The sequence below is a fragment of the Rhodococcus sp. 66b genome (genome assembly GCF_002076325.1).
Classification (GTDB): Bacteria; Actinomycetota; Actinomycetes; order Mycobacteriales; family Mycobacteriaceae; genus Rhodococcus_F; species Rhodococcus_F erythropolis.
In genome coordinates this window covers 57672-288357 of sequence record NZ_MUZB01000010.1, presented here as the reverse complement: position 1 = coordinate 288357, position 230686 = coordinate 57672, and the positions used below count along the sequence as shown (strand labels likewise).

Annotated in this window: 211 protein-coding genes and 1 pseudogene (2 of these 212 only partly in view); 110 read left to right on the top strand and 102 right to left on the bottom strand. The window is 62.0% G+C overall.

Features of this window, described 5'->3' with window-relative positions:
- The 3 genes from paaZ to paaI form a co-directional block, all read left to right on the top strand.
- Positions 1-1813, top strand: the 3' portion of a protein-coding gene (gene paaZ / locus B0E55_RS20445) for a phenylacetic acid degradation bifunctional protein PaaZ (RefSeq protein WP_080910343.1). The gene continues 230 nt to the left of window position 1, outside the view; the window shows 1813 of its 2043 coding nt (coding positions 231-2043); its start codon lies beyond the left edge, outside the window; the stop codon is at positions 1811-1813.
- A gap of 6 nt (positions 1814-1819) precedes the next feature.
- On the top strand, positions 1820-2131 hold the full coding sequence (locus B0E55_RS20440) for an EthD family reductase (protein WP_003943191.1): 312 nt from the start codon (positions 1820-1822) through the stop codon (positions 2129-2131).
- A 67-nt stretch (positions 2132-2198) separates the two neighbouring features.
- The gene (gene paaI / locus B0E55_RS20435) at positions 2199-2567 is read left to right on the top strand and encodes a hydroxyphenylacetyl-CoA thioesterase PaaI (RefSeq protein WP_176450532.1); all 369 of its coding nucleotides are present in this window, start codon (positions 2199-2201) and stop codon (positions 2565-2567) included.
- An 18-nt stretch (positions 2568-2585) separates the two neighbouring features.
- On the opposite strand, the gene B0E55_RS20430 is transcribed toward paaI, so the two are convergent.
- Both B0E55_RS20430 and B0E55_RS20425 read right to left on the bottom strand, forming a co-directional pair.
- The gene (locus B0E55_RS20430) at positions 2586-4376 is read right to left on the bottom strand and encodes a CocE/NonD family hydrolase (RefSeq protein ID WP_080910341.1); all 1791 of its coding nucleotides are present in this window, start codon (positions 4374-4376) and stop codon (positions 2586-2588) included.
- A gap of 82 nt (positions 4377-4458) precedes the next feature.
- Complete coding sequence (locus B0E55_RS20425; RefSeq protein ID WP_080910340.1) at positions 4459-4905, bottom strand: cupredoxin domain-containing protein; 447 nt, start codon at positions 4903-4905, stop codon at positions 4459-4461.
- Positions 4906-5177: 272 nt separating this feature from the next.
- Between B0E55_RS20425 and B0E55_RS20420 the strand changes: the two genes are divergently transcribed.
- The gene (locus B0E55_RS20420; protein ID WP_080910364.1) at positions 5178-5540 is read left to right on the top strand and encodes a hypothetical protein; all 363 of its coding nucleotides are present in this window, start codon (positions 5178-5180) and stop codon (positions 5538-5540) included.
- Positions 5541-5547: 7 nt separating this feature from the next.
- On the top strand, positions 5548-6687 hold the full coding sequence (locus tag B0E55_RS20415; RefSeq protein WP_080910339.1) for a cation:proton antiporter: 1140 nt from the start codon (positions 5548-5550) through the stop codon (positions 6685-6687).
- Here the strand turns inward: B0E55_RS20415 and B0E55_RS20410 are convergent.
- The gene (locus tag B0E55_RS20410; protein WP_020971129.1) at positions 6671-7432 is read right to left on the bottom strand and encodes a DUF2127 domain-containing protein; all 762 of its coding nucleotides are present in this window, start codon (positions 7430-7432) and stop codon (positions 6671-6673) included. The genes B0E55_RS20415 and B0E55_RS20410 overlap by 17 nt on opposite strands.
- A gap of 75 nt (positions 7433-7507) precedes the next feature.
- Between B0E55_RS20410 and B0E55_RS20405 the strand changes: the two genes are divergently transcribed.
- Both B0E55_RS20405 and B0E55_RS20400 read left to right on the top strand, forming a co-directional pair.
- Positions 7508-8314: an alpha/beta fold hydrolase gene (locus tag B0E55_RS20405; protein ID WP_080910338.1), complete on the top strand. Its 807-nt coding sequence runs from the start codon at positions 7508-7510 to the stop codon at positions 8312-8314.
- 287 nt (positions 8315-8601) lie between these two features.
- Positions 8602-9726 (top strand): GGDEF domain-containing protein, encoded by a 1125-nt coding sequence (locus tag B0E55_RS20400; RefSeq protein WP_241896103.1) that lies wholly within the window; start codon positions 8602-8604, stop codon positions 9724-9726.
- 1 nt (position 9727) lies between these two features.
- Here B0E55_RS20400 and B0E55_RS20395 read toward each other — a convergent pair whose 3' ends face one another.
- The 7 genes from B0E55_RS20395 to B0E55_RS20365 form a co-directional block, all read right to left on the bottom strand.
- Positions 9728-12055, bottom strand: coding sequence for a putative bifunctional diguanylate cyclase/phosphodiesterase (locus B0E55_RS20395; RefSeq protein WP_042953181.1), 2328 nt, complete (start codon positions 12053-12055; stop codon positions 9728-9730).
- A 237-nt stretch (positions 12056-12292) separates the two neighbouring features.
- Positions 12293-13915, bottom strand: coding sequence for an MFS transporter (locus tag B0E55_RS20390; protein ID WP_029256518.1), 1623 nt, complete (start codon positions 13913-13915; stop codon positions 12293-12295).
- 92 nt (positions 13916-14007) lie between these two features.
- On the bottom strand, positions 14008-15171 hold the full coding sequence (locus tag B0E55_RS20385; RefSeq protein WP_046379481.1) for a VWA domain-containing protein: 1164 nt from the start codon (positions 15169-15171) through the stop codon (positions 14008-14010).
- Positions 15168-17354 (bottom strand): DUF5682 family protein, encoded by a 2187-nt coding sequence (locus B0E55_RS20380; RefSeq protein WP_080910336.1) that lies wholly within the window; start codon positions 17352-17354, stop codon positions 15168-15170. The genes B0E55_RS20385 and B0E55_RS20380 overlap by 4 nt, the downstream gene beginning before the upstream one ends.
- Positions 17351-18466: an ATP-binding protein gene (locus B0E55_RS20375; protein WP_060937818.1), complete on the bottom strand. Its 1116-nt coding sequence runs from the start codon at positions 18464-18466 to the stop codon at positions 17351-17353. The genes B0E55_RS20380 and B0E55_RS20375 overlap by 4 nt, the downstream gene beginning before the upstream one ends.
- The gene (locus tag B0E55_RS20370) at positions 18463-19947 is read right to left on the bottom strand and encodes a DUF5691 domain-containing protein (RefSeq protein ID WP_080910335.1); all 1485 of its coding nucleotides are present in this window, start codon (positions 19945-19947) and stop codon (positions 18463-18465) included. Before B0E55_RS20370 ends, B0E55_RS20375 begins: the two co-directional genes overlap by 4 nt.
- The gene (locus tag B0E55_RS20365; RefSeq protein ID WP_080910334.1) at positions 19944-21242 is read right to left on the bottom strand and encodes an SWIM zinc finger family protein; all 1299 of its coding nucleotides are present in this window, start codon (positions 21240-21242) and stop codon (positions 19944-19946) included. The genes B0E55_RS20370 and B0E55_RS20365 overlap by 4 nt, the downstream gene beginning before the upstream one ends.
- Positions 21243-21358: 116 nt before the next feature.
- Here B0E55_RS20365 and B0E55_RS20360 point away from each other — a divergent pair, with 116 nt between their 5' ends.
- On the top strand, positions 21359-22669 hold the full coding sequence (locus B0E55_RS20360) for an HNH endonuclease signature motif containing protein (RefSeq protein WP_080910333.1): 1311 nt from the start codon (positions 21359-21361) through the stop codon (positions 22667-22669).
- Positions 22670-22760: 91 nt separating this feature from the next.
- Here B0E55_RS20360 and B0E55_RS20355 read toward each other — a convergent pair whose 3' ends face one another.
- From B0E55_RS20355 to B0E55_RS20335, 5 genes are all read right to left on the bottom strand, one after another.
- The gene (locus B0E55_RS20355) at positions 22761-24050 is read right to left on the bottom strand and encodes a PucR family transcriptional regulator (protein ID WP_019745783.1); all 1290 of its coding nucleotides are present in this window, start codon (positions 24048-24050) and stop codon (positions 22761-22763) included.
- Between the two features lie 35 nt (positions 24051-24085).
- On the bottom strand, positions 24086-25519 hold the full coding sequence (locus tag B0E55_RS20350) for a phytoene desaturase family protein (RefSeq protein WP_080910332.1): 1434 nt from the start codon (positions 25517-25519) through the stop codon (positions 24086-24088).
- On the bottom strand, positions 25516-27363 hold the full coding sequence (locus B0E55_RS20345) for a DUF3556 domain-containing protein (RefSeq protein ID WP_019745785.1): 1848 nt from the start codon (positions 27361-27363) through the stop codon (positions 25516-25518). Before B0E55_RS20345 ends, B0E55_RS20350 begins: the two co-directional genes overlap by 4 nt.
- Before the next feature lie 85 nt (positions 27364-27448).
- Positions 27449-28921, bottom strand: coding sequence for a class I adenylate-forming enzyme family protein (locus tag B0E55_RS20340; protein WP_070796034.1), 1473 nt, complete (start codon positions 28919-28921; stop codon positions 27449-27451).
- Positions 28922-29053: 132 nt separating this feature from the next.
- Positions 29054-29947 (bottom strand): LysR family transcriptional regulator ArgP, encoded by an 894-nt coding sequence (locus B0E55_RS20335; protein WP_080910331.1) that lies wholly within the window; start codon positions 29945-29947, stop codon positions 29054-29056.
- 75 nt (positions 29948-30022) lie between these two features.
- Between B0E55_RS20335 and B0E55_RS20330 the strand changes: the two genes are divergently transcribed.
- From B0E55_RS20330 to B0E55_RS20320, 3 genes and pseudogenes are all read left to right on the top strand, one after another.
- On the top strand, positions 30023-30643 hold the full coding sequence (locus B0E55_RS20330) for a LysE/ArgO family amino acid transporter (RefSeq protein WP_047890244.1): 621 nt from the start codon (positions 30023-30025) through the stop codon (positions 30641-30643).
- A 113-nt stretch (positions 30644-30756) separates the two neighbouring features.
- On the top strand, positions 30757-32079 hold the full coding sequence (locus tag B0E55_RS20325; protein ID WP_080910363.1) for a ClC family H(+)/Cl(-) exchange transporter: 1323 nt from the start codon (positions 30757-30759) through the stop codon (positions 32077-32079).
- Between the two features lie 66 nt (positions 32080-32145).
- Positions 32146-32391, top strand: a pseudogene (locus B0E55_RS20320) (DUF4440 domain-containing protein); the annotation flags it as partial.
- 29 nt (positions 32392-32420) lie between these two features.
- Here B0E55_RS20320 and B0E55_RS20315 read toward each other — a convergent pair.
- The 3 genes from B0E55_RS20315 to B0E55_RS20305 form a co-directional block, all read right to left on the bottom strand.
- On the bottom strand, positions 32421-33608 hold the full coding sequence (locus B0E55_RS20315; RefSeq protein WP_020971147.1) for a 4-hydroxybenzoate 3-monooxygenase: 1188 nt from the start codon (positions 33606-33608) through the stop codon (positions 32421-32423).
- A 99-nt stretch (positions 33609-33707) separates the two neighbouring features.
- Positions 33708-34460 (bottom strand): IclR family transcriptional regulator, encoded by a 753-nt coding sequence (locus B0E55_RS20310; protein WP_080910330.1) that lies wholly within the window; start codon positions 34458-34460, stop codon positions 33708-33710.
- Between the two features lie 79 nt (positions 34461-34539).
- The gene (locus B0E55_RS20305) at positions 34540-35907 is read right to left on the bottom strand and encodes an NAD(P)/FAD-dependent oxidoreductase (protein ID WP_019745793.1); all 1368 of its coding nucleotides are present in this window, start codon (positions 35905-35907) and stop codon (positions 34540-34542) included.
- Between the two features lie 123 nt (positions 35908-36030).
- Between B0E55_RS20305 and B0E55_RS20300 the strand changes: the two genes are divergently transcribed.
- The 5 genes from B0E55_RS20300 (at position 36031) to B0E55_RS20280 (ending at position 41184) form a co-directional block, all read left to right on the top strand.
- Entirely contained in the window at positions 36031-36921 is an 891-nt protein-coding gene (locus B0E55_RS20300; protein ID WP_080910329.1) for a LysR family transcriptional regulator, read from the top strand.
- Between the two features lie 92 nt (positions 36922-37013).
- Positions 37014-38477 carry a benzaldehyde dehydrogenase gene (locus B0E55_RS20295; RefSeq protein WP_070796032.1) on the top strand — a complete coding sequence of 488 codons (1464 nt, stop codon included), beginning with the start codon at positions 37014-37016 and terminating at the stop codon, positions 38475-38477.
- A 132-nt stretch (positions 38478-38609) separates the two neighbouring features.
- A complete protein-coding gene (locus B0E55_RS20290; RefSeq protein WP_030243841.1) occupies positions 38610-40127 on the top strand; it encodes an MFS transporter in 1518 nt (505 codons plus the stop codon).
- 45 nt (positions 40128-40172) lie between these two features.
- Positions 40173-40520, top strand: coding sequence for a hypothetical protein (locus tag B0E55_RS20285; protein WP_019745797.1), 348 nt, complete (start codon positions 40173-40175; stop codon positions 40518-40520).
- Positions 40513-41184: a Dabb family protein gene (locus tag B0E55_RS20280; RefSeq protein WP_020971151.1), complete on the top strand. Its 672-nt coding sequence runs from the start codon at positions 40513-40515 to the stop codon at positions 41182-41184. Before B0E55_RS20285 ends, B0E55_RS20280 begins: the two co-directional genes overlap by 8 nt.
- Here B0E55_RS20280 and B0E55_RS20275 read toward each other — a convergent pair.
- Both B0E55_RS20275 and B0E55_RS20270 read right to left on the bottom strand, forming a co-directional pair.
- A complete protein-coding gene (locus tag B0E55_RS20275; RefSeq protein WP_031330713.1) occupies positions 41167-42096 on the bottom strand; it encodes an alpha/beta hydrolase in 930 nt (309 codons plus the stop codon). The genes B0E55_RS20280 and B0E55_RS20275 overlap by 18 nt on opposite strands.
- A gap of 176 nt (positions 42097-42272) precedes the next feature.
- Positions 42273-43358, bottom strand: a complete 1086-nt coding sequence (locus tag B0E55_RS20270) for a TerC family protein (protein ID WP_019745800.1) — start codon at positions 43356-43358, stop codon at positions 42273-42275.
- A gap of 225 nt (positions 43359-43583) precedes the next feature.
- On the opposite strand from B0E55_RS20270, the gene B0E55_RS20265 reads away from it, so the two are divergent.
- Complete coding sequence (locus B0E55_RS20265; RefSeq protein ID WP_020909514.1) at positions 43584-43931, top strand: hypothetical protein; 348 nt, start codon at positions 43584-43586, stop codon at positions 43929-43931.
- Between the two features lie 4 nt (positions 43932-43935).
- Here B0E55_RS20265 and B0E55_RS20260 read toward each other — a convergent pair whose 3' ends face one another.
- Positions 43936-45168 carry a PucR family transcriptional regulator gene (locus B0E55_RS20260; RefSeq protein WP_021345887.1) on the bottom strand — a complete coding sequence of 411 codons (1233 nt, stop codon included), beginning with the start codon at positions 45166-45168 and terminating at the stop codon, positions 43936-43938.
- Between the two features lie 171 nt (positions 45169-45339).
- On the opposite strand from B0E55_RS20260, the gene B0E55_RS20255 reads away from it, so the two are divergent.
- On the top strand, positions 45340-46167 hold the full coding sequence (locus B0E55_RS20255) for an SDR family oxidoreductase (RefSeq protein ID WP_019745803.1): 828 nt from the start codon (positions 45340-45342) through the stop codon (positions 46165-46167).
- Here the strand turns inward: B0E55_RS20255 and B0E55_RS20250 are convergent, their stop codons facing one another.
- Genes B0E55_RS20250 through B0E55_RS20230 form a run of 5 tightly spaced genes read right to left on the bottom strand, consistent with a single transcriptional unit; the run spans position 46168 to position 52228 of the window.
- Positions 46168-47379, bottom strand: a complete 1212-nt coding sequence (locus B0E55_RS20250; protein ID WP_080910328.1) for a PucR family transcriptional regulator — start codon at positions 47377-47379, stop codon at positions 46168-46170. It abuts the gene before it with no gap.
- Between the two features lie 37 nt (positions 47380-47416).
- Positions 47417-48994, bottom strand: a complete 1578-nt coding sequence (locus tag B0E55_RS20245) for an acetyl-CoA hydrolase/transferase family protein (protein WP_443216811.1) — start codon at positions 48992-48994, stop codon at positions 47417-47419.
- Positions 48995-49052: 58 nt separating this feature from the next.
- Positions 49053-50696: an AMP-binding protein gene (locus B0E55_RS20240; protein WP_021345892.1), complete on the bottom strand. Its 1644-nt coding sequence runs from the start codon at positions 50694-50696 to the stop codon at positions 49053-49055.
- Between the two features lie 14 nt (positions 50697-50710).
- Positions 50711-51589 (bottom strand): crotonase/enoyl-CoA hydratase family protein, encoded by an 879-nt coding sequence (locus B0E55_RS20235; RefSeq protein WP_020971163.1) that lies wholly within the window; start codon positions 51587-51589, stop codon positions 50711-50713.
- A 45-nt stretch (positions 51590-51634) separates the two neighbouring features.
- Entirely contained in the window at positions 51635-52228 is a 594-nt protein-coding gene (locus B0E55_RS20230) for a TetR/AcrR family transcriptional regulator (RefSeq protein WP_020909519.1), read from the bottom strand.
- A 123-nt stretch (positions 52229-52351) separates the two neighbouring features.
- Between B0E55_RS20230 and B0E55_RS20225 the strand changes: the two genes are divergently transcribed.
- On the top strand, positions 52352-52993 hold the full coding sequence (locus B0E55_RS20225) for a nucleoside/nucleotide kinase family protein (RefSeq protein ID WP_069145397.1): 642 nt from the start codon (positions 52352-52354) through the stop codon (positions 52991-52993).
- A 177-nt stretch (positions 52994-53170) separates the two neighbouring features.
- On the opposite strand, the gene B0E55_RS20220 is transcribed toward B0E55_RS20225, so the two are convergent.
- Positions 53171-54805, bottom strand: coding sequence for a N,N-dimethylformamidase beta subunit family domain-containing protein (locus B0E55_RS20220; RefSeq protein WP_080910326.1), 1635 nt, complete (start codon positions 54803-54805; stop codon positions 53171-53173).
- A gap of 255 nt (positions 54806-55060) precedes the next feature.
- Here B0E55_RS20220 and B0E55_RS20215 point away from each other — a divergent pair, with 255 nt between their 5' ends.
- The 3 genes from B0E55_RS20215 (at position 55061) to B0E55_RS20205 (ending at position 57766) form a co-directional block, all read left to right on the top strand.
- Positions 55061-56107 carry a LacI family DNA-binding transcriptional regulator gene (locus B0E55_RS20215; RefSeq protein ID WP_070385036.1) on the top strand — a complete coding sequence of 349 codons (1047 nt, stop codon included), beginning with the start codon at positions 55061-55063 and terminating at the stop codon, positions 56105-56107.
- 90 nt (positions 56108-56197) lie between these two features.
- Positions 56198-57064, top strand: coding sequence for an alpha/beta hydrolase family protein (locus B0E55_RS20210; protein ID WP_080910325.1), 867 nt, complete (start codon positions 56198-56200; stop codon positions 57062-57064).
- 336 nt (positions 57065-57400) lie between these two features.
- The gene (locus tag B0E55_RS20205) at positions 57401-57766 is read left to right on the top strand and encodes an ANTAR domain-containing protein (protein WP_024487573.1); all 366 of its coding nucleotides are present in this window, start codon (positions 57401-57403) and stop codon (positions 57764-57766) included.
- Positions 57767-57902: 136 nt separating this feature from the next.
- Here the strand turns inward: B0E55_RS20205 and B0E55_RS20200 are convergent, their stop codons facing one another.
- Both B0E55_RS20200 and B0E55_RS20195 read right to left on the bottom strand, forming a co-directional pair.
- Entirely contained in the window at positions 57903-59237 is a 1335-nt protein-coding gene (locus tag B0E55_RS20200; RefSeq protein ID WP_020909524.1) for an MFS transporter, read from the bottom strand.
- Positions 59237-60952: an amidohydrolase gene (locus B0E55_RS20195; RefSeq protein WP_047888249.1), complete on the bottom strand. Its 1716-nt coding sequence runs from the start codon at positions 60950-60952 to the stop codon at positions 59237-59239. Before B0E55_RS20195 ends, B0E55_RS20200 begins: the two co-directional genes overlap by 1 nt.
- 224 nt (positions 60953-61176) lie before the next feature.
- On the opposite strand from B0E55_RS20195, the gene B0E55_RS20190 reads away from it, so the two are divergent.
- The 7 genes from B0E55_RS20190 (at position 61177) to B0E55_RS20160 (ending at position 67444) form a co-directional block, all read left to right on the top strand.
- Positions 61177-62079, top strand: coding sequence for an Lrp/AsnC family transcriptional regulator (locus B0E55_RS20190; RefSeq protein ID WP_019745816.1), 903 nt, complete (start codon positions 61177-61179; stop codon positions 62077-62079).
- 79 nt (positions 62080-62158) lie between these two features.
- Positions 62159-62815, top strand: a complete 657-nt coding sequence (locus tag B0E55_RS20185) for a FadR/GntR family transcriptional regulator (protein WP_020909527.1) — start codon at positions 62159-62161, stop codon at positions 62813-62815.
- Positions 62812-63615 carry a class I SAM-dependent methyltransferase gene (locus B0E55_RS20180; RefSeq protein WP_080910324.1) on the top strand — a complete coding sequence of 268 codons (804 nt, stop codon included), beginning with the start codon at positions 62812-62814 and terminating at the stop codon, positions 63613-63615. The genes B0E55_RS20185 and B0E55_RS20180 overlap by 4 nt, the downstream gene beginning before the upstream one ends.
- A gap of 56 nt (positions 63616-63671) precedes the next feature.
- Positions 63672-64223 (top strand): acyl-CoA thioesterase, encoded by a 552-nt coding sequence (locus tag B0E55_RS20175; protein ID WP_020909529.1) that lies wholly within the window; start codon positions 63672-63674, stop codon positions 64221-64223.
- A 45-nt stretch (positions 64224-64268) separates the two neighbouring features.
- A complete protein-coding gene (locus tag B0E55_RS20170) occupies positions 64269-65549 on the top strand; it encodes an NAD(P)/FAD-dependent oxidoreductase (RefSeq protein WP_241896102.1) in 1281 nt (426 codons plus the stop codon).
- Between the two features lie 69 nt (positions 65550-65618).
- Positions 65619-65942 (top strand): DUF6292 family protein, encoded by a 324-nt coding sequence (locus tag B0E55_RS20165; RefSeq protein ID WP_019745820.1) that lies wholly within the window; start codon positions 65619-65621, stop codon positions 65940-65942.
- Positions 65943-66022: 80 nt separating this feature from the next.
- The gene (locus B0E55_RS20160) at positions 66023-67444 is read left to right on the top strand and encodes a DUF2252 domain-containing protein (RefSeq protein WP_080910323.1); all 1422 of its coding nucleotides are present in this window, start codon (positions 66023-66025) and stop codon (positions 67442-67444) included.
- Between the two features lie 4 nt (positions 67445-67448).
- Here the strand turns inward: B0E55_RS20160 and B0E55_RS20155 are convergent, their stop codons facing one another.
- Both B0E55_RS20155 and B0E55_RS20150 read right to left on the bottom strand, forming a co-directional pair.
- Entirely contained in the window at positions 67449-67706 is a 258-nt protein-coding gene (locus B0E55_RS20155; protein ID WP_003943196.1) for a WhiB family transcriptional regulator, read from the bottom strand.
- Between the two features lie 19 nt (positions 67707-67725).
- On the bottom strand, positions 67726-68265 hold the full coding sequence (locus B0E55_RS20150; protein WP_020971175.1) for an HNH endonuclease: 540 nt from the start codon (positions 68263-68265) through the stop codon (positions 67726-67728).
- Between the two features lie 334 nt (positions 68266-68599).
- Between B0E55_RS20150 and B0E55_RS20145 the strand changes: the two genes are divergently transcribed.
- Positions 68600-69610, top strand: a complete 1011-nt coding sequence (locus B0E55_RS20145) for a threonine aldolase family protein (protein WP_019745824.1) — start codon at positions 68600-68602, stop codon at positions 69608-69610.
- A 1-nt stretch (position 69611) separates the two neighbouring features.
- On the opposite strand, the gene B0E55_RS20140 is transcribed toward B0E55_RS20145, so the two are convergent.
- Entirely contained in the window at positions 69612-70466 is an 855-nt protein-coding gene (locus B0E55_RS20140) for an LLM class flavin-dependent oxidoreductase (protein WP_020971177.1), read from the bottom strand.
- The gene (locus tag B0E55_RS20135; protein ID WP_019745826.1) at positions 70463-71326 is read right to left on the bottom strand and encodes a patatin-like phospholipase family protein; all 864 of its coding nucleotides are present in this window, start codon (positions 71324-71326) and stop codon (positions 70463-70465) included. Before B0E55_RS20135 ends, B0E55_RS20140 begins: the two co-directional genes overlap by 4 nt.
- 54 nt (positions 71327-71380) lie before the next feature.
- Between B0E55_RS20135 and B0E55_RS20130 the strand changes: the two genes are divergently transcribed.
- Complete coding sequence (locus B0E55_RS20130) at positions 71381-73066, top strand: dihydroxyacetone kinase family protein (protein ID WP_080910322.1); 1686 nt, start codon at positions 71381-71383, stop codon at positions 73064-73066.
- A gap of 101 nt (positions 73067-73167) precedes the next feature.
- Positions 73168-74790, top strand: coding sequence for a long-chain fatty acid--CoA ligase (locus B0E55_RS20125; RefSeq protein WP_080910321.1), 1623 nt, complete (start codon positions 73168-73170; stop codon positions 74788-74790).
- Positions 74791-74877: 87 nt separating this feature from the next.
- On the opposite strand, the gene B0E55_RS20120 is transcribed toward B0E55_RS20125, so the two are convergent.
- From B0E55_RS20120 to B0E55_RS20110, 3 genes are read right to left on the bottom strand one after another with little or no spacing between them, the layout of a single operon-like run.
- The gene (locus B0E55_RS20120) at positions 74878-75504 is read right to left on the bottom strand and encodes a TetR/AcrR family transcriptional regulator (RefSeq protein ID WP_080910320.1); all 627 of its coding nucleotides are present in this window, start codon (positions 75502-75504) and stop codon (positions 74878-74880) included.
- 12 nt (positions 75505-75516) lie between these two features.
- Positions 75517-76278 (bottom strand): 3-hydroxyacyl-CoA dehydrogenase, encoded by a 762-nt coding sequence (locus B0E55_RS20115; RefSeq protein WP_003942978.1) that lies wholly within the window; start codon positions 76276-76278, stop codon positions 75517-75519.
- Between the two features lie 28 nt (positions 76279-76306).
- Positions 76307-77500: a thiolase family protein gene (locus tag B0E55_RS20110; protein ID WP_080910319.1), complete on the bottom strand. Its 1194-nt coding sequence runs from the start codon at positions 77498-77500 to the stop codon at positions 76307-76309.
- 366 nt (positions 77501-77866) lie between these two features.
- On the opposite strand from B0E55_RS20110, the gene lanKC reads away from it, so the two are divergent.
- A complete protein-coding gene (lanKC, locus tag B0E55_RS20105) occupies positions 77867-80449 on the top strand; it encodes a class III lanthionine synthetase LanKC (protein WP_080910318.1) in 2583 nt (860 codons plus the stop codon).
- 630 nt (positions 80450-81079) lie between these two features.
- Here the strand turns inward: lanKC and B0E55_RS20095 are convergent.
- Complete coding sequence (locus tag B0E55_RS20095; protein ID WP_080910316.1) at positions 81080-81703, bottom strand: hypothetical protein; 624 nt, start codon at positions 81701-81703, stop codon at positions 81080-81082.
- A gap of 1101 nt (positions 81704-82804) precedes the next feature.
- On the opposite strand from B0E55_RS20095, the gene B0E55_RS20090 reads away from it, so the two are divergent.
- Positions 82805-84043 (top strand): HNH endonuclease signature motif containing protein, encoded by a 1239-nt coding sequence (locus tag B0E55_RS20090; protein WP_080910315.1) that lies wholly within the window; start codon positions 82805-82807, stop codon positions 84041-84043.
- 81 nt (positions 84044-84124) lie between these two features.
- On the opposite strand, the gene B0E55_RS20085 is transcribed toward B0E55_RS20090, so the two are convergent.
- Positions 84125-85012 (bottom strand): SDR family oxidoreductase, encoded by an 888-nt coding sequence (locus B0E55_RS20085; RefSeq protein WP_080910314.1) that lies wholly within the window; start codon positions 85010-85012, stop codon positions 84125-84127.
- A gap of 232 nt (positions 85013-85244) precedes the next feature.
- Here B0E55_RS20085 and B0E55_RS20080 point away from each other — a divergent pair, with 232 nt between their 5' ends.
- The 4 genes from B0E55_RS20080 to B0E55_RS20065 all read left to right on the top strand — a co-directional run bounded on the left by B0E55_RS20080 (position 85245) and on the right by B0E55_RS20065 (position 89889).
- Positions 85245-86252, top strand: a complete 1008-nt coding sequence (locus B0E55_RS20080; RefSeq protein WP_003943163.1) for an AurF N-oxygenase family protein — start codon at positions 85245-85247, stop codon at positions 86250-86252.
- 33 nt (positions 86253-86285) lie between these two features.
- Positions 86286-88013 (top strand): FAD-dependent oxidoreductase, encoded by a 1728-nt coding sequence (locus tag B0E55_RS20075; protein ID WP_080910313.1) that lies wholly within the window; start codon positions 86286-86288, stop codon positions 88011-88013.
- Positions 88014-88225: 212 nt separating this feature from the next.
- A complete protein-coding gene (locus B0E55_RS20070) occupies positions 88226-88702 on the top strand; it encodes a Zn-ribbon domain-containing OB-fold protein (RefSeq protein WP_019745839.1) in 477 nt (158 codons plus the stop codon).
- Positions 88699-89889 carry a lipid-transfer protein gene (locus tag B0E55_RS20065; protein ID WP_020909545.1) on the top strand — a complete coding sequence of 397 codons (1191 nt, stop codon included), beginning with the start codon at positions 88699-88701 and terminating at the stop codon, positions 89887-89889. The genes B0E55_RS20070 and B0E55_RS20065 overlap by 4 nt, the downstream gene beginning before the upstream one ends.
- Before the next feature lie 30 nt (positions 89890-89919).
- On the opposite strand, the gene B0E55_RS20060 is transcribed toward B0E55_RS20065, so the two are convergent.
- On the bottom strand, positions 89920-90726 hold the full coding sequence (locus B0E55_RS20060; protein ID WP_080910312.1) for an alpha/beta hydrolase: 807 nt from the start codon (positions 90724-90726) through the stop codon (positions 89920-89922).
- Positions 90727-90894: 168 nt separating this feature from the next.
- Between B0E55_RS20060 and B0E55_RS20055 the strand changes: the two genes are divergently transcribed.
- Positions 90895-91866, top strand: coding sequence for a helix-turn-helix domain-containing protein (locus B0E55_RS20055; RefSeq protein WP_080910311.1), 972 nt, complete (start codon positions 90895-90897; stop codon positions 91864-91866).
- On the opposite strand, the gene B0E55_RS20050 is transcribed toward B0E55_RS20055, so the two are convergent.
- Together B0E55_RS20050 and B0E55_RS20045 are read right to left on the bottom strand one after the other, a co-directional pair.
- Positions 91827-92603, bottom strand: a complete 777-nt coding sequence (locus B0E55_RS20050) for an ankyrin repeat domain-containing protein (RefSeq protein ID WP_080910310.1) — start codon at positions 92601-92603, stop codon at positions 91827-91829. The two genes, B0E55_RS20055 and B0E55_RS20050, sit on opposite strands and share 40 nt — an antisense overlap.
- Positions 92603-93313 carry a FadR/GntR family transcriptional regulator gene (locus B0E55_RS20045; protein ID WP_021333372.1) on the bottom strand — a complete coding sequence of 237 codons (711 nt, stop codon included), beginning with the start codon at positions 93311-93313 and terminating at the stop codon, positions 92603-92605. Before B0E55_RS20045 ends, B0E55_RS20050 begins: the two co-directional genes overlap by 1 nt.
- 216 nt (positions 93314-93529) lie before the next feature.
- Between B0E55_RS20045 and B0E55_RS20040 the strand changes: the two genes are divergently transcribed.
- From B0E55_RS20040 to B0E55_RS20020, 5 genes are all read left to right on the top strand, one after another.
- The gene (locus tag B0E55_RS20040) at positions 93530-94969 is read left to right on the top strand and encodes an aspartate ammonia-lyase (protein WP_080910309.1); all 1440 of its coding nucleotides are present in this window, start codon (positions 93530-93532) and stop codon (positions 94967-94969) included.
- Positions 94969-96414, top strand: coding sequence for an amino acid permease (locus B0E55_RS20035; RefSeq protein WP_080910308.1), 1446 nt, complete (start codon positions 94969-94971; stop codon positions 96412-96414). Before B0E55_RS20040 ends, B0E55_RS20035 begins: the two co-directional genes overlap by 1 nt.
- Positions 96415-96429: 15 nt before the next feature.
- Positions 96430-97392 (top strand): asparaginase, encoded by a 963-nt coding sequence (locus B0E55_RS20030; RefSeq protein ID WP_080910307.1) that lies wholly within the window; start codon positions 96430-96432, stop codon positions 97390-97392.
- Between the two features lie 176 nt (positions 97393-97568).
- Entirely contained in the window at positions 97569-100283 is a 2715-nt protein-coding gene (locus tag B0E55_RS20025; RefSeq protein WP_046379516.1) for a LuxR C-terminal-related transcriptional regulator, read from the top strand.
- Between the two features lie 14 nt (positions 100284-100297).
- A complete protein-coding gene (locus tag B0E55_RS20020) occupies positions 100298-101119 on the top strand; it encodes a hypothetical protein (protein ID WP_020909552.1) in 822 nt (273 codons plus the stop codon).
- Here the strand turns inward: B0E55_RS20020 and B0E55_RS20015 are convergent.
- The 3 genes from B0E55_RS20015 to B0E55_RS20005 are packed head-to-tail and all read right to left on the bottom strand — an operon-like array spanning position 101111 to position 104196.
- Positions 101111-102811, bottom strand: a complete 1701-nt coding sequence (locus B0E55_RS20015; protein WP_080910306.1) for a SulP family inorganic anion transporter — start codon at positions 102809-102811, stop codon at positions 101111-101113. The two genes, B0E55_RS20020 and B0E55_RS20015, sit on opposite strands and share 9 nt — an antisense overlap.
- Positions 102808-103521, bottom strand: a complete 714-nt coding sequence (locus B0E55_RS20010) for a GAP family protein (protein ID WP_080910305.1) — start codon at positions 103519-103521, stop codon at positions 102808-102810. The genes B0E55_RS20015 and B0E55_RS20010 overlap by 4 nt, the downstream gene beginning before the upstream one ends.
- A gap of 15 nt (positions 103522-103536) precedes the next feature.
- Complete coding sequence (locus B0E55_RS20005) at positions 103537-104196, bottom strand: GAP family protein (protein ID WP_020909553.1); 660 nt, start codon at positions 104194-104196, stop codon at positions 103537-103539.
- Positions 104197-104453: 257 nt separating this feature from the next.
- Here B0E55_RS20005 and B0E55_RS20000 point away from each other — a divergent pair, with 257 nt between their 5' ends.
- Positions 104454-104666, top strand: coding sequence for a hypothetical protein (locus B0E55_RS20000; protein ID WP_078377385.1), 213 nt, complete (start codon positions 104454-104456; stop codon positions 104664-104666).
- A 98-nt stretch (positions 104667-104764) separates the two neighbouring features.
- On the opposite strand, the gene B0E55_RS19995 is transcribed toward B0E55_RS20000, so the two are convergent.
- The 3 genes from B0E55_RS19995 to B0E55_RS19985 all read right to left on the bottom strand — a co-directional run bounded on the left by B0E55_RS19995 (position 104765) and on the right by B0E55_RS19985 (position 106403).
- Positions 104765-105181 (bottom strand): DUF7144 family membrane protein, encoded by a 417-nt coding sequence (locus B0E55_RS19995; protein WP_020909554.1) that lies wholly within the window; start codon positions 105179-105181, stop codon positions 104765-104767.
- 206 nt (positions 105182-105387) lie between these two features.
- The gene (locus B0E55_RS19990) at positions 105388-106068 is read right to left on the bottom strand and encodes a cation transporter (RefSeq protein WP_080910304.1); all 681 of its coding nucleotides are present in this window, start codon (positions 106066-106068) and stop codon (positions 105388-105390) included.
- Positions 106059-106403 (bottom strand): ArsR/SmtB family transcription factor, encoded by a 345-nt coding sequence (locus tag B0E55_RS19985; protein WP_080910303.1) that lies wholly within the window; start codon positions 106401-106403, stop codon positions 106059-106061. The genes B0E55_RS19990 and B0E55_RS19985 overlap by 10 nt, the downstream gene beginning before the upstream one ends.
- A gap of 128 nt (positions 106404-106531) precedes the next feature.
- Between B0E55_RS19985 and B0E55_RS19980 the strand changes: the two genes are divergently transcribed.
- Positions 106532-107296 (top strand): acyl-[acyl-carrier-protein] thioesterase, encoded by a 765-nt coding sequence (locus B0E55_RS19980; protein WP_042953235.1) that lies wholly within the window; start codon positions 106532-106534, stop codon positions 107294-107296.
- Here B0E55_RS19980 and B0E55_RS19975 read toward each other — a convergent pair.
- Positions 107287-107883 (bottom strand): CHAP domain-containing protein, encoded by a 597-nt coding sequence (locus B0E55_RS19975; protein WP_021345932.1) that lies wholly within the window; start codon positions 107881-107883, stop codon positions 107287-107289. The genes B0E55_RS19980 and B0E55_RS19975 overlap by 10 nt on opposite strands.
- Before the next feature lie 131 nt (positions 107884-108014).
- Here B0E55_RS19975 and B0E55_RS19970 point away from each other — a divergent pair, with 131 nt between their 5' ends.
- From B0E55_RS19970 to B0E55_RS19955, 4 genes are all read left to right on the top strand, one after another.
- Positions 108015-108530 (top strand): toxin-antitoxin system HicB family antitoxin, encoded by a 516-nt coding sequence (locus B0E55_RS19970; RefSeq protein WP_020971199.1) that lies wholly within the window; start codon positions 108015-108017, stop codon positions 108528-108530.
- A gap of 65 nt (positions 108531-108595) precedes the next feature.
- Complete coding sequence (locus B0E55_RS19965; RefSeq protein ID WP_080910302.1) at positions 108596-109471, top strand: DUF4097 family beta strand repeat-containing protein; 876 nt, start codon at positions 108596-108598, stop codon at positions 109469-109471.
- Positions 109472-109485: 14 nt separating this feature from the next.
- Positions 109486-110427, top strand: a complete 942-nt coding sequence (locus tag B0E55_RS19960) for a daunorubicin resistance protein DrrA family ABC transporter ATP-binding protein (RefSeq protein ID WP_021333361.1) — start codon at positions 109486-109488, stop codon at positions 110425-110427.
- Complete coding sequence (locus tag B0E55_RS19955; RefSeq protein ID WP_080910301.1) at positions 110424-111215, top strand: ABC transporter permease; 792 nt, start codon at positions 110424-110426, stop codon at positions 111213-111215. The genes B0E55_RS19960 and B0E55_RS19955 overlap by 4 nt, the downstream gene beginning before the upstream one ends.
- Here B0E55_RS19955 and B0E55_RS19950 read toward each other — a convergent pair.
- Both B0E55_RS19950 and B0E55_RS19945 read right to left on the bottom strand, forming a co-directional pair.
- Positions 111170-111964 (bottom strand): 2-phosphosulfolactate phosphatase, encoded by a 795-nt coding sequence (locus tag B0E55_RS19950; protein ID WP_080910300.1) that lies wholly within the window; start codon positions 111962-111964, stop codon positions 111170-111172. The genes B0E55_RS19955 and B0E55_RS19950 overlap by 46 nt on opposite strands.
- 12 nt (positions 111965-111976) lie before the next feature.
- Positions 111977-112804: a transglutaminase domain-containing protein gene (locus B0E55_RS19945; RefSeq protein ID WP_080910299.1), complete on the bottom strand. Its 828-nt coding sequence runs from the start codon at positions 112802-112804 to the stop codon at positions 111977-111979.
- A gap of 88 nt (positions 112805-112892) precedes the next feature.
- Here B0E55_RS19945 and B0E55_RS19940 point away from each other — a divergent pair, with 88 nt between their 5' ends.
- Entirely contained in the window at positions 112893-113906 is a 1014-nt protein-coding gene (locus B0E55_RS19940; protein WP_225989364.1) for an ABC transporter substrate-binding protein, read from the top strand.
- Here the strand turns inward: B0E55_RS19940 and B0E55_RS19935 are convergent.
- Positions 113881-115173 carry an MFS transporter gene (locus B0E55_RS19935; RefSeq protein WP_080910298.1) on the bottom strand — a complete coding sequence of 431 codons (1293 nt, stop codon included), beginning with the start codon at positions 115171-115173 and terminating at the stop codon, positions 113881-113883. The genes B0E55_RS19940 and B0E55_RS19935 overlap by 26 nt on opposite strands.
- Positions 115174-115305: 132 nt before the next feature.
- Between B0E55_RS19935 and B0E55_RS19930 the strand changes: the two genes are divergently transcribed.
- The gene (locus B0E55_RS19930) at positions 115306-116427 is read left to right on the top strand and encodes an endonuclease/exonuclease/phosphatase family protein (RefSeq protein WP_080910297.1); all 1122 of its coding nucleotides are present in this window, start codon (positions 115306-115308) and stop codon (positions 116425-116427) included.
- Here B0E55_RS19930 and B0E55_RS19925 read toward each other — a convergent pair.
- Positions 116398-117477, bottom strand: a complete 1080-nt coding sequence (locus B0E55_RS19925) for an alpha/beta fold hydrolase (RefSeq protein ID WP_029256572.1) — start codon at positions 117475-117477, stop codon at positions 116398-116400. The two genes, B0E55_RS19930 and B0E55_RS19925, sit on opposite strands and share 30 nt — an antisense overlap.
- Before the next feature lie 105 nt (positions 117478-117582).
- On the opposite strand from B0E55_RS19925, the gene B0E55_RS19920 reads away from it, so the two are divergent.
- Complete coding sequence (locus tag B0E55_RS19920) at positions 117583-118185, top strand: TetR/AcrR family transcriptional regulator (RefSeq protein ID WP_020971207.1); 603 nt, start codon at positions 117583-117585, stop codon at positions 118183-118185.
- Here B0E55_RS19920 and pip read toward each other — a convergent pair.
- Positions 118173-119132 (bottom strand): prolyl aminopeptidase, encoded by a 960-nt coding sequence (gene pip / locus B0E55_RS19915; protein ID WP_060937785.1) that lies wholly within the window; start codon positions 119130-119132, stop codon positions 118173-118175. The two genes, B0E55_RS19920 and pip, sit on opposite strands and share 13 nt — an antisense overlap.
- 100 nt (positions 119133-119232) lie before the next feature.
- Here pip and B0E55_RS19910 point away from each other — a divergent pair, with 100 nt between their 5' ends.
- From B0E55_RS19910 to B0E55_RS19865, 10 genes are all read left to right on the top strand, one after another.
- Entirely contained in the window at positions 119233-119691 is a 459-nt protein-coding gene (locus B0E55_RS19910) for a hypothetical protein (protein WP_019745870.1), read from the top strand.
- A gap of 4 nt (positions 119692-119695) precedes the next feature.
- Positions 119696-120292: a hypothetical protein gene (locus tag B0E55_RS19905; RefSeq protein WP_080910296.1), complete on the top strand. Its 597-nt coding sequence runs from the start codon at positions 119696-119698 to the stop codon at positions 120290-120292.
- An 84-nt stretch (positions 120293-120376) separates the two neighbouring features.
- On the top strand, positions 120377-120997 hold the full coding sequence (locus B0E55_RS19900) for a TetR/AcrR family transcriptional regulator (protein ID WP_021333352.1): 621 nt from the start codon (positions 120377-120379) through the stop codon (positions 120995-120997).
- Positions 120998-121006: 9 nt separating this feature from the next.
- Complete coding sequence (locus B0E55_RS19895) at positions 121007-121867, top strand: 3-hydroxyacyl-CoA dehydrogenase (RefSeq protein WP_080910295.1); 861 nt, start codon at positions 121007-121009, stop codon at positions 121865-121867.
- Between the two features lie 168 nt (positions 121868-122035).
- Positions 122036-123079, top strand: coding sequence for a ParB/Srx family N-terminal domain-containing protein (locus B0E55_RS19890; RefSeq protein WP_021345944.1), 1044 nt, complete (start codon positions 122036-122038; stop codon positions 123077-123079).
- Positions 123080-123261: 182 nt separating this feature from the next.
- On the top strand, positions 123262-128730 hold the full coding sequence (locus tag B0E55_RS19885) for a glutamate synthase-related protein (protein ID WP_080910294.1): 5469 nt from the start codon (positions 123262-123264) through the stop codon (positions 128728-128730).
- 31 nt (positions 128731-128761) lie between these two features.
- On the top strand, positions 128762-130534 hold the full coding sequence (locus B0E55_RS19880) for a sulfite reductase subunit alpha (protein ID WP_080910293.1): 1773 nt from the start codon (positions 128762-128764) through the stop codon (positions 130532-130534).
- Positions 130535-130580: 46 nt separating this feature from the next.
- On the top strand, positions 130581-131474 hold the full coding sequence (locus tag B0E55_RS19875) for a hypothetical protein (RefSeq protein ID WP_080910361.1): 894 nt from the start codon (positions 130581-130583) through the stop codon (positions 131472-131474).
- Positions 131475-131606: 132 nt separating this feature from the next.
- Positions 131607-133238, top strand: a complete 1632-nt coding sequence (locus B0E55_RS19870) for an ATP-binding cassette domain-containing protein (protein WP_080910292.1) — start codon at positions 131607-131609, stop codon at positions 133236-133238.
- Positions 133238-134785: an ABC transporter ATP-binding protein gene (locus B0E55_RS19865; RefSeq protein ID WP_080910291.1), complete on the top strand. Its 1548-nt coding sequence runs from the start codon at positions 133238-133240 to the stop codon at positions 134783-134785. Before B0E55_RS19870 ends, B0E55_RS19865 begins: the two co-directional genes overlap by 1 nt.
- An 11-nt stretch (positions 134786-134796) precedes the next feature.
- On the opposite strand, the gene B0E55_RS19860 is transcribed toward B0E55_RS19865, so the two are convergent.
- The 3 genes from B0E55_RS19860 to B0E55_RS19850 all read right to left on the bottom strand — a co-directional run bounded on the left by B0E55_RS19860 (position 134797) and on the right by B0E55_RS19850 (position 137634).
- Positions 134797-135384 carry a sugar O-acetyltransferase gene (locus B0E55_RS19860; RefSeq protein WP_241896101.1) on the bottom strand — a complete coding sequence of 196 codons (588 nt, stop codon included), beginning with the start codon at positions 135382-135384 and terminating at the stop codon, positions 134797-134799.
- 259 nt (positions 135385-135643) lie between these two features.
- On the bottom strand, positions 135644-136729 hold the full coding sequence (locus B0E55_RS19855; RefSeq protein ID WP_080910289.1) for an ABC transporter substrate-binding protein: 1086 nt from the start codon (positions 136727-136729) through the stop codon (positions 135644-135646).
- Positions 136730-136803: 74 nt separating this feature from the next.
- The gene (locus tag B0E55_RS19850; protein ID WP_031333865.1) at positions 136804-137634 is read right to left on the bottom strand and encodes a siderophore-interacting protein; all 831 of its coding nucleotides are present in this window, start codon (positions 137632-137634) and stop codon (positions 136804-136806) included.
- Between the two features lie 171 nt (positions 137635-137805).
- Here B0E55_RS19850 and B0E55_RS19845 point away from each other — a divergent pair, with 171 nt between their 5' ends.
- The gene (locus B0E55_RS19845) at positions 137806-139392 is read left to right on the top strand and encodes a helix-turn-helix domain-containing protein (RefSeq protein ID WP_080910288.1); all 1587 of its coding nucleotides are present in this window, start codon (positions 137806-137808) and stop codon (positions 139390-139392) included.
- A gap of 19 nt (positions 139393-139411) precedes the next feature.
- Here the strand turns inward: B0E55_RS19845 and B0E55_RS19840 are convergent, their stop codons facing one another.
- Positions 139412-140068, bottom strand: a complete 657-nt coding sequence (locus B0E55_RS19840) for a TetR/AcrR family transcriptional regulator (RefSeq protein WP_019745884.1) — start codon at positions 140066-140068, stop codon at positions 139412-139414.
- Between the two features lie 167 nt (positions 140069-140235).
- Between B0E55_RS19840 and B0E55_RS19835 the strand changes: the two genes are divergently transcribed.
- Genes B0E55_RS19835 through B0E55_RS19810 form a run of 6 tightly spaced genes read left to right on the top strand, consistent with a single transcriptional unit; the run spans position 140236 to position 148013 of the window.
- Complete coding sequence (locus B0E55_RS19835) at positions 140236-141624, top strand: flavin-containing monooxygenase (RefSeq protein ID WP_175470368.1); 1389 nt, start codon at positions 140236-140238, stop codon at positions 141622-141624.
- Positions 141621-142775, top strand: a complete 1155-nt coding sequence (locus B0E55_RS19830) for a serine hydrolase domain-containing protein (RefSeq protein WP_080910287.1) — start codon at positions 141621-141623, stop codon at positions 142773-142775. The genes B0E55_RS19835 and B0E55_RS19830 overlap by 4 nt, the downstream gene beginning before the upstream one ends.
- A complete protein-coding gene (locus B0E55_RS19825; RefSeq protein WP_080910286.1) occupies positions 142772-143812 on the top strand; it encodes an NAD(P)-dependent alcohol dehydrogenase in 1041 nt (346 codons plus the stop codon). The genes B0E55_RS19830 and B0E55_RS19825 overlap by 4 nt, the downstream gene beginning before the upstream one ends.
- A 19-nt stretch (positions 143813-143831) precedes the next feature.
- A complete protein-coding gene (locus tag B0E55_RS19820; RefSeq protein ID WP_080910285.1) occupies positions 143832-145493 on the top strand; it encodes a class I adenylate-forming enzyme family protein in 1662 nt (553 codons plus the stop codon).
- On the top strand, positions 145490-147235 hold the full coding sequence (locus B0E55_RS19815; protein WP_080910284.1) for an N-acyl-D-amino-acid deacylase family protein: 1746 nt from the start codon (positions 145490-145492) through the stop codon (positions 147233-147235). The genes B0E55_RS19820 and B0E55_RS19815 overlap by 4 nt, the downstream gene beginning before the upstream one ends.
- Complete coding sequence (locus B0E55_RS19810; RefSeq protein WP_029256589.1) at positions 147225-148013, top strand: SDR family NAD(P)-dependent oxidoreductase; 789 nt, start codon at positions 147225-147227, stop codon at positions 148011-148013. The genes B0E55_RS19815 and B0E55_RS19810 overlap by 11 nt, the downstream gene beginning before the upstream one ends.
- A gap of 2 nt (positions 148014-148015) precedes the next feature.
- Here B0E55_RS19810 and B0E55_RS19805 read toward each other — a convergent pair whose 3' ends face one another.
- From B0E55_RS19805 to B0E55_RS19795, 3 genes are all read right to left on the bottom strand, one after another.
- Positions 148016-148495 (bottom strand): carboxymuconolactone decarboxylase family protein, encoded by a 480-nt coding sequence (locus tag B0E55_RS19805; RefSeq protein WP_019745891.1) that lies wholly within the window; start codon positions 148493-148495, stop codon positions 148016-148018.
- A complete protein-coding gene (locus tag B0E55_RS19800; protein WP_080910283.1) occupies positions 148492-149616 on the bottom strand; it encodes an NAD(P)H-dependent amine dehydrogenase family protein in 1125 nt (374 codons plus the stop codon). The genes B0E55_RS19805 and B0E55_RS19800 overlap by 4 nt, the downstream gene beginning before the upstream one ends.
- Before the next feature lie 61 nt (positions 149617-149677).
- Entirely contained in the window at positions 149678-150358 is a 681-nt protein-coding gene (locus tag B0E55_RS19795; protein WP_080910282.1) for an NUDIX hydrolase, read from the bottom strand.
- 78 nt (positions 150359-150436) lie between these two features.
- Here B0E55_RS19795 and B0E55_RS19790 point away from each other — a divergent pair, with 78 nt between their 5' ends.
- The 6 genes from B0E55_RS19790 (at position 150437) to B0E55_RS19765 (ending at position 160470) form a co-directional block, all read left to right on the top strand.
- Positions 150437-152359, top strand: a complete 1923-nt coding sequence (locus B0E55_RS19790; RefSeq protein WP_080910281.1) for an O-acetyl-ADP-ribose deacetylase — start codon at positions 150437-150439, stop codon at positions 152357-152359.
- 303 nt (positions 152360-152662) lie between these two features.
- Positions 152663-153772 carry an Ig-like domain-containing protein gene (locus B0E55_RS19785; protein WP_241896100.1) on the top strand — a complete coding sequence of 370 codons (1110 nt, stop codon included), beginning with the start codon at positions 152663-152665 and terminating at the stop codon, positions 153770-153772.
- Between the two features lie 29 nt (positions 153773-153801).
- Positions 153802-155547, top strand: coding sequence for an Ig-like domain-containing protein (locus B0E55_RS19780; RefSeq protein WP_241896099.1), 1746 nt, complete (start codon positions 153802-153804; stop codon positions 155545-155547).
- 104 nt (positions 155548-155651) lie between these two features.
- Entirely contained in the window at positions 155652-157775 is a 2124-nt protein-coding gene (locus tag B0E55_RS19775) for a phosphocholine-specific phospholipase C (RefSeq protein WP_080910278.1), read from the top strand.
- A gap of 80 nt (positions 157776-157855) precedes the next feature.
- Positions 157856-159325: a cellulase family glycosylhydrolase gene (locus B0E55_RS19770; protein ID WP_080910360.1), complete on the top strand. Its 1470-nt coding sequence runs from the start codon at positions 157856-157858 to the stop codon at positions 159323-159325.
- Between the two features lie 83 nt (positions 159326-159408).
- Positions 159409-160470, top strand: a complete 1062-nt coding sequence (locus B0E55_RS19765) for an alpha/beta hydrolase (protein ID WP_080910277.1) — start codon at positions 159409-159411, stop codon at positions 160468-160470.
- 7 nt (positions 160471-160477) lie between these two features.
- On the opposite strand, the gene B0E55_RS19760 is transcribed toward B0E55_RS19765, so the two are convergent.
- Positions 160478-160804: a winged helix-turn-helix transcriptional regulator gene (locus tag B0E55_RS19760; protein ID WP_019745900.1), complete on the bottom strand. Its 327-nt coding sequence runs from the start codon at positions 160802-160804 to the stop codon at positions 160478-160480.
- A 56-nt stretch (positions 160805-160860) separates the two neighbouring features.
- Here B0E55_RS19760 and B0E55_RS19755 point away from each other — a divergent pair, with 56 nt between their 5' ends.
- Positions 160861-161745, top strand: a complete 885-nt coding sequence (locus B0E55_RS19755) for an SDR family oxidoreductase (protein ID WP_080910276.1) — start codon at positions 160861-160863, stop codon at positions 161743-161745.
- A gap of 60 nt (positions 161746-161805) precedes the next feature.
- On the opposite strand, the gene B0E55_RS32490 is transcribed toward B0E55_RS19755, so the two are convergent.
- Both B0E55_RS32490 and B0E55_RS19750 read right to left on the bottom strand, forming a co-directional pair.
- Positions 161806-161934 carry a hypothetical protein gene (locus tag B0E55_RS32490; protein WP_003943237.1) on the bottom strand — a complete coding sequence of 43 codons (129 nt, stop codon included), beginning with the start codon at positions 161932-161934 and terminating at the stop codon, positions 161806-161808.
- Positions 161935-162113: 179 nt separating this feature from the next.
- Positions 162114-162686: a TetR/AcrR family transcriptional regulator gene (locus B0E55_RS19750; RefSeq protein ID WP_021333326.1), complete on the bottom strand. Its 573-nt coding sequence runs from the start codon at positions 162684-162686 to the stop codon at positions 162114-162116.
- Between the two features lie 53 nt (positions 162687-162739).
- On the opposite strand from B0E55_RS19750, the gene B0E55_RS19745 reads away from it, so the two are divergent.
- Entirely contained in the window at positions 162740-163177 is a 438-nt protein-coding gene (locus B0E55_RS19745; protein ID WP_080910275.1) for a DUF2867 domain-containing protein, read from the top strand.
- Here the strand turns inward: B0E55_RS19745 and B0E55_RS19740 are convergent, their stop codons facing one another.
- The 3 genes from B0E55_RS19740 to B0E55_RS19730 are packed head-to-tail and all read right to left on the bottom strand — an operon-like array spanning position 163178 to position 167077.
- Complete coding sequence (locus B0E55_RS19740; RefSeq protein ID WP_080910274.1) at positions 163178-164806, bottom strand: cation:proton antiporter; 1629 nt, start codon at positions 164804-164806, stop codon at positions 163178-163180.
- Between the two features lie 37 nt (positions 164807-164843).
- Entirely contained in the window at positions 164844-165509 is a 666-nt protein-coding gene (locus tag B0E55_RS19735; RefSeq protein WP_019745905.1) for a YoaK family protein, read from the bottom strand.
- 14 nt (positions 165510-165523) lie between these two features.
- The gene (locus tag B0E55_RS19730; RefSeq protein ID WP_021345977.1) at positions 165524-167077 is read right to left on the bottom strand and encodes an MBL fold metallo-hydrolase; all 1554 of its coding nucleotides are present in this window, start codon (positions 167075-167077) and stop codon (positions 165524-165526) included.
- A 244-nt stretch (positions 167078-167321) separates the two neighbouring features.
- Here B0E55_RS19730 and B0E55_RS19725 point away from each other — a divergent pair, with 244 nt between their 5' ends.
- Complete coding sequence (locus B0E55_RS19725) at positions 167322-168299, top strand: ABC transporter substrate-binding protein (RefSeq protein WP_080910273.1); 978 nt, start codon at positions 167322-167324, stop codon at positions 168297-168299.
- A 2-nt stretch (positions 168300-168301) separates the two neighbouring features.
- On the opposite strand, the gene B0E55_RS19720 is transcribed toward B0E55_RS19725, so the two are convergent.
- Entirely contained in the window at positions 168302-169180 is an 879-nt protein-coding gene (locus tag B0E55_RS19720) for an alpha/beta fold hydrolase (protein WP_080910359.1), read from the bottom strand.
- 82 nt (positions 169181-169262) lie between these two features.
- Here B0E55_RS19720 and B0E55_RS19715 point away from each other — a divergent pair, with 82 nt between their 5' ends.
- Positions 169263-171203, top strand: a complete 1941-nt coding sequence (locus B0E55_RS19715; RefSeq protein ID WP_080910272.1) for a BTAD domain-containing putative transcriptional regulator — start codon at positions 169263-169265, stop codon at positions 171201-171203.
- Positions 171204-171213: 10 nt separating this feature from the next.
- Here the strand turns inward: B0E55_RS19715 and B0E55_RS19710 are convergent, their stop codons facing one another.
- Together B0E55_RS19710 and B0E55_RS19705 are read right to left on the bottom strand one after the other, a co-directional pair.
- Positions 171214-172788, bottom strand: coding sequence for a carboxylesterase/lipase family protein (locus B0E55_RS19710; protein WP_080910271.1), 1575 nt, complete (start codon positions 172786-172788; stop codon positions 171214-171216).
- A 112-nt stretch (positions 172789-172900) separates the two neighbouring features.
- Positions 172901-174229, bottom strand: coding sequence for a diacylglycerol/lipid kinase family protein (locus B0E55_RS19705; RefSeq protein ID WP_020909604.1), 1329 nt, complete (start codon positions 174227-174229; stop codon positions 172901-172903).
- A 154-nt stretch (positions 174230-174383) separates the two neighbouring features.
- Between B0E55_RS19705 and B0E55_RS19700 the strand changes: the two genes are divergently transcribed.
- Genes B0E55_RS19700 through B0E55_RS19685 form a run of 4 tightly spaced genes read left to right on the top strand, consistent with a single transcriptional unit; the run spans position 174384 to position 176359 of the window.
- Positions 174384-174818: a hypothetical protein gene (locus B0E55_RS19700; RefSeq protein WP_080910270.1), complete on the top strand. Its 435-nt coding sequence runs from the start codon at positions 174384-174386 to the stop codon at positions 174816-174818.
- The gene (locus tag B0E55_RS19695; RefSeq protein WP_019745914.1) at positions 174815-175078 is read left to right on the top strand and encodes a hypothetical protein; all 264 of its coding nucleotides are present in this window, start codon (positions 174815-174817) and stop codon (positions 175076-175078) included. Before B0E55_RS19700 ends, B0E55_RS19695 begins: the two co-directional genes overlap by 4 nt.
- Complete coding sequence (locus B0E55_RS19690) at positions 175066-175710, top strand: TetR/AcrR family transcriptional regulator (RefSeq protein WP_020909606.1); 645 nt, start codon at positions 175066-175068, stop codon at positions 175708-175710. Before B0E55_RS19695 ends, B0E55_RS19690 begins: the two co-directional genes overlap by 13 nt.
- 10 nt (positions 175711-175720) lie before the next feature.
- Positions 175721-176359, top strand: coding sequence for a DUF5701 family protein (locus B0E55_RS19685; protein ID WP_080910269.1), 639 nt, complete (start codon positions 175721-175723; stop codon positions 176357-176359).
- On the opposite strand, the gene B0E55_RS19680 is transcribed toward B0E55_RS19685, so the two are convergent.
- Positions 176356-177789 (bottom strand): amidase, encoded by a 1434-nt coding sequence (locus B0E55_RS19680; RefSeq protein ID WP_080910268.1) that lies wholly within the window; start codon positions 177787-177789, stop codon positions 176356-176358. The genes B0E55_RS19685 and B0E55_RS19680 overlap by 4 nt on opposite strands.
- A gap of 68 nt (positions 177790-177857) precedes the next feature.
- Between B0E55_RS19680 and B0E55_RS19675 the strand changes: the two genes are divergently transcribed.
- The 3 genes from B0E55_RS19675 to B0E55_RS19665 are packed head-to-tail and all read left to right on the top strand — an operon-like array spanning position 177858 to position 180702.
- A complete protein-coding gene (locus tag B0E55_RS19675; RefSeq protein WP_241896098.1) occupies positions 177858-178490 on the top strand; it encodes a TetR/AcrR family transcriptional regulator in 633 nt (210 codons plus the stop codon).
- Positions 178487-179341, top strand: coding sequence for an alpha/beta fold hydrolase (locus B0E55_RS19670; protein ID WP_080910267.1), 855 nt, complete (start codon positions 178487-178489; stop codon positions 179339-179341). The genes B0E55_RS19675 and B0E55_RS19670 overlap by 4 nt, the downstream gene beginning before the upstream one ends.
- A gap of 56 nt (positions 179342-179397) precedes the next feature.
- Positions 179398-180702, top strand: coding sequence for an HNH endonuclease signature motif containing protein (locus B0E55_RS19665; protein ID WP_080910266.1), 1305 nt, complete (start codon positions 179398-179400; stop codon positions 180700-180702).
- A 98-nt stretch (positions 180703-180800) separates the two neighbouring features.
- On the opposite strand, the gene B0E55_RS19660 is transcribed toward B0E55_RS19665, so the two are convergent.
- On the bottom strand, positions 180801-181499 hold the full coding sequence (locus tag B0E55_RS19660) for a type 1 glutamine amidotransferase domain-containing protein (protein ID WP_019745921.1): 699 nt from the start codon (positions 181497-181499) through the stop codon (positions 180801-180803).
- A gap of 216 nt (positions 181500-181715) precedes the next feature.
- Complete coding sequence (locus tag B0E55_RS31930) at positions 181716-181886, bottom strand: hypothetical protein (protein ID WP_021333309.1); 171 nt, start codon at positions 181884-181886, stop codon at positions 181716-181718.
- A 152-nt stretch (positions 181887-182038) separates the two neighbouring features.
- Between B0E55_RS31930 and B0E55_RS19655 the strand changes: the two genes are divergently transcribed.
- Positions 182039-182452, top strand: a complete 414-nt coding sequence (locus tag B0E55_RS19655) for a hypothetical protein (protein WP_069145347.1) — start codon at positions 182039-182041, stop codon at positions 182450-182452.
- Between the two features lie 15 nt (positions 182453-182467).
- Here the strand turns inward: B0E55_RS19655 and B0E55_RS19650 are convergent, their stop codons facing one another.
- The 3 genes from B0E55_RS19650 to B0E55_RS19640 all read right to left on the bottom strand — a co-directional run bounded on the left by B0E55_RS19650 (position 182468) and on the right by B0E55_RS19640 (position 184927).
- Positions 182468-183742, bottom strand: coding sequence for an RNA polymerase sigma factor (locus B0E55_RS19650; RefSeq protein WP_080910265.1), 1275 nt, complete (start codon positions 183740-183742; stop codon positions 182468-182470).
- Positions 183743-183745: 3 nt separating this feature from the next.
- Positions 183746-184174: a YciI family protein gene (locus B0E55_RS19645; RefSeq protein WP_080910357.1), complete on the bottom strand. Its 429-nt coding sequence runs from the start codon at positions 184172-184174 to the stop codon at positions 183746-183748.
- Between the two features lie 159 nt (positions 184175-184333).
- Positions 184334-184927 (bottom strand): hypothetical protein, encoded by a 594-nt coding sequence (locus B0E55_RS19640; protein ID WP_080910264.1) that lies wholly within the window; start codon positions 184925-184927, stop codon positions 184334-184336.
- A 93-nt stretch (positions 184928-185020) separates the two neighbouring features.
- Here B0E55_RS19640 and B0E55_RS19635 point away from each other — a divergent pair, with 93 nt between their 5' ends.
- Both B0E55_RS19635 and B0E55_RS19630 read left to right on the top strand, forming a co-directional pair.
- Positions 185021-185992 carry an alpha/beta hydrolase gene (locus B0E55_RS19635; protein WP_070795454.1) on the top strand — a complete coding sequence of 324 codons (972 nt, stop codon included), beginning with the start codon at positions 185021-185023 and terminating at the stop codon, positions 185990-185992.
- A 9-nt stretch (positions 185993-186001) separates the two neighbouring features.
- The gene (locus B0E55_RS19630) at positions 186002-187081 is read left to right on the top strand and encodes a PucR family transcriptional regulator (protein ID WP_020909619.1); all 1080 of its coding nucleotides are present in this window, start codon (positions 186002-186004) and stop codon (positions 187079-187081) included.
- A 22-nt stretch (positions 187082-187103) separates the two neighbouring features.
- Here the strand turns inward: B0E55_RS19630 and B0E55_RS19625 are convergent, their stop codons facing one another.
- Positions 187104-188003: a LysR family transcriptional regulator gene (locus tag B0E55_RS19625; RefSeq protein WP_029256610.1), complete on the bottom strand. Its 900-nt coding sequence runs from the start codon at positions 188001-188003 to the stop codon at positions 187104-187106.
- 138 nt (positions 188004-188141) lie between these two features.
- Here B0E55_RS19625 and B0E55_RS19620 point away from each other — a divergent pair, with 138 nt between their 5' ends.
- From B0E55_RS19620 to B0E55_RS19600, 5 genes are all read left to right on the top strand, one after another.
- Positions 188142-189557 (top strand): FAD-binding oxidoreductase, encoded by a 1416-nt coding sequence (locus B0E55_RS19620; protein WP_020909621.1) that lies wholly within the window; start codon positions 188142-188144, stop codon positions 189555-189557.
- Between the two features lie 13 nt (positions 189558-189570).
- Complete coding sequence (locus tag B0E55_RS19615; protein ID WP_046379567.1) at positions 189571-190212, top strand: histidine phosphatase family protein; 642 nt, start codon at positions 189571-189573, stop codon at positions 190210-190212.
- Positions 190212-191396: a winged helix DNA-binding domain-containing protein gene (locus B0E55_RS19610; RefSeq protein WP_080910263.1), complete on the top strand. Its 1185-nt coding sequence runs from the start codon at positions 190212-190214 to the stop codon at positions 191394-191396. The genes B0E55_RS19615 and B0E55_RS19610 overlap by 1 nt, the downstream gene beginning before the upstream one ends.
- 133 nt (positions 191397-191529) lie before the next feature.
- Positions 191530-193005 (top strand): aldehyde dehydrogenase family protein, encoded by a 1476-nt coding sequence (locus B0E55_RS19605; protein ID WP_080910262.1) that lies wholly within the window; start codon positions 191530-191532, stop codon positions 193003-193005.
- Positions 193002-193739 (top strand): SDR family oxidoreductase, encoded by a 738-nt coding sequence (locus B0E55_RS19600; protein WP_080910261.1) that lies wholly within the window; start codon positions 193002-193004, stop codon positions 193737-193739. Before B0E55_RS19605 ends, B0E55_RS19600 begins: the two co-directional genes overlap by 4 nt.
- Before the next feature lie 82 nt (positions 193740-193821).
- On the opposite strand, the gene B0E55_RS19595 is transcribed toward B0E55_RS19600, so the two are convergent.
- Complete coding sequence (locus tag B0E55_RS19595) at positions 193822-194463, bottom strand: TetR/AcrR family transcriptional regulator (RefSeq protein WP_021333298.1); 642 nt, start codon at positions 194461-194463, stop codon at positions 193822-193824.
- A gap of 293 nt (positions 194464-194756) precedes the next feature.
- Between B0E55_RS19595 and B0E55_RS19590 the strand changes: the two genes are divergently transcribed.
- Positions 194757-196106, top strand: a complete 1350-nt coding sequence (locus tag B0E55_RS19590; RefSeq protein ID WP_080910356.1) for a lipase family protein — start codon at positions 194757-194759, stop codon at positions 196104-196106.
- Between the two features lie 17 nt (positions 196107-196123).
- Here the strand turns inward: B0E55_RS19590 and B0E55_RS19585 are convergent, their stop codons facing one another.
- Genes B0E55_RS19585 through fepB form a run of 5 tightly spaced genes read right to left on the bottom strand, consistent with a single transcriptional unit; the run spans position 196124 to position 200952 of the window.
- Positions 196124-196966, bottom strand: a complete 843-nt coding sequence (locus B0E55_RS19585; RefSeq protein ID WP_080910260.1) for a siderophore-interacting protein — start codon at positions 196964-196966, stop codon at positions 196124-196126.
- A gap of 21 nt (positions 196967-196987) precedes the next feature.
- On the bottom strand, positions 196988-197812 hold the full coding sequence (locus B0E55_RS19580; RefSeq protein WP_020909629.1) for an ABC transporter ATP-binding protein: 825 nt from the start codon (positions 197810-197812) through the stop codon (positions 196988-196990).
- Between the two features lie 23 nt (positions 197813-197835).
- Entirely contained in the window at positions 197836-198885 is a 1050-nt protein-coding gene (locus tag B0E55_RS19575) for a FecCD family ABC transporter permease (protein ID WP_153212971.1), read from the bottom strand.
- Between the two features lie 2 nt (positions 198886-198887).
- Positions 198888-199946, bottom strand: coding sequence for a FecCD family ABC transporter permease (locus B0E55_RS19570; RefSeq protein WP_070795447.1), 1059 nt, complete (start codon positions 199944-199946; stop codon positions 198888-198890).
- Positions 199939-200952 carry a Fe2+-enterobactin ABC transporter substrate-binding protein gene (fepB, locus tag B0E55_RS19565; protein WP_046379571.1) on the bottom strand — a complete coding sequence of 338 codons (1014 nt, stop codon included), beginning with the start codon at positions 200950-200952 and terminating at the stop codon, positions 199939-199941. The genes B0E55_RS19570 and fepB overlap by 8 nt, the downstream gene beginning before the upstream one ends.
- A 103-nt stretch (positions 200953-201055) precedes the next feature.
- Here fepB and B0E55_RS19560 point away from each other — a divergent pair, with 103 nt between their 5' ends.
- The gene (locus tag B0E55_RS19560) at positions 201056-202669 is read left to right on the top strand and encodes a helix-turn-helix domain-containing protein (protein WP_060937749.1); all 1614 of its coding nucleotides are present in this window, start codon (positions 201056-201058) and stop codon (positions 202667-202669) included.
- Here B0E55_RS19560 and B0E55_RS19555 read toward each other — a convergent pair.
- Positions 202657-203034 (bottom strand): VOC family protein, encoded by a 378-nt coding sequence (locus B0E55_RS19555; protein WP_031331446.1) that lies wholly within the window; start codon positions 203032-203034, stop codon positions 202657-202659. The two genes, B0E55_RS19560 and B0E55_RS19555, sit on opposite strands and share 13 nt — an antisense overlap.
- Before the next feature lie 97 nt (positions 203035-203131).
- Between B0E55_RS19555 and B0E55_RS19550 the strand changes: the two genes are divergently transcribed.
- Together B0E55_RS19550 and B0E55_RS19545 are read left to right on the top strand one after the other, a co-directional pair.
- On the top strand, positions 203132-203857 hold the full coding sequence (locus B0E55_RS19550) for a TetR/AcrR family transcriptional regulator (RefSeq protein ID WP_021333291.1): 726 nt from the start codon (positions 203132-203134) through the stop codon (positions 203855-203857).
- Between the two features lie 333 nt (positions 203858-204190).
- Positions 204191-204427 carry a hypothetical protein gene (locus B0E55_RS19545; protein ID WP_020971272.1) on the top strand — a complete coding sequence of 79 codons (237 nt, stop codon included), beginning with the start codon at positions 204191-204193 and terminating at the stop codon, positions 204425-204427.
- A gap of 7 nt (positions 204428-204434) precedes the next feature.
- Here the strand turns inward: B0E55_RS19545 and B0E55_RS19540 are convergent, their stop codons facing one another.
- From B0E55_RS19540 to B0E55_RS19530, 3 genes are read right to left on the bottom strand one after another with little or no spacing between them, the layout of a single operon-like run.
- The gene (locus B0E55_RS19540; RefSeq protein WP_225989623.1) at positions 204435-206090 is read right to left on the bottom strand and encodes an AMP-binding protein; all 1656 of its coding nucleotides are present in this window, start codon (positions 206088-206090) and stop codon (positions 204435-204437) included.
- Positions 206087-206551 (bottom strand): MaoC family dehydratase, encoded by a 465-nt coding sequence (locus B0E55_RS19535; RefSeq protein ID WP_020909637.1) that lies wholly within the window; start codon positions 206549-206551, stop codon positions 206087-206089. Before B0E55_RS19535 ends, B0E55_RS19540 begins: the two co-directional genes overlap by 4 nt.
- A 14-nt stretch (positions 206552-206565) precedes the next feature.
- A complete protein-coding gene (locus B0E55_RS19530; RefSeq protein WP_019745950.1) occupies positions 206566-207936 on the bottom strand; it encodes an MFS transporter in 1371 nt (456 codons plus the stop codon).
- Positions 207937-208154: 218 nt separating this feature from the next.
- On the opposite strand from B0E55_RS19530, the gene B0E55_RS19525 reads away from it, so the two are divergent.
- Both B0E55_RS19525 and B0E55_RS19520 read left to right on the top strand, forming a co-directional pair.
- Entirely contained in the window at positions 208155-208853 is a 699-nt protein-coding gene (locus B0E55_RS19525; protein ID WP_223258012.1) for a TetR/AcrR family transcriptional regulator, read from the top strand.
- A gap of 72 nt (positions 208854-208925) precedes the next feature.
- The gene (locus B0E55_RS19520; RefSeq protein ID WP_019745952.1) at positions 208926-209138 is read left to right on the top strand and encodes a hypothetical protein; all 213 of its coding nucleotides are present in this window, start codon (positions 208926-208928) and stop codon (positions 209136-209138) included.
- A gap of 8 nt (positions 209139-209146) precedes the next feature.
- On the opposite strand, the gene B0E55_RS19515 is transcribed toward B0E55_RS19520, so the two are convergent.
- A complete protein-coding gene (locus B0E55_RS19515; RefSeq protein WP_020909639.1) occupies positions 209147-209674 on the bottom strand; it encodes a CinA family protein in 528 nt (175 codons plus the stop codon).
- Between the two features lie 77 nt (positions 209675-209751).
- On the bottom strand, positions 209752-210900 hold the full coding sequence (locus B0E55_RS19510) for a glutamate--cysteine ligase 2 (protein WP_021346024.1): 1149 nt from the start codon (positions 210898-210900) through the stop codon (positions 209752-209754).
- Positions 210901-211060: 160 nt separating this feature from the next.
- On the opposite strand from B0E55_RS19510, the gene B0E55_RS19505 reads away from it, so the two are divergent.
- Complete coding sequence (locus B0E55_RS19505; RefSeq protein WP_024487711.1) at positions 211061-211366, top strand: hypothetical protein; 306 nt, start codon at positions 211061-211063, stop codon at positions 211364-211366.
- 57 nt (positions 211367-211423) lie between these two features.
- Here B0E55_RS19505 and B0E55_RS19500 read toward each other — a convergent pair whose 3' ends face one another.
- The 4 genes from B0E55_RS19500 to B0E55_RS19485 all read right to left on the bottom strand — a co-directional run bounded on the left by B0E55_RS19500 (position 211424) and on the right by B0E55_RS19485 (position 214914).
- Entirely contained in the window at positions 211424-211693 is a 270-nt protein-coding gene (locus B0E55_RS19500; RefSeq protein WP_020909642.1) for a DUF7218 family protein, read from the bottom strand.
- A 24-nt stretch (positions 211694-211717) separates the two neighbouring features.
- Positions 211718-213892: a catalase gene (locus tag B0E55_RS19495; RefSeq protein ID WP_080910259.1), complete on the bottom strand. Its 2175-nt coding sequence runs from the start codon at positions 213890-213892 to the stop codon at positions 211718-211720.
- Positions 213893-214035: 143 nt separating this feature from the next.
- Positions 214036-214272, bottom strand: coding sequence for a microaggregate-binding protein 1 (gene mbp1, locus B0E55_RS19490; RefSeq protein ID WP_003943084.1), 237 nt, complete (start codon positions 214270-214272; stop codon positions 214036-214038).
- 177 nt (positions 214273-214449) lie between these two features.
- Positions 214450-214914, bottom strand: a complete 465-nt coding sequence (locus B0E55_RS19485; RefSeq protein WP_241896097.1) for a hypothetical protein — start codon at positions 214912-214914, stop codon at positions 214450-214452.
- Between the two features lie 272 nt (positions 214915-215186).
- Between B0E55_RS19485 and helR the strand changes: the two genes are divergently transcribed.
- Entirely contained in the window at positions 215187-217409 is a 2223-nt protein-coding gene (gene helR / locus B0E55_RS19480; protein ID WP_080910258.1) for an RNA polymerase recycling motor ATPase HelR, read from the top strand.
- Here helR and B0E55_RS19475 read toward each other — a convergent pair.
- Positions 217371-218132 carry an IclR family transcriptional regulator gene (locus B0E55_RS19475; RefSeq protein WP_020909647.1) on the bottom strand — a complete coding sequence of 254 codons (762 nt, stop codon included), beginning with the start codon at positions 218130-218132 and terminating at the stop codon, positions 217371-217373. The two genes, helR and B0E55_RS19475, sit on opposite strands and share 39 nt — an antisense overlap.
- Before the next feature lie 69 nt (positions 218133-218201).
- Here B0E55_RS19475 and B0E55_RS19470 point away from each other — a divergent pair, with 69 nt between their 5' ends.
- The 4 genes from B0E55_RS19470 to B0E55_RS19455 all read left to right on the top strand — a co-directional run bounded on the left by B0E55_RS19470 (position 218202) and on the right by B0E55_RS19455 (position 221687).
- Positions 218202-219029 (top strand): 2-keto-4-pentenoate hydratase, encoded by an 828-nt coding sequence (locus tag B0E55_RS19470; protein ID WP_080910355.1) that lies wholly within the window; start codon positions 218202-218204, stop codon positions 219027-219029.
- Positions 219026-219970, top strand: a complete 945-nt coding sequence (locus B0E55_RS19465; RefSeq protein WP_020909649.1) for an acetaldehyde dehydrogenase (acetylating) — start codon at positions 219026-219028, stop codon at positions 219968-219970. Before B0E55_RS19470 ends, B0E55_RS19465 begins: the two co-directional genes overlap by 4 nt.
- Positions 219967-220995 (top strand): 4-hydroxy-2-oxovalerate aldolase, encoded by a 1029-nt coding sequence (dmpG, locus tag B0E55_RS19460; protein WP_020971280.1) that lies wholly within the window; start codon positions 219967-219969, stop codon positions 220993-220995. Before B0E55_RS19465 ends, dmpG begins: the two co-directional genes overlap by 4 nt.
- Before the next feature lie 230 nt (positions 220996-221225).
- Positions 221226-221687: a DUF6389 family protein gene (locus B0E55_RS19455; RefSeq protein WP_080910257.1), complete on the top strand. Its 462-nt coding sequence runs from the start codon at positions 221226-221228 to the stop codon at positions 221685-221687.
- A gap of 33 nt (positions 221688-221720) precedes the next feature.
- On the opposite strand, the gene B0E55_RS19450 is transcribed toward B0E55_RS19455, so the two are convergent.
- From B0E55_RS19450 to B0E55_RS19425, 6 genes are all read right to left on the bottom strand, one after another.
- A complete protein-coding gene (locus B0E55_RS19450) occupies positions 221721-222215 on the bottom strand; it encodes a DinB family protein (protein ID WP_021346035.1) in 495 nt (164 codons plus the stop codon).
- A gap of 132 nt (positions 222216-222347) precedes the next feature.
- Positions 222348-222842, bottom strand: coding sequence for a hypothetical protein (locus B0E55_RS19445; RefSeq protein ID WP_080910256.1), 495 nt, complete (start codon positions 222840-222842; stop codon positions 222348-222350).
- Positions 222843-223034: 192 nt separating this feature from the next.
- Positions 223035-224069 carry a HEAT repeat domain-containing protein gene (locus tag B0E55_RS19440; protein ID WP_019745968.1) on the bottom strand — a complete coding sequence of 345 codons (1035 nt, stop codon included), beginning with the start codon at positions 224067-224069 and terminating at the stop codon, positions 223035-223037.
- A 13-nt stretch (positions 224070-224082) separates the two neighbouring features.
- Positions 224083-224748 carry a HEAT repeat domain-containing protein gene (locus B0E55_RS19435; RefSeq protein WP_198538435.1) on the bottom strand — a complete coding sequence of 222 codons (666 nt, stop codon included), beginning with the start codon at positions 224746-224748 and terminating at the stop codon, positions 224083-224085.
- An 82-nt stretch (positions 224749-224830) separates the two neighbouring features.
- Positions 224831-225301 carry a DUF2269 family protein gene (locus B0E55_RS19430; RefSeq protein ID WP_080910255.1) on the bottom strand — a complete coding sequence of 157 codons (471 nt, stop codon included), beginning with the start codon at positions 225299-225301 and terminating at the stop codon, positions 224831-224833.
- A gap of 34 nt (positions 225302-225335) precedes the next feature.
- Positions 225336-226010 carry a DJ-1/PfpI family protein gene (locus B0E55_RS19425; protein WP_021333271.1) on the bottom strand — a complete coding sequence of 225 codons (675 nt, stop codon included), beginning with the start codon at positions 226008-226010 and terminating at the stop codon, positions 225336-225338.
- Positions 226011-226215: 205 nt separating this feature from the next.
- On the opposite strand from B0E55_RS19425, the gene B0E55_RS19420 reads away from it, so the two are divergent.
- Positions 226216-227160 carry a GlxA family transcriptional regulator gene (locus B0E55_RS19420; protein ID WP_019745972.1) on the top strand — a complete coding sequence of 315 codons (945 nt, stop codon included), beginning with the start codon at positions 226216-226218 and terminating at the stop codon, positions 227158-227160.
- Between the two features lie 5 nt (positions 227161-227165).
- Here B0E55_RS19420 and B0E55_RS19415 read toward each other — a convergent pair whose 3' ends face one another.
- Positions 227166-227837: a DNA alkylation repair protein gene (locus B0E55_RS19415; RefSeq protein WP_080910254.1), complete on the bottom strand. Its 672-nt coding sequence runs from the start codon at positions 227835-227837 to the stop codon at positions 227166-227168.
- A gap of 182 nt (positions 227838-228019) precedes the next feature.
- Here B0E55_RS19415 and B0E55_RS19410 point away from each other — a divergent pair, with 182 nt between their 5' ends.
- On the top strand, positions 228020-229390 hold the full coding sequence (locus B0E55_RS19410) for an APC family permease (protein ID WP_371326911.1): 1371 nt from the start codon (positions 228020-228022) through the stop codon (positions 229388-229390).
- A gap of 25 nt (positions 229391-229415) precedes the next feature.
- Positions 229416-229793, top strand: coding sequence for a hypothetical protein (locus B0E55_RS19405; protein ID WP_020971303.1), 378 nt, complete (start codon positions 229416-229418; stop codon positions 229791-229793).
- Between the two features lie 49 nt (positions 229794-229842).
- On the opposite strand, the gene B0E55_RS19400 is transcribed toward B0E55_RS19405, so the two are convergent.
- Complete coding sequence (locus B0E55_RS19400; RefSeq protein ID WP_080910353.1) at positions 229843-230547, bottom strand: SDR family NAD(P)-dependent oxidoreductase; 705 nt, start codon at positions 230545-230547, stop codon at positions 229843-229845.
- A 52-nt stretch (positions 230548-230599) separates the two neighbouring features.
- Positions 230600-230686: the 3' portion of an MBL fold metallo-hydrolase gene (locus B0E55_RS19395; RefSeq protein WP_080910253.1), read on the bottom strand. It continues 795 nt past the right edge of the window; only the last 87 of its 882 coding nucleotides appear in the window; its start codon lies beyond the right edge, outside the window — the gene reads right to left on this strand; the stop codon is at positions 230600-230602.

Sequence of the window (230686 nt, the reverse complement as noted above, 5' to 3'; positions counted from 1 at the left end):
GGCAGGAAAAGCCGAGTTCTACGCACTCTCCACTGCCACCGGCGCGACGACGCGAGATTCCGGCGTGGACATCGACGGTGGATTCGGAACCCTGCTGAGCTACGCAAGCAAGGCTCGGCGCGAATTGCCCGACAGCACAGTCTTTCTGGATGGAAACGTCGAAGCTCTGGGCAAGGGCGGAACTTTCCTCGGGCAACACATCTATACGTCACGCCGCGGCGTCGCCGTACAGATCAACGCCTTCAATTTCCCGGTGTGGGGGTTCCTGGAGAAGCTGGCACCGGCATTCATCGCGGGTGTGCCGTCCATCGTCAAACCTGCCAGTTCCACGGCATATCTCACCGAACTCGTCTTCCGGCGCATCATCGAATCAGGCTTGCTCCCGGAGGGTTCCGTCCAACTGCTCTCCGGTAGTGCACGGGGCCTCCTCGATCACCTCGGCGGGCAGGACTCAGTGGCATTCACCGGATCCGCCGACACCGCCGCAACGCTGCGTGCTCACCCGAACGTCGTCGGCAAGGGCGTCCATTTCAATGCCGAGGCCGATTCACTCAACGCGTCGATCCTTGGCGAGGACGCCGTACCAGGAACGCCCGAATTCGATTTGTACGTCAAACAACTCGCCACCGAAATGACAGTCAAGGCGGGTCAGAAGTGCACGGCGATCCGGCGCGCCCTGGTGCCGGTCTCGCTGGTCGACGCCGTTGTCGATGCCGCATCCGAGCGACTGAACAAAGTGGTCGTGGGACACCCCGATGCCGACGGCGTCACGATGGGTGCGCTCGCCAGCATCGAGCAGCGCGATGAAGTCTTGAAATCCATTCGCGGTCTGACGAAGTCGGCAACTATCGTATTCGGAGACCCGGACAACGTCGACGTGGTCGGTGCCGACGGCCAGTCAGGGGCCTTCCTTTCCCCTGTCCTTCTCCGGGCGGAAGAGAATGCGCACGAGGTACACGAGCTGGAGGCCTTCGGACCCGTCAGCACCGTCATCGGATACGACGGCATCGATCATGCGATCGAACTCGCGGCCCGTGGCGAGGGAAGCCTCGTCGCCTCGGTGGTCACTGCCGACACCGACATCGCACGTCGACTGGTGCTGGGCCTCGCAGCTTTTCACGGCAGAGTGCTCGTCCTGAACCGCGACGATGCCAAGGAATCCACCGGCCACGGCTCTCCCCTTCCAGTCCTCGTACACGGCGGTCCGGGCCGTGCCGGCGGCGGTGAGGAGCTGGGTGGCATCCGCGGAGTTCTACACCACATGCAGCGGACGGCCGTGCAGGGCACACCCGACGTGCTCACCGCGGTCGGCGAGCGCTGGTTCACCGGGTCAGCGCGCACGACCGGATCCGAACATCCATTCCGAAAGAGTCTCGCCGAGTTGAAGATCGGCGACACCGTTGTCGGCGGTCCGCGCCAGGTCACACTCGCAGACATCGATCATTTTGCAGAGTTCACCGGTGACACCTTCTACGCACACACCGATCCGGTGGCCGCAGCGGCGAACCCGCTGTTCGGCGGCATCGTCGCACACGGCTATCTGGTTGTCTCACTCGCTGCCGGTCTGTTCGTCGACCCGGCTACCGGCCCGGTTCTCGCGAACTTCGGCGTGGACAGCCTCAGGTTCCTGACCCCGGTGAAAGCCGAAGACAGCCTGACGGTCACCCTCACAGCCAAGACCATCACACCTCGCAGCAGCGCCGACTACGGTGAGGTTCGTTGGGATGCCGTGGTGACGAACCAGGACAACGATCCGGTCGCGACATACGACGTCCTGACTCTGGTAGCCAAGACTCGCCCCGAAGGGAATTGAAAGCACATGACCTATCGAGTAGCAGTATGTTACGGACGCCCCACCGATCCGGAGGCTTTCGACAAGTACTACAACGAGATCCACGTCCCGCTCGCCAGCGCAGTGCCAGGACTCTCGGACTTCACGTTCAGCAAGTGCTCGACGCTTGACGGCTCCGATCCAGTCTTCTACGCCGTCGCCAACCTGGTGTTTCCCGATCTCGAGACGATGCAGAGCGGCCTGAAGTCCCCGGAGATGGGCGCCGCAGGAAAAGATGTCGCAAACTTTGCCACCGGCACAGTCGACATGTACGTCCAGGAAGTTGTCTCGGTCCTCTAGACCCCTGCAATTCTCCGATCCCACAGGAGTTTGTCTCGTGAGCACAGGAAGCATCACCGCCAGAGAGATGTTCGACGCGGACCAGGCGTCGCAGGCACTCGGTATCGAGATTTCCGAGCTGGCGCCCGGTAGCGCAACCGTGACCGTCACCGTGGGCGAAACCATGGTGAACGGTCACGGAATCACACACGGTGGTTATGTTTTCCTGCTCGCGGACACCGCGTTTGCGCTCGCCTGCAACGGCTACGAGGATTCAGCCGTTGCAGCGCGCGCGGACATCCGATTTCTACGTCCGACCCGTCTGGGCGACACCTTGACCGCGGTCGCCACCGAGAAGGCACGAGGCGGTCGAAGTGGGATCTACGACGTGACCGTTCGCAACGGCAACACCGTCGTGGCCGAGTTCCGCGGCGACAGTCGAACCATTTCTCGCTGAAATTCAGCCCACGGTGTTTCAGCTCACGACGGGAAGTTCGAGGGGGCCGGAACCGTCGGCAAAGATCGTCACCGGCATACCTTGCAGTCCCCCACGGAAACTGATGTCGCCACCGGTGATCGCGAGACGCACGGAATGCCCTGGCTCGAATCGATGCACTATCGCCGGCATCGTCACCGGGACCGGCTGGGACGGATCACTGATGCGTATGGGCGCAATCAGTCCGTTGATCAGCGAGGAAGTTCCGTCCGGGGCCACGTCGTAGAGTTTCGCGAACACCACCGGCTGTCCGGGCGCCGCAACACGCAGCGTCACAGTGGGAGCTCCCACCACGTCCATCGCCTCGGTCATCGGCGCAGTGGTCCAGAGCGCCTCGGTTCCCGGAATCTGTGCATTCGGAATGTTTCCGGCCGGATTGATATTGAGCGGCTCGACGCCTGTCGGCAGCCCACCCGGTGCCGTGACGATCGTCTTCGGACCAGGTATCACCGGCGTGCCGTCCGGCAGCAGTCCCCCGTCAGCGGACAGATGGAAGGCGCGGGCGGTCCCGACATCGACGGTGTCGGACGTCGCGTATGCCGGCGCCGCGTTTCCCTCGTAGTCGATCCAGTTACGGAAATACGCGAATTCCGGTCCCGTCTCCGTGTTCTCGTCCTTGAGGTAGTGATCGAACCAGTCCATGAAGCGACCGGTTTCGTATTGCGCGTCTTCGTCGGGAGCGGAAAAGCTGAATTCGCCGGGCGCAGCGGCCAAGTGGCTGTGCCCCCACGAATGCCAGATCATCTTGGCATCGACGCCACGATCCTTCAGCGCGTCGTAAGTCGCGGTTGCCTCGTTCAGATCGAACAGGGTGTCCTGTTGTCCCTGAGCAAGCAGTACCGGAATGTTGATCCGGTCGACGAACGACGAGACCGACGACGCTCGGAGCTCACTCACTACCTGCGGTCCGATGTCGCCGGTCACGACCGCCTCGGCGATCGCGTTGCACATGTAGGGGACGTAGTTCGGGCAGCCGGGTAGCCGTGCGGGATCCGCGATGTAGCCGTCCACACCGGGATTCGCGATGCCCGCGCCGAAGAGCAGCGATGCAAAGAGCACCTTCGTTGCTCCCGGCTCCGCTGTCGACACACCGGAGATGATTCCCGTGCTGTTGGGCGCCAGAGAATACGAGAGATCGTTCCAGGTGATCATGGGGATGATCGTGTCGATACGGGGATCGACACTCGCGGCGGCGAATTGAATGCCGCCGCCGTAGGAGCCACCCGTCATTCCGACCCGCGGGTCGTTCGTCGACGGTGCACCGGTGTGATCGACGGAGTCCTGTACCACCGCGGTGAGCGCCGGATAGGGTTGCGTCAGAGCCTGATCCGTGAAGGCAATCCCTTCTTGGCCGCCGAGGAAGCTGACCAACTGGGAGGCGGCGACGCCGTCGTACGCGGGAGAGTCGAGTGTGATCTTGCAACTCGAGCCACCGAAACCCAATCCCGAATACGTCAGTCCGACATACCCGTTCTCGGCGAAGTTCTGCAGCGCGGGAATCTGGTCCTTGTACGAACCACCAAACCCGTTGGTGGTCAGGATCGCGGGCGCTGGGTTGTCCGCATCGACGCCGTCGGGAACAAAAAGTTCACCGACGACGGTGCAGGGCGTCGAGAGTTCAGGCCCGACATCGACCGAGAAGTACAGCAGCTGTGACGAATACGAGCCGTTCGGTGGATCCGCGAGCGCCGGCGGCGAAAAGCCGAGGGCACAAACCACGAGCGTGACGACACTGATCGCAATTCTCCGGCGCACCTGAAAACCGTACACCCGGATCTGTTCTCCACCAGCCTGATCGGGTGCGCGCCGCCGAAGTTTCCGCAGCAAAAGCTACGCCGGACGGGGACGACCTCTACTTGACCGTCAAGGTGCCGCGCATACTCGGGTGGTAGGTGCAGTGGAACGTGTACGTTCCAGGCTCGTTCGGCACCGTGATGGTTTCCGTCTCACCCGCTTCGATGTCCTCGTTGAACAACCCTGAGGTATCGGACGTGACCGAGTGCTCGACGGTGTCGTTGTTCTGAATGGTCAGTACCTGTCCGGGCATCACCGACTCCGGCGTCGAATATCCGAAACCGCTGATCACGATTCCCATCGACGACGCTCCCGGCGTCGACATACCCAGAGGCATACTCGGCATCGACATACTGGTCGGCATGCTGGTCATCGCCATGCTGGTCATCGCCATGCCGTCGTGATCGGCCGAATCGTTGTCCGACGAATCGTTGTTGTCACTGCACGCGGTCAGTGCGAACACCGCCAGGATCAGCGCTGCGAGCACTGCGAGAATCCGCTTCATTGCTTCGCCTCCTGCTCGTTCCCCCGCAGTCTGCTGATTACCCGCCGCCTAGGGGGCCAAACAGCTCCGATGTGGTGCCTGCGGCGCTGATAGTGCACGATTTCTGCACCAGCTCCACTCGCGGACCGACACTGAAGGAAACAGCACAGATGGCCAAGAGCAAAACGTCGAAGGCAGCCCAGCCGAAGGCTCCCAAGACAGCCCAGCCGAAGGCTCCCAAGACAGCAGAGCCGAAGGTAGCCGAGAAGGCTCCTGCCGTTCTCTGGAAGGACCTGCCGGACGAGCACGACTACCCGGCGGCCCGCGATTACCTCCAGTTGGGCGCGACACCGGTTCAGGTCCAAGCTCTCGTGTACGCCCTCAAGACGGCGACGCTGGTCTCGAAGAAGGCCAAGGACATCCTGCGGGCCGCCGGGCTACCCCTGCTCCCGGTCGACAACCCGCACGTTGCTGCCGACCTGTTGAAGATCCGCAAGGGGATCGCGCTGTCTCCGATCCTGCTGGTGCAGGGAGACTTCCGCGCCGGAGTACCGGCGCAGATCGCCGACGGCTACCACCGTGTCTGTGCGAGCTACCACGTGGACGAGAACACCGGCATCCCTGCAAAGATCGCTCCCTCGACAGTGACGCCGTAGGTCGTCGATGACCTTCGGCATCCTTGCCCTCGTCGCGCTGGCCGGCATCCTCGGTCCGCTGCTCGGCGCTCGCGTCAGTTGGCATGTCCCCGTGGTGGCCGGCGAACTTGCCGCGGGCGTCGTCTTCGGTGTCACCGGTTTCGGGCTGCTCGACTCTTCGGACCAGACTTTCACGTTCCTGGCCGATATCGGGTTCGCGCTCACGATGATGGTGGCCGGCTCACACGTCCCGGTCCGCGATCCGGCAGTTCGTGCGGCAATCGGCAAGGGTGCCGTTCGCTCGGTTGTCGTCGGACTCCTGTCGGTGGTTGCCGGCTACGGTGCGGCGACGGCATTCGGCACCGGTCACGCCGCGCTGTACGCGGTCCTGATCGCGTCGTCGTCCGCGGCGTTGATTCTCCCCATCGTCGATTCGCTGGGGCTCGGTGGAACCTCGGTTCTGCAGATGACTGCCCAGGTCGCGATCGCGGACACCGTCTGCATTGTCGCGCTGCCTCTGGTGATCGATCCGGACAATGCCCCTCGTGCCGGTGTCGGCGCATTGGCGGTGGCGGCGTGTGCGGTTGCCTTGTTCTTCGTACTGCGAGCCTTCCACCGGTCCGGCCATTGGCGAAAGCTCCACAAATTCTCGGAGAAACGAAAGTTTGCACTCGAACTCCGGATCAATTTGGTGATCCTCTTTTCTCTGGCAGCGCTGGCCTCCAGCACTCACGTGTCGATCATGCTCGCGGGCTTCGCCTTCGGACTGGTCCTGGCCGCAATCGGTGAACCCCGCCGCCTCGCCAAACAACTCTTCGCGATCACCGACGGCTTCTTCGCGCCCCTCTTCTTCGTCTGGTTGGGAGCGGCGATCAATCTGCGCGACCTCGTCACTCATCCGTCCGCCATCTGGCTCGGATTGGTCTTGGGCGGAGCAACTCTCGTGGTTCACGCCGCGATACGCGTCCTCGGTCTTCCGCTCCCTCTCGGCGTGCTGTCCGCCGCACAACTGGGAGTACCGGTTGCCGCAGTGACGGTGGGCACTCAATTGGGGGTGATGGGCGACGGTGAACCCGCAGCCATCCTCCTCGCCGCCATGATCACGATCGGGGCAGCAACACTGGCTGGTGCTGCCGCGTCGAAAGCCGGTCTCACGAAGCCTGTTTGACCGCGGCCCGCTCCACCGTCAGCAGGCTCTCCTCCGAATGTTCGGCGTGATACGCCGCGCCGCCGCCGCGGACACCGAATAGCCGCTTGCTCCAGATCAGCCACACGACGGCGGCGACGTTCACCAGCAGCAGCCCGGCCCTCAACCACGTGATCTTCTCGGTCAATTCGTAGATTTCGAGGGGCAGGAACAAGCTGGTCGCCACCACTGCGAAGTACTCGCCCCAGCGTTTGACCATCCACAGCCCGACGGCCTCGATCACTTGCAGGCCGGCGTAGACCAACAGACCGACCGCGATCCAGGTGAGCGTCGTCGCCGACAACGAAAACGCCTGCTCGATGTGATGGACCAGTTTGGAATCGTCGATGTTCCAACCCAGCTGGCGGGCCAATGGTCTGATCAACGGCAATTCGTTCTCGAAGGCGTCCTCGACGCGCCCCTTCGACGATCTGAGTTTGAACACCCCGATCGCCAGAAGAACCAACCCCAGAGCGCGGAACATTCTCTCGGTGGCAAGAAGTCGCATGATCAACCGGTCGCGAAGCAGCCGTCCCCGCGGAACCTCGGGAGCGGCGTCCGCCGGCCCGGACGCTCGCGGTGCTCCCGGGACGAAGTTGCCGCAACGTAGACACCGCCAAGCCTGTCCTACCGCTGTCTCCACATGAAGTCGATCCCGCAGCTCAGGTTCGTCCGGAGCGTAGGTCTCGTGACCGTGCCAACTGCACGAGCGCAATGCGAAGTCCACGGGTGAACTCTATGCCGCATATGCCCGGTAGCGTGGATACCCGCTGACCGTGCACTTCGAACGATGAGGATTCCGATGACAACCACCAAGATCGAAACCCGGCATGGCGTCATGGCAGTCGACGACAGTGCCACCGAAGGTTTCCCGGTTGTCTTCATCCACGGAAACTCGGCCAGCCGCTCCATCTTCCGTCATCAGGTCGACGCCGGATGGGCGGGCGACTACCGCATGATCACTCTGGATCTGCTCGGCCACGGCGACTCCGAGGACGCGGGCGAACCCGAAGCCGCGTACACACAGAACGGTTACGCCGACGCCATCGTCGATGTTCTGACCGAACTCGGCGTCGAACGAGCGGTTGTCGTCGGGTGGTCGCTCGGCGGACACATCGCCCTCGAGTTGATCGCGAAATTCCCCGGGCTCACCGGAATCGTCATCACCGGTACGCCACCGGCAAATCCCGAGACGCTCGGCGACGCATTCAATGCCGGAGACGGATTGTCCATCGGCGGCACCGAGGTCATCACCGCGCAGGAAGCCGAACTCTACGCACGGATGACCGCCGTTCCCTTCGAGCAGTCTGCCCTCGACGCCGCGATACGCACGGACGGGCGCGCTCGCAAGATCATGTTCGACGCATTCGGCGCCGGCCGCGAATCGGATCAGAAGGCTCTGGTTGCAACGGCGTCTGTGCCACTCGCGGTGATCGACGGCGCCGAGGACCCGTTCGTCAACACGTCCTATGTCGCGTCGTTGACCTTCGCGAATCTCTGGGAGGGCACGTATCACGTGATCCCGGGAGTCGGGCATGCAGCGTTCTGGGAAGCACCCGAGATCTACAACCCTCTGTTGCAGCGGTTCCTCGGCAGTTTCGCGAAATAACTGGAATTCTGAAATCCGGCTATCCGTCCCAACGAAATTTCGCCCACTCTGGGTCGTACTGGGTGTCGTCCTCGTCGCCTAGCGCATGAAAAGGTCTTGTACTTGAAAAGTCGGATAGCTCGGGACTATCTCGGCCAACAAGCAAAGCAGTGCCGACAACGCTCGAAACAAGCATCGAGTAAGCGCTCGACTCGGTAAGAGAACCTCTTCCCCGAAAAAAATCGAGCCGGTGGAACCGGTCGAACACAGATTTTCTCTTTACCTAAATTCAAGGCAAAATAGACAGCATGCCGAGCCCTGTCATCGCCTCCGAAGGGCACAGTTCTTGGCGAACACTTCACGAATGGTTCAACGAACCACACGACTACGAGTGGATAAAGCACCAGAGATCCGGCCGAGCAATCATTCCGATCTTCCGAACCTTGCTCGGAATGATGACGATCATCTTCGGACTCTCCGCGTTCTACAAATTGATCGGCCCGGATACGCCGCCGACCACTCCCGGCAAAGCACTTTCGATTTTCATGATCTGCACGTGTGTGGGAATCGCCGCATGCTGGTTCACACAACCATTTCCCGGACGCCGGGGGTTGCTTGCATTCGGGATATTCGCAGATCTCGGGATCGCGGCCGCAGTCCTTCTGGTGCCGGATCGCTCGTCCGCGACGTTCGGTTGCACCGTCTTCGCGGTCACCGGAACCTTTGCGACGCTCTTTGTCAGCGCAAGGTGGCTTGTCGCTCATGTCGTTTGGTCGACGACCATCACGACTACCGTTTTTGTTCTTGCCTATCTAGAAGGCGACGTCGATATCACGACGCTTCTGGCCCGTGGCACCGTTCTTTTCGGAGCTGTCACACTCGTTCCCATTTTTGCGCACCTGACCTGGCGCACTCTCTACCGCGATGCCCAGTATTCGGACCGCGATCCCCTCACTGGCCTGTTCAACCGTCGGGGACTGGAAGGAGCAGTCGGCGATCTCTTCGAGAGCACCCGAGACGATTCTTCGTCTCTCGCTTTCGTCGTCGTCGATATCGACAAATTCAAGACGGTGAATGATCTTCACGGTCATGCCGAAGGCGATCATGTCATCAGAAGAACCGCGAACCGATTGAGCACACATCTCGGCGAACACGGAATCATCGCTCGTACGGGCGGAGAAGAATATCTGGCTGTCATTGCCGGTGATCCCGAATCGACAATCCTGTTGATCGAAGGGATAAACGCGGCGCTGTCGGATTGTTCCGACGCGATCCCCACAACGGTGAGTGTCGGAGCTGTGATGATGACCGCCGAATCGAAGGCGTGGAGCGGCGGTGCTTCCGCAATCCTGGCGGCGACAAATGTCGCGGATTCGATGATGTATCAAGCGAAAGCGGCAGGCGGTAATACGATCCGCTCGGCTCAGATCTGATTCACAGCCACGTAAGTGGGTGGACGCTGCGCCCGGTTTCCGTGTCCGTGGCGGCAAGATACACATCGACGCGCTCAGCGGTCAGAGCCTTGCTGATGTGATAGCCCTGGACCAGGTCACACCCGACCCACTGAACGCGGCGGAACTGCTCGATGGTCTCGACGCCCTCGGCCAACGATTTCATACCGAGAGCCGCGGCCAATTCGACAATGGACTTCACCACGGACATCTTCGGATCGTCCGAGTCGGTGACCAGCATGCGATCGATCTTGAGAACGTCGATTGGAAGTCTCTGGAGCGTGGCGAAGGAAGAATAGCCGGTGCCGAAATCGTCGAGTGCGACGGTAACCCCGAGCTCACGCAGCTTGTAGAGATCCCGGATCGCGCGATCGTCCACAACACCTGTCTCGGTGATTTCGAGCTGCAGCAGATGCGGAGCCAAGCCCGAATCCGTCAGAGCTTTCTTCACCATCGCACCGAACTCTCGCGACACCAACTGCACTGGTGAAACGTTGACCGAGACGCCGATTCCGGTCGGCCACCCCGCAGCAGCCGCGGTCGCCATCGCCATTGCCTGCGCGCCGAGGGGAATGATCATTCCGGTTTCCTCCGCCACCGAGATGAACTGGCTGGGCCCGATGAGGCCGCGACTGGGATGGTTCCACCGTAGAAGAGCCTCGAAGGCCACCACTTCACCGGTCTGAGTATCGACTTGAGGCTGATAGTGGAGATCGAACTGCCCTTCCTCGATCCCTCTGTCCAGCTCGTGGAGCGCAGTCGCCCGCGCCGATGCCCTCGCCCGCAGCAGCGGCGAGAACTTGCCTACTCGATTGCGCCCCGTCGACTTCGCTTCGTACAGAGCCAGATCCGCCAGCATCACCAATCCGTCGGCGTCTGTTGAATCCTCGGGCGCGCTGGAGTAACCGATCGTGGCCCGCACTTCTATTCGATTGCCTTCGACGAAGAATGGTTCGTGCAGCACTTCCAGGTACCGATCGAAGATCACTCCGGGATCGTCGCGCGACGACGTGCAGACGATCAGCCCGAATTCGTCGCCGCCCATCCGCGAGCACATGTCCGAACCTACGACCTTGCGCAGGCGTGTCGTGACTTCGAGAAGTAATTGGTCCCCGATCGGATGTCCAAGGGTGTCGTTGACCGATTTGAAATTGTCGAGGTCGAGAATCCCGACGAGAACCTGCTTGTCCGGCGCCCGAGAATTGATCGCTTCCTCGAGCGCCACACCGAACGCACGACGGTTCGGCAACCCGGTCAACGAGTCGGTGGCCGCAAGGCGAAGGATCTCTTGCTCGTGGACATACCTCTCCGTGATGTCGGAACCGACACCGCGCCAACCCAGAATCACGCCGGATTCGAGAACCCGCGGATTACCGGAAAGAGACCACCAGCGCCGCCTACCGTCGACATGCACCGGCACGACGGTGTCCCGGAAGGGGGCACTCGATTCGAGTTTGTCGATCATCTGGGCCGCGGCCGCACGCCCCTCCGGACTCGACGCGATCTGGAGTCTGGTGAGGAGTTGCCCGAAGGTGAGTTGCTGCAACTCGTCCACCGTCATACCTGCGACCTCGGCGAGACGTGCCGAGGTGTGGGAGAACCGGCCGTTGGTGTCGCACTCCCACAGCCAGTCGCGGGAACCGCCCTCGAAACCGTCGAGCAACAACGCCACAGTCTGACGCTCGGATTCCGCCTGAAACTCTGCGAGACAACGTCTCTGGAACGAGGCCGACAGATAGACCGCCCCTACGGTGAGCGCAAACATGTAGATGCACAACTGAATCGCAAGTACGCGAAAGTGGGGTTCGGCGTGGACGATGAGAACAGTGAAGACGCCGAGGCCGTGAATGTAGATCCAGGTCAGGCTCACCGATCTCAGACTGGAGAACGTCACGGTCCCGGCGCCCATGATTCCTGCCATCGTCGCGATCAGAACCAAGTCGCGGAAGACGTCCATGTCGTGAAAGAGCAGGGCAAAAAGTGCGACGTCTAGGGTCGCGACAACGATCACTTCGACGAGCAGACCCACGTAGTCGTAGCGCGGTGTGTGCTTCGACGGTCGCCAGCGAAGCGGTATCCATACTCGAATCGAATTCGCGAGGACAAGAAAGATGAGGGCGCCGCCCAACCACCTGAGCGTCTGACGTCCAGGCGGGACGGTGTAGGTCAGAATCACGACCAAACTCGCCATGTACGCAAGATTGGCGAACGGCGCGACGGCCGCAGCCTCGTCGATCTGACGGCGAAACAGGCTGTTGCAGTCGGTCTCCGAAGCAGGATCTTGCCGACTCAATCGACTCAGACGGTTCATCAGTGAGGCATCCCGACACCAGCGCAGGCGCCATCAGCGGGCGTCGAATCCGCTCGCCTGGCCATCCGAACCTCCCCTGGCTCCCCACCGAACCCTTATCCGGTGAAACGTCAGTGTTTCAGACTCGCTGCTTGTTTCCTTCACAACGGTAGCCATCTGACGAATCGATTGTGCGCAGATCACTATATCCAGAGGTCGTTCCGTCGATCTTCCAGGTCGATCCCCGATTGCTGATTCTTAGCTCGAACCACGTTTGTCGCCGACCGCGACGCGGGGGATTCGAGCGGTCGGGAACAACGCGGCGATTGCGAGCAGCGCTGCCACGGCAAAAGCGACACGCAACGCGTCCAGCCTGGCTTCTTCGTTCACGTCCACGATCGCATCCGCCGTGGACTCGGCGACGCCGGCGTCATTGAGAGCGGATCGGAGTTGCGTCGTCGACAGGAACGGCACCCCCGAGGCCATGTCGGTGCTCGCTTGCTGCTGCACCGATGTCGGAACCGCCGGATTGTCTTCGATTCCGGCGATCGCCGACGTCGTGAGAGTGGCAATGAGAACCGATCCGATCAGGGCAGTTCCCAAGGATGCGCCGAGGTTGGTGGCGGTGTTCTGCAACCCGCCGACCTCGGTGCTGCGTTCGTCCGGGACCGAGGACACCGTGACGGCTCCGAGCTGCGAAGACAGGCACCCCAAGCCGAAACCCATGAACAGCATGGGAATCATCACGATCGCCGCATTGGCGCCGGGGTCCATGCCTGCCACGAGCATCAGAATGCCGACGACCATGACCAACAATCCGACTCGGACCACGCGTCGCGGGTTCGCGGTAGGCCGTAGCTTCGGAATACCGATCGCCGCCACGACGAGCGCCGCCGACAACGGCAGGATGCGAATTCCGGTCTCGAGAGCGCTGAGCTCCAGAACTACGGACAAGAACAAAGGAACCGCGAAGAACACGCCCGCCTGCACCAGAAACTGCGCGAAGAACATCGACAGCCCGCCACTGAGTTCGCGGTTTCGCAGCATCGCCGGATCGAGCAGAGGCTCCTTCCCCGCAGCGGCCAGTCGACCCTCCCATCGCAGGAATCCGTAAACGACAAGGAGCCCGACGATCAGCAGCCACACCACCGGAGACAACCCCACCAGCTGCGGCCCGCCAGGTTTGGCCTGCACCCAACCCCACTCGCTCGAACGCAGCACACCGAAGACGATCATTCCCAGTCCCACCACGGACAGGATCGAACCGAAGTAGTCGAGGCGCGACTTCGACGGTGGGACGTCGACCACCTTGCTGAGCACCAGCAAGATCAGGACGACGATCACGACTTCGCCGACGAACACGTAACGCCACGACGCAAATGTCGTCGCCGCGCCGCCGATCAGCGGCCCCACTGCCACGGCTATCGCGCCTGCTGCAGCGACGAGGCCGTAGGCCGCCGGACGCTTCTCCGCCGGGAAGTTGGTGGCGACGAGCGCAACGATCGCGGGCATGATGAGCGCCGCGCCAACGCCTTCGAGGAACGACCAACCGATCAACAGGACCACGAGATTCGGAGCGAGCGCAGTCGTCAGAGAACCAGCGCCGTAGATGACCAAGCCGAGTGCGAAGGCTCGGCGACGGCCCATCATCGAACCGACTTTGCTACCCGTGATCATCAGAGTCGCCATGACCAGGGTGTACAGCGTGATCGCGGTTTGAATGCCGGTGATACTCGTGCCGACGTCCTCGGCGACGGTCGCCATCGAAACATTCATGACCGAGCTGTCCAGGGTCATCAGGAACTGGCTGCTCGCCAACACCGTGAGAACCAGCCCCGAACCCGCCTGCGTAGTCGAACCAGCAACCTGTCCGTCACCCATCGTGCGGGTGTACCCGGTGCTCAGGTCTTCGAAGCAGACCGGTCAGTGCTGTTTGAGGCTGTTCGAGGCTGTTTGAGTCAGTGCCGTTCGAGTCAGCGCTGTTCGAGTGCGAGTTGATCCGCCCAGGCCGACACGTCGCCGCGTTCCAGAGCGACCGCGAGCAGTTCCGGAAACTTGTCCGGCGTGCACGCAAACGCGGGAATCCCGAGGGCACTCAGCGCCGCTGCATTGTCGTGATCGAACGATGGAGCGCCGTCGTCCGAGAGCGCCAGCAGAACCACAACCTGAACGCCGGCATTCTTCATGGCCGCCATGCGCCGCAGCATCTCGTTCCGAATACCGCCCTCGTAGAGGTCCGAGATCAGAACAAACATCGACTCGGCAGGACGCGAGATCAGCGACTGGCTGTACGCGATTGCGCGGTTGATGTCCGTGCCCCCACCAAGTTGGGTCCCGAACAGGACGTCGACGGGGTCGGACAGTTTGTCCGTCAGATCGACGACGGCGGTGTCGAAAACCACGAGCGAAGTCTTCAGCGCTTGCATCGACGCCAACACCGCGCCGAACACGGACGCGTAGACGACGCTGGATGCCATCGAACCCGATTGGTCGATCGCCAGGACCACGTCGCGCTGCACAGATTTCGACTTGCGGCCGTATCCGACGAGCCGCTCGGGGACGACGGTTCGATACTCCGGCAGGTAGTGCGACAGATTTGCTCGGATGGTTCGGTCCCAGTCGATGTCACGCAACTTCGGATTCGACGTTCTGGCCGAACGATTGAGTGCCCCGGTCACCGCGGCCTTCGTTTTCTGCGCGATTCGCTCTTCGACCTCCCGAACCACCTTCCCGACGACCATTCGAGCAGTGGCCTTGCTGGCCTCCGGCATGACCTGGTTGAGGCTCAGCAGCGTCCCGACCAGATGTACATCGGGCTCGACGGCATCGAGCAGTTCCGGTTCGAGCAGCAACTGCGCCAAACCCAGTCGGTCGATTGCATCCTTCTGCATCACCTGCACCACCGTGCTGGGAAAGTATGTCCGGATGTCGCCGAGCCATCTGGCGACGGACGGCGCCGACGCCCCCAATCCGGCTGAGCGGCGGCGCCCCTTGGTCGGGCCGGACGAGTCGTAGAGCGCTGCGAGAGCTGCATCCATTCGACTGTCGCCCGGTTGGCCCAGCCCTCCCGTCGATTCTTCGGCGGATTCCCCGAGCATCAATCTCCAGCGCCGAAGGCGCTGATCATCGTCGCTCATACGCGCGCTCCCAGTATCTCGGCAACGACCGCCATTGCCGCTCGGCCGCGTCGCGCGTCAGTCTCCACTGTCGTCTCGACGCGTCGTCCACCTCTGACCGCCTGACCGATCGCTCGACGCTCCCCTGCCTCGAAGGCTCCGAACGTGCGTCGAAGCAACGGAAGCGTATCGACGAAGTCCTGCTCGCGAAGTTGGCGGACCCACGTGTCGATCAGCGTGAGCAACGCTCGATCGTGAACGAGCACAAGCCCTCCGCCGCCGAGAAACCCGTCGACCCACCCGGCTTTGGCGGTCGGCGCGCTGCCCACGGACAGGGCCCGAGACAAGCGCTGGGCTGCAGCGGTTTCCGTGATCGAACCGCTGTCGCGCAGTAGCCGCACCATCCGGCCGACTAGTAAACCGTTGACGTCGTCACGGTCGATCACGCCGGCCATCGCCTGCAGCCACCGTGCGCTCGCATCGCGATCGTCACGGACCATGACTGCCGAGTGAACCTTGTCGAGGTGATCACGAAACTCCTCGGCGCTGGGATCGTCCAGTCCTGTGACGGCGACTGCGAGGCCGGTGCAGATCCGGATCAACAAGCTGTCGGCGACGTCGATCAACGCCGTCACATCGGTTCCGCGCACATCGCCGTATCGCAGCGTTCGGGTCAGCGTGGGTAGCGCCGCCATCAGATGTGACACGTCATGGTCTAGTGCCGCAACTGTTTTCACACTCTCCAAAACCGCAGACAAAGCTGCCGGGAGGTTTGCGAGCAGTGAGTTCTCCAGTAGTCCGATCAGTGACGCGAGAGTGATGTCCGGCTCGTTGATCTTCGAGACGACACGTGATGCCGCCGCTGCGGCCACCGTCGTACCCCACAGCGACGCCTCGATCACCGAGACCGAGAATTCGGGCTTCCATTGCAGCGCCCAAGTCTCTCGGAAAGTTCCGGTGGAACGGACCTCACTGTCGGCCGGGGTTCCCCAATCGATCTCGAGGATCCCCAGTCTGTGCAGGAACTGGGAACGCTCGACGTCGATATCGCGTCGCAGGTCCAGATCGAGATTCTTGGCTCCCGCTTGTTGTTTGAGCCGCAAAGTCTTCGAACGTGCTCGCAGGTCTGCTTCGAGCGGAACCGTCGGAGTTTCTTCGGGCACCGTGCCCAGGGCTTCGCCCACAACGAGTCTTCGTGTGATCAGATCCAGAAGAACGTCGTTTCCGTCGCACATCACCGACCTCGTAGCCTCGGTAACTTCCGACAATCCGGCCAGCGGGCGAGAACGCAGTGCAGCCAACGTATCTGCCAATCGGACAGCTTCGATGACGTGAGCACTCGAGATGGGAAGGTCCTCGTCCCTGAGCACCCTCGCAACTTTGGTGAGCCACCGCGTGATCGTCTTGTCGTTCGCGGTGAACAGATGGTGATACCAGCCCGGCGAGGTGATTCCGGCTCCGTAACCCGATGCCGACGCCAGGCGTGAATGTGTCCAGGGAACCCAGGTCAGCGAGGTCTTGACCTTGGACATCCCCTTGAGAATGCGGGCGTCGGGAGCCGCAGGCCCCAGGGCTCCGACCAACGCCGGCGCGTGCCAAGCTCCGCAGACGACCGCTACCCGCTCGGCGCCATCCTTCAACGTCTTTCGCAGCACCTGCCGCATATACGCTTCGCGATGCGCTGTCTCCTCGTCGATCGGCACTGTCTCACGCAGCGCCTCCATCGCCTCGGTGATCGCATCGAAAGAATCTGCGCCCGAGCTTGATTCGATCACCGAATCCCACCAGCGTTCGGTGTCGTCGAAACCCGCGGCCGCGGCCAGTTCAGACAGAGGATCGCCCTCGCGGACAGTACGAATCCCCTGATCCGCCAACACGTTGAACGCGGGCAGATCGCAGAACCTTGCCTGCACACCGTTCTTCGCAGCCCACTGCAGCGCTTGCCATTCAGGTGAGAACACCGCAAACGGCCAGAAGGCCGCCTTCGACGGTTCGCCAGTAGCGTACGCGAGCAACGCAATCGGCGGTTCCATCGACTCCGATGCCGCCAGCATCACCAACGGGTCTGCATCCGAAGGACCTTCGATCAGGACCACGTCGGGGGAAAACTCTTCCAGGCCCTGCCGAACCGAACGAGCAGATCCCGGGCCGTGGTGACGGATACCGAAGACCCGGACACGCAGGTCCGGAATCACGATGGTCACCCGGTGACCTCGCGGCACGCCCGGTAGAAGTCGGACCACTCGCCGCGTTCACGCACTACTGCCTCGAGGTACTCGTTCCACACAACCTTGTCTGCGATCGGATCCTTGATCACCGAACCCAGGATTCCGGCAGCGACGTCGGATGCCCGAAGTACGCCGTCCCCGAAATGCGCAGACAACGCCAAACCGTTGGTGACCACCGAGATCGCCTCCGCCGTCGACAGAGTTCCGGACGGGGACTTCAACTTGGTGCGGCCGTCGGTGGTCGTGCCTGATCGCAGTTCCCGGAACACGGTGACGACCCGGCGAATTTCCTCGGCTGCTGCGGGGGTTGTCGGCAATTCCAGTGCTGCGCCCAACTGTTCGACTCGGCGTGCCACGATAGCCACCTCGTCCTCCTCGCTGGCCGGCAACGGGAGAACAACTGTGTTGAACCGTCGACGTAGTGCGGACGACAGATCGTTGACACCGCGATCGCGATCGTTGGCGGTAGCGATCAGATTGAAGCCCTTGGCTGCCTGCACCTCGATGCCCAGTTCCGGCACCGGCAACGTCTTCTCGGAGAGAATGGTGATGAGGGCGTCCTGCACGTCGGCCGGAATACGCGTCAACTCTTCGACGCGGGCGATCTTCCCGGTTTCCATCGCGGTCATCACAGGTGACGGCACCAGCGCACCGGCGGTCGGCCCCTCCGAGAGAAGGCGTGCGTAGTTCCAGCCGTAGCGGATAGCTTCCTCGGGTGTACCCGACGTGCCTTGAACCAGTAGCGTCGACGCACCCGAGATTGCAGCCGAAAGGTGTTCGGAGACCCAGGTCTTGGCTGTACCCGGCACGCCCAACAGCAGTAGCGCCCGGTCGGTGGCAAGAGTTGCGACGGCCACTTCCATCAACCGCCGTGGACCGACGTACTTCGGTGAAATGACCGTTCCGTCGTCGAGAGTGCCACCCAACAGATACGTCACCACGGCCCAGGGCGACAAGTTCCACGACGGTGGACGCGGGCGGGTGTCCTGCGCGGCCAGTGCTTCGAGTTCGAGTGCGTACTCCTGCTCTGCGTGGGGCCGCATCAGCTTTGCCGGTTCTGTGGTGGGCACGGTTGCGCTGTCAGTCATGTGAGCTCCTCGAGCAGGGTCTTGCGGTGGGTGATGGCGCTGGCAGTTCTGGCGAAGGTCTGCCGCCAGTCCGGGTCACGTGCACGTTCCGCAGCACGATCGAGCAAAGTTACTGCGCTGTAGGGAAATCGACTCTCGGCTAGGCGTAGCGATGCGCTGTATTTGTAGCGCGAGAATTCGCCGGCCTTGGCGCCCCCATCGGCACGTCTGGCCGCAACTCGTTCCCACTGGGCCACGACTGCCCGGGTGATGTCGTCTGGCCATGGACCTCGCAGAGCGTCGTAGATCGCTGCCCTGCCCGGGTGCAGAACGTTGGCGTCGCCGTTTCCAGACCTCAACAGGTCAGCCAACGCCTTGGCCGGCACCAACGGGAGTAGGCGTCGATCGGTGGCCGTGCCGCGCGTGCGAAAGAGTTCCAGCGCCCATTCCGCATTGTTCTGCGCGACTGCAGCGGTGGACCAAGCGTCGTGAAGGATCGGCTCCCAGCCTTCGTCAACGCTCATCCCCATGACCTTGCCGGGTTCACCGATCATGTTGTTCCACAAAGACAACGGTGCAGAACTGATCGCCTGACGCACGTACTCGGCACGATAGTCGGTGTGTGGATTCGGCCGATCTTCGATGCCGTCTCGCCTCGACGCCGCATCGACTTCCTCAGGCGACAGGATGACCAACTTGGATCGAAGCAGTTTCCGCTCCACCCGCGCCCATTTCTGAACCCGCGCAGCCATTCGCTCCCCGAACTCCGATTCGGGAATACGTCCGAGCACCTCCGCTGCTGCGCGTCGCACGTCCTTGCGACGGTCGTCGAGGGCTTCCTCCAACAATGGTTGATCGTCGGCGCTCGATCCGATTGCCAGAGTCGAGACAAATGCAGCCTTCTGTTCGCCCCGCTCGGTGCCCCACGATTTTCTGAGTTCGGCCAGTGCCAGCGCGGGATCTGTTCGGCGAGTGTCTATCAGCCACTGCGTGCGCTGGGACGAACTTCCGTGACGCCAGACATCCGGATTTGCATCCCTGGTTCGGACGAGCTTGCTCCACTCAGGGTTTTGCGCGGCTAGCCATCGGCCACGCTCGCCGACGATCTGCAGGATGCTCTCCCGGTGAGCTTCGCTCGCACGTGCAAAGGAAAGCAACTCGGCGACCAGATGATCAGGCGCACGGTAGTTGCGCTCCAACGCGACTGCGAACCACTCGTCGAGCAAGGTCGCTTTGGCCGCAAGCATCGACAGCAAGTGCGCCGATGAGGATTCCGGCAGCGTGAATCGCACATCGTCTGGAGCAGGTGTCGGCACGGCCGCCGTGGTGGAGCCCGCACCGCCACGGCGGTACGCCCTCTCCAACGCTGCTGCTGCCAGAAGCATCTCGGCAGGATCGCCGTCGAGTTCGCGGGCGTGGCCCCGCACTTCGGCCGGCAGCTCCTCGAATGTTGTTGAGGTTCTGGCAGTCCCGAGAAGAGCAGCCGAGATCAAAGTGCTCACAGCACGATCACCTGCCCTCCCGTGAAAACCGAGATCGGAGTAAGAGCCAGCGCATTCCACGTTCCGCAGACCGTGACCGGGTAACCGCCGGAAATACCGAGCAACTTCCACAGAAGATCCGAATCACCCTCTGCCCGAAGCGCTGTGCCCGATTCGTCGACGAGAAACCAGGAACCGTCGACGAACGACGGAACCACCGAACTGATCACTGCCGGCCACGAGCGCAACCAGGGATCTGCGGCGAGGGCATCGGTAAACTGCTGCAACGCAGCGTCGATGCTTCCGAACGGCATGGTTGTGAAGGGCTCCGGTTCACCGTGCGTTGCCCCCATCCGCGCCCGCAATGCCGCGGCACCGGGATAGAAATGAACATCGGCATTGAGCAGAAACCCGACTGGCGGCGTTTCGGTGGCAAAGTTGGGTGACCCGTGGGAGAAGTCGAGCAGCATGGCCCACCGTTTCGAATTCCTGCCGAGCATCCACACGGTTCGGGTGAACAGTCGCTTCTCCTCGGTGATCCCGGAACCGAGAATCATCCAGTTCTCTTTCACCGGAATCGATTCCATCACACTCTCGGTTGAGACGGGATAGCCGACGTGCGCTTTCACCGAATAGGCAAGATCTTCCGGCAACTCGGACAGCTTCTGATGCGCAGCGACCAGCAGGTGCAACCGAGCCAACTCGTCGAGGACCTTCTCGGGCCAGTTCTCCGTAGACGCAACGATTCCCGCCAATGCTCGAAGCGTGCCTGCAATACCGGGCGCCTGAGCATCCACCATTCGAGCGGCTACCGCGTCGAAGCCCGCCCAGGATGTGTCCATCGCTGCCAGACCACTGCGGATCTGATCGGTGATCCACAGGTCCAATTCGACGAGCCCGCCCGCAACGCGGTCGGCACGCTTCTGCGCTGTCGCCGGGTCGGGAGACTTCTTGGGAACCTCGTCACCGCTTTCGCCGGTGTTCTCGGCCTTCTCCTCGCGGCGCGACAACCACTCTGCCGCGAAGTCGGCCGGCTCGTCCGTCGACGGCACACGCCCTTCCGACCATTCCACCAGCAGCCCCAGAGCATGTTTGCACGGAAACTTTCGACTGGGGCACGAGCACTTGTATGCAGGGCCCCGCAGGTCAACCACTGCTTGATACGGCTTCGAGCCGCTGCCCTGACACAGCCCCCAGAGCGCGAGACCGCTACTGCCGGCATGGCTCCACGAACCAGCCAACTTGCGCGCAGCGGCCAGCGATGCGGCGTCGGGAGCTACCGACGCCACCTGCCCAGCTGTCCACGGCGAAGTCACTCAACCACAGTATGACAACCCGCTGACATCGCAGAGTCAGGCCGATTCTTAAGTGAATTAGCTCTTGACTCGAACACATATTCGAATATGGTTTGAGGTGGGGATCGGGGGATTCAATGAGTATCAACACATCATCTGACGTCGTTTGTGGTTCTGCGGTGGGCTTGCGCGGACGTCTGTGGCAGCTGACCACGGCGGAGCTGCGGGCCGTCGCTATCGAGGCGAGTTCGGAGATTCTGCGTCTCGAGGCTGTGCGGGTGGCGGTGGTGGACGAGTTGTCGTTGCGTCCCGATGATCAGGTGATTGCGAGCCGCGGGGTCGGTTCGTGGTTGGCGGCAAACACGATGCTGCAGGTTCGGGACGGGAAGAAGATCGCCGCCCTGGGGGCTGCGCTACGGCCGTTTCCGGCGGTGGCTGCCCGGTTCGATGGCGGGGACTGCTCGTTCGAGCATGCCGTGTTGATCGTGGCGTTCTGCGAGTCACCGCCGAAGGGGATGCCGGAGGAGGCGCTCCCTCGCTGTATCGATTTGTTGTTGGCTGCTGCGTCGGGCGTGGAGTCGACGACCACGAAGGTGCGGAGTGTTATCGCGACCTTGGAGCGAGTGTTCGAGTCCGATGAGATTCCGCCCGCCGAGGATATGGATCGGAACGAGCTCCGGATCGCGTCGACGTTGAATGGTCGGGTGGTGGTGCGCGGTGATTTCGATGCCCTCACCGGGGAAATGTTGTTGTCGGCGTTGTCGAATCTGACGATGCCGACCCCGGCACCGGATGGAACTCCGGATTCTCGGTCGGCGGCGAAGCGGACGGCGGATGGATTCACCGAACTGGTCCGCCGGTATTTGGACTGCGCCAAGACCGGCACGGATGGTGGTCAGCGTCCGCACGTGAACGTGCACATCAATGCTCGTGATTTAGCGGAGCACCGCGACTGCGCCGCAACACCCTCGCCTCCCGATGGTGTTGGAGCGGCTGTATCGGATCTTGATGTCGGGCACATGCCGTGGCTCGGACCACTCTCGGTCTCGCAGACCAGACTCCTTGGGTGCGATTGTTTCCTCTCGACTGTGCTGCTCGACGACCACGGCGCACCGCTCGATGCGAAACCCGGCAAGCGATTAGTGTCCGCCGAACAGCGAGTGGCGTTGATCGCCCGAGACAAGGGGTGCGCGTTCCCGGGCTGCGCGTGCGTGCCCGCGTGGACGGATGCGCACCATATCCGGCACTGGGCCAACGGTGGCCCGACTGTGATGAACAACCTTGTCCTACTGTGCCGTTCACATCATCGATTGATGCACCGAAAATCCGGGTTCGTCGGGAAATGGGAAATCCGCATCGGCGTCGACAACAAACCCTGGTTCATCCCACCACCCTCGATCGACCCCGGCCAGCACCCACGGCCCGCGAACACCACCTTCAAAACCTGAGAAGAACCTCAGGCACAACAGAACACGGCCAGGCTCCGCATCGGTCATCAAACCCCGATACGGAGCCCACAGGCCGTGTCGCGTCCACAACTCACGACGTTTTGGCGGGGCGCAAGACCGATCTACCCAACAACTCACAAACCTGCAGGGCCAGAGCGAGATCCAACTTGTCTCGGCCGGCAGCGACTGGATCTCCGAGCGCCTTGTTGATGCGATACTTCACCGTATTCCGGTGCAGATTCATGTGATTGGCAGTGTGCAGATGGCTTTCTCCGTGGGCGAAGTACACACTCAACGTCGTCCGCAAGGATGCAGCAGAAGGCGTATCGTCCGCCAACGGGCCTAGCACCTCCCAGACCCATGACTTCGTAGAATCGATGTTCTCGGACAGAAGTGAAACCACAGCGACGCCGCGGTCCCCGAAGCTCACCACCGGCCGTTGCGGCGTATCCGGCACGGCAGCAACCGAATAGGCGGCGGTTGCCTGTTCGTGAGATCGCTTGAAACCTTCGACCCCTGACCCTGGCAGTCCGATTGCCACCCGCGCTCCGCCGTCCAACGGCACTGCCGCAGCGAGAACCTCCGGATCCGGCGCAGGCACCCGGCGACCGAACGGCAGCCACGCCCACACCGTGCGTCGATCGATGGCGGTGATGATCGGCGGCTTGTCCGCTCCCGCCGCTGCGCCGAGATCACGTACGAGTCGATCGAGCGTGTTGATACCCATGACGTCCGCATCCCATGTCGACCAAACCACCAGGGCGACGTGGTTCTGACCAAGTCGGTATCCGGTCTCAGCTTCGAAAGCAGCGGTATCTGCGTTGGTGCCGGACAGGAGGGCGTGGATCGCGGCCGAATGGAGGTTTCCCTGCGCTGCCATCCATCGACTGCGTTCCCGCTCGTACGCGTCGAAGACGTAGAGCGTGATCCAGTCGATGTAGCTGTAGACCACATCCGAAGTGTGTTTCAGGACAGCCAAAGTGAGTCGCGCCGGAATATCCAGTGTGCTGATCTCGTCGTGACAGATCCGCATCAGATCGCCTTGGCCCATGTGGTAGGCCCGAACGAGAGAGTTGGACGGAACGTCCCGCTGCGCCAGACGCAGAGCGTATTCCACTGCGGCAGTGGTCGGTTGGAGATGATCGATCGGAATGTCGTTGGCCAGTACGTGGATGATCGTCGTGATGTTTCCCTGCACGCTGGCCTCGAGCATTTCGAGCAATTTGGCGTCTGCATCCAATTGGTCGATTTCGTGAGCCATCATGAAGGCCATCTCACGCGCGATGTCGGCACTGCGCTCGTCGAGTCGTCGGGCCAACTCGGCAACCACCGCAAGCACTTCCGGCTCCGCGGCTGCAGGCACTCGGGCGAGGCGCCGCATCGCGCCGGCGCCTCGCTCCTTGTGCGATGGACTACTCACAGAACTTCCGCACCCTTTCGTCGCAGGTACTTCAGAGCCGATTCGGCCGCGTTGTACCCGCACATTCCATGTGCTCCGGCACCCGGCGGGGTCGAGGCCGAGCACAGGTAAGTGCCCGCGATCCCCGTGCTGTACGGATCGACTGCGACGCGCGGACGCAAGACAACCTGCAGTTCGGTGTTGGCACCTCCGATGATGTCGCCGCCTACCTGATTCGGATTGTCTTGTGCCAGGTCAGCTGTACCACTGCTCGATGTCGCGACGATCTGATCCCGGAATCCTGGCGCAAACCTCTCGATCTGACGAATGATCGCCTCTGTAGCGTCGCCGGCATATCCGTGTGGCACGTGCGCATAGGCGTACAGCGGATGAACGTTCCCGGCGGATCGGGTGGGATCAGCCAGGTATTGCTGACCGAGGAGCACGAACGGCCGGTCCGGCATGCGGCCTGAATTCGTCTCACGCTCAGCGGCCACGATTTCGTCGAAACCACCTGCCAGATGGACAGTTCCGGCCCGAGCGCAATCCGGATTGGTCCACGGCACATGACCTTCGATCGCAAAATCGACCTTGAACGCTCCGGGAGCCTGCTTGAACTTTCGATAGGCTCTCGCCACTCGGCCAGGGAGTCGATCGCCCAGTATTTCGAGCGCACCCCCCGGATTGACATCCAGCAGAACAACATCGGCGTCCGGAATCTCGGAGGCCGTGCGAACCCGAATGCCGGTGTCGATCTTGCCGCCGTGATCGAGGAGCATCGCGGCCATGGCGTCGGTGATCGAACGCGAACCTCCCTCGGCAACCGGCCAACCGTAGCGGTGACCAGCAGCAGTGATCATCAATCCCACCGCCGAGGTGGCCGGACGGTTGAGTGGATAGAAGGCGTGCGCGGCAACCCCGCCGAACAGCGCCTTCCCTTTGTCGGTCTTCCACAACTTCGCGGTCACGGTTGCCGGAAGCAGCGCTCGCGGACCGAAAGCTGCGAGCCGCAGCGGATGCCGCGGGACATTGACGATCGGGCGCATCAGGTCGGACGCCAATGCATCGAATCCCGTCGACAAGTCACCGAACATGCGTTGCCATCGAGATCCGTCCGCGCCGAGTCCCGCCGCCGTCTGCTCCAGCGAGCGGTACAGAACACCGGCGTCCCCGTTGTCGAGCGGATGCGCGCAGTCCACCTCTGCCCATCTCCAGATCAGCCCGTATCGCTCGAGGTCCAGCTTGGACAGGTACGGCGAGCCGATACCCATCGGGTGAAACGCCGAGCAGTGATCGTGAATCAACCCCGGCACGTCGATCGGACCGGAGCGGGTGCCTCCGCCGATCTGGTCGGCAGCCTCGAGCACCTGCACGTCCACACCGCTACGTGCGAGGTGTACCGCGGCAGCGAGCCCATTGGGCCCGCTGCCGACGACTACGGCCTTTGTCACTTACTCACCTCTTGCTCGCTACCGCTGGCCCTCGTACGCATCTTCGGCTCGGAGACAACCTGCGGATCTGTTGCCGCGCGGTCGGCCCGTACGTCCAGTGTCCACTGAACGTCGAACGGAATGGGCCCGTTCGGCAACCACGGTTGTTCGGCAACTGCGTCGGCGACCTTGAAAGTACCTCGTTCGATGACGCCGAGAGCGGCGTCGATCACCTGGTACTCCTGCGTTCCTTTGTGGATGGGCTGCGATTCGATCCAGGTCACCAGGAACTCGCCGGGCGCGAAATTGCAGCGACGCTGAATGGCGGCAATCAACTTCGCGTCGTGCAGGTGCCCGTCACCGAAGTTGAAGGCGACGATGGAGTTGCACATGAACTCGGCTTCCCGCAGCGAGTACGTGTTGATGTCGTCGCCGAGGTGCCTGATCATCAGTGAGAACAGTGCACGCCCCTGGCTGTGCATGGAACGCCAACCCAACAGCTGATGCAGAACGACATCGGACACATCTTCGGGGTACATCGTCATCAACTGATTACGCGTATCCGGCGACGGACGCTTGATGTACTGGTCGATCTTTGCTTCGGCGCCCGGCGCGAATGCCCACGTCGCAGATGCCCAGTTGCCGGCGTACTGACGCATCGACGGCAGGAACGACACCAGATCGGGTCGAAGGTTTCCGAGAATGGGGAAGAAGGCAAGGGCTGCAATAATTCCCGCTGTGATCCACGGTGAAGACATGGCGCCGAGGCCGTAGCCGTCCCACGCCGGGAAGCCCAGGAACAGGAAGACCGAGGCGTAAGCGAACAGAAGATTCCATTCCAGCGGAACAGCCAGCGGGAAGGTCGACGCGATGAAGAGATGGAATCCGACCATGAGGATCACGGCGAGAATGGTGAGTGTCTTGTTCGTCGAGAACAGCAGTATCAACGGAGTGACGATTTCGACCATCGTTCCGGCCACGTGTGCGACCCCGCCGCCGAGGTGCGAGGGTCGCAGATCCTCCGGGAAATTCCGGTAGTGCGCACGCTTGATCTTCTTCGACGGGATCCACGGCGTATTGCTGAGCATCGGGGGGACCACCAGCGAGAAGTGACGGCCGAACTTCGAGACACCGGCACCGATCCACACCATGACGATCAGCAGTTTGAGCGCCAGGATCATGTCGACGAAGGGCAGGAACGTGAAGAAGAAGATCGCCGGCAGGTACTGCTCACTACGGGCAGCGATGAAGGGCACCTTGTCCCGCAACCCGAGAATCACCATGAGCACGAGGAAGGAGTACAAGACCGTCGGGCGTACCAGTCCGGCATTGTCGGCGATTGCCGAATCGATTCCTGCGGTGTGAACGCCGGGAAGAACCGCGGCAACAAGAAGATTGGCGACTACGGCGACGTAGATGAAGACGTCGAACACCGTGCGGGTGTCACCCGAGGTGAGCGGCACCTTGCCCGGCCACGGTGGAAGGCGAATCGTGCCGGGGCGGATCCAGTAAAGAACTCCACCGGTCATCGGTTTGAAGTGGCCGGCCAATGGACCCCAAGACCCTGCCAGGCCCAGGATTTCGAGCATCATCGTCCAGATGATGAGTTTCTGGTAGACGATCGGCTGGTTCCACCATGATCCGATGTCGAACCACGAGAGGCCGGAAGTCAAAGTGGCAACGGCTGTTCCAGCTGCCAGGTAGAGGAACAACAGTTTCATGATGTAGACGGTGTGGACCATCTTCGGTGTACCGAAGCCGTAATCCACCCAGTGCGTGGACATGTCACGCAGACGCTCGAGAAACGGCTTGTCCATGAAGGTTGCCGGATCGACGGGAGGGAAGTTTCCTTCTTTGAATCCCATGATGTGCTCCTGAAATACGGAATGTGGGCATGACGGATCGACTCGACGCACGTCGTCGAGTTGTGCTGGTATTACGGGGAAGGGACTAGTGAGCGGGAGTTGCGCTCAAAGCTCGTCTCATTCCGGGTTTGTCGATCTTGCCCACCGGGTTTCGGGGAAGCGTATCGACGACGTAGATCGCCACTGGCACCTTTACTCGGGTGAGCAAGGCCGTGACATGTTCGAGCAGTTCGCCTTCGGTGACGGGCGCGTCGGGGTAGGCAACGACATAGGCAACTGGCACCTCTCCGTAGACCTGGTGCGGAGCGCCGATGACGGCGGCCTCGAGCACGGAAGGATGTGTGGCGAGCGAATTTTCGATCTCCTTGGGGTAGATGTTCTCGCCCCCACGGATGATCATGTCCTTGATGCGATCGACCAGGGTCAGGTAGCCGTCTTCGTCGAGGACCCCGACGTCGCCGGTATGCAACCAACCATCCTTGACGGTCTTCGCGGTCTCCTCCGGCTTGCCCAGATAGCCACGCATCACGTTGCCGCCCTTGATGACCACCTCTCCGGCAGTTCCGACGGGAGCAAAGGTTCCGTCCTCGGCAAGAATGGCAATCTGCTGGCCGGGCAACGCCGGGCCGACCGTACCCAGTTTGCGCAGGCCCTCCACAGGATTACAGGCCGACGCACAGGTCCCCTCGGTGAGTCCGTAACCCTCCACGATCACGAAACCGAAACGCTGCTCCGCGCGTTCGAGGAGTTCCTTGCTGATCGGCGCCGCACCGCACACGGCAAATCTCAAAGATGACGTATTGATCGAGGCGTCTTCCGGCTGCGAGGTCAGCATCGCGTAGATTGCCGGCACCGCCGAGAAATACGTGGGGCGAAGCCGCGCAACGTCGTCGAAGAATCTCGAAACCGAGAACTTCCCGGTGACACTCACCTGTCCGCCGACAAGCAAGGGCGTCAGGACGCTGACGCAGATCGCGTTGACATGGAACAACGGCAGAATCAGCAGGCAGTGATCCGCGCCGGTAACACCGATGTTCTTGCCCATCGACGAAGCCATGAACTGCAGGTTGGAATGCGTGAGCATCACTCCCTTGGGCCGTCCAGTGGAGCCGCTGGTGTAGATGAGCAACGCCAGATCGTCTGCTGCAACATCGATTCCGGGTCGGGGATCGGTCGGCGGCACTGTCGCCAGATCGTCGACGACCAACACCGCACGGCCACCCGAGGGCGCATCGGCAGTAGCGGTGATGACCAACTCGGCCCCGGAGTCCGCGATCTGGTAATCCGCTTCGTTCGCGGTGAACATCGGATTGATGGGCGTAGCTGCAGCACCGATGCGCCAGGCAGCCATGATCGCGATCAGCAACTCGGCGCGATTGGGCAGCATGATCGCCACCACGTCACCGAGTCCGATTCCGAGTCCGGCCAATTGCGCGGCAACAGCTTCCGTACGCTCTGCGAACTCTTCATACGTGAGTTCGACGTGGTCGTCCCGCAGGCACGGCTTCTTCCCGTACTTCTCCGCAAGATCCCAAGCCAGATATCCGATGTCCGCCACGAGAGTCAGCACCTTTCATTCGTGTGTGACTCAAAACACTATCGGCGTCCTGCGGCCGAAGAAACGGTCTCAGGGGATCAACTTATCCAGGTTCTTTGTTCCCCGAGCACAACGCCGCAAGGGCGGCGAACATCAGATCGAGGGCTGATGCAACACCTCGTGAGCGCGTCGGGTCACCACTTCGGAGATCCGGCGCAAGACGGGTGACGACAGTTTCCACTGCTGCCAGTACAGCGGAACGTCATCCACGAAGTCCGGATCGAATCCGATCAGCACTCCGCCGCGATCGTCTTCGCCGCACTGCAGGTCCGGTATCAACCCCCACCCGTATCCCCGTCTGACGGCGTCCGCGAAGTCTGCCGATGACGGAACAAGATGGCGAGGCGGATCTGCCGGGTGGCCGACCTTTTGATCGAGGTACCGATCCTGCAGCAGATCCTTGCGATTGAACACCACCAGCGGTGCCTTCGAAAGGGATTCGGCCGTGACACCATCTGCGAACCAGCGACGGCAGAACTCTGCGCTCGCCATCGGCCGATACCGCATGATGCCCAACCGACTGGAGGTACACCCTTGAATCGGTGACGCAACCGACGTGACAGCAGCCATGACCGAACCGTCGCGCAGCAGTTCGGTGGTGTGGTCTTGATCGTCGAGATGAAAATCGAAACTGACTTCTTGCGTGAACTCCGCGAGGGCCCCGAGAACCCAAGTGGACAGCGAATCGGCATTGACCGCGATCGAGACGCGGGCGAAAGTGTTCGAACCGTTTTCCAAACCGAGTTCTCGCACGGTGTCACGCGACAGTGCGTCTATCTGACGGGCAAGACGCAGGACTTCTCTCCCGGAATCGGTGACCTGGATGGGTTTGGTGCGCTGCACCAGGATCCGGCCAACCGAGGTCTCGAGAGCTTTGATTCGTTGGCTGACCGCCGAAGGCGTGATGTGTAACTTCCGCGCCGCCGCCTCGAAGGTTCCCTCGTCGACCGCAGCGTGCAATGCCCTCAGTTGCTCGAAATCCAACATAATCTGAAGCTACTCTGATGCGGCCTAAGAATCATTAGCTGGACTGAATGAAATCTGAGCGGCAGGCTCGACAACATGCTCAGCACCAACGACCCTGCGTCGGCCCTCGTCGGTTTCGGAGTCGGACTGTCATTGATCGTCGCAATCGGCGCCCAGAATGCGTTTGTTCTTCGCCAAGGTCTGACGCGATCGCACGTACTCCCCATCGTCGCAGTGTGCGCGTTGTCAGACGCAATTCTGATCCTTGCAGGCATCAGCGGAATCGGGACCCTCCTCGAACACGCACCGTCGCTGATCACGTTCGTTCGTATCGCCGGTGCGGTCTTCCTCCTCAGCTATGCAATCTTCGCCGCCAAGCGGGCGCTTCGACCCCAGACGCTGGCACCGGATCAGCACGGCAACGGTTCGAGGCTGACCGCCGTCACGATGGCATTGGCCCTCACCTGGCTCAATCCACACGTTTACCTCGACACCGTGGTGCTCATGGGTTCAATTGCCAACGGTCGCGGCGAAATCGGACGTTGGTGGTTTGCGGCCGGTGCCATCACCGCGAGTGTGGTCTGGTTCAGCGCCCTCGGTTACGGCGCACGCCTGCTGACGCCGCTTTTTGCGAAACCCAACGCCTGGCGGATTCTCGACGCTCTGATCGCCGTGATGATGGCGGTTCTCGGAATCAGTCTGCTTGTCGAATTGTGACTCGGCTGCACAACCTCGATCCGACACTGCGGGTATCGGGATGGGTTACCGTCCAAGGTGAGGAAGCTCAATTCACTGTCGCGAGTTGTGACCATCAGGTAGGGCTGATCACGATGACCGAGGACGACGGCGGCACCGAACCGCGTGACTCCAACCGCGGACTGAGTTTGCTGTGTCTACTCGCTGCGGTCGCGGGCGTCGGGGTCGGATTTGTCGGCGGTGCATTCCGCTGGTGTCTGATCAGGGCCGACGAACTCCGTCGGACGATCGTGAACTGGGCGCATCACGTTCCGTACGTCGGGTGGCTCGTGCCCGTCGTCCTGGTGGCCTTGTGCACCGTGCTGGCCGTACTGATCGTCAGACGAGTACCCCTCGCAAAGGGAAGCGGCATCCAGCACGTCGAGGCGGTGTCCCGCGGCGAAGCGAAGCCGCCGGGAATCAATCTCGTGCCTGCCAGATTCATCGGCGGCCTCTTGGCGATCGGCTCCGGCCTGGTTCTCGGCCGCGAGGGCCCCACCGTACACATGGGTGCGGCGATCGGGGCAGAAGCGGGACGGCGGGCCCGCCTTGCCGAACCGGACGTCGCCATGCTGCAAACATCCACGGCCGGAGCAGGACTCGCCGTCGCGTTCAACGCACCGATCGCCGGGGCACTGTTCGTCTGCGAGGAGGTGACGCACTCATTTCGGCTGCGCACCGTGCTGCCAACACTTTTCGGTGTTTCGGTCGCGGTGGGCTGTGCACGACTTGTCATCGGTGACCAACCCGATTTCGAGGTCGGCAACGTCCCGACGCCTCAACTCGCACTCTTGCCACTGTTTGTCGTCTTCGGAATCCTCACGGGGCTACTCGGTATCGCCTACAACCGCTTGATTCTGGGTCTACTCGACGCCGTTGCACGACTCGACAGGATCCCGCCGACTGTCATCGGCGCAACGATCGGCGCCACCATCGGCCTGACGCTGTTCCTCGACCCGCTGGCCAGTGGGGGCGGCGACGTTCTTGCACAGATGATCGTCGGCGGAAGGACCTTCGTACTGCCGATCCTGCTGCTGTACTTGGCGGTTCGGTTCTTCACTGGCCCGCTCTCGTATGCCGCTGGAACTCCCGGGGGACTGTTCGCTCCCTTACTTGCACTCGGCGCACTCTGGGGGTCGATCTTCACCGGACTGTCGAGCTTCGTGCCCGGAGTGGACGCCGGGCTCACGGTCACCATGGCCACCATCGGCATGGCTGCCTTCTTCGGCGCTGTAGTGCGCGCACCGTTCACCGGCATCGTGATCGTGGTCGAGATGACAGCGGTGACGTCGACGCTCGTCCCGATGCTCGCTGCCACTGCGGCAGCGGTATTCGTCGCCACCGCGGCAGGGTCGGCACCTATCTACGACAGTCTCCGAGAACGGATGTTGGAAACTCAACGCCCACCTCTGCGATGATCACGATCGACATCGTGCCCGGCCTATGCGTAGGCAGAGGAGCATTCATGACCCCACAAAGACTTCACCGAGATAGGTGCGTCGGGTAGCGTCCGGGACCTACCGTCGACCGTTGAATCACTGCGAAACGAACCCATCGACGGTGACGGCATCGAAGTTCACAACTTGACCGGTCGAATCATCGACGACGGATACGTCCTGACACAGTGGGATTCCGTCCGTGGCATGCGTCGTGCGCGGCGCACATCCCTGTGGCGCCGCGCCCCGGTCGGATGGCAACTGGTACACCATCAAGGCACCCCGCTCCACTGATTACGCACCGCAAAATCTGCGACAACTCTCTAGATCAAGGGCGTTCCGACGTAGTTCTCGGCGATCAGCGTTCGTCCGGCGACCGAACGCGTGACCATGTCCAACTCGGCCAGTTGACGGCGATGCCCGAAACCGCTGTCGTCTGGCAAGCGATGGAGCATCGACGACATCCACCACGAGAAGTGCTGCGTCCGCCACACACGCGGCAGCACCGTTTCGGTGTACCCGTCCAACATCTTTCGGTCGGACGAGGTGAAGAAACTGTCCATTGCCTTCGCCAGAGCGTAAACGTCGGCGATCGCGAGATTCATACCCTTCGCACCGGTCGGCGGCACGGTGTGCGCCGCATCGCCGGCAAGAAACAGGTTGCCGTGCTGCATCGGTTCACAAACGAAGCTGCGGAACTGAAGGATCGATTTCTGAAAGATCCTGCCGTCCTTGATCTCTGCGCCCTCGCCGTCGACGCGCATGTGCAGCTCGTCCCAGATTCTATCGTCGGACCAGTTGTCCACGGAGTCGTCCGGATCGACCTGGAGGTAATGACGCTGCACCTCGGGCGTCCGCGTGCTGATCAGTGCAAACCCACGCTCATGGTTGGCGTAGATCAATTCTTCCGATGACGGCGGAGCCTCGGCCAGGATGCCGAACCACGCGAAGGGATACTGGCGGAAATGATCCGTTCGGATCGACGGTTCGGGAATCAGCTTTCGCGTTTGCGTACGTGATCCGTCGCAACCGGCCACCAGGGCGCACTCGAGCTTCTGGTCGTTTCCGTCCGAGTCGACAAAAGTGATGCTCGGGCGATCCGATTCGTGATCGTGCACTTTCGCGTCGGACACTCCGAACCGAATGTCCCCGCCGTCAGCGAGACGTCGCGCGATCAGATCCTTGAGCACCTCGTGCTGCGGATAGACCGTGACGGCGCGCCCGTCGGTCAGTTCGTCGAACGCGATTCGGTGCCCTCGCCCGCCGAATCGCAGCTCGATTCCGTGATGTTCGAGGCCCTCCCGCTTCAGTCGATCACCGAGTCCGGTCTCGACCATGAGATCAACCGTGTTTTGTTCGAGCACGCCGGCACGAATTGTGCCTTCTACCTCTTCACGGGTGCGACATTCCAGGACTACCGAATCGATTCCCTTCAGATGCAACAGATGCGAGAGCATCAACCCGGCGGGACCACCACCGACGATTCCGACCTGGGTGCGCGAAGAAGACATACAGAGAACTCCTGAGGTGAGTGACGATTGAGACCACCATCGACCACGATCACTCCCCTGAACAGCTGTAATTTCACTCAGTGAAAGACCGAATACGAGCTATCCAAGTCCACCGCCACCAAGCCCGCGTGAAATTCCACGGGCGGCCGCGACCAAGGCCGGCAGCAATGGAGTCGGATCCTGCTCCACCGGAACAACTGTCGAGACCGCTGCGACGACATTGCCGCCGGCTTCGCGGACCGGAGCGGCGACGGCAAGGGTTCCGACGTTCAGATACTCACGGCAGACGACAAATCCGGTGCGTCTGATCTCGTCGAGAGTTGCTCGCAAAATCCGCTCGGACGTAATGGTTTTGGGAGTGAACGACTCGAGACCGGCATGGAGGACGTCGTCGAGAAGTTCGGTTCCGCCGTGTGCGAGGAGAATCAGTCCACCGCTGGACGCATGCAACGGCAATCTTCCCCCGGCGCGACCGACAACGGTGACAGCGCTACGCGAGGACAAGCGCTCGAGGTACAGAGCCTCGGTACCCTCACGAACGACCAACTGCACGTTCTCCCGGGTGACCTCGTACAGGTCCTCGAGAAACGGCAACGCCACCTGTCTGAGCCCGTGCGCCCCTGGAGCAAGAGCGCCGATCTCCCACAACCGCACTCCGACCTGGTACTTGCCGTCACTCCGACGCTCGAGTGCGCCCTCGGCCACCAACTGCCCACACAGCCGATGAACGGTGGGCAGAGGTAAACCGCTGCGACGACTGATCTCCGACTGCGTCAACCGCGGCGATTTCGCGTCGAAGGCACCGAGCACGATAAATGCCCGGCCGATCAACGAACGGTCGCCTGATGCCATTCACACAGTGTGACAGGGCAGTGCCACTAAGAATCCACTGTGACTGACATCAGGCGAAACGTGTTCAGGCGGTGCGGAGCTACGCGGAGTGCGCCAATTCCGGTTCGCGTTCGGTCACCGGCGGCGCGGCCTCGATCTTCATCGGTTCCTGCGCGTAGTGGAAGTGCGGACGACGGTGACCGATGAACGAACCGAACCACGACATCACAGCGACGTACCGGTTGCGGAAGCCCACCAGATACATCACGTGCACGGCCAGCCACATGAACCAGGCGATCGTGCCCTTGAACTCGACCTTGCGGACGCGACATACAGCGCTGAATCGGCTGATGATCGACATGCTGCCCTTGTCGAAGTACTTGAAAGGCGTTCCGGCCTTGACCTTTCCGTTCACAGTCTTCGCTGCGTGACGGCCACCCTGCATCGCAACGGGCGACTGACCCGGCAGACCGTTCAGCGAAGTCATGTCGCCGATGGCAAAGACGTTGGCGAACCCGCCGACGGTCAAGTCCGGATTGATGAGCAGACGACCTGCGCGGTCACTCTCACAACCGGTTGCCTCGCCGAGCACTGCGGCGAAGTCGTTGGCGCGTACACCGGCCGACCAGATGACGGTCTCGGCGTCGATGCGCTTCTCTTCCTTGGTCTTTGCCGAAGAGACCGTGACACCATGCTCATCGATGGCGGTGACCATGGTGTTGAGGACTACCTCGACACCCGACTTCTCGAGCGAGGCCTGCGTGTACTCACTGAGCTTGCCGCCGAAGGCCGGAAGCGCAACGCCGGCGCCCTCGACCATGGTGACCGTGACCTCGTCGGCACTGATGTTGTTGATGGCCTTCGCAAAGTAGCGACGCGCCAGTTCCTTGATCTGTCCGGCGAGCTCGACGCCGGTCGCGCCGGCGCCCACGACAACGAAGCTGAGCAGGTTACGGCGAACCAGCGCGTCGTTGGTGGTGTGCGCTTCCTCGAAGCAACGCAGGATCTGCTTACGCAGTACCTCGGCGTCCTCGACGGTCTTGAGCTTGTAGGTGACCTTTTCGAACTCGTCATGCCCGAAGTACGCCTGCGTGGCACCGGTGGCCGCGATGAGCGAGCGGTACCCAAGCGTGTGGCGGGTGCCCGAGGCTTCGTAGACGACAGTGTTCTCTTCGGCGTTGACCTCGACGACGCGGCCGAGGCGTACGTCGGCGTTGGGGTACTTCTGCAGGATCGTGCGGATGGGCGGAGCAACTTCGCCGGCCGACAGGACACCCGTCGCCACCTGGTAGAGCAGCGGCTGGAAGAGGTGCTCGGTGGTGGCGGAGATGAGAACGAACGGCGTCTTGGACTTCGCGAGGGTCTTGGCCGCGGCGAGGGCTCCGAATCCCGAACCGACGATCACAACCTGAGTCTTCTCGTGTCCAGTCGCGTCGATGTCGGCGCGACCCGCAGCTGTTCTATCCACAACGAACTCCTCAACCAAATTGAAAGTATGACTATTACGGTATGGACTGATCATGGGTCGGGTCCAGCTAGCTGGAGTATTCGCAAGACTGTTATCTCGATTGCTCATAAGTAAGCTGTCCTCATGGACTTCCGCCAACTCAAGTACTTTCTCGTCGTGAGCGAGGAACTGAGCTTCAGTCGCGCTGCCGAACGCTGCTTCATCTCGCAGTCGGCGATCAGCCATCAGGTCGCACGACTGGAGAAGGAACTCGGGGCGACACTCTTCGAGCGCTCGACCCGGGCGGTTCGCCTGGCCCCGGCAGGATCGCGACTGGTGCCCATCGCGCAGCAAGTCCTCAGTCTCGAAACGATGGCGTACTCCGTCGCACGAGACCCGAGAGCCCGGATCCGAATCACCGGAAACATGAGCTTTGCCGCTCAGACGCTGGACGCCATCGCACACGTGCGCGAACTTCATCCGGACCTGGACGTCGAGTTCGTCATCAAGAGCTTTGCCCACCGCATGGATGCTGTGGCCTCCGGTGACGCGGACATCGCCCTGATTCGCGGCGGCGTCGACCGCCCCGGACTCGAACCCTTGGACCTCGGCGTCGAAGATCTGCTGGTCGTCATGTCGAGCCGACACCCCCTAGCCGGCCAGCAAAGCGTCGACCTCAATGATCTGGCCGCATATCCCCTGCTCCTGCCGCCGCGCCAAAGTCAGGTGCTCATTCACAAGGTGGTCGAGGACGCATTCCGCGAGATCGATCGACGCGTCCAACTGGGCCCCGCAATTCCGAGCGATCACACAGCCACGCTGGACGTGATCACCAACCCGCGCGCCTGGACCCTGCTCTATTCGATCACCGCAGGCGAATCTCCGCGCGCTGGAATCAGCTTCATGCGAGAAGCGCACGGCCGCTTGCGCATTCCCGTCTCGGGTGTGACCCGCAGCGGCGCTACCCACTCCACCGAGTTCGCCGATCTGATCCAAGCACTCAAGGACGCCATGAATCCGTCTTTCACTGAGTGAAAGTGTGATGGCGATCGACCCCCTCACAGAGCAACGTGGTGGGCAACCATGTGATGCGGCGCGCGGTTGCATCCCTTTACCGAGGAGCGGCCATGACGCGTTTGCTGAGCGAACCTGTGTGGGAATCGAAGATCTTCGACGGCGAATGGGTTCGCGGTAGCGCCGACGATCGTATTGTCGTCGAGCCGGCCACCGGCAAGCAGTTGACGACGGCCGGCATGGCAACACCCGACGACGTGGCGGCCGCTGCAACAAAAGCTACTGCAGCTCAGAAGAATTGGGCGGCAAGGCCATACACTGAACGAGCCGCCGTTCTACGCCGCGCCGGTCAACTGTTCGAGCAGTACGCCGACGAAATCGGCGAATGGGTAATCCGCGAGGCCGGCAGCATCCCGGCCAAGGCCGGGCTGGAAACCCATACCGCTGCCGAAGAGTGCTACAACGCAGCAGCTTTGGCCGCACACCCTGTCGGAGAGGTTCTGCGCTCGGAGCAACCTCGGCTGAGCTTCTCTCGTCGCGTACCCGTCGGAACCGTCGGCGTCATCGCGCCGTTCAACTTCCCCATCATTTTGTCGATCCGTGCAGTCGCTCCCGCACTGGCGCTGGGCAATTCGGTGATCCTCAAGCCTGACCCGCGCACGGCGATCTGCGGCGGTGTGGTTCTCGCTCGCATCTTCGAAGAAGCAGGCTTGCCCGCCGGAGTGTTCAGCATGCTGCCGGGCGGCGCTGACGCCGGTGAGGCAATCGTGGTTCATCCGAGCGTTCGCGTCATCGCATTCACCGGGTCGACCCGAGCTGGACGCGCGGTCGGCGAACTGGCGGGCCGCTATCTCAAGCGCGCTCATCTTGAACTCGGCGGCAACAATGCGCTGATCGTCATGGATGACGTCGACCTCGAAAAGGCCGCATCTGTCGGCGCTTTCGGATCGTTCATGCACCAGGGACAGATCTGCATGACCACCGGCCGCCAACTGGTCCACGAAAGTATCGCCGCCGACTACACCGCACTCCTTGCCGAACACGCCGACAAGCTTCCGGTAGGCGACCCGTTCACCGGTCAGGTCGCACTCGGACCCATCATCGACGCCAAACAACGCGACCACATCCACTCTCTGGTCAACGGAAGCATCGCGGCCGGAGCAAAACTGGCTGCCGGCGGCACCTACGAGGATCTCTTCTACCGGCCCACCGTGCTAGCCGACACCCCACTGACCGCGCCGGCCTTCGCCGACGAGGTCTTCGGGCCGGTCGCACCGGTGACCTCCTTCGCCACCGTCGAACAAGCCGTCGCCATAGCCAACGATTCCGAGTACGGATTGTCGCTGGGCATTCTGACCTCCGACGCCATGCGCGGACTCGAACTCGCCCAACAGATTCCCACCGGCCTGGTCCACATCAACGATCAGACGGTCGGCGACGAAGCCGTCATCCCGTTCGGCGGCATGGCGTCTTCGGGTAACGGCGGCCGTGTCGGCGGTATCGGTGCAAACCTCGATGCCTTCACGGAAACACAATGGGTGACGGCGCAAAGTGCACTCCCGGTATACCCCTTCTAGAACGAATTCACAGGGCACGTCCCACTCGGTCGCTGACCAGCATTGACGGGATCGATCTCGCGGACTTACCATCCAGAGAAAATTACTTCGCCACATTAAGCATTTTCTCTTGTTGTTCCCGAGAAGGACCCGTTGACGAACACAGTTACGACGAGCAGTGCCGCGAGCCCCAGCGCTACGCCAACTGCCACCGATTCCCCGGACCAGTCCGTAGCAAGATCGCCGCGCCGGGAGGCCGTGATCATCGGCGCTTTGAGCCTGGCAGCGATGATCGTCTCGATGATGCAGACGCTGCCGGTTCCGATCCTGGGACGGATTCAGTCCGACCTCGGAGCCTCGTCCGCCGGCGTCAGTTGGGTGACGACGGCGACCCTGCTTTCCGCTGCCGTCTTCACTCCCCTGCTGGGACGCTACGGCGATCAGCACGGCAAGAAGCGCACCTTGGTCGGCGTCCTCGTCGTCATGGTGATCGGTTCGATTGTCGCGGCATTGGCGCACAATCTGCCACTGCTGATCCTCGGCCGTGTACTCCAGGGAACAGCCACCGCGATCTTCCCTCTCGCACTCTCGGTCTTGCGCGAAGAGATACGACCACAGAAGCTTCCCGGCGCCATGGCCCTGGTCAGCGGAACTCTCGCGTTCGGCAGCGGTCTCGCCCTCGTGGCCACCGGTCTGCTCACATCGGCTCCGGATGCCGACTACCGCAACGCCTTCTGGATGGCCACCGGATTCGCAGTACTGGCCTTGATTGCCGTCGCCACGCTGGTCCCGCCCACCACGCACAAAAGCGGTGGGCGCGTGGACCTCATCGGTGCGCTGAGTCTGGGCGCGGCACTACTTCTGCTTCTTCTGGCGATTTCTCAAGGCCACCAATGGGGGTGGTTGTCGCCCTTGACCGTCGGTGTTTTTGTGGCCTCGATCGTGATGTTCGCAGTCTGGGTGTGGATCGAGAAGATCGTCGACGAGCCGCTTGTCGACATGCGGATGTTCGTCCACCGCCCGGTGATGATGGCAAATCTTGCCGGCGTCGTGGTGGGCTTCGGCATGTTCGCGAACTTCCTCGGGATCTCGTATCTCGCACAACTTCCCCGCGATCTCACCGGATACGGCTTCGACGCGAGCATTCTGCGTGCGTCGGTCGAATTCCTGCTGCCTGGCGCGATAGTTTCGCTGATCGCCGCCCCGATCGGCGGTCGTCTCATCAGACTCCGTGGGCCGCGATTCGTTCTGGGACTCACTGCGATCCTGGGCGCGGTGCCGTTTGCGTGGCTCGCGTTCGACCACACGCACACCGCGTCGGTCATCGGTGCGGGCATGGTGATCGGCGCCGCCCTGAGCCTCGGCTATGCAGCCATGCCCGCCATCATCATGTCCAACGTGCCGCATCATCAGAGCGGCATCGCCAACGGCATCAACTCGATCTCACGTTCCACCGGCAGCGCCATCGGCAGCGCAGTAGTGACAACGATTCTGGCGTCGATGACAATCGCGAACCTCCCCGAAGGGGTTCCGGCGATGCCAAGCGAATCTGCCTTCACCGTCACGTTCGCGACCGCGGGCGTTGCCTTCGTTCTGGTGGGACTGGTGGGGTGGCTGGGGCTGCGACCGGCACGCTCCCCGTCCGCTTCCGAACAACCTCCCGCTGCGTGAGATCGGTAGTACCGCAGAGACTTAGACGGAACGTAGCCTGCGCACATGGCAGGTGAGACTCTCTACGTGATCGACCGGATCGTCACGAATCCCGGATGCGGGCAGAAGTTCGTCGACGAATGGCGTGCCGGCTACCTGCCGAACGCCCGGCGACGCAGCCTGACCCTCGACAACATACTTGTCAGTCCGCCGTTGTGGTCCGAGTACGAACCCAACGTCGTCACTATCACGTGGACCGTCGACGGAGCCTCCGGTTGGTGGGCAATGACTCGTCTGAGTCGCGGCGACACCACGCTTCGGCAGTGGTGGGATGCCATGGAACCACTCATCTGCGAACGTAGCCGCACCATGGCGGCTGCTGCCGACGACGTCGAGGCACTGGCCGATGTATAACGTCGCGAGGGTTGTTTTTGCTGCCGACAGCACGGACTCGGACGGCTGGGCGAATGCGGTGAACACCATTGCAGCAGTGGCAGAATCGTCGGGCGCAGTTCGCCATCTCGTCACCGCTACTCTGCCCGGCGCCATCAACGGCGGAGATCTGATCGTTTATCTTCAGTTCGCGAATGAAGCCGCGTGGCGAGCCGTTAGCGATTCCGTCGACGCAGAACTTCACCACGATGCCATCGAACGCTTTCACGGCGCCGAGTACGTTTCCGGAACCGAGGGTCGCTCGCGCGCCACCGGCCCGAACGGGGTGTACCGAGCGCTGCTGATTCGCGTTGAACCCACTACCTCCGAGGACGAAATCGAACAGTTCGAAAGTGACCTGCTGAAGATGCCCGGGCATATCTCCTCGATCGCTGCCTGGCGACTCAGTCGGGTGAGTGCGGCGACCGGCGCAACACCTGCATGTGACGAAGCACCGTGGACCCATGTGTGGGAGCAGGAGTTCACCGACCTCGAATCACTGCAGACCCAATACCTCGATCATCCGATCCACTGGGGCGTCGTTGATCGATGGTTCGATCCCGAATGCACCGAAGTCATTGTGCGGGAAAGAATCTGCCATACCTTCGGTGAACTGGGCGACGAGATCCTATCGAGCGGCGGCTGATACCTCGCGGATCATCGCCCAAACTTTCTGGCGTGCCGGCTCTGTGAGCGACAATGACGGAATAGTGAGGAACCCGTGAAACAACCCGTCGAAGCGATGATGCTGCACGGGGACGCCGGCCGAGGCAAGCAGTTTCGCGTACTCGTCACCGGACGAGCACGGCGGATCCAGCTCGGCTGTCACGACAACAGCCGCGGGAAGATCGGCGAACGACTCTGTCCGAGTGGGTATCACCCGCACGTCATCTCGGCGTTCGGGAGCATATTGGTCCCAGTACCACTTCATGGCCGTGGTCGTGTTGTAGTGGTCGGTACCGTAGAGACGGTAGGACTCGGTGTCGAAATCGTCGTCGATCACCGGATAGATGAGAACCTGCGCCGCAACCGCCGGCCCCCCACGATCGCGGGCGGCGATGGCAACTGTCGCAGCAAGATTGCCGCCCGCGCTGTCGCCGGCAAGGACTATCTTGCTCGGGTCTGCGCCGTACTGTGCCGCGTGTTTCGCCGCCCACTCCAATGCGGCGTAGACGTCGTCGTGTGCTGCCGGCGCGGGGTGCTCAGGGGCCAGACGATAATCGACGGAGACGACGACGGCGCCAACCCCTTCCGCCATGGACCGGCAGAATTCGTCGTGGCTGTCCAGGTCACAGAACACGAAGCCTCCGCCATGAGCGAAGACGACCAGCGGTATGGCGTCGGAGGAAGTGTGCGGCCGGTAGACGCGGATCGCCAGATCTCCACCGGGGCCCTCGATTGCGAGGTCTTCGACCGTACGCAAATCGGGAAGCCGCTCCAACGGGGCGCGTCGATTCCGAAGCAGAGCACGTAACTCCGACGGCTCGAAGCTGGTGACATCCGGAAATGCGGCGTTGAGCGTGGCCAGCATGGTGATGACTTCCGCGTGAATTGTCATGTGCACTCCTGATCTCGGACGTCGGGCATCCGCCAAGGTAGATCGCGCGGGGGCCGAGTGAGAACACACCTTCCCGATCAGTGGTCTGTTTGGTTACGAGAAGTCGTGAGAAACGAAAAGGGAGACCACACCTCGTTGTGTGGTCTCCCTTTTCGATTAGTTCAGCCGATCAGGCGTCAGCTCCTACTGCGAGCATCCACCTTGTCGTCATCGTCGTCGTGCTCGCCGGCAGCAAGTGCGATGTCGGAAGACTCGACGCCCCCATTCGGGCCTGTCTTCTCGAGGTCGACCGGTGCATCACCGGACGCAACCTCTTCGGCCTCAGGCTCTTGCGGTAGCGGTTTCTTGAGGCTCAGGATGATCGAGCCTGCCAAGACCACGATGATCACCGCGAGGCTGACCAGCGAGGGGATCTCGGGGATCGACGTGCTGATCACCTTGTGGCTGGCCTGCATGATCAGCTTCACGCCGATGAAGGCGAGGATGATCGACAGACCCTTGGAGAGGTAGTGGAACTTCTCGAGCAGACCCGAGAGCAGGAAGTACAGGGCACGCAGACCCAGGATCGCAAACGCGTTACTGGAGTACACGATGAACGGGTCGTCGCTCACTGCCAGGACTGCCGGGACGCTGTCGACTGCGAACACGAGGTCGGCGGCTTCGATGGCGACGACGACGGCGAACAGCGGTGTTGCGACGCGCTTTCCGGCTTCCTTGACGAAGAACTTGGTTCCCGCGTATTCCTCGCGAACCGGCATGATCTTGCGCAGCAGGCGAACTGCCAGCGACGTACCCGGATCGAAGCTCTCGTCGTCGTCCTTGAGCAGCTTGTAAGCGCTGTAGAGCAGGATGGCGGCGAAGACGAACAGGACGGCCGTGAACTTGCTGACCACGGCAACGCCGGCAGCGAGGAAGATTCCGCGGAAGATCAGGGCGCCGATGACACCGAAGAACAGCACACGGTGCTGGTACTCACGGGGCACCTTGAAGTAACCGAAGATCAGGGCGAACACGAAGAGGTTGTCGACCGAGAGGCTCTTCTCCAACAGCCAGGCTGTTGTGAATTCGACGCCCGAGTTCACCCCCAAGGTCAGGGTGACAACCACCGCGAACACGAGAGACAAACCGACCCAGAGTGCACTCCACCAGGCCGCTTCCTTGAAGCCGATGACATGCGCGCCGCGGTGGGCGAGCAAGTCGATGAGCAACATGACGACGATGACTGCGGCGAACGCGGCCCACGCCCACATGGGAACGTTCATCGCTGACCACCTACCCGAATGGCACTGATGACTGCGGTCACGGGGAGCTCCTTCACTGGGTTCGGACGGCCGTCTCGCCGTCTTCTCCAGTGTTCCTTGCCGACTTCTATCCATCCCTGTCGAAATATCGACGACTTTTGTATCTAAAGTTGCCGAGATCATGCAATCTAAAGGTGTTGCATCCGAAACCGCCGTTGGAAGGCAACTTGTTCTAGCCTGGCAAACATGAGCACCTCGTTGTACTACTCCGCCGTCCGCTCCACACCGCTGACCGACGACGAGAAGGCCGAAGTCGACCGACTCATCGCCGTCCACAACGACGAATTTCCGTTCGACTACGAGGTCCTGGACCTCTACCCGTCGGATATCCCCAACACTCTGCTCAACGGCTCGACCAAGATCTCGAGCGATCCGACCGAGGTGATTCCGTCACTCGTCTACTGGTTCAACGCACTGACCGAACTCCGGCGAGCGGTGCCCGACGCCGACTGGGACGTTTCACTCGATGACACCCCCGCAGATTGGGATGACAACTCCGGCTACTCGCTCCCCGGACTCGATGACATGCAGTAGCGAATCACGGCGCCGGCGCGATGGTGGCTCCGTAGCTCTCCAGTGCGATGAGGGCCAACTCCGTCGGCAGCCGACGCTGGTCGACGCTGCGACCCAGTAGCTTTTCGGCCTGATCGAGTCGATACCGCACGGTGTTCTTGTGCAGGCCGAGGGCAGCGGCAGTAGCGGCCGCGGTGCAGTTGTTCTCGTAGTAGACCCGGACGGTGTCACGGATGCGCGTCGTGACGCCGTCCGCGCCGGCCAGGCCTTTCAGTTCCCGAGCCACCAACTCACGCAGTTCGCACAGATCTTCGGTGAGCAGACAGGGAACCTGAACATCCTCGTAGACGGTGATACCCGGCGAGCCCCCGGAACGGACCGCCACGCGCTGCGCGGCGAGCGCCTCGCGATGACTGCGAGCGAATCCTTCCATTCCGTAACCGCTCGCTCCCACTGCAACGCGAAGATCCGAATGCCGGGCATCAACATGTGACGCCCACTCCTGGCCGTCGAAATGCGCGACCCACGACCACAGCTCACGCGCGCCCGAAGGCAAAGTCAGAACACGCTCGCCGTTGGACTCGTCTACGAAGGTACGGGCATACGAGTCCAACCGCGCCAATACGTCTGCAGCCGGGTCGGTGTCGTCCGTCCAGAGAACAAACGCCGTGTGGTGGCGCCGCATCGGATAGTCCAGGATCCGGGACGCTTCGTCGGAGTGAAGGGCTTCGCCCGCGACAATCGCGTGCACCGTCTCGGACCGACGCGCAAAAGCGCCGCGCGCCAAGCTCTCCCGCTCCTTCGCGTACGTCGCGACCAACAATTCGGTGGTCACTTCCAGCCATCTCATCGCCGAACCCCACACTCGAACCAGAAGTGCGCGTTTGAGTTCCGGACCTATCGGGAGTGCTTCTATCGACTCGTCGACGAAACCCAGCATCGCGAGGCGTCCGGCGCCGTAGATCTTGAGCAGGACCCGAAGATCCATACCGCGCCGAGCGACGGTGAGTGCAAGCGCAACCGACTCCGCCGGCGGCGTGACCTCCTGGGAACCGCCCGCGATCGCCGCCACGATGACGCGGAGTTGCGCCGCGGTGCTCGCATCCACATCGCGTCGTAGCTCCCGATCAGCCGCCACCTCGGGATTGGCCTCGGCAATGGCGTCGTCGATGCGTTGGACGAAACCGTCGATCACCTCCGGCTGGAGATAGATGGGTGCGAGATTCGCAATCCAGCCGTCCAACTCCGATGTTTCCATGGCGCCTCCCCGAATTGTGACTTAGTCATAAATCTATCGCCTTGGTTCGGCCAACAAGCCCTATCTACCCAACTTCAACTGGTCCACAATCACATCTCACTGCAGTTTCACGTCGCTGCAGATTTACGTCACTGCAATCCCATCCCTCTAGTTTTTGGAGACGCTCGCGATATGAACAAGCCTTTCGACGGTCAGGTAGTGGTCATCACCGGTGGCGCCAGGGGCATCGGATACGCCACCGCGAAACGGCTCATCAGCCTGGGCGCGAGGGTCGCGATCGGCGACATCGACGAAGCCACTCTCGCGCAGGCTGCAAAAGATTTGGGCATCCGTACGTTCGGGCGTCTCGACGTCACCGACCCCGCGTCGTTCTTCGACTTCCTCGACACCGTCGAAGGTGAACTCGGCCCGATCGACGTACTGGTCAACAATGCGGGCATCATGCCGGTCGGACGGATCGTCGACGAGGACGACACCGTGACCAGACGCATCATCGAGATCGACGTCCTCGGCGTGATCACGGGAACCAAACTCGCACTGCGACGGATGCTTCCACGCGGACGTGGACACGTCATCAACATCGCTTCGCTTGCCGGCGAACTCCCGTGCCCCGGTTTGTCGACGTACTGCGGCGCCAAGCATGCGGTGTTGGGCTTCACCGATTCTGTCCGCAAGGAAGTTCGTGGCACCGGAGTGAACGTCTCGTCCGTACTGCCGACGCTCACCAACACCCAACTCACTTCCGGGACTTCGGGAATGAAGGGTTTCCGTGAGGTTCAGCCGGAGGAAATCGCCGAAGCAATCGTCGGCTTGATCACCAAACCTCGACCACGCGTGCGCATTACGCGAGTGTCCGGACTGCTTGTCCAGGCACAGGGTTTCGTACCCCGACGGCCTTACGAGGCATTGAGCCGACTGTTCGGCGTCGAGACGCAGTTTCTCGGCGACGTGGACACCGCGGCCCGTGCTGCCTACGAGGAACGGGCACGCACCAGCTGATCAGGCCAGCTCCGTGGCCGGCCAGTCGAGCAACTTCGCGCCCAACACGGCAGCGTGGAGCGCGAAGCTGTCGTTGGGGTCGTTGACGTTCTGGCCGGTGAGTTCACGGATACGGTCCAAGCGGTACGTGACCGCCCGGACCGACAAATGCAGGTCTCGGGCGGTCTTTGCCGTATTGCCGCCGGCGGAGAAGTACGCGAGCAGGGTGTCGATCATCGGCCCAGCGCCGCCGCGCGCCTCGAGCAGCGGGGTGAGCAGGGTGTGGATCAGGTCGGTGACCGCCGGCCTGTCGTTGACCAGAACGCGGTAGACCAGCAGGTCACGAGCATCGATGATCGGTGCGGTCAACGACAGGCGCTGCGCCAGGTCCAGTGCGTCGAGCGCCTCCCGGTACGACGCCACGACGCCCGAAGCAGTGGTGCGAGGGCGCCCGACACCGATCTGCCAGGTGCCGTCCAAAGCACGCCGCTGCAACTGAACTCGCCCGTCGTCATCGGTTCCCGGTCCGAGAGCCGACCGAATACCCGCCAGCACGTGGTCGACGGCATCACGGTCCGGCGCCGCGAAAACGACGACCAGTTTGCCGCTCTTGCTGGCAACCAGCGCGTCGGCGTCACCCTTGCTGCCGAGCACGGCACGTTCGACGGCCCGCACCAAGGGATTGTCGTCGGTGAACTCGCGCGTCGCGGTCACCACTGCGACGGCATGCGGACCGCTGAGGTGGAGACCGAATCCCGAAGCACGACCTAACAATCCGACGACATCGGCTCCACCGGTCAACAGGTCGTCGACGAACTCACGGCGTGCCGACACCTGCGAGCGGACCAGAGAACGCCTGGCCAACTGGAATCCTTCGGCCAGTTCAGCGACGGCATCGTCGACGGCGCGGAGCATGACTTCGCCGGCCGAGACGACGGCAGTCGGATCCGATTGTGCCGCAATAACAGCGGGGAGCTCACGCCACAGGCGCCAAGCCGAGGAGAGATAAAGATCGAGCAGGGCTCGCAGGGCGACACCCTGCTGCGCCGCTTCTTCACCGCGGGCACGGAAACGATGCAGCTGACGACGCTGCAGCGGCTTCCCCTCGCATACGGCGACACTGAGCACGTTCAGGAAATCACCCAGCAGTTCGACGGGTAGGCCACCGGCGTCGTCCGCCCCTGCCGCGGCAACCCGGCGGATGGCGTCGTCAGGTACCCCGGTTCGGCTCACCCTCGCATTCTCTCACTGTCAGCGGAATTGCCCGGCGTCAGGAAAGGCGCATCGAACCCGTGTCGATGTACCGCTGATGGAACGAGAATGCCTCGCCCAGGATGTGTGGCGTCTGCCCCGCGCCCGGCTGAGCGTCGGCGCGAGCGATGTAATCGCGGAGCAGTGGCCGGAACTCCGGGTGAGCACAGTTGTCGACGATCAGGCGCGCGCGTCGCCGCGGAGACAGACCGCGCAGATCGGCCAACCCCTGCTCGGTGACCAACACCTGAGTGTCGTGCTCGGTGTGGTCGACGTGCGGAACCATCGGAACGATCGCCGAGATCTCACCCCCGCGGGCCGTCGACGGGCTCAGGAACATGGACACGTAGCCGTTACGAGCGAAGTCTCCCGAGCCGCCGATTCCGTTCATGATCTTCGTCCCCATGACGTGCGTCGAGTTCACGTTGCCGTAGATGTCGGCCTCGAGCATGCCGTTCATGGCGATGATTCCGAGTCTGCGCACCACCTCTGGGTGGTTGCTGATTTCCTGCGGACGGAGCGTGATGTGGTTGCGGTAGAAGTCTATGTTCGCGGTCAGTTCTTCGATGCCCTCGTCGGTGAGCGCCAAAGCCGTCGACGACGCATGCGCGACGGTTCCGTCCTTGATCAGCTTGAGCATCCCGTCCTGGATGACCTCGGAGTAGCAGGTCAGGCCGCGGTACGGCCCCCGATCGAGACCGCCGAGCACCGCGTTTGCGACATTGCCGATGCCTGCTTGCAGCGGAAGCAAGGTATCCGCCGGCATCCGTCCGGCGCGCACCTCGAAGTCGAAGAATTCCAGGACGTGGCCGGCGATCGCCTCACTGACGGCGTCGGGTGCAGTGAGAGGGCTCGCGCTGTCTCGGCAGTCCGTCTCGACAACGGCCACAACCTTCGCGGGATCCACTCGGAATGTCGTCTGGCCGATCCGGTCTTCGACGCGGGTGATCTCGAGAGGCTTGCGATGCGGCGGCAACGCGGTGCCGTAGTAGACGTCGTGGATGCCTTCCATCGCCTCGGGCACCCAGGAGTTGACTTCGAGAATGACCTTGTCTGCGACGTCGAGCCACGTCTTGTTATTGCCGATCGACGCGGAGGGAATCAGTTCACCTGATTCGGTGATACCGGCGACTTCGACGACCGCGACGTCGACGTTGCCGTAGTAGCCCTCCCACACCTGCTGAGCAACGTGGGAGAGATGGATGTCGACGTAGTCCATGCGACCGTCGTTGATGCGGCGACGCGCGGTGGCCTCGGACTGATACGGCATTCGCAGCGCGATTCCGTCGACCTCGGCGAGCAGCCTTTCGGTCTCGGTGGACACCGACGCGCCGGTCAGGAGATTGATCGTGAAGTTCGATCCGTTGCCCCGGGTGTGGTGAATGCGCTCGGCCAGCGCCGGAATGATCACCTTGGGAGTACCGGCGCTTGCGAAACCGCTGATCGCGACCGTGTCGCCGGGGTGAATGAACTTCACTGCGTCGGACGCGGGCATCACCTTCGACGCAAAGGCTGTGGCGCGGATGCGGCTGGAGGTGGCTTTGTGTCCGGTTTCACCGAAGGTTGAACTCACGCCACCAGGATAAACAGGGCACATCGGAGCGATTTACGGGGATAACCCAGACAGAATCGCTCCGACGTGCTATAAGCTCGGGTCAGCTGACGACGCCGTAGGCGCCCTCGCCGACCAGGCTTGCAATTCGATATTTCTGAATCTTGCCCGAGCCGGTCAGAGGAAATGCTTCTGCACTGAACCACTCCTTGGGTGCTTTGTGGCGTGCCAGTCGCTCGGTGCAGAACTCGACCAGTTCGGCTGCGGTCGGCTGGTCGGACTCGTCTTTCCACCTGATGACGGCAACCACCCGCTCGCCCCATACCTCGTCAGGCACACCCACGACCGCCACATCGAGGATCTTCGGATGTGTGAAGATCACGGACTCGACCTCTCGCGGATAGATGTTCTCCCCGCCGCGGATGATCATGTCCTTGAGCCGGCCGGTCACCCGGACGTATCCACGCTGATCCATCGTCCCCAAGTCGCCGGTATGTAACCAACCGTCCTTGTCCACGGTGGCGGCCGAAGCCTCCGGGTTGCGGAAGTATTCGGTCATGACGAGGTACCCGCGCGCGCAGATCTCACCTTGTTCGCCGAGTGGCACGCTGTCCCCGGTCACCACGTCGGAAATCTTCACCTCGACCTGCGGCAACGCGAGACCGACCGTCTCCGATTTGTCTTCGGGGGTGTCGGCGGGGCTGGTCTGCGTGATCACGGGGCTCGCCTCGGTTTGTCCGTAGACGATGCTGAACCCCGCACCGAAGGCCGATTCCACCGTGCTCACGAGTTCGGGCGGGACCGACGACCCACCCGACACGACCACCGAACAGGCCGAGAAATCGCGGCTCGCGAAGCTGGCGTCGTTGATCATCGCGATCAGCATCGTCGGAACTCCACTGACCACGTCGGCCCGAAAGCGTTCCGCCGCATCGAGAACCGCAGTCGGGTCGAAATACTGGATCAGACCGATGGACATTCTTCGCTGTGCGGCGCCGAGGACCAGGATGCCGCACCCAGCGGTGTGGAAGAGCGGCATCGCCGAGACCACCGAACCCCGTTCGGGGAATTGACCTCTCCGACTGACGAAATCGGCATTGTTGACCAGTCCTCGGTGATGCAGCAGCGCACCTTTGGGAACTCCGGTGGTTCCCGACGTGTACTGAATCTGCGCATTGTCGTCAGGAGAGACTTCCGGCAGTGCGCCCCGTTCGCCGGCCCAACCTCGAACCTGACGATCCCAGTCCTCGAAGTTCACTGCCAGAACTTCTGCTCCCGCAATCGAAATCGCCTCGGATGCCACCGCCGCCATGTCACCGCCGCGAAACTTTCCGGTGTGGAACAACCCGCGGGACTGGGACTGCGACAGGACGTACGCCAACTCCTCGGCGCCCAACGCCGGATTGGCAGTCACCAGAACCATTCCGGCGAGCGCGGCGCCGTACTGCAGAATCATCCACTCCGGAATGTTCGGAGCCCAGACCGTTATCCGGTCGCCGCGGTCGAACTGCGACAAGAGGTAGTGCGCGCACCCCTCCGCTTCACCCAGGAGTTCCGCAAAGGTCCAGGTGCGATCCGTCTCGGAGGCACCGGACAACGAATGCGATTGCGTCGGAACCACTTCTCTGATTGCAATCAGGTTCGGCGAGTCCGCGGCGCACTCTCGGAGCAGCCCGCCGACCGTTTGTTCCACTATCGGGTCCGACACGTCCGCGGGGAAGTACGACGTTTCGAGAACACTGCTCATCTCACATCCACTTTCTATCGTGAAGGGGTGTCGGATTCGGGGAGCGGCCCGCCTCCGTCTGGAATCTTGCGGCCGGAATCGCGGTACTGCACCGCGGCGTGAAATCCGTCGCGTTCGGCAAAATCCTTGAACCAGCGCCCTTCCGGCGAGTGGCGCGTGATTCCGTCGAACAGGGTTGCCAGCACCTGGGTACCCTGCAACCCCATGTTGTCGTACGCCTGATTGATCATCATCTTCTGCATTGCCAATTGATTGAGCGGGACACCGGCGATGCGATCCGCCAACGCCTCCACCGCAGCGTCCAGTTCGTCGGCCGGCACCGATTCGAGCGCCAATCCCCAATCGGCGGCGGTGACACCGTCAATGGTGTCTCCCGTCAACAACATTCGCTTGGCGCGTTGCGCCCCGAGGCGGTACACCCACATAGCTGTGGTCGGGCAACCCCAGACGCGAGCAGGCGGGTATCCGATGCGGGCGTCGTCAGCCATGATCAGCATGTCGCAAGACAGCGCAATATCGCTTCCGCCTGCGACTGCATGACCCTGAACTTTGCAGATGGTCGGCTTGAGCGATCGCCAGAGGGTGAAGAAGTCGTCGGTGTTCTGCTTCATGCCCCGAAAGTCCTTGATGGGGTCCCACACCGGGCCTTGATTCCACTTTCCGTCGAGATCTCCTTCGGCGAACTTCTTGAGGTCGTACCCGGCGCAAAACGCCTTGCCTGCGCCTTGCAAGATGATCACGCGAACGTCGTCGTCGTCATTGGCCGCCGCAACTGCATTTCGGATGTCCGACGGCATCCGATCGTCGATTGCGTTGAGCCGATCGGGGCGGTTCAGGGTGATGTACGCCTTACCACCAGAGGTCTCGTATTTCAGGGTCGCAAAATCTGTCATCATCGGTCCTGTCGATCGAGCGCATCTCGAACGAAACGAGTTGCGCTAGTTCTGGGTGAGCAGCAGGCGAACAACGCCCGCCCATTGACTGATCGAACGACGCGCAGAGGCATCGCTCTTGTGTACCGCCCGGGACAACGCCAAACCACGGAGCATCAGCACGGTTAGATCTGCAATTTGCGAATAGTTCTCGGAAGCAACAATTTCAGGCCCGAACGCGTCATGGACAACTCGCTGCAAATCCCGCCCGGCGACGCGCTCCGATTCGCGGAGAACCTCCGCCAACACCGGATCCGTCCGAGCCGCCGACCACAGTTCGAGTTCCGCTTGGAACGGCGGCTGAGTCAACGCCGAATACAAAGCGGAGATCGAATTCTCGATCGTATCCACCGACGGGTCTTGTCGAGACATCGCCGACCTCACCGCCGCCTCGTTCCGCACGACGATATTCGACACCAACGCGGCAGTGAGCTCCTGCATATTCGGAAAGTGGTGCAGGAGAGCGCCCCGACTGACTCCGGCAGCCGTTTGAACCGACTGCGTCGTCAACGACGAATACCCGTCCGCTATCAGTAAATCCGTTGCGGCATCGAGAATCCGGTGGCGCGTGGCTTCGCGCTGCGCGTCACGCAGGGTCACGGTCACACCTCCAGCCTCTCGAGTGGCATGGCTCACAGTTTCACAGTCCATTCAGACTGTCAACGGTCGAAGACCTCCGGCGTACCCTCGATCCACCGGACCTCGGACTGATCGGAGCAACAAGTGAGGACCTCACCGCCGACCGTCTCGCTGACGCTCGATCAACTTGCCTCACGCGCCGCTTCACTGATCACCGACAACGGCCGATACATTCTCGGCATCGCGGGAGCCCCTGGAGCCGGGAAATCGACGGCTTCACAGGCAATTGCGCAGAAACTGGACTCACTCTGCACCGTCGTCGAGATGGACGGCTTTCACCTTGCCAATCGGGAACTCGACCGACTCGGCAGACGTGGGCAAAAAGGTGCTCCAGAAACTTTCGACGCCGACGGATACGCGGCGCTTCTACACCGCCTCCGATCCGAAGACTCCATTGTGTATGCGCCCGTCTTCGATCGCGAGATCGACGAATCAATCGGCAGCGCAACCGCTGTCGAGCCTCGAACGCCGTTGATCGTCACCGAGGGAAACTACCTCCTCCTACCAAACGGCAGCTGGCCACAAGTACGAGCGGCGATCGACACCGTCTGGTACCTCGAGGTTCCGGAGGCGACACGCACGCAGCGGTTGGTGAAACGCCACAGCCGCTTCGGGAGGAGTTCCGAAGCGGCCGCGGACTGGGTGAGACGGGTGGATCAACCGAACGCCGACGTAATCGCAGCGGCCAGGTCACGTGCGGATCTGATCGTGGAGATCCGCACGTGACTGTCGAAGTTCGGCAGCTCCCCACACCCACCCGTCATCCAACTGAACGGCGAAGACTACGGTAGTTTGGATTAAAAACCCTGGTCAAGTCGATTCAATATCTCCATACATACGTACGTATGGATCCTCTTTCGGCCATCATCCTCGGGCAACAAACTCTACCGCTGGTCGCCGCCGTCAGTCTGGCTCCTCAGTGAAACTCGACAGTTGCGCAGCAAACAGATTCAGTACGTTTGCGGTTATTCGTTCGGTGAAAGGATCCCGGTGGATCAGTCCACTGACCCACTCGGTCGTCCCGGCATTGAAAACGGTTCCGAGACCGCGCTGATGTGTTGCCACCATTCCCGAACCGTATTCGAACTCGCGCAGATGCTCGGGGAGTTCTCTCCCATAGGCACTTTCGAAGATTCCCGACACCTCGGCGAAGGGCACACCAATCGGAGCGGTGCCGTTCCAGTTGTCCCGTGACCCCGATACTGCCGGCGCCATTGCGATGATTTCCAGATCCTCTGGTGCACCGTCGACACCGGTGGCGTACGGCAGACCCTTCCTGAACGTGTAGTCCGCACCGTCCATTGCGAAAGCAGCAATACAGACCGGCGCGATTCCGAAGTTGTCACCGTAATACAGGTCGGTTCCGTTCAATGCCCAATGATCGGGCCGGTATACGGTAAAGCCGCCGGATGACCTCGGAGCTGTTGCACCGTAACGGTTGTACACCCCCGCCATCGCGGTCAAACCCATCGTCCACGCGCCCGGCCGATCAATCTCGGGGGAATCCCATGCCGTGGTGACGCGGGTGGGGTCTACTTCTCGTATGGGATCGTCGAAGGGGTTCTTGTAACAAATCTGCGCGTCACCTTCGATGCGTACCTGCCACAGGAAGTTCCCGCCGAATCGCGCCAGGCCGCCTCCTCCTTCGACAAATGCGTCGAGACGATCACGCATTTCCCACGACCAGTACTCGTCGTGACCGACGACGACTGCACACGAATATCCGCGCAGCGCTGAAGGATCCTCATGTAGGTCGTGCTGGGTGATGTGGTGTACGAGAAACGCTTGCTCCTCCGCCCACACCGTGAACGGGCGTTCGTACGTCGCCCAGAATGCGTCGGCGTGATGGCGCGAGTATCCGTTCACCCAGGCCCATTCGTACGGCGGGTGCCGCGGAACCCATCCGATTCCCGGCATATCGGTGTGAATGTTTCGCGCTGCACCTTCGGGTTTGCGCAACATCCCGCGCGCGATGGGACGCTGCGTCGACGAAATCGGTGTCGCCACGTCGCCGAAACCGTCCGGGGCACCACGGAAATTGTTGGCTCCGCCCCAGTCGTTGTAGGCCAACATCGTGCTCGTGGTGTGGATGAGGACCATGTCAGCGTGCTCGGATTCACGTGCCTTGACAATGAAGAAGCCCTCACGTTCGACGACCACACCTTCGTGACGCATTCGAACCAGGATCAGGTACATCCCCGAAGCCCAATTCGGTGCAACGGTGAAGGCAACGGATTCCGACCAATCACACCCGGTCGCATAGGCGTCGTCGGGCGTCGACTGTTGTTTTCCTGGTAGCCCGATGTACTTGACGATGCTCTGTGGGCGCGCGCCGTCACGCACCACCTCGATGTCGTATTCGTCAGCGGTGGTGTGGACCCGCACCGAGACGGTGTCACCGGCGAAGTAGGAGAACTTGTCTGCGTAGACCCAAACTTCAGGCGCTCCCGGAATCAATCCCGGCCGTTCGACAAAGCCACCAGGGGCCGACCACGCGGCAGCAGCGCCCGCGCGACGTGGACGGGTTTTCTCTCTCATGGGGTAACTCCGTGGATCGTCGTATTTAGGCGCATGGACTGGGAATGAGGGTGCCCGAGGTCGACCGAATTTCACTCGAAGTTGTCCCGGTGTTCTACGAGAGTGCCGAAACGTTTCGGCATAGTCAATAGCTCTGATGAAACGATTCGGCGAAATTTCTTCGACTGAACAATCGTCCGCCAGGTTCCCCCTGCCGAAACGATTGGGCGTTACTCTTGAGTAGAAACCGCCCAGCAACTAGAGGACGCGACCCCGATGATCACGCCGAACGTCCCGACGCTTCGCGATGTCGCGACAGCCGCCGGCGTCGCCGTGTCCACAGTTTCCTACGCACTCAACGGCAAGGGCAGAGTCGACTCTGCCACCCGGGCGCGTGTTCAAGAGGTTGCGGATCGCTTGGGTTACCGAGCCAATCGGTCAGCACAAAACCTTCGCTCGGGTCGAACCGCCACCCTCGGGTTGATGCTCCCGGCTCCGGACGAGCCTTCCTCGGCCGAGTACCTCAACTTCGACTGGTACGGCCGTGTGGCGACCGCCGCCACACAGGCAGCGTTCCACGCCGATCACTCACTCCTGTTGTTGCCGTCGATGAAAGACCCGAACGGACTGCGTCGCATCGAGATGGACGGTGTGATCGTCGTCGACCCGATGATGCACGACCCTCGCGTCGACATCTTGAAGAAACTCGGAATACCTTCTGTCGTAGTGGGTCCCGGCAACCCTGAGCAATTCGGATGGAGTATTTCGCCGGATCTCTTCGCCACGACCGAAACGCTCTTGAACCACCTCACCGAACAGGGCGCAACGGATATCCTTGTCCTCAATCCCGGAATGGATTCGGCATGGACTCGCGCAACGACCATCGCTTACCTCGAATGGTGCCGCATCCACGGCGTGTCGCCCCGAGCCACCGACGACCTGGCGTCGTTCGAGGGCGTCAATTCCGTCGAACAACTCGTCTCCGCGGCATACGGGGCGACTCACAAAGCACTGACATCCGAGAATCCCCCTGACGCGATTCTCTCGGTCATCCTCGGTTGCGCCCCCGCCGCTGCACGAGCGGCGCTCGATCTCGGCCTGTCAATTCCCGGAAGTATCTTGATCGCCCAGGACAGTGACGAGCCCGCTCTACTGATCTCCGATCCCCCGATCACCGCCGTCGACTTCTTCCCCGAAGAACAAGCAGCTTTGGCGGTGGATGCACTGCTCGCCCTGATCGACGGTGACGAACCCTCTGCGCCGACCCACACCCGTAGCGAACTACGAATACGAGCAAGCACCGCAAATTCGCTCACCCCATGAATTCACTCGGCACCGATAGACTGATTTCCTGACAATCGTCCGTCGCAGACCGAGAGGAATCAAGCCATCGCGCACCGCTCCCGCGACCGCTTGGCCAGGTACCTCGCCGTAGCGCTCGTCTGCATCTTCACGCTCGTGATCTCGGTCGCCAGCGCCACCGGTCTCGACCGCGATGTCCCTGCGGTACGCATCGCTTACGCCGCTGCCGCAGATACTTTCGGCGATCTGTATCTTCCACCCGGATCGGACGGTGACCTGCCAGTCGTCGTATTGATCCACGGCGGCGGCTGGGCGCAGAAGAGCAATCTGGAGTACGCGGGTGCGTGGGCAAAAACGCTGACCCCCTACGGAATTGCGGTCTGGAACATCGAATACAGACGTATAGGTGGGCAGGGCGGTTGGCCGACTACTCTCTCCGATACCGTTGCGGCGACCAACGCGCTTGCCGGCATCGTTCAGGAAAAGGCCTCCGGGCGACTGGATTTGGGTCGCGTGCACATCGCCGGATACTCCGCGGGCGGACAACTGGCCGCGTGGGTCGCGTCGCGACCACAACAGGACACGGATGCTCCCGCGCCTGACCTCACCGTGCCGATTCGTTCGGCGACGATCATGGCCGGCGTCTTCGACATGACACTCGCCGCAACCGCGGGCAAAGATCGATTTGTTCGAAATCTTCTGGGCGGCATGCCGGTCGATCACCCTGACCGTTACCGCATCGCGTCACCGATCGAACATCTCCCCACCGGGCTCCCCGTCACGGCGATCCACGGACTCGGCGACAAGGTCGTGTCGGTCGAACAGAGCCGGCGCTATGCCCGTGCCGCACGAGCAGCAGGCGACGTGGTCGATCTGATCGAACTACCCGGCGTCGGCCACGGCGACTTCGGCAACCCGACAACCAACGCCTGGGCTATCACCAAGCAAGCAATAATCGATCACGTAAACACTCCTTGAGCAGGTGAAACCGCCTACTGTGAGCATGATCGCCCGCAAAAGGATTAGCTGAAACCAACTCCATGACGTACGGTGGGGTTATCAGAGGGCAGCCGTCAGTCAGGCAGCCGGTCGCTTCGCCCGGAACGACAGTTCCAATATTCGTTCCAGGGGCAGACTTCCAGTTCGGTGCAAATCCGCGCCTTTGATCACTACGCACTTTCATCAGTCCCGCAGATTGTTGACCAGGCCGAAGGCTCCGACAGAGTCCGCCGCCAATCGCGTACCGACTGCACCAGTATCAACATGCGCTACACACCGCACGGGCCCAAAACCCATGTGGTTCAAAGGAATACCTTGTACAACACCATGATTCACCCCGACGACACGAACAACCAGACGAACAGTGTCCCGACAAACGGACTACGGATCCCGACTACTTCGGGCCGTCTCCGCGAACGGGCTCTCGAAATTGTCTGCACGCTCTACCGCTGCAGCACCGACGAAGCCGCCGACCTGCTGGTACGACATTCTCAGACCAACAACCTCAAGGTCACCAGCCTGATCAAGGCGCTTGTCGCCTTGATCGACGAGGACACCTCCGGCACCGGCTACGGAAGCAACAACGCTCTGGCGTCTCACTTCTGGCTTCGCGAGATCAGGAATCTCAGCCAGGCCCACCGACGCAGCGATCATTTTCATCGCCATCTCGTCGGCGCCTGACCTGCTCTGAACGACAACTGACCTGAAACGACAGCTGGGGCAGTACACGGAAATCGTGTACTGCCCCAGCTTCGTGTTTTCAGTTGTCAGGTGGAGGCCGATTCTCGGCAGTCAGGCGGAAGCCGATTCTCGGCAGTCAGGCGGAGGCCGATTCCTTGTTGAGGTCCTGCCGCACACCGTCGGTGTCGGTCGCCTCGTCCACGTGCTGCGGAGCGAAGAGCAGGCAGACGATGCTCAGGATGCACATGCCGATCAGCAGTGCGATGACCGGCCAGATGCTGCCGGTTGCCTTGTACATCAGCGTCGAGACCAGCGGAGACAAACCGCCGAAGATCGCGCCGGCACCCTGGTACGCCAACGAGATGCTCGTGTAGCGCGCCTGCGGTTTGAACATCTGTGAGAGAACGGCGGCGATCGGACCATACGTGGCAGCAAGCACCAGTCGCATGACCGCAAACGTCAGGAAGATCAGGAACACGGATCCTGACTTCAGCACCAGGAACTGCGGCGCTGCGAGTATTGCGACCGCAGCAAGACCCCAGATGACCACGCGGACGCGCCCCACCTTGTCGCCGAGCCACGCCACGCCCAGAGTCGCGATCAACTCGACCACTGCAGCGACACTGAGCGCGTTGAGAATCAGCGTCTCCGACAAGCCGACGTCGGGGTCGGTTGCGTATGCCGTGATGAAGGTCGTCACAAGGTAGTAGCCGCCGACTGCGACCGGCAAAATGCCGATGCCCAGGATGATCGGACGCCAGTTGGTCACCAGCGCGTACTTGAGCGGCAGCATCTCCGGAACGTCCGCGGACTTCACCTCGGACTCGAAGACCGGGGACTCCTCGACCTTCAGGCGAACGACCAAGCCGACCAGAATCAGCAGTGCCGAGCACAGGAACGGCAGACGCCAGGCCCACTCGCGCAGAGCGTCGTCGCCGAAGGTGGAGAGAATGCTGAAGAAACCGGTGGCAAGAAGGGCGCCGGCCGGGTTGCCCAGCTGAGCGAATCCGCCGTAGAAGGTCTTCTTGTCCTCGGGAGCATGCTCGACCGCCATCAGGACTGCGCCACCCCATTCGCCGCCAACGGCGAAGCCCTGGACGAAGCGGAGCACGACCAGCAGTAGCGGCGCCCAGAACCCGATCGACGCGTACGTGGGCAACATGCCGATGAGGAATGTTCCTGCACCCATCAGCGTCAGGGTGACAACAAGAGCGGTGCGTCGGCCCATCTTGTCACCGACATGGCCGAACACGATTCCACCAAGGGGGCGGGCGAAAAACCCGACGGCGTACGTCGCGAACGCCGCCGCAACGCCGGTCAGGCGATCGGTTCCGGGCGGGAAGAAGATGTCACCGAACACCAGGGCGGCTGCCGTGGCATAGACGTAGAAGTCGTACCACTCGATGGTTGTACCGACGAAGGCTGCAAATCCCGCCTTGCGGGCCTTCACGATCTGTTGCTCTCGGTTCATTACTTTTCCTCGGTGGTCGAAGTGCTCGACAATAGGTGGTTATGACCTGAATGTGCGAGTTCGCCGTCGATCCAGGTCTCCCGGACCTCGATCTGCGCAATCGCGTCGGCCGGAACCTCGAGGAGGTCCGCGCCCAGAATCACGAAGTCGGCCCGCTTGCCGACCGAGATGCTGCCAAGTTCCGCTTCACGGCCCAGCGCACGCGCGCCGTTGAGCGTGTGAGCCTGCAGTGCCTGGTCGGCGGAGATGCGGAGTGCATCGGAGCCGAGCTGATGGCCCTGACGTGTCACACGAGTGACGGCTGCCTGAATTGCCTCGAGCGGCTTGGGCTCTGCGACCGGGGCGTCGGAGCTGATGGTCACGGGAACCTCGGCAGCGATGAACTCCCCGAGCGGGTTGAACCGCTCACCCGGAGTGCCGATCGCCGCGGTGACGCCCTCACCCCAGTTGTAGTAGTGCTGCGGCTGGTTCACCGGGTAGACACCGGCCAGGTTCATCCGGGCGATCTGCTCGGCCGTCGGGAGTCCGCAGTGCTCGATGCGGTGACGCGCGTCGGCGTCGGGGTGAGCCTTCTGCGCTGCTTCGATGGCGTCGAGCACCATGTCGATGGCGGTCGGCGACTGTGCGTGCGTGGCGGTCTGCAGACCCACGGAGTGCGCCTTGGCAATGAGCTCCGAGTAGTCCGCCGGCTCATGGTAGAGCTGCCCGGTGCGGCACGGGTCGCCCACGTAGCCGTCGGGGAAGTATGCGGTCCAGCCGCCGAGAGTGCCGTCGGCGTAGAACTTGATGCCGCCGAACGCGAGCCGCGAATTGCCGAAGGCGCCATGCATTCCCGTGTCGATGACGTGATCGAGGAGATGGCTGAGCATGTACATGCTGACACGCGTCTTGAGCTGATCCTGCTCGGCCAGACGCAGGTACATGTCGAATTCACGACGCGTCACCTGGCAGTCGCCGATGGTGGTGACGCCGCCGGCCAGGAACTTGTCCTGAGCGACCGACAGCTGGCGAAGGTGCTCTTCCGGCTCGTCCTCGAGATGGAAGTTGGGTCCGTGATGGCCGACCTTCACACCGTTGACACCGGTGAGGATGTTGCACGCGGCGTCGGACAGCTCGCCCGTCAACTCGCCGTCTGCGTCTCGGAAGAACTCGCCACCGGCCGGGTTCTCAGTGCTCGCATCGATGCCGTGCTTGTCGAAAGTGAAGGAGTTGACGACGCCGCCGTGACCGCTCGCGTTCATGAGGTAGACCTCGCGATCAGTGGCCACCTGATCGAGCTCTTCCTTGAGCGGATGACGCCCTTCGATCAGGTTGCGGTGCTCATAGCCGTATCCGCGAATCGGGACACCTGCAGGAGCTGTGAGTGCCGCTTCCTGAAGCAGGGCAATGATTCCGGGAATCGAGTGCGCCTTCTCCGGCCCGCAGTCCACCCAGCTGAGCATCTGTCCGTACATCAACGGGTGTGCGTGCGGATCGACGAATCCGGGGACGACGGTGGCGCCGTCGAGTTCGACCACCGCGGTCGTGCGAGTGCTCAGGCGTCGCGCCTCCGTGCGGCATTCCTCGAGTGTCCCCACCGCGGCAAAGCGGTTTCCGAACACCAGGAACGCTTCGGCTCCCGCCGTGCTGTCGTCAACGGTGTGGATCTTGGCGCCGGTGAAGATCGTGGCGGTGGCGTCGAGCGGCGAGGCTTCGTGCGTGTGCAACTTGCGCATGGTGGTCCTTCGTCGAGATGGTGGTGCAGGTCACTGCGTGTTGAGCGAAAACTACGCCCTGACCTGGAGCTATGCAATGCATCAAAGTTTCAGACCAGGTGGTACACAACTTTTTTGTACAAGTTTTCGAGCATTTCTGCACTTATCCACATCATCTATGCCCACATGCGACTGTTCTAATAGGAAGCTCATACAGAAAAATCTCTGGAAAAGTTGGGGCATCCATGACGGTCGATCTCGATTCCAAGCTCATCGCTGCTCTTCAACGCAATGGGCGAGCGACGTACCGCGAACTGTCCGTGGCCGTCGATGCCCCACGCGCGGCAGTGTCCACCAGGGTGCAAGCACTACTCGACTCGGGAACGGTGTCCGTGGTTGCCGTCGCACACCCCGAACTTCTCGGCCTGAAGGCACTCGCACACGTGTCGATCGCCGTGTCCGGACCGATGACCCCGGTACTGGACGCGTTGATCGAATCCGAGGCTGCCGTCTACATCTCGGCAGTCAGCGGGCAGTACAACGTGATCGCGGAACTTCGGGTGTCCAGCCACGACGATCTGTACCGCGCTATCGCCGAACTCCGCTCACAGCGTGGCGTCAGATCCGTGAGCACGCTGGTCTACGTCGACGTCATCAAGGGAATCTTCATGCCCGAGACCGCTTTACAAGCCGACATCCGACTCGATTCGACGGACGTCACCTTGATCGAACTGCTCGAACGCAACGGGCGCATGCCATTTCTCGAGCTGGCCGAACACACCGGCCTGTCGCCGAGCGCTGTGCGCAATCGCGTCAATCACCTGATCGCGAGCACGGCACTGCGCGTCGGCGCTGTCGTCAAGCGGCGAGGTGGTGGCCGGACGCTGGCGATGGGCATCGGCGTCAATCTGGGCTCACGGGACGACAACGCGGTATCGGAGATCGAGTCCCTGCCCGGAATCGAATTCCTCGCGCGGACCCTCGGACGGTACGACGTGATCGCGACGGTCGCCGCCAACTCGTCCAACGACCTCCATGCCCTGTCCGAGCGAATCCGGGGCATCGACGGTGTCAGCGGCTTGGAATCGTGGGCGCATCTCGAGGTTTTCAAGGAGCACTACGCCCGCAGCCTGGACGTACGCGGATAATTCCCAAGTCATTGACCCACTCGTGAGAGCACGCTAACCTCGGACAAAGTCATTGACTCACTTACCCGAGGTGGCACACATGTCCGACTCCGGACGCAAGGTAGACATCGTCGCTGCGGCGATCGAGGAGGCGATATCGACCGGCCGATGGCCCGTCGGATCGAAACTCCCGCCGGAGACCGCACTGGTCGAGGAATTGGGAGTCGCCCGAAACACCATGCGCGAAGCGGTACGGGCGCTTGCACACGCCGGAGTTCTGTCCGTTCGTCACGGTGGCGGCGTGTACGTCATGGCGGCGTCGCCGGTCGAAGGACTACTCGGGCGCAGGCTCGCCAGAGGTGACGTTCTCGACGTACTGAGCCTGCGACGCGGACTCGAGGTCGAAGCCGCGCGACTTGCAGCGCAGCGCCACACCCCCGAAGATCTCGCGCGGATACATGCAGCCTGGAATGCCCACCCCGGTCACGTCGGCGGCTTCACTGTCGAAGCCGGCATGGCCCTGCACCTTTCGATCGTCGAGGCGTCCCACAATTCCGCACTGATCGACGTCTACCGGGGAGTCCTTGCCGCCGTGACGGATTCGCTGTCCGCCGTCAGTGTCGGTCCAGGTTTCCACGTCGACGAGCACCGACCCTTGATCGCTGCCATCGAGGAACGCAACCCCGACGAAGCAGCGCGCGCGGCGGGCGCAGCGCTCGATACGGTCATCGACGCAGTCGAAAGGAGCTTGGCGTGAATCAGGGAAACTGGAATGGTACGACGTATTCGCCTCTTGCCGAGCAACTCTCACCGGCATCGACGGAGGCACTGCGCTCGATCGGGCATGTGAGCACGGTGTACGACGTCTGCGCCGGAACCGGGAACTTTGCGCTCCCGGCGGCTCAGTCAGGCATGACGGTCCACGCACTCGACCTCTCCGCCAGCCAGCTCGAGGTCGCACGCGAACGCTGGATTCCCTACCCCGGCACTACCCAACCCACCTTCACGATCGGCGATGCGCAGTCTTTACCCTGGCCGCATTCGAGTGCCGACGCCTGCGTCAGCATCTTCGGGATCATCTTCTGCCCCGACCCCTCGATTGCCCTCGCAGAGATGATGCGGGTGACCCGGCCAGGCGGAAAGATCTGCGTCGCAACGTGGTCGGAGAACGGGTGGGCAGCAGCACTCCGCCGGGAGGCCGCCTCGGCGTGGAATGGCATCACACCACTACCGACGACATGGTCGAGCTCGAGCGAATTCGAGAAGGCGGCAGCCGGATTGGAGTCGGTGAGCTCGGCCTCCCACCTGCTCGAGTGGGAACTACCAGCCGGATCGGATCCCGTCGAGGAACTGTGCGACCAGGCACCGGCGTTGAAGAACTTTCGCGAGGCCGTTCGAAGCACCGGGAATTGGGCTTCGATGTCAGCGCACCTCCGCTCGACGCTCGAGCCCTATCTCAGGTCGAGTGCGACAGGCCCCGTCGCCACCAGCGAATACATCCTCCACGTTGGCACTGTCCCGAACTCTGACACCGCGCTCTTCCGAACGCGCGGGTAACCCTTTTGGCCGGATACGGTCTCTTCACCGTCCACCGACCCGAAGAGGCCCGCTCGATGTCCGAATCGAACTCCCTGCCCGAATTGAAGCAAGCATCGCAGCAAGCATCGAAACAAACGTTGTCCATGACCGTCCTCATGACGCCGGACATGTCCAATTTCTCGGGCAACGTTCACGGCGGAACGATTCTGAAGTTTCTCGACCAGGTCGCCTATGCGTGCGCGAGTCGATACGCCCAGACGTACGTCGTGACCCTGTCGGTGGATCGTGTGGTGTTCCGCGAACCGGTGCATGTCGGAGAACTCGTCACGTTCAGCGCTTCCGTCAATTACACCGGGCGCACCTCGATGGAAATCGGAATACGCGTCGAAACCGAAGACATTCTTCTCGGAAAATCTCGACACACCAATAGTTGCTACTTCACGATGGTCGCAATGGGCAGCGACGGAAAACCGGCCGAGGTACCCCAACTCCGGCCGACCGGAACAATCGCGAGGCAGCGATTCGAGGCCGGTCGTCGGCGTCGTGAACTGCGCAGAGAGAACGAGCTTCGTGAACAGTCCATCCGGGCTGCAGTTCGGGACTTAACGCCCGAACACGATGACTAAATCCAGTAAAATTTAAGTTATAACCTTATGCATTAAACTGATCGAGTGACTTCGAAGGCACGGGAAAACTATGACGTTGTGATTGTCGGCGCGAGCATCGCGGGATGCGCGGCCGCAATCATGTACGCCCAGCAAGGTCTGCGGATAGCGCTTCTCGACGCTCGCTCCGACATCCGGGCGCACAAAGTCCTGTGCACTCACCACCTACAACCCTGCGGTGCCCCGATCTTGCAACGACTCGGCGCCACGGAAAAACTGCTCGCCCTGGGAATGGTGGAAACCGTTCCGAAATTCTGGACCCCGTGGGGAATGATCACCCCTGATGCTGCAGAGAACTCACCGCCGCCTGGATTCAACGTCCGAAGGGAAACTCTCGACCCCCTCCTGCGCCAACTCGCGAACGACTACCAGAACGTCGACCTTCTTCTCGGACATCGTGTTTCCGGACTACTGACCAAGAACGGCACTACTGCAGGCGTCTACGGCACCGAACAGGGTTCGGCCTTCACTGTCGAAGCACGATTGACCGTCGGAGCAGACGGCAAGGATTCGACCGTCGCACGATCCGCGCGTTGCGACTCGGTGAGTGCGTCCAACGGGCGCTTCAGCTACTTCGCTCAACTCTCCGGACTCGAACGACCCGACGGAGAATCTTCATTGTCGTGGTTCATGGATCCCGACGTCGCCTATCTGCTCCCCAACGACGGCGGAATCAGCGTGCTGGTCGTCTTCCCTGCCCTCGACAAGCTCGGCCCGTTCACTGACGACCTGTCTACTGCTTTCCTCGCGTACGCCAACGCATTACCCGGCGCTCCGCCCGTTCGCCGAGAGCACATCGTCGGGAAGATCGTTGGTACCAAACACTTCTCCACAACCCTCACCGACCCGGTAGGTAACGGGTTCGCACTCATCGGCGACGCCGCGGCAACCAACGACCCGTTATGGGGCATCGGATGCTCGTGGGCACTGGAGACCGCTCAGATGCTGGTCGACGCGACCGCCCAAATGCTGACGGAGACGACGTCACACACACTCGACTCGCATCGGAACGTGAACGCTGCCTTGGCCGAATACCGCAGTGCCAGAGCGAGTATGACGAAACACATCGATTACATGAGCGGTTACGCCGGTGGGCGAAAGTTCACCGCGATCGAACGTCTGCTCATCTCCGCGGCCACACATGACCACGACGAAGCCCAAAGGTTCTACTTGTTCGGTTCCCGGTTGATACCCGCCGAGCAGTATCTCTCGACTCGCTCGGTCGCGCGGGCAGCACAAAAACATCTCAGACACCGTCTGCGTCGTAGATCTGTGGCCGGGACGTAATCTGCCAAGCGTTTTTTCGGCGCCGGCAACGGGGAACCCTCCGATCGCAACCGAGCCGGAGGAGCGACCATGCGTGCACACATCGCCATTCCGAGTGAATCGACTTGTCACAGGTACGTAGTCGCCGTCGCCAGCTCCACCTTCGCCGAATCGGTCATCTGGTGCGACGGCCCCGCGTTCGACGCAGTACTCGTTCTGGGCAGCGAGATTCCGCAGCACAGTGGCCACCGAGCCGTACTCGCCTGGAATCACTACTTCGGGTGGGCGCTCGGCGTGGAAACGACACCGGATACGTCGTTCGCCGTTGTCGAATGCCTCGGTATCGGGAGAATGCCGGACCCGGAACTGTGCGCCGACCGCGCTGTCGAGTTGATTGCCCAGGCGGGTAGTTAAGGAACTCGTCGCGCGGCGCGCAATCCAGCGGGCATAGGATCGAGCGCGAGTTTCGCACGCCCGACGAAAGAGAGCCCGACATGGACCCGGTGAACAGGCCTGCCGGTCAGCTGGCTCTCGAGAACGAACCGGACGGCAGGGCGACTTTGCGGGCGCGTCAGACGCCCCGCAGTGAGCGTCGCAAAATCGGGAAGGGCCTGCGCAAGCGAGTAGCACGATCGTCGCTCGGTGACTGGACGCCCCCGCCCAACCGACGCGATCCGGTCGATCAGGTCAACACGGCACACGAGGGAAGACTCGACTGGTTGGTTCCGATTCGTGTGGGACGCATGGTCGCTTCACCGTACGGTTTCCTGCGCGGTACCGCCGGCTTGATGGCAGAGGACATGGCGCAACTCCCGTCCACCGGCATCACTCCCGTCATCTGCGGGGATGCGCACGTCGGAAACTTCGGGTTCTACGGGTCCCCGGAACGCGAACTTGTCATAGACCTCAACGATTTCGACGAAGCACATCCGGGCCCCTGGGAATGGGACCTGAGAAGGTTGGCTGCGAGCATCTGGGTGGCCGGGCGGCAGAACGGTCTCACCGAAGCTCAATGCGAAACAGCGACAAACTCGTGTGTGTCCGCATATCGCCTCCACTTGGCAAAGCTTTCCGAGCGTCCACTGTTCGATCGCTCCTTCGACCGGGTCGATCTCGACGGACTGACCGACCACGTCACTGATCCCGGGTTGCTGGCCGAGATCCGACGCGCCGCGGAGCGCGCACGACGGCGTACGAGCGATCACGCGGTGCCCCGGTTCACCGTCGAGGATCACGGACGGCGCCAGTTGGTCGAGAACCCGCCGCTCACAACACGACTCACGCCGCAGGACACCGAGTTCCTCCTGGAGGGTCTGGACGAGTATCTCGAAACCCTTGCACCACACTGGCGCCGAGTCGTCTCGGGATACAACGTCATCGACGTTGCGCACCGGGTTGTCGGAGTCGGAAGCGTCGCTCTGCGTGCGTATGTCGCCCTGTGCGAAGGGAGCATCCCGGACGACGTCATCTTCTTGCAGCTCAAGCAGGCTCGCCGATCCGTCGTTGCCCCCTTCGTGCACGGCGACTCGGCCTGGCACGACCACCAAGGACGACGCGTCGCGGAATACCAGCAGGCTCTCCAGACAGTCAGCGATCCACTGCTCGGGTGGTGTACCGTGGACGACCGCCAGTACTACGTCCGTCAGTTCCGGAACATGAAAGGTTCTGTGGACCTGAACAATATCGATGCAGCAGCCTTGACCGACTATGTCGCGATCTGCGGTCGCCTACTGGCCAAGGGACATGCACGAACCAGTGGCGCGTCACTGATTTCCGGTTACCTGGGAACCTCGGACACGGTCGACACCGCCCTCACCCGGTTTGCTCGGCTCTACGCCGATCAAACCGAACGTGACCACGACGCTCTGTGCCGGGCGGTATCGGCCGGTACGATCGCCGCGGAGCCGGGAATCTGATCCCTCACGCCGCGACGATCCTGCCCTGCTCGAACTTCACTCCTCCCCAGATTCCGGTCTGGCCAGTGGCAGAGGCGAATTCGCGACACGATTCCGCAATCGGGCACCTGTTGCACACGTCGGTCGCGTAGTCGTATCCTTCGGACGGAAAGGGAAACCAGCGGTCCGGCTCGGGGTCTCCTCGACATTCCGCCTGCCACCAGGTTCGGTCGTCCGAGATCGGCAGAAGCTCAGCCAGATTCGAGATTTCGTCAGCGCACATCACTTACTCCTTTCCACCGTCACGTCCGACTCAATTCACGCCAGATCTTCTGCTGCACTTTCTCGATGCGTCGAGGCGCCTTCGGTTCCCACAGCAACCGCATGCCGGCCTCCGCCGGTGTGCGATCCGCTTTGCGCTGATTGCAGGAACTGCAGCACGCCACCAGATTCCCCCACGTGTTGGGCCCGTTGCGGCTTCGCGGCTGGACGTGGTCGATGGTCGTTGCTCTGGCGGCGCAGTACGCACATTGACGACCGTCCCGGTCGAAGATGCCGGCGAAGGTCGCTCGGCTGGAATCGGTGACCGTAACCCGGTGGGCGACATACACGTACTCGGCAAGCAGGATCGTCCGAGGCAGTGGTATCTCGACGTGCTTGGAGCGCACCGGAAGTATCGGGATCACGTCTTCGGTGGACTGCGCGGAACCGGTGGCGATCAGGACGATCGCACGATCGGCGCTCACTTCACCGAGGTACTCGTACGTTGCGTTGAGTACCCGGACGGACCGGTTCATCCAACTGTGAGAAGCGGCGGTAGATGCGCGGTTCGGGTTCCGCATGAGACGTCTCAGTTCATGTCGAGGAGTGGAACTCCTGGACGTGAAGACGGGTCAGGAGCAAATGCAAGAAACGGGGAACGGCATATATCCAGCGCCACTCTGTTCCCCGAATGCAGGAAGGGAAATGCCGCGGGGTGAGTGCCCGCGCAGGTGCAACGCTTGCTTCGAGTCGCGCATGCCTGTCCCTTCCACTTCTTGTTCTCTTCACCGACGATTGCCGGCGCCCATCATCACACGGAAGGCATCCTCAGCGATATTGATTTATCAGGCCGGAACAGCCGTCCAGCAAAGGCCGCGGTTTGACGCCGGAACACGCGGCTTGATCGAATGAGCCATGACTTCGTCGTACATCGACCTACGCTCGGACACCGTCACCAAGCCTGATGCGGAGATGCGGAAGGCGATGGCTGACGCCGAGGTCGGTGACGACGTCCTCGATCACGACCCGACCATGGCGGCGCTCGAGGAAGAGGTCGCACATACTCTGGGCTTTCCGGCGGCCTTGTGGGTACCGAGCGGATCGATGGGCAACCTGATTGCGCTGATGCTGCACCTTCGCCGCGGCGATCAGTTCCTCGCACCGGAACACTCTCACGTCTTGGGGTCAGAGTTGGGCACCGCTGCTTGGCTCGCACAGGGAATGCCGATGGCGCTGCCGCACGACGGCGGACCCGGACGTCCCAGTCCCGAGACCGTCGTGAAGGCGGCGGGCTCCCCCGGCCCGTACTTCACGTTGAACACCACGCTGCTCTGTCTCGAGAACACCCACAATTTCGCCGGCGGCGCCGTCATGAATCCGACGGAGTGGACGAAACTGGTCGACGCGGCGAGATCACGCGGCTTGAAGATTCATCTCGACGGCGCCCGCCTCTGGAATGCCGCTGCTGCACTCGATGTTTCGCCCACCGAACTGACTTCCGGCGCCGATACCGTCCAGGTGTGCCTGAGCAAGGGACTCGGTGCGCCGGTCGGCTCGATTCTGGCCGCATCACCTGAATTGATCACCGAAGCCCGAAGGATCCGCAAGATGCTCGGCGGCGGCGTTCGTCAGGGCGGGGTGCTTGCCGCAGCCGGCATCGTCGCGCTTCGCTCACAAGCTCGCCTGTCCGACGATCACGACAATGCGCAACGCCTGGCATCGGGCCTTCGTGAACGCGGCTGGGCTGTCGACGAACCCGCAACCAACATCGTTCTCGCCGCCACAGCCGATCCGTCGGCCACCGTTGCTCAGCTCGCCGCTGTCGACGTCGGTGCAGTCACCGTCGCCGGGAAGGTTCGGTTCGTGACACATCGAGACGTGAGCACTGCCGACATCGACGAAGTTCTGTCCCGACTAGCCGCCTGAGCTACACCATCAGCGGTTGAACCTCCTGCGCGACAAGGCGAATGAACTCGCGAACGTCCGGCTCGTCAACGGTCGGTTGGAGTACCACGGTGGTTGCACCCGCGTCCACCCATCGCACTGCTGCGGCCGCAACGTCGGCCGCGGTCCCCACGGCAATCGCTTCCTCCGGCGACTCGCACCCTGACGCTGCGGCCTCGGCAAGGGCGCGCTCACGACCGCTGGAACCAAATGCACAGATGACGTAAACGACCACCTCGAGATCCTGCGCTCCGATATGAGCGATCGCCCGGCGAACACCTTCCGGGGTCGTCCCACCCGAGAGCACGGTGCCCTGCGCCAACTCACCACTGAGCGCCAAAGTCTTTGGCCCCGTGGCACCGACGAGCAACTGCGGCACCTTCTCGGGCGGCCACGCCAGCTTGACGTCCGTGAGATTCACGTATCGACCGGATACCGTCACCGACTCACCGCGCAGTAATCGCTCGAGTGCTCCGAACTGCTCCCGGAGGAGGGTCAACGGCGATTCGACCTTGGCGCCGATCTGCCGCATCCAACTCTGAACGCCGTGACCGAAGCCAACACGCAGTCGATCCGGATGAACTCTGGCCAGCGCCGAAATCTCCATCGCCGTGATCGCGGTGTTGCGCATCGGCGTCGGCAGCACACCGATCGCCACTCCCAGGCGCGTGGTTTCGGCCAATACAGTTGCAGCAGTGGCTATTCCTCCACCGAAGAAGCAGTCCTCCCACAGCCAGACCTCGTCGATACCGACTTCGTCGGCATACCCCGCATGCCGAACCAGATCTTCCGGGGATTGCTCCGGACGCAGGACCACGGCAATCCGTGCGGCGCTCATGCCGTCACCAGAAACGCAGCGATCTCGTCAGCTGTTCGGCGACCCTGTTCGCGTCCGAGTTCAGCTGCCGGGCGCCTTGTCGCCGGCGAGAGGGAGTTGGTTCCGATCGCTTCCACGACGGCGTCGTCGGCGAAGATCGCCAGTACCCGTGACTGCGTCATCGCGTCGATTTCCTCTCGTAGGCTGCCGCCCAGCAGATTCGGGGCGGGATCGGCAGCAGGTGAAAGAACCACGACCACATCGCAGTCGGCAGCCAAATGAACATTCGAGCCACTTGCCATTCCGCCGTCCATGTACCGGTCGCCCTCGATCATGACTACCGGCCACACCCCTGGTACGGCGCAACTTGCTCCGACTGCGTCGATCAGTTCTACGCCGTCAGCACTGCCGAACACCCTCAACTCACCGGTCTGTGCGTTGATCGCCGGGATGCGCAACACCCGCTCGGGCCACAACCGATCGGGCAGCCTTGCCTCGATGACCGCACGACGCACGGCGGGTTCGACGGTGTCGGCGGCCATCGCTGCCTCGCCGAGCGCACGAAGTTGTTCGGACCGATCCGCGGAGCCCGCGATCGCGTCGACGAACATCTGACCGAGGACCTCGACATCTACCTCCGGATCGATCTCACCGGTCGCAGCGGCCGTTTGTGCGTCGAAAAGCTCCTGAAGGGTCGCGCCGCCCGCAATCTGAGCAGTCACGGTGGAACCTGCAGAAGTGCCGATCAATACGTCCGCTGCCAGCAGCGCTGCGGCAGCGTCCGGCGATTTGTCCTGAACGCCCAACAGAAAACCGGTTTCCCAGGCGATTCCCGCAACGCCGCCACCGGCAAGTACCAACCCCAATTTCACGCCGTCCACCTCTCGTCGATCACGATCCGTGCCCGAAGTCGACGTTAGACCTACTCTGAAGTGATGTTCATGCGCAGCGCAAAGACATTTGTTCCCGACGCACTCCGCGGGTTGATCGCATCCACCGACGACATCGCGTGGAACCCCGATCCCGGATACCTCACTCGTGCACAGCCCCTTCCACGCGGGCGAGTCGCGCTCGTCTCCGGCGGCGGCTCGGGTCACGAACCCATGCACGCCGGATTCATCGGCGAAGGAATGCTCACGGCCGTCTGTCCCGGGTTGATCTTCAGCTCACCCAACGCACTGCAGATCCATGAAGGATCCAAAGCTGCCGACGCCGGTGGCGGCGTCCTGCACATCGTGAAGAACTACACCGGCGACGTGATGAATTTCGGTATCGCACGGGAACTACTCCGCGAGGACAAGATCGACACGGACGTCGTCTTGGTCGACGACGACGTCGCGACCGAACGCGCAGACGGTAGCGGCCCGGGGCGACGCGGCACTGCGGCAACGATCGTGGTGGAGAAGGTCTGCGGCGCGTCGGCCGCCCGCGGTGACGACCTGGCCGAGGTGACCCGGATCGGACAACACGTCGCGCACTCGGCTCGCAGCATGGCCGTCGCTCTTCGCCCATGCACCTTGCCAGGGGCTGACGAGCCGTCGTTCGACCTACCGGACGGGCAGATGGAACTTGGTATCGGAATCCACGGCGAACGCGGCACAGAACGCGTGGACGCCCTGCCCGCACCGGAATTGGTGCGACGGCTGACGGATCCGATCATCGAGTCCCTGAGTCTCGCCGAAGGTGATCACGTCATTGCGGTCGTCAACGGGCTGGGAGCCACCCACCCAATGGAGCTGCAACTACTGTTCGCCGAACTCGGAGATTATCTGGCCGACCAGGGAATTCACATCGAGCGGACGCTGATCGGAACGTTCGTCACTGCATTGAACATGGCCGGAGCATCCATCACCCTTGTTCGCACAAACAAAGAAATCCTCGAATTATGGGACGCGCCAACAAAAGCGCCCGCCTGGCCGAATGCTATGGCACGTGAGTACAGCGGCATGGGCAAGCGTGAATCATTCGGTCCCACATTCACACCCGACACCTCACGCACTGCCGAAAGCAGCTTCGTCGGCGGCTGGATTGCGGACTGGGCCGCGAAGGTACTGGAGCAGGAACCTGCCCTGACCGATCTCGACCGACGAGCAGGAGACGGCGACTTCGGGACCAACATGGTGGCCGCACTGGATCAGCTCGACATCTCGGCGATCCGTGACACCTATTCCACTGCAACGATATTCGATGCAGTCTCCCAGGCGTACCTCGGTCACGCCGGCGGTACGTCCGGCGCGTTGTTCGGCATCTGGTTCCGGCATTTCTTCCGCGTCGCCGCAGAATCAGCGGACTCCGAACTCGACCTCGGTGCGATCGCGGCTGCAGCACGGGCGGGGCTCGACAACATCACCTCGCTCGGCGGCGCACGCGTCGGCGACAAGACGATGGTCGACGCGATAGTTCCGGCGGTCGAGTCGTTGGAGCAATCCGTGAACTCGGGAGCCGATCGGGACGCTGCTCTGGCCAGCGCAGCGGCAGCGGCGGCGGCCGGCGCGGAGTCGACCGAAACCATGCTCGCGAACCGCGGACGTGCAAGTTATGTGGGCGAAGCCGCTCGCGGAGTGGTCGATCCGGGAGCGCTACTCATAGCGTGGTTTTTCGCTAGTGCAGTGGGTCACTAGCGAGCACTTCGCAGCTGTGACTAATCTGGCAGCCACAGCACATCGTTTGTGAGGGCCCGTGGGCAAAAGCACCGGTCTCACACACCACACAGGAGCAGCCCATGCTGAGCACCATGCAAGACGCCCCCCTCTCCATTGCTCAACTTCTCCGCCACGGTGCCTCCGTTCACGGCGCTTCCGAGGTTGTCACGTGGACCGAGTCCGGCCCGCGCCGTGTGTCATACGCAGACGTCGGCAAGCGCTGCGCACAGCTTGCGCACGCCCTGCGCGGACTCGGTGTCGAGGGTGACGAGCGAGTCGCCACGTTCATGTGGAACAACTCCGAGCACCTCGAGGCGTACCTGACGATCCCCTCGATGGGTGCTGTGCTCCACACGCTGAACATTCGTCTGTTCCCCGAGCAGTTGATCCACGTCGCCAATCACGCCGAGGACCGCGTGATCATCGTCGATCCGTCCCTGATTTCGCTTCTCTCTCCGCAGCTTCCGTCGCTGACAACCGTCAAGCACATCATCGTCACCGGCTCCTCCACTGCGGGACTCGAAGCTCCCGAGGGCGTGCAGGTTCACACATACGAGGGCTTGATCGCCGATCAGCCAACCGAGTTCGACTGGCCCGAGGTCGACGAACTCAGTGCTGCCGCAATGTGTTACACGTCCGGCACCACGGGCGACCCCAAGGGCGTCGTCTATTCCCACCGCTCGATCTACCTGCACTCCATGCAGGTCTGCATGAGCGACGGCCCCAACCTCGCGCAGGGCGATCGTGCACTCGCCGTGGTGCCTCAGTTCCACGCCATGTCGTGGGGACTTCCCTACGCTGCGTTCATGATCGGCGCCTCGCTGATCATGCCCGATCGCTTCCTCCAGCCTGCTCCGTTGGCTGCGATCATCGCCAGCGAGAAGCCGACGTTCGCCGCGGCCGTACCCACCATCTGGCAGGGCCTGCACCTCTACCTCGAGCAGAACCCACAGGACATCTCCTCGATGCGTGAGGTCCTGATCGGCGGCTCCGCGGTACCGCCTGCCCTCATGCACGCATTCGAAGCCGACCACAACGTCTCCGTCCTGCACGCCTGGGGCATGACCGAAACCTCCCCACTCGGATCCGTCGCCCGCCCGCCGGCCGGTGTCACCGGCGACGCGATGTGGAAGTACCGCTACTCTCAGGGCCGCTTCCCGGCATCCGTCGAGGCACGTCTCATCGACGATGACGGCAAAGTTGTTGCACACGACGGCGTTTCCGTCGGCGAGCTCGAAGTGCGCGGCCCCTGGATCACCGGGTCGTACTACGGCGTCGATGCGGAAGACAAGTTCAACGACGGCTGGCTCAAGACCGGTGACGTCGGATCCATCACGGCCGACGGCTTCCTGAGCCTGTCCGACCGCTCCAAGGACATCATCAAGTCCGGCGGCGAATGGATCTCATCGGTCGACCTCGAGAATGCCGTCATGGGTCACCCCGACGTCACCGAAGCTGCCGTCATCGGCGTGCCGGACGAGAAGTGGGACGAGCGCCCGTTGGTCGCGGTTGTTCTGCGCGCCGGTTCCGAGACCACGATGTCCGAACTCCAGCAATATCTTTCGGACAAGGTCGCCAAGTGGCAGCTCCCCGAGAACTGGGCTGTGGTTCAGGAAGTTCCGAAGACGAGCGTCGGCAAGTTCGACAAGAAGCGCCTGAGGGCCGACTACCACGAAGGCGGACTCGAAGTCACTCGCCTCTGACACGGAGTGACTGCTGAAGCATGAATACTGAAGGTGGGCAACAGGTTTTCACTCTGTTGCCCACCTTCGTTTAACGAGCAATGCACTTTACGGACGATAACCGACCGTGTGAAAAGCGATGTCGACGTACTTCTGCGCCAATTGCGTCGGCGACATCGGCCCGCCGGTCTGGAACCAACGCGGCAGTGACTGCGCCATACCGAGTATGGCCCGGACGGTCTCTTCGGTGTCGGCGACCGCGAAATCTCCCGATGCCACACCGTCGTCGACGATCCTGCGCATGAGCAACTCGAGCCGCTTACGACTGGCGGCGTATCGACTTCGGCTTTCCGGTGAGACATGCCGAATCTCGGTGTCCAACGCAGCATGCCGCGACCGGTGGGTCATGTAGAGAACAATCGCCTCCACCACCAAGGCGAAGCGTCGTACCGGATCTTCGCCGGCTTCCACCTCTGCCGCTTCGGTTCTGGTATTCAGCTCACTCATCGAGATCTCGAACAGAGCGACGAGGACTGCCTCTTTGTTCGCGTGGTGATAGTAGAGCGCGGGAACGGTTACCCCGACACGGTTGGCAATCTGCCGCACCGTCGTGCCGTGGTAACCGTTCTCGTCGAACAGCTCGAGCGAAGCCATCAGGATGTCGGTCATCACCAGCGGCGGGAAAGTCCTCCAGTCCACTGCCACCGAATTCACCGGCTCCACCTCGCGAGTCATGAATAGCCGAAATTACCGCGGTGCCATACGGATTGCACCGTCGAGGCGGATCGTCTCACCGTTGAGCATAGGGTTGGAGACGATATGCGCAGCAAGCGCGCCGTACTCGCTGGGATCGCCCAGGCGAGAGGGGTGAGGCACCTGCTGACCCAGCGACGCCTGAGCGGCTTCAGGCAGTCCGGCCAGCAACGGGGTCTTGAACAGGCCGGGAGCGATGGTGTTGACGCGGATCAGCAGCGACGCGAGGTCACGGGCGATGGGGAGCGTCATACCGACGACGCCACCCTTCGACGCGGAGTACGCAGCCTGCCCGATCTGACCGTCATAGGCTGCGACGGAGGCGGTGTTGATGATGACGCCGCGTTCACCGTCGATGGGTTCGGTCTTCGAAATACGTTCCGCAGCAAGACGAAGAACGTTGAAGGTGCCGATCAGGTTGACGTCGATGACCTTCTTGAATGCGTCGAGCGGGAAAGCACCCTTCTTGCTGACCGTCTTGACTGCGTTGCCGATTCCGGCGCAGTTGACTGCCACGCGCAGGGGTCCGAGGGACTCGGCCACGTCGAGTGCCGCGGTGACCGCAGCCTCGTCGGTGACGTCTGCAGCCGCGAAGCGGACCCGGTCGCCAAGTTCCTTGGCGATGGCTTCACCGTTGGACGACGGAAGGTCGATGATGACGACGCTGGCACCGTCGGCAAGAAGGGCTTTGGTCGTAGCCAGGCCGAGGCCGGATGCTCCACCGGTGACGACGGCGACGCTGTCGTTGACGATCATGAGAGTTCCTTTCGAAAGGTTATGTGTTTCAGATGCGTTCGATGATGGTGGCGTTGGCCATGCCGGCGCCCTCGCACATGGTCTGCAATCCGTAGCGTCCGCCGGTGGCCTCGAGGTGGTTGACCATCGTGGTCAACAGTCGAGTACCCGAGGACCCCAGGGCATGGCCGAGTGCAATCGCCCCGCCCCACGGGTTGAGCTTTGCCGGGTCGGCGCCGAACTCGTGAGCCCACGCGAGCGGGACGGGAGCGAAGGCTTCGTTGACCTCGTAGGTGTCGATGTCGTCGATGCTCAGACCCGCGCGAGCGAGCACCTTGTGGGTGGCTGGGATGGGTGCGGTGAGCATGAAGATCGGGTCGTCGCCCGCAACGGAGAAGGAGTGGAAGCGTGCTCGCGGGGTCAGCCCCAGCTTCGACGCCATTTCTTCGCTCATGATCAGTGCTGCGGACGCGCCGTCGGTGAGCGGCGACGAGTTACCGGGAGTGATCGACCACTGCGCCTCGGGGAAGCGCTGCGCGTACTTCTCCGAGTAGAACGACGGCTTCAAGCCGGCGAGTCCCTCGGCGGTAGTAGACGCGCGAACCGTCTCGTCGACGGTATGCGAGACGGTCTCACCGGCGGCGTTGGTCACGGAGATCGGCAGAATCTCCTTGTCGAAGAGTCCCTTCGCCGCTGCCTCTGCTGCCCGCTGGTGGGACTGCGCGGAGAATGCGTCGAGAGCGTCGCGGTCAAGCTTCCACTTGGCGGCGATCAATTCTGCAGAGATTCCCTGGTTGACCAGGCCTTCGGGGTAGCGAGCCGCGATGCCCGGACCGGAAGCGTCCCTCCCCATCGTCGTGGTACCCATCGGGACACGACTCATGGATTCGACGCCTGCCGCGATCACGATGTCGTAGGCCCCGGCGATCACGCCCTGCGCCGCAAAGTGCGCAGCTTGCTGACTCGAACCGCACTGGCGATCGATCGTGGTGGCGGGTACCGACTCGGGGAACCCTGCCGAGAGGACCGCGCTGCGGGTGATGTTGAGCGCCTGCTCACCGGCCTGGCCGACGCAACCGCCGATCACGTCGTCCACCAGGGCGGGGTCGAGGCCGTTTCGCGAGGTGATGGAACGCAGAACGTGGGCCATCAGTTCGACAGGGTGCGTCCCGGACAGTGCTCCGCCCGGCTTTCCCTTGCCAGACGCGATCCGGACTACATCGACGATCACTGCCTTGGTCATCTTCGTTCCCTTCGAGGACGTGCATTGCTGGGGCGGTCCGGCACCCGAGTTCGTGGCACCGGATGCCGAACCGAGATCGTGAGAGCACCCTGACTTAGCGCTCGCTAAACAATTACCACCGAGTCGGACCGTCCGTCAAGAGAGGGCTACCGAACTCGAAGCCGATGTGGGCAGATGAAAAGTTGGGCGATCAGGAACCCCTGACCCACGCCCTTCATTAGTACTTTCGAATGATAGGTTTTCAATCTTCGCCCGAAATGTCCGGAATCGGATAACCTTCCGCCACAAGCAATCCAAGCCACAGGGGATTCGGGGCGTGGCACCAATCGATGACAAACCGCAGGGGGACTGACCCGGAGGTAGAGCGTGGACCTGCGATACGTTGCATTCACACGTGCCGACTCGCATTTCTACGACCGAATCAGAACGGTCACTCGACCTGACACACTGACTGAACAGCACTTTAAGCCTGCAAAGTCGGTGGACTGGTCACTCTGGCGGCGCGGTCCCCAAAGCGGACCGTGGAACTACTTTCAACCGCCTGACAGCGTGCTGCCAGAACAGGGATGGAAGATTCACTGCTCCGCTACCCAAGCCAACGCGCAGGAGCTGCTCGATACCGTCTCCGAGTATTGCGGCCGCGATCTGGTGCCTTTCAAATTTCTTCGGACGGCAGCAGACCTCATGTTCTCCAACAGCAAGCAGGCCAATCGAACATCCAGCGGAAAATTCATCACGATCTATCCGGCGGATAGCGTTGCCACACAACGTGTCATCACCGAACTGGACGAGCTTGTCACGGCTGCCGACGGGCCATACATCCTCAGCGATGTGCGATGGAACCGGGGACCACTCTACTTACGGTACGGCGCGTACCTGCCCATGCAGACCAATGATTCATTCGGCGATCGCGTCCCGGCAATACGTCGCCCTGACGGATCGCTCGAACCCGATCTGCGCGGCACTTCCTTCAGAACTCCAGACTGGGTACAAATCCCGGACTTCGTTCGCGCGCAGCAAGACAAGCTGAAATCACGCGACGCCTTCCCCTATTCGATCACTGAAGCCCTGCACTTCAGCAACAGCGGGGGGATCTACTCCGCGCTGGACGACGCCGGCATCAATCTCGTCATCAAAGAGGGTCGGCCCTTCACCGCCCCGGACGCCAACGGCCGGTACGCAATCGACCGCATTTGCAACGAGTACGACACGCTGACTCACCTTGCCGACAACCCGTACTCACCTTCCGCGCTCAACTTGTTCGAGCGCGAAGGACACCACTTTCTTGTCACCGAGCGCGCACCCGGCGCTCCCCTGAATCAGGAGATTGCGCTCCGCTATCCGCTGATACGCGCGGATCAGACACTCAGCTCCCGAACGGAATACAGAACCTGGGCGCTCGGTATTGCACAACAGCTGACTACCGCAGTCGAGAGCTTCCACAACGCCGGAATCGTTCATGCCGATCTTCACCCCGGCAACGTGATGTGCTCACCGTCGGGTATTCGGATCATCGATTTCGAGATGGCCCACAGCATCGACGAGCAACCGCCCCGGTCCACCGGGGCTCCCGGGTACACCGCACCGCAACAGTTGACAGGAATCGAGGCAGATCGATACTCCTTGGGATGCATCGAGCTGGGACTCTTTGTCCCACTTACTACATTGCTCCCCCTCGACCGCAACAAGATTCCCGAACTCATCGGCTACGCGGTGTCTCGATTCGATCTTCCTCGTGCCTTCTGTGCCTCGCTCTATTCGATGCTCGACGCACAGCCGCCGGAACCGGCGGATCACCCGCATCGTTGGGACACGTCGTCGAGGGAAACCTTGCAACGTATGGACGCTCGATTGCGCTGCGGCATCCTCACCACACTTGATCTCTCCCGCGCTGATCGACTCTTTCCCGGTGACATCGCCCAGTTCGAAGTGAACGGTTACGGCATTGCTCACGGCTCGTGCGGAAACCTACTCGCCGATGATCTTCCCACCGACACCTTGGAGACAGTTCTGGAATGGACTGAACATCAAGTTGATTCGGATACGCAACCACGGTTCGGTTTCTTCGACGGGCTCGCAGGTGCGGTGCATACCTTTCGGCAGCTAGGACGACACTCGACTGCCGACAGATGGGTCGAGACTTTGCGTGGAGTCCCACTCGACGCGCTCGACTCCAGCCTCTTCGGCGGCCTTTCCGGAATCGGGTGCCTTCTACTCGAGGAATCGGAGTCATGTCCGGCGGCATCGTCAACTCTCGCTCTCGTCACCGAAACTCTGCGGGATCGCCTTCCGGCTGCTCGCGCACACGTCCGCTTCACCGACGGAACATCTTGGGCGACAACGGGTCGCGGAGGCTTGATGAGAGGGCCGAGCGGGCAAGCGCTGTTCTGGACTCGCCACTACGAACGGACCGGTGATCCTCGATCGCTGGAACACGCGCGACAGCTTGTCGACATCGACCTGTCCGTGATGCAGATGTGCCCTGACGGTTCGATGCAGCTGAGAGAGGAGCGCCGGACAATGCCGTACCTCGGATCGGGATCCGTCGGCGTGGGCCTGGTACTTCTTCAACTTCTTCGACATGTCGACGAGCCGCGCTACGCGTCTGCGCTACTTGCCATATCCCGCGCTGCCGCCGTCGAATTCACTGCCCAAGCCGGACTACTCAACGGGCGAGCCGGGCTGATTCTCTTCCTCGGCGAACTCTCCAAGAGTCCATATGCCGGCGCCGATTGTGAGCAGACGCTTGCCCAGCAGTTGCAGCTTCTGGGCTTACACAGCCTCAATCACGCAGGAGGACTGCACTTTCCAGGTGAACAGAACCTGAGACTCTCGACAGACTGGGCAACCGGATCTGCAGGAATACTGGCGTCGCTCCGACATACCGGATCGGCAACTGCCCGACAGTCGTTTCCACTGATGTGCGCGTCGAACTGCCACATCGCCTAATTGTTCGGAAGTTATCACCCACGGCAGATTGGAGCACAGAAGTACCAGGCGAAAAACCTGGAATTAAATCAACACCGCAAGCAAACTCGATCGATCAAATCCATCGGCAAGAACGCCGATCAACAAAGGAAATGACAATGGACGCTATTCTCTCCCTTCAAGATTTGTCAGTCGCCGCCGGCAACGTCGGAGACGCAGGCCAGCTCGAGCAGAACGCGGCAATCAGTTCGCTCAGTTTCTTCTGCCTCTGACCTCAGGCCGATACCTCGGAGCAGGTCCGGGGTATCGGCTTTCGGAATCCGTGCGGATCATCAGACGAACAGTATTGTTTCATCATGAGACGCATGCGCAATTCACCGAGCTGCATTCGCCGATGATGTGCGCGACCTGGCGGCAATGCCGCGGGCAGATCGTATGGTCATCGGCGGTGATATTCCTTCTGATCCTGACAACGGCGATTTCAGGTTGGTTCGTTCAGCGTTCGGGCGAGAGTTGGAACTTCGGGGCCGTCTGCTCGCGCCGGTACGACGGAGGTGGCAGTTGCCGCACCGACACCGCCTTGACCTTCACGACGCTTTTCGTACTCCTACTTCCCTTCGCCTCCGGAATGCTGGTCGGGTGGTTTGAGTTTCAATAGCTGTCAACGACAAGATGAGGGAATCGGTACCATCCGCCCCCAATGTCTTCCAACTGGAGCTGATTGAAGGTCTTGTCGGACACGCCATCGGGTGCGTACACCCAGCCTGGATTGTCCAAGATGTCCAATCCATCTCGTGCGTCATAGAAATAGACGTGGCCTTCACTGCTGACGTTGGCATAGGAGATATCGAATCTGCCGATTCGTAGATCACGATGATACCCATCGGAATAGGGATCGTCAGGTTCTTGAAGTAGTTGCTGTGCAACGGTTTCGAAGTCTGCCCGATACTGATCGAAATGTGGCTGCCCCGCGGCCGCGATCCCGAGCGCGATCACCACGAGAACCGGAACAGCGACAACGGACCACAACCATCGGCGTCGCTGCCACCAGCACACTCCGAGCAGCACGATTGCAACAGTCGCGGTGAGGACCCAGAGAACGATCGCACCGGCGATCGAGAGTGCACTATCCCCAGGTTCGGGCCAGGTGAGATGGCATTTCGCTGCGACATACATCGCCGACGCCGACGCTGCGATAAGTGCGTTTACCAAACCAACCCAACGAAGAGCACCGGACCTTCTCGTTGCCTGCGAGTTCGACACTGCCTGATCCATTCGATGAGAATAGCGAGCTGTTTGTCGCGGACTAGCAGTAACCACTTCCCCGATCTCACGATCGATTGTTTCTCGGCACGGAGAAAGTGTCCACGGTGCTATCTTTGCTGACTATGGGAGGCAGGGCTGCGAGGATGGTCGATTTGAACTACCGATGTCAGGAGAGTTCGGCGACTCCCAAAGTCGACAGGTCAATTTTGAGCACGGCCGGATTCGGTGGATCGCAGCAACCAATACCATCGTCACCTCATGATGACGTGACTGTTGCGGGCGAGTCGTGAAGATTCGATTATTACGAGCAAGCCAAGCGTCTTTAGCAATATCGCTGATCGCACTAACCTTGGTCTATTTGTTGGACGCATTTTCTTTGCGCCTCCAACATCAGCCCAGCTGGTGCATTGATCACTATGGAATCCCATCACGATTCAATTATCTCCTTCCCGACCGGGCGGAGAGGGTAGCGGCAGGAATTACAGACTTCTGGGGATGGTTCCCTCCAGGCATAAGCTGTACATTCACTGATGCAGTGACCAAAGAAAGCGAAACGGTGGCACCGGCCGCGGACAGGTCGTACATCGTCGTCGTTCTTGTGACGCTGATCATGATCTCGGCTGTCGGCGTATTGTTCGGCCGCCGGAAGCGCTGAAGATTGGTTCTGGCTCGGGACTGCAGATGCGCACTCGACACCAGACCGATGAGTAACAAATCGGTGTCCGTCGTATCCGGCGCTTCCACTACTCGTCGATCTTCGCGAATCCACCGGCCGTGTTCGAGGGTATTTCTTGCGGTCCTGGTGGTCTTCGTCCCCATCACGCTGGCGATGACACTCCTGGGCCTGGTGCTCGGCTGGACCCATACGCTTGCCGGGGACAGGCGGCAACATGATCGACGCCGATTACACAATGTGCTGGGGCTCAGACAATTCCGACGTGATGCTGTTGTGCTCCGGGTTGATGGTGGCGCTCGCACTCGTCGGCGCACGTGGACTACGTCGACGACCCCCTATAACCGAATGCCCGAATTGTCGAAATCGATTTGATAGCAGCAATTTTCGATCAACAACCTCTTGTGTTCGAAACTTTGTTCGATTAAACTTTCGGCATGGACAGTCGGGAAGCATGGCAACTGGATGGTGAGGGCCTCAAGGGTGAGGTTCTGGATCTGGTGCGCGCCCGGGACGAGTTGCAGTCGCGGATGGTGCTGCTGATCGTGGAAATGTTTTCCCGGGAGGTTCTCGGCGGGAAGGGTTTTCGGGCGATCGCGCAGTGGTTGCACGGTTCGACGAATCTGGAGATCGGCGAGTGCAGTCTGCTGGTCGGGTTGGCGCGGTTGTTGATGCTCGAACCCGTTGTGGCGGATGCGTTTCACCGTGGTGACGTTGATGCGTTGAAAGCGCGGCAGGTGGCGTCGTTTTGTCAGCATCCGCCGAAGAACATGACCCTGGCGGATGTCGACAAGGCCCGCGGGATTCTGCTTGGCCTAGCGTCGAAGAACATCGCGGATTGTGATGCGGTGCGGGCAGCGATTCGGCGGATCGAGAAGCAATTTGGCAAGCGTGAGGACGGGGTCCCGGTCGGCGAGGATTCCGAACGTAACGAGTTCTACGCCTCGAAAGGCCTGTACGGCAGAGTAACTGTGAAGGGTGATCTGGATGCGGTCAACGGGGCCCGTCTGATCACGCTGCTGTCGAGCCTGTCCGCTCCGACGCCGGAGAAGGACGGTGTCAAGGACACCCGCACGCCGGCATTACGACGGGCGGACGGGTTCTGCGAGTTGTTGCGCCGGTACGAGCGGGCGGGGTTGGGTCCGATCGAGGGCGGCGTGAAACCACACATCACGGTCACCGCATCGGCGAAAGACATGACCGATCTGCAAGCCTTGAAAGACCTCCTGCCGTCCACGGAGGAACTCGGGTTCGCATGGACGGACTGGGTGGGCCCGATCAGTATCGACACCGCACGGATGCTCGCCTGCGACTGCACCGTGACGCGGATCTCGTTGGACGAGAATGGTGTTCCGCTCGACTGCGGTAAGGAAGCGAGAACAGCAACGGTGCCGCAGCGGCGGGCGTTGGCAGTTCGGGATGGTGGGTGCGCGTTCCCAGGGTGCGGGACTCCGTCGGGGTGGTGCGATGCCCATCATATCGTTCACTGGAACGATGGTGGCCCAACAGATCTCGACAACCTGATCTTGTTGTGCGGTCATCACCACCGGACGATGCACCACACGGAATGGCGGGTGGAGATCGGACCGGATCGAAAGACGGTGTTCTATCCACCGATGTCGATCGATCCGTATCAACAGCCGATCGGCGGGAACAGCCCACCCACAGCGGCGTGAATCGCGACAATCGAATACATCAGCACCGGGGACGAACCATGCCCCGGTGCTGGTGCACGTTTCTGGTCAGATCCCAGCCCCTCAGATCCCGGCCCTTCGCACGAGAGCGTCAGTGGCAGAAGCGGATACAACGTCAATCGCTCGTAACAGCCCCGCGTACCGCGGATACAGCTCGACGGGGCGCGTATTGATCGCCCGCAAGATCCACGATGCAGCTTGATCGGCCGTCAGCGCCGGCTGGCTCACGTAATCCGCCGTCGGCGCGATCATCGGTGTTCGTATGAGTGGGAATTGCACTGTGGTGACATCGACACCGGTGCCGTGACATTCCGCGCCGAGGCTTCGGCCGAAGGCACTGAGAGCAGACTTCGACGCGTGGTAGGCACTGAACCTCGGCATCACGCCGGCAGTGACTCCCCAGGTTCCGACGTTGATGATGTGTCCGGACTTCGCCTCGAGCATCGCGGGCAGCAGACGCAACGTCAGTCGTGTAGGTCCGAAGTAGTTGAGTGCCATAGTGCGCTCGTAGTCGTGGAATCGGTCGACCGAATCCAACGCGGTACGCCGGATCGAGCGACCCGCATTGTTGACGAGGATGTCGACCGACCCGAATCGATCCGCGATCGTCTCCGCGAGTTCGTCGACGGCTTCACCGCGGGAGAGGTCCGCAGGCACGATGTGCGCCCACCCTCCCCTGCGGTGGATCTCGTCCCGTACGTGTTCGAGGTTTTCCTCACCGCGCGCGATCAGGATCATCTCGGCTCCCCGACGAGCCAAGAGATGAGCTGTCGCCTCGCCGATCCCCGAGGAAGCTCCTGTCAGAACGATCGTCTTGTCGGAGAGCGTGACACCGCGTGACGGAACAAGAGAGCGCAGACGCGTCGGCGGACTCAAGGCAATATTGCTGAGCAGCGTTCTGATCACATCGGCCTCGGTTCGATCTTCGCGTGCGTTTCGGTGCGAACCCATCCCTGAACAGCCAACTTCGAGCGCACCGCGGAAATTACTCAAAAGTAAGTTATGGCGCCGTTTCGACCGTGTCAAGAATTCGTCGAGATCCAGGAGTATCTGCCACTAGCTTTTCCTGATACCTCGGGTTACATTAAACCCAGACCGAGTGCCAGCGATCACACAACCGGCCCTCGATTCCACCGAACACCGCGAGAAATACCAGCGGTGACCGAAACGAAGAGGAGACGCCATGACGCTCACATCGCCGCTCGACAAGCGCGGAGAAGCATCCGACGACTCGTACAACGAGACGCTTCGACTCCTGTCCGAGGGCTCGGTGCACAAGCACTTCGACCCGTACCTCGACATCGACTGGGACTCCCCCGAGTTTGCCGTCGTCCCGAACGATCGCCGCTGGATCCTCCCGGCCGAGACAGACCCGCTGGGTGCTCACCCCTGGTACCAGTCGCAGTCCGAGGCCAGGCAGATCGAAATCGGCATGTGGCGCCAGGCCAATGTCGCGAAGGTCGGTCTCCAGTTCGAGAACATTCTGATCCGCGGCATGATGCAGTACGTCTTCTCGCTGCCCAACGATTCGGCCGAGGCGCGCTACTGCACGCACGAGTCGGTCGAAGAGTGCAACCACACGATGATGTTCCAGGAGATGGTCAACCGCATCGGTGCCGACGCTCCCGGCATGAGCCGTCCGATGAAGATGCTTGCACCCTTCATCCCCCTCGCTGCGGGTCCGTTCCCCGAACTGTTCTTCGTCGGTGTCCTCGCCGGTGAAGAGCCGATCGACCACATTCAGAAGAGCATCCTGCGCGCCGGCGGCCAGATCCACCCGATCATGCAGTCGGTCATGGCCATCCACGTAGCCGAGGAAGCGCGTCACATCTCGTTCGCGCACAAGCTTCTGAGCCGTCGCATCCCGCTGATGTCACGCCCGAACCGGTTCGTCCTCTCGCTGCTGTTCCCGATCGTCATGCGCATTCTCTGTGACGCCATCGTCATCCCGCCGAAGTCCTTCTGGAAGCAGTTCGACATCCCGAAGTCCGTGAAGAAGGACCTGTTCTGGGATCTGCCCGAGTCGCGCCAGACCCTGCGCAACTACTTCGGTGACGTCCGCATGCTGGCCACCGACACCGGCCTGATGAACCGTGCCTCGCGCCTGGTCTGGAAGGCCTGCAAGATGGACGGCCGCGCATCACGCTTCCGTAGCGAACCTCACCGCAGCTCGCACAACGCCGCCGCGTAGCTCCCGGACAGTCGAGATCGGACTCATAGCGCCATGCCACACGTAGTCACGCAGTCCTGTTGCAGCGACGCCTCGTGCGTCTACGCCTGCCCGGTCAACTGCATCCATCCGACGCCGGACGAGCCGGACTTCCTCACCGCCGAGATGCTGCACATCGATCCGCAGGCCTGCGTCGACTGCGGCGCATGTGTCTCGGCCTGCCCGGTCGACGCCATCGTCCCCGAGTCGAAGCTGACCGACCCGCAGCGAGTCTTCCTGTCCATCAATGCGGACTTCTACAAGGAAGAGCGGCCCAGGCCGCTTCTCGCCAAGGTCATCCCGGCAGCCCACGTCGACAAGGGCCGACCGCCGTTGCGCGTTGCGATCGTCGGTTCCGGACCGTCGGCGATGTACGCCGCGGACGAGTTGCTGACCCAGCCTGACGTGCAGGTCAACGTCTTCGATCGCCTTCCTGTGCCTTACGGCCTGGTTCGCGCCGGCGTTGCTCCGGACCATCAGAAGACCAAGCAGGTCACTCGCTTGTTCGACAAGATCGCCGCACAAAAGGGTTTCGAGTTCTACCTCAACGTCGAGATCGGCAAGCACATCTCGCACAGCGAACTGCTCGAAAATCACCATGCGGTGCTCTACGCAGTCGGCGCTTCGTCCGACCGTGGTCTCGGCATTCCGGGTGCTGATCTGCCTGGCACGGCATCGGCCACCGACTTCGTGGCCTGGTACAACGGCCACCCCGATCACGCCGACGACGTCTTCGACCTCTCGCATCGCCGCGCGGTCATCATCGGAAACGGAAACGTCGCGCTCGACGTCGCTCGCATTCTCACGGCCGATCCCGAGAAGTTGGCGGGCACTGACATCTCCGCTCACGCACTCGCCGCTCTGCGGAAGAGTCGCGTCGAAGAAGTTGTCATCGTGGGTCGACGCGGAATCGCGCAGTCCGCGTTCACAGTCCCCGAGTTCACCGGCCTGATGGCACTGCCGGACATCGAACTCTCTGTGGGACCCGACGACATGGTTCTCGACTCGGCCACCGAAGAACTGGCAAAACGCGGCGAGCTTCCGCATGCCGTCGAGCAGAAGTTGCGTCTACTCGAAGCCCTGAAGAACCGCGATCACGTCGACGTCGGCAACAAGCGCATCACGTTGCGCTACCTGCTCACGCCGACGTCGATCACCGGCGACGATCAGGTCAGTGGAATCGAGTTCGCTCGCAACGCCCTGGTCGACGCCAACGGAACCGTGCAGATCGAGGCGACGGGCGATACCGAGACCATCGATGCCGGCTTGGTCCTCACCTCGATCGGCTACCGCGGAGTGCCCATCACCGGCGTCCCGTTCGACGAGCGTGCTTCGGTCATTCCGAATGAGAACGGCCGCGTCCTCGAAGCTCCGAACGGCGATCCCGCAAACGGCGTCTACGCGACCGGTTGGATCAAGCGCGGACCGAGTGGGTTCATCGGCACCAACAAGTCCTGCGCGCAGGAAACGATCAGGATGCTCGTCGACGACTTCAACGACGGACGCCTGACCAACCCGGTCGCCGACGACTCCGCAGTCGATCGTCTGGTCCGGGCGCGACAGTCCGACGTAGTCGACCGCGAGGGCTGGCACGCCATCGACAAGGCGGAACTGGAACGCGGCGCTGCGCACGACCGTGTCCGCGAAAAGGTTCTGGATCAGGTCGAGATCACCTCCATCCTCGACGCTGCGGCCCGGGAGAAACCGGCGCGTCGATTCGGTCGACCCGTTCGCGCTCGCTGATCCGCTACAGGTAAACAGCTACTTTCACGCACACGGCCCCGCCTGCAGACTCGTCTGCCCGGCGGGGCCGTCTGCGTTCCGGCAGCGTCCCACTCAGCGAAAATTTTTGCCCGTCAGCGGCCGAAATCGTGTAATACTGCAACCTGTTCCAGTAAACGGCACAGCGGGCCCACGATCCCCCGGATCAGGCTCGCCAACCAGATGAGGATTGCATGAGCGAGACTGCAACGCCGGCGCCGAACGGGAGTGTGACACCTGCAGTAGAGGGTTGGTTCACCACCGGCGACGAACCTGCTCTGATCGGCACGAAGTGCCAATCCTGCGGCACCATTTCCTTCCCTCGTGAGGCGACGTTCTGCAAGAACCCGAGCTGCTTCAGCGAGGAGTTCGACGACGTGGAACTCTCCCGCCGCGGCACTGTCTGGTCGTACACCGACGCGCAGTACCAGCCCCCGCCGCCGTACATCCCGCGCTCGGATCCGTACGAGCCTTTTGCTCTTGCAGCAGTCGAGCTGCCCGAGGGGATCGTCATCCTCGGCCAGGTGGCCGACGGATTCGGCGTCGACGATCTCAAGGTCGGCAATACCGTCGAATTGGTTGTCGAGCCGCTGTACACCGACGAAACCGGAGTACGTACGACGTGGCGCTGGAAGCCTGTCGCCGCAGCTGATCAGGAGTCGCAGTCATGAGCAAGGACGTCGCAGTACTCGGTGTCGGTATGCACCCCTGGGGCAAGTGGGGCCAGTCGTTCGTGAAATACGGCGTTGCCGCCGCTCGCGCCGCGCTCGCCGATTCGGGTGTGAATTGGCAGGACGTCGACTTCATCGTCGGCGGCGAGACAGTCCGCAACGGTTACGGCGGATACGTCGCCGGAGCCACCTTCGCTCAGGCCCTCGGCTGGAACGGCGCTCGCGTCGCCACGTCGTACGCAGCGTGCGCGACGGGAGCCCAGGCACTCGACACCGCTCGCGCACGAATCCTGGCCGGCCTCAGCGAAGTTGCCCTGGTCGTCGGCGCGGACACCACCCCCAAGGGTTTCCTCGCTCCCGTCGCCGGTGAGCGTTGGGACGACCCGGACTGGTTGCGCTTCCGCCTCATGGGTATGACCAACCCGGCGTACTTCGCGCTCAACGCGCGTCGTCGCATCGACCTCTACGGCGCCACCGCGGAGGACTTCGCCAACGTGAAGGTCAAGAACGCCAAGCACGGGCTCAATAATCCGAATGCGCGCTACCGCAAGGAAGTCACCGTCGAGAACGTGTTGGCCTCCCCCGTGGTGTCCAATCCCCTTCACCTGCTCGACATCTGCGCGACGTCCGACGGCGGCGCCGCAATCTTGCTGACGTCGATGGAATACGCCCGAAAGATGGGCATCGCGGAACCTGTTCGCATCAAGGCTATTTCGACGGTCACGCCGACGTTCCCGCAGACGATCATGGATATGCCGAACTTCTCCACCGATTCCAGCTCCGCCGTCCCGGCTCCGGAGCGAACGTTCAAGGAATCCATCGGCTACGCCGCGTACGAGGAAGCCGGAATCTCTCCCGAAGACGTCGACGTCGCCGAGGTCTACGACCTCGCTACCTCGGTGGAACTGGACTGGATCGAAGACCTCGCGCTGTGCAAGCGGGGCGAGGCCGAGCACCTTCTGCGTGCGGGTGACACCAGTATCGGAGGCCGCATCCCGGTCAATCCGTCCGGTGGTCTCGCATGCTTCGGCGAAGCCGTTCCCGCACAGGCACTTGCGCAGGTGTGCGAGCTCACATGGCAGCTGCGCGGACAAGCCGAAGGCCGTCAGGTCGAAGGCGCCCGCATCGGTATCACCGCCAACCAAGGTCTGTTCGGACACGGCTCCTCGGTAATCGTTTCCGCCTGACCCTGTTCTACTTTCGTGGCGGTCGCACACTCACCCGTGAGCGGCCGCCACGATCACGTCTGCCACTGCCCCTGGCTGTGAGACCAGCGAGGCATGGGAGGTCGGGAGTTCGCTGGTGTTCGCGCCCATCCGGTTTGCCATGAACCGCTGCGCCGAAGCTGGGATCACGCGATCCTCACCGGCGACCAGATACCAGCTCGGTGTGTTCGCCCACGACGGTGGCCCGCCGAGTTCGAGGTTCGCCCACAAAGCGGCGGACTTCTGGTGAGCCAACATGGTTGCCGCCGTCTCGTCGGAAACGTCTTGAGCGAAGACGGAATGGAAATACTCGTCCGTGACGTAGCCGTCGACGTTCTTCCCGCCGATCGCGTGAGGATCGTCGACGATCTTCAATCCCAGAGCGGGAGGAAGCAATTGGCTGCCAGGGAATCGAATCGGGTCGATCGTGATCTGTACCGGCTCACCCTCCACCGGACCGAACGCCGCGATGTAGACCAGCGACTGGACTTTCGGATCGTGGACATTGGTGATCACCGCGCCGCCGTACGAGTGCCCGACGAGAACGACGGGGCCGTCGATGTCCGCAACCGTCTTCTCGATCACGGACGCGTCGTAAGCCGGCCCGCGCAAAGGATTGTCCGGCGTCACGACGCGATAGCCACGCGAGCGTAGGTCGGCGGCAACTCCGTCCCAACTGGTGGCGTCGGCAAAGGCGCCGTGAACCAGAACGACAGTTGGCTTGGGGCTTGCCACCGCAGCACCGGAACCGAAGATCAGTCCGGCCGCGACTGTCATGAGCATTGCCAGAACTGCTGTGAATACACGTGAGATCTTCATGCGTTTCCTTCACTCTCGTAGGCAAGCGAGAAACTGCGGTAGGCCGGGACACGCCCGTTTCGATCCTAGAAATACCTGCTGCGACGGACGTGACTGTCCGTGCAGACTTCTGGGCTCACGGTGCACAAATTCTGGTTGAGCGTCCACATCCCGGGGTATCAAGGCTGCATGGCTTTGCTCCTGGATACTTCCGTGCTGGAGCCTGACCAACGCACGGACGCCTTCGTCGACGCGATGGGACGCGCATCGGTTCCCTGTGCGATCCACTTGGAGGATCCGGCGGGCGTGAGCGCCCGGATGAACGTGTGGAATCTGGGCGCAGCATCACTGTTCCGCTCCGAGTCGACGGGGATGCGATTGACCAGAACACCGCGGCACGTGCGATCAGCGTCGATGCCGGTTCTCGCGATTGCCCTGCAGGAGAGCGGAATCGGCCATCTAGATCAGCACGATGAGCAACGCAGAGTCCCGGCCGGTGAACTACTCATGACGGACCTGACGTCGACCTACGATTTCTCCTGGACGGGAACGGGCGCTTCCCAGTGCCTCTACGTTCCGATGGATCGGCTGGGACTACCGATCGACTCCATCCGTGACGCTGCCACGCGACCTCACCACAGCAACCTGTACCCCTTGATGATCGCGCACGTTCGTAAATTGTTCCGCAGCGCCGATCAGTTGGAGACCGATCCTGCCGCCGAACAATTGGGCGAGGCCTCGATCGAACTGGCGCGCGCTTTGGTCGCATCGATCACGCATGCAAATCCCGACGCCTCCGCTCCGAGATCGGCACTCACGTTGACATCGGTCCGCCGATACATCCGCGAACACCTTCACGATCCGGCGCTGCATCCTGCACGAATTGCCCACGCCCACAGCATCTCACTGCGTCAGCTGTACAAGATCTGTTCGGACAACGAATTCCGGCTCGAGCAGTGGATCATCACCCAGCGCCTGCAGAAGGCTCGGGACGAACTGGCTCGACCCGCTACCGTCGACCTGCCGATCGCCACCATTGCGCGCCGTGCGGGATTTGTCGACGCCGGACACTTCAGCCGACGGTTTCGGCAGGCCTACGGAGTCAGCCCGACTCGTTGGCGTCAGCTCCGCGATTGCAGCAGCGCCACAACGTCTGACTGACCACGGCTTTCGGCATTGTCCAATGCGGTCTTTCCCGACGCATCCCGGATCGAGGGATCTGCCCCGGCGTCGAGAAGCTGAGTGATCACGTCGACGTAGCGCGCCGAGCCGTCGCCGTACACAACGGCCTCGAGAAGCGCCGTCCACCCCGGATCATTGACGTGATTGACCGGTACCCCGGCAGCAATCAGCATCCGGACGGTCTCGACATGCGCGTGTTCACTCGCGGGAATCAGAGCCGTACCGCCGTAACGGTTCACGCTGTCGACATCCGCGCCATGGCTGAGCGTCAGTGCCAGAATCTCGTTCAATCCCTCGGCTCCGGAATACAGGAAGGCCGAATCCTGCATGGAATCCTTCGCGTTCACGTCAGCTCCGGCAAGAATCAACGTAGAAGCCGCAGCGACGGCGTTGTTCTTGGTGGCCTCGACGAGTGGAGTCCGTTCGCCCTCGCCGCGCGCTTCGATGTTCGCGCCGGCAGTCAGGGCAGCGGTAACAGCTGCGGGATCATTGCGGTCCACAGCATCGAAGAGCGCGCGTTCGGATTCCGGCGTCGACGATGGCTTTACACCCGCAGGTGGTACAGCTGCCGTTGTTGTCGCTGACGCCGTTGTTGTCGCTGACGCCGCGGTTGTCGGCGTCAGCGGGGTGTCGGACGAACTGCAACCCGCCAACGCTCCGGTCACCGATGCCGCGAAGATTGCGCAGGCGAGGACAGATCTGCGCGGCCGCGCCATCACAGCGAATCACTTTCTTGGACAAGTGTTTCGAGCGTCATCCTGACGGCGTCCAGGTGTTCGGCCATCGCCCTGGAGGCGTGGTCGTAACTCCCGGATGCAATTCCTTCGACTATTCGTTCGTGTTCCTCGTTCGACTTTTCCTGGCGACCGGCAACAAGATTGAGTGTCTCGGATTGCCTTGTCAGCGCTTCACGGATATCGACGATTACCGACTCGAAGACACGATTCCTACTGGCTTTTGCAATCAGTCCGTGAAATTGGGCGTCGAGTGCAACCCATACGAGCGGATCGTCCTCGTCACGCATCTGCTGAACCAGTCCGCGGAGTGCTGCCAGTTCCTCCGCGGTGTGCCGTTGCGCAGCCCATCCTGCGGCCGGAATTTCGACATGAGGCCGTGCTTCGACCAATTCGTTGGCCGCGTAACTGCCGAAATCGAGGTCTCGCGCTATCGAATCACTGACGACGAAGGTGCCGAGCCCGGATTTTGTCTCGGTGAGCCCGAGGGCGTGGCACGAGCGCAGGGCTTCACGGATGACCGATCGACTGACCCCGTGCCTTTCGGCCAGGGACGCTTCGGACGGGAGACGCTCTCCGACTGCCAGATCGCCGGAGGCTATTGCGGCACGAAGGTCTGCGAGGACTGCCTCGGCAGCACTCACCCGCGCGGCGACTGGTCGCCTGGTGGCCCAGCTGTCTGACAGGTTCATGCCGTCATTGTTGCGACTGCCGAAGTCCCGCGTCAAACATCGCACCTGGTGACGGGTTGACGTGCAGGAGTGAGCGAGGTAACAATTAGACCTGTCAGACAGCCTGATAGCCCGATAGCTGGGCGGGTCTACTACTTGTCCGTCAGCGCTGCGATCCCGAAATACACCCACCGCGCAGAGTGATGCTCGCGCGAAGAGACACGAGGAATTGATCAAGTGCTCGAAACGCGAACAGAACACGATCTGCTCGGCGATCGCGAAGTTCCAGCCGATTCGTACTGGGGAATCCACACCTTGCGCGCGATTGAGAACTTCCCGATCACTGGTCGAACAATTGCCACGAACCCGCATCTGATCCGCGGCATCGCTTACGTCAAATGGGCCGCAGCCAGCGCAAACGAGAAGCTGGGCATCCTCGATGGCCCGCGAGCCGAGGCCATCTCACAGGCATGCAAGGAAATCGTGGACGGTCGGTGGCACGAACAGTTCGTAGTGGACGTCATCCAGGGTGGTGCCGGAACGTCGACGAACATGAATGCCAACGAGGTAATCGCCAATCGCGCATTGGAAATCCTCGGCCACCAGCGCGGCGACTACGAACGACTTCACCCCAATGAGCACGTGAACCTGAGCCAATCGACCAACGACGTCTACCCCACGGCCGTCAACATCTCGACGATCTTCGCGATCGAGGGCCTGCTGGATGCACTTCGTGTACTCCAGAATGCGTTCACGACCAAATCTCTCGAGTTCGCCGACACAGTGAAGATGGGACGCACCCAACTGCAGGACGCCGTGCCGATGACTCTGGGTCAGGAGTTCGGCACCTACGCGGTCATGATCGAGGAGGATCGAGCGCGCCTGGCTGAGGCCGCTCTTCTCGTTCACGAGATCAACCTCGGCGCCACTGCTATCGGCACCGGTCTCAACGCACCTGCCGGCTACGCCGAGGTGGCCTGTTCCGACCTGGGCGCACTAACCGGGCTGCCGCTGGTGTTGGCAACGGATCTGGTCGAAGCGACCCAAGACGTGGGCCAGTTCGTCCACCTCTCCGGCGTACTCAAGCGGGTCGCTGTGAAGTTGTCCAAGGTGTGCAACGATCTTCGGCTGCTCTCTTCTGGTCCGCGAGCCGGATTGAACGAGATCAATCTGCCTCCGGTGCAGGCAGGTTCGTCGATCATGCCGGGCAAGGTCAATCCGGTAATTCCCGAGGTCCTCAATCAGGTCGCGTACGAAGTCATCGGCAATGACGTGACGATTACGATGGCTGCGGAATCCGGGCAACTCCAACTCAACGCTTTCGAGCCGATCATCGTGCACTCACTGTCCGAAGGAATGCGACACCTCGGTGCGGCTTGCCGCATTCTGGCGGACCGGTGCGTACTCGGTATCACGGCCAACACCGAACTGTTGCGCGCGCGAGTCGAAGACTCCATCGGCCTCGTCACTGCGCTCAATCCCTACATCGGATATACCGCGTCCACACGGATTGCCCAGGAGGCGTTGATTTCCGGGCGTCGCGTCGCCGATCTCGTGATCGAAGCGGGCCTGCTCGACCGCGAGGAACTCGATCGGTTGCTAAGCCCCGAACATCTCGCCAATCTCCGCGTTGCGGGCGAGAAGCCTCATGCTACCGCCGTTGTGGAGGAGGTTTGATGACCGTCGAACGGGAAGAGACACCCCACGCCGAGGTTGCCGCCGAAGAGGATCTCGGGTATCAGAAGGCGCTCGGCCCCAGACAGATTCAGATGATCGCGATCGGTGGTGCGATCGGAACAGGCCTTTTCATGGGTGCGGGAGGGCGACTCCAACAGGCGGGCCCGGCCTTGGTTCTCGTTTACGCGCTGTGCGGGTTCTTCGCGTTCCTGATCCTGAGGGCACTCGGCGAACTGGTGATGCACCGACCGACTTCGGGATCCTTCGTTTCCTACGCACGCGAATTCTTCGGCGAGAAGATGGCTTTCGCTGCGGGTTGGCTGTACTGGATGAACTGGGCAATGACTGCCGTGGTCGATGTCACGGCTGTGGCGTTGTACATGAACTTCTTCAAGAAGTACTGGGCGCCACTGGGGCACATCGATCAGTGGATGTTCGCTCTGATCGCGGTGGTGTTGGTTCTCGGACTGAATCTGGTGTCCGTGAAAGTCTTCGGAGAGCTGGAGTTCTGGTTCGCGTTGATCAAGGTCGTTGCGTTGACCGTATTCCTCGGGTTCGGTGTCTATTTCGTACTCTTCGGCACGCCCATCGAAGGGCATTCCTCCGGATTCAGCCTGATCACCGACAATGGCGGGCTGTTCCCCAACGGAATACTGCCGGCAGTCGTGGTGATTCAAGGCGTCGTGTTCGCTTACGCTTCAATTGAACTCGTGGGAACCACGGCCGGAGAGACCGAAAATCCCCGGAAGGTGATACCCAAGGCAATCAACACAGTGATCATTCGGATCCTCGTCTTCTACGTGGGATCGGTACTACTGCTCTCGCTGTTGCTCCCGTACACGGAGTACCACGCCGGCGAAAGTCCATTCGTCACATTCTTCGGTTCGATCAACATCCAAGGCGCGGATGCGATCATGAATCTGGTCGTTCTCACGGCAGCCTTGTCTTCCCTCAATGCCGGATTGTATTCGACCGGACGAATACTCCATTCGATGGCGATGGCAGGCTCGGCGCCTGCCTTCGCTGCCAAAATGAACAAAGCCGGAGTGCCGTACGGGGGAATCGCACTCACCGGCGTGGTCATTCTGTTCGGCGTCGGGCTCAATGCTGTTGTCCCAGCGCAAGCCTTCGAAATAGTCCTCAATCTTGCAGCCCTCGGCATCATCAGTGCGTGGGCAGTCATAGTGTTGTGCCAGTTGAAGCTCTGGCAACTTGCGAAACAAGGCAAAGTCACCCGCCCTCCCTTCCGCATATTCGGCGCACCGTACACCGGGATCGCGACACTGGTCTTTCTTGCGGTCGTTATCGTATTGATGGCATTCGACAACCCTGTTGGAACATGGACCGTCGGCTCCATCGCGATCATCGCACCGCTGTTGATGATTGGTTGGTACGGCGCCAGGAATCGCATTCGCGAGTTGGCCATCCATCGCCCCACAGCTTGACGTGAAAGGACCTCAGTGCCGAAAGTCGCAGTCGTCACCACTGGTGGCACCATCGCCAGCACCCGAGATGCGCACGGAATCAGTCGGCCCGCAATCACCGGTGCAGATCTGCTCGGCAATGAGCAGACCGACATCGATCTTCGAGTCGTGGACGTGATGTCGAAGGACAGCTCGAGCATGACCTTCGCGGACATGGATCGTGTTCGCGACGCCGTAGCCGACGAATTGAAGGATCCTGGACTCGACGCGGTGGTCGTGCTTCACGGCACCGACACGATGGAGGAAACTGCGTTCTTGTTGGACCTGCACCACGACGACCGACGTCCGGTGGTCTTCACCGGGGCGCAGCGCACTTTCGACCATCCCGAGTCCGACGCTCGTTCGAATCTGGCCGCGGCGATCGCGGCCGGACTCGACATCTCGTCGCAGGGACGTGGTGTCCTCATCGCCTTCGGCGGTTCGGTCCACCCGGCCGCAGGTACGCGAAAGGCCGACACGACGGCACTTGATGCCTTCCACTCCTTGCGCATCGATCCGGCACTGCTGCACACTCCCGAACCATTGCCGTGGCATCCGATTTCGAACACCCGCGTCGACATCATCGCCGTGTATCCCGGGGCAGACCGCGTACAGATCGACGCTTGCGTGAGCGCCGGGGCAAATGGACTCGTTCTCGACGGACTCGGTTCGGGAAATGCCAATCCGACGATCGTCGAGGCCGTCCGAGACTGCGTAGGCGCTCACATTCCGGTGGTAGTGACAACTCGTGTGCCCTCGGGGCCAATCTCCCCGGTTTACGGAGGTGGTGGCGGCGGCCACGACTTGATCGCCGCAGGCGCTGTATTTTCCACCGATCTTCGGGCCGGTCAGGCACGTGTACTTCTGGCGGCCTTGTTGTCAGATCCGGATCTCGTGGGCCTGGAAAAGGCATTCGACCGATATTCGAGGTTTGCTCGCACCCCGCCATTCAGGCGGTAGCACTGGCGACGCCGTCGTAGTTCGAACGCACCCCTCGCTAAATCAGGGACTTTGGTCCGAATCTTTTGATTTGGACGCTTAACAAGTGTCCGAATTGGGTAGTTTCACATCATCTAACTCGTTACGTATGTCGATCCAGCGGTCACGTCCAGTGCAGCCAGTCGAACAGGAGTCGGATGAGCAGCCCATTTCGTGATGCCGCTGCAGTGACGCTCGACGCGTCTCACCGCGTCGGGCACACTCACGCGTCGGACGCGCCTGTCAGCGGGCGCTTTCACCCACCCTCTGCAATCAAGGGACTGGTTCCACGTCCCCGGTTGCACCAGAAACTCACCGCGTCCACCACTACCGAGGGCTCGGGGCCCGGGTCCGTCGGGCTGCTTTCTGCACCGGCCGGAGCGGGAAAGACCCTGCTGCTGGCGAATTGGGCTCGTGAGTATTCGCGGGCGTCCCCTGACGTGGACCTCGCCTGGCTGACGTTGGCCGAGCGCGACAACAACGTGTCGGTGCTGTGCGAATCCCTCGCCGAGGCCATCTCGACGCCTCTCGACCCGGCCGGTCGCGCGCCCACCGGGCAAGGGTTCCCGGCACAGGCGGGATCGAGACGACCCGTCGAACAGTGGCTCGCGCACTTCGCGGAAACCGTCGAAGCTCACGATCGCCGAACGACGCTGATCCTCGACGATGTGCACACACTTCACGATCCGATGTCGATCGGTCTTCTCGACCAGATACTCACGCACACGCCGGACAATCTGTCGATCATCGTCGCTGCTCGATACGAACCTCCGCTCACCTGGCATCGTCTCGCGCTCGATGGCCGACTCACTCGCTTCGCATCCACCGATCTCGCCTTCGACCGCACCGAGATCACTGCGATGTTCGGCGAATACGACATCACCCTCGGCGACGACGAGCTCGCAATCGTCGAGAACTTCACCAAGGGGTGGGGCGCTGTTGTTCGCCTGACCGCAGCGTTCCTGGCAGGCCGGAGCGACATCGGTGATGCATTGAACGAGTTCACCCATACGCCGCGCCCGATCGCCGACTTCCTCGTCGACGAGGTCCTGACATCCTTGCCCGAGCATGTCACGACATTCATGTTGCGGACATCCGTCGTCGATTCGTTCTCTGCTCAACTCGCAGAAACGCTGACCGATTCGAATGCTCGGTCCGAGATCGACGCTCTGATTCAATACAACTTCCCCGTGACGCGGACCGACTCCGCCGACCACACCACGTGGTTCAGCTACCACCCCCTTCTCCTCGAACACCTCCGCGCGGAGTTCCGCCGGGTCGATCACGAGGAGAGAAATCGCGCGCACCTTCGAGCAGCAACCTGGTTCGAGAGTCATCACTTCGAACTCGAGGCGCTCGAACTCGAGGTGTCGATCGGCGACCCGTGCCGCATCCTCGCTTTTCTCGAGCGCTGCGGACTGGGCCTCGTACTCGACGGGCACAGCGGAGACGTCGTCCGAGTGCTCGAATCCGCGCCGACGCAGGTCTCCGAATCTCCGATCACCCGCCTGGTCCTGGCTGCGGCCGCCCTCCATTCCGGTGACGTGACCTCTGCGACAACGTGCCTCGATCTCCTCGAGGCAACTCATCCGCCTATTGCGGACGAGCCACTGTTCCTGGCGATGAGTCTGGAAATCTCCTGCGCTTCGCCAACTTCTGACAACAATCCATTGGTTTCGCGCCTGGTGCGGCGCCAGAACAGCACTCACTCGGACGTCGAAGCCTACGCTCACCTCGAGGTAGCGACGGCCCTCCTACTCAAACGCGAGTTCGACAGGGCAACTGTCGAATACACCCAGGCGGTCGCGCTCGGAACACTACGAGGCAGGTCGCGATTCGTACTGAAGGCACTGACCGGGCTGGGATTCGTCGCCTCACTCAGCGGGGACATCGAGGCGATGAGGGCACACTCCACCTACGCCATCGACTACGCGGTCGAACACCGAATCACAACGACGGCGGAGTACGAGTTGTCCGCGTCCGTGGTGGCCTTCGCTGCATATCTCTGCGCCACCAGCGAACTTCCGTACCGCATACCGACTATCGGAAACTACCGGAGCACAGATGTTCTCGGCGCCAGCGTCCCGGCATTCGGGTGGCACACCGTCGTCACGTTCGGGCTCCACAGTCTCGGCGACGCGGCCGATCGACGGTCGACCGCTGCCGACGTCCGCGATGCGATGCTCAGCGCGATCGCACTGCGCACCTTCTCATTGGCGACTCTGGCCCTACTCCCACCGGTCGTGAACGCATGCCTGTCGGTCGGCGAAGTGGAATGGGCCGGCCGACTCGTGCGCGATGCGGCTGATCAGTTCGGCGAGACTTCCGAGATACACCTGGCGCGAGCTGCCGTGGCTTTCTCGTCCAACAAGTTCGCAGAAGCACTCGTCGAGGTTTCCGAAGCCCTCGGATCCACCGAAGAGCCTGTGCTCGCCCACACCGTCTACGCCTGGACACTCGAGGCTGGGATCCACGCTGCCACCGGTCACGAGCGCAAGTCGTTTCGTTCGCTGCACAAAGCCCTGCGAGCCGCAGAAACCGGTGGGCTGTTGCGACCTTTCCTCGACTACGGCGCGTCACTGCGTCCGATCTTCGACGAGTTCAGTGGGCACTTCGGCGATCAGGAGGCTTTTGCCGAACAGGTACGCAACCGCATTCGTCCACAAGAGTTGGTGAGTGCACCGATCCTCACACCGGGCGAATACACCGTGCTGCGCGAACTGGCCTCGGGAGACACCACCGAGTCGATCGCCGACACGCTGTTCCTGTCCGTCAACACGATCAAGACGCATCTACGCGGGATCTATCGGAAGTTGGAAGTAAGTAACCGCCGCGACGCACTCAAGGCTGCGCGCCGCGGCGGACTCATCTGAGCAAGACTGCTTCCATGCCCCCGAAGCTGTACTCCGATACGCGCGATCGAATGACCGTCTGGGCGAGACGCACGCCGAGCCGACGCTTGGCTACCGACGCGACGATCGACGTCTTCGAAGTCGGACTCGTCGACAGCGCCATGACTTTGGCAGCCCAGGCGTTCACGTCCTTGCTGCCGGTGATGATCGCAGCGTCCACCCTGGAAAAGCTGAAGCCCTTGGCCGATGTCGCCAGAGACGACCTCGGGGTGCAGCTTCCCGACGCCGTGATGACCGACACCTCCACTGCGGCCGCGTTCGGGATTGTCGGCTTGCTCATGCTGTTGATCAGTTCCACGTCCTACGCTCGCGCCCTTGGCCGGATGTACGGACGAATCTGGAGCGTGCCGACTGCGACGCTTCGCCAGGCATGGAGGTGGATCGCGGTCGTGTTCGTCGTCGCCGCGTCAGTGGTCGGTGCGGCGCTGTGCCGCGAACTGAATGCCGTTCCGAGAGTGGGCAGTCTCCTGGAATTTGTTGCTGTCTACGCAGTGTGGGCACTGGTCTGGACTGCTGTGCCCATGCTGTTGACCGCCAATCGCATGACCACTCGTATGTGTGTCGGGTCCGGCTTGCTCACCGCGACGGGTCTGACCGGACTGCACGTGGCCGGCACTCTATTTCTGCCGCGGATGACCAAAACGTCTCAGGACGAGTTCGGCCTTCTCGGCGTGATGTTCACCGTGATCGGGTGGCTGTTCATCTTCTCTGCCATCGTGGTGGTCGCGTCGTCGATCGTCGGATCGGTCGCAAAAGATGCGGGGCCACTGGGAATCTGGCTGCGGACGTCACGCTGAAGTGTTGTCCCGACCCTCGAGCGCCTGCGAGACGGTTGGATAGACGTCGACCTTCAGCGCACCCTCGTCGGCCCCGGACAAGACATCGCGGAACTGCCCGATGTCGCGGGCCACCCGGAAGCTCACATTCTTGCGAGCCAACGAATCTCGAAGCTGAGCCAACATCTGGGCCGCGCTGACGTCGATGAACGGTGAAGTCTCGGCGTCGAGGATGACCGTCGTGGTCCCGGTGGTCACCATGCCGGTGATCTGATCACGCACGTGATCGGCATTCGCGAAGAAGAGTCCGGATTCGACCCTGACCACCACGACGCCGTCGAGTGTCCTCAGATCAGGATGGCTGCTGGTGTCGACCCAGCGCGTGCCGTCCTTGGCCAGAGCGGCCACGTGCGGTTTGGAGACTCGATACAGGAGCAGCAGCATCGAGACGACGATTCCGATGATCAGACCGGGCAAGGTATCGAACAGGAGAACTCCGAACATCGCCGCGACAGCGGCGGCGAAATCGGCCCGAGCGGCGTGCCCGTAGATGCTGCCCAATCGCTTCGTCCAGACCCGGTACAGCGCTGCGAGAGAAGAGAAATCCACTAGTTCGATCACTGCGGCGATCACCACCGCCGATAGCGTCGCTTCCGGTAGTTTCTCGAACAACCCAGTCAGGAACAGCAGTGTCAGCAGCGTCAATGCGGCGACCACCAACCCGCTGACCTGTGATTTGGCACCCGCTCCCCCGTTGACAGCCGTCTTCGAGAGGCTGCCGTTGACCACCATTCCCGAGCAGATGCCCGATCCGAGATTGGCGGCCCCCAGTCCTACCAGTTCCCGATTGGCGTCGATCGTGTATCCGGCCTTCGCCGCGTATGTCTTTGCAGCGCCGAGACCTTCGGCGAAACCGATGAGTAGAACACCGACGGCCGGCCCCACTAGGTCGAGGTAGTCCTCGGCTCCTACTCCACTCGGCAGGCCCATAGTCGGCAAGCCCGAATCGATGTGTCCGACGATGTCGATGCCACGGTCATCGAGTCCGAACAGCGCCACTGCGGTAATCCCCAGTAGCACAACCAGAAGCGAACCTGGCACGAGCGGGAGCCATCGCTTGACTCCCAGAACCATTGCCAAGCTGAGCAATCCGATGACCACCGTCGGACCGTCGACCTCGCCAAGTTCCTTGATCACCGTCCACGCCTGGACGAAGAAGTTCCCCTCGCCCTTTTCCACGCCCAGGAGTTTGGGTACTTGACCGATGATGATCGTGAGCGCCAAACCGACTATGAATCCCTTGAGAACCGGCTCGGAGATGAAGGATGCGATGAATCCGAGGCGCATGAATCCTGCGAGCAATCCGACGAGTCCGGTCACGATCGCGAGCCCAACCGACAACGCGACAAATCTGGTGTCGTCTCCCGACGCCAGTGGCGCGATCATCGCCGCGGACAACGCGGCAGTGGCCGACATCGGTCCGACGATCAGATGCCGCGAACTACCAGCTGCTGCATACAGAATCAGTGACGGAACTGCAGCATAGAGCCCGACCACCGGCGGAACTCCGGCGATGGTGGCGTACGCGAGCGCTTCCGGGACAAGGACAGCCCACACCGTGAGGCCGGCGATGATGTCTGGTCGAAGCCAGCCTCGCTGATAGTCGGACAGTGATCCGAAGACCCACCAGGTCCGTGTGTGCGGAGCACTCATAGCCCTTGCACCCCTTTACTGATCTGCATCGCCGCGATCAGGACGAGGAGCCCGACGTTCAGCAAGTGCGTGTTGGTGGCTATCCAGGTGCGGATCTTCTGCAGCGGTTCGGTGGCCTCCTCCTTCTTGATCAGGAGAAGAGCGACCGGCACGGCGACCGAGGTCACGGACACCAGAGAAAAGATCACGGCCGAGACGATCTGCGACGTCGGCGCCACGGTGCTGAGGCGAAAGTTCATGGCAGCGGCAATCGCACAGGACACGTCGATGGGATTGAGAACGAACAGCGCGAACCCGAGTACACCCGATCGCATCGGCTGGAAGTGTTCCACCGACTGGAGCATTTTCGGCAGTTGAGGAGCCGCCGCGACAACATCTCCCGGAGCCACTGCAGCCGCCATCGCCTGTACTCCGCGCCGACTACGCGTGTAGACGAACCAGGCACCCGCGAGCAACGTCACGCCGAGAACGAGGTGGAGGATGGGCACCCACAGCGGCGGGTGCGTTCTCTGATGAACTTGGAGTGCGGTCAAGATGATGTACGACCCGGCCAGGGCGACAACTATTCCGAGATACCACCCGATCAGATACGCGATGCTGTTGAGACGCGCTCGTTCGGAAAAGAGCACGGCGACAACGGCGACAACCGCCAGCGGGCTCATGATGATACCGAGTGCCAGCGGGATCTGTTGCAGTAGCAGCGATCCCATAACTACCTCCCGTTGTCAGAGACCGCCGATGCCCTTACCGATGAGAACAACACCGATAACCAGGATCAACACACTCATCACAGTGGCGTTGTTGTCCTGCAACCACACCTTCAGCTTGGCCAGCGGACCGCGCAGTCGCTCCGCGGCAACGAGGTAACCGATCACGGGCACGCACACTGTCGAGGCAGCGATGACGGTGAAAACCAGGACCGCGACGACTACTTCGCCGGAGCCCAATGACGCAGAGCCGATCGAGATTCCAGCCGCGATACACATCATCAGATTCTTCGGATTGATCGCTGCCAGCGCGAAGCCCAAGCCGAGGCCCTTGGCAGCGGTCATGTCGTCGATGGCTTGCATCCACTTCGGGGTTTCATGCTCGCCACCGCGCCCACGCCATTGCTTCACTCCGAACGCAAGCAGCAACACACCCAACGCCAGCTTGATCCACGACACCGTCGCAGAGGGATCGCCTTCGGAGTCGCCGAGCTTGCTGGACAGGAGCACGAAGATCACAGTGGCGACAACTATTCCGAGTATCCAGCCCAGGGCGAATCCGACGCTGGTGCTACCGGCTCGCTTGGACAACAACATCAAGATCGCCGCGATGATCGGGATGGGCGATACCGCAACACCGACCGCTAAGGGTAGAAGATCCCCGATGACAGATCCCATGCCGACCTCTTCTCTCTCCCGGTCGACACTAGGGGTGACGTTCCTTCGCAGCCTCACACAAAAGGGATGAACGGAGCCGCGATGACATTCACCCGTTGGGGATGACGCCTCGGGAGCGTGTGGGAGCAAGACTGGATCTCACGGATACGGAGTCCTGGATCGAGCGGCGACGCCGATTGCCCCTGACGACACGTGATTTCGAGGCTCGACGCGGTACTGACCGAACCTCATGGCCCTACGAAATGGAGCGGACACTGATGAATGCTCCCACTCGGTATCAATTCCTCATCGACGGCGAAGTGTCGGACCGCGTCAAAGCGGCGTTTCCCGAACTCAGCGTTGCCAGTGCAGCCGGCGGATTCACCAGTTTGTACGGGCCCGTCGCGGATCACACTGCTATGCGAAGCATCATGGCCCGCCTCGATTCCCTCGGCTTGACCGTAGCCGAACTACGAAGGCTCCCAGACTGATCCGAGCCGGCCCTCCGTCGGATCGTCCCCCGCGCACGAGCGATGGTCCCGACCGAGTCGATTCGGTCGGGACCAACTGCTCTCGAGTTGTTCGGCGCCTAGACTCTGTCTGTGTCCCAGGTCGCGACGGCCCAGATCACAACGACGTCGAGCGCGATGACCAGGATCGACCACAGCGGGTAGTACGGCATCCACAAGAAGTTGGCGATGATCGAGAGCGACGCAATGACTATCGCCGCCGCCCTGGCCCACACTGCACCGGTGAAGAGGCCGAGAGCCACCACGATTCCGATGATGCCCAAGATGATGTGGATCCAGCCCCACGTCGTGATGTCGAACTTGTACGTGTAGTTGATACCCACGACAAACAGATTGTTGTCGGCGACCGCCGCAATGCCCTGAAGCAGAGCGACAATGCCTGCGGTGAGCAGCAGAATTGCTGCTGCAAACGTCGTACCTACCGCGAAACCCTGCCGGACAGGGTGATTCGCGGGTTCCCGCGGTGGAGCAGTCATCAGCGTTCCTTTCGACAGAATGCACTTCCCATACTCAGTCTCGAGGGGCTGGGAAGCGAAAACATCACCCGTCGCGGATGAACCGCAGGTCACCGACCCGTACCCGCTTGTCGGCGTCGCAAACCTAACCGAGCACCCCTTTCACCGAGTGAGCACCCTCTCCGACGCGCTGCAGACGGTGTTCACTCAACTGAACCTGTGCTCACTCAGCAGCAGTCGCACTCGTCACCGCTCTCGGGCACCGTCACAACCGGGCAGCACGGATCACCCTTCCACGCGTTGATGCCTTCCTTCACGGCGATGACGGCGATCACCAGTGCCGCAATCGGGTCCGCCCACGACCAGCCGAGCACCGAGTTGAGCAACAAACCGACCAGCAAGACCGCAGAAAGGTAGGTGCAGAGCAGCGTCTGCTTCGAATCCGCGACCGCCGAAAGCGAACCCAACTCCCGACCTGCTCGGCGTTGCGCATAGGACAGAGCCGGCATGATCGCCAAACTCACTGCAGCCAATACTATTCCGACGCTCGTGTGCTGCGCTTCACCCAGACCGAACAGCGACCGAATCGCGTCGAACGAGACGTACGCAGCGAGCCCGAAGAACGAGAATGCGATCACTCGCAGTGCCGTCTTCTCACGGCTCGTCGGATCCGGAGCCGAGAACTGCCAGGCAACCGCTGCCGCCGAGGACACTTCGATCACCGAATCGAGGCCGAAACCGAACAGTGCTGCGGACGACACCCGTGTGCCCTCCGCCAGCGCGATGATCGCTTCGACGACGTTGTAGCTGATCGTGATCGCCAAGAAGATGCGAATTCGTCTCGACAAGAGCGCACGCCGGGCAGTCGAGAGGCCGCCACCGAGGGCGGGCGCAACCATCAGCAGCATCCTTCTGATTCACTGTCCGGGCAGTACGACGGATCCACCGCGAGTACGACCCCGAGCAGGTCGTCGAGGGCCTGACCGATATGTGCGTCGGCGAGTTCGTATCTGGTCCGGCGCCCTTCCGGGACGGCCACTACCAAGCCACAACCGCGCAGACAAGCCAGATGATTGGACAGCTTCTGCCTGGTCACATTCAGTGCTTCAGCGAGGTCGGACGGATACCGAGGGGCGGTTTTCAGTTCGAGCAGTATCCGTGTCCGAGTCTCGTCGGACAAGGCATGCCCGAACCTCGCAAGCACCGCCACGTTGGTCACCACATCTACGCCCTCGACATCCATACGTACGACAGTACATCGAAATCTGTATTCAGAAAACAGTGAACTCAGATGGTTCAAGATCTCTCCATCGGGTAACGCAAGCGTGAAGCCACCCGACCGGATAAGCGAACACCGGGAGTCCACATCCGATGAACCGTACAAAAGTCGACGATCACGTAGCGATGGCCGAACTACCGACAACCGGCAGCATCTTCCAGGCCTCCTGGCCGGTGCGTACGGGCGACATCCACACCGACAAGCAACTGCGCCTCGACGCGATCGCGCGCTACCTCCAAGACGCGGGCTTCGACAATCTCGTCGACCGCGGCGCCATGGATACACACCCGCTGTGGATGGTGCGAAGGACGGTGATCGACGTACTCGAACCCGTCATCTGGCCGGATCGAGTTCATCTGCAGCGCTGGTGTTCCGGACTCTCCAGCAAGTGGTGTTCGATGCGGGTTCGGATCAGGTCCGACAGCGGTGGATTGATCGAGACCGAGGCATTCTGGATCAACATCGACCCGAAAACCGGAATGCCGGCAACCATCAGTGAAAAGTTCACCGCTGCCCTGGCATCGACGGCCGTGGACGAGCATCTTCACTGGCGTCGGTGGATCGACCCCGACACCGACAATCAGGCGGATTCTCCATTCCCGTTGCGCTCGAGCGATTTCGACCCTTTCGATCACGTGAACAACGCGATCTATTGGCAACCCGTGGAAGATGCACTGCCCGAAAAACTACGAAGCGAACCCTTTCGCGCGATCCTCGAGTACACCCAGCCCGTCAAGAGAGGTGAGCAGGTGAGCGTGCGAACCGGCACGAACACGCTGCACATCGACGCCGGCGGCGAGGCACGTGCATCCGCTCGATGGTTTGCCCTGACCTCGAACCACAGCGATCAGGGGTGAAGTTTTCCGAACCCCACGACGGCGGAGTCGGATTGCCAGTGAAGATCATGGACCCGCACCTTGCCGAACTCGTTGCCGCCGACCGTGATCGCCGAGTCACCGTCCACTGCCACAACGATGTTGGTGTGCTGACCTACCCATCTCGAACTGTCGTAGATCACCACATCACCCACGCTCGGGGTGTACCCGCTGCCGTTCTCGGCGTACGCGCCGATCCCCTGGTAGTACTCCTGCAAGGTGTACACCCCCGGGATACGCCAGCTTCCGGAGTTCGGGTTCGACAACGGTCTACCCGCTTCCCTCATGATCCAGCTGACAAAATCGGCGCACCATTCTTCGTCGATACCGTCGGAATAGAAAGTGCCCGGACGGTCCCGCTCGTGCTCGGATTGCAGCAGTTCGAGCACTCGAGCCTGGTCCGCAGTCACCGAACTGGCGTCGACCGTCGGGAACTCGGCAGTGTCCCAGGGCAGATACCGCGAAGGCGCGACCGCGACGACAACCGCCCCGACCACGATCACGACGCCGAGCACCCCGGCAATCCAGAGCAAGATACGGCGGCGACGGTTGGGTTCGGCAGGACTCACCCTTACGAGTGTGCCAGCCTGCCGAGAATCGAAGCGCCAACCACCCCGATGACCTGGCACTTCTCATCAAACTCACACGAATGTGCCACCAAACTATTGCTATGGCACCAAAGTGGTGCCATAGTGGTGCCATGGACTTGACACCGTACGTAGACAACCTTCGCCACGAACTCGCGGTGGCGGCCGAAGCAGGCGGAGAAGACGCAAAGGCCCTCGCCGATCGTTTGACCGCACCGCTGGAATCAGCAGTGCGACTCACCCTTCTCGACGCATTGTCTGCGGCAGTCGCCGAGATCACGCGTGACCTCGCCCCGGGCTCGGTGGACCTGCGCCTACGGGGACGCGAACCCGAATTCGTGGTGGCACCAGCCATCAGCGAACCGGCTCCGGCCCCCGCCGAAGAGGAACCGACTCCGGCTCCACGCCCCGTCACGGAGTCCGACGACGCCTCGATGACTCGAATCAACCTGAGGCTGGGGCAAGACCTCAAAGACCGGATCGAGGCGGCGGCCAAGGAAGCCGGGATCTCCGTGAACGCGTGGCTGGTTCGCGCGGCTGCAACTGCACTGGAAGGCGGCATGAGCAGAAGCACTCCGAGACAGCGCACGTCCCAAGGCTCCGAAAGCTTCAGCGGCTGGGTGCACTGACACCGGCTTCACCTTTCGCACGACCCTCTATCACCAACCGAGACAACCTCATCGGGAGTATCACCATGCCTACATTCAGCACACCTGACCCCATCACCTTGAACTTCGACGTGGCAGTCGGACACATCCGGATCGCTGCGAGCAGCCGCAACGACACTGTCGTGGAAGTGTTGCCCAGCAACCCGTCTCGCGAGGTAGACGTTCGAGTCGCCGAACAAACGCGCGTCGAATTCGCAGGTGGCCGGCTACAGATCAAGACTCCGAAACAACGTGGCCTCGGCATTTTCGGGAAGACAGGATCTGTCGACATTGCCGTTCAGCTTCCTTCCGGCTCGGAACTCGAAGGCACTGCAGCAGTTGCCAGCCTTCGCGCCGAAGGCACTCTCGGACGCTCACGCGTGAAGGTCTCGGCCGGAGATTGCACACTGGACACCACCGGACCGCTCAACGTCAGCACCGGCGCCGGAGCGATCATCGTCGAGCATGTGGCCGGTGACATCGACACGAGCACCGGGTCCGGAAGCATCCGCATCGGCCGCGTCGACGGCAACGCGGAGGTCAAGAATTCCAACGGCGACATCAACATCGGCACGATCACCGGCGCGCTGAAGGCGAAGACCGCCAACGGAAGCGTCGCCGTCGAACACGCCGAATCCGACGCGAGCGCCGCAACCGCCAACGGCGACATCCGTTTCGAGACCATCGAGAGTGGAGTCGTATCCGCCAAGACGGCCGCCGGACGAATCCATATCGGCGTTCGATCCGGAACCGCCGCACGATTCGACGCTCATACGTCCTTCGGCCGTGTCGACAACCAGATGAATGCCACGCACGGTCCGGCTTCCACCGAACGCCGGGTAGACGTCCGGGCGCAAACCAGCTACGGCGACATCGTCATTCGACGTTCGGAGCCCCGAGAAGAATCCAACAAGAAGATCTAGCGAAAGGAACGCTGATGTCCCGTAAACCAGCCATCACCGCGACGGGTCTGAAGAAGGCCTACGACGACAAGACGGTACTGGACGGAATCGACATCTCCGTCGACCGCGGAACCGTCTTTGCACTGCTCGGCCCCAACGGCGCCGGCAAGACCACCATCGTGGAAATCCTCTCGACCCTCGTTCCCGCAGACGGCGGCGACATCCGCATCGCCGGGTACAACCCTTCCGACGATCCTGACGCGGTACGGTCGCGCATCGGTGTCACCGGACAATTCTCGGCGGTAGACGACTACCTGTCCGGCGAGGAAAACCTTCTCCTCATGGCCGATCTTCACCACCTGGGCAAGGACGAACGCCGCACTCGCACTGACGAACTCCTGGAGAAGTTCGATCTGCAGGGCTCCGCGGACAAACTCGCGTCGACGTACTCGGGCGGAATGCGCCGACGGCTCGACCTGGCAATGACGTTGATCGGACGACCGGAGATCATCTTCCTGGACGAGCCCACCACCGGCCTCGATCCCCGGAGTCGACGCACCATGTGGCAGATCATCCGGGAGTTGGTCAAGGGCGGTGTCACCATCTTCCTCACGACGCAGTACCTCGAGGAAGCCGATCAACTGGCCGACCACATCGCCGTCCTCGATCAGGGACGGATAGTCGCCCAAGGTACGGCAGCGGAACTCAAACGACGCATTCCCGGCGGCCACATTCGTCTTCACTTCATCGATCGAGACCAACTCGACTCTGCTGCTGCTGTTTTCGACGAGTCTACCCGTGACGATGCCGCGTATGTTCTGCAGGTTCCCAGCGACGGCGGTGTCCGCTCGCTGCGCTCTCTTCTCGACCAACTCGACGCTCACTCGATCGACGTCAAGGAACTCTCCGTGCACACACCGGACCTGGACGACGTGTTCCTGACTCTGACCGCCACCGAAAGGACCGACGCGCGATGACCACCATGACGCTTGCCTATCAGGACTCGAAAACCATGCTGCGTCGCAGCATTCGACACATCCTTCGATATCCGTCGATGACGGTGATGCTTGTCGGGATGCCAGTCGTCTTCCTACTGCTGTTCGTATACGTGCTCGGCGGAACGCTCGGGAACGGCCTCGGCCCAGGCGGTGGCGGCCGAGCCGAGTATGTCAATTACGTTGCACCGGCGATTATTCTGATGACTGTGGCATCAGCGGCACAAGGTACTGCCATCTCCGTCGCAACCGATATGACCGCGGGGATCATTGCACGATTCCGCACGATGGCGATCACGCGCACGTCCGTCCTGACCGGTCACGTTCTCGGCAGTCTCCTTCAGACGGTCGTGAGCCTCGTTGTAGTCATCGCCGTGGCGATAGCCGTCGGCTTCCGGCCTACTGCAGGCTTCGTGGAGTGGGTTGCCGCGTTTGCTCTCCTCATCCTGGTCTCCATCGCGATGATCTGGTTGTCCGTTGCCTTCGGCCTCGTCAGCAAGAGCGTCGAGACGGCCAGTAATCTTCCAATGGTGTTGATCCTCTTACCTTTCCTGGGAAGCGGATTTGTCCCCACCGACTCGATGCCGACCGTGCTGCGATGGTTTGCCGAGTATCAGCCGTTCACTCCGATCATCGAGACTCTTCGAGGACTTCTTCTCGGCGAAGCGATCGGGAACAACGCCATACTCGCGATCGGATGGTGCGTCGCAATCACCTTCCTCTCCTACCTCTGGGCGCGGAGTTTGTTCAATCGACGCCCGGTGCGCTGACCTCGAAACACACGATCTTCGAGAACAGGTACGGTGTCGCTGTCGTCGAGTTCCGAGGCGATGGCGACGTCGTGTGGAAACCCCATGACGATCAACTCGCGTCCTGAGGCACAGTCTCGCAGGCGGTCCTCGTACGAATCCGACACCGCTGTCCAGGCATCCGCCGCCATCTGCGCCTCGGGCGACAGGGAACCTTCCCAACCAGCCGCGGTCAACGCCGTGACAACCCCGCCGGCGCCCCACAGATCCTCCACTGCCGGGCGCAACTCTCCACCGGGCCACTTCTCCCCGGATGCGACTATCGCAACCCGCGATCCCGGACCATGTTCGTGCACAATCCAATCAGCGACGGCGGAAGCGTTCCTCAAAGAAGCGCCGACACACACCGCAACCTCGGACGCCAACGCAAACGCGATGGTCGACCCGTTCGGCGACGGCAGTACCAGCCGACTCGCCACCTCGGCCCCGCGAATCGTCTTGGGAGACAGACTGATCTGTCCCTCCCTGGCCACACTTCGTCGTACTGCAAGAACCGCATCGGCATCACGCGCGTAATCGACCGCACTCTCGTCGTTCCAGGAATAGGGAAGTACGTCGATTCCCGCATCGGCGGCGACGCTCAGCGTCGTCGTGAACGAGAGGACGTCTACCACCACTGCCACATCGACGCCGACAGCAATTGCTTCGGCGCCGCGCAGGCCCCAGTCGAATCGAAGTCCGTACTCGAGTTGGCGATGCTCCGGATTCATCGCACCAGCATCTCAGAAACGAATCAGCTTGTCCGGCACGCACAAATCCTCGTGCTCGTACAGCGCTCGCACGGCAACTGGATCGTCGCCGGCGCACACCTCGGCTATATCGTCGAGCAGTAGGTCGTAGTCGGCGCCGGTCTTTCCGTCGTAGGCGTCCGTCATACGACCCCACTCGTCCCACGGCAGGGTTTCGACCTTGTTCATCGCGGCAAGATCCTTCACTGCGTTGCCGCGGATCTCGGCAGGCCCCCAGTTCTGGGTGCCGTACACCCCGAACTGGGACCCGTCGATCTCGCCGCGTCGATACGCCAGCCACGCCTCACCACCACTGAGGAATTCTCCCGGCTGCAGGTTATGGGCGCGAGGAAGGACGTTCTGTCCGAGGATCTCCGAATCGATGCGGATCCACCGCTTGCCGGCGTCGTCCCAGTACTCGGTGATCCAGTGGTCCACGCCCTGTCCCGGTTGAAAGTAGGTGGCAAAACCACAGCGGACGCGAGCGGCAATTCCGCGATAGCGCAGAAACGCACAACTCAAAACAGCAAAGTGCCGACAGGTTCCGACGAGCCGCTTGTCGGGTTCTCGGGCGGAGGTCACCGGTGCCGGATCGAGCGCAAGCAAGCGTTGGAGCAGAACGCTTGCCGGCCGGATCTGGTTTTCGTCGAATCGGTCGGTGGGCAGATTCAGCGACCGCGCATCGGTGGGTTGGACCACCAGGTACGGCACTACCCGGCATATTTGCACGGGGTCGGTGGGGAGCGACTCGAGGGCGAGCGGGTCCACTCCGTCGATGCGGGTGAACGGTCCTGCTGATGTGTAGTCGAGAACCGCCGTCATGGGCGGAGACTAACAAACACTGCCGACACTGCCGCTCCACTATGGTTAGGGTCCCATAACCATGAAACCCGAGGTTGCTGTGAACCCAATGTTGAGCCGCCGTGCCATGCTGTCCGTCACCTTCGCAACAGCAGCAGGTTTTGCCCTTGCTGCCTGCGGCGACAGCGCGAAGGACGAATCCACTCCCGGCACCGAAGGTGCTCACGCCGAGGCCAACGCCTTCCCGGTGACGATCGACCACAAGTTCGGCTCCACCACCATCGGGCAGGCGCCCAGCCGCATCGCAGCGGTCGGCATCGGCGACGCAGACGTTCTGCTTTCCCTCGGGCTGACGCCCGTCCTGGTCCCGGTGTGGAAGGGATCGACCGACGACGGAATCGGAGTCTGGGCCGACTCGGCAGTCCAGGGCGCCGAGCCGACACCACTGGCCAACGCCACCACCGATTTCGACATCGAAACGATCGTGGCAGCAGCGCCTGACCTGATCATCGCCGTCAACAACGCGATCGACGAGGATCTGTACAAGCAGCTCAGCGCCATCGCGCCGACTGTGCTTCACGCCGCCGATCAGACGGATTGGGTGCTGCCCTGGCAGGAAGTCACGACCCGCATCGGTACGGCTGTGGGCGTTCCCGCGCAGGCAAAGCAGGAGGTCCAGGAAGTCGAAGACCTCATCGTTCGCACCCGCGCGGAGAACCCCCAGTTCGAAGGCAAGACAGCAGCTCTCGTCATTCGCTGGAGCGACGGAAATCTGCGGGCGTTCAGCCCTGAGGCAGCGCGCGCTCAGTTGCTCACGCAATTGGGATTCACGGCTCCTGCCGCACTGAAGGATCGGTTCGCGGGCAAGCTGAACTACGAGATCTCCGCCGAAAACTACGACCTCCTCGAGTGCGACTACCTGCTCTTCGACAACTACGAAAAGGCTCGCCCCGAGATGGAGACGCAGCCGGCGTTCACCAATCTGAACGTGGTCAAGACCGGCGGCCTGATCAGCTTGGACCCCATCGTCAGTGACGCGGTGTCCATGCCGAACCCGCTCACCATTCCGTTTGTGCTGGAAGATTTTGTAGCAAAGATCAATCAGACGATCGCGGGTCGATAACCTTCGTTCGACCGGACCACACCCACAACACCACAGCCGACACGTCCACGCAGACCGAAACGATCACCCATGGTGACGCCGGCGCTGCGTGGCCGTTGTCGACTAGGTCGTACACGAATCCGACTCCCACGGTTCCCAGGAGCGCGAGCAGACCGCCGATCGTGTTGAGCATGCCGAAGTGCGCTCCGAGGTTGCTTTCACGACCGAGGATGGCAATGGTGTCTCGCATCGGCGGCACCATCAACATCTGTCCCAGGTGCAGCAGCCCGATCCACACCGCCAGACCGACTATCTGCGTCGACGCCGAAACTGCGGAGTCGACGCCGGTGACCAGCGGAACCAGGAACGACACCGAAATGAGCACAAGCCCCAAGGTGATCGCGCGTCGATGCCCGATGCGGTGGGCAACCGCGACCGTCGGTCCCTGCCCGACGATCACCAACACCGCTGCGCCCACGTAGAACCATCCCAGCGCCGACTGTGAACCGATACCGCGCTCGAGCTGTTCCGGCAGCATCAGGTACAGCTGGCTGTACGCAACCAGCTGAAAACTGCAGAGCGTCGCGAAGAGCAGAAAGTTGTTGTTGGTCAGCACGCTTCGCCAGACGTCGCGCAGCGTATAGGTCGACACCGGGCCGTCGTGGGCATCGCCCGGCCGCGGGAACCAGATGAAGAACCCGACCCACATGATCGCGAACAGCAACGCCGCGCTCGACGCCGTCCACGAGAACGGAAACATCAACAGAGCAGCACCCAATGCCGGACCGATCACGGTTCCCAGACGACTGCACATCTGTTCCACTGCAAACAGATCCGTACGACGCATGACTCCTGAGGTTTCGAGTTCGCGTCCGTATTCGGCGTTGGCCGACTCCACTGCGGGTGCGAACAGAGCCGCGGCGAACCCGACCAGAAGCACACCGACGATCACCGCCGCCATACTCTCGGCCAATCCGAGCATCAGGAAGCCGACCACGCGAACTGCGATGCCCAGCAGGATGATCGGACGCTTGCCGAACCTGTCGGCGAGGCTTCCACCGATGAAGAACATGCCCTGCTGACTGAACATCCGGAGTCCGAGGACCAGGCCGACAATCCAGGCCGCGAATCCGAGGTCCTCCGAAAGGTGCACCGCGAGAAAGGGGACAACCAGATAGAACCCGATGTTGAACAGCACCATCGAAAGAAGGAGCAACTTCACCACCGGCGGCAGGACACGAACCTTCGCGAAGGTCTTGTTACCGGGGAAACGCTCACTGAGTACCACGACCAGAAGACTATTGCCCGCGCGGTGTTCTGTGGAAATCTGCCATTTTGCAATTGGTTAACTGTCCGTTTAGGTAGCGATGGTAATCATCTTCCGGGGGTTCGAGCACACGACAACGAGAGCCGGGATTTGATGAATGGATTGACGCGCCGTCAGATGGTCAAGGCGATGGCGGTAGCCGCAGGGACAGTCACCGCAAGCGCATTTACCTTGGGTGCCAATACCTCCGTCGCGGGGGCGAACCCCGCGCAGGAGATCAAAGTGCTCTCCCTCAATACCTGGCACGGCGGAACCAAGATCAACGGTGGCCTGCAGCTGATCGCCGACATGATCATCTCGACCCAGGCGTCGATAGTTCTCCTGTCGGAAGCCGGCACTGCGACAACTGTATTGGCCGACATGCTGACCAAATCAGGAACCACCTTCTACGGAGCAGCGTCCTCCGACGTGGGGATTCTCTCCAAGTTTCCGATCGAGGAAACAGCCGACCTGAACTCGATGATCAAGGCAGTCGTGACGGTCGACGGCAAACAAATCGCTGCTTACTCGGCACATCTGGCCTACACGTCCTACGCAACCTATCTACCGCGCGGATACGGCGCGGGTGTTCCCACGCCTGGAGAGTTCTCCGAGTTCGGCTGGAACAAGATGCCGTCCGGTCCGGTCACGGACCCCGAGACGGTTCAGCGTGTGAACGTCAATTCGGGACGACCCCTGGCAATTTCGACGTTCATCGACGATGCGGCCGCAGAACGGGCGAGGGGCAGGTCCGTCATCCTCGGCGGCGATTTCAACGAACCGTCGGCCCTGGACTGGACCGACGGCACGCGAAATCTGTTCGACCACAACGGTGTCGTCATTCCGTGGGAATCCACCCGTCTGCTCGACCAAGCCGGATTTGTCGATGCATACCGCAGCAAGTACCCGAACCCGGCTACACACCCGGGCTTCACCTGGCCGTCCGACAATCCCGACGTCGACACCTCACAGCTCACCTGGGCACCCGAGGCAGACGAACGCGATCGGATCGACTACATCTTCGCCGACCGCGCTTCCGAGCTGAAGTTGGGATCTGTAGGAATCATCGGACCCCGAAAGACGATCGTGCACAACAAAAGAGTGGAGGAGAACTCCCAGGACAACTTCATCGCTTCACCGACGCCGTGGCCGACCGATCACAAGGCCGTTCTTGCGACGTATCGTTTTGCCAGCTTCGGCGGCGGATCATCTACCGGTTCGTGGAGCGGTTCCTGACAGGGCATCTCGTAGCCAGTCGATCATCATCGGCGTCAACTCGGGCAGCTTGGTCACTGCGCAGTGCCCCGCATCCGGGATGACGTGTACCTGCGTGTTCGGGCGCTCTTCGAAGAGTGTTGTGTCCGAGAGCGGGATGTGAACGTCGTCGGCCCCGTTGACCACAAGCATCGGGGTCCGGCCGTCGTCGGCGGTCATCAAGACACTGCGATCGAACGCACGGAGACCCTGTACCAGCGCCTCTTTGGTTGCCGGGGCATCGAAACCCAGTGCGTTTCCGACGATGTCGCCCATGCCGTAGACCAGGCGCTCGGCATTCACGGTCTCGAACGCACCCTTGACCGGGGCGCCGATGTTGATCACCGCATCGACGGCGCCGGTCAACCCCGAGCGCACGGCGAAGTTGCCGCCGAAGGAGACTCCCAGGTGCGCCACCTGCCCGTTGCCGAGAGCGCGAGCCGTCGATACGAGCCCGTCGATCACCTCGTCACCGAAAGCATCGAGAGGAACGGGTGATTCACCAGTTCCCGGCTGATCGAAAGCAACAACCGTCACCCCGGCGTTCGTCGCGAACGCACTGGCCAACGGATGCATGTCCATCTTCCAGCCGTCGACGCCGCCGCTGAGCAACAGGACGGGTGCGTCTTCGTACCGTCCGTCCGCCGAGAGGATGTGTACCGGTAGCTCGATCTCGCCGTTTCGGTAGGGCAGGGAGAGGATTCGACGCTCGAACTCGAGCCCGAATCCTGTTGCTGCCTTGACGTATTCGTCCACCTGATTGCGCAGAGCCCGTCGACGGGATTCGTTGGCCAGCACCGGGAACTTGGCGATTCCGTAGATCATCGCTGCCAGGGAATGATTGCCGGCCGCGGAGTACTTCGCCGCCAGCGCCGACCACTCGTACGACCAACCACCCGGCGCGTCGGCCCAGGTCGAGTTGATGGACGCGCGCAGTTCCTCGAGATCCGAGACGGGGAGCCCGAAGCTCAGAAACTGTCCTGTGCGCTCTTCGAAGAGGCCTCGGTGATCGACAGGAAATTCATATGACATGGGAAACACCCCTCAATTCATCTCTAACGCAACGATCAGTTGCATTAGCTCAGTGAACCATGTGTCTCCAGCTAACACAACACCTTGTTGCGATAAGGTTGACCCATGACCTCGACACCACAACGGCCCGGAGGGCGTAGCGCCAGGGTGCGCGAGGCCGTCCTGGCGGCCACCGCGGCCGAACTGTCCGAACGCGGATTTGCAGCGATGACCATCGAGGACATAGCCGCCCGTTCCGGAGTCCACAAGACCACGATCTACCGGCGATGGAGCACGCTGTCCCAACTGGTGGCCGACGCGGCCGTCGAGGTATCGGCAACTACCGTCCCCATCCCGGATACCGGTTCCATCGAATCCGACCTGCGCGAGATGGCCAGATCGATAGTCGCACTGGTGACAAGCGAGTCGGGCGGCGCGTTGGTGGCTGCACTGTTCTCGGACGCGGTTCGTACGCCAGAAGTGGCGAGACTCAAGCGCGAGTTCTATTCCGCACGTTACGAACTGGCCGACATAGTGGTCCGCCGAGCAGTCGAACGCGGGGAAATCTCCGAGAAGGTCTCAGCTGCTGATCTTCTGGCGGCCGTCGCCGCGCCCATCTACTATCGCCTGTTGGTCGCCGATCTACCTGTCGACCAGTCGGTTGCCGATCGCGCTGCTGCCGGCGCGCTCGCTGCGGCGCACGCCGGAGCACTCGATCAGACCGAATGAGCCAGTGAATTCAGCGCTTCCACAATTGCCTCGTTGAATCCACCCCCGCCATGCCCGGCGTCGTCGAGCACCACCAACTCACTGCCCGGCCAACGCTGGTGGATCGCCCAGGCAGTGTCGAGTGGTCCGGAAATGTCATACCGGCCGTGCACGAGAATCGCGGGAATCTCGGCGAGACGGTCCATTCCGTCCAGGATCTGATTCGGCGCGAGGAAGCAATCGTTGGCCCAGTAGTGCGTGACCAGCCTGGTCATCACCCGACGGAAGTCCGGATTCTGGTATCGAACACTCGGAGTCCACCCCGGCATCAGCGACACATGTACGTCTTCCCAGCGGCACCACTGCACCGCAGCATTTTCCCGCACAACAGGATCCGGATCGGCGAGCAGTCGCGCGTATGCCGCCGGGACGTTCCCGTCACGCTCTTCCACCGGCAGCGGCGCGACGAACTCTTCCCATTCACGCGGAAATATCCTGCCCATGGCACGGGTGATCCATTCGATTTCCACTCTCGTCCCGCCGGTGATCGCGCCCAAAGCCATCGCGATCACCCGCTCGGGAAACGCTTGGGCGTACACCAGACCCAAACTGACGCCCCAAGAAAGGCCGGAAACGATCCATCGTTCGATACCGAGATGTTCACGAAGACGCTCGATGTCGTCGAGGATGTGCGCCGTCGTGTTCACGGTGAGATCGACGTCCGGGCTACTCGCGAGAGGAAGGCTGCGCCCACAGCCTCGTTGATCGAACAGAACTGCGCGAAAGGTTTCGGGATCGAAAAAACGCCTGGCGCCGACAGTGCATCCCGCACCGGGACCGCCGTGGAGATAGAGAACCGGGACACCGGCCGGGTTACCGACGGTCTCCCAGTAGAGGCTCTGACCATCGGGCACTTCCAACAGTCCCGACTCGTACGGTTCGACGGGCGGGTACAGGACAGCGCTCATGGGCGGTAATTCTTCCATCAACCGACGTGTCCGGTATGCAGCACGCGTCCGGGCTATGGCCTAGCGTGGACAGGACACCTCTGCGACGGGAGTACACCAGATGCGTGATGGGTTCAGGTTGCCGGGGTACGGTGGCGCCGCGGTATTCCTTCGCAGTCATGCGGTACCCGCCGCTGTCTTCGAATCCGACGTACCCACACTCGTTTTCGACGTAGGCCTGCTCAGCCCCGATCGGTTCAATCAGTATCTCAGCAGACACACCGACGAAGGATTTGTCGAACGGCTGGCGGCGTTCTTCTTTCACGCGGCCGCAGACTTTCATCCCGAGAAATCGCTTCCGGCGTTCACCGACGAACGACTCGGGCTGATGATCTCGGTCTGTTCCAGCACCGATCGAGAGGTGGAACTCGACTTCTCACTCGCCGAGGATCCCGAATCGGAGGACACCGAACGCGACGAGATGACCTTCGAGACAAGCCGAGTCGTCCTCGCGACCTCGGCTCAAACGGTTTCTCGACTCACCGGTGGAGTAACCACCCACTTCGACGGAGAGTGGTGACGACATGGGATTCCTCTTCGAGGTTCTCGATTTTCCCGACGGCAGTCGGATGACCGACCTGTGGAACAACACATGGGCCGAGCCTGCAACCGGAGAGGAGATCACGTCCGGCCACTTCATTCACCTCGGAGACGATCAGCACGTCGACGTGGAGACAGATTTTCTCAGTAGCCACCTCCCCTTCAACGTGGCAGGCTTCGGCGGAGTCTTTCCCGACGGCAAACCCTGGATGTTCGTCATGCAGAAGGCACCGGCCGACCTCGCGACTAGGCTGCGCGGTGAGGACGATCCACACTCGCTTCTGCGCGGATCACTCGACCGCGCCATGTCTTTCAATCCCGATGCACTGGTGGCCGAGGAATTGTCCTGGAGGCATGACGATCTGGTGAAGGTGTACGAGGAAGAGGGGATCCCAGCAGCATCCATCGCCGGCTGGTCGGCCGCGGACCTCCTGCGCGGCCTGTTGGCGCAGTGTTGCAATGCCGAACTTGCCGCCGTCGTCGCCGGATACCCCGAATGTGCCTACCCCGAATCGGCGCATGCGTGCGAAGCAGACGTGTTCTCCGACGTGTTCGCCGGTTGGGTCAGCGGACTGCGGTGATGTGACGGAGGAGACCCCACCCTCTCAATATTTCGGAGTAGACTCATTTATGAGCGTGATCCGAAATGAGACGAGGTGAGCGGGATGACGAAATCGGACCAAGAGTTGGGTCGTCGTGAACGCAACAAACTCGAGAAGCAGACACGCATCTTCGACGCCGCGGCCGAACTGTTCGCGGAAAAGGGCTACAGCGCAGTCACAACTCAAGAAATTGCCGATCGCGCCGATGTAGCCGGTGGCACCCTCTTTCGTTACGCCGCAAGCAAAGCCGAGCTACTGCTCATGGTGTACAACGCGGAGTACCGCAAGCAGATCGAACTGGGAGAAGAGCGTGAGGCCAAATCGACGGGCACAGAAGATCGTGTGCTCGAGCTGGTTTCACCCCTGCTGATCGCGAGTCGCCGAAACGACGAGAACACCGGTATCTACCAACGCGAAGTGTTGTTCGGCGAGCCCAGCGAATGTTTCCGGGCCGAAGGTCTGGAACTCTCGCAGCGCCTGCAAACGCGGATTGCGCAAATCTTGCTCGAGGGGCACCCCAACCACACCACCCGAACCATCACTGCAGCGCGAACGATTTCCAATGTGCTGCACTTCGAAATAGCCCGCGCGGCATTGGACCGGATCACGGCTGACGAACTCACGAACATCGTTGCCGCACAAGTTCGATTGACGCTTGCCGGACTACCCACCGAAAAGGATTGAGGATCGAAAATGACTGAACTGAAGCAGATCACCGTTCTGGGTACCGGAGTTCTCGGCTCGCAGATCGCCTATCAGACCGCCTATCACGGATTCGACGTCGTCGCGTACGACATCAACGCCGAGGTCATCGAGAAGGCCAAGGCTCGGTTCGACTCGTTGGCCGCGGCCTACAAGGCCGAAAACGTCGAGGGCGCCAAGGAAGGCAAGGCCGACGAAGCGCTGCAACGTATTACGTACTCGTACGACCTAGCCGAAGCCGTGACCAAGGCCGATCTTGTCATCGAGGCAATTCCCGAGGACATCGCCATCAAGCGCGACACCTACGAGAAGCTCGCCGCAGTAGCTCCGGAGCACACGGTGTTCGCAACCAACTCCTCGACGCTTCTGCCGAGCGACCTCAAGGAGTTCACCGGCCGCCCCGAGAAGTTCCTCGCACTGCACTTCGCAAATCACGTGTGGGTCAACAACACTGCCGAGGTCATGGGCACCGAGTCCACCGACCCCGCCGTGTACCACGAGGTCGTCGAATTCGCGAAGAACATCGGCATGGTGCCGATCGAACTCAAGAAGGAGAAGGCGGGTTACGTACTCAACTCGCTCCTGGTCCCGCTCCTCAATGCAGCATCCGACCTGCTGATCGACGGCATCGCCGATCCCGACATGGTCGACAAGACGTGGCGTATCGGCACCGGAGCCCCGTTCGGCCCCTTCCAGATCATGGATGTCGTCGGGTTGACCACCGTCTACAACATCTCCTCCCAGGGCGGCGAGAAGCAGCGCGCGTTCGCCGACTACATCAAGAAGAACTACATCGACGAAGGCAAGCTCGGCGTCGCTGTCGGCGAGGGCTTCTACAACTACAAAGGCTGATCAACTGCAGGGCTGATCAACCAACAGGCTCACCGCGCGGTGGCTACGACGTGAATTCACGTGGTATCCACCGCGCGGACGTCTGTTGTCAGTAAGTCCGAAACCACCCTGAGCAATTGTGACGCAAGCTTCTTCACGTGCGAACCCATCCTCAGGAGAGATCCCCACATGCGTCGTTCCGCCATCTCGGCACTCACAACATTGGTACTGCTCGGCGCCGGAACACTGGTCAGCACACCCGCTGTCGCCGCTCCCCTCGCGTGTGGCGGAATCTCCACCGGTTCGTTCTCAGGCTCCGCCGGCGGCTCGGAGTACCTGTGCGCCAAAGAAGGTGACCTTCTGGACGTGCGCATCGGCGACGTTCATGCGACGCAGCCTTCCCTCGGCTACGACGAGGTGTACTACAAGCTCGGGCGATACACGCTCGGAAAAGACACGATCAACAAGAAGTTCGACGACTGGTGCGAGGCGAACGGCCAGATCCAGGCTGCGACCGCTACTCCTGCCTCGACGCTGAAGGACCCGTCGTCCTTCACCTGCCAGCTTCCAGTGGGTCAGGAAACCGCCGAGAGCATCGCGCCCATGAAGACCGTGGTCGTCGGACCCCGCGGCGATCTCTACCTGACCGACGGTCACCACACCCTCACGTCCTTCATCGAGACGGCCGACGGAGGCCCCGACCTGCACGTGCGACTGCGGGTTCTCGGCAACCTCAGTGGCCTGAGTGAAGGCGCCTTCTGGACCGAGATGGAAAAGAACAAGTGGGTCTGGTCGCGTGACGTGGACGGAAACCAGGTACCGGTCCAGTCCCTGCCGAAGAGCGTCGGCCTGGCCAACTTCGCCGACGACAAGTACCGCAGCCTGATGTACTTCTCCCGCGACATCGGATTCGCCGCCGGCACGATTCCGTTCCAGGAGTTCTACTGGGGTGCGTGGGTCCGCGACGCCGCGCCCGTCGACCTCACCAACTGGAATCGCGACGACCTCTCCAGCTACCTGGCCACCGTGAAGTCGGTGACCAAAGCACAGACCGCGTTGGCGGGTGATGCCGTCGTCGACAGCGGGTTCACGGCCGCCGATCTCGGAGTCCTGCCGGCCTGGAACGACGGCAAAGCGGAGTCCAAGGGCGAGTTCGCAAAGCTGTCGAAGCCGTACACAGACGACAAGCCGGGCAAGATCGCCTACGCACTTGCCTACAAAGCAACCCTCTGACCTGCTCGGATCCAAGTCACACCCAGCAGACTTGACTAAGGTAAGCCTCTACTCAGTAGTCTGATCCCATTCGGGTGCCGCTTCATCGAAGCAGCGACGCCCTGCCCTGACGGAAACCATGCCGTCGTATCTGCCCGGTCGATCAATCTCCGGGCAACCAGGACAGGGAGAAGGTTGCTGCAGTGAGCACGTCCATCGTCGGTTTGTACGACCCCGCAGATGACAAGAGCAGTTGCGGGGTCGGGTTCATCACGCGCAAGGACGGCGTGCAGACCCACGATGTCCTGATCAAGGGCCGCGAAGCGCTCTGCTCGGTTCCGCACCGCGGCGGTATGTCCTCCGAGGGCGTCGGCGACGGCGGCGGCGTCTCGGTGGACCTCTCCCTCCGGTTCTTCCGCAAGGTAACCGGGCGCCCCGACCTTCGCGCCGGACGCTTCTGCGTCGGCAACTTCTTCCTTCCGGACGACGACGCCCAGCATGCACGCGCTGCCGCCCTGGTCGAACGTGAACTTCTCGATCGCGGTTTCACCACTCTCGCAGTGCGCGACGTCCCGGTCGACAACTCGGCGATTCGGCCGGCCGCGATCGCGCATCAACTTCCGGTCAGGCAGTGGATTTTCGAGGTCCCCACTCCGCGTCCCGAGCCTGCGGTAGTCGATCGCCTCGTGCACGAGGCCCTGCTCGCCATCGAGGCAATCGCGTACAACACGCCTGCACTACGCGGGTTGTACCCACTGTCCCTCAGCGCGAGGACTCAGGTTCTCAAGGGCCGCTTGAACTCCGACGAAGTGATCCCGTACTTCCGCGACCTGGTCGACCCCGATCACGCTGTCCACACGATGTACTTCCACACGCGATTCTCGACCAACACGGACCCGCATCCCACGATGGCGCAGCCGTTCCGGTTCATGGCTCACAACGGAGAACTGAACACGGACAAGAAGAATCGGCTCTCCGAAGCTGCGGTGGCCAGTGCAAAACGACGTGCGATCGTCCGTCCGCCCGGTCAGTCCGACAGCTGTCGACTCGATCAGACTCTGGAAGCACGCGTCATCGAGGACAGCGTCGATTTGGTGACAGCTGTGGTCTCGATGATGCCCCCTGCCTGGGAAAACGACACCACTCTCTCCCCCGCAGTGCGTGCGATGTTCGAGTACTTCTCGCTGTACGAGGAGAAGAACGACGGACCGGCAGCGCTGGTGTTCGGCGACGGCACCATCATCGGCGCCCGCCTGGACCGCCTCGGCCTGCGTCCACTTCGCACGATCGAGACACACGACTACGTGTGCGCATTCTCCGAAGCCGGACAGATCGCGTTCGCACCCGAGACGGTGATTCACCGTGGACGCGTCGAGGCCGGCGGAATGCTGTACTTCGATCATCGCGATCGCCATACCTATACCGCCCGCGAAGCCCTGGAAAAGATTGCCGCACAGCGTGACTACCGGTCTCTGCTGGAGCAGTCACGAATCCTGATCGAAGACATCCCCGCTGTACCTGCGGAGAAGGTCAGCTCACCGACGCGCTACAACGGAACGTTCGAGGTTCATCAGCGCTACATGGCGTACTCCCTGGATCAGGAGAGTTTCAAATTCCTGATGGATCCGATGCTCACGCACGGAGCCGAGAAGGTATCGGCCATGGGTTACGGCAACGCCATCAACGCGTTTTCCGATCGTGAAGGCGGTGTGGCACGCTACTTCTCGCAGCGATTCGCCCAGGTCACCAACCCTCCGCTGGACAGCATCCGGGAAGCGGACGGCATGACCCTCCGGGTCGCGTTGGGCGCGAAGATGACAGCCGGACAGGGCAAGCAGATCGTCATTTCGTCGCCGATCCTCGGGCATCTGGACATGCTCAAGATCCGCGAACAGAAGCACACCCCGCATCGCCGATTCGAAATGCTCTACCCCGCCGCGGGTGACGCGCAGGCGATGGTTGACGCGATGACCGCGCTCGGCGACGCCGTTGTCGCCTTCGCAGCAGAACAGGGCGGGATCGCAGTCCTGACCGACCGGCACGTATCTCATGAGCGCGCAACGCTTCCCGCGATCATGGTCGTCGGAGCACTGAACCAACGCCTCATCGACGCAGGCCTGCGATTGCGTGTCTCTCTCATCGTGGAGAGTGGCCAGATCGAGTCCTCCCACCACGTTGCGGCTGCACTCGGATTCGGCGCTTCCGCCGTCTACCCGCTCTCCGTTCAGTTACGAGCCGAGGAGAAGTTCGCCGCCGATCCGGATGCCGCGTTCAGACGCTTCGCGAAGGCTGCCGAGAAATCCCTCATGAAGACGATGGGACGCGTCGGCCTGTGCACCGTCGAGAGCTACATCGGCGGAGAATTCTTCGAACCCAACTTCCTCGATACGTCCGACCCTGTTCTGCGCCAGTGGTTCCCCAACATGAAGTCACCGGTGGGCGGCGTCGGTTTCGACACCGTCGCGGTGACCTCGAAGCAGTGGCACGAGCGTGCAAGCGAAGTCGAGGGTGAAAAGGACCTGCCACTGCTCGGCCTGTTCAAGGAGCGCGCAGACGGCGCAGGGCATTCGTTCGGTACCACCGCAGTCCGCAAGTACGTCGAGCTCACCGAAGAGAAGATCGCGTTCGACAGTCCCTCCGGCACCGAACAATTCGACGCTCTTCGCTTGCTTCCACTCGGGCGACTCGACGACGCATTCCGCCTCGACGCCGGGGCCTACCGGGCAACGAGCTTCGACCGGTTGACCACCGAACAGATCGACGACTTCGACATCACTGCCGGGTACCGGGACTTTTCTACCGTTATGGCTGCGGAACGATCGCGTCGGCCCGCAGCGTTGCGCGACGTCATCTCTGTTCCCGCCGACGTCACGTTTGCGGTTACGACAGCCGAGTTCGCCGAGCAGATCAGCCGATTCTCGGTACGCGGCAACACTACGATCGTGATGCGCGGAGTCCAGTGTGAATCCGCCGCAGACGACCGGTACACGCTTCGCCTGGACGGTCCACTGGCCGGTGACAGCGCGCGAGCAAAAGCACTCGGCGACGCTCTCTGCGCCACCTTTGCCGCCGATATCACCATTGAAGCCATCACACCGGATCTTGCGCTGAGGGCAACCGGCATCGGGGCAGAGTTCCTGTCCAAGCTGAGGGTCGCACCGGCAGGTGTTCCTCTCTCCGAGGTACAGAGCGCCAGCGACATCACCCCGAAGTTGGCGTCGGGTGCCATGAGTCATGGCGCGCTGAACGCTCCGGCGCACGAAGCCGTCGCACACGGCACGAACATGGTCGGCGCGATGTCCAACAGCGGCGAAGGCGGCGAACACCTTTCGCGCTACAACACGATTCGTGCGTCGCGCATCAAGCAGTTTGCATCCGGACGCTTCGGAATCTGGGCGGGATACCTCGCCGACCCGATGCTCGAAGAGATCGAGATCAAACTCGGCCAGGGCGCAAAACCCGGTGAGGGCGGGCAGCTTCCGGCCGCCAAGGTCACCGTAGACATTGCTGCCGCCCGTGGCGGAACGCCCGGCGTCGAACTGGTATCGCCTCCGCCGCACCACGACACCTACTCCATCGAGGACCTCGCTCAGCTCATCCACGACTGCAAGGCAGCGCGCATCCGGGTGATCGTGAAGTTGGTGTCCTCGGAAGGAATCGGCACCATCGCCGTCGGTGTCGCCAAGGCCGGCGCCGATGTCATCAACGTCGCCGGAAACACCGGTGGCACCGGCGCCGCTTCGGTGACCAGCCTCAAGTACGCGGGTCGTGCGGCCGAGGTCGGTATCGCGGAGGTCCATCAAGCTTTGTGTGCCAACGGGCTTCGCCAGAAAGTCGTTCTGCGATGCTCGGGCGCGCATCAGACCGGCAGCGACATCATCACTTCCGCGCTACTGGGCGCAGACAGCTTCGAGTTCGGTACGTCTGCGCTGATGATGATGGGCTGCGTCATGGCCAAGAACTGCAACATCAAGTGTCCGGCCGGTCTGACCACCAACCCGGAACTGTTCGACGGCGATCCCCGCGCCATGGCGCAGTACCTTCTCAACATCGCTCACGAAACTCGGGAACTCCTCGCGAATCTGGGAATGCGATCCCTTCAGGAAGCGCGGGGTCGAACTGATCTCCTGCATCTGCTCGATCACCCGTCCATCGTCGGCAATCTGAAACTGGACGCGATGTTCGAGTCCGCCCCGGACATCACCGTCGACAATCCCGTGTACCTCGAGCGTGAGTACGCGCTCGACGAGAAGATCATGGACGAGGTTCGCACGGTGCTCTTCAACCGTGGCGAGGCCTCGGTCGCCGTGTCCGGACCTGAATTCGCCGAAGGTGCACTACACCTGGGTAACCGGAACAAGAGCGTCGGTGGGCAGTTGGCGATCGACCTCGAACGCGAACTCAACTACGGAGCGGCCGGCCTTCTCGCTCCGGGGGTACTGACTGACGAGCGTGGGCGACGATATCTGGCTCCGGGCAGCGTTCGCGTCCTGACGACCGGATCTGCGGGCCTCTCGTTCGGCGCATTCTGCAACGACGGCATGCACCTGGAACACACCGGGACATGTAACGACGGTGTGGGAAAGAGCATGAGCGGCGGCGTGATTGCCGTGCGCAGCCCAGGCGGCGGCTCCAGTGACGCCGGCGGAAACGTGTTGATCGGCAACTTCGCGCTCTTCGGCGCCACCGGCGGACGAGTGTTCGTCGAAGGTGAAGCAGGCGATCGCTTTGCAGTTCGCAACTCCGGCGCCAGTGCTGTCGTCGAAGGTGTCGGCGACTTCGCCGGCGAGTACATGACCAACGGTGCTGTCGTGAATCTCGGCGAGTTCGGCAAGGGTGTCGGCAACGGCATGAGCGGCGGGTTCTTCTACCAGTACGACCCTCGCGGCGAACTGGCACTGCGAGCAAGTACCGATTCCGTACTGCTGGGTTCGATCACCGCTGCGACCGATCCTATAGCCGCCGTCCACAACCACGCGGTACAACTCCTGCTCGAACTGCATGTGGAAGCAACGGGATCCGCACTCGGAACCCGACTGCTCGAGAACTGGGAAGTCGAACAGCACTCGTTCGTCTACGCCATGCCCAAGGCATTGATGCTTTACCAGGACAGCGATGCAATCCTGGCTGCGAAGTCGCACAAAGAGCTTCTCGAAGAATTGGCGTCCGCCATCGCAGCACGTCAGGTCCGCACGTTCAAACTCGCAGTGCGCGATGGGCGCCCCGCGCTGAACGGAGCAGTCCCCGCCTACGGCGAGACCGATACCGCGACGATGTATGCGCTGCTCAGTGCGTACACCGTGCTTCACTTCGCACAACAACTCGCCGCCGCCCGCACGCCGGGTGCGTCCGGACCCGACGATCCAGCAGTGCAGAAGGCGGCCCGAAACCTGGTACTGACCGAGGACTTCGCCCTCGTCCAGCACTTGGTCAAGTACTCGAAAGAGATTCTCGCCGGCTACGACGACGAACAGTTGGCTGCGTTGATTGCAGCCAAGCGCGTCGACGACTACAAACAGGCGCTGAGCCTGCGCAACGTGTTGGCCATGGACAGCCCGGCGACGTACGGGTGGATTCTGTTTCAAGACAACAAGAATCGGGACAAGCTCGGATCGCTGCCGAACTTCGACGAACTGTTCGCTTCGCGCACGATCCCCGACCTCGTGTCCTGACCTCCTCCCCCGAACGTAGGTGAGCTTCAAAATGGAAATCCCGTTCATCCCCGAATACGCACCGTTCACCGGCGACCAACGCGCGTGGCTTTCCGGATTCCTGGCCGGTCTACACTCACGAACTGTCATGCCCGGTCAAACCGGTGCTGCAACAGCGACAGTGGAGAGAACTGCCGGCGCAGCAGTGCACATCCTCTACGGAAGCCAGACCGGCAACGCGGAGTCCGTGGCCGAAGACGCGGCCGCAGCTGCTCGTGCCCACGGTCTCGAACCACTTGTCGCGGGTCTGGACACCGTGGATATCAATGCACTTTCCGCCATGCGCCGGGTGCTCGTCATCACCTCCACCTACGGCGAGGGCGAGATGCCTGACAACGCGCAGCTGTTCTGGGATGCAGTCGAATCCGAGAGTGCGCCCCGGCTGGAGGGTCTCTACTTCGGAGTACTCGCACTCGGTGACACCAGCTACGACGGGTTCTGCCAGTCGGGAAAGAACATCGACGCCCGCTTCGAAGCGCTCGGCGGGTCCCGGGTTGTCGACCGCACCGATTGCGACGTCGACTACGAGGATCCGGCGGCCGAGTGGATCGTTCGGGCCGTCGCTGCGGTGGCCGGTGTCGACGGTGATGCGGGAGCCGCTGCCGCGCCGGTTACGTCCGCTCCGACGAAGACCAAGTCCCAGTGGACTCGCAAGAACCCTTATCCTGCAACCGTCCTCGCCAACCGACTGTTGTCCGGCGAGGACTCCGCCAAGGAAGTCCGACACTTCACCTTTGCACTCGGCGAGGACGGTCTGGACTACGAGGCCGGAGATGGATTGGGCATCCGCCCGATCAACGACCCCGCTCTGGTCGAGGCGATCATCCATCAGCTCGGTGCGAGCAGTGACTACGTCGTCACCGCGAAGGACGGCTCGTCCGCACCGTTGGACCAGGTGTTGACCAGCGACTACGAGATCTCGATTCCCTCGCGCGATTTGATCGAAGACATCGCCCGACGCAGCGGCGACGCCGAACTGCAGCACATTCTCGACACGGAAGATCGGGAAGCGCTCGATGCGTGGCTGTGGGGCAAGGACGTTCTCGATCTCCTGCAGTTGGACAACAGCATTCGATTGAATCCCGAAGATCTGCTTGCACTTCTGCGCCCGCTGCAACATCGGGTCTATTCGATCTCCTCCAGCCCGCTGGCCCACGACGGCACCGTGCATCTGACGGTAGCGAGTGTGCGCTACCGCTCGGGCGAGCGGGACCGCGGCGGCGTCTGCTCGACGTACCTGGCGGACCGCGTCGGCGAGGGAGATCGGGTCGGAGTTTTTGTCTCCAAGAACAATTCGTTCCGCCTACCTGCCGATGACACTGCTCCCGTCGTGATGATCGGACCCGGCACCGGTATCGCACCCTTCCGCGCTTTCCTGCACGAGCGTCGCGCACGCAACGCGTCGGGGCAGAATTGGCTTTTCTTCGGCGATCAGCATCAGTCGAGTGACTTCATCTACGAGGACGAGTTGAACGGTCTGACCCGTGACGGTGTCCTGACGCGTCTCGATCTCGCATTCTCGCGTGATCAGTCCGAGAAGATCTACGTCCAGACTCGTATGCGTGAACAGGGCCGAGACTTGTTCGACTGGCTCGAAAACGGTGCGCACGTGTACGTCTGCGGCGACGCGACCCGGATGGCAAAGGACGTCGACGACGCGTTGCACGAGGTGGTCGCCGAGCACGGTGGGTTGGATGCGGACGCCGCCGAGGATTACGTCAACAACCTCAAACGATCGAAGCGGTATCTACGGGATGTCTACTGAGATGTGCCCGCACCGTGGCGAATGCCGTTGCGCAGCTTTGGCGCGCATGTCGGACCTGGACGCACTGCTTGCGCGTCCAGCGTTCCGCGGCGGACTGATCGACACCACACCTGAGGTAGTCGGCAAAATGTTGCCGCTCTTGGACGACGCCGTAGCGATCACCGTTGCAGGTCCGGTGGCTGTCAACGACTCGGGCAAGTACGCCGTTCCAACAGTTCCCGGCGATCCGCTGGTCTGCACGCCGGGACTCGTCTCTCTACGTTTGAACCCTTCCGCCCTCGGTTCGGTGGTGACCACTGACGCAGAACAGCACCTGCCCCCGACGCTTCGGATGTTCGATACCCACGGATCGAGTTCACACACTACGTATTTGACCCCGAACTCGGATCGTCTCGCCTTCGAAGCGATGCGAACTGCACCGAGCACTGTGAGGGAATCAAGCACTCCCGTCCAGACATCGAATACTCCCGCCTTTTGGGCCGAGGCCGATCAGCTGACACAGCTCGACTTCATCCTCGCGGACAGCGGCAGCGAACGTCGTAGCGGCTTGGTCGCTTTGGGTGCCCTCGGCTACCGGCGAGTCGATCCTCACCTCATGGCTGCCGGGATGGAGCACCTGTCCTACCATCAACTGCCCGTCACGAGTGTCGTCGCCGGCAACGGCTGCCTGCAGATCCACCGCGGTGATCTCGACGCCGCAGCCATGTTCGGCGGGACATTGACTCTAGCCTCGGACACCTGCCGAACGATGATCGATCTGAACGGCGTCTCGGAGTGTTGGCTGACCCGCACCCACGGAGTGCACGGTTTGACGACGTCTGTCGAGGTGTACGACTTCCGCCGCAAGTGCGTAGCCGTGTTCACTCAGACTGGCCCAACCGAATCCGCGGTCATGGCCGTATGGGAAGACGTCATGAGTTCCATTTCGGCCGCATCCTGAAGACCGAAGTACGACCCATTCGGGTGTAAGAAATCGGCGCATCGCGATAACTGGACGTGACGACCGAAGCCTAGCCTTGGGTTTCGGTCATTTGTCGTGTCTGCACCCGGACGCTGATTCAAGGAGTTATCCATGCCCCGCCCTCTCGTCGAACCGTCGCTGGTCCCGGCTTTGCGCCCGGCGCTGCCTGCATTGGCCGCCGGGGTGCTCGCGGCGGCAGCGTCAGGGGTCGCGATGCTCGGTGCGCTCTGGAGCGTCGTGCAGCTCATCGGTGAACCGTCGATGACTTGGGCCGGGTGGGCATGTGGGCTGTGGCTCACCGGGGTAACGCTCGCGGCCACGTCGTCGTGGCTCTCGCATCACGCCGAGTCGCTCTTCGAGGCCAGGCTTCGACGCCAGCTCGCAGCTCATCTCGTTCGACTGCCCGCAAGCACGCTGTCCCGCTACAGCGGAGACGCACTGAGGAGGCTCGTTTCGGACGACATCTCGGCGCTGCACCATATGACTGCGCACCTACCGGCCGAGTTCGCGACACTGATCGTGGTCCCGGCGGTCACGATCGCGGTACTGGTTGCCTCAGCCGGCCCCGTAGCGCTTTTCGCTCTCGCTCCCGGCATCGTGGCAGCACTGTTCTACTTGTTCGTGATCCCCAGAATGGCCGCTCGGCACAGCGCCGAAAGTGCGGATGTCATGGGCGACATCGTGACCGCCGTGGACGACTATGCCCGCGGTATCCACGTCTGCCGGATCTACGGCGCGCAGACCGGCGCTGCCGCCGACTATGCAGAATCGACAGCACGGTTCACCCGGGGAATGCAGGAGCGCGTTCGACTCGTGGCTACCCCCGCGGCCGTCGCGGTTGCCCTCATGCAGGCGACGGCGACGTTCGCGATCGCCTATGCCGTCGGATATCGCTGGGATGCAACGACGTTGGCCGCCACTATTCTCTTCAGTCTCGCAATCGTGACACCGGCCCTGCGGCTCGGGCACGGCCTCGACTACGTCGCGGCTGGACGCGCTGCTGCAGTCCGGCTCGCCGCTGCCCTGGACGAACCCACCCTCCCTGCCGGTGAAGCACTCACCGTTCCGGCGTCGAGTCCCTCCGACCGCCTGGAGATCGTCGACCTGACTGTCATGATCGCGGACCGCAGAGTCGTCGACGGCGTCACGCATGCATTCCGCCCAGCCGCGATCACTGCGATCACGGGACCGAGTGGAGCGGGCAAGTCGACGCTCCTGAAAGCACTGGCCGGCTTCGAGATCCCGGAACTGGGTACCGTCCGCTACGCGGGCCAGAGCGTCCTCACGATCGACGAGAACCTGCGGCCACAGTCCATTCTGCTCACACCCCAGGGCGCAGACGTGTTGCCGGCCACGGTGCGCGAGAACATCGCACTGGCCGCCCCCGATGCAACGGATGCGGAATACACCGCCGCACTACGCCGGGCACAGATCGACATCAGCCTCGACACCGACGCCACTTCACTCTCCGGCGGAGAACGTCAGCGAGTCGGGCTCGCTCGGGTATTCCTCTCGCCCGCAGCAGTACTGCTGCTCGACGAGCCGACCAGTGCGCTCGACGATCGGACAGCGGCCGAACTGCTGAAGGAACTGCGCGACTTCGCGCACGCTGAAGGGAAGACGATCGTGATCGTCACCCACGACCCTGCTCTTGCAGACGACGCCGACGATCGACTCGACCTCGACAGTCCCAACTCGCACAACGCCGCCTCGCGTAATGCCGCCCTGACTGGAGCCGAATAATGAACAGCGCCAATGCAGCCCGTCGCCGCTTGATCACCATCGGATTCGGTTGGGTGTCCGTTGCTGTCCTCGAGGCGATCGCGTACACCACCCTCGCCCTCTCGATCGCTGATCACCGGTCGCCGGTTCTCGTGCTGGCCACGGCCGCAATCGCTCTCTTCGTGACCGTCCTGGTCTCGCGGGGTGGTTACTTCACCGGGGCTCGACTCGTCGGCGATCTCTACGATGCGCTCGGTGACGCCTTCGCCCGCACCAAGCTGTCGTGGTTCACCGACGACAACCGGGCGCTGCTCGCCACCGTCGCCGGGCGCGGAATCCCGTCACTGATGAGCGTTCCCGCGCACCAACTTCAGACCTTCCTCGTTACGCCGCTGATTCCGCTACTCCTGCTTCCTGGGATCGCGGTCGTCGCGGGGCTAGGCGTCATGCTGCTGGTCGGCGGACTGCTCGCAGTGTCGCTCGCGGCTCAGACGCTCGCCCAACGCGCTCTCAGCCGAGCGGACGCGCGCCGGCACGAGGCCGAACTCGCAGCAACGCAGTCGACTCTCGAACTCACCGATCATCTCGAATTACTTCGCACGGCAGCCGGTCCCACACGTTCCGTCGAACGTATCGAGCGAAGTTGGCGGGATCAGGAAACCGCGCTTGCACGGACCAATCTCGCCGCGGCACCAGCGACATTCATCTCGGCGATCGCCACTATTGTGCCGCTGGCAGGCGCAGTGATCTTCCTCGCCGCCACCGGATTCGACGATCCCGCAGCCGCTCTAGCGCTCGTCATCCTCACCGCCCGCGCCGCTGCCCCGCTCGACGAACTCGCTCTGGCCGGAATCGGAGTCAATGAACTGCGTGCAACGGTTCGCGATTATCGCGCCGCGACTTCGGCTCCCGCACTACCCGAGCCCGCACCCCAGGACGCCGCTCGCCCTGTTGGAACTGACATCAAGGTCGTCGGAGTGGACCACGCTCCGGTTCTGCGCGGCATCAACGCGGAGATCCCCGCCGGGGAGCGTGTTCTCGTCGCAGGGCGCTCGGGTACGGGGAAGAGCACCCTTCTCGGGCTGCTCATGCGCTTCGACGACCCGGACCAAGGCAGCGTCACTCTGGGTGGAGTTTCATTGCGCGACTTGCCCTACGACGCTCTGGCTGCTCACATCGGCTACGTGCCACAAGATCCACTCGTGTTCTCGGGCACGCTCGGTGAGAACATCGGACTGGGAAGACCGGGCGCTACCGAAACCGAGATCGAGGACGCCGCCAGGCGCGCTGTCCTTGGCGCCGTTCTCGACCGCTCGACGCTCGGCATTAATCAGGACATCGGTCACCAGGGAACCGCTCTCTCCGGTGGCGAACGTCAGCGGGTGGCGATCGCTCGTGCCTTCCTCAAAGACGCTCCCGTCCTGGTGCTCGACGAGGCTACTTCGGCTCTCGACGAGGGCACCGAGCGCCGCATCGCCGGCGCCGTGCGGGAATTGGCGGCCACCGTCTTCGTCGTCACCCACCGCGACCCCGCCATCTGGGAGCCCACCCGCACGATCACGCTCTGACACCGCAAGCCCTAGCGCTCGCGTTGCAGTCCTTCTACTTCGGCAGGTGTACGACGGACAACCCTTGCAGGCGATCCAGCAGCAACGACGTGATCGGGAATGTCATGCAACACCACACTTCCGGCACCGATCACGGCGTTATGACCGATCGAAACTCCTGCACCGACGGTGACGGAGGCACCGAGCCACGTGTTCTCGCCGATGACGATCGGAGCGGCTCGCTCCCATCCCTCGCGGCGCCGTCGATGATCATCGACAGGGTGCAACGCTGTCATCAGCTGGGCTCCAGGCCCGATCCTCACGTCCGCACCGATCGTGATCAGCGCATCATCCATGAAGAACCCGTTCGCGTTGACGAATGCGTTGGCTCCGAGCCGAATGTTGTATCCGTAGCTGCATTGGAACCGCGGCACCACCAAAGCTCCGTCACCTACCTCACCAAAAAGGCTGGCGAGAGCCCGTGAGCGGACAGCGTCGTCGTCCGCCGCAGCCCCATTGAACGAGTCGAGTCGACGCCAACACTCAAGCCGCCGCTGCCGCAGCTCGTCATCATCGAGATACCACTCACCACGAGCAAGACGATCCGCCTGTTCTCCCACCCGCGGATCGTCGCACACCGCGCCACCGCACTCCGACTGGGCACACCGCACCCCATCGAGCGCTATAACAGGGAGGCTCCAATGCAGCCCGGACGGCGAACGAGATCGCACACCTTTACCGCCGGACCGATCACCCCGGGTTGCGCGGCTTTTTTCGTTCCATCGGTGACCCCAACCCGGGACACCTGCTGTACGAACAACCCGTCGCCACACAATCATGTGGCGACGGGTGAGCGCTTTCCGTTCTCCAGTTGTACGCCTACAGCTTCGCGCTGATGAGCGGCACGATATGTTCGGCCGCCCACGTCGTTCCGATCGGGCCACCGCTCGTGATTGCCCACAGAACATCCCCGCCGTCGGCGGTGCGAGGAGGCAGGCCAACCCAATGACCGGAGGACACAGCGCCGAGAGCTTGGAAGAGCTTCCCGCCGGTCAGCTTGTCGAAATCCTCTTCGCTGCCGGCGGCACTGCGACCGATCAGCAGGAAATCCGCATCGATGTTCTCGAGAAGTTCCTCTCCGACCGTGCTCTGAGTGACGAACTCCTTCGCACGCGGGTTCTCGGCAAAACCAAGCTCACCCAGGAATGTTGCCGGCGCCGAACCTGGCGCTGAAAGATACTGCAACCCATTGCCCGTGCCGTAGAAGATCGCCCAAGTCGCAGTCAGACCCGCGAGTTGCGGGTTTTCCTCACGCACTTTGGCGAAGTACTGATCATGCTCTGCCACAACCTTTTCAGCCGCATTCGAGAGATCGAGGGTCTCGCCCAGAACACGGATCGACTCCTTCCACGGCACGAGCATCCGCGACTTCGTGTCGGGGCTCGTCACCACCGGCGCGATGGAGGACAAACGCTCGTAGTAATCACCCATGGACAAACCACCCAGGCCGTCAGCCCAGCCGACGGCGACGATGAGGTCCGGTTCGCTCGCGGCGATCGCTTCGACGGGAAGTGTTCCGCCCATCGCGAACTCGAAGGTGTCGAGATTCTCTGCGTCGTAAGGCAACAAGTACGACTGGGAAGCCGATTCCTTCACCATCGACGAGGAGAGGACAGGTTTGACGCCGAGCGCGAGGAGCATTTCCGTGTCGACGGCGTTGGGCACGATGGCGGCGATCCGCTCCGGTCGCTTCTCGAGAATACTTGTACCGTATGGCGATTCCAGGGTCAGCGGGTAGGTGGTCGTTCCTTCCGCAGCGGGCAGGGCGTTCCCCTCCGAACCGGGAGAGGATGCCGTTTTCGAGTCTTCGGCCGAGGCCGAGCACCCGGTTACGAGGAGCGCTGCGGCGAGCGCGGCCCCGATCAGTCCGGTGATCCGTGATCGTCTGGTGCGCAGGACTGTCATTTCTGCCTTTCGGTGTTATCGAGCACTTTCGGTGTTGCTGAGGTGAAGGGTGTTGGGTGAGCGATGGAGCCAGGTCAGGAATCTGCCCGAACGGCCCCGCCGCGTTTCCAGTAGCCGGTGAAATCGATGTGGGTCTTCGCAATTCCTCGATCACGAATCAAATGACGCCGAAGCGAGCGAACCGTCGCCTGTTCGCCTGCAAGCCAAGCGAATACGCGTCCGTCAGGCCATTCGGCAGCACTGACCGCGTCGAGCAACAAAGTAGTAGCGCCGGGCTCGACCCCCTCGCGCGGCAACCACGTGACACTCACCCCGGACAACTCGCGCACCGATTGGATGTGAGCCGAGTCCGCAATTTCGACGAACACATGCCCCCTGGCATCGGCGGGCAATTCCTCGAGCAGACGTGCGATCGCCGGCAACGCGGTCTCGTCACCGACGGCCAGCAGATACTCGTGATCTTCCGGGAGTCCCTGCGATACAGAGGGGCCCGCGATGTGCATTCGGTCGCCCGGGCTGGCGTCCCGCGCCCAGGTGGTAGCCACTCCGTCGCCGTGAACAACGAAATCGACGTCGAGTTCCCTTGTTTGCGGATCGTAGCGGCGCACGGTGTATGCGCGGGCAAGCGGACGGCGCCCCGCAGCGAAAGTCACACTGCCGTCGACCATTACCGGCAGGACCGGGTCGGTTTCGCCGGGGTAGGTGAACAGCAACCGGATGTCGTCGTCGAAGCCCGTACTCGCGAAGGCGGGTTCGGCAATTCCGTCGGCGTTGGTGAAGGTGTCGAGTTGGGCTCCGGTGAGCGTCACTCTCCGCATGCCCGGCGTCACCTCTGTCACCCGATGTACCTCGAGTTCACGCAAGGTAACGGGGTACGCCGTTGTCGGACGGGTGTTTCGGGGCACGGAAAGTCTCCTCGGAAGCGCACGGACGGGGGTCCGGCCCACGTTCGATCACGACGGGAGGGCCAATAAATAAAGCTAGCCTGCCCTAATCAGTTAGGGTTATCCGTGCGTGCCGACTTCTTACACTCATCGGTCGGCTGGAAGAGAATGCATCGACGTCGGGAGGGCATCGTGGGACCACGGTTGGTGTTCCCCGCAGGCGAAGTCCCCGAGATCCCCGCTGCTCGGCTCGCCTCGACCGCGAATGAACGCGAGCCACTGCTGTTCTGGGTACATACCGGGCGCGCAGAATTGCAGATCAGCGGCCGTACCCGCAGTGTGACTGCGGGGTCGGCAATCTGGGTACCGGCGGGAATCGCGTACAGCATCCGGGTCGATCCGGGCGCGGTCGCATTTCCCATCCCACTGCCCGCGGCCGACCTGCCGCCCGCGTTGAACCGGGTCATCGACTTCGAGATCCCAGCAGACTGGCAGGACTGGCTCGTCCACCAATTCGCGCACAACTTGGGATTTCTTCGGGGTGAGACGGCAGCGGGAGCCGGACTGATCGAGCTTGTCGCGGGTGTTCACTCCGACGGGGACGACAACTCCCCGTCATACTCGCCACCGCGCTTGCCACGCTCGGCCGAAACCCTCGAGATCGCACGCACGCTGCTGCGGACGCCATCCGACGACACCGAACTTTCCCGGTTCGCCCAGCAACTCAAGATCGGTGTCCGCACCCTGCAGCGCCGATTCACCGAGGAAACGGGATTGTCATTCGTGCGCTGGCGTACTTCGGCCCGGATCGCGGCAGCGACCTCATATCTGGCCGCCGGCCGCGAAATCGGCTGGACGGGTAGCCAGGTCGGATTCGCGACACCCGCGGGCTTCACCCGCGCCTTCCGAGAACACACCGGCATGACACCCACCGACTACGCACGCGCCAACCGGCGCCCGACGCCGCCCCGTGAAGACGAGACCCTGGCACAGGGCGTTGCATTGTTGTCCGAAGAAGGCGCCCGGTCAGGATCGGCACCAGCACCCCCGATGATCCCCGCAAGTGGAACGTGGGCACGGGTCAACGACTTTCACGTCGTTGTCTGGATCTACCGAGGCTCCGCCCGGGTCACTTTCGGCGACCGAACCTGGAATCTGCGACGGGGTGACGCGATGTGGCTTCCCGCTGGAGTGCGCAACAGCGTCGAGATCGCCGAAGGCTCTTTGTTACTTCCCCTCGGATCCCAGCCGGGCGCCTCTCCCGTCACCGCACCGCCCCCACGTGTGCTGCACTTCGCGCGCGAAGCGCAGGCGTATCTGCTGCACACGGTGGTCGCCAATTACACCCACCTGCGCCCCGAGATCCACGACCCCGCCCGGATCGCGAGGCTGATTCGAAGTGCCGCGGCAGCGCCCCTACCCAGCGGCGATCAGGCCGATCCAGTCGAAACGATCCTTGCCGCACTCCGGAAGAACCCCGCCGATTCGCGCACGCTGCCGGATTGGAGCGCTCGGCTCGGCGTCGACGAGGACATGCTCCTCAAAGACTTCGTAGCGGCCACCGGCCAGAGCTTCCCGCGCTGGCGCGGTCAGTTGCGGATGACCCTCGCCCGCGCTTATCTCGAGGAGGGCCTCGCGGCCGGGGAGGCTGCCCGTCGACTCGGCTACGCGCACGCGTCCGGATTCACCAAGGTCTTCATCGCGGCTCACGGCATGTCGCCGCGGGATTACCAACGCCGCGGTTGGCGGGGCGCTCCCGAAGGACTCATCGACCCGTGAACCTCCGTCGGATTCACATCTACCGCTCGTCGCCGCCCTTGGATTCCGGCGACAGGGCCGGGAACCAGATGTCGGTCAGAACCTCGGCCGCCTGCACCCGAGTCACGTCGATCGTCCCCTGCACGGCCCAGCGTGTGAAGAATCGCTCCAGCTGGCTCACGAGCAATTCGACGCGCAACCTCGCCTCGTCATGCTGTTCCACCGGCCACCGACCCAGATACTTGGGCATGGCATTCGGTAGTTCGGTCATACCGTCTCGCGCCGTCTCGCGGAACTCCGGTTCGAGTGCCACGGCCTCGTCCCACGCCGGCAGCAGGCGCTTGTTCTCGTCGAACCAGTCGAAGGCACGCTCCAGCCACGCAGTGAACTCCACGCGAGAGTTCGTGTCGAGGACCCGATCGAGATCGATGTAGAAAGCGAACGCACTCGCCGCCATCCCGGCCGCGCCGATCGTCTTGAGCATCTCCACCTTGCTGGCGAAATGCACGTAGAACGTGGCTCTACTGCATCCGACGACCGAGGAGATGTCGTCGACCGTGACAGCCGCGTATCCCCGTTCCTCGAACAGAGTGCGTGCGGCGTCCACGAGTTTGGCCCGCGTCGCGCGTTTCTGCTCGTCGCGAAGGGTTCCCCGCCTGTTCTTCGGGCCATCGGTAGTCGTGCTCACGTCGCCCACCTTGCTCGCATTTCGACTTCCTGGCAAATCACCGACTCACCGTCATCAAAAAACATTGCGTCATTCATTGACACATCGTCAGCGAATGGCGCACTATGACTCAAGTCACTTCTCGGGCTTCGATTCTTCTTCGCGCACGCCCGAGACAGAACAGAAAGCGATGGCGAATGAGCCCCTCCCCCTTGCCGAGCGTCTGCATCATCGGCGCCGGGCCTACCGGAATCACGACGGCCAAGCGAATGAAGGAATTCGGAATACCCTTCGACTGCTACGAAGCGTCCGACGAGGTCGGCGGAAACTGGTACTACAAGAACCCCAACGGAATGTCGGCCTGCTACCAGAGCCTGCATATCGACACGTCGAAGTGGCGCTTGGCATTCGAGGACTTCCCGGTCTCTGCTGACCTTCCCGATTTCCCCCACCATTCCGAACTCTTCCAGTACTTCAAGGACTACGTCGAGCATTTCGGCCTGCGTGAGTCGATCATCTTCAACACCAGTGTTGTTGCCGCAGAGCGTGATGCAAACGGACTGTGGACGATCACGCGCTCGGACGGCGAAGTCCGTACCTACGACGTCCTGATGGTCTGCAATGGCCACCACTGGGATCCCAACATCCCGGATTACCCAGGCGAGTTCGACGGCGTCCTCATGCACAGCCACAGCTACAACGACCCGTTCGATCCGATCGACATGCGCGGCAAAAAAGTTGTCGTGGTCGGAATGGGGAACTCCGGCTTGGACATTGCTTCCGAACTGGGGCAGAGATACCTCGCCGACAAGCTCATCGTCTCGGCACGCCGCGGCGTGTGGGTGTTGCCGAAATACCTGGGCGGCGTGCCGGGAGACAAACTGATCACCCCGCCCTGGATGCCTCGGGGGCTGCGCCTGTTCCTGAGTCGTCGATTCCTCGGCAAGAACCTGGGAACCATGGAGGGCTACGGACTACCCAAGCCGGACCACCGCCCCTTCGAGGCACATCCGTCAGCCAGTGGCGAGTTCTTGGGACGCGCCGGGTCCGGCGACATCACCTTCAAGCCGGCGATCACCAAACTCGACGGAAAGCAGGTTCATTTCGCCGACGGCACCGCGGAGGACGTCGACGTGGTCGTCTGCGCCACCGGCTACAACATCAGCTTCCCCTTCTTCGACGACCCGAACCTGCTGCCGGACAAAGACAACCGTTTCCCACTCTTCAAACGCATGATGAAGCCCGGAATCGACAACCTCTTCTTCATGGGACTCGCTCAGCCCATGCCGACGCTCGTCAACTTCGCCGAGCAGCAGAGCAAGCTCGTCGCGGCCTACCTCACCGGGAAATACCAACTGCCGTCCGCGAACGAGATGCAGGAGATCACCAAGGCCGACGAGGCGTACTTCCTCGCCCCCTATTACAAGTCACCGCGCCACACCATTCAGCTCGAGTTCGACCCGTACGTCCGCAACATGAACAAGGAAATTGCCAAGGGCACCAAGCGTGCCGCGGCCTCGGGGAACAAGCTACCTGTTGCGGCGCGTGCAGCCGCACACGAACTCGAGAAGGCGGATCGCGCATGAGCACGGTGAACGGTCACTGCAACAACGAGTTCGAAGCCGTCCGCACCGCCTTCGAGGCGCAACTCGAATCCGGTGAGGAGTTGGGTGGCTCCATCGCCATCACCGTCGACGGAGAAGCCGTAGTAGACATCTGGGGCGGATACGCCGACGAATCCCGTACCACTCCTTGGGGCCCGGACACCATCGTCAACACCTTCTCCATCACCAAGACCATGACGGCTCTGTGTGCGCTCCTGCTGGTCGAACGCGGCCAATTGGACGTGTACCAGAAGGTTGCTCACTACTGGCCCGAATTTGCGGTAAACGGCAAGGAGGACATCGAAGTTCGCCACCTCCTGTCGCATACGTCTGGCGTCTCCGGTTGGGAGCGCCCGATCGAGCTGAAGGACATCTACGACCTCGAGACGTCCACCGCTCGCCTCGCTACCCAGAAGCCTTGGTGGACCCCGGGTACGGCGTCGGGCTATCACGCGATCAACTACGGCCATCTCGTCGGTGAGGTCATTCGTCGCATCGACGGTCGGACCCTCGGCAGGTTCTTTGCCGAAGAGCTTGCCGGTCCACTGGGAGCCGACTTCCACATCGGCACGTCCGCAGAGCATTTCGGTCGAATAGCCACCATGGTTCCGCCGCCCGCGTTGGAGTTCGACCTGTCCACGCTCGACCAGGACAGCATCTTCATCAAGACCCTGACCTGCCCACTGCTCGACTACCCCGAGGTCAACACCGCGCCCTGGCGGGAGGCCGAGATCGGCGCAGTCAACGGCCACGGCAACGCACGTTCTATCGCTCGGATCCAATCCGTGATCTCGAACGGTGGTGTGCTCGACGGCCAGAAGCTGCTCTCGCAGAGCACCATCGACCTGATCTTCGAGATCCAAGCCGACGGTATCGACCTCGGGATCATGACTCCGCTCAAGTTCGGCATCGGATACGGACTGCCGCACCCGGATACCGCACCCCTGGTTCCCGACGGACGCGCCTGCTGGTGGGCCGGTATCGGCGGCTCGATGCTGGTCAACGATCTGGACCGCCGGATGACTTTCGCCTACGTCATGAACAAGATGGCACCGGGTCTGATCGGATCCGACCGCAGCAACGCGTACCTCAGCGCCGCGTACAACTCCGAGATCAGCGAGGCCAGTTCATGAAGGCAGCTCAGCTCATGGGGCCTGGTCTCCTCGAGATCAACGACGTGCCGATCCCCGAGATCAGTCCATCGGAACTGCTGATTCGGGTGGGCGCAGCGGGAATCTGCCACTCCGATCTGCACCTCCTGCACTTTCCGTACAAGATGCGCGAAGAACCGCTGACCATCGGCCACGAAATTGCCGGAACGATCGAAGCCGTCGGGAGTGGCGTCGACGGCCGTTCCGTCGGAGAGCGTGGCGTCGTCTACCTCTGTTGGTCGTGTGGCCAGTGCCGAGAATGCATGAGCGGCAACGAGAACATGTGCCTCGCCGCTGGACGCACCGCGATGCCGCCCTGCCCCGGGCTCGGTCCCGAAGGCGGAATGGCCGAGTACGTCAAGATCCCGGCTCGCTCCTTCGTACCCATCGGAGACCTCGACTTCCTGCAGGCCGCACCACTCGCCGATGCAGCACTGACGAGCTACCACGCCATTCGCGGCGCACGCGAACATCTCCAGCCCGGTGCCACCGCCGTCGTGATCGGCGTCGGCGGACTCGGTCACGTTGCAGTACAGATACTTCGCGCAATCAGTGCCGTGCGCATCATCGCCGTCGACGTCGGACAGGATCAACTCGATCTCGCCAAACGTTGCGGCGCCGACATCACGCTCGAATCGGGACCGGACACCGCGCAGCACATCCTCGACCTCACGTCGGCCAGAGGCGCAGAAGTCATCTTCGACTTCGTCGGTATCGACGCAACTGCACAGATGTCCGTTCAAGCGGTTGCGCCGAACGGCGCGTATCGCATGGTAGGTCTCGGAGGTGGAAACCCCGGAATCACTGCCGAAGCTGCCGGCGGACCTGGCTGGCCGTGGGGCGCATCGGTCCGGAAGTCCTATGGCGGCACCAGAAACGACCTCGTCGATTCCATCGCCCTGGCACAGGCCGGTCTGGTAACGGTAGATGTAGCCCGCTTCGACCTCGCTGATGCCCGCGACGCACTCGACCGTCTCGAACACGGCAAGGTCACCGGACGCGCAGTGCTCGTACCCTAATCTTCGAAAGGCACTTCACGTGACTACTTCCGCTGATACACAAGCATTCATCGCGTCCGTCATGGCCGGGCTGACCGGCCCCGGTGGTCCTTTCGAGATGCAAGTCGAGGATGTACTCGGCAGCTCGATGCACGTCATGAAGAACCGTGACAAGGCACTCGGCGATGTGCTCGCCGCATCCTTCGATTACGGATCACGCGACTACCTGGTGACCAAGGAACGACGCTTCAGCTACCTCGCGCACGGCGAGGCCGTAGCAGCATTGGCCACCGCGCTGCGCGAGCGTTACGGCGTTCGCAAGGGCGATCGGGTGGGCATCCTCGCCGCCAATACGCCGGAATGGGTGATGACCTTCTGGGCGGCTCAGTCGCTTGGCGCCATCGCCGTCGGGTTCAACTCGTGGTGGGTGGCCCGTGAGGTGCAATACGGCATCGATCACACCACTCCCACCGTGGTGATCGCCGACGCCAAACGCGCACAAGTTCTTTCCGAAGTGAACACCGATGTTCCCGTGCTCACGATGGAAGAAGATCTACCGGCTTTGATGGAGAAGTATTCGGGTTCGGCACTGCCCCGCACGTCCGTCGACGAGGACGATCCGGCCGTCATTCTTTACACAAGCGGAACCAGCGGCCGCCCCAAGGGCGCTGTTCACACTCATCGAAACGTGTTGGCCGTCATCGACTACCACCGCTACAGCGATCGCCTCGCTGCGGCGTTCACCGGCCGACCCAGTGACGGCCGACCCAGTGACTTGCGGTATCTGCTGACCGCGCCGCTGTTTCACATTGCAAGCCTGCATAACCTGGCGATCCCACGACTCGCAACGGGCGGAGCGGTGGTCATCCACCAGGGCGCCTTCGACGTCGACGAAGTCCTTTCCCTTGTCGAACGCGAGAAGGTCACCAACTGGGCGGTGGTCCCCACCATGGCAACCCGTCTCCTCGAACATGGCAGTCTCGAGAAGTACGACCTGACCTCACTGAGCGCCTTTGCACTCGCATCTGCGCCGTCATCTCCGGCCTTGCAGGACCGCCTGCGCGCACGACTGCCTTTTGCGCAGCACACCTTGGTCGACAGCTACGGGCTCACCGAATCCTCCACCGGCATTTCGGTTGCCACGCCACCAGAACTCGCCGCGTTCCCCGGAACTCTCGGACGACCCATCATCGGTGTGAGTGTGGAGGTCCGTGATCCATTCGGTGTTGCGGTTCCAGACGGCGAGGAGGGCGAAATCTGCGCTCGCAGTCCGTATGTGATGTCGGGATACTGGAACGACGAGACTGCGACTGCTGCTGCCATCGGTCCCGATCGATGGCTCCGAACCGGCGACTTCGGAGTTCTCGAAGACGGCCGACTCCGTCTGACCGGCCGCCGGTCCGATCTGATCCTGCGCGGCGGCGAGAACGTCTACCCTCTCGAAATCGAGCAGTGCATCGACGAGCATCCCGCGGTACTCGAATGCGCTGTGATCGGCATTGATTCGGCAGACCTCGGCCAAGAAGTGGCGGCCGTTGTCGTTCTTCGCAGCGAGGGAGCAGCGACCGAAGAAGAACTACGCGACTATGTCGCCGAACGACTGGCCTACTTCAAGGTGCCGGTGACGTGGAAACTGAGCACAACTCCTCTGCCTCGCAATGCAACCGGGAAGACGATACGCGCAAAGGTGGCTATCTCATGACCTACGACGCCGTGATCAACAACGGTCTGTGGTTCGACGGCACCGGGGCGAAACCAGCTGTCCGCAATCTGGGTATCCGAGGCGGGCTGGTCACTGCCATCTCCCTCGATCCACTCGACGAAACCGACTGTCCCCGTGTCATCGACGCGCGGCGCAAGTGGGTGATCCCGGGCATCGTGGACATCCACACTCACTACGACGTCGAGATCCTCGAAGGCCCGGCGCTGAGCGAATCTCTCAGACACGGGGTCACGTCGATCTTTGTCGGATCGTGTTCCCTGTCCACCATTCACGCCAGCCCGTCAGACGCCGGCGACCTTTTCGGCCGCGTCGAAGCTATCCCACGCAAGCACGTCGTCGAAGCACTCACGCGGGCCAAGACCTGGAACTCCGCGAGAGAGTATGTTGCTGCACTCGAGGCGCTTCCGCTAGGTCCCAATGTTGCAGCCTTCATCGGACACTCCGACATGCGAGCCGCCGAGATGGGACTGGATCGTGCTACCCGGAAGGACGTGCACCCCACCGACACCGAACTCGCGTCGATGGAAGCACAGTTGACCGAAGCTCTCGACGCAGGATTCGTCGGGATGTCCAGTCAGCAATTGTTGTTCGACAAACTCGACGGTGAGACCTGCCGCTCACGCACGCTGCCGTCGACGTATGCAACCACGAAAGAACGACGCCGACTCAATGCGATCCTGCGCCGCCGAGGACGGGTATTTCAGGCCGGACCTGACCTCTCCAACCCGATGAGTACCGGAGCGATGGCGTTCTCCAGTGCGGGTATCTGGCGTAAGCGACTCAAGACGAGCATGCTTTCGGCGGCCGACATCAAGTCCAACAAGTTGGCCGTGGTGATCCTCGGCCCACTGGCACACTTGGTCAATCGACTCGGCGGCGACCTGCGCTGGCAGCACCTGCCAGTTCCCTTCGAGGTATATGCCGACGGCATCGACCTGGTTGTCTTCGAGGAGTTCGGATCCGGCGCTGCAGCACTGCATCTGACCGACGAGATGGAACGCAACGTCCTGATGCAGAGTGAGAAGTACCGTCGACAGTTCCGCAAGGACTACGATCAAAAATTCGGCGTCAAAGTCTGGCACCGCGACTTCTTCGACGCCGAAATCGTTTCCTGCCCCGACGAATCCCTTGTCGGCAAGAGCTTCGGGCAGGTCGGCGTCGAACGAGGCGGCCTCCACCCTGTCGATGCGTTCCTGGATCTGGTCCTCGAACACGGCACGAAAGTGCGTTGGCGCACAACCATCTCGAACCACCGGCCGGAGATTCTGGACAAGTTCGCCCAGGACAACGGCGTCCAACTCGGGTTCTCCGACGCCGGAGCGCATTTGCGCAACATGGCGTTCTACAACTTCGGCTTACGACTGCTACGACGTGTCTACGATGCCCAAAAGGTCGGCCGTCCCTTCATGACCGTCGAGGCAGCGGTGCATCGCCTCACCGGCGAACTGGCCGAGTGGTACGACGTCGATGCCGGGCACCTTCGATTAGGTGACCGCGCCGACCTGGTTGTGATCGATCCCGCCCATCTCGACGATTCACTCGAGGCGTACGCCGAAAGTCCGGTCGTGGAGTACGACAACCTCTCCCGCATGGTCAATCGCAATGATCAGACCGTCACCGCAGTGTTCGTCGGCGGCGAGTACGTCTTCGGCGACGGAGAAGCAGCACCCGTTCTCGGCAACCGCCGAACCGGAAAGTTCTTGAAAGCAGGTGCCCATTAACACGTCCAGATTTGCCGGCAAAACCGCGGTTGTCACCGGCGCAGCATCAGGTATCGGTGCAGCCATCGCACTACGACTTATCGGCGAAGGCGCACAGGTAGCCGGAATCGACATCGATGCAGAGGGTTTGAAGGAGATAGCCTCCCAGCACGGCGCGTCTTTCCTCGCCGTTCCCGCTGACGTCACCAAGGAATCCGATGTTGCCGAGGCAATTGCCGCTGCGGCAGCGGAATTCGGCGGTATCGATCTGGCTTTCAACGTTGCCGGGGCGTCGAGGGTGGGGCAGATCGTCGACCTCGACGAGGCCGACTGGGACTTCACCATCGACCTGGTGCAGAAGGGCGTCTTCCTCTGCACCAAACATGAAGCGCGGCATATCCGAGAGCACGGTCGCGGTGGTGCGATAGTCAACGTGTCCTCATTGAACGCGCACGTACCGAGCCCCTACGGGAGCGCGTACGCGACAGGCAAAGCCGGGGTCGAGATGTTCAGCAAGAATGCCGCGATCGAACTCGCTGCGTCGGGGATCCGGGTCAATGCCGTTCTACCCGGCCTGGTCGACACGCCACTGGTCGCGCCGGTCATGAACTACGAACCCGCCCGCGACATGTTTCTCAGCCGAATTCCCATGTCCCGAGCGGCAACTCCCGACGAGATCGCAGGCCCCTGCCTCTATCTCGCCAGCGACGACGCCTCGTACATCACCGGAACCAGTCTGGTCGTCGACGGCGGCTGGGAGGTCTCGAACTACCCGGATCTGACGACGCTGGGCAACTAGGTTCAGTTGCCGGGCAACACACATTGAGTATCGAGGCCGAGGACGTGGTTGAGCCGGCCGAAAGCCAACCACGATCCGAGGCACATGCTCAACTCGACGATTTCTCGCTGGGAGTAGTGAGCGGTCATACGTTCCCAGAACTCGTCGTCGAGCCCATGGTGGTCGAGGGCGTATCTCTCGGCGTATTCGGCAGCGAGGCGTGTCCTGTCGTCGAACGCATCTGTGGTGCGCCAGTCGGTGACAGCCTGATCGAAAGTCGACTCCACAGTCTCGCCGTCACGCTCGGTGCGCCAGTCCTGACAGAAGATGCACCCGTTGATCTGAGCGATCCGAAGCCTGGCCGCCTCGAACTCGCGGAGCCCGAGAGTGCCGTCCGTGTAAACCTTTTGGGAGAAACCGGCGGCCGCGGGCCCGATGCCGGGAACCATCTCGCCCCACACGTAGCCGATCGGGTTCTTACCTTCGGGTATGTCGATATTCATGTGAGTACCTCCGAGTTTCGGGCACCGAGCTTGCCGACGCCGGGTGTGAGCGGAACGTCCAGCGCGTCGTAAAGGCCGGGTTCAGCCTTACGTAGCCACGGAATTGCGTTGACGAGACGTCCTACGGCCGTGGCATTTCCACCGGCCGCGCGGTTTCCACCTTCATCGGTAGCTTCGACGTTGATCTCGATTCGTGGTCGTCCTTCGACGATCACCTTGTGCGCGCCGTCGCCTCCGTCGGGCGGGAGCGGCCAGTCGCGGGCACAGGACGGATGAATACGCGTGACGTGTTCGATCACGATCAAGGGTTCCCCGCCGACGATTCCCTGAACCTCGAATCGCAGTGCGCCTTGGGTGCCGGCCGCGAACTCCCCCATATGTTCAGTCGACACGGTTTCCTCGAGCGGGCGGCGCAGCAAGGTCTCGCGGATCTCGTCGAGTTCCACCCCGAGCGCTCGGGCGATGAGCCGAATCTGCCCACCCCAGACCATGGTGGGAACACTGGGCGCGACCATCGGAGGTTCGTAGTCCATCGGCTGACCCATCCCGATCAGGTAGCGGACAGAATCCGGCTGTTCGTAGGTCGTGTAGTCGAAGATTTCCTGACACCGGATCTGGTCGATTGTCCCCGCGAGCCCGCTGACGAGAATCGGCAGGATGTCGTTGCCCCAGCCTGGGTCGATACCGGAGACGAACAGAGCGCCGCCGCCCGTCTTGGCTGCAACTTCGACGGGATCACGAAGTTCGGGAGGCGCAGATTTCGGGTCGTACAGCGCATATACCGATGGCGTGACCACTACAGCTCCGGCGGCCAGCGCCCGCGTGATGTCGGCAACCGCGTCATCGGGCCGGATGTCGCCGGACGCCGCGTAGACCACCGCGCCGGGAGATGCTGCGAGCACGGCATCGGCGTCGTCGGTAGCCGCGACGCCCAGGTGCACTCCCAGATCCGCGAGGTCGCCGGCGTCTCGCCCGACCTTTGCAGGGTTGGCAACGATGACGCCGACAAGTTCGAGGGCCGGATTGGCTGTCACAGCGCGAATCGATGCACGCCCGACGTTGCCGGTACCCCACACGACAGTCGGAATCTTGGACTCGGCTTCATTCGAAACTGCACCCATCAACCGGACATTACCCAGCTCAGCGCGTCAGGTCAGCAGAACTGCAAGAATTCGTTTCACTTCATCCGGTCAAAAATGCCATTGCCTGCGCAGTCAGTGCGCCGTCACCCCGCCTCCGGTACGTCTCGGCGGGCCGGCCGTTACCTGGCCTGCTCATCTCGCCGGTACTTTCGAGCGCGTCGAACACCTGCCGGCGGAAGCTGTCCTTCTGGAACGGACGATCGAAGATCACCTCGTACAGTCCCCGAAGTTCGGCGACGGTGAACGTCCCGCCCGACAATCCGTCCGGATCCACGTACGACGCATACCTCGTGCGTAGGTCCGTGACCGCGAGTCGCACCATGTCGGCATGGTCGAACGCGAGTCCCCTCACTGCCTCGTCGTCGTACACATCGACGAGAAGCGCCGAATCGGGCAGTGCCGATTCCGGTAGGCCCGCGGTATGCGCGACCGACAAAACCCATCCACGGTCGTCGCGGTCCGGTCGGTCGAAGATCGCCAACTGGTGAAAGCTCGTCTGGGTCAATTCTGCCTTGACCGACAGGGCACGATCGGCTGCGGCCGTGAGCAATTCGCGTTCGTGCAGAAACGTTCCCGGTAGCGCCAGCGCACCGAGACGGTGCCGAACCACCAGAACTTTCAGAGATCCACCGCTGTAGGTCAGCACCGCGACGTCCACTGCCACAGACGGACGCGGATAGTCCGTCAATCCCTTGCCGCTCGTGTCTGTCCATTTATTCACCCTTGCATGTTATCTCAAACATGATCTATGGTTAGCGCAAAGTTGATCAAACGATCATCGCGAACCGAAGAGGTGGCTATGAAACTCACCGCACAGCAGTCCGATCGAGCGGCCGGCGTTCTGCTCGGCACCGCAGCAGGAGACGCACTCGGCGCCGGCTACGAATTCACCTACCCGAAGGCCGAGGTCACGATCGACATGATCGGTGGCGGCCCGTTCGACTGGGCGCCGGGAGAATGGACCGACGACACCTCGATGGCAGTTGCGATCGCCGAGGTGGCCGCTACCGGAATCGACATCGGAAGCTCTGACGGTCTCGATGCCATTGCAGCACAGTTCATCCGGTGGTACGACTCGACGCCCGCGGACATCGGCAACCAGACGCGAGCAGTGTTGTCTGTCCGCTCCGAAAGCGCAGCGGCGATGGCGGATCGTGCGCGGGCGATCAGCGGCCGCAAGGCCGGCAACGGCTCGCTCATGCGGACTGCTCCCGTCGCCCTCTCCTACTTGGACGATGCAGAAGGTGCCAGGTCGGCAGCGCACCGGATCAGTTCACTCACGCACGACGACCCGCGTGCCGGACAGGCGTGCGAGTTGTGGACCCATGCCATCCGCCATGCCGTTGTCGCCGGCAACTTCGACGGTGTTCGCGGCTTCCTCTCCGTTGCCGATCAGGACGTCGCTGAATACTGGGGCCCGCTGCTCGATCAGGCCGAAACCGGGAACCCGCAGGAATTCTCCAAGAACGGTTGGGTGGTGCATGCACTTCAGACTGCTTGGTGGGCCATCACTTCCACGGACAATGCCGACGCTCGCCACCTCCAGTACGCATTGGAAGCAGCCGTACGAGCCGGCGGGGACACCGACACGACTGCGGCCATCGCGGGTGGCCTTCTCGGCGCCCGTTGGGGAGCGTCGGCGGTTCCCGCCCGCTGGCGCCGAATCATGCACGGCTGGCCGGGATACCGTTCCTCCGATCTGGTTCGCCTGGCGATCAAGACTGCTCGCGGCGGTACCGACGACAAGAACGGATGGCCGTCGACGGCAGAACTCGATTACTCGAAATTCCGCGGAACCCACCACCTGACCACGCATCCGCACGACGACGGCGTCATGCTCGGCGGCGTCGATGCAGTGTCCACTGCGGACTACGACGCCGTGGTCAGCCTGTGCCGCATGGGAACACGGCAGGTCAGCTCCGATCACGTCGAGTTCTGGTTGGTCGACGACGGTCACGATTCCAACGCCAACCTCGAGTTCGTTCTCGACGACGCAGCGCGCACCGTCCAGGCGTTGCGGGCCGAGGGAAAGCGCGTACTCCTTCATTGCGTTCAGGCGCACAGTCGCACACCGTCGGTTGCGGCGCGATACTCGATGTTGATCGGACGTGATCCCTACGACGTACGCTCGGCTATGCCGTGGGCTCGCCCGAAGCGTGAACTCTGGAACACGGCAGTCGGAAACACAGCCGTCGGGTACACAGGAGGATCCATGCCCGCTATTACCGTCGTCGAAGGTGACATCACGACGCTGACTGTCGACGCCATCGTCAATGCGGCCAACTCCAGGCTCCTCGGCGGTGGCGGTGTCGACGGCGCGATCCACCGGGCCGGAGGACCGGAGATCCTGAAGGCCTGCGAGGTATTGCGCAACACCAGCCTTCCCGACGGCCTCCCGGTGGGTGCGGCCGTGGCCACCACCGCCGGAAAGCTCCACGCCAAGGCCGTGATTCACACCGTCGGCCCGAGGTATTCGCGCTCCGAGGACCGATCCGGATTGCTTCGGTCGGCGTACACCCGCAGTCTCGCCGTTGCCGACTCGATCGGCGCACGTACCGTCGCCTTTCCGTTGATCTCGGCAGGGGTCTACGGCTGGCCGAAGGAAGATGCGGTCCGACAGGCCGTTTCAGCGATTCGCGCGGCGAAGACCGAGGTCGAGACGGTCACACTGGTCGCATTCAACAAGGAGACGGCAGAACTGATGCGCCGCGCGATCGCCTGACCGTTTACCGGGCGCACTTCACGCCACGTTAAAGCAGTGCAGAGCGGTCAGAGAAGTGGAGAAATTTCGCCGGTTGGACGTTTGTCCAACAATTTGTCCGAATCGCATATTTCGCGGCTCGCTCTGTGTTCTACTCCTCTCCAGGGTTTGAGCTGGTGGTGAGCAAACGACGAAGACGTATTCGCTTCTCTGTCAGCTCGAGGCCGGTTCCCGGACCCGGCTTCAAGCCGAGAGCTCGATCTTTTCGAGCGCTACTCAAGGAGAATGTGAATGGTGTCGACGTTGATGCGCCGAGGAGTAGGGGTGGCCGCATCCTTGACCGGATGCGTTGCCCTGGTCGTCGGCGGAGCGGGAGTTTCATCCGCCGCTGATGTGAACCTTCCGTTCACGGCATCGTGTCACGGGTGGCAGTTCCCCGGTCCGATCACACACAACGAGACGCGTGATTCCGGCGTCACGATCAGTGCCCCGACCGTGGTTCCGCCGAACTCGACCTTCACCTACCGACTCGCCCCCAAGCCGATGACGGTCCCCAATGACGGCTACGACCTCAGGTCCGTCGTGAACTGGACGCGTCTCAAGTTCGATTTCGACATCCCTGCAGGCACCTCTTACGTGGGGGCGCAGCTCGTGGCCGGCACCAGCTCGAATCTGGGTGGGGTCGCCCCGACGATCACGCGGGTGAACGATGCCGGTTCACCCGATCCGAATGGGACGCATCTTCGTATCTCCGGCAACAACATCACGGCGGGCAACGGACCCAACACCGACGACAACGGCGGCGGCGGAATCGAGGTCGGTGGAGGAAAGACGTTCCAGCTCCCGGCAGTCGACGTCACCGTCACGTCAGGGGCTGTGGGAACCCAGATCAAGCCCATGCTCCGCGTTTCCGACACCAACTCCGGTTCCTACGACAGTGCCGCCAACTACCTGACCTTCCTGCAACAGGAGACACTGCTCGGTGGCGTCAAATACTGGCTGACCACCAATTGCTCACCACGCGACAATCGTTCGGCCGGATTGAACGCAGGCGGCCAGCCGCTCGCCGTGATCAATGTCGACTCCAGCCTCGCTCAGACACAGACGCGAATCGACGCACCCGGTAAAGCTGTCGTCGGTGACTCCGTGGAGCTGACGGCAACGGTCACTCCTTGGCCGTCGGGAGGAACAGTGCAGTTCCGTGACGGAGGGGTAGACCTCGGCGCTCCGGTGGCCGTCGTCAACGGTGTCGCAAAGGCCAACCGCACGATGACAACAGCGGGCGACCACAACATCACGGCGTACTACACGGGATCTGCCGGTTTCATGGAATCGATGTCGGGCGCCGTGACGATCAACGTGGTCGAACCGTCCGAGCCCGAGCCTGGCACCGGTAGCCTCGGCAGCCTTGGTACCCCCGGATTCGGGTCGTGAAAACTGTGAACAGAAACCAGGATTCGTCGATGAACTCGAAACTGTTACGCGGCTCTGCGATTGCAACCGTCTCGGTACTGGCCGGCGGATTGTTCGCGATCGCCGGCGGCGGGACCGCCGCTGCTGCCCCCGAGACCAAGAGCGTGGCCTTCACAACTGCATGCCATGTGCGCGAGATGGACGGTGCGGCAAGCCCGATCACGTTCAACGAGACGCTCGGCTCGGGGGTCACCATCACCGCGCCGACCACCGCGGCACCAGGTGAGACCATCACCTACCGGGTGCAGCCGAACGAGATGAAGGCAAACGGCGGCGGCCATGCCAGCCGTGGAGTCGTGCATTGGGCCCGGATCAAGTACGACTTCGACATCCCGTCGGGCGTCGAATTCGTGAGTTCCCAGCTTGTGGCGGACAGTGCGTACGGCCTCGGATCCGACAGTGCCACTCCAACAGTCACACAGATCGACGACGGCGGTAATCCATCGGCATCCGGTACGCACCTGCGTATCTCCGGATCGAATCGGACCATCGGAAACGGTCCGTCCTCCGCGGTTCGATCGAGTGACGGCATCATCGTCGGTGCCAACACCAAGTTCCGACTCCCCGCAGTCGACGTCACAGTCAAAGCCGGTGCGGCTGGTAGCGAGATCAAGCCTTCGCTGCGAGTTTCCGATCCCGGCTCCGCCAACTACGACGACGACCGAAATGCGCTCACATTCGTCCAGCGCGAGAAGGATGTCTTCACAGTCAACTACTGGGAGCGCTACAACTGCTCCCCGCGGGACAACAGGAACTCCGGCCTCAACGCCGGTGGGCAGGCCCTGACCACCATCTACGTCAGCCAACCGACAACCACCACAATCCAGATGCCCGACTCGATCCAAGCCAGCACACCGACAGAGCTTGTCGCAAAGGTGGATCCGGCTCCGGTCAACGGAAACGTGCAGTTCAGGGTGGACGGCGCTGACGTCGGTACACCTGTCACGCCCGGTGCCGACGGCACTGCCCGGCTACCGCATACCTTCTTCACCGCCGGAACCGCGCGGGTCTCCGCAACGTTCCAGGGAGTCAACGGATTCCAGAGTTCCAACTCGACAGAGACGATGGTCACGGTGACTGCCGCACCTGTCGTCAAGCAGACCGACACTGCCGTGAACGTTCCTACCGATGCAAAGACGGGCGTATCGGTGTCGCTGAGGGCGCAGGTCACGCCGACCCCCACTGGTGGCACTCTCCAGTTCAAGGATGGCGCTGCAAATATCGGTGCCCCGATCCCGGTGGGCGCTGACGGAAAAGCCACTCTGGAACACGCATTCACCTCGGCCGGATCTCATGCAGTGTCGGCCTACTACTCCGGCGCAACAGGATTCATGCCGTCGATGGCATCGGCCCAAACGGTCACCGTGTCTGATCCCGCGCCGTCCGATGTCACCACCTCGACCTCACTGGCAGCTCCCGCGACGGCCAAGCAGAATGTCGCGGCAGAACTTTCCGCAACGGTCAGTCCTAATCCGGGCGGGGGTTCGGTTCAGTTCTTCGACGGTGACCAACCCATCGGACAACCCGTTGTCGTCGGAGTCGATGGTGTGGCGCGACTGACGCACACTTTCGCATCGACGGGCGACCATCCGATCAAGGCGGCATACGCCGGGCGAAGCGGATTCACGCAGTCTGCGTCGGACGAATCCGTCGTAAAGGTTTCTGCTGCGCCTGATGATGGCGGAAACGGCGGCTCGGGCAGCCTCGGTTCGCTGGGCGGTCTCTTCGGTTCCTGATCGCATTTCTCTCGACACTGTTGCCGCTGCACCGATTCGGAGCAGCGGCAACAGCATGTCGCGGCCGTAGTCATAGCACTGATTGATTGATCGATGGAGCACAAGTGTCCAGGAATTCCTTTTCTCGACGGTCGTTTCTCGCCGCCGGGGTCGGCGCGACTGCAGTCGCCGCCGCTTCCCTTCTGCCGCCGTCGCTTCAACGTGCACTGGCGACACCCGCAAACTCCGGCGGGCTCGATTCGATCGAGCATGTTGTCCTCGTCATGCAGGAGAACAGATCTTTCGACCACTACTACGGCGCTCTGAGGGGTGTTCGCGGCTTCGGGGATCCGAATGCGTTGCGTCTACGCAGCGGCCAAAGCGTCTTCGAACAACCCGGGCCTACCGGTCCTGTGCTCCCCTTCCCCATCCGCGATTCCGCTGCAGCACAACGCATGGACACCCAGAACGTCACCGGGCTGGATCACAGCTGGGCGGGCGGACATGCCGCACTCGCCGACGGCTGGCACGACGGTTGGATTGCGGCAAAGACCGGTACGACGATGGCGTACTACGACCGGCAAGACATTCCCTTTCATTACGAACTGGCGGACTCGTTCACGATCTGCGACGCCTACCACTGCTCCGTTCCGACGTCGACGAGCCCCAACCGGAACTATTGGGTCTCTGGATACACCGGATACGAGCCACTTTCGCCTAATCCGACCGAGTCGGTCCTGCCTTCGGATCCGCCCGGCCCCGAGGGAAGAGCTGTAACCAATGCGGCCTACAACCCCTGGCACGCCGGCTACGGATGGACGACGGTTCCCGAGCGGTTGCAGTCCGCCGGCATTTCCTGGAAGACCTACCAAGAGTGGGACAACTTCGGAGACAACAACCTCGAATACTTCACTGCCTTCAAGAAAGTGGCGGCAGGGCTGCTTGGTCGGCCAAGCCTGCTCCCCTACGAACTGCAGACCTTGGCCGGGTTCTATCTCGCGCTGCCGTCGATGCCGGCGCCGGTCCAGGACGCAGCGGTACTGGCCCTCGAGAATGCTGCAGACCAACTGTCGCCTGCTGATCGCCAACTCTACGATCGCGCACTGTACCGATCCCGGCCCGGCACACTGGCCGCCGAGTTCAGGAAGGACGTCGAGTCGGGCCGACTGCCGCAAGTCAGTTATCTCGTTCCGTCCGAAGTGGATTCGGAGCACCCATCGGGATCGTCACCTGCGGCGAGCGCAACACTGCTCTATCAAGTGCTCGACGCCGTCGCCTCCGATCCCGATCTGTGGGCGAAGACGGCCGTGATCGTCAACTTCGACGAGAACGACGGGTACTTCGACCATGTACCGCCACCTCGACCACCGCGCTCGGTCGCAACCGAATGGGTCGGCAATCAGCCGCTCGGTCTCGGCCCGAGGGTGCCGATGACGATCATCTCGCCGTGGACTGTTGGCGGTTTCGTTTGTTCACAAGTGTTCGACCACACGTCCGTCACACAATTCCTGGAGAAGCGGTTCGGAATCACGCAGCCGGAAATCGACCCGTGGCGACGCACGGTGAGTGGCGACCTGACGTCGGCGTTCGACTTCGCCAACCCGCGTAGCCGACCGACTTTGGCGCGCCCGCAGCCCACTCCGCCTCTGGAACCGCGGTGGACACCGACCCCACCCACCGAGCAGAGAATGCCCCTGCAGGAAAGCGGCACTCGACCAGCACGGGCCCTTCCCTATCAGCCCGACGCCTACACGACGGTGAACCCGGAAACCGGCTCGTTGACGGTCCATCTGGTCAATGCCGGTGCCGCATCGACTCACCTGGCCTTGTACCCGTACGCAGGTGAGTTCGACGAGCCACGGCATTACGACCTCCTGGGCGAGGTCGATGACACCGTTGCGCTCAGTGATCGCGTCTACAGCCTGACCCTGTTGGGTCCCAATGGTTTCAGGCGCGAGTTCAGTGGAGCTACAGACAGTGCGGCAGGTTCGCTCGACGTCTCGACAACCATCGACGCAGGGTCGCGCGCGCTTGTACTGACCGCGAACAATTCCGGAAGTCGTGCACTCTCCGTCGACGTCGACGGAGACCGACGGAAGCTCGCTGCCGGCACACGCGGCCGGTGGGCGGTGGCGTCGGTGGACGGCTGGTATCAGGCCACCGTGACGGTCGACGAAGATCCTGAATTCAAGCGCGTGCTCGTCGGACACATCGAAAACGGGCGTACCAGCGTAAGCCAACCGACGTGAATCGACACCGAGTGATCAAGACCAGGGCTGAATCCCCAGTCGGACAAGTCAATCCATCCACACATCCAGGAGGAGTTTCCGTGCGCCGTATCCCGCTCTCAGCACTGATAGTCGCGGGCTCACTGATACTGGGCGGCGGAATCGCCGCTGCCGAAGGTAGCCTGCCCACGTCGGGGAGCGCCGGTGGCACTTCGATGTCGCCGTCGTACCTGACCGATGACGCCGGCCGCTCCTTGATCCTGCGAGGGTTCAACACGGCGTCGAGCGCAAAAAGCGCACCCGACGGCATGCCGAAGTTCACCGAAGACGACCTCGAGCGCGAACATGCAGACATGGGAACAAATTTCGTGCGGTTCCTGATCTCCTGGCGTTCGGTCGAACCGGAACCAGGACAGTACGACCAGGAGTATCTCGACCGCGTCGAGGACCGGGTCAGCTGGTATGCCGAGCGCGGCTACAAGGTCATGCTCGACATGCATCAAGACGTCTATTCCGGCGCGATCACACCAGAGGGCAACAGCGGCAACGGCGCAGGCAACATCGGCAACGGCGCACCGGCCTGGGCGACATACATGGACGGCCTTCCGGTCAGCCCTCAAGACCGCTGGGAGCTGTACTACATCCAACCCGGCGTGATGCGCGCATTCGACAACTTCTGGAACACCACCGGCCAACACCCCGAACTGGTCGAGCACTACGCGAACGCATGGCAGGCGGTGGCCGAACGTTTCGCAGGCAATGACACCGTCGTGGCATACGACCTGATGAACGAGCCGTGGGGCGGTTCCCTCCAAGGCCCCGCATTCGAAGGCGGGCCCCTCGCTGCCCTGTATCAGCGAACCACCAATGCCATCAGGGAAGTTGATCAGGACAGCTGGGTGTGTGTGGCCCCGCAGGCCGTCGGCGTCAACCAAGGTGTCCCCAGCGGACTGACGAAGATCAACGACCCACGAGCCGGCGAACAGCGAATCGCCTACTGCCCACACCTGTACCCACTGCCCCTCGATCTCGGTGACGGATACTCCGGCCTCTCACGCACCCTCACCGACGCGACCATCGACACCTGGCGCGACAGCGTCGAACACATCGCCGGAAACGTACTCGGCGGCGTCCCGGTCATTCTCGGCGAATTCGGGCTCGACACAACACTGCCCGGCGCAACCGACTACATCGACCGCGTCTACACGACCGCCCGAGAACTCGGCGCGGGCGTCTCGTACTGGTCCAGTGATCCCGGGCCTTGGGGCCCGTACCTGCCGGACGGAACACAGACACTCCTCGTCGACACCCTGAACAAGCCGTATCCGCGTGCCGTCGCGGGCACACCCGCCGAATGGTCCTCGACCGTCGACCGCCTTCAGCTGACGTTCACCCCGAACCCCGCGGTGACGGCGCCGACGGAGATCTACCTACCCGAGAGCGGCTTTCCCTGCGGCGTCGACGTCGCAGGCGCCGACATCGTGAACTGGAACCCCCAAAGCCGTCTTCTCACAGTGGAAACCGCGGACGACGTGGGCCTCGTCACAGTCACGGTGACGCCGGCAAGCTGATCGCGAGCGTCGAAGTTCCTGGATATTTGTCCAGTTCTTTCGTAACGTACAAGCGACGGGTGATCAGCCGACGGAAGGCGAGTATGTCCACGGGGAAGATGTCTGTCCAAGATCGTGTTGCGCGGGTGGTGCTCGATGTCGTTGGCGCCTTACCGACCGGCGCGCAGCGCATTCTCGGTGGCAAGCCGAAGGAGATCGACGGACAGACTCTGCACCCCGAGATCCAGCTTGCACTGCGATTGCTCTCGGCAGTGGAAGGTACGAGCTTCGAGCATCTTCCGGTCGAAGAGGGACGAGCTCAGATCGACGCCGAATCGCGACTGTTCGGCGGTACGCCCATCGACATCGAAACGGTTCGCGACCTCGAGATCCCGGCCGGAGACCACGCGATTTCCGCTCGGCTGTATCGCCCGGCCGGGGTCTCCACGCCCGCTCCACTTTTGGTGTACTTCCACGGCGGCGGGTTCGTCCTCGGCAGCCTCGAGAGCGGCGACAGTGTGTGCCGCTTCCTGGCCCGCCACGGCGAAGTCAGTGTGCTGTCGGTGGACTACCGGCTGGCACCGGAGTTCCCCTTTCCCTCCGGGGTCGACGACGCCGTCGCCGCATTCCGGTACTGCGTCGAACATGCCGCGGAACTGGGCGCCGATCCGAAATCCATTGCAGTGGGCGGAGACAGCGCCGGCGGGAACCTGGCTGCCGTCGTCGCGCAGTCCACGACCGAAGACGACGTCAAACCCGCATTCCAACTGCTCTTCTTTCCCTGGGTGGACCTTTCGTCGAAGCGCCCGTCGCACAAGATGTTCGGCACCGACTTCTTTCTCACCGACGCCCAACTCGACTGGTATGCAGCCCATTACCTGTCGGGCGGCACTTCGGCTCTCGACCCGCGAGTCTCACCGCTGCTCACTCCGGACCTGGCCGGCCTACCGCCCGCGTACGTTGCGGTCGCCGGTTTCGACCCACTACGCGACGAGGGCGAAGCGTATGCGAACCGGCTGCGAGAGGCCGGAGTCCCGGTCGCACTGAGGCGTCACAGCGGTTTGATCCATGCCTTCGTCAACACCACCGGCGTCGGCCACACCGGACAAGACGCGATGTTCGAGGCCTGTGGCGCTCTGCGAGTTGGACTTTCGGGCCCGCGCTGAGGGCACCTCAGGAAACGGGGAGTGCCAGATCCGCCCACTCGACCATCGCTTCGAGCACGGAGCGCAGTTCCATCCCCGTCGCGGTGAGTTCGTACTCCACTCGCGGCGGCACCTCGGCGTAAGCAGTCCGGGTCACCAGGTCGAACTCCTCGAAACGTTTGAGCCTGGCCGACAGTGTCCTTGGACTGATGCCGGGCAAAGCGCGTCGTAGTTCCGTGAAGCGCATGGGGCCGTGCGTGAGCTCACGAACGATCAGCGTTGCCCACGGTCCGTCCAGGACCAGCAGGAAGCGCGCGACGCCGCACTCCGGAAGCACGTGACCTGATTCACTCATCGATTCCCCATTAGTTCACTTGAAGTAACTGGTTCCCGATGTGAACTATAGGCGTCATGACTTACACAGTGCATGGCGCCACCGGCGCACAGGGCTCTCCCGTTCTCGCAGGATTGGTCGCGGCTCTCGCCGGATCGGCAGGGGCCGAAGTCCGAGCAATTACCCGTAACCCTGACCAGACGTTCGAGGGTGCGAACACCGTCGTCGCGGACAATGCGTCAGTCGACTCTCTCGCCGACGCTTATCGCGGGGCGGACGGGGTGTTCTTTCACCTGCCACTCGCCGGCGACACCGAGACGCTAGCTGGTTATGCCCACAATGTTCTGGCTGCAGCGAGAGCGGCGCGCCCTTCGCGGTTCGTGATCTCTACCAGCGGCACGGTGATCGGCGACGCTACTTCGCCGCTTGCCGGTCCCAACACACCCGTTCTCTCCGAGCTCGTCGACGGACTTCGCGCCGAAGGCATCGCGGTGACCGTTCTGACCCCACGTTTGTTCCTCGAGAATCTTCTTCTGCCCACTGTGCTGTCGGGAGTGAAAGACGAAGGCGTCCTGCGTTACCCACTGCGTGCCGATCTCGCGGTCGCATGGAGTTCACATCTCGACGTCGCTGATGCAGCCGTCGCGGCCCTGACTCTCGACGTAGCACCGGACGCGGTCGACGTCGGACAGATTCCGGCGATCACCGGTATCGAATTGGCCGAGGCATTCGCCGAACACTTCTCGCGCGCGGTAACTTTCGAAGCCGTGACACCCGATGCCTTCGGTGCATCGATTGCGCCGATCATCGGAGCGGGTGCAGCAGCCGGGGTTTCCCAGCTCTACACGGGACTCGAATCTGCCGACAGCGTCGCGTTCGACTCCGCGACGGGTTCTACTGCTGCCCTGGGTATCACTGCCCGCAGCACGCGGGCCTGGCTGGCAGATCTCGGGGTGAACTGACCGGACAACGCAAAAGGCCGGCTCCGCGAAGTATCGCGTGGAGCCGGCCGATTTCCGGGGTTACCGGTGCGTGCGGGTCTTCAACTGGCGGTTCAGCTGCCGACTCCCGAAGTCCAGACCGGCACCGTCACTGGTGGCCAGCACGGTGAGTCCAGCGGCGACCAGCAACGAAATAAGCACAACGCTCATGGTGAGTCACCTTTCTTCCTGTAGTGAAACGGTTTTGCGCCTCCGGGAAATGCCGACATATCCGGCACCCCACTTCAGCTGACCTCAAAGTATCTGTAACTATGGGTTACGCGCAATGTGTGGTCCCTCACCTGAAAGCGCAGGGTGATGCGCAGATCACGCTGCATTCGATGGCGGACTTACCCGGCCAGAACCATGCTCACGAACTCGTCGGCGAGCGCGTGAGCGTCCGCACCGCTGCCAGGAACCACATCTGGCGCACTGTGCACCAATTGCATCTGCCCCAGGTACATCGAATAGGCAAGTACGCCACGATGTTCCGCTTTCTGCCTGTCCATCCCCAGATCGACCAACAACGTCACGATGTAGGCGACTCGACGCTCGGTGACACGTCGAACCGCCGCCGAAACCACAGGATGGTCGATCCCGGCAAGCAGTTCCAACTCCGCACGGCGACCGGCCAGTCCGGTTGTGACCGCGTCGACCAGGCGACGCAACCTCACCTCTGCCGGTTCGCCGGAGGCCTCGACGGAAGAGATCAGTCGCTCGGTTGCCAGAACTTCCCATCGATCGAGCGCAGCCTGCAGCAATTCGTCACGGTTCGCAAAGTGCCAATAGAAGGAACCCTTGGTCGATCCCAGCGTGCGTGCCACCTTCTCCACAGCGACGGCACCTGGCCCGTGGCTGGTCAGAGCCTCGAAAGCAGCATCGATCCACTGATCGCGGGAGAGTCGGGCGCGGGCATTCGTCACCTCCGTACGGTACCGTATGGGTAAGTTCCATACGGCACCGTACGGAGGATGAAATGACACTCGCATTCAAGGCAATGCCTGCACCGGACTGGGCAGAAGCCACCACGATCACCATCCCGTCTGTTCCGACCCATACATCCGAGGAGTGGGCGCAGGCCGTCTTCGACGTCAGGAATGTCCCCGCACCAGTCCTCGCGATGTTCTGGTTCAGGGAGCGGGTAGTCGGACTGCTCGGCATCGCCAAGGGACGCCCGGACACCTTTACCGTCGACAAGATCGCCGACGGAGAGGCCCTCATCGAGGCGGACGAGAAACACCTACGATTCGTCGCCTCGGTTCAGGCCGACAACGACGCCGGTCTCCTGCACGTCGTCACTGCCGTGGAGCTGAAGAACCGCGCGGGCCGAATCTACTTCGCACCAGTTCAGGTACTGCACGGCGTGATCACGCGGGCAATGATGACGTCTGCTCGAAAGAGACTGTGCACGTGATCAACCGTCCGGACCGCCCTTGAGTTCGAGGCTGATCTGATCGGCGTCCAGCGCGGCCAGTGCCGATCCGAGCATCCGTGCGTCGAACAGGCCGTCGTCCCGCGCGTCGAGTAGCGCTTGGCGCTGCGCGTCGATCACGTCGAGCCGGGTCTTCTTCTTCGACTGCCCCTCGGGTGGAACGAAACTCGCAGAAGCATCCTCGAGTAGAGCGAGCAAACGTCGATGTTCGTCGAGTTCGGAATCGGTGAGGTCCTGCGCTGCCGGACCGACCGCCAACACGACGCGCTTCAACGTCCCACCCTGAAGGATCAACGAGCCGGCTGCGACCAGGAACGCCACCAAGATCAGAAGCGATCGACTCGGAGTGTCTTCCGGAAGAGTCTGCGCGGCAGCCAGAGTGACCGCTCCGCGCATACCGGCCCAGATGACGATCGTCCCTTCACGCCATCCCAACGGCGCGGCAAGGTAGTAATCGATATCGGCAACCGTCCGCCGCACCCGAATCTTGAACCGTTCCATCTGATTCGCCGAAGGCGCCCGGCGCCTGCTACGCCGCCCTTCGTCCGGTGGGTAATCCTCTGGATTTTCGAGACGATTCGCGATGTCGGAGAGTCTGGGTTTCATGCGTTCGCGAAAGTTCGCCCGCGCTTGGAGTGCTCGCAGTAGCGGCGCGACGTACAGAGCCCGAACCAAGATCGTGAGGAACAGTGCACCCGCAGCGACGAAGACTGCGGTGGTGATTCCCTCGTGGTCGACCCGGACATCGTCGACTATCGACGAGAGTTCGAGGCCCATCACCAGGAAGATCGCACCTTCGAGGACCAGTTCGACTGTGCGCCAGTTCTGGGAGTCCGACAACCGATGACGCGGCGAAAGCTTCCGAGGAGCGTCGTAGCCGGTGACGAGCCCGGCCACGACGGCAGCAACCAACCCCGATGCACCCAACTCTTCGGCGGGGATCGCGGCCAGAAACGGCACCGTGAACGAGATGACCGTGTTGACCGTCGAGTCGGTGACACGGGCACGAACCATCAGGTTGACCTTGCCGACGACAACACCGATGACCGCGGCCACGACGACGGCAAAAGCGAACTTGCCCAACACACTCCACAGCGATACCGACGCGGCCGCTCCGGCGATGGCAGTACGCAACAGGACCAGAGCGGTAGCGTCGTTGAGCAGGCTTTCGCCTTCGAGGATCGACACCACCCGCGGCGAGACCGGGAGTTTCTTGACGATGGACGTCGCGACGGCATCCGTCGGGCTCACGATCGCGCCGAGTGCAATGCCCCACCAGATGCCGAGTCCTGGTATCACCCACGAGAAGAACACACCGAGAACCAGCGCACTCACCACGACGAGGAGAACTGAGAGCCCACCGATAGCACCGAATTCACGCCGAAACTCCATCGACGGCATCGAGACCGAAGCTGAGTACAGCAGCGGCGGAAGCACACCCGCGAGAATCCATTCCGGATCGATGTCCACTGCTGGGACAAAGGGGAGGAGGCTGACAACGATCCCGGCCATCACCAGAATCAGCGGCGCCGCGACTCCGATCCGCGCCCCCAGCGTCGAGGCGGCGACGATTCCGAGTAGTCCCAGCACAACGATGATCAGAGCATCCACAGTTCCCCCGCACTCCGGCTTGTGTACCCCGCTCTTTTTACACCTGTGCCGGCGCCGGGGGCGAGACCCGCCACGCGACGGCGATCAGAAGAACCGTGAATGCCGAAGCAGGCCACAGAGCGTGAAGGCCGATCCACCGATGAACGAGCGCACCGACTACCGCGCCCGCGATCAACCCCGCGCACATCCCGAAGTGCTGCAGCCACGCCCACTTCGGGCCGCCCAGAAAGGCTCCGGTGAGACGCTGGCCCATCTTGACCAGCGCACCGGTCATGTACGTGACACCGATCGTCACCTCACCGTCGCGTTGGAACACCGAGTTGACGGCTCCCATCGCCAGGGCCATCGCCGAGATCGCGCCTGGGGTGACGTCGAGGCTGCTCATCACCGAACCGATGGCCAGCAGTCCAGCCACAACCGCAAGCACTGTGACCTTGCGGGTCCGGACGGAGTACCGCTCCGTGAAGTGGGTGACGACGGTTCCCAGCGCGATTCCCAGGAGGAAGAGCACGATGATGCCGCCTGCCACCCGCGCGGTCGACCACACCCCGTCGGCAAATGCGACGCTCGCCTGCGTCATGTTGCCGCTCATGAACGAAACGAAAGGCCCACCGAGCGTGATGAATCCGAGCGCGTCGACGTAGCCGGCCAACCCGGCGAGCGCTGTCGCCAGGCCGATCAGCGACCTGCTGTATCCCGTCACCCGACGAGCTCGGTTCAGCTCAGCTTGCTGGTGCGCAGCTCGTGGCCCTTGGACGTCTTGCACCGGCCGGTCTCGAGATCCCACTGCCAGCCGTGCAAATCGCAGGTGAGGTTGGTGCCGTCGACGACACCGAACTTCGACAGGTCAGCCTTGAGGTGGGGGCAACGACGCTGAATCTCGTAGCCACCCAACTCGATAGACGCGCTGTCGTCGTGCGCCTCGGCGAACCAGCCGTCGGCGTATGCGATGCGCTCGTCGGTGAGGCACTTGAAGAACGTGTAGAGGAACTCGTTGTACCCACCGATGCGCCACGCCGTGAAGCGTGTCGACAGGAAAATGGTGTTGACCCAGTCTGGCTCGTCGTCACGCAGAACGGTGCGAACCAGTTCGGGAGCAATGCGGAAGCCGTAGCGGTACTTACCTTCTCCGTCGATGGGCTCGCGAACGATCCGCTTCGGGAAGTCGAGGACGACCGTCTCCTCTCCCATCACGAGTCCGACGGGGTAGCCGATTCCGTCGCAGATCAGATCGGACTGCGCCATGATCGGCTCGAACTTGGCCTTCAGACCGTCGAGCAGCGGCTCGCCTTCGGCCGGAGCCCACGTAGCCTTCTGCGCGGCGATGACCGGTGCCATCTTCTGCGCCATCTTCTCGATGTACTCGGCCTTGTTCGAGAAGATCTTGTCGACGTCCGCGTCCGGGATGGGATGCGTCAGGGCAACCTTCTCGCTTCCGCGAAGTTCGACGGTCGAGCCGGGGATCATCAGCAGACCACGATCGTTGCCGTTGATGCGCATCTGCTCGAGGAACGTGATCTGGTCGGGGAAGATGTTTCCCTCGTCGCCGTGATCGTCGTTGAGGTAACGCAGGTCGTCGTCGAGGAAGACCGGCGGGCCGGCCGACGGGACAACCCAGGCAGCGTCGACCTGGGAGATGTAGTTGCGGCAGCGGTCCATGCCGCGCTGACGCTTCTGCTTGCCGAAGTTGCGCTTGGTGCCCTTCGGGATGTCGTAGACCATCGGGTACCAGATCGCGCCCGAGTACTGCAGCAGATGGATGTCGACCTTCCCGAAGGCGTCGGTCAGCGGGTCGAGGTCGACGGGCCTGGCGTCGTTCATGTTGAAACAGGTGGTCTCCCCGTCCGAGACGACCAGGCCTGAGTCACCGATCGGACCGTCCGCGGGAGCGCGCAAAGCGATGATCATGATGTCGAGATCGCCCTTGGGACCGCTGACGGTGTGCTTGACGGAGTCTTCCGTCTCGAAGAACTTGTGGAAGCCGAGCTTCTCGAGCTCACGCTTGAGGTCCGGCACCGGGTAATCGGGGAGCAGGACGGTGGCGTCCTTGTTGACGTGCGCGATCAGGTTCTTCGGATCGAAGTGGTCCTTGTGCAGGTGCGAGACGTAGAGGTAGTCGCAATTGCCCAGCGCGTCCCAGTCCAGCTCGGTGTTGTCGGGGAACGGCACCCAAGACGCGAAATACGTCGGGGTCACCCATGGATCACACAGGATGGATCCGGCCTCGGTCTGGATGTGAAATCCTGCGTGGCCGACGCTGGTGATCTGCATTGCAACCTCCGAAATCGTACTGCTGGTGCACCCAGCATAGTCGGCGCCATCAGGGCCAAATCGCGATCGAGGAGGCGGCCGGTTGTGACGTCATGCACGTCAAAGGTCGAAAGTGGGTTGTGATTCAGGCGGGCCGGTGACGCCGACAACACTCTGCGCGCTGGCGTGTTCGCCGTATTTCTTGGCGCTCATGGGAGCTGTTTCGCCATTCCCGAAGGCAGCCCCTAAGGCTAACCTAACAAATATGACTCGACTTCTTTCTCCCTCCACGACCGATCGCGACTACTGGGCGATCGTGGACAACCTGACGCGGCGCGGTTTCTTCGGCGTCGGCGCGGGCGTCGCTGCAGCCGCGTTTCTCGCCGCCTGCAGCAGCACGGAAAGTTCGACGCCCGATAACGCGGAGACCTTCGAGTTCACACGCGGCGACGAGAAGCTGATCATTCCGACGGACCCCCAGAACGTCGTTGCCCTCGATCCACGCGACGGCCTCGAATTGTCGATCCTTGCGGGGTACCCGGTAACCGCCTACCCGACCGGCGCCGCCGAACACCTTCGCCGCGAGGTCCCGGATGCCACCGGTGTCGAGATTTTCGCCGAAGGTGCTTCGGATCCCAACTTCGAATACATCTCGACCCTCGGCGCGGACCTTCTCGTCCTCAGCGCCGGCTGGTGGGACACCGGGTCGTACGGCAACGACCGGATGCAGCAGATTGCACCGGTACTGCCCGTCGGCAAGGACTTCACCCCGGAGTGGCGCAAAGTCATGTCGGACTTCCTCACCGGCATCGGGCGCAGCGATCGCGCCGAAGAAGTACTCGCCGAGTACGACGCCCATATAGCTCAGGTCCGCCCGACCGTCGAACCGCTGATGGCCGGCAAGAAGGTTGCCTTCGTTGCCGCCGCCGAGGATCAGATCGCGTGGTTCCAGAACGATTTCCGCACCGCCGTCGCCGAGGACCTCGGGTTCGAGGTGCTCCGTGAAGGCCCCGACCTTCGCGTGATGCTCGGGTCGGAGCAGTTCAACCGTCTCGAAGAAGCCGACGTCATCTTCGCCTTGGATCGCAGCGCCTCCGGCAGCGTGTACACCTCGCCGACGTGGCAGCGCCTGCCCGCCGCACAGGCCGGTCGCGTGATTCCGTTCGACTACTACAAGGCCGCGGGATACGCCTTGACCGCCAAGGTCCTGGTCGACGACTTGGCGGCCGGGGTCAAGCGCTAGAACTACCTTTTCAGCAGAGTGCGGATCGCCTCGACCACTTCGGCAGGCGCCTCTTCTGCCATGAAGTGACCTGCGGACAGCGTGCGGTGCTCGAGATCGGGCGCCCACGCTTTCCACCGGGCCTCGGCGTCGTAACCGAGCATCGAACCCCAGTCCTGCTGAATGACCGTGACCGGCATGTGCAGTTGGTTGCCCGCCTCCCGATCGACCTGATCGTGTTCGATGTCGATGCCTGCCGACGCCCGGTAATCGGCAACGATCGACGGCACCGCCTCCCGCGAGGCGCGCAGGTATTCCGCCCGCACGTCTACCGGAATCGCTTCGCGGTTCTGCGTCCACACGTCGAGAAAGTACTCGAAGAACGCGTCGGCGCTGGCGCTGATCATCTGCTCGGGAAGACCAGGTGGCTGAGCCATGAGATAGAGATGGAACGCCACAGCAGCATTCGATCCGTGCAGGATGTCCCACATATCCAAGGTCGGGAGCACGTCCAGCGAACCGAGCTGTGTGATCACATCCGGGTGGTCCAGCCCAGCTCTGACGGCAACCAGCGCACCACGATCGTGGCCGACGAGGGCGAACTTCTCGTGTCCCAGCTTCTTCGCCACCTCGACAATGTCGGCAGCCATTGTTCTTTTGGAGTAGGTGTCCGGGTTTTCCTCGACCGGTTTGTCGCTGGCTCCGTATCCGCGGAGATCCGGGCAGATGACAGTGTGATCCGACGCCAAGGCAGTGGCTACGTGACGCCACATGAGGTGAGTCTGAGGGAAGCCGTGCAGAAGGACGAGTGGTGTTCCGCTTCCGCCGACCGCGACGTTGAGCCGCACCCCGTCTGTTGTGGAAATCTGCTGATAGTCGAAGCCTGGAATGGTGATCGTCATCGGTCGCTCTCGTTTGTCGGGGTGATGGCAATCAGCTTCGCCGCAGTCGATGAGCATTCGATGAGCGCGATAGCGTGGGGAAATGCGAGACCACACATTTTTCGGAGTTCTCGGGCCCGTGGTCGCGTGGAACGATTCGTCAGGGTTGATCGATCTGAAGGGCCCGCGACACCGAGCGGTTCTCGCTCGTCTGCTCATTGCCCGAGGACGTGTTGTTCCGGTGGACGTGATTGTCGACGACTTCTGGGTCGATCCTCCGGCCGGGGCTACCAGTGCAATACGTACGTTCGTTTCCGCACTGAGGCGCGCGCTCGAACCGGATCGTGCCCCGCGAACGAAGCCGAAAGTCATTGTCACCGAAGGCCCTGGCTACGCCTTTCGTGCTGCACCCGACGCGGTCGACGCTTGGGAATTCGAAAGACTGGTACGTGAAGCCGCCGATTCGACGCCGGCGCAATCACTCGAACTGCTCCGAACCGCGCTCCAACTGTGGAGAGGGCCGGCCTACGCGGAGTTCGCCGAAGAACCGTGGGCTCGATCTGAGCGGTCACGCCTCGAGGAACTGCGTCTGACTGCCGTCGAACGCTTCGCATCCGCGCAACTCGATCTCGGGCGAACTGCCGAAGCGATTCCCGATCTGGACGCCCACGTCACGGAACACCCTTGGCGCGAGGACGGTTGGCGACTACTCGCTCTCGCGCTGTACCGGTCCAACCGTCAAGGCGATGCTCTGGCAGTCCTACGTCGCGCACGCGAGCTACTCGCCGAAGAGTTGGGCATCGACCCCGGGCCACGACTGACCGACCTCGAGTCCGACATTCTCCGCCGCGAAAACCACCTGGATCCTGTAGCGGCAGAACAGATCTTCACTCAGGTTTCGGCAGCGTACGACCGGACCGTAGCGGCAGGATCGAAATCGAGATTGGAGTCAACCGTCGGCCTCCTCCGAAGTTTGGCAGTTACGGGCGGAAGCGGACTCGAGACTGCCCGAAACCAACGACTGACAATCATCGGTGCCGCTGAACAATTGGACGATGTCGAACTCACCGCACGGATCATCGGCAACTACGACGTGCCCGGAATCTGGACACGATCCGACGACCCTCGGCAGGCTGCGCAGATCGTCGCGGCCGCTCAGCGCACCCTCGATCGACTTCCGGTCGGCAACGAACCCGCTCGGGCCAGACTGTTGGCGACAATTGCACTCGAATCGCGCGGACTGTCCGGTCATCGTGGGCTCGAATGTGCCCGCGCTGCAGTGCAGATCAGTCGCGCTCTCGACGATCCAGGTCTCCTGGCTTTCGCTCTGAACGGATTGTTCATGCAGACGTTCTGGACTACCGGTCTGGCCTCCGAGCGCGACGGCATCGGCCGTGAACTGGTCGACCTCTCCGCTCGACACGGACTGTCCACCTTCGAGATTCTCGGCCATCTCATCCGTATGCAAGCGCTCGGCGCACTGGGGCAATTCGACGCAGCCGAGCTACACGCCGAGACAGTTGATCGATTGGCCGGACGTCACGAACGGCCGTTGGCAGCGGTGTTCACCACCTGGTTTCGCGCTATGCGAACGGCCACCACCGGCGCAGAAGCGGCGCACTGCGAGAAGCTGTACGAAGCTGCGGCAGTGAACCTTTCCGGTTCCGGCATGCCGGGTCTCGAGGACGGCATACTCCCTCTCGCAATTCTCGCCCTCCGCGTGTGGCGGGGACTGCCGGCAATTTTCGACCCGGCTACGCAGTGGGGCCCGTACGAACCCTGGGCCCGGCCACACCTGCTCATCGCACAGGGGCAGGCGAACGAAGCAGCGAAGGCCGTCGAGGCATTGCCGGACCCGCCCAAAGACCTACTCTCCGAGGTACTGTGGTGCCTGACTGCCGCGGCGGCCACTGCAGTCGGCGACAGTCGAGTCAAGGAGCGTGCTCGAGCGGCGCTCTTACCTGCCGCCGCCGAAATTGCCGGCGCCGGAAGCGGAATGCTCACAGCGGGACCCGTCTCGCACTATCTCGCCACACTGCAGTAGACCGGAACCATCAGGTGAATGCAATCACCGTGTCACCCCACGCCTCCCGGATTTCGCAATCCAGATCAGCGACGACGGCATCGTGCTTGTCGATCAACAGTGTCGAGCGTGTATCGGTGTCGTAAGTCGGCCATCCCGGGTCCGCACCCAGTTCACGATCGGCCCCGGTGCCGTAATCACCTGCAGCTCTGGCGAAATCCAGCCACCTCGCCTGCATACGCTCCGATACATGACGCGCCGTGCTCAGCCCGCCCAGTTTGTAGGTGATGTCCCGCGCTCCGTGATTGATGTTGCCGAAGACGTAGGCAAGTTCGGTCCCGTGGGTCGCACCAATTTTCAACGCCATGAGCATCGGCGGCGCGTAGTCGAATCGGTACAACCAGGTCGGTGCAATCTTGCTGTGCGCCTCGGCAATCCACAGCGTGGGCAAACGAAATCCGAAGTCACGGGTCAGCCCGAGACCAGCGCCCAGCTTGGACAGCCCCGAATACGCGCCTTCGATCTGAGAATGATCGGGTAGCTCGAGCCCAGGGTGCTCGTCGGCGATCTCCGCGAACATCGACGTGATCACGACGGGATCGATCGGCATCAACGGCGATTTCATCATCCGGAAGAGCGAAGATTCGTCTTTGTTGGTTCCGATGATCAGCGGAATCGGGTGTGCACTGCCGTGACGGAACGCGCGCACCGGGTAATCAGGGAGCAGATCACCGTCGACGATCGGCGCGAACGCCAAAGTGCCGGGCGTCTCCTGAGGGACGCGAGCAAACAGTTCGTCTGACGGCCCGATCAAGTCTTCGGCAGACGTGGACCGCAATAGACCCAGATCGCCACCGCCGCTGAAGATCTCCAGAAACAGCTTCGCGACGATCTCGCCACGTTCACTCCCGTACACCGAAGTGGCGGGGGAACTCTCGGCGATAGCGCGATGAAACAGGCCACGGGCGGACGGCACGGTCATCAGCGTCGTCACCGCTCCGCCACCTGCCGACTCGCCGAACAACGTCACCCGATTCGGATCACCACCGAAGGCCGCGATGTTGCCTTGAACCCATTGCAGCGCTGCAATCATGTCGCGGAGAGCGACATTGGGCTCGAAGGTATGTTCACTCGAATTGAAGGACGAGAAATCGACGAAGCCGAACACACCGATGCGGTAGTTGATCGAGACGACGACAACGTCACCATTTTCAGCCAATGTGGTTGCGTCGAACAGTGGTTGGCTGGATGCTCCGCGAAAGTACGCACCGCCGTGAATCCAGACCATAACCGGTTTACCCGGCGCATCAGAGCCGACGGGGCCCGGCGCCCATACGTTGAGAAACAGGCAGTCTTCATCCATCGGAACGTTCTCGCCGAGCGGGATCATCGAAAGTCGACTTTGCGGTTCACACGGACCGAATTCTGTTGCGTCTTGAATCTCGGTCCAAGGCTGCGGCGGAACGGGTGCGCGGAAACGCAACGGCCCGACCGGAGGTGCCGCGTAGCGGATCCCGTTCCAACTCGATACCGCACCTTCCGTGGATCCACGAACCGGCCCGTACGTTGTCTCGACTATTGGCGCTTCGCTGGGTGTGATCGTCATTCGATTGCTCCTCGAGGATCCGTACCGGCCCTCAATGCTGCCAGCATCCGGCGCAAATCGGACATGTTTGCCGGATTCACTCTGCTGGCAGTCATGCAAGGCTATCGCCAGGTCATGCGCCGGATTTCGTGAACTTAGCCAACTCCCGCAATCGGACCAGATCCCAGGCATGCCTGGGCCTACGGACGCCCGGACGGTCTCGGGGGACTCTGACTCTCAGTGCCTGCGGGCTGACCGTGCACCTGACGGGAGTCGGCATCACCAGAGCCTCACCGTCGACGCCGACCGGAATCTCGTCGGTGTCGGCGTCGATGATCACCTCGAATCCGGTGCCCTGAGCCAGGCCTCGTTGATGCGCCCGATGGAGTAACCCGACGGCCTGACGGGCGCTGCCGACGGAGATCGCCACGATCCCGAGAGTGCCCCGGTCCAATCGCGGGCGATGACCGAGCCCCGCCAGGTCGTTCATCTCGTACGGTCCGTTGCTGACCAGAACCGCCTGTGGACCCACCGCGGACACGCTCGGGGAGCGCGCGGTCAGCACCGCTCCGGCGCGTCCGGCGAGCAGATCCGGGAGTTTCTGCAGGAATGTGCTGGTCTTGGCGTCGCGGTACTCCGGACTCTGGACAACTTCGGCGTATGCCCCGAACGATGCATTGTTGACGAAGGTTCGACCGCCGACATTACCCAGATCCACCGTCACCTCGACGCCGTCGACAAGCGCGTCGAGGCACCGTGACGGATCGTCGAGGTCGAGACCCAGATCCGCGGCGAAGTGATTGCGCGTCCCGGCGCTGACGACCAGGAAGGGCAGGTCGTGTTCGGCCGCGACAGCGGCAACCAACGCCTGAGTTCCGTCGCCACCGGCAACACCGAGTAGGTCGGCGCCGTCCGCGACCGCCTGCCTGGCCAAGGCCGTCACGTCGATCTTCTCCGGCCCCTCGAGCAGTACGACCGTGGCCCCTCGTTCCTCGGCCTTGCGTTTCAAGTCGAACTTCTCGACCTTGCCACCGCCGGAGTTCGGATTCATCACGAAGAACGGTTTGGCGGGCGGCGGCGCCGGTCGCTCGACCACCGGCAGTTCCTTCTCCTCCCCCTCCAAAGCGGCGCGGGCGCAGATACCGGCTATGACGAACAATCCGATCGAGAGCAGCACCACCCACAAGAGGCGTTCTCGGATCAGGAAGGCGAGCACCACGATCGGCGTCAGAACCGCCACAGCCAACGAGATCCAGCGGAGGAATCCGCGGGTGGTCAGAAACCAGTACACCGCTACGACGCACACGACCACCCCACCGATCCCCAGGATCAGCATGGTCAAGGTTTTCAGTCCGGCGAAAATCAGGAGCACCACGACGGCAAGAACCAGCGCCGCAAATGCCGCGCGCGCCAACCAACTCTGTTTCGACGAGGGCCGATCCGTGCGGACAGGGGTCGTCATCGAGCCACCTCCCGCAGTTCGCCTCGTCGGATATTCAACTGTTGATATTGCCGTGTCTGTCTCCTCAGGACTAGCCAATTACCTACCCTCGGAAACCCACTTTTCCAGCGCTGATACTTTATGACGACACCTCGTCATAAAAAGGAGAAGGCCCGTGACAACACCGACGTCCGCAGCATGGGGATCTTCGGAGGAGCCTCTGACCGTGGTGCGGAAAGCCGGTCTTCACGGACTGCGGTGGACGGCCTGGCTGGCCGGCGCGACAGGCCTCGCACAATTGGTGTCGATCGGGCTGAACCTAACCGACACCGTCCACGGAATCGTCCCGACCACGTACCCGCCTGTAGACGTGGCCTGCAGCGTTGTCGCGCTCGTTCTCCTGGTCAGCCTGCTTGTCGGCCGACCCAAGGGCCCCGCGATGTTGTCGGGTCTCGCCCTCCTCATGGCCATGCTGATGGCGCCGACCCTCCACAAACATGCACCCGAGTCGCTCTGGCTGGCGGCGGCACACGCCGTTTCGGTCGTCGCCGTCATCATGCTGTCCGTGATGACTTCGAGGTTCTCCAGTGCCGAGTTGGATCGGCCGTGACACCGGATTCACCCCTCTCGCTTGCGGCCGAAGAATGGATCACCGATCTGACTGCCGCGGAGATGGAGCGGTTGCGCAAACGCACGACGCTCACCGCCGCCGAAGCGCAGGAAGTCTGCCGATCCGTACGCTCGATCGCGCAGCAGATGATGCTTGTACCCGTCTCGATGTGGCAGGGTGATCCACGCCTTGTTGCGGATCTGTTCGACCTCCCCGTGACCATGAATCAGACACAGGAGGATCGACCATGCCGAAGCTGACCGGTGGCGCGACAACCGCAGAACACAAGATCGCGACCCGAGAAGCCATGTTGGACGCGTTCATTCGCGAACTTCACGAGCAGGGCTGGCAGAACGTGAAGCTGCAGACTGTGGCCCAGGCAGCCGGTGTCTCACGGACAGCGGTGTACAACTACTTCCCCGACAAATCTGCGTTACTGCTTGCCTGGTCCACCCGCGAGATGGACAGATTCCTGCTCCTGGCCGAGCGTGAACTCGCGGATCGCGAGAATCCTGTCGACCGAATCGAAATCCTCGTCAAACTGACGCTCGTCGAGTTCTCACTGCAGCGATTCACGGGAATCGCGTTGGTCGAATTGCTGTCCGCGCAAGATCGCGAAAGTTTCCTCGAACATATTGTCCCGCTGTCGGTTCTGGTAGAACAGCTCGTCCAGGAAGGTGTCGACGCCGGCGTCTTTGTCGATTCCGATGCTGCCGCGTCCGCGCAACTCATCCTCGCCTGCGTGGAAAGCCGACGCCCGATGCTCATGGCCGGCGACCGAGTGGACACCGTCGTGGCGACCACCGTCCCGTTCATCATGCGCGCGTTGGGCGTCTCGTGGCCGACTTCCCTCACCGCCGATCCCACCGATCGGCCTGCTCACGATCGGTAGGATCGCAGGTATGCACTTCGACCTCCCGCCCATCGATCAGCAGGCCGAACGATTGATCGAACTCGGGGTACACGAGATGGCCGGGCTTTCTGCCGGCGACGTCAGGGCAGCCGCCGCAGCCGGACAAGGTGAGGTGGGACTGCTTACCGTGCACGAAAAACTCGCTCCAGCTTCCATTTTGACTCCCCTGCTCGAGCACAAGAACAAGCGGGGCTTCATTGTCGTCGACATGGCCGACGTCGATCTGTTCGCTCCTACCGAGCCGGCCGCGTTGCCTGATACCGCGATGTATCTGCTCGGTAAAGTCGACCGCGGGGATCACCTGGCCAATTGGAGCCCGGACGAAGCACTTCCCGCGATCGTTGATGCCGACCGTACGCCGCTGACCCTCGCCGAAGGCATTCACTGGCTGTTGCAGCGCCCCGACGTCCTCGAACGCGGAAAGTGCTTCATGACCATCGGCTCCCGATTGCCTAAGCCTGACGGAACTTTCGACACCAGAACCCCGGCTGTGTGGATCAGCAACGGAACCGGCCGGGACGGCAAAGACAACCGCAACGCCCCGAAAGTCGGGTGGTGTTGGTGGGGTAACCGCCACACGTGGTTGGGGTTTGCATCGGCCGGCGGGCGGACGTCGCTCCCGGGTTAGAGCACGGTTGCGCGGTCGAATCGGTATCGATCCTTCCACGGCATCGCGTTCTCCAGCGTTGCAGCGGCAGAGAGCAATTCTGCGTCGCAACCCCATTTCGCCGAGATCATCACGCCGAGTGGAACACCGTCTTCCGTCCAACCGAGTGGCAAGCTGATCGACGGGAATCCAGTTGCGTTGGCGACGATGGTGTTTCCCGTGAAAGCGACCATGTCGATCAGTTCGGTCGCGGGGTCTTCGTCATTACGTAGCTCACCGACTGCCAACGGCGGTGTTGTCACCGTCGGGGTGACAACAAGATCGGCGTCGGCGTAATCCAGGCTCCACCGCCGCGCCCATGCCTGAACAACTCCGATTGCCGCGGCCAGATCGCCCGACGGCACTTCGTTCGCTCGAACACGTAAGTGCTGCACTATCGGACGGAGAAGGTGTTCGTACTCTTCTGGAATGGGCTTGGTGCCGGCCAAGGACGAGAACATCGTGGTGAAGGCATCGACGAAGGCGTCGTCTCGGACCTGAGGTCGTTCGAACACGTTGTGTCCCAGGCTCTCGAGAACGACGCCCACCCTCGATACCGCCTCGGAGACTCGTGGGTCCACCGTGCCGCCGGATACCGAGCCATGAGCGAGGGCGACCGTCAGGGGGCGAGAGTGCGACCCTTCTGCCTGGACGACAAACTCTTCGAACGACTTCGGCCGGGGCGGGTGAATCGTCCCGGCGCCAGGTCGCGTCGCCAGAACATCCAGCAGTGCAGCGGTATCGCGAACCGTTCGGGCGATCGGCCCCTTGCTCGCAAAACCGAAGTTGTCGTGACCTGCCACCCCCATCGTGATCAGACCGCGACTCGGCTTGAGACCCACGACTCCGCACGTACTTGCCGGTGAACGCAACGACCCGGCGGTGTCACTTCCCTGAGCAAACGGCACCAGACCAGCGCCGACGGCGGCCGCTGCGCCACCACTGCTACCGGCAGCGCTACGTGTGCGATCGAACGGACTGCGCGCGGGCGGAGCAACTTCCGGCTCGGTGTAACACGCTGCCCCGAACTCGGGCACCGTCGTCTTGCCGATGTCGATCAGACCACCTTCTCGGATCGCCTCAACGATCTCGTCATCGGCGTCCGGCACGAAGTCCCGAAAGAGCGCCGATCCGAAGGTCGTGCGGATGCCGCGAGTCGCGTCGAGGTCCTTGATAGCCGTCGGGACGCCGAACAGGCGCGGAAGCGGTCCGGCGTCCCGCGCGTCCAACCTGCGCTGGGCCTGCTCGGCGAGTTCGATCGCATGTTCCCCGGCGATCGTCGTGAATGCACCCACGTCATCGGAAGTGGTCGCACGATCGACGAAGTACCGTGCCACCTCGGGGATCGAGACCTGCTTCGCGGCGATCACTGCGGCGAGTTCGACAGCGGACAATTGATGGAGATCAGTCATGGGGCAGCACTCCTTGTAGGTCAATCGGCACTTGTAATTTCGATACGCGTATCGCTATTGTTGTCAGCATGGTATCCGAATCCGCCTGCTCCGCAAGGGCCGGTCGACCAAAAGCATTGAGTCACAGACAGATACTCGATGCTGCGGCCGAGATCGCCGATACGGACGGCCTGGACGCGGTCTCATTTCGAGTGCTCGCCGAGCGACTGGGCATATCGCCGATGTCCGTCCACCGCACTACCGGCGGCATCGACGCGTTGAGGCGAGACCTGATTTCCACCCTCGTGGGAGAAGCCGTCTCGTCGATCGACTGGCCGACCGACTGGCGCGGGGTTGCCCGCACGTTCGCCTACGGTCTACATGACCTTCTGATGAAGCATCCTCTCGTTCTGGAAGCCCATCGGCAGGCATCACTGGAAGCGCCCGGCGCCGACGATACCGCCCACCGAGTCGTGCGAGCGCTTTCGCAGGCCGGCCTCGATGACGAACAGGCCACTTACGCGTACGGCGCCGTGCATGATTTCGTGACCGGACACGTCGCAATTCAATTGGGACGCGGAGCTTTCGACAGTGCACCCGCCGATCGACGCGAGGCATCGGTGTTCGCGCTTCATCACGATCCCGCCCGAAGGTTCGAATTCGGAGTCACGCTCATTCTGGATGGCGTGGCGTCGATCGCGCAGCGAGGAAGCACAACATGACAAGTAGCGTGACGACAACCGAAATTCGTGGCACCTCGGGGCGCCGTATCGCGTTCTGCGAGTACGGCGATCCGACTGGCCGGCCGGTAGTCGTGGTTCATGGATCACCTGGCAGCCGCTACGAGGGGCTCTCACTCGACAACGCGGCTGTGACGGCGGGTCTACGGCTGATCGTCCCAGATCGCCCCGGCTTCGGGCGCACAGATCCACACACGGACAAGGGATTTCATTCCTGGGACGACGACTACGTCACTCTGATCGATCATCTCGAGTTGGACTCGGCCACACTGATGGGCTTCTCCGGAGGCGGCGGTTACGCGCTCGCAGTCGTTGCGGCCGTACCCGAACGAGTCTCGAAATTGGTGCTGGCGTGCGCCATGATTCCCGGAGCCCCACGAGATACTTTGCGGCGCAGGATAAAACTGGTATCCGCGCTGTACTTTGCCGCCAACTGGGCTCCCCGCATGGCTGGCGCAATGCTTGCGGGAACCGGAGTGTTCTCCAAGTTGCGCAGCGACTCCGTCTCGATCTGGCCGGCCGCCGATCAGGCCGTCATGACCGACGAGTCGCATCGCCCTGCTCTCCAATTGGATTCATCCGAAGGGATCGCACAGGGCGGATCCGCAGGGGTTGTCGACTTGGCGAGGTATCGCCACGAGATGCCAGGTTTGCTTCAATCCATCTCGGTACCAACGGTTTTCCTGCACGGAACCGATGACAGGAACGTACCCATCGAAGTTGCCCGCTGGGCCCACTCGATGATCCCCCACTCTCGCTTCGAAGAGGTCAACGGGGGCGGTCATTTGTTCGTAGTCGCAGATCCCACGCCACTCATTCGCGCCCTCGAATAACCTCTTGACTCGAACTGGTGTTCGAGTATTGTTAGAGGTGGGGATCGGGGGATTCAATGAGCGTCTTGTTGTCGGATGTGGTGTCTGGTTCTGCGGTGGTGTTGCGTGGACGGCTGTGGCAGTTACCTGCTACTGAGTTGCGTGCGGCTGCGGTGTCGGCGAGCGCGGAGATTCTTCGTCTCGAGGCGGTGCGGGTGGCGGTGGTGGACGAGTTGTCGTTGCGGCCGGATGATCAGGTGATTGCCAGCCGCGGGGTGGGTTGCTGGTTGGCGGCGAACACGATGCTGCAGGTTCGGGACGGGAAGAAGATCGCCGCCCTCGGTGCAGCGCTACGGCCGTTTCCGGCAGTGGCTGCCCGGTTCGATGACGGGGACTGCTCCTTCGATCATGCCGTGTTGATCGTGGCGTTCTGCGAATCACCACCAAAGGGCATGCCGGAGGAAGCGCTCCCTCGCTGTATCGATTTGTTGTTGGCTGCCGCGTCCGGGGTGGAGGCGACGACGACGAAGGTGCGGTACGTGATCGCGACCTTGGAGCGAGTGTTCGAATCCGATGAAATTCCGCCCGCCGAAGATGTGGATCGGAATGAGTTGCGGATCGCGTCGACGTTGAATGGTCGGGTGGTGGTGCGCGGAGATTTCGATGCTCTCACCGGGGAAATGTTGTTGTCCGCCCTGTCGAATCTGACGATGCCCACCCCGGCACCCGATGGAACTCCGGATTCTCGGTCGGCGGCGAAGCGGACCGCGGATGGGTTCACGGAACTGATCCGCCGCTATCTGGACTGCGCGAAGACCGGTACGGATGGTGGTCAGCGGCCGCACGTGAACGTGCACATCAACGCGCGTGATTTGGCGGAGCATCGGGACTGCGCCGCCGCACCCTCGCCCGATGGTGGTGGAGTGGCTGTGTCGGATCTCGATGTCGGGCACATGCCGTGGCTCGGACCACTGTCCGTCTCGCAGACCAGACTCCTCGGATGTGACTGTTTCCTCTCCACCGTCTTGCTCGATGATCACGGGGCGCCGCTCGATGCGAAACCCGGAAAGAGGTTGGTCACCGCGGAGCAGCGAGTGGCGCTGATCGCCCGAGACAAAGGCTGCGCGTTCCCCGGCTGCACATGCGTGCCCGCCTGGACCGATGCACACCACATCCGGCACTGGGCCAACGGTGGCCCGACCGTGATGAACAACCTTGTCCTACTGTGCCGTTCACATCACCGGCTGATGCACCGAAAAGCCGGCTTCGTCGGAAAATGGGTGATCCGCATCGGCGCCGACAACAAACCCTGGTTCATCCCACCACCCTCGATCGACCCGCAGCAGCACCCGCGGCCGGCGAACACCACCTTCAAAACCTGAGGACGAACCTCAGGCACAACAGAACACGGCCCAGCACCGCATCGAAGGAGTCCTCGATGCGGTGCCGAAAGCCGTGCTCAGGCCTAGCCGGTGATCGTTCAGCCCAAGTCCGCGACGATCCTCTCGGCGAGCGGCTTCGACGAAGCCGGATTCTGGCCAGTGTAGAGCTTCCGGTCCACCACGACATAAGGCGACCACGCCTCAGCCTTCGAGAATTTGCCGCCCAACTCGCGTAGCCGAGTTTCGAGCAGCCACGGAGCCTTGTCCGCCAGACCAGCCTGCGTCTCCTCTTCATTGGTGAACGCCGTCAGCTGATAGCCGTCGAACAGCCAGCTTCCATCGGATCTCTGGGCGGGCAGAAGTGCCGCCGGTGCGTGACAGACCGCCGAAACCACCTTGTCGGCGTCCAAGAACTTCACCAGAAGCTCGCCGAAGGATGCCGACACTGCAAGATCTTCCATCGGTCCATGTCCACCTGGCACAAAGACCACGTCGTAGTCGGCAGCATCGGCGTTCTCCAGAATCTCCGGCGAATCCAGCACCGGCTGCAGATCGGCGATGTACTTGCGCATACGATCAGCGCCTTCTTGCCCGCCGTTGACCTCAGGCGCCAGGCTTCCCTCATCCACAACGGGGGCTTTACCGCCAGGCGTCGCGATCACGATGTCGTAGCCGGCCTCGACGAAAACGCGATGCGCCTCGACCAGTTCTTCCGCCCAGTATCCGGTTGGGTGGGCTGTCCCGTCGTTCAGCGTCCAGTGATCTGCAGAAGTGACTGCAAACAACAGCTTTGTCATCGCGCAACCTTTCGTCGTAGCCAGGAACCGTCGTAGTCAGGAACCGTCGTAGCCAGGAACCCCGAGACACGGAACCCCGGCGAACGCTCCCTTGGATGAAACGCACTCAACCGGAGGGAATTCCGCATCGGCCGTTCCAGTGCGACTTCTCACCAACGGGGCATACAACCCGTCATACCCACATTCCAGCTCGGATATTTGGGGCGAACAGTGCGATCAGGTCAGTACGAAGGCCACGGCAAAAAGTGTCCAGGCGGCAGCAAGAACCGTCGACGCCGCAGTAACTGCCCCGGTCACGGCAGGTCGAGTGCTGCAGTTGCGCGCCGCGATGATCCCGACCGTCATCAAGGTCAGCGCCATCAGGAATGACAGAACCACGATCTTCACCAGCAACCCCTTCGACGTCGGCCAACAGAACCGAAGGCCATTTAGATAGTACACAAATAGATCGCGCATTAATCAAATGGAATCAGTCAGGAAATTCTTGACAACATTCAATTGAAACTGTCAGGCTAAACCTGACGAATGGAGAACTTCTCATGCAAGATCTGATCGAGACCGCCCTGACCGCAAAGATCGAGACCGCCGCAACTTCGACGGCCAACGTCGCAATCACCGAGGCCGGCGCGCAGGCGGACAAGATTGTCGGAACGGATCCATTACCTGGCAGCCCCGAATGGGAGGCAGAACAGGGCACCGACATCCCGGCGCAGCGTCAGATGGCTTGGCAGTTGGCAAGTTTCCGGATCCAGCTCGCCGCAGGCATCGATTCGACGGCAAGCGTCATGAGCCTGCGAAGATTCGGCGCGACATGGGCAACCATCGGCCGCGCTGCCGGAATGACCCGTCAGTCCGCGCATGAACGGTGGGGTCGACGTGTATCGGACATGCTCGATCCTTACGGGGTCGGGTTGCCGCCCATGGTGCCGAATGATGATCCGACTCAGCCCTGACTACCAATCGTGTGACTACTGATCCGACAGCAGCGCATCTGCTTTCGCGACCAATACTGCACGCTCACGCTCGTTCCCGGCCAGCCTCGCTGCTTCGAGGAGTTCGGTTCTAGCCTCCTCGGATCGGCCGAGCTGACTGAGCAGTTCCCCCCGAACACTGGGAAGCAGGTGGTAGTCGGCCAATTCACCTGAAGCGACAAGCTTGTCGACGAATTCGAGCGCAGGGCCAGGACCGTATGCCATGGATACCGCCGCCGCATGATTGAGGTCGACCACGGGCGATGGGGCCAGTTGCGCCAACGCCTCGTAGAGGATGACTATCTTCTTCCAATCGGTGTCATCGAAAGTTGCTGCTCGCGCATGACATTCGGCTATCGCTGCCTGCAAACCGTACGGGCCACGTCCACGCCCGACGGCGTCAGCTCGTTCCAGCGCCGCAAGCCCACGCGAGATCTGTAGGCGGTCCCACCTAGTCCGGTCCTGGTCCGCCAGCAGGATGGGCTCACCTGTCGAGGTTGTCCGAGCGCCGAATCTCGAGGCTGTCAGCTCCATCAACGCGACAAGGCCGTGTACCTCGGATTCCCCGGGGACTAATTCGGCGAGTATTCGCGCGAGCCGCAGAGCTTCAGCACTGAGGTCCGCCCGCATCCACTCGTCCCCCGAGCTGGCTGCATAACCTTCGTTGAACACCAGGTACAGGACTCCGAGGACGGCGCTCAACCTGCTCGAAAACTCTTCTCGTCCTGGAACTTCGAAAACCGCTTTCGAAGCGGTCAACGCCTTCTTCGCACGGACTATCCGCTGCTGAACTGTCGCGGTCGGCGTCAGGAACGCCTTCGCAATTTCTTCGGTGGTCAACCCGCCCACAATCCGAAGAGTCAAGGCCACCTGCGCTTTTCGATTCAACACCGGGTGACAGGCGATGAACATCAGCCGGAGGACGTCGTCGTCGATCCGATCCGGATCCCAGCTGACGTCGTCGAAATGCGAAGCGTCGTTCTCGAGTTCACGCGCAAAGTGGGCGTAGCGCTCGTCCAGCCTCTCACGTCGTCGCCACCCGTCGATTGCTCGACGCGTCGCAACGGAAGTCAGCCAGGCAGCGGGATTTCGGGGAACGCCGGTGGCAGGCCACTGCTCGACAGCTTCGAGCAGAGCCTGCGCTGCCAGGTCTTCGGCGAGATCAAGATCTCCGACGGTGCGAGTCAACGTGGCGACGATCTTCGCGGATTCGATTCGCCAGACCGCGTCGACAGCCTTTCTCGTTTCTTCTCGCACCGCCTCGTCGGTCATGGTTCAGCCTGCGACCGGACGATCGGTACCGAGCTCTTCGCGCCAGCCGGCTTCCTTCTGGATGTACTCGTTGTCCTGATCGAAGTCCGACATCTCGCTCACGCGGCGCACCTCGAGCTTGCTTCCCGGCCCGAGCGGGCAGCGCTTCGCCCATTCCAAGGCTTCGTCTTTGGTCGACGTCTGAATGATCCAGAATCCCGAGAACAACTCCTTCGTCTCGCCGTACGGGCCGTCGGAAACCAGCGGCGGATCGGACTCGAAATCGACGATGAATCCCTCCTCCATCGCCAATCCCTCACCCGCCAGCAGCACACCGGCCTTGATCAAGGATTCGTTGTATTGCCCCATCGCGGCGATGATCTCGTCGAAGTCCAGGTCCTTGGATGCTTCGATGGCTTCGTCGGTGGAACGCATGATCAGCATGTACTTCATGAGAATCTCCTTCGTTTGTGGACCGCTCATTCGGTCCCTCTGCCTACACGTCGAACGGTAAAGACGCCGATCGACAAACTTCCGAAACTAATTTTCGAAGGACAAATCCGCCGGTCGAATACGTTGCCCACGGTATCGGCAGAAAGGTCGTCTGGCAGCTCAGAAATCGAGAAATCCTGGCACGACTTCAACGGCGTGCCCGGCCGCGTCAGCGCTCCCGTAGAAATACACCGAGCCGTAGCCAAACAGGTATTCCTCGACGAACTCGGGTTGCGGCTCGGCAACCACCGGCCATCCCTCTTCATCGATCTGGAACAGGAAGCGATGCCCGTCCGCCTCGACGGCATCGGCGTAGGACGGTTCATTTTGTATGAGTACCGGTTGCGGCGCGATCAACACCAACGGCATCACTTCGTCGTCTGCGGGAAGATTGACCAACGCCGCGCTCCCCAGGCCCTCGTGAGTGCCGGCCGATTCCGCACTTCGTGATGACGGCGGGTGCAGGACTGCCCTGAACCCGATGTCCGGGTATTCGAGGTCGTCGTCGCCGATGGAGAATCCCCGACGGATGAAGACGGAAAGCTCTCGCGCACCGAGCCACGGAGCCGTGTGCGCCTCGAGCGTCAAGAGATACACATGCGTCTGCAAAATCGGCTGACCAGCGAAAACCTGCGGCGGGCGTCCACCAATCCTGGACCCAACTTCCGAATCGCTCGAACCCACCCCGAGATGTACTCTGTCCACCGGCGTCATCCTAGGGAGATCCGACGGGCGTCGGAAGAAGACTCTCCGATTTCCTACAAACCACTGGTGACGTAGGCCACATTCAGGCTCGATGATGAGTGCATGACAACATTCCCCACTCTCGACCCCGAACTCGCCGCAGCACTCACCATGCTCCCGAAGGTGGACTTCGCTGACCTCCCCAACGCGCGGGCCACCTACGACGCTCTGATCGGCGCCATGTTGGCCGACCTGCCATTCGACGGAGTCTCGCTTCGTGAACTGTCCGCTCCTGGCCTGGACGGCGATCCGGAAGTCACGATTCGTTTCTTCACCCCGGACAACACCGCCGGCCCTGTCCCCGTTCTGCTCTGGATCCATGGCGGCGGATTTGCAATCGGCACCGCTGAGTCCAGCGATCCATTTTGTGTCGAGGTAGCGCGCGAACTCGGATTCGCCGTTGCAAACGTGGAGTACCGCCTCGCCCCCGAAACCTCCTTTCCCGGCCCCGTCAACGACTGCTACGCAGCACTCCTCTACATCCACGCCCATGCCGAGGAACTGGGGGTCGATCCCAGCCGCATCGCAGTGGGCGGGCAGAGTGCAGGCGGCGGATTGGCCGCAGGCACTGTCCTCAAAGCCCGCGACGAGGGCGTTGTGCCCGTGGCATTCCAATTCCTCGAAATTCCTGAACTCGACGACCGTCTGGCGACTGTCTCGATGACGAACTTCGTCGACACACCGTTGTGGCACCGCCCCAACGCCATCCTGTCGTGGAAGTACTACCTCGGCGAGTCGTATTCAGGTCCCGAAGATCCTGACGTCTCCATTTACGCTGCGCCGTCCCGGGCGACCGACCTCACCGGTCTGCCGCCGACCTACCTGTCCACCATGGAACTCGACCCGCTCCGCGACGAAGGAATCGAATACGCCCTTCGACTGCTGCATGCGGGAGTCAGCGTCGAATTGCACTCCTTCCCCGGAACCTTTCACGGGTCGGCACTAGTGGCGACCGCAGCAGTCAGCGAAAGAGGTGCCGCCGAAGCCCTCACTGCGCTCCGGAGAGGGTTGCGTTCGCTGTCGCCTGTCTCGTAGCGTTGCGAGATGCAAGGACTGATGTACCGGCTTGCCGAGCTCGATGCAGACTCGGCAGGCCTGGTACGTGTCATCGATTACTTCGACACGCTCGTGCGGCACGGCTCCGACACCGCATCTCTGCTTCGCGCGAGCGCGCAGTTGGCGGACTGCGTTGTAGGTATCGAGATCGTGGAACACGGTAGAAGCAAGAAGAATTTGCGCCGTTGTGACCCACGCGGCCGATGGTCGCCCGAACCCCAGTTCCCTCCGAGCATGGCCAGGGACATCGCTGTAGACGACGAGGTTCTCGGGAAAGTATGGATCGAGCGTCCTGGTGCGCACTTGCCGCTCGACGAAATGCTCGTCGACCGAATGGCCCTGACCGCAGCGATAATCCTGCAACCCCGACGCTTGCCTACCGAAGCCGAGCACACTCGAAATCTGTTGTTCCCGATGGATGAACTCGCGGTGCTCACCTCCTGCGCCGGTCTCGGTATCGAACCCCAAACCCCAGTCCGCGTCATGGCAATCAAGGCAGTCTCAGACACGGCCGGCGGCACTGCACACCTTGTTATTTCGCAAGATTGCACACCTGGCAAAGCCGTTGGGATAGAAGCTGATGGCGAGTATCTGAATCTCGTGGCGGGTTCGTTCGCACCGACACCCGAGCTGTCCAAGTTAGCACTGTCGTCATCCATTCGCGCCGGAATATCTTTGGCTGCTTCCGCTTCCGAAGTGAATACAATACTCAGCACTGCACGATTCGCTCGCGCACAGGCGTCAGCAACAACACCGATCGTGAACGCTGACGATCTCGGCGCCCTCAACCTCCTGGCACCGGGATCACACATCGATCACTCGCGAATACCGGATCTGGTTCTTGCCGAAGAGATCGGCGATACCAAACAGGGATTGGAACTACTCGAAACCTTGAGGGCATACCTGCAATCCGGAACATTGAGGGCCGCAGCCGATTCCATGCATCTTCATCACAGCAGCGTCGCGCACCGATTGGCAAAGCTGTCCCAGCACGTCGGATTCCACGTCGACACCTTCGAGAACCGGGCACGCGCAACGGCCATGATGCTGGTCCTCGATGGCAGATAAGGCCCACCGCGCATCACTTGCGCTACGCAGTGGTTGACGATCTTTCGCGTTCGGCGAGCGCAACGAAGGGTGCAAGCGCGGGATTCGGGTTGTCCGGACGGTAGGTCACGGCAACTTCGAGAGTCGGCTGCACACCGGCGATCTCACACAGATGAATACCCGGAATTCGGAGCATCCGGGCCCGCCCCTGCGGGATCGGCGCAATTCCCACCCCGTCCGAGACGGCGTGCAAAACCTGCTCGTCGTCAGCCTCGAATCGAACGATATTGGGAGTGCTGTCGGGCCAAAGTTGTTCGAGCGTCCGCGAATACATCCCGGGTGCATTCGCCTCGGGCCAGAATACGACGGGGATGTCCACCAGATCTCCGAGTTCGAGTGTCGTTCGATCCCCGAACGGATGATCCACGGGAACGGCGACCAGGATAGGTTCGGTGTCGAGGACGATCAGGGGAAGTTCACGATCGTCGTCATCGAGCGGCGGTCGCACAACCGCGATGTCGACCGCTCCGGTTCGGACGAGGTCGACAGTCTGCGCCGAAGTGCCCCGGTGCACGACAACTTCGACGCCTGGATAGAGCTTGCGATAAGTGCTGACCAGATCTCCGACGGCGCCACCCGCCCACGACCGGGTGTACGCGATGCGCAGTTCCCCGTCCACACCGCGTGCAGCCAATCGAATTCGTTCGACCGCCCGGTCTGCGCACCCGAGTAAGAAGCGTGCCTCTCGTACCGCTACCCGCCCCGCGTCGGTGAAAGTGAACTGCGGACCTCGGCGATCCACCAGAGGAACTCCGAGTTCGCGCTCGAGAACCTTGATCTGCTGACTGAGTGCAGATTGCGCCACGTGGACGTTCGCGGCAGCGCGAGTGAAGCTGCCGTGATCCGACAGAGCGATCAGATAGCGTGCGCGCTGCAGGTTCATACGGCGATTATAAGAAGAACAGATGGTGGTGTCACTACTTGGTCTTGGACAGCGCATCACCTGAGGTCGGAGGATCGAGTGCAGATTGCTCTATGACTCGTCTCCCGAAACTGTCCCCGAACGATCACAAGGTTGAACATGAGCCCCCGAACACTCGTCGAAGCACGCGAACCTGCAACGGACGCGAGGTTCCTCGACGCCCTCGCAGAGATCGTCGGCGAAGCGCACGTCCTCACCGATCCAGAGCTGATCGAGGGTTACACACGGGACTGGACGGGACGTTGGATCGGTGACGCAATAGCTGTGGTCCGTCCGGCCGACACCGCCGAAGTGTCCGCCGTCGTCACGACCTGCTTCGAGGCCGGGATTCCCATCACCCCACAAGGTGGAAATACCGGACTTGTCGGTGGCGGAATACCATCGGCTGGATCAGTGGTGCTGAGCACCAGGCGTTTGGATTCGATCGAGACCGTCGACCCCATCGGCCGGACAATCGCGGCCGGTGCGGGAGTGACCGTCGCTCGCGCCGACCTGGCGGCCTCCGCACATGGCCTCCGATTCGGAATCGATTTGGCATCAAAGGAATCCGCGACCCTCGGCGGCATCGTCGCAACCAACGCCGGTGGTACCCGCATGGTCCGATACGGAAATACACGGGCACAGATACTCGGGATCGAGGCAGTACTTGCCGATGGTTCCGTCTTGAGCAGGTGGACTCCACTTGTCAAAGACAATGTCGGATACGACATCCCAGGGCTTCTTGCGGGCAGTGAGGGAACGCTCGCGATTGTCACCAAGGTCCTGATGAAGTTGGTCACCCCGGCGACCGACACCCAAGTTGTACTCGCGGGTGTGCGCGACGTCGATCAAGCGCTGCATCTGTGTAATCGCGTGCGCCAGAGCGGGTTGACCGTGGAGGCCGCCGAGATCATGACCGACGACGGCATCTCCCTCGTCTGCGCGCACACCGATGCCCGTCGCCCGTTCGGCACACCGTCACCGATGTACACCCTGATCGAGGTGTCATCGCCGCGCGAGACGGAAGAGTCGCTCCTGGAAGTTCTCTCTGCCTCTGCCGATCTCATCGAGGACGCGACAGTCGAGCCTGGCCCCGCTCGAAAGCTGTGGACTCTGCGAGAAAGCCATACCGAAAGCATCAGCGCTTCATCGACGACGCCGGTGGTCAAACTCGACATCTCCGTCCCCTTGTCCGTGATGGGCATGTTCATCGAGAGCCTCCGCGAAGTACTCACCGAACGATTCGTCCATGTGCGTCCAATGTTGTTCGGACACTTCGCCGACGGGAATATCCATGTGAATCTTCTTGACGCCGAACCGAGCATCGCCCACGAACTGACCGATACGGTCTTCGAACTCGTCTCCGCCCATCACGGAAGTATCAGCGCCGAGCACGGGATCGGTCGCGCGAAGTCACCGTGGATAGCGCTGGGGCGCACGGAAACCGACATCGCCGCCATGAAGCTGATCAAATCGTCCTGGGATCCGCGTGGAATCCTCAATCCTGGAATACTGTTGCCCGAAACGGTCGGGTAACAAAAGGGGTCTCGTGCAGGATCTTTACGTCGTCACTCATCCTCATGCCGAACACACAGCACAGGACATCGTCGGAGGTTGGCACAATTCGGTTCTCACGCCCGCAGGCAGGCGCGATGCAGAATTGATCGCCGAAGAGTTGAAACGTCGACGCGCAGGAACTTCGCGCCCGATCCGCATCACCTCTTCCGACCTCGAACGGTGCGCCGAGACATCCGCGATCATCGCCCGGACACTCGATGTTCCGGCGACAACAGACTCTCGATTGCGCGAAATCAGCTTCGGAGAAGCCGAAGGGCGCCCGAACTCGTGGCTGGCCCAGCGGCAGGTTCCGGCTCCTGACGACAACCGCCTCGATCACCGTGGCCCCGTTGCCGGTGCCGAAACCCGCCGCGACATCGCATCAAGGGTCGGCGAGTGCATTCGCGAACTGATGACCGAACTCGACCACGATCACGTGGTCGTAACACACGGATTTGCACACACATTCGTCGTCTCCGCTTGGCTGCAGATCCCCGTCGAAGCCACAGGGTTTGCGACCTTCGCGACCACGCCCGGGGCCATCACACATCTCCAACACGACGACTACTGGCGCAATCGAACTCTCGCGCAACTAGCTGATACGACGCACTTGGCCTGTGGCACGATGGCCTGATGCGCCATGTCTCCGACGACGAACGCCGTGCACGCATAGGAGTACGTCACGCGCTGGCGCCTTCGTTCCGCGTCGATTCTCCGGAAGCTGCCACTCGGGCGATGACGGTACTGCACGCCACCGAGTCAGCGACGGTCTATCTGTCTTGCTGGGCGAGGGTTCGGTCATTGGACGCCGCCGACGTCGACAACGCGTTGTACGACCAACGCAGTCTCGTGAAGCAATTGGCTATGCGCCGCACGCTCTTCACGTTCCCCCGAGACTTGCTGCCGGCCGCGTGGTCGAGTGCGTCCGCCCGCGTCGCGAACACCGAGCGCACACGAATGGCCAAGGATGTCGTCAAGGCCGGAATCGCCGTCGACGGCAACGACTGGCTCGATCGCGCGCGGGCGGAGGTTCTGACACTGCTCACCGATGCCCCTGAAGGACTTTCCGCACTCGAGGTCCGTCAGGCAGTACCGATGATCGACGTCAAGGTCGAGGGTTCGGCAGGCGAAATCTGGTCGGCACCCAGGGTTCTCACGCACCTCGGGGCGACCGCAGACATCATGCGCGGCAACAACACCGCCCGCTTCCCCGTCTCACGCCCACTGTGGACTCTCACTCGACACTGGCTCGACGACGCCCCCATCGATCTCGAATCTGCAGACGGATACCGAGAAATAGTCCGACGCTGGCTCCACTCCTTCGGACCGGGGACGGAAGACGACATCGTCTGGTGGCTGGGCTCGACCAAGACGGTCGTCCGGGCCGCCCTCGCCGAACTCGAAGCCGTTGCAGTCTCACTCGACGGTGGCGACACCGGCTGGTTACTACCGGATGACGTCGCCACGGTGTGTGATCCAGGTCCTTGGGCGGCACTCCTACCGGTGCTCGACCCGACGATCATGGGGTGGAAGAACCGTGACTTCTATCTCGGCCCGCACCGCAACCAACTCTTCGACACCCGAGGTAATGCCGGCACCACAGCTTGGGTCGACGGTCGTGTCGTGGGCTGCTGGATCCAAGACGCCGCCGGAGTGGTCCACGTTCGAGTACTCAAATCCGTGTCCGCGGATGCGCAACGGGCGCTCGACGCCGAGGCAGTTCGTCTGACCGAGTGGCTGGGTGGCCTCAAGATCGGCACCGGTTATGTCTCGCAGGCTATGAAGCAAGCGGTTGGAATTGCTGCAGCTACGCCTTGACGACGTAACCAGCACACTGTTCTAGCTGGTCTTTCTGCTGACGCCATCCATGGGCGGTAAGGCAACCATCGACAAGTGTACGAAACGTACAGTACACTTCGTCAGTCAGTGATTGACCGATCTAGGAGGTTCCATGGAAGGTCAAGCAGTTCGTGAATACGGTGCGTTCATCAACGGAGCGTTCCGAGCCATGGGCACATCCACATTCGAGGCCCGTAACGCCGCTTCCGGCGCTCTACTCGCCACACTGTCTCGGTGCGGGCCCACAGAGATCGACGACGCGGTCGAAGCCGCCAGGCGGGCATTTCCTGCATGGGCGAACCTGACCGCTGAAGAACGATCCGCCAAAATCTTGCAGTTTGCCGCGCTCGTGGAGGATCGGGCCGAAGAGCTTGCCCAGCTCGAATGTATGGATACCGGGCGGCATATCAGGGAGATGCGCGAGGACTATCGAGCCGCCGTCTCACACCTGCGATACTTTGCGTCAATCTCGCTGGCCCACCATGGCTTCGGCCGCGAGTTGGCATCGGGATACCTGGTCGCGAAGCGAGTGCCATTGGGCGTATGTGGACAGATCATTCCCTGGAACGATCCCGTGGTAATGACGGCGTTCAAGATTGCACCTGCTCTCGCTGCGGGAAACACAGTGGTCCTCAAACCTGATGAAAATGCTTGCGTTTCCGTCATGGAGCTGGCCAGGATCGCCGCCGACGTGTTTCCCGCAGGCGTTTTCAATGTTGTCCCTGGTCTTGGCGAGGAAGCCGGCGCAGCCCTGATAGACCATCCGAAGGTCAGCAAACTCGCTTTCACCGGAAGCACCGAAGTCGGCCGACTCGTGGCACACGCCGCAGCCTCACGGCTGATCTCGACCACACTCGAACTCGGCGGCAAGAGTCCCAGCATCGTGTTTCCTGATATCGAGGACATCGATGCAGTGGTCGCCGATGCCACCGCAGGTGTCCTCATGTGCAACGGCCAATCCTGCTTGGCCGGAACACGTCTCTTCATCCACGAGGATATCTATGACACCTTCGTGGAAAAACTCGTCGCAGGATTCCGATCATTGCGAGTCGGGCCGCCACTGAACGAGGACACCGAACTGAGCGGATTGATCCACCAGGAACACACCGAACGTGTGATCTCCATGATCAAATCCGGGATCAACGAAGGCGCACAACTACTTACAGGCGGGGATCTGGTAGAAGTGCCGGGATTCGAAGCCGGAAACTTCGTCGCGCCGACGATTCTCGAGGTCACCAACTCGATGCGAATCGCACAGGACGAAATCTTCGGACCTGTCCTGTGCGTCCTCAGATGGAACAACTACGAGCATGTGATCGCAGAAGCCAATGACACTCCGTACGGTCTCGCTGCTGGGATCTATACCTCCAACCTGAAGAACGCGATGGAAACCGCGGATCGTCTTGATGCGGGCTGCGTCTGGATCAATCAGTACTTCAATCTGGGAGGCGGTGTCCCCTTCGGGGGATTCAAGGAAAGCGGCCTGGGGCGAGAGTTCTGCCTCGAGACGCTCAACGAATACACCCAACTCAAATCCATCACTGTCGCCACGTCGACGCCCACGACAAACCAAGGAAGCACAAATTGAAAATCTCGGGAAATACCATCTTCATTGCCGGCGGAACCTCCGGTATCGGCCTCGCACTTGCAGTGGGATTGCAGAACGAGGGGAACAAGGTAATCGTCGGAGGGCGTCGATCCGCTCTGCTCCAAGAGATCTCGGACAAGTACCCGGGCATCAGCACGGTCGTCATCGACGTGGACGACCCGAGATCCATTCGAACCGCACATGAATCCGTCACGGAGGAATTTCCCGATCTGAACGTCCTCGTGACGATGTCGGGAATCATGTACCCGGAAGACTTGAAGAACCCGGACTTCCTCGACATCGCCGAGAGAACCGTCACGACAAACCTTCTCGGAACAATTCGCTTGGCCGGCCAGTTCATCCCGCATCTGATGACGAAGCCCAATGCCACCATCGTCACCGTCTCATCCGCCGTCGGCTTCGTCCCGCTGCCCGTCACGCCCACGTACAACGCGACAAAGGCGGCGGTTCATCTCTTCACCGAGAGCATGCGCGTACAACTCGCCGATACCTCGATCCGGTGCATCGAACTCATCCCGCCAGGAGTCCGCACCACGCTGATGGATCAGGAGAACTCGGAATCAGCTCTGCCACTTGATGACTACATTGCCGAGACCATCGGCCTACTGAAGGCGCACGACGACGCCACGGAAATCGTGGTCGACGCCGCCAAGCCGCTTCGCAACGCCGAGATCAACGGTGAGTACCAGCTAGTACTGAAGATGCTCAGCTGACACCCGAGTGTTGAGGCACATCGCAGTGCGGGGAGGGCAATTCGCCCTCCACCGCGCTGCGGATTCTCAACGGAGAACCCGTCTATGCACCACTGCGGAGTCCACGAACTGCGTGATCGATGATCGAGCGCACAGTGTTGTCGTCGATACCCGCGTGCCCGACCAACATCCGATAGATCAACGGCCCGAAGAACAGATCGATCGCTTCCTCGGTGTCGATGTCTTCGCGAAAGTAGCCGGAATCCACACATCGCCGAATCAGTGCGGCGAAACCTCGACGACGTTCGTCGAGGAAGAACGTGCGGAAGTATGCCGCCGTCGTCGGATCGTTGGCACACGCGCCGACAAGTTCGGCAAAGATCGACCCGAGTGGACCTCGGTAGAACTTTCCGATGTCACCTAGATAGTCGTTCAAATCGGCTTGCGCACTATCGGTCTCGGGAAATGTCAGATGACGAGCCATGAGCACGCCGAATGCTTCAGCAGCGATGGCTTGCCGCGACGGCCAGTGTCGATACAGAGTCACCTTGCTGACACCGGATTGTTCGGAGATCGCATCGATGGTCGCGGCCTTCATTCCACCGGATTTCAGAAGAGCTTCTGCTGATCTAAGGGCCTTCTCGTGAGCCGCCTCACTACGTGCACCGCTCGGAGGAGTCAGCAATCCCGTCTCGGCATCACCCGATCCCCGAAACACGCCGTCGTCGGGAGCGCGCTTACCCATGTCCACTCCTTAGTCCTTCAAGACCTTGCAGCACAGAGCATTTCCCGGCATCGGAGGACCCGGCACAGCCCAAGGCAGCAACTTGTCGCGATAGCTACTAGTCGTATCGTACACATGGCGCCCTGGACCGAATCAGCATGGTCACAACAACACGCCCAATCTGATTGCGTCCGCGCATGATTCAAACAACCAGCGCAAGCCTCTCGTTTATTACTCAAAAGTAAGATAGCGTGTGGTCGTCATCACACCAGCCCGTCAAGTACCGAGAGACATACGAAACCGAAGGGTCGATCGTGGCATCGAGGATTCTCTTTCAGGGAGCGGTGGCGCTGACAGCCATTGCACTCACAGGCATCACAGCACCTACTGTCGCCGCGCAACCGTCGGCGGATTCCTTCTATCAGTACGACGGTTCGGCACCGCTGTCGTCGTATCAGCCTGGGGCCGTTCTCAAAACGAGGACCTTGCCCTATCACGTCGTCAACATTCCGACCCCGTTGCAAGCCGTGCAGGTGTTGTACCGGTCGACCGACGCTCTCGGCCGGCCGTCTGCGAATGTCACATCGATTCTTCGACCACCCAATGCCCAGCCGGACAAAGTTGTCTCGTTCCAGTCGGCCTACGATTCGCTGAACCCGGAAGACGGTCCGTCACGAGCTGTTGCGGGGGACACCCCGATCGGCAGCCTGACCGCCAGCGGACGGAACGTCGCCTTCGGCGGGACTCTCGCTTCCGGCGAAGCTGCCATGTTCGGTCCCCTACTGGCACTGGGCTACACCGTCGTCATTCCCGACACCGAAGGGCCGAACGCAGACTTCGCGGCGGGACCCGAATACGGAATGATGACTCTCGACTCTCTTCGCGCCGCCCGTAACACTCCTGAGACAGGTATTGCCGACTCAGCCGAGATCGGCCTGATGGGATACTCGGGCGGAGCAATCGCCACCAACTGGGCGTCCATCCTCGCTCCGGACTACGCCCCGGACATCAACGAGGACCTGATCGGCGCCGCCCAGGGTGGACTGTTGGTCAACCCGGCGAACAACCTCCGGTACGCAAACGGAAGCATCGGCTGGGCAGGCGTTGTCGGGATGGCAGTTGTCGGACTTGCCCGTGCCTACGACATAGATTTCGATCCGTATCTCGGCGATCGCGGACGCGAACTCCTACCTCGCATCGAGGATGCCTCGATCGGGAACGTCATCCTGCAGTACCCGGGGGTGACCTGGCAGGACCTTGCCAAACCAGAGTATGCGAACCCCAACTCGGTGCCCGAGTACGTCGACGTCGCCAACAAAATCAACATGGGCAACGCGCCGATACCCACCATCCCTATGTTCATCGCTCAAGCCGCAAACGGAGCCCTCGAGGGCACCCAGCCAGGTGGACCCGGCGTCGGCCCTGGCGACGGAGTCATGGTTGCCGGGGACGTCCGCACACTCGCCACTCGTTATTGCGACGCAGGTTTGTCCATCCAGTACGACCAGTACGACACCATCAGTCACGTTCCCGGTGGCGCGCTTTGGCTCCCCGGCGCCATCACCTGGCTCAACGACCGTTTCAGCGGGAATCCGGCGCCGAACAACTGCTCGAACATCGCACCGGGCAATTCACTGGCGCCGGAAGAACACGCGGCGGGTTGAAGTATCCAACCGTCGGTTCAGATCCCGATGGCGAGATCGTCGATATCCGCGAGTGTGCCGCCGTTTTCGAGGATGCTCGTGTAGTTCCGAAGTCGGTTCCGATCTATCTCGGTGGTGCTGACCCCGCGCTTCCAGTACCCGAAGACAACTACATCGTCCTTCGCCAGGCCGACTGTCTTACGGAAATGCGCTCGGATGGAGCGCATTTCGTCTCGCTCGCCGGCTCCCCACACCGCATAGTCTCCTGGGTTCTCGAGCTCGAGGGCATACTCGGCAAGGCGATCCTCGACATGATGCAATTCGAGGCCGGGGATCACGGGCAGTTCCGCGAAAGCCTCGGCGTCACCGGTGGCGACCCAACCGACACCGGTCACACCCTCGGGCCACTGAAGCAGAATCGAATAGAGGGCAGGGATCGCGGTGTCGTCGGCAAACAGTGCGACGCGGCGACCAGTGATCTCGGGAACGAGGAAGTGCGGGCGAGGGCCGGTGAGCGAGAACGTGTCACCCACACGACGGTCGTCGGCCCACCGCATCATCGGGCTGGTGTGACCGTGCAGCACGACGTCGAAGGTCATCGAACCGCTCGACGCATCGAAGGTGCGCACCGTGTAGACACGAGAGACGTCGCCGTACTGCGGACCTAGCTGGATGCGGAATGCGACGTTGGGACGCAGCCAATTCGGGTCGTCCGCCGACGAAGTCAGCTGGACGGTGATGCGCAAGATGCTCTCGGTCGGACGTTCGACGCTTTCGACGACGGCAACCACGTCGTTGAGACCGCGGTCGTGATCTTCGCCGCGTGGCGCCTTTGCCGACGCAGAGGTTTCAGTTTCTTCAGGTCGAGATGCGGTAGTCATTGATATCTCCTGATCGATGGTTCAGTTGTGGACGGGTAGCTGACTGGCAGTTCTTCGATCACGCGGAACAACAAGTGGCCGTCCGGTTTCGGGATCTTCGAGGACCAGAGCCTCGAGGTCGAACACTTCACGCAGCAACTCAGGGGTGAAGACGTCCGAGGCACTGCCCTGCATGACGATTTTTCCGGACCGCATGGCAACTACGTGCGTGGCATATCGAGCCGCGAGGTTCAGGTCGTGCAGGACCGCGACCAACGTTCGACCAGACTGGTGCAGTTGGGAACAGAGGTCGAGAACCTCGATCTGGTGGGCAATGTCGAGAAAGGTGGTCGGTTCGTCGAGCAACAACACCGGGGTGCGCTGCGCGAGTGTCATGGCGATCCATACCCGCTGCCGTTGTCCACCGCTCAGTTCGTCCACCAATTGATCTGCTGCATTGCGCATTCCGACCTCGGCAAGCGCTTCGGCGACAACACGCTCGTCTTCGGGTGACCATTGGCGCAGCATGCTCTGGTACGGATATCGGCCGCGAGCCACGAGGTCTGCCACGGTGATCGCTCCGGGTGAGAGCGGAGACTGCGGCAGCAGAGCGATGCGCCGAGCCACTTCCTTGGTGCGGTAGGACCGAATGTCGTTACCGTCGAGCAGAACCCGACCCGATCGCGGCGCGAGCATTCTGCCGAGCGCACGCAACAACGTCGACTTGCCGCACCCGTTCGGTCCGACGACCACGGTGAAACCGCCGTCGGGGATCTCGAGACTCAACTCGTCCACGATGGTTCGATCGGCGTACCGGAGCTCGATCTTCTCGGCCTGTAGCCGCGATACCGGAGTAGCTGTAGTCATGAATCTCTTTCGTAGCAAGGTTTTCAGGCCTGACGGGCCAGCAGCCAGATCAGATAGGCACCGCCGAGCAGACTGGTGACAAGACCGACCGGAGTTCGGAGACCGACCTCGACCGCTTGGGCAATCAAGTCGGCGCCCGCCAACAGAACCGCGCCGAGCAGGAAGGAGGTCGCGACAAGAACACCGCTGCGCCGAGCCAACCGTCGTGCGATCTGGGGAGCTGCGAGCGCCACAAAGGCGATGGGACCGGTAGCTGCAGTTGCTGCTCCGGTGAGCGCGACCGCAAGCAGGATGCCGGCGAATCGGTATCGCTCCACGGAGATTCCGAGCGAAGACGCTGCGTCGTCGCCCATTTCCATCATGGTGACGCGCCTGGACACCACGACGAGAGCAGGAACGAGAACACCGACGGCGATCGCAACGCTGATCGCGTGTGGCCAACCGCGCCCGGTCAGCGAACCGGCCGTCCACTGCTGCACCACGGTGGCGTCGTCGATATCCGCGCGTACCACCAGGAACGACATCACGGCGCTCAGCATCGCCCCAACTCCGATGCCGACCAGGACGAGTCGAAGACCGCCGCTGACTCCGTCTTTGCGTGCCAGCGCGTACACGAGCAATGCGGTCAGCATGCCGCCGAGAACAGCAGCGCCCGCGGTCTGCAGTACCCCGCCGCCGAAGAACACGATCTGGACCACCGCCGCCGTCGCAGCGCCGGTGGTGAAACCGATGATGTCCGGCGAGCCGAGAACATTGCGCGAAAGCGTCTGGAAAACCGCGCCGGCCACACCGAGGCTTCCACCCACCCCGATCGCCGTGATCAGCCGCGGAAGACGGCGATTCTGGACGGACCGAACCGCCGCTGGGGTGCCTTCGCCGTTCAGAGCGCGCCACACCTCACCCAAGGACAGGTCCAAGGTTCCGTACATCAGCGTGGCAAACGAGAGCGCCGCCAACGCCGCGCTGATTGAGATGGCTACGAACAGCACTCGCGGGACTATTCGCCACGACCACGACCCGATTCGAACCACCCAACCGCGAAAGAGCGGTGGGACCGGCTGCGCGGCAATCATGTTCACAGTGACGCCACCCGCCGTGAGCGAACGAGCGCGACAAACAACGGTCCGCCGAGCACAGCCACCGCGATCCCCGTCTGCAGATCTCCCGGCGAGGTGACAACGCGACCGAGAACGTCGGCCAAGAGAAGAAACGCCGGCGCGACGACGAGCACGCACGGCAGAAGAAGACGCAGGTCCGGTCCGACCACGCCGCGCACGATGTGCGGCGCAGCCAGCCCCACGAATCCGAGCGGGCCGGCCGCCGCGGTGGCTGCCCCCGCGAGCAGGATGACTGCTACAGCGGATCCGGCCCGGGCGGGACCAGTGCGGGCGCCGAGTCCTTTGGCAACGTCCTCACCAAGAGCAATCGCATTGAGTGGACGAATCAGCAACAACGACAACACGATACCGATCGCGATGAAGGGAAGGACGGCGACGATCACGTCTCCGCCGCGCCCCTGCAACGAACCCACTGCCCAGAATCGGAACTGATTGAAGGCAGCCTCATTGCTGATGAGAACCATACTGGTGAGCGCCGTGATCGCCGTTGCCACAGCGGCACCGGCGAGCGCCATGCGCGCTGGGGTCGCGGCGCTGCGATGCGCAGACCCCAACATGTACACACCCACCGAGGCAACGGCCGCGCCGGCGAGCGCGAACCACAGATAACCGCCGACCGAAGTCACCCCCAGATAGGCAATCGCAATCACGACTGCCGCAGATGCTCCGGCGTTCACACCCAGTAGCCCCGGATCGGCCAGAGGGTTGCGGGTGATCGACTGCATCAGCGCGCCGGCCAGTCCGAGCGCAGCCCCGACCACCAGCCCGAGAATTGTTCGGGGCAGGCGTGATCCGATCACCACGAGGTGTTCGTTGTTGCCGGCGTCGTAGGAAAGGATCGCGTCGAGCACGGTGGTGACGGGGATATTGCGAGAGCCGAGTACCAGCCCACCGACGGACGCCAGCACGATCACGACCACGGAGGCCACGACCAACAACCCCGCACGCGCGGCTGTCCCGGACCGCAGCGGTGCTTCGGTCCGGGACTGTGAAGAAGCGCTCACGCCGTCATCCACCGAACGTGGACACCAGCGACTCGACTGTCTGCTTGGCACTGAAGTAGTCGAGGCGGAAAGCCGCCGTTCCCATCGCGTAGACCCGATCACCCTTGACAGCAGGTTGATTCGCGAGAAGCGGATCGGCGGCAAGTTGCTTCTCCACATCCTTGGGTCCCATCGAGACGGCAAACAGCGTCTGCGAGCCGTCAAGGGCGGCAGACATGTTCTCGGAGCTGACGATCGCGACGCCGGAGGCGCCCCGCTTGTCCGGGGCGACAAACTGCTCAGCGGGCTCGGCATAGGTAAAGCCGAGCGAGGTCAACAGATTGCCCTGTGGGCTGTCGGCCCGGAACGTCCAGACACCGTCGGCACCCATGTAGACCAGCGCCGTCACCGGCTGCTCGGGAAGTTTGATCTTCCCGGCCTGCGTCGTCACCCAGCTGTCGTACTCGTCGACGGTCTTGTCTGCCTCGCTCTCGAGTCCCGTGACAGTCCCCAGCTGATCAGCGAGTTCCTCCCAGGAGCTGGCGCCGTAGTCGAGAAGAACGGTGGGTGCGATGTCGCTCAGCTGCGCGTAGGCGTCGAGCGTCGAGTCACCTCCGTTGGCGGACCCGATGATCAGATCGGGTTCGAACGTCTCGATCGCGTCGAGGTTCAGCTCGAGATTTCGGTAGAGAACCTCGACTCCACGATCAGCTGCCACCTCCGACCACTGGGAGAAGAACCCCTGGTCATCGGTCATTCCCGACGGCGTTGTTGCCGCGCTGGCGACGACCGGCGCACCGATTGCAAGCAGCGTGCCGGTCAACGACGGCGAGGTCGACACGATTCGGGTCGGCTTCGAGGTGATCTCGGTACTGCGGTCGCCGTGATCGACGGTGCGCGGCCATCCCTCGGCAGAACCTGAGGTTTTCTGGGTGTCCTCGGTTCCGGTATCGCTATCTGACGAGCTGGAGCAGCCGGCAAGAGCGAGGGCGACGACCGCGGCGAGTATTGCCGCCGTCGGGCGAAGTGATCTGCGCATGAGTATGGCTTTCTGAAGGTACGAGAGTGCGCCGCTGCGAACGCAGACAGCAGAGGTAAAGTTAGCCATACTTAAGTAGCAAGGGTTGTCCAGGAGCGCCAACGTGTTACCACTATCAGAACCGGACGCGATCGGGTTAGGGCCGGTCCGCGCGAGCGCCACCGAGCCCAGCACCGCCCGCTCACCGCTGTTGTTCTGGGTTCTTGCAGGCAGCGGACGCGTCCGAGTCGGATCGACGGTCCACGAGATACCAGCTGGCGAATCGCTGTGGATCCCGGCGGGTGCGCGATACGCAATGGAGACGGACTCGGATTCCGTCGCGTTTCCCATCCTGCTTCCGCCTTCGAACGGCGCCAGCGCCGGGCCGGCTACCGTGACGCGCCTGCGCGTTCCGCCCGGATGGGAAGACAGACTGATCCACGAGTTCGTTCACAACCTGGGCTATCTGCGCGGCGACGCTGCACACCCGTCGTCCTTGTTCGAGATGATCGCCCGGGCTGACGACGGGGCCACCTCGCTGCCGCGATTGCCGCAGTCACGGGAAGCGTTCGAGATCGCGCACGCCCTGTTGCGAACGCCTGGCACCGACGACACCGAGGGACAATTCGCGAAGCGTGCCGGGATCAGCATTCGAACGCTCCAGCGGTACTTCGTGGAAGAAACCGGCCTCACCTTCACTCGCTGGCGGCTACGAACTCGGATCGCCGCCTCGCTGGAGTATCTGAAGCAGGACCGCGAGATCGGTTGGATTGCAAACGAAGTCGGCTTCGAAACAGGAAGCGGATTCACCCGCGCGTTCCGGGCCCAGATGGGAGAGAGCCCGAGCGACTACCGTCGACGGGCCCTCTCCGGTCCAACCGATCGCAGCGTGGACACCGACAACGATCAAGCATTGGTCCGCATGCTCGCAGAGCCCAGGCAGCCCGGAGAAACTGCGCCGCCGATACCGGCCAACGCGACGTGGCCGCGCGTCAACGGCACCCACGTCGCAGTGTGGGTCTACCGAGGCCAAGCCCGGGTGGACGTCGCGGACCGCAGCTGGGAACTGCGCACCGGCGAGGCCATGATTCTGCCTGCAGGCGTCCTCAATACCGTCACGGTTCCGACGGGTTCACTGCTGCTACCGCTCGGCTTCCGCTCCTCGAACGGGTCGACCGTATCTGCCGACGCCCTCGAGACCGTGCAGTTCTCCCCCGATGACGAATTGGCATTGCTGCACACTTTCGTCGCCGCCTACACACCCTTGCGCCCGCGTGGCCACGACAGCGCCACAGCATTCGACATCATCGCCACCGGCCCTCTCGCACAATCGGTTTCGAACGGGTCTGCCACCGATTCGATTGCCACACGACTGGCAGCGACAATCGCCGCCCGACCGGCCGACCCTCGCACTCTGGACGAGTGGGCGCAAGAGTTCGGTACCGACGCGGCCAGGCTGCGCCGGGAGTTCCGTATCGAGACCGGCACTACGTATCCGCAATGGCGATCGCTTTCACGGATGACCCAGGCACGCACCCAACTCCAACTCGGGGTTGCACCCGGAACGGTGTCGAGGAACCTGGGTTACGCGCACCTGCCCGCATTCAGCCGAGCGTTTCGCACTGCGCACGGGATCTCACCGCAGCGCTTCCAAGCTCAGTCCGTCGAACGCGCCCTCTGGTTACGTTCTGTGCCGCGCGCCGCCGAGCCGAGCACTCGGGTTCTTCAGACCCACTGAACGAGCTGCCACACAATGCCGTTGGGATCGACGAACTGGCAGTAGCGCTCGCCCCACGGTTCGGTCTCCGGCTCTGTGACGACGGAGGCACCTTCGGCAGCGATGCGGGCGAACTCGGCGTCGATGTCATCGACCACGAATGCGATGAGCATGCCTTGCCCGGCCGAACCTGCGACGAAGTCCGGCTTGAACGTACCGAGACCGGTGCGCAGGAAGACCACGTTGACCCCGGCATCCGGATGATTCAGAGAAACGAATCCATCGTCGGACATGGCCTCGGTGAAGCCGAAATGGGTTTTCGCGAAGTGGGCCGACGCGTCCGTGTCGGCAACGTTCAAGGACAGAGCAGTGCTGGTGATTTTCATCGTGGCCTCCATGATCATAAACCTTGTGCAGTGCATACAGTATGCACCGTATAAGGTATACCACTGTTGAGGTATTCCCGATTTCTGGAGACGGCTGATGGCACGCGAACTGATCGACCTACTGTGGCGCGATCACCCCCTCGCACCGAAGGGTGGAGCCCGCGGCCCTCGCGCGAAGGTCACCACCTCACAGGCGGTCGACGTCGCTCTCGCCCTCGCGGACGTGGAAGGGCTGGACGCGGTGACGGTGCGCCGATTGGCCGCCGAGCTCGGAATCTCGGGCATGGCGGTGTACACCCACGTCGGGTCCCGTGACGATCTCCTGGTGCTCATGGTCGACACCGTGCGCAGCAACAGTCCGCGCCTGTCGTACGGGAACATGACGTGGCGCAAGCGCGTGCGCCGGGTAGCCGAGGAGGAACTTGCCCTCTACTCGGAGCACTGGTGGCTCCTGGACATCACCGATCAGCGCTCCGCGTTGGGTCCGGGAACTATCGCGAAGTACGACCACGAACTACACGCGTTCGACGGCACCGGGCTGAGCGACATCGAGCGGGATTCCGCGCTGACGTTTGTCGCCGACTTCGCCCGGTCCTCGGCGCAAGCACGGCGCCCCGACCCCCGAGCGGCCGACATGGCCGAGGTGTGGTCGTCCTGGAACCAGCGTCTGGCTGCCTATCTCGGCGACAACTTCCCGCTGGCGCAGCGAGTCGGAGGAGCGGCCGGCGAAGCCAAGAACACCCCGTACAGCCCCGAGGCGGCGTGGAAATTCGGGCTGGACCGGGTCCTCGACGCCCTGGAAGGTCTTGTTCACATCGAATGACATTCCTGCAATTCGAAACCGCGAGAGCTGTTGCACGCCTATGAGAATCAATCGACCGAGAGGTACGGGGTTCCAGTGAGCTTCTGATCGAGATTCCGCTGCGCGACGCAACCAGCTAGCCCCGACTTCAGCGGCATATATCCACGGAGAAGGGGTAGACGAGTAGATACCGGCGGCACATCGACTCAACTCCAGGCGTGGTGGACAATGTTTCTCAGCGACCAGTCAATTCGTCATCACACCCGCCGTTTCGGTGCAGCTCTGTCGCCTTCTCACAAATGGCCTCCCCCGACCGAAACACAGCGCGTCGCACGCTGGAGTGAGAGGTCGGAGATGCTCGGCGCGCTGTCAGTACTCCTGTTCTGGGCTTTCGGCTTCGGCATCCTTCTGGGTGCGGGCGCGATTACAACAGGAATCTTTGCGCTCCGACGTCGCCCGAAGAAGTCTGGCGGGCATCTGCTCTCGAATGCCCGCCAGCTGCCGTGGGATGCAATAGTCGGCCTCTTCACCGGCGTCATCGGTCTTGCCCTGAGCGGTTGGTTCTTCGTCGTGGTCCTACCCAACATGTAGGCGTCTGCTAGCCAAGGCCGTTCGCGTCAGTGGCCAATGTTCGGAGTTCCCGTCGTAGGATCTTGCCCGTGGTGGTGAGCGGCAAGCTGTCGATGAAGGTGATCTGCCTGGGGTACTGGTAGAAAGCAAGGCGGCTTTTCACGTGGGTCTGCAACTCCTGGCGAAGCTCTTCCGAAGAGTTCGTTCCTTCGGACAGAACGACAAAAGCGTGAACGGCTTCCCCGCGCAACGGATCCGGAACACCGATGACGCCGGCCATGGCTACCTCGTCGTGCGAGAGCAGGCACTCTTCGATCTCGCCGGGGCCGATCCGGTACCCCGCGGACGAAATGACGTCATCGGCACGCCCCTGGTACCAGAAGTTCCCCGCTTCATCGGTCCGACCCAGATCACCGGTATGAATCCACCCGTCGTAGACCTTTTCATCAGTCTTCGACGGTTGATTCCAATAGCCGAGGAACTGTCCGGGGTTGCCTGCCTTCACACAGATCTCGCCTACCTGCCCCACCGCTACCGGCTCGCCGAGCGGATCGAGGAGGGTGACGTCGAAGCCCGGAAAAGCGCGACCCATCGAGCCGCTCACGGGCGTCCACTTCGAACGCGAAGTGCCGATGGTCAGATTCATTTCCGTCTGCCCGTAGAACTCGTTGACAGCTACGCCGAGTGTGTTTGCAACCCACGCCTGCAATGCGTCACCGAGGGCTTCACCACCAGTTCCCAATGCTCGCAGCCGAATACCACGCGCAGCGGTGCCGTCGACGCCGATACTCCGCATCTGCTTGAGCGCAGTCGGAGGAATGAAGGCACCCGTTACTTTGTGACGGCTCAGAATCTCGACCGCACGCGCCGGTGTGAATTTGTCGGGCGTCGCAACAACGGGGCACCCCAACGCAAGGGCTGGAAACAGAACGTCGAACAGACCGCCGATCCAGGCCCAGTCTGCCGGCGTCCAGAAGACATCTCCCCGCTGCGGCGCATTGTCGAATGCCGTCCGCATACCGGGCATGTGCGCCAAGAGAATTCGATGCCCGTGGAGGGCGCCTTTCGGATTCCCCGTCGTTCCCGAGGTATAGATGATGATGGCGTGTGAATCGGGGCCCGTCGCCGCCAATTCCGCGCTTTCTGCGGCACTGTCGACGAGGCTGTGGAAATCGAGAAGTCGAACGGGGGTCGAATCGGAGGGCTGATCCGTCTTTCCGACAACGATGACGGCTTCGATGCCGGGGATCTCACCTATTCCGTCGGCAACTCGTTCGTAACAGTCCTTGTCGACCACAAGCACTTTCGCTCCCGAGTCACGCATTCGATGAACGACCGCATCCGACCCGAACTTGACCGATAGCGGAACGGTGACCATTCCGGATCGGAAGGCGCCCAGATGTGTCGCGAGAACCTCGATCCCCTGTGGGACCATCACACCGACGCGATCCCCTGAGACAAGGCCGAGATCCGCAAGCACGGTTGCGAACTTACGGCTTGTCGTGGCGACTTCACCGAAGGTGTACCGACTCCAGTGTCCACCGGTGTCTACGACGAGGGCTAGATCATCGGGATTCTGCACATCGACACAGGCGTGCGCGATGTTGAATTGCTCTGGCACAGTCCATTCGAAGTTTTCCGCTTCGAGATCCTGCCACCATGACATATGCGGCCGAGAACTCACCGAGCACCCACTTCGAGGTCGAGAGAATGGGTCTCGCCTACCAGGAAAGAGAATTCGCCGGAGAAAACAAGGTCTCCGTCTTGGTTGACGAGTGAGCCTTTCGACGTCACGATCGCGGTCTCACCGTCCGAGCGAGGGCGCACCGACAGCACTTCCGACACCGCATGCACCGAGTCGCCGAGGTAGGTCGGCCGGTGGAACCTGACGTGATCAAGTCCGTAAAAGCACTGGAGGTAACGGGGATCCAACTCCACCAGGCCGAGCAAGGTGGACAGCATGAGTGCGCCGTGGGCGATCTGGCGACCGAAGCGCGTCTGCTGCGCGTAGTCGGGGTCGAGGTGAAGAGGATGGCGATCCCAGGTGAGGTCGGCGAAACTTCGCACATAGTCTTCGGTGACGACCCGCGGGTCCGTTACCGCAATGTCTCCGACAGAGATCTCTTCGAAACTCTTTGTGATCATTGAAGTTTCCTCTACTAGTTGACAACCGTTGAGCGTTGATCGACCGGCGGTAGATAGGCCCCGTTGTCATCGATGTACATGTCGCGGCTTCCTTCGTCGAGGTCGGTGTCACGGACGAAGTAGACGCTGATCAGCGAAATCACCGACAGGGCAGCGATATACACAGCCACCGCGAACGATCCACCTGTCGCGCGGACCAACATGGCCGCGACCATCGGCGCGATTGCTCCACCCAAGAGCACACCGATCTGGAAAGCGATCGAGGCCGCGCTGTAGCGCACCCGGGCGTCGAACAATTCGGCGATGAACGTCGCCTGCGGCCCGTACGAGATGCTGAGCATGAAGGCGCCGACCGCCAATGCGCCGGTGGTGATCCAGAAGTTGCCGGTATCTATCGCGGCGAATGCAACGAAGACCCACAGACCCATGCCTGTGATCCCGACCATCAGGATCCGGCGTCGGCCGAACTTTTCGGACAGTTGACCGAAGATCGGAATGAAGATGACGGCAACGAGCGCGGACACCATGACCGCGCCGAGCATGAGGTTTCCGGACAGCAGATCGAATTGATCGGCGTACGTCAGGCTGTAGGTGTTCAGGATGTAGAAGTAGGCGCCGGTGCTGATCATCGAACCTGCGGCAAGAATGATCTGGCGAGGATAGTTCTTGAACGCGTCGACCATCGGGATCTTGACCGCGGTGTTCTGCTGCTTCACGCGAGCGAATGCCGGAGTCTCTTCCAACGCCGTGCGAATGTACAGCCCCACTGCAACCAAAGCGATACTCAGCAGGAACGGAATTCGCCATCCCCACACCAGGAATTGGTCTCCGGTGAGCGCCTTGGTGCCGAACATGACGGCCGTCGCCAGCAGAAGGCCGGCGGGCACACCCACCTGCGGCATGCTGCCGTAGAAGCCGCGGCGATTCTTGGGTGCGTACTCCACAGCAGTCAAAACTGCACCGCCCCACTCGCCGCCGACGCCGAATCCTTGAATCAGCCTCAACACAACGAGAAGAATCGGGGCCCACACACCGATCTGGGAGGACGTCGGAAGGACGCCGACCAGGAATGTTGCAGCTCCCATCAAGAGAAGTGCAAGCACCAAGACCTTCTTGCGTCCGATGCGGTCACCGAAGTGGCCCATCACAACACCGCCGAGTGGCCGCGCCAGAAAGCCGACCGCAAAGGTGGCGAAGGAGAGAATCGTCGCCAGCGCGGGATCTGCGCCCGAAAAGAACAGCGGCGCAAAGACCAAAGCGGCGGAGGCGCCGTAGATCTGAAAGTCGTACCACTCGATCGTGGTGCCGACCAGAACTGATCCGGCTACACGCCGCAGGGCAGGCCTGTCGACAGTTGCGGGAGATGGAGGATTCGCGTCGTTCATGTCATTGCTCCTTGTATGGAGTGCCCTGTTAGCTCGCGCACCGAGGGGAGGCTCGACAAGAACACTATGCAGTGACCCAACGCACAGTCAAGCATTTTTCAATCGATCGATTGATGAATAGATATGTAATTTGCCAGTACACAGGCAGCTATCAATCAATTGATTGACGGTCAGTCGATTTCGGCGGCGATGCTAGCATGATTGGGCAACCAACCGAAATGAGGATCATGGACCTGGGGCGCGTTCAACGGGCGGCAGTCACGCTGTTCGCGACGAAAGGGTTCGCCGCTACCGGCATTCGTGAACTCGGAGCAGAAGCCGGCATCAACTCGGCAACGCTCTATCACTACGTCGGCAGCAAAGAGTCACTGTTGGCCTCGATCATTCGGTCGTGCCTCGACGAGCTGACACAGTCGGGAGAGCGGGCGATGCGCCGCAGCGCCGATCCCGTGGTCCAGCTCGCCGGCCTGGTGTCGTCGCACGTCGGCATTACCGCTGTCAACCAACTGACTGCCCGCGTCGCCGAGTACGAGATGCGCGGATTGACCGGAGACAACCGCATCGAGTTGCAGACGCTGCGCGACGAGTACGAGCTTCTTTTCGGACAGATCCTCGAACGCGGACAACGCGTGGGCGCCTTCGACATCGAAGATCTGGCATTGAGCCGACTCGCGATACTGGAGATGTGCACCGGGGTTGCGCACTGGTACCGGCCCGGTGGGCGTCTCGAGTTGGAAGATGTCCAGCGATTTTTCGTCAGCACCACATGCAAGCTTCTGTCAGTTCCGTCCGACGAACTGAACGGAGTGGAATTCATTCACGAAGTTCGAAAGCTGGACAGCGAACCCGAGACTCAGTCCTCCGAAATTTGGGGCACCCACGCACAGAGCGACTTCGTACGCCAGTCCGAACTGTAATCAGGCCAGGACTCCCTAGCCCTTTGTGTGAGGACGGTTGCCGGAGGCGGATCTACCCGCAATAGTCGATGTATGGATCGGTACAAGATCACGATGCCCGACGGCTCCTCGACCGAGGAACCTTTCGACTCCGACAAGGAAGCAATCGCGTGCGCCGTGGATGCCAATCGAGGCGTCAGCAAGCACCTTGTAGTCGAGAAATACACGGCCGACGGCCGTCTGATTCCTACTGCTCAGGCTCCTGCGAAACACAAGGGACATCACAAGAATCGTTCGAACAGTTGAATTCTCGACTACACCACGCCTGTCGAACTTGGTGTGCGACGACCGGACGCGTGACGCAAAAGTAGATGGATCGCATGCTCGACGGTTGCTCCCAGGACGGCTTCGGGGTCACCTGAGAAGACCTGTTTCTCTGTTTCAGCGGTCCCATGGTCGACGACTCCGAACCACACAGTTCCCGGTGGGACGTTCTCCTGGGTATCCGGACCGGCTTCGCCGGTGACGGCCAGTGCCAGCGTCGCGCCGAACAGTGTGGCAGTGCTGTGTGCCATGACCCGAGCAGCGTCCTCGCAGACGACTGGGCCGTCAGGAACATGAAGAACGGAATGCTTGACCGCTCGGGTATATGCGACGATCCCGCCACAAAACCAGGAACCGGCGTTCGGCGCCTTTCCTAGATGTGCGGCGATGTTCCCGGCGGTCAACGATTCCGCCGTCGCCACCGACAGTCCGTGTTCCTCTACTACTGCGGCCAACTGCCTGCACATATCGTCGAGATCCTTGTCCGACGCAAGCTCGGGTCGTGGATCGCCATTCATATGTTCCTCCTCCTGCCGTCCGATCGGTGACCTCGATAAGAAATTGGAGGTCTTGGAATGCCAATTCCAACCGTGCCCTACAGCTCACTGCCACCTTGTGAACTGCACCCTTCGAAAGTGCGTCGGGCGCACTCGTCGATCACATCAGCCACCCGTGACCGGCGTGCGAGTTGCCGGCGCTGCACAATCGCCCCGTTTCCGTTGCTGAAGACCTTGTCCAAGGAAGCCGTGACCTGCTCGAACTCTCCGAATGCGGTCAGAGCAGGTTCGACATGATCCACCAATCGCCGAACCGCCTGGTGTGCAGTCAGCAAGCGCACGGATTCCACGTCCAGCGACCTGCCGTCGAGTCCGTCGCGTGCTGCACGCCAGCAAGCCGCGCGGAGTAGCTCCTGATCGACGGCAGGCGCAACCTCACCTTTGGTGATCGCAGCGGATGCGGTGCCGACGAGTGCCTGCACCAGTGTGGCCAGAGTCATCGTCTCCTCCACGGTGGCGGGCACGTCGCTGATTCGAATCTCCACGGTGGGAAGGTGATCCGACATGCGCACGTCCCAATAGACCATGTGCGGATCGAGAATGACCCCCGTCTCCAGCATCGCTGCAACGGCATCTTCGTAGTGCCCCACGGACTCGAAGAAGGGTGGCGGACCCGAACTGGGCCATCTGCCGAACAGAACGTAACGCCAACTCGCATAACCGGTATCGCGCCCCTCGCTGATCGGGGAGTTCGCCGTCAATGCCAACAAAGTTGGTAACCATGGACGCAGATGATTGATGATCTGGACCGATCGTTCTCGATCTTCGACACCCACGTGAATGTGGCAACCGCACATCACACCTTCGGTGATTGCACCGAATTGACCGGCCATCCGTTGGTACCGCGACTTCTGCGTGATCTCGTCGACCGGTGGATCGTAGAAAGGCGTTCCGACAGCGATGAGTTGACATCCCACGCGGGCAGCGGCATCGGCGGTGAGGGCACGAGACTCACAGAGTTGGTCACGAAGGTCACGAATGTGGCTGCCGATCGAAGTGGAAGTCTCCACCTGACAACGTGTGAGTTCGAGTTGCAACGAGATACCGAGTTCTCGCCCGGCAGCAGCAACCTCGGAGTTGCGCAGACTGGGACGCCCAGTCTGCGGATCGCAGAGCAAAAACTCCTCCTCGACACCGAGAGTCGGTGTACCTACCGAGAATAGGTCAGGAGTCGGCTTCCCATTCATAGGCCTTCCTCGCACCGGTTTTCCTCCACACCCGATACTTCGAGCGTACGGCTTTCTCCGCACTTCGGCACTACTCCATCTGTTTCATTCACCCATCGATCGGGTAGTTGCCCTGTGAACCGACGACGAGCGAAGAATCGCAAGTCTTCATGAGCGAAGGATGGAGTGCGCCGTGACCAACATGAGCGGGAGTTCACCGGTAGATGACGAACACACCAATCGATCGCACGTCGGGGAGGCAATCAGCGACGGGCGCAACTATCCCGGATACCTGCTGATCGGGCTGGGTCTGGCAACACTCGGATTGACTTTGGTGGCAGCAGGTTACGGATTTCGCGGATGGGCAGTCATCGCCGGCGCGGTGTGCGTCGTGTCCTTCGTCGTCGGAACAGGGGCCATCTTGATGGAACACCGTCGGGTCAAGCGACTGGAAGGTCAGGAACTCTTCGATCAAGAAGGGCACTGAACCGAACGCTCGAGTTGTATTCTGCACAAGCAGAATACAACTCGAGCAGAATCCGGCTCAGTGATCGCGGAGTTTCTCGATCAGCTCACCCTTGTTCAGTTTCGAGTACCCGTGCAGATCGAGTTCCTTGGCGCGTTTCTTCAGATCGTCGACCGTCCACTCCTCGTACGGCGAAGATTGTCCGCCGGACTTGGCGACAGTCGACCGCCCTCGATTGGCGGCCGCATTGGAGATTCGAGCCGCCTTCTCCTTGGAATCGCCCTTCTCACGTAGCTCTTCGTAGAGTTCTTGATCCTTGAGTTGAGGTTGTGAGTCCTTGCGAGCCACTGTTTCGTCCCTTCACTCGTGTCTTCACTCCGACGGTGTAGGCGGCACCTCGAAACGCCCCCACACGCGGTGTGTCTTCAGAAGCTGAGCGAGTGAGGCGAGGGCTCCTTCCGCGTCAGCATCGACGACGACTCCCAATGCAGACTCGTTGATACCGGCGGCAGCCAGCGCACTCATGCTCTCACCCCAACCACCAATTGCCTTGCTGTGACGATACATTTCGTTCAGCAGAGTCTCCACCCGTGGATCCAACTTGCCCTCGCCGATCCGAGAAACGTCGCCGCTCAGCAGGATTGCATCGAATTCGATCGAACGAGCTGTGAGGTACGTTCGCTGCACCGTCACCGCGTCGTCACCGTCCCCGATGGTTCCGCCGTGCGGGCCGAGGATCAGCGGCACCATGCCGGCGTCGAAGATCTTGTCTCGAATGGCAACCACGGTGTCGATATCGGAGTTCTCGTCGACCAGTAGCGCGATGATCCTTCCGTCTACCGGCCATTCCGCGCCAACCTGAGACAGTGCAGGGCTGAGCTCCGGATCGCTCAACGGCTCCGTCGGTTCGGGAACCGGAAGGCCAAGCCCCCCTGCGACGATCGACACGAGACCCGCGTCGATGTTCGCCAAGATGCCCAGATTCCGGGTCTTGATGTTCTCCTCGTAGCACTTGCCCAATTCGAAGGTATACGCCTGCGCGACGTGCTCCTGTTCGACAGGGGAGAGACTGCGATAGAAGAGTCGAGCTTGCGAGAAGTGATCGTCGAACGATGCCGGCGCCTGCCTCACCTTTCGCCCTGAAACTTCCTCGGGCACCTCGATATAGGCCGCGCTGTCCGCCGAGGCCATGAACGGGCACCCACCGTCCAACGAATTGGGATGGTACGGCGCGACTCCGGTATGCACACCGTCCTGATGGAAGCCGTCGCGAAGCATGTCGTTGACAGGCGCGTGAGGACGGTTGATCGGAATCTGGTCGAAGTTGGGGCCACCGAGTCGCGTGATCTGGGTGTCGAGGTACGAGAACAAACGCGCCTGCAAGAGACGATCGTTGGTGATGTCGACGCCCGGAACCAAGTGGCCCGGATGGAATGCAACCTGCTCGGTCTCGGCGAAAAAGTTCGTCGGATTGGCGTCGAGTGTCATCGTTCCGATGACCTGAACCGGCGCGAGTTCTTCGGGCACGATCTTGGTGGGATCCAATAGATCTATGCCTTCGAACATTTCGTCTTCGGTATCAGGGAACACCTGCACGCCCAGATCCCAGGACGGATATGCGCCCGCCTCGATGGCGTCGGCAAGATCGCGTCGATGGAAATCCGGATCCACACCGCCGGCGATCTGCGCTTCCTCCCACACGAGTGAATGCACTCCGGCGGCCGGCTTCCAGTGGAATTTCACCAGATTCGTCTCGCCGTCGGCATTCACGAGCCTGAACGTGTGAATGCCGAAGCCTTCCATCATGCGATAGGAGCGCGGGATGCCTCGATCGGACATGTTCCACAATGTGTGCGCGGTGGCTTCGGTGTGCAGCGACACGAAATCCCAGAACGTGTCGTGCGCGCTCTGCGCCTGCGGAATCTCCCGGTCCGGGTGGGGTTTCGCGGCATGGATGATGTCTGGGAACTTGATTCCGTCCTGGATGAAGAACACCGGGATGTTGTTGCCCACCAAATCGAATACACCTTCGTCGGTGTAGAACTTGGTGGCGAAGCCGCGTGTGTCTCGGACGGTATCCGCCGAACCGCGTGAACCCAGAACTGTCGAGAAGCGTACGAATACCGGGGTTCTGGCACCTGAAGCGAACAACGAGGCTTTACAGATGTTTTCGGCTGCGCCATTCGCCAGGAACGTGCCGTGCGCGGCCGCCCCGCGGGCGTGGACGACACGCTCCGGAATTCGCTCGTGATCGAAGTGTGTGATCTTCTCACGCAGATGGTGATCCTGCAGAAGAGTCGGGCCCCGCTCGCCGGCGGTCAGTGAGTGGTCAGTCTCGTAAAGCCGTGTACCGGTGGCGGTGGTGAGGTACTCCCCCCGCTGGCCACGTCCATTTCCCTTCACCTTCTCTTCGGCACCCGCGACGGTACGCACCTCCGGCTGCCGCTGGTCGTCCTTGGGCGGCAACGGCTGTCGAGGCTTGACCGGTTCTTTCAGGTCCGGCGCTTTCGGGGCCGGTGCACCTGGGACGGACTGAGATGAAGGCATCGAACAGCTCCTCTTGATCGTCATGCTGGGCGCACGAATCTTGTTACGCCCTAAGTAAGTAGAGATTTCAAACAGAACGCGGAGCCACGACTCACCCTCGGGCTGGGATCAATCCCAGGCCGAGGGTGACGAGTGCGTCAGGGCTATTGCTCGGACTTCTGTCGCGCTTCGTCTGCGGCCGCTTCGGCGCGAGCCTTCTCGGCTTCCGCCTCTTTCTTCGCGACTTCTCGCTGGCTTTCGGCCTTGTCCTGCTGGGCGCGGCCTTCTCGGGTCAAACTGTCGTTTCCGGAAACCGCACCAACGGCTTCCTTGGCCTTACCCTTGACGTCCTCTACTACGCCTTTGATTCCCTCGCTGGGACCGCTCTTGTCATCTGGCACGTTGACCCTCCAATACGTTTCGGATTCTCGCTCAGGGCTCCCACACAGGCAGGACTCCTACACAGAAGGCCCTACCCCGTCGAAAATCGCATAAACATCCGTGCACCGACCAGGCGCAGACCATGACTCGTCGTAGCCGAACGACGAGGTCGTTCCTCGAGTAACGATCAACCGTTCTCAGAAACTGTTTACCGGGCACAGGAATTGGCGGGACTCGTTCCAGAAGGGGAAGAGGTCGGTGGTGGTTGCCGCAGGATGGTCGATCTCGGCGAGAGTGTAGAAATCGAGAATCGTCCGACCAGCTGCGGCGCTGACCTCACATGCTTGCAAGCTCAGCTTTGCCTCCGCCACGAAGCCGATGCTGCGGGCGAAGGGACCGAGAGTTCCCGCATTGACGAAACTGTCGAGGTCTTGTCCCCACTGGTTGTAGTCCGACTGCAAAGCGAAGCTGCACGTTTCGCCGAACAACTCGCTGCAGGTGGTCGGCTTTCCGCCGATCGTGTGCACCGTATCGGCAAGCTCGTGTGAGGTGCCTTCGCGCGGAGATCCGGAAAGGAAAAGCAAGATGGCAACGGCCAAGGCAACCACCAGAAGGATGCTTGCGGCCGTTGCCAGTATCGCCTTCACAATCCCTCGATCCACGTAAGTTCATGAGGGCAACCGATTTTGGAACACCGGCCACTAGATTTGTACCCGTGGCGTTCAGGGTCCAAACATCGACCAGGCTGGGAGCCGTACGTCAGTCTGGGGGGATCTGTTACAGGAACTGTGAGGGAGGATCAACACTCCCTTCCACTATCAATATATATCCCACTGGGGGCCTTGCGGCAAGGCCCGGGTAGTGCCGCAGAATGGCTCTTCCGATCCCGCACGACCGACTACGGGATCGGAACAGCCAGCGGAAGTGAGGGCACGTGCCAACCCAGGGATACGAAGAAGAACTGCGTTCCGAGCGGAACTATGTGGAGGGGCTCTACGCACGCCTCGATGCGGAGCGCGCCCGAGTCAAAGGCAGGTACAACACCGCTCTGCGCGGAAACGGCGATGCACTCATGGAACGCGACGCCGAGGTGCGCGCACTTGCCAAAGAGGTGAAAAGGCTGGACGTAGCCGACAACGGACTGTGCTTCGGCCGGTTGGACTCGCTTTCGGGCGAGACCTCCTACATCGGCCGGATCGGCCTTCTCGATGCGGACAACGACTACGAACCGGCGCTTCTCGATTGGCGGGCGCCGGCGTCTCGCGCGTTCTACGTTGCCACCGCTGCCAACCCGGAGAACATGCGTCGACGCCGTCAGTTCCGCACCCGGAGTCGACGCGTGGTCGATTTCACCGACGAGGTACTCGGGCGCCCCGACGGCGTAGAACACGACACGCACAGCGATTCCGCCCTGCTCGCGGCAGTCAACGCACCCCGCGGCGAGGGAATGCGGGACATCGTGGCAACCATCCAGGCCGAGCAGGACGACATCGTCCGACTCGAACACCCCGGGGTGCTGGTGATCGAAGGTGGCCCAGGTACCGGGAAAACCGTCGTCGCCTTGCACCGCGTCGCCTACCTGCTCTACACCCAGCGAGAGCGGATGGAACGTCACGGCGTTCTCGTGGTCGGGCCGAACCCGGCGTTCCTGAACCACATCGGCCGCGTACTGCCCTCGCTGGGAGAGTCCGACGTGGTGTTCATGACCACCGGTGATCTCGTTCCCGGTCTACGCGTCACCGCCGAGGACACTCCGGAGGCCGCTGGGCTCAAAGGTTCGTTGAAGATCCTGGACGTTCTCGGCGCAGCGATTGCCGATCATCAGCGATTGCCCGAGAACCCATTGTTGATCGAATTGGCGGACGTCACGGTGCGGATCGACGCCGAAACCGCGGAGTGGGCCCGAGAAGAAGCCCGTTCGAGCGGACTCCCCCACAACGACGCACGCACTGTGTTCACCGAAATCCTCACCTGGGCGCTGACCGAACGGGCGATAGCGCGGATCGGCAAGGGGTGGTTGACACGCAGTGACCGTGAAGCCTGGGAGCAAGTGCGGACGGACCTGACCGCAGAGCTGGTGGAAAACAGCGCATTTACCGCGGCGCTCGACACGCTCTGGCCGATCCTGACTCCGAAAGAGCTACTGACACAGCTGTTTACTTCTCCCGCGCGACTACGCGCGGCAGGCGCGGACGAGAAGCTGCTTCGCCAGGACGGTGAGGCCTGGACCGTCTCGGACGTTCCGTTACTCGACGAGTTGGTGGACATGCTCGGCCGGGACAAGCCCGTCGACCAGAGTGCCGAACGTGAACGCCGCGACGAGGCCGCGTATGCAGCGGGCGTGCTGGACATGATGATCAGCCGCGAGGATCTGATGGACGACGAGGATCACCTTCTCGCCCAGGACATGCTGTACGCCGAGGACCTGGCGGATCGTTTCGTCGAACGCGATACCCGGGAACTCGCCGAACGCGCTGCTGCTGACCGAGACTGGACGTACCGGCATATCGTGGTCGACGAGGCCCAAGAGCTGTCCGAGATGGACTGGCGAGTCCTGATGCGCCGCTGCCCGGACCGATCTTTCACGGTGGTAGGTGATCTCGCGCAACGCCGTTCACCCGCAGGTGCCCGCTCGTGGGCGACGATGATGGAGCCGTACGTTCCCGGCCGCTGGATCTACCGATCCCTGTCGGTGAACTACCGCACCCCCGCCGAGATCATGAGCGTCGCCGCCGCCCTGCTCGCCGAGTTCGCGCCGGACGTGCAGCCACCCGAGTCCGTCCGCGCCTGCGGGATCGCGCCGTGGTCCAGACGAATCTCCGCCGACGAACTAGCCTCCGCCATCGACGAATTCAATCAGGGCGAGGCCGGGCGCGAGGGTACGAGCATCGTCATCGGACCTGCGGACGTGCCGGGCGCTGTGCCTGTTTCGGAAACGAAGGGGCTGGAGTTCGATGCCGTGCTCGTCGTGGAACCGGAGCGAATCATCGCCGACGGCCCACGCGGCGCGTCGGAACTCTATGTCGCCCTCACCCGCGCAACCCAACGTCTCGGCGTCGTACACGAGGGGCCTTTGCCGCAGGCATTGACCGGGCTCGTCCAGGCCGGGACGGCCGGATCACCGCAGTCGTTCGCGGCGAGCGATGGTGCTGTGTAGGCCTTCGGCAGCGGCGCGAACGTAAGGCACTTGGCTCTCGGGAACGAAGCGACTGGTGGGACCGGTGACACTGATGGCGGCGACGGGTTTGTCGTTGGTCCCGAATACCGGCGCCGCAACGCACGCGAGACCCGGCGCTGATTCCTCGCGCTCGAACGCAATACCGGTCTCGACCACTCGGTTCAGTTGGGTATTGAGAATGCCGGGCGCAACGATCGTGTGCGGGGTGCGTCTGGTCATCGGTTCCGACAGCACCTCGCGACGAAATTCGTTGTCGGAGAATGCCAGGAGCGCCTTGCCGATTGCGGTGCAATACAGCGGTATCCGGCCACCGGTCCGGGACGGCGAGTTGGCTTGCCGGTGTCCGCCGATTTTCGCGACGTATACGACGTCGTGGCCGTCGCGGACCCCCAGGTGGACTGTCTCGTGGGTCCGCTCGTACAAGTCTTGGAGGAACGGCATCGCCATTTCCAGGAGGCTGCGTTCGAGGGAGGCGAGCATGCCGAGTTCGAAGAGGCCGCCGCTGAGCCGGTAGCCACCGTCGATACGGTCCAGTAGCCGGTTCGCGACCAGTTCGTTGGCCAGGCGGTGCACCGTTGCCTTGTGCAGTCCGGTCCGTTGGACCAGGGTGGCGAGAGGCAACACGTGGTCGTCAGCCCGGAAGGCACGCAGGATCGTCACCGCCTTGCCGAGCACGGTGTCGAGGTTTGCGCCGCCAGTCACCTGCCCAGCGTATCGCTGAGTGAGACAGTTCCCTGGCGCAATCTCGGCGCCACGGCGAAAGTAATGGCCATGAGCCAGCCCACGAATACCAGTACAGCGAGCGAGACGGACATCTCAGCTGCTGCTGACCGCCTCGCAGCCGCCATCGCGAGCGGTACTCCCTGCGCACCGGTGCGCGATCTGATCGGCGCCGACGATCTCGTCGCTGCCTACGCTGTCCAGCGCCGCGTCGATGAAATCCGTCGGCAGGCGGGTGCCGTCGTCGTAGGCCGCAAGATCGGCCTGACCTCGGTGGCAGTCCAGCAACAGCTGGGCGTCGACCAGCCCGACCTCGGCGTTCTGTACGCCGACATGGAGTTCCCCGCCGGCGGCACCATCCCCATGAGTCGTTTGATCCAGCCCAAGGTCGAAGCGGAAGTTGCCTTCGTACTCGGTGCCGACCTCGTGGACGGACCGCTGGACAACGCGCAGGTGCGCGAGGCGATCGACTACGCCGTCGCAGCGATCGAGATCTGTGACAGCCGCATCGCGTCGTGGGACATCAAATTCGGTGACACCGTCGCCGACAATGCGTCCTCGGGCGTGTACGTCCTGGGAACCGAACGCCGCACCCTCGACGAGGTGGAACCCGCCGGCGTCGTCATGTCGATGTCCGTCGACGGCACCGAGGTGTCCACCGGCGTCGGAACCGCTTGCCTGGGCGATCCGATCGAAGCAGTCGTCTGGCTCGCCCGCACGGCACGCGAGTTGGGGCAGCCGCTGACGGCAGGCCAGGTGATCCTGTCCGGCGCACTCGGCCCCATGGCACCGGTCACCGCAGGCAACGAAGTCACCGTGACCGTCTCCGGGTTCGGTTCCGTCACCACCAGTTTTTCCAGCGAAGAGGACAACGCATGAGCAAGGTCAAGGTCGCGATCATCGGATCGGGCAACATCGGCACGGATCTGATGATCAAGGTGCTGCGCAACTCCGACTACCTGGAGATGGGCGCGATGGTCGGCATCGACCCGGCGTCGGACGGCCTCGCCCGCGCAGCGCGTCTGAACGTGCCGATCACGGCTGAAGGTGTCGAGGGTTTGATCGGTCTGCCGAACTTCGACGAGATCGAGATCGTCTTCGACGCCACCTCGGCAAAGGCTCACGTCGCCAACAACGCGCGGCTGGCTCCCCTCGGCAAGCGCATGATCGACCTGACGCCTGCCGCCATCGGCCCGTACGTCGTGCCGGCCGTCAACGCCGACGAGCACCTGGACGCACCCAACGTCAACATGGTGACGTGTGGTGGCCAGGCCACGATCCCGATGGTTGCGGCTGTTTCTCGAGTCGTCCCGGTGGCGTATGCGGAGATCGTCGCGTCCATCGCCTCCAAGTCCGCCGGTCCCGGAACGCGCGCCAACATCGACGAGTTCACCGAGACCACATCCGAGGCGATCGTGGCAGTCGGCGGCGCCCGCCGCGGCAAGGCCATCATCATCCTCAACCCCGCCGAGCCGCCGCTCATCATGCGCGACACGGTGTTCTGCCTCGTCGACGCCCCGGACCCGGCTGTTCACGAGGAGATCCGTCAGTCCATCGAGAAGATGGTCGGCGACGTCTCCGCCTATGTTCCGGGCTACCGCCTCAAGCAGGAAGTCCAGATCACCGAGATCCCGGCCGACCAGCCCGTCGAGACGTTGCTCGTCGACGGCAATCGCCCCACCCATCAGGTGTCGGTGTTCCTCGAGGTCGAGGGTGCTGCACACTACCTGCCTGCGTACGCCGGCAATCTCGACATCATGACGTCCGCCGGAATGCAGATCGCGGAGCGCATCGCCCAGCAGAAGGAAGCAACCAAGTGAGCAACCGCAAGATCTTCGTCCAGGACGTCACCCTTCGCGACGGCATGCACGCTGTCCGCCACCGCATTTCACCCACCGACGTCAAGCGGATCGTCACAGCTCTCGATGCTGCCGGCGTCGACGCGATCGAAGTTGCACACGGTGACGGCCTCGCCGGCGGCTCGCTCAACTACGGCCCCGGCTCGAACACCGACTGGGAATGGATCGAAGCAGCGGCCGAGGTACTCGAGCACGCTCGTCTCACCACGCTGCTGCTTCCGGGTGTCGGCACGATCAGTGAACTCAAGCACGCTTACGACCTCGGTGTTCGCTCGGTTCGCGTTGCCACGCACTGCACCGAGGCCGACGTCTCCGCGCAGCACATCGAAACCGCCCGCGAGATCGGCATGGACGTCTCGGGTTTCCTGATGATGAGCCACATGGCGCCTGCCGAAGAACTGGCGAAGCAGGCCAAGCTGATGGAGTCGTACGGCGCGCACTGCGTCTACGTCACCGACTCGGGTGGACGTCTGGTGATGAACGACGTCGCGGATCGTGTTCGCGCATACCGCGACATCCTCGACGACGGCACCGAAATCGGTATCCACGCGCATGAGAACCTGTCGCTCTCGGTTGCCAATTCCGTTGTCGCAGTGCAGAACGGCGTCACCCGCGTCGATGCTTCGCTTGCCGGTCACGGTGCCGGCGCCGGTAACTGCCCCCTCGAAGCCTTCATCGCCGTCGCGAACATCGAGGAGTGGGAGCACGGCTGCGACCTGTTCGCCTTGCAGGATGCTGCCGACGACATCGTCCGTCCGCTGCAGGATCGGCCGGTTCGCGTCGATCGCGAGACCCTCACGCTCGGCTATGCAGGCGTGTACTCGAGCTTCCTGCGCCACGCCGAGGCCGCTTCGGAGCGCTACGGAATCGACGTTCGCACACTGCTTCTCGAAGCCGGCCGCCGCCGTCTGGTGGGTGGCCAGGAAGACATGATCGTCGACATCGCACTCACCCTTGCAGCGCAGGCAACAAAGGAAGCTGTCTGACGCGCTGCCGAGTTCGCTGATACCCGAGTCCCGCTCCCGTCTCCGGACGGGGGCGGGACTTGCCATTTCAGCCGAGAGAGCCCACCGACACGGCACTCGAAAAGCTGGCAAAGTTCGTCGCACGACATCTCTGACGATCAGGGTAGAAACTTATCCGCTACAGACGAATTCAGGAAACCAGCTTCATCGATGCAAGACCTGCAGGGTGATACCTTCGATATGCTGAGCTCGTGGAACCTACCGAATACCGTGACGAATTGAGATCTGTCCTCGATACCGCGTCGGGGGTAGTGAGCGATCGACTGGCTGCGATCCACAACGGGGCAACCCCGCGCACCGAAGGGATCGTCATCGACGTCTCGCTCGACCAAGACGGCGAGGGAACATTCGGCGTCTGGGCACGATACGAGGGTCCCGACGCATTCAGTCTGAATCAGCAGATCGGTGACGAGAGAGAGCTATTCGGCGCGATCTGGGGCGAGGAGGGCTGGGAACCGCCGGTTCCGCATCGACCGCGAAAGTGGTCACGTGTGGAACTCGAGAAAGTGATCGTCGGTGTCGTGGCCAAATGGATCGACGGGCTCATTCCCTCGACCGCCACCGAACTACCCTGGGAAGTAACGACTCCCGACGGAACTGTCGACGCTGTACTCGTGGGCCCAGAGATCAGCCGTGGACATTCGCCTCGGTGAAAGCGCGGAAGCATCGGCGAACACGTTGCAGCGTCAGCGTCCGGTCGAACCGTCGATCAATTCGCGGAGGATGTCAGCGTGCCCGGCATGGCGTCCGGTCTCTTCGATCATGTGCACGAGCGCCCAGCGGACACTCGGAGCGGGTCGTTTCGCCCCCGGCCGCGGGATGGGCGCGGCAAGATCTGTGCATCCGTCGAGAACTGCGTTGGCGCGCTCGACCGTCTCGCGATAGCGACTGACGACACCGTCCACGCTGTCTTCCGATGACGGTTGAAACGTCGCTTTCCAATCCGTCACGTTTTCTGCAAGGAACATCGATCGTTCGACAAAGGTCAGATGATTGGCCAGCCCGAGCAAGGTTGTTCCCGACGGAACAATTGTGGTGCGCACCTGAGGTTCCGGAGCACCCTCGACCTTGGCGGCAATCGAATCACGGAGGTAGTCGAGAAACGCTCGTAGTGTGGCTGCCTCGCTATTCCCTGTCCGGGGTGGTGGGGCATCTCGGCGGCTGCGACGCGACGTTGCCATGGCGGTTCTCCTTCCTCGGCGAAGAACGATGAAGAGGCTTCATTCCTGGATGGGCAGAACCGATCCTTCCGAACTCACTCCGATCCCGCATCAAATTTTGCCGTTACAGCAAAGACAACTTGGTTGCCGGTGTCAGCGTGCCGAGTTCAGGTCGCGCACAAGTTGGGGTCTCCGCCACTTGCCGACCTCGAAAGGCCACCGCCGCAGCGGATAGGCGAGACGAGCCACGAAGTAATTGACGTACTCGACGACGCCGAAAGCCCACACCGCCACGACGCCCACCGCCGCGCCGGAGTGATCTGGTAACCAGATGACAACGCCGAGAAGAGCTATCGCCAACAAGAGAACATCGAGGACCCGAAACACGCGGTAAAGCGCTGCGAGGCGGGCCGGCATCGGCTCCAACTCGACCCAGCCCCGCGCAAGCAGCCAATAGACACCTACTTGCACGAGGATCACAAGAAGTGGGGCCAGCGCCGACCACAACGCCGCGGAGTCTCGCGAACCTTCGAGCCGGGGCATCACGACACCGACCGCCACAGCGGCAAATACAGCCGCTGCAGCCAGTTCGCCGAGGCCGAGGCTCAGGTACCTGCGTCTCAAACTCTGTTGCCGTTGATCCACCACGTAAGAACCCTATCCGTTGATCACCATAGCTTGCCACGTAGTGGTCGGACCGATTCTGCAGCGCGCGTGGGGAATACACTTCATCTCGACTTCGATCTCGAGCGCCATGCGGCTTGGATCATCCTGGGACGTGCTGGCGGATCCGGCGGGAAACCTTTTCTGCGTGGGTGATCCGCACTAGCTGCGCCGTTGTCAGTCCCCGATACGCGGTCGTTCGCGCCGACGTGGTCCTCGATCGCGCATCTCGAGAATCGCTGCTGCCGTGGACGCGACCGTCTTGTCGTCGTCGTGGGTGATCCGGGCGAGCGCTTCGCGTGCTGCAGCGCCAGGAATCTCGGCGAGCGCCTGCGTAATTCGCAACCTCGTCGGGGCGTCGTCAGTGCCGTCGAGCCTTGCCTGCACGGCATCGACGACCTCACCGCTTGTAGGTGAGTGCTCCGCGAGAAGACCGAGCACCTCGCCTGCCTCGACGTCGCGGCGCCCGTCAGCGACCATCTCGAGGAGTGCTGGCATCGAGACAGCCTCTCCGCGAGATCCGAGGGCGAGAGCGGCGTCGGCGCGGACTATCGCGTCCGAATCATCGAGAGCTCGCTTCAGAGACCGAGTTGCTTCCTCGGTGTTGATCCCGGATATGGCCGACGTCGCGCGGCGTCGAACCTCGACGTCCTCCGATTCGAGCCCCTTCGTCAGACCTGCAAGGCCCGCACCTTCGGTCCTCGCCAACGCCCACTGCAATGCTCCCGTCACGTTGGCATCCCTCTCCGACAGGATGGCCTCGACGAGTGCGTCGACCGGCAATGCCGCATTTGCGTCCTGCGACAGAATCGCTTGCTGACGGTGGGCGGCGAACTCGGATTCGAGTGCACGCAACAGCGAGACCATGCGCAGGACGTCGTCCCACTCCGAAGGGGCGGTGGCGTCGACCCTTTCGAGTTTGGTCAGCAATTCCTCCTCCGCCGCGATCCGTTGCCGAGTGTGTTGCATGAGTTCACCCACCAAATCGGCCGGTGCGAAGTCTGGTTCGTCGAGGGCACGCTTGGCCTCGTTCAACGAGAGCCCCAATGTCCTCAAGCTCTCGACGTGGAAGAGGCGACGGATGTCGTCAGCGGAGTACTCGCGGTAGCCACCGGACGTGCGGCCCGTCGGCTTCACCAGCCCCAAAGTGTCGTAGTGACGCAGCATCCGTGTGCTGACACCACAACGCCGCGACACCTCGCCGATCAACATCCGTCTCCCCTTCCTACGCGTCCGGGCCGATTGCCGCGACGCGCTTCGCCAACTCGTGTGAGAGAGCGAATCCACCGTCGGGGTCGTGCCAGAGTTGCTTTGTAGCATCAGCATGCGCTCGGACACGCGGAATCGGGCTCGTACCGGCCGCGTCGAGCACCGGGAGGACGGCCTCGCCGAGCCCGGTCAGGGCGCGGCTCAGACTGAGCTGCATCTGCAGTTCACCCCGCCCGAGCTCTGTGGCCAGATCGGCCGCGAGTGCGCCCTCGTCTCCCGCCGGCACGAGAGCCACAGCCGCGCGCCACGCACTGCGCGCAACCTCGTCGTCCTGGTCGTGGACCAGCGCAGAGACCTCGGGCCACGCGATCGGATCGCCGATCTTGGACAAAGTGTGGAGCGCCTGACTGCGGGCTTGCGAGCCATCGGACCCGAGCTCACGGATCAGCCTCGGCACCGTGATTTCAGCCGGCAAGCGGCACAACGCCCAGGTCAGCATGTCGCGGACGAAGAAGTCCGGCTCGACGGCGCACCGATCGATCAGGGCATCCGTCAACTGAGGATCCGGGCGTGTGCCGACCGCAAGCGCGGCGCGCAGTCGAACCGAGGGATCGGCTGCGGCCAAGGCGTCGACGAGGTGGGCATTCTGCCCACCGTGGTTGGTTGTGGTCACGACAACCACCTCCTTCACCGACCAGTGGAACCCTTGTCACTGTGTCAAGGTCAAGCGTCACTGCCTCCGACACGTGAAATGTCGCCTCGGATCACACGCCGGTTGTCGATCCTGGCCGAAAGATCATCAGCACGACGACAACGACCCAGAGCAGATTGAAGATTCCCGTCGCGGTGCCCAGCCGACGGGTGAGCCGCGTTGCGACGTCCACAACGGACCCGGTTCCTTCGATCGCCGCCATTGTCTGCCGTTGGGCGGGAAGCACGACCGCGGTGAGTATCACGGCGGCAACGACGGTGAGTGCGATCGAGGTGAGGATCCACAGGTCACCGAGCACTCCGAGATTGACGGCGGTGGCGATACCGAGCATCGGAACGACAATGCCGATCGTGGCATACACCCGAACGATGCGATGCAGCATGCCCGTCGTCGCAACACTGGCGCTGTCCGGATCGGCGAGCGCGGCGCGGCTCGCCACCGGGAACATACTCGCTGCCACAGCGACGGGGCCGATGGCAAGAATCGCCGCAATCACATGGAGGGACAGCAGGATTCCGGTCATGGGATTTCTCGCGTTTCGGTACGCTCAAGCGTATTCACGCGGCGTCCGGGGCGAAGGTGATTACAGGCTCGGCGCCCTTGGCCGACCACACCGTTCCACGACGCTCGTAGTCGAAGAGCGCTTCGACCTCGAGACTTATCCGGGGCCCGAGGCATCGTTCCAGCAGATACAGGCCCAGGTCGAGACCGGATGTCACACCACCGGCGGTGATCAGGTCACCGTCGTCGACGATTCGCGCCTGGATCGGAATTACACCGCCGGCCGCCAATGCGTCCACGGCAAGATGGTGCGTCACGGCGCGACGCCCTTCGAGAAGCCCCGCCATCGCCAGCGCCAATGATCCTCCACAGACGGTCGCAACGAGAACACCAGGATCGTCGAGTGCACGGCGCATCATGACAGGCAGTTCGGTTTCCGTTGTGGCCGCGAGCCTTTCCGGCAAGCTGGAACCCGGCTGGTCCGCATTGGGTTCGAAGAGACCCGATGCTCCGGGAACGACGATCAGATCCGCGTGTTCGACATCGAGGGTTGCAGTGGCGGTCATCTCGAGTTCACCACTTCCGCTCACGACGGTCCGAGGCCCCTCCGCGCTGACGAGTTCGACACTCAACGCCCCACCGCTGGCGAGACCCCCGGCGTAAAGCACCTCGTACGGACCCACGACATCCATGGGATCGAATCCGTCGAACAACACGATCTGCGCGTGCACTGCAACCTCCGATTTTGTGCGACGCGCTCCTGTGCACGTCGCTGTTCCCACGACAGTAGGAGGAAGTTGACCTCTATGGCGACGGCTGAAAGCCAACCTTCGACGGCTTTCAGCCAACCTCACACATTCTGTGAAATACCAGTTGAGAGGATATTTCAAGACACGAGATCACCGAATCTCGCGCCACATACGCTACGTTTCAGACATGCATGACGTTGCAGTTCTCGCGTTGCCCGGGGTGGTGCCGATGGACCTGGCGGCACCCCTCGAAGTCTTCGGACGATGCAGGCTCCCCTCGGGTGCACCGGCGTACCGGACCTCCGTGTGCGCGCTCACCGAGGAGGTGGAGACCGGAACGTTCACGATGCGAGTACCGCACGGACTGTCACGTCTCGCCCAGGCAAGCACGATCATCATCCCGGGCACCGCCGATCTCGACGTGCCGATCGACCCCGAGATCATCGACGCCCTCAGAACTGCCGCGGATCGCGGCACGCGCATCGCCTCACTGTGCGTCGGTGCATTCACACTCGCCGACACAGGCTTGCTCGACGGACTTCGCGCGACGACGCACTGGGCGGCTGCGTCGGAGTTGGCGCGTCGGCACCCGGCCATCGACGTCGATGCCGCTGTTCTCTACGTAGACAACGGGCACGTCCTGACTTCCGCCGGCGCCGCGGCCGCACTCGACCTGTGTCTGTACATGGTCCGTCAGGACTACGGGTCCGCGGTCGCCGCCGACACGGCGCGGCTGAGCGTGATGCCGCTCGAACGTGCCGGAGGGCAAGCACAATTCATCGTCCACGAACCTCCCGTGCCCAGCGGGACAACCCTTCGGCCGCTACTGAACTGGATGGAAGAGAACCTCGGGGAGCAACTCGACATCACGACAATCGCAGCCAAGGCAACGATGAGCACTCGCACGCTCAACCGCCGCTTCCAGGAACAAATCGGTACGACGCCGTTGCAGTGGCTCCATCACGCGCGGCTCCGTCAAGCGCAATTTCTGCTCGAGACCACCGACCACTCCATCGAACGTGTTGCGGGACAAGTCGGATTCAATGCCGTCACCACGTTCCGCGAACGCTTCCGAGACTTGGTCGGCACCAGTCCACAGCGATACCGGACGCAGTTTCGAACGTCGCGCTAGCTGACCTACTTCTCGCTCTGTCGACGCACCATCTCCGAGATCCAGATCGGCGCAAACGGCGAGGTGCAGTTCGGGGGAGTCGGGTAGTCCTCGAGCACCCGCAGACGTTCACCGATGTCGATTGCGCGGGCCCGGTACTCGGCATGTTCGATCCCGATCTGGGCCAGGCAGTGGTTCATCGCCCATTGCAGGCGATCAGGGGCATCCTTCATCTCCGCCTCGATGACGTCGAGCAATCCTGAAAGATCAAGGCCCTCGGGCTTCTTCGCTACGCGCTCGGTAGTCAGGGCCCAACCGGCGCTCGCAACCACGGGATCGGAGTCGGCGGTCCAGGCCACCCGCAAATCCTCCGCGTGCGGGTTCTTCTTCACCACGTAGTTGACGAGCCAGTCATGCACCTTGGGAGTACGAGCCTCACGCAACATGACGTCCAACTCGTCACGCCCGAACGCCTTCGGGCGACAGATCAAGAGGGCAAGCAGCCTCGCTGCAGTATCGCCCGTCGCCCAAAGTTGTTGTGCAAGTTCCTGCTGAGTCTTCAGTCGCTTCGCGACTGCCCGCAGTTTTGTCAGGTTCACACCGTGATCGTCACCGTGCTTCTCGTTCACTGCGCGCACCTTCGGATCCTCGAGCGCAGCCAACTCGTCCATCACCGCGGCAACCGTCGATTCAGCCACGTCGTCCTCCAGTCACTACTTCTGCGATTCACCTACTGGCAAGTCACCTACACAAGTCACCTACTGCAAGTCACCTACAAGGAAAGCACGGGACGGCACGCGCCGACGCATCCACGTCCGACCCGCGTTTGAAACTTCGACCAATGGGTACATGTCTGCTCCTGAGGTGGCGGCACGTCACCATGAAGACAGGACGAACCTTGCATATGCGACGCGCCGCGGGTGCCGAGAACGTGGACGAAACCGCAGGCGGAGATGAAGGCGGCAGTAAGAATGTTCTCACTCGGGCTATAACCGGCCCACTCCTTTTCGTGTTCATCCTCGGAGACGTCCTGGGCGCCGGTATCTACGCATTGGTGGGCGTCATCGCCGGTGAAGTTGGTGGAGCCGTCTGGGTACCACTGCTCGTAGCGCTCGTCATGGCATTGCTGACAGCAACGTCGTATGCCGAACTGGTCACCAAATATCCGCGAGCGGGCGGTGCAGCAGTATTCGCCCAACGGGCGTATCGGAAACCGCTGATCTCATTCCTCGTCGGCTTCTCGATGCTGGCGGCCGGTGTCACGAGTGCAGCAGGACTCGCCCTCGCATTCTCGGGTGACTATCTCAAAGCCTTCATCGACGTCCCGACCGTTCCAGCCGCGCTCGTCTTCCTCCTCCTGGTGGGGCTTCTCAATGCCAGAGGCATCAAGGAGTCGATGCGCGCAAATGTCGTCATGACAGTCGTGGAGGTCACCGGCCTCGTCATGGTTGTCGTCCTCGCCTGCGTAGTTCTCGGGCACGGCGACGGAACCTTGAGCCGTGTCGTGGAGTTCGACGACAGTCGATCGCCTGCACTCGCCGTGTTGGCAGCGGCGCTCCTCGCGTACTACTCGTTCGTCGGCTTCGAAACGTCGGCGAACGTCGCCGAAGAAGTGAAGAACGTGAGCAAGGTCTACCCACGCGCACTGTTCGGAGCCCTGTTGACGGCGGGCGCCGCCTATGTCCTTGTCGGCCTGGCTGTCTCGGTGGTGCTGCCCGCCGACGAGCTCGCCGCGTCCTCCGGCCCCTTACTGGCAGTGGTGTCAGCCGCCGACGTCGGTGTTCCGCCTCGCCTGTTCAGCCTGATCGCTCTGGTAGCCGTCGCCAACGGCGCACTGCTGACAATGATCATGGCAAGCAGGCTGACGTACGGAATGGCGTCGGAAGGGTTGCTCCCCAGCGCATTCGCGCGCGTGCTGCCGCGGCGCCGGACCCCCTGGGTGGCGATCATCGCAACCACAGCCGTTGCCATGGCTCTCTGCGTCACCGGATCGTTGTCAGCCCTGGCAGAGACGGTGGTACTCCTGCTGCTTTTCGTATTCATCAGCACCAACATCGCGGTCCTGGTTCTGCGTCGTGACGCAGTGCAACACAGCCATTTCCGGACACCGATCATCTTTCCGATCCTCGCCCTCGGTACGTGCGTTGCGTTGCTCACCCAGCAGAGCGCCGCAACGTGGTTGCGCGCATCATTACTCTTGGCGGTCGGAGTAGTGCTGTACGCCCTCTCCCGCCGTCGATCCACGAAGTAAGGTGCGATGTTCGAAAGGGGGTGTGATGACCGACAGTTCTGATACACCAGATGTAATTCAGCGTCGAGAGCGAAAGATCAACAGGCGAACCCTGACGTACGGCCTGTCCGTCGTTCTGGCTACCGCGGCACTGGTTGTCGCGATCGTGTGGTTGGGCTCCCGGCGGGGCGAATGCTTCGGTACCGACACCTTGCTGTGCTCACAGAAAGATCGCCGACTGGCCGTCTTCGTCCCGAGCCTCATGCTGCTACTCGGCTCCGTAGGCGCGTTCTTGCGAGCCTCCCTGCGATTGCACCGTCTGCGGCGCCTCTACATCCGGCCGTACATGGCGTGGCTCCTGACGGGGCTCACCCTGGTGTACCTGGCGGGAGCCTTCATCTTTATCGAGGGCAATATTCTCTGAATACATCTGTTCGGCAATCGGATTCACAGACCGAAGCGGTAGCTGTCGTTCAGAATCGTGTGTCGTCGATGGCAGTAAGGACCACTTCTCGAACCGATGACGAAGACGACAGATTCGAGATGGAGCGCACGGTATCCACGACGTCGTGCACGGGAACCAGAGACCCATCTCCGCGGGCAGCAGCGATGTCTCGGGGCACATCGAGTCCATCTTCCGTGTTGAGATATCCGAGGTGAAGGACCGTCACTGCGAGTCGGTCCTTCCGGTAGCCCTCTCTCAACGCGTCGGCAATGCCGTTGATCGCGGACTTCGATGCGCCGAACGCAACTTCCGGCCTACCGCTTCGCGGGAGCCCCGAGGTAGAACCGGTCAAGAAAATCCGAGGCCGAGGACGCCCGATCATCCGTGGGATCAGGCGCTTCGACAAAAGGATCGTGCCGGTGATGTTGGCGTTGATCATTTCCAGCATTTCGACGTCGGATTGATCTGTGAACGCATAATCGGAAGTGAAGGCGTCCCCTTCCCAGATTCCGACGTTGCAAATCATGGTGTCTACACCTCCGACAAGCTCCTGGTCGATCGAGTTCGCTGCCGCAACAGGGTCGGTCAGATCTGCTTCGATCCACTCGGAGACGTCGAACCCGTCAGGGCGCCGACGAGAAATACCGACAACGTCGTGACCATCGCTCCTCAAGCCCTCGATCAATGCACGACCAAGTCCCCGGCTCGCGCCGACAACAACTACCCTCGCCACAATTGCACCCTTCTGCCCGCTCTGTTCACATCCAATGGATGACACGACACATTCATGCACGCCGAAATACGTTGCCCTCGAGCGTGACAACGGCACCGGCCGCAACGAGCCGCTGAAGGTGCAGCTGCGCAGTTCGTCG

Coding starts and splice junctions, on each gene's coding strand:
- B0E55_RS20440 (WP_003943191.1), top strand. CDS start 1,820: ATGACCTATCGAGTAGCAGTATGTTACGGACGCCCCACCGATCCGGAG.
- paaI (WP_176450532.1), top strand. CDS start 2,199: ATGTTCGACGCGGACCAGGCGTCGCAGGCACTCGGTATCGAGATTTCC.
- B0E55_RS20425 (WP_080910340.1), bottom strand. CDS start 4,905: ATGAAGCGGATTCTCGCAGTGCTCGCAGCGCTGATCCTGGCGGTGTTC.
- B0E55_RS20415 (WP_080910339.1), top strand. CDS start 5,548: ATGACCTTCGGCATCCTTGCCCTCGTCGCGCTGGCCGGCATCCTCGGT.
- B0E55_RS20405 (WP_080910338.1), top strand. CDS start 7,508: ATGACAACCACCAAGATCGAAACCCGGCATGGCGTCATGGCAGTCGAC.
- B0E55_RS20400 (WP_241896103.1), top strand. CDS start 8,602: ATGCCGAGCCCTGTCATCGCCTCCGAAGGGCACAGTTCTTGGCGAACA.
- B0E55_RS20395 (WP_042953181.1), bottom strand. CDS start 12,055: ATGAACCGTCTGAGTCGATTGAGTCGGCAAGATCCTGCTTCGGAGACC.
- B0E55_RS20390 (WP_029256518.1), bottom strand. CDS start 13,915: ATGGGTGACGGACAGGTTGCTGGTTCGACTACGCAGGCGGGTTCGGGG.
- B0E55_RS20385 (WP_046379481.1), bottom strand. CDS start 15,171: ATGAGCGACGATGATCAGCGCCTTCGGCGCTGGAGATTGATGCTCGGG.
- B0E55_RS20375 (WP_060937818.1), bottom strand. CDS start 18,466: ATGACTGACAGCGCAACCGTGCCCACCACAGAACCGGCAAAGCTGATG.
- B0E55_RS20360 (WP_080910333.1), top strand. CDS start 21,359: ATGAGTATCAACACATCATCTGACGTCGTTTGTGGTTCTGCGGTGGGC.
- B0E55_RS20355 (WP_019745783.1), bottom strand. CDS start 24,050: ATGCGGCGCCTCGCCCGAGTGCCTGCAGCCGCGGAGCCGGAAGTGCTT.
- B0E55_RS20345 (WP_019745785.1), bottom strand. CDS start 27,363: ATGGGATTCAAAGAAGGAAACTTCCCTCCCGTCGATCCGGCAACCTTC.
- B0E55_RS20335 (WP_080910331.1), bottom strand. CDS start 29,947: ATGTTGGATTTCGAGCAACTGAGGGCATTGCACGCTGCGGTCGACGAG.
- B0E55_RS20330 (WP_047890244.1), top strand. CDS start 30,023: ATGCTCAGCACCAACGACCCTGCGTCGGCCCTCGTCGGTTTCGGAGTC.
- B0E55_RS20325 (WP_080910363.1), top strand. CDS start 30,757: ATGACCGAGGACGACGGCGGCACCGAACCGCGTGACTCCAACCGCGGA.
- B0E55_RS20315 (WP_020971147.1), bottom strand. CDS start 33,608: ATGTCTTCTTCGCGCACCCAGGTCGGAATCGTCGGTGGTGGTCCCGCC.
- B0E55_RS20310 (WP_080910330.1), bottom strand. CDS start 34,460: ATGGCATCAGGCGACCGTTCGTTGATCGGCCGGGCATTTATCGTGCTC.
- B0E55_RS20300 (WP_080910329.1), top strand. CDS start 36,031: ATGGACTTCCGCCAACTCAAGTACTTTCTCGTCGTGAGCGAGGAACTG.
- B0E55_RS20295 (WP_070796032.1), top strand. CDS start 37,014: ATGACGCGTTTGCTGAGCGAACCTGTGTGGGAATCGAAGATCTTCGAC.
- B0E55_RS20285 (WP_019745797.1), top strand. CDS start 40,173: ATGGCAGGTGAGACTCTCTACGTGATCGACCGGATCGTCACGAATCCC.
- B0E55_RS20280 (WP_020971151.1), top strand. CDS start 40,513: ATGTATAACGTCGCGAGGGTTGTTTTTGCTGCCGACAGCACGGACTCG.
- B0E55_RS20275 (WP_031330713.1), bottom strand. CDS start 42,096: ATGACAATTCACGCGGAAGTCATCACCATGCTGGCCACGCTCAACGCC.
- B0E55_RS20270 (WP_019745800.1), bottom strand. CDS start 43,358: ATGAACGTTCCCATGTGGGCGTGGGCCGCGTTCGCCGCAGTCATCGTC.
- B0E55_RS20265 (WP_020909514.1), top strand. CDS start 43,584: ATGAGCACCTCGTTGTACTACTCCGCCGTCCGCTCCACACCGCTGACC.
- B0E55_RS20260 (WP_021345887.1), bottom strand. CDS start 45,168: ATGGAAACATCGGAGTTGGACGGCTGGATTGCGAATCTCGCACCCATC.
- B0E55_RS20255 (WP_019745803.1), top strand. CDS start 45,340: ATGAACAAGCCTTTCGACGGTCAGGTAGTGGTCATCACCGGTGGCGCC.
- B0E55_RS20245 (WP_443216811.1), bottom strand. CDS start 48,994: ATGTGCCCTGTTTATCCTGGTGGCGTGAGTTCAACCTTCGGTGAAACC.
- B0E55_RS20240 (WP_021345892.1), bottom strand. CDS start 50,696: ATGAGCAGTGTTCTCGAAACGTCGTACTTCCCCGCGGACGTGTCGGAC.
- B0E55_RS20235 (WP_020971163.1), bottom strand. CDS start 51,589: ATGACAGATTTTGCGACCCTGAAATACGAGACCTCTGGTGGTAAGGCG.
- B0E55_RS20220 (WP_080910326.1), bottom strand. CDS start 54,805: ATGAGAGAGAAAACCCGTCCACGTCGCGCGGGCGCTGCTGCCGCGTGG.
- B0E55_RS20215 (WP_070385036.1), top strand. CDS start 55,061: ATGATCACGCCGAACGTCCCGACGCTTCGCGATGTCGCGACAGCCGCC.
- B0E55_RS20200 (WP_020909524.1), bottom strand. CDS start 59,237: ATGAACCGAGAGCAACAGATCGTGAAGGCCCGCAAGGCGGGATTTGCA.
- B0E55_RS20195 (WP_047888249.1), bottom strand. CDS start 60,952: ATGCGCAAGTTGCACACGCACGAAGCCTCGCCGCTCGACGCCACCGCC.
- B0E55_RS20190 (WP_019745816.1), top strand. CDS start 61,177: ATGACGGTCGATCTCGATTCCAAGCTCATCGCTGCTCTTCAACGCAAT.
- B0E55_RS20185 (WP_020909527.1), top strand. CDS start 62,159: ATGTCCGACTCCGGACGCAAGGTAGACATCGTCGCTGCGGCGATCGAG.
- B0E55_RS20175 (WP_020909529.1), top strand. CDS start 63,672: ATGTCCGAATCGAACTCCCTGCCCGAATTGAAGCAAGCATCGCAGCAA.
- B0E55_RS20165 (WP_019745820.1), top strand. CDS start 65,619: ATGCGTGCACACATCGCCATTCCGAGTGAATCGACTTGTCACAGGTAC.
- B0E55_RS20160 (WP_080910323.1), top strand. CDS start 66,023: ATGGACCCGGTGAACAGGCCTGCCGGTCAGCTGGCTCTCGAGAACGAA.
- B0E55_RS20155 (WP_003943196.1), bottom strand. CDS start 67,706: ATGTGCGCTGACGAAATCTCGAATCTGGCTGAGCTTCTGCCGATCTCG.
- B0E55_RS20150 (WP_020971175.1), bottom strand. CDS start 68,265: ATGCGGAACCCGAACCGCGCATCTACCGCCGCTTCTCACAGTTGGATG.
- B0E55_RS20145 (WP_019745824.1), top strand. CDS start 68,600: ATGACTTCGTCGTACATCGACCTACGCTCGGACACCGTCACCAAGCCT.
- B0E55_RS20140 (WP_020971177.1), bottom strand. CDS start 70,466: ATGAGCGCCGCACGGATTGCCGTGGTCCTGCGTCCGGAGCAATCCCCG.
- B0E55_RS20130 (WP_080910322.1), top strand. CDS start 71,381: ATGTTCATGCGCAGCGCAAAGACATTTGTTCCCGACGCACTCCGCGGG.
- B0E55_RS20125 (WP_080910321.1), top strand. CDS start 73,168: ATGCTGAGCACCATGCAAGACGCCCCCCTCTCCATTGCTCAACTTCTC.
- B0E55_RS20120 (WP_080910320.1), bottom strand. CDS start 75,504: ATGACTCGCGAGGTGGAGCCGGTGAATTCGGTGGCAGTGGACTGGAGG.
- B0E55_RS20115 (WP_003942978.1), bottom strand. CDS start 76,278: ATGATCGTCAACGACAGCGTCGCCGTCGTCACCGGTGGAGCATCCGGC.
- B0E55_RS20110 (WP_080910319.1), bottom strand. CDS start 77,500: ATGACCAAGGCAGTGATCGTCGATGTAGTCCGGATCGCGTCTGGCAAG.
- B0E55_RS20095 (WP_080910316.1), bottom strand. CDS start 81,703: ATGGATCAGGCAGTGTCGAACTCGCAGGCAACGAGAAGGTCCGGTGCT.
- B0E55_RS20090 (WP_080910315.1), top strand. CDS start 82,805: ATGGACAGTCGGGAAGCATGGCAACTGGATGGTGAGGGCCTCAAGGGT.
- B0E55_RS20085 (WP_080910314.1), bottom strand. CDS start 85,012: ATGGGTTCGCACCGAAACGCACGCGAAGATCGAACCGAGGCCGATGTG.
- B0E55_RS20080 (WP_003943163.1), top strand. CDS start 85,245: ATGACGCTCACATCGCCGCTCGACAAGCGCGGAGAAGCATCCGACGAC.
- B0E55_RS20075 (WP_080910313.1), top strand. CDS start 86,286: ATGCCACACGTAGTCACGCAGTCCTGTTGCAGCGACGCCTCGTGCGTC.
- B0E55_RS20070 (WP_019745839.1), top strand. CDS start 88,226: ATGAGCGAGACTGCAACGCCGGCGCCGAACGGGAGTGTGACACCTGCA.
- B0E55_RS20065 (WP_020909545.1), top strand. CDS start 88,699: ATGAGCAAGGACGTCGCAGTACTCGGTGTCGGTATGCACCCCTGGGGC.
- B0E55_RS20060 (WP_080910312.1), bottom strand. CDS start 90,726: ATGAAGATCTCACGTGTATTCACAGCAGTTCTGGCAATGCTCATGACA.
- B0E55_RS20055 (WP_080910311.1), top strand. CDS start 90,895: ATGGCTTTGCTCCTGGATACTTCCGTGCTGGAGCCTGACCAACGCACG.
- B0E55_RS20050 (WP_080910310.1), bottom strand. CDS start 92,603: ATGGCGCGGCCGCGCAGATCTGTCCTCGCCTGCGCAATCTTCGCGGCA.
- B0E55_RS20045 (WP_021333372.1), bottom strand. CDS start 93,313: ATGAACCTGTCAGACAGCTGGGCCACCAGGCGACCAGTCGCCGCGCGG.
- B0E55_RS20035 (WP_080910308.1), top strand. CDS start 94,969: ATGACCGTCGAACGGGAAGAGACACCCCACGCCGAGGTTGCCGCCGAA.
- B0E55_RS20025 (WP_046379516.1), top strand. CDS start 97,569: ATGAGCAGCCCATTTCGTGATGCCGCTGCAGTGACGCTCGACGCGTCT.
- B0E55_RS20020 (WP_020909552.1), top strand. CDS start 100,298: ATGCCCCCGAAGCTGTACTCCGATACGCGCGATCGAATGACCGTCTGG.
- B0E55_RS20015 (WP_080910306.1), bottom strand. CDS start 102,811: ATGAGTGCTCCGCACACACGGACCTGGTGGGTCTTCGGATCACTGTCC.
- B0E55_RS20010 (WP_080910305.1), bottom strand. CDS start 103,521: ATGGGATCGCTGCTACTGCAACAGATCCCGCTGGCACTCGGTATCATC.
- B0E55_RS20005 (WP_020909553.1), bottom strand. CDS start 104,196: ATGGGATCTGTCATCGGGGATCTTCTACCCTTAGCGGTCGGTGTTGCG.
- B0E55_RS20000 (WP_078377385.1), top strand. CDS start 104,454: ATGAATGCTCCCACTCGGTATCAATTCCTCATCGACGGCGAAGTGTCG.
- B0E55_RS19995 (WP_020909554.1), bottom strand. CDS start 105,181: ATGACTGCTCCACCGCGGGAACCCGCGAATCACCCTGTCCGGCAGGGT.
- B0E55_RS19990 (WP_080910304.1), bottom strand. CDS start 106,068: ATGCTGCTGATGGTTGCGCCCGCCCTCGGTGGCGGCCTCTCGACTGCC.
- B0E55_RS19985 (WP_080910303.1), bottom strand. CDS start 106,403: ATGGATGTCGAGGGCGTAGATGTGGTGACCAACGTGGCGGTGCTTGCG.
- B0E55_RS19980 (WP_042953235.1), top strand. CDS start 106,532: ATGAACCGTACAAAAGTCGACGATCACGTAGCGATGGCCGAACTACCG.
- B0E55_RS19970 (WP_020971199.1), top strand. CDS start 108,015: ATGGACTTGACACCGTACGTAGACAACCTTCGCCACGAACTCGCGGTG.
- B0E55_RS19965 (WP_080910302.1), top strand. CDS start 108,596: ATGCCTACATTCAGCACACCTGACCCCATCACCTTGAACTTCGACGTG.
- B0E55_RS19960 (WP_021333361.1), top strand. CDS start 109,486: ATGTCCCGTAAACCAGCCATCACCGCGACGGGTCTGAAGAAGGCCTAC.
- B0E55_RS19955 (WP_080910301.1), top strand. CDS start 110,424: ATGACCACCATGACGCTTGCCTATCAGGACTCGAAAACCATGCTGCGT.
- B0E55_RS19950 (WP_080910300.1), bottom strand. CDS start 111,964: ATGAATCCGGAGCATCGCCAACTCGAGTACGGACTTCGATTCGACTGG.
- B0E55_RS19945 (WP_080910299.1), bottom strand. CDS start 112,804: ATGACGGCGGTTCTCGACTACACATCAGCAGGACCGTTCACCCGCATC.
- B0E55_RS19940 (WP_225989364.1), top strand. CDS start 112,893: ATGTTGAGCCGCCGTGCCATGCTGTCCGTCACCTTCGCAACAGCAGCA.
- B0E55_RS19930 (WP_080910297.1), top strand. CDS start 115,306: ATGAATGGATTGACGCGCCGTCAGATGGTCAAGGCGATGGCGGTAGCC.
- B0E55_RS19925 (WP_029256572.1), bottom strand. CDS start 117,477: ATGTCATATGAATTTCCTGTCGATCACCGAGGCCTCTTCGAAGAGCGC.
- B0E55_RS19920 (WP_020971207.1), top strand. CDS start 117,583: ATGACCTCGACACCACAACGGCCCGGAGGGCGTAGCGCCAGGGTGCGC.
- pip (WP_060937785.1), bottom strand. CDS start 119,132: ATGAGCGCTGTCCTGTACCCGCCCGTCGAACCGTACGAGTCGGGACTG.
- B0E55_RS19910 (WP_019745870.1), top strand. CDS start 119,233: ATGCGTGATGGGTTCAGGTTGCCGGGGTACGGTGGCGCCGCGGTATTC.
- B0E55_RS19905 (WP_080910296.1), top strand. CDS start 119,696: ATGGGATTCCTCTTCGAGGTTCTCGATTTTCCCGACGGCAGTCGGATG.
- B0E55_RS19900 (WP_021333352.1), top strand. CDS start 120,377: ATGACGAAATCGGACCAAGAGTTGGGTCGTCGTGAACGCAACAAACTC.
- B0E55_RS19895 (WP_080910295.1), top strand. CDS start 121,007: ATGACTGAACTGAAGCAGATCACCGTTCTGGGTACCGGAGTTCTCGGC.
- B0E55_RS19890 (WP_021345944.1), top strand. CDS start 122,036: ATGCGTCGTTCCGCCATCTCGGCACTCACAACATTGGTACTGCTCGGC.
- B0E55_RS19880 (WP_080910293.1), top strand. CDS start 128,762: ATGGAAATCCCGTTCATCCCCGAATACGCACCGTTCACCGGCGACCAA.
- B0E55_RS19875 (WP_080910361.1), top strand. CDS start 130,581: ATGTCGGACCTGGACGCACTGCTTGCGCGTCCAGCGTTCCGCGGCGGA.
- B0E55_RS19870 (WP_080910292.1), top strand. CDS start 131,607: ATGCCCCGCCCTCTCGTCGAACCGTCGCTGGTCCCGGCTTTGCGCCCG.
- B0E55_RS19865 (WP_080910291.1), top strand. CDS start 133,238: ATGAACAGCGCCAATGCAGCCCGTCGCCGCTTGATCACCATCGGATTC.
- B0E55_RS19855 (WP_080910289.1), bottom strand. CDS start 136,729: ATGACAGTCCTGCGCACCAGACGATCACGGATCACCGGACTGATCGGG.
- B0E55_RS19835 (WP_175470368.1), top strand. CDS start 140,236: ATGAGCCCCTCCCCCTTGCCGAGCGTCTGCATCATCGGCGCCGGGCCT.
- B0E55_RS19830 (WP_080910287.1), top strand. CDS start 141,621: ATGAGCACGGTGAACGGTCACTGCAACAACGAGTTCGAAGCCGTCCGC.
- B0E55_RS19825 (WP_080910286.1), top strand. CDS start 142,772: ATGAAGGCAGCTCAGCTCATGGGGCCTGGTCTCCTCGAGATCAACGAC.
- B0E55_RS19815 (WP_080910284.1), top strand. CDS start 145,490: ATGACCTACGACGCCGTGATCAACAACGGTCTGTGGTTCGACGGCACC.
- B0E55_RS19805 (WP_019745891.1), bottom strand. CDS start 148,495: ATGAATATCGACATACCCGAAGGTAAGAACCCGATCGGCTACGTGTGG.
- B0E55_RS19800 (WP_080910283.1), bottom strand. CDS start 149,616: ATGGGTGCAGTTTCGAATGAAGCCGAGTCCAAGATTCCGACTGTCGTG.
- B0E55_RS19790 (WP_080910281.1), top strand. CDS start 150,437: ATGAAACTCACCGCACAGCAGTCCGATCGAGCGGCCGGCGTTCTGCTC.
- B0E55_RS19780 (WP_241896099.1), top strand. CDS start 153,802: ATGAACTCGAAACTGTTACGCGGCTCTGCGATTGCAACCGTCTCGGTA.
- B0E55_RS19765 (WP_080910277.1), top strand. CDS start 159,409: ATGTCCACGGGGAAGATGTCTGTCCAAGATCGTGTTGCGCGGGTGGTG.
- B0E55_RS19760 (WP_019745900.1), bottom strand. CDS start 160,804: ATGAGTGAATCAGGTCACGTGCTTCCGGAGTGCGGCGTCGCGCGCTTC.
- B0E55_RS19755 (WP_080910276.1), top strand. CDS start 160,861: ATGACTTACACAGTGCATGGCGCCACCGGCGCACAGGGCTCTCCCGTT.
- B0E55_RS32490 (WP_003943237.1), bottom strand. CDS start 161,934: ATGAGCGTTGTGCTTATTTCGTTGCTGGTCGCCGCTGGACTCACCGTG.
- B0E55_RS19745 (WP_080910275.1), top strand. CDS start 162,740: ATGACACTCGCATTCAAGGCAATGCCTGCACCGGACTGGGCAGAAGCC.
- B0E55_RS19730 (WP_021345977.1), bottom strand. CDS start 167,077: ATGCAGATCACCAGCGTCGGCCACGCAGGATTTCACATCCAGACCGAG.
- B0E55_RS19725 (WP_080910273.1), top strand. CDS start 167,322: ATGACTCGACTTCTTTCTCCCTCCACGACCGATCGCGACTACTGGGCG.
- B0E55_RS19720 (WP_080910359.1), bottom strand. CDS start 169,180: ATGACGATCACCATTCCAGGCTTCGACTATCAGCAGATTTCCACAACA.
- B0E55_RS19715 (WP_080910272.1), top strand. CDS start 169,263: ATGCGAGACCACACATTTTTCGGAGTTCTCGGGCCCGTGGTCGCGTGG.
- B0E55_RS19710 (WP_080910271.1), bottom strand. CDS start 172,788: ATGACGATCACACCCAGCGAAGCGCCAATAGTCGAGACAACGTACGGG.
- B0E55_RS19705 (WP_020909604.1), bottom strand. CDS start 174,229: ATGACGACCCCTGTCCGCACGGATCGGCCCTCGTCGAAACAGAGTTGG.
- B0E55_RS19690 (WP_020909606.1), top strand. CDS start 175,066: ATGCCGAAGCTGACCGGTGGCGCGACAACCGCAGAACACAAGATCGCG.
- B0E55_RS19685 (WP_080910269.1), top strand. CDS start 175,721: ATGCACTTCGACCTCCCGCCCATCGATCAGCAGGCCGAACGATTGATC.
- B0E55_RS19680 (WP_080910268.1), bottom strand. CDS start 177,789: ATGACTGATCTCCATCAATTGTCCGCTGTCGAACTCGCCGCAGTGATC.
- B0E55_RS19675 (WP_241896098.1), top strand. CDS start 177,858: ATGGTATCCGAATCCGCCTGCTCCGCAAGGGCCGGTCGACCAAAAGCA.
- B0E55_RS19670 (WP_080910267.1), top strand. CDS start 178,487: ATGACAAGTAGCGTGACGACAACCGAAATTCGTGGCACCTCGGGGCGC.
- B0E55_RS19665 (WP_080910266.1), top strand. CDS start 179,398: ATGAGCGTCTTGTTGTCGGATGTGGTGTCTGGTTCTGCGGTGGTGTTG.
- B0E55_RS19660 (WP_019745921.1), bottom strand. CDS start 181,499: ATGACAAAGCTGTTGTTTGCAGTCACTTCTGCAGATCACTGGACGCTG.
- B0E55_RS19655 (WP_069145347.1), top strand. CDS start 182,039: ATGCAAGATCTGATCGAGACCGCCCTGACCGCAAAGATCGAGACCGCC.
- B0E55_RS19650 (WP_080910265.1), bottom strand. CDS start 183,742: ATGACCGACGAGGCGGTGCGAGAAGAAACGAGAAAGGCTGTCGACGCG.
- B0E55_RS19645 (WP_080910357.1), bottom strand. CDS start 184,174: ATGAAGTACATGCTGATCATGCGTTCCACCGACGAAGCCATCGAAGCA.
- B0E55_RS19640 (WP_080910264.1), bottom strand. CDS start 184,927: ATGACGCCGGTGGACAGAGTACATCTCGGGGTGGGTTCGAGCGATTCG.
- B0E55_RS19635 (WP_070795454.1), top strand. CDS start 185,021: ATGACAACATTCCCCACTCTCGACCCCGAACTCGCCGCAGCACTCACC.
- B0E55_RS19630 (WP_020909619.1), top strand. CDS start 186,002: ATGCAAGGACTGATGTACCGGCTTGCCGAGCTCGATGCAGACTCGGCA.
- B0E55_RS19625 (WP_029256610.1), bottom strand. CDS start 188,003: ATGAACCTGCAGCGCGCACGCTATCTGATCGCTCTGTCGGATCACGGC.
- B0E55_RS19620 (WP_020909621.1), top strand. CDS start 188,142: ATGAGCCCCCGAACACTCGTCGAAGCACGCGAACCTGCAACGGACGCG.
- B0E55_RS19610 (WP_080910263.1), top strand. CDS start 190,212: ATGCGCCATGTCTCCGACGACGAACGCCGTGCACGCATAGGAGTACGT.
- B0E55_RS19605 (WP_080910262.1), top strand. CDS start 191,530: ATGGAAGGTCAAGCAGTTCGTGAATACGGTGCGTTCATCAACGGAGCG.
- B0E55_RS19595 (WP_021333298.1), bottom strand. CDS start 194,463: ATGGGTAAGCGCGCTCCCGACGACGGCGTGTTTCGGGGATCGGGTGAT.
- B0E55_RS19585 (WP_080910260.1), bottom strand. CDS start 196,966: ATGACTACCGCATCTCGACCTGAAGAAACTGAAACCTCTGCGTCGGCA.
- B0E55_RS19580 (WP_020909629.1), bottom strand. CDS start 197,812: ATGACTACAGCTACTCCGGTATCGCGGCTACAGGCCGAGAAGATCGAG.
- B0E55_RS19575 (WP_153212971.1), bottom strand. CDS start 198,885: ATGATTGCCGCGCAGCCGGTCCCACCGCTCTTTCGCGGTTGGGTGGTT.
- fepB (WP_046379571.1), bottom strand. CDS start 200,952: ATGCGCAGATCACTTCGCCCGACGGCGGCAATACTCGCCGCGGTCGTC.
- B0E55_RS19555 (WP_031331446.1), bottom strand. CDS start 203,034: ATGAAAATCACCAGCACTGCTCTGTCCTTGAACGTTGCCGACACGGAC.
- B0E55_RS19550 (WP_021333291.1), top strand. CDS start 203,132: ATGGCACGCGAACTGATCGACCTACTGTGGCGCGATCACCCCCTCGCA.
- B0E55_RS19545 (WP_020971272.1), top strand. CDS start 204,191: ATGCTCGGCGCGCTGTCAGTACTCCTGTTCTGGGCTTTCGGCTTCGGC.
- B0E55_RS19535 (WP_020909637.1), bottom strand. CDS start 206,551: ATGATCACAAAGAGTTTCGAAGAGATCTCTGTCGGAGACATTGCGGTA.
- B0E55_RS19530 (WP_019745950.1), bottom strand. CDS start 207,936: ATGAACGACGCGAATCCTCCATCTCCCGCAACTGTCGACAGGCCTGCC.
- B0E55_RS19525 (WP_223258012.1), top strand. CDS start 208,155: ATGAGGATCATGGACCTGGGGCGCGTTCAACGGGCGGCAGTCACGCTG.
- B0E55_RS19520 (WP_019745952.1), top strand. CDS start 208,926: ATGGATCGGTACAAGATCACGATGCCCGACGGCTCCTCGACCGAGGAA.
- B0E55_RS19515 (WP_020909639.1), bottom strand. CDS start 209,674: ATGAATGGCGATCCACGACCCGAGCTTGCGTCGGACAAGGATCTCGAC.
- B0E55_RS19510 (WP_021346024.1), bottom strand. CDS start 210,900: ATGAATGGGAAGCCGACTCCTGACCTATTCTCGGTAGGTACACCGACT.
- B0E55_RS19505 (WP_024487711.1), top strand. CDS start 211,061: ATGGAGTGCGCCGTGACCAACATGAGCGGGAGTTCACCGGTAGATGAC.
- B0E55_RS19495 (WP_080910259.1), bottom strand. CDS start 213,892: ATGCCTTCATCTCAGTCCGTCCCAGGTGCACCGGCCCCGAAAGCGCCG.
- B0E55_RS19470 (WP_080910355.1), top strand. CDS start 218,202: ATGAGCCAGCCCACGAATACCAGTACAGCGAGCGAGACGGACATCTCA.
- B0E55_RS19465 (WP_020909649.1), top strand. CDS start 219,026: ATGAGCAAGGTCAAGGTCGCGATCATCGGATCGGGCAACATCGGCACG.
- B0E55_RS19450 (WP_021346035.1), bottom strand. CDS start 222,215: ATGGCAACGTCGCGTCGCAGCCGCCGAGATGCCCCACCACCCCGGACA.
- B0E55_RS19440 (WP_019745968.1), bottom strand. CDS start 224,069: ATGTTGATCGGCGAGGTGTCGCGGCGTTGTGGTGTCAGCACACGGATG.
- B0E55_RS19430 (WP_080910255.1), bottom strand. CDS start 225,301: ATGACCGGAATCCTGCTGTCCCTCCATGTGATTGCGGCGATTCTTGCC.
- B0E55_RS19420 (WP_019745972.1), top strand. CDS start 226,216: ATGCATGACGTTGCAGTTCTCGCGTTGCCCGGGGTGGTGCCGATGGAC.
- B0E55_RS19410 (WP_371326911.1), top strand. CDS start 228,020: ATGAAGACAGGACGAACCTTGCATATGCGACGCGCCGCGGGTGCCGAG.
- B0E55_RS19405 (WP_020971303.1), top strand. CDS start 229,416: ATGACCGACAGTTCTGATACACCAGATGTAATTCAGCGTCGAGAGCGA.